Raw genomic sequence first — 224,552 nt, forward strand, 5'->3', positions numbered from 1 at the left:
CCCAGGACGGGACGGGCCAGGCCGAGACCCAGGACGGGACGGGCCAGGCCGAGACCCAGGACGGGACGGGCCAGGCCGAGACCCAGGACGGGACGGGCCAGGCCGAGACCCAGGACGGGACGGGACCCAGGACGGGCCGGGGCCCAGGACGGGACGGGACCCAGGACGGGCCGGGGCCCAGGACGGGCCGGGGAGAAAGGGCCGGGAAGGCCCGGGACCGAGGACGGGCCGGGGAAGGGCCCGGGACCGAAAGACGGCTGGAAAAACAGCGATCCCGCGGCCACACAGGTGGGCGCGGGATCGTGGCGGCGCTGGGCCGCTAAGTCGTGCTGTGGTGCCTGGCCGTGGTGGGCGATTCCCCGATCAGGGGTTGTCGGTCGCCTCGGCGGTCAGGAGGCCGGCGTTGATCTCGCGCATGGCGATCGAGAGCGGCTTCTCCTGCGGCGTGGTCTCGACGAGCGGGCCCACGTATTCGAGGAGGCCCTCACCGAGCTGGCTGTAGTAGGCGTTGACCTGGCGGGCACGCTTGGCCGCGAAGATCACCAGCGAGTACTTCGACGAGGTCTTGTCCAGCAGCTCGTCGATCGGCGGGTTGGTGATGCCTTCGGGGTTCGCGATGGTTCCCACAGTTGTTCAATCCTTAATGCTCTGGGGCTTGCGCTGGCGTCAGATATGACGAACCGAGCAATCCTACCAGCTCGTCGGCTGCACGCTCGACGAAGTCGTTCACGACCGTGCGGTCGAACTCCTTCTCGTGCGCCAGTTCCTCGTCCGCGTGCTCGAGGCGGCGGCGGATCGTCTCCTCGTCGTCGGTTCCCCGGCCGACCAGGCGGCGGCGCAGCTCCTCGACGCTCGGCGGGGCCAGGAAGACCAGCTGTGCGTCCGGCATCGAGGCGCGGACCTGGCGCGCGCCCTGCAGGTCGATCTTCAGCAGGACCGGCTGGCCCTGGCTCAGCCAGCCCTCGACCTGTGCCCTCGGCGTCCCGTAGAGGTTGCCGGCGAACTCGGCCCACTCCAACAGCTGACCGCCATCGATCAGCCGCTGGAACTCCTGGCGGGTCACGAAATGGTAGTGCTCGCCATCGGTCTCGTAGTCGCGCTTCTTCCGGGTCGTCACGGACACGGACAGCTTGATCCAAGGCGAGCGCGCCCGGATCAACTCGATCACGCTGTCCTTGCCGACCCCACTGGGGCCGGAGAGGACGGTGAGTCGGGCCGCCGGGCGCGCGTCGTCATCCATGCTCACAAGGCTCATTCAACACGAGCCCATGAGTCAGTTCGCAGCGAACTCCCCCAGGAGGGCCTTGCGCTGCTGGTCGCCGAGACCGCGCAGCCGGCGGCTGTCAGCGATCTTGAGCTTCTCCATGATCTGCGTCGCGCGGATCTTGCCGATGCCCGGCAGCGCCTGAAGCACGGCCGAAACCTTCAGCTTGCCGACGACCTCGTCCTCCTCCGCGCGGTCGAGCACCGCGGCGAGGGTGGTCTTGCCGGACTTGAGCTGTTCCTTCAGCTCAGCCCGAGCCTTGCGGACTTCCGCGGCCTTCTCCAGCGCTGCAGCGCGCTGCTCGGGGCTCAGTGACGGGAGCGGCACCAGTTCTCCTCAGGTCCCTATCGCGACGGTAGGTCAATACCGGCGCTTCTGTGAAACGTGGTGTGCCAGGTAACCAAAGGGGCATGTGGTTCCCCGGCGCCGGGAAAACTAGCGGTCAACGGCGCTTTCGGCAACGTGGGGGTACCCCCGGACCCGCTGTCCGCGTCCCTGGTAAGCAGGGACCTTTTCACCCGAGCGCAGCTGCGCACTCGTCTGCGGCGCGTTCGGCTGCTAGACGCAGCTCGGCCACTGATGGTCCCGCTGTCAGAACTTCCCGTGAGTACGACGGCAGCACGTTACGCAGGCTTTCCCCGAAGACACGGCGCAGGTCGGAGGGGGTCGCACCCTGTGCTCCGAGGCCCGGGGCGAGCAGTGGACCGTTCACTGCGGACAGGTCGTGGCCGGTCTCCCCGATCGTCGCCCCGATGACCAGACCGAAGCTTCCGAGGGGCTCGGCACCCCTGTTGAGCTGGGAAATCTCGTCGATCATGGTTTGCGCCACGGTCTTGCCGCCGGCTCCGACGGCGTGCTGAACGGACGGTCCCTCCGGATTGGACGTCAGGCCGAGGACGAAGACGCCGCCGCCGTTGGCGGCCGCGACGTCGAGTGCCGGCTGCAACGATCCGAATCCGAGATAGGGACTCACAGTAATCGCGTCAGCACGCAGAGAACTCGCCGGATCAAGGTAGGCGGAGGCGTACGCGGCCATGGTCGAACCGATGTCGCCGCGCTTCACGTCGAGCAGGACAAGAGCTCCGGCCTCCCGAGACTGTCGGATAGTTGACTCAAGAATGCCGATGCCGCGTGACCCAAATCTCTCAAAAAACGCCGACTGCGGCTTGAGCACGGCCACCCGATCGGCCAGGGCCTCGACCACCGTTAGGGCGAAACGTTCCAGGCCGGCCACGTCGTCGGACAGGCCCCACCTGGCCAGCAGAGCGGCGTGCGGATCAATGCCGACGCACAGCCGGCCACGCTTCTCGGTCGCCTCCACGAGGCGCTTGCCGAAGGTCTCCATCGTCAGTGATTCCTCTTCCGTGTCGGGTGGCCGCCAGCGCGCGGGCGGCCGATGCGGTAGTGCGGATCTTGCGTGAGGCGGAGTGCGGATCTTGCGTGAGGCGGAGTGCGGATCTTGCGTGAGGCGGGGAGCGGATCTTGCGTGAGGCGGGGAGCGAAGGGCCCGGGCGAATCGGCCATGGAAACGGCCGGGGCCGAGCGGTGGAAAATCTCCGTGTGTTCTGCGCCGCAGTGCGCCGGATTCAGCCGACCGTGGCCGCCGCGGCGACCCCCGCGGTGATCCGGGCGATGTCCTCGGCCCCCGTGACGTACGGCGGCATCGTGTAGATGAGATCGCGGAAGGGCCGCAACCAGACTCCCCGGTCCACCGCCGCGGCCGTCGCGGCCCGGATGTCCACGTCGTGATCCAGCTGCACCACCCCGATGGCGCCCAGGACCCGGACGTCCGCGACGCCGGGCCGCCCCCGCAACGGCTCCAGGCCGTCCCTGAGACCGTTTTCGATCAGTCGGACCCGATCTACCCAGGACCCGTCCCGCAGGAGCCTCAGCGACGCTCTGGCGACCGCGCACGCGAGCGGATTGCCCATGAAGGTCGGCCCGTGCATGAGCCCGCCACCCGCGCCGCCCGAGATCGCCTCGGCGACCGCCGTCGTGCACAGCGCCGCCGCGAGCGTCAGGTAGCCACCGGTGAGCGCCTTCCCGACACACATGATGTCGGGCACGACGCCGGCGTGCTCGGCCGCGAAGAGCTTCCCGGTCCGCCCGAACCCCGTGGCGATCTCATCGAAGATCAGGAGGATGCCGTACGCCTCGGTCGCCTCCCGCAGCACGCGCAGGTACCGCGGATCGTGGAACCGCATGCCACCCGCGCCCTGCACGACCGGCTCGACGACCACCGCCGCGATCTCCGCCGAGTGCCGCTCGATCATTTCGACGAGCTTTTCCGCGTACGCCTCGTCGAAGGCCACCGGAGGCGCGTCCGCGAAAATCTGCGCCGGCAGCACCCCGCTCCACAGCGAGTGCATCCCACCGTCCGGGTCACACACGCTCATCGGATGGAAGGTGTCCCCGTGATAGCCGCCGCGCCAGGTGGCCAGCTTGCGCCGCCCGGGCCGTGCCTGCAGCGCCATCTTGATCGCGACCTCGACACTGACCGACCCCGAGTCGCACAGGAAGACGTGCTCCAACCCGCGCGGGACCAGCTCGACCAGCTCGGCCGCCAGCTCGATGGCCGGCTCGTGGGTGAGTCCGCCGAACATCACGTGGCTCATCCGCCGCGACTGCTCGATCAGAGCCTCGTCCAGCACCGGATGCCGATAGCCGTGGATCGCCGCCCACCACGACGACATCCCGTCGACCAGTTCACGGCCGTCGGCGAGCTTGAGCCGTACGCCCGAAGCGCTCTCGACCAGATAGGGCTCACTCCGCCCGGGCATCGGCCCGTACGGATGCCAGACATGCGCCCGATCAAGCGCAAGCAGCCGCCCCGCCTCCGCCGGCGCGGAAGTAGGGGGCGCGGCGCCGCCCGGCCCCCCGGCCGGGGACGACGAGCCGTCCGCGGCCGGGAGGTGCGGGGCGCTGGTCATCGCGCGGCGCGAGCCAGGGCCGTGTAGCGGTGAGCGGCGGCTTTCGCCGCGGCCCGCACCAATGCGGGCCCCTTGTAGATGAAGCCGCTGTAGAGCTGCACCAGCGACGCCCCCGCGTCGAGCAGGCGGGTCGCGTCGCCGGCTTCCATGACGCCGCCCACCCCGATGATCGGCAGGCGGCCGGCGGTCTCGGTGTGGACGAAGTGGACGACCTTGCGGGCCTTCTCCGTCAGCGGCCGGCCGGAGAGGCCACCCGCCTCCGACGCCCTCGGCTGGTCGGGCCGGGCCAGGCCGTCGCGGGACAGCGTCGTGTTCGTGGCGATCACGCCGGCCGCGCCGTGGCTCAGGCAGACCTCGAGGAGCTCCGCGATCGCCGGCTCGGTCAGGTCGGGGGCGATCTTCACAAGCACCGGCTTCGGGCCGACCAGGGCCTTCAGCAGGTCGGCGATGGCCGACTTGTCCTGGAGACTGCGCAGGCCGGGCGTGTTCGGCGAGGAGACGTTGACCGCGATGTAGTCGGCGTACGGGTGGAGCAGGCGGTGCGAGGTCAGATAGTCCTCGACCGCCTCCTCCAGCGGGGTCACCTTCGACTTGCCCAGCGAGACGCCGAGCGGCACGCCGATCGGGCCCAGCGCGGCCAGGCGGGTGGCCAGGGCGGCCGCGCCGGCGTTGTTGAAGCCCATCCGGTTGATGATCGCCTCGCTGCCGCGGAGCCGGAACAGCCGCGGCTTGTCGTTGCCGGGCTGCGCCTTCGCGGTGACCGTGCCGACCTCGACGAAGCCGAACCCGAGGGCCGGCCAGGCCGGCAGCGCGACGCCGTTCTTGTCCATGCCGGCGGCCAGGCCGACCGCGTTCGGGAAGCGGACCCCGAACGCCTCGACCGGCGCGCTCGTCGCGTAGCGGGCCCGCATGAGCGACCGCGCCGGCGCCGGCAGCCCGGCCAGCCGGTGCAGCGTGAACTCGTGCGCCGTCTCCGCATCGCCACCGCCCAGCCGGAACAGGACCGGCCGGACGGTGGACTCGAACAGCGTCACTGGGAACCGCCGCGCAGGGCCGCGTGCAGCTCCTGCAGCGGCCGCACCGACATGTCGCCGCGCATCAGGGCTTCGATGCCCATGACCGCGGCCGCCGCGCCCGGAACCGTGGTGATGCTCGGGATGTCGGCCGTCACCGCGGCGCTGCGGATCTCGTACCCGTCCGAGCGGGCGGAAGCGCCGGAGCCCTGCGGGGTATTGATGATCATCGCGATCTCGCCGGACTGGATCAGCGAGATGGCGTTCTGGCCGGGGCTCTCGTAGTGCTTCGGCACGATCTCGCAGGCGACGCCGTAGCGGCGCAGCACCTCACCGGTGCCGGCCGTGGTGACGATGGTGAAACCGAGGTCGGCCAGCCGCTTGATCGGGAAGACCATGGCCCGCTTGTCCCGGTTCGCCACCGACACGAAGATCTTGCCGGCGGTGGGCAGCGACCCGTACGCCGCCGCCTGCGACTTGGCGAACGCCTGGCCGAAGCCGGCGTCGATGCCCATGACCTCGCCGGTCGACTTCATCTCGGGGCCGAGCAGGCTGTCGACGCCCTTGCCGGCCGGGGTGCGGAACCGCTTGAACGGCAGCACCGCCTCCTTGATGGCGATCGGCGCGTTGGCCGGCACCGAGCCGCCGTCGCTGTCCGGCAGCAGGATGCCCTCGGCCCGCAGGTCGCCGATGGTGGCGCCCAGCATGATCCGGGCCGCCGCCTTGGCCAGCGGCACCGCGGTCGCCTTGGAGACGAACGGCACGGTCCGCGACGCGCGCGGGTTGGCCTCGAGCACGTAGAGCACGTCGTCCTTGAGGGCATACTGCACGTTCAGCAGGCCGCGCACCCCGACGCCGCGGGCGATCGCCTCGGTGTAGCGGCGCACCTCGGCCAGGTGCGAGCCGGCCAGGGTGATCGGCGGCAGCGAGCAGGACGAGTCGCCGGAGTGGATGCCGGCCTCCTCGATGTGCTCCATGACCCCGCCGATGTAGACGTCGCCGTTGGCGTCGCAGAGCGCGTCCACGTCGATCTCGACCGCGTCGTCGAGGAACCGGTCGACCAGCACCGGGTGGTTCGGGGAGATCTCGGTGGCCCGCTCGATGTAGCCGCGCAGCGTCGGCTCGTCGTAGACGATCTCCATGCCGCGGCCGCCGAGGACGTACGACGGGCGGACCAGCACCGGGTAGCCGATCGCGTCGGCGATCTCCTTGGCCTCCTCGAAGCTGGTCGCCGTGCCGTGGTCGGGCGAGCGCAGGCCGGCCTTGGCCAGCACCGCGCCGAACAGGCCGCGGTCCTCGGCCAGGTCGATCGACTCGGGCGAGGTGCCGACGATCGGCACGCCGGCCGCCTTGAGCCGGTTGGCCAGGCCGAGCGGGGTCTGCCCGCCCAGCTGCACGATCACGCCGACCACGCCGGGGCCGCCGGCGGCCTTGCCCGAGCTGTCCTCGGCGTGGAAGACCTCGAGGACGTCCTCGAAGGTGAGCGGCTCGAAGTAGAGCCGGTCGGCCGTGTCGTAGTCGGTCGAGACCGTCTCCGGGTTGCAGTTGACCATGACGGTCTCGTAGTCGACCCCGCGCAGAGCCATGACGGCGTGCACGCAGGAGTAGTCGAACTCGATGCCCTGCCCGATGCGGTTCGGCCCCGAGCCCAGGATCAGAACCTTGGGCCGGTCGGACGGAGCGACCTCGGTCTCTTCGTCGTACGTCGAGTAGTGGTACGGGGTGTTCGCCTCGAACTCGGCCGCGCACGTGTCGACGGTCTTGTAGACCGGGCGCACGCCGAGCCGGTGCCGCAGGGTGCGGACGCCGTCCTCGCCGGCCAGCTCGGGCCGCAGCGCGGCCAGCTGCTTGTCGGAGATTCCCGAGCGCTTGGCCGTACGAAGAAGCTCCTCGTCGAGCACCGGCGCGTCGAGGATCTCCTGGCGGAGGTCGACCAGCGCCTTGATCTCGTCGAGGAACCAGGGGTCGATGCGGCCGCTGGCCTCGTGCACCTGCTCGACCGTGGCGCCGAGCCGCAGTGCCCGCTCCACCGTGTAGAGACGGCCGTCGTGTGGAATGCGCAAAGCAGACAAAACGTCGTCGAGGGAGGAGGGAGCGTCAGGCCGGGTCCAGAAGCCGGCGGCCGAAGTCTCCATCGACCGCATCGCCTTGTTCAGGGCCTCGGCGAAGTTACGGCCGATCGACATGGCCTCGCCGACCGACTTCATCGTGGTGGTCAGCTCGGGGTCGGCCCCCGGGAACTTCTCGAAAGCGAAGCGCGGGATCTTCACGACCACGTAGTCGAGGGCCGGCTCGAAGGCGGCCGGCGTCTTGAGCGTGATGTCGTTCGGGATCTCGTCGAGCGTGTAGCCGATGGCCAGCTTGGCCGCGATCTTCGCGATCGGGAAGCCGGTCGCCTTGGAGGCCAGCGCCGACGAGCGGGACACGCGCGGGTTCATCTCGATCACGACGAGCCGGCCGTTGTCCGGGTTGATCGCGAACTGGATGTTGCAGCCGCCGGTGTCGACGCCGACCTCGCGCAGCACGGCGATGCCGAGGTCGCGCAGGTTCTGGTACTCCCGGTCGGTCAGCGTCATGGCCGGCGCCACGGTCACCGAGTCGCCGGTGTGCACGCCCATCGGGTCGATGTTCTCGATCGAGCAGACGACCACGACGTTGTCGTGCTTGTCGCGCATCAGCTCGAGCTCGTACTCCTTCCAGCCGAGCACGCTCTCCTCGATGAGCACCTCGTGCACCGGGGAGGCGGCCAGGCCGGAGCCGGCGATGCGCTCGAGGTCCTCGTCGGTGTGCGCCATGCCCGAGCCGAGGCCGCCCATGGTGAACGAGGGCCGGATGACGACCGGCAGGCCGAGGTCGGCGACGGTCGCGCGGACCTCGTCCATCGAGTGGCAGACCCGCGAGCGCGGGGTGTCGCCGCCGGCCTTGGCCACGATCTCCTTGAACAGCTGACGGTCCTCGCCGCGGCGGATGGCGTCGACGTCGGCGCCGATCAGCTCGACGCCGTACTTCTCCAGGACGCCGCTCTCGTGCAGGGCGATCGCGGTGTTCAGCGCGGTCTGGCCACCGAGGGTGGGCAGGATCGCGTCGGGGCGCTCCTTGGCGATGACCAGCTCGACGAACTCGGGGGTGATCGGCTCGACGTACGTGGCGTCGGCGAACTCCGGGTCGGTCATGATCGTGGCCGGGTTCGAGTTGACCAGTGAGACGCGGATGCCCTCGGCCCGCAGCACCCGGCACGCCTGGGTGCCGGAGTAGTCGAACTCGCAGGCCTGGCCGATGACGATCGGGCCGGAGCCGATCACCATGACGTGCTTGAGATCTTCACGCTTCGGCATGTGGGTCAGCCCTTCTTCTCGACCAGCTCGACGAACCGGTCGAACAGGTAATCCGCGTCGTGCGGGCCGGCCGCCGCCTCGGGGTGGTACTGGACGGTGAAGGCGGGGACCTCGATGCCCCGCAGGCCCTCGACCACCTCGTCGTTGAGGCACACGTGCGACACCTCGACCCCGCCGAAGTCGGTGTCGATCACCTTGTTGAGCGGGGCGTCGACCGCGAAACCGTGGTTGTGGCTGGTCACCTCGACCTTGCCGGTGGTCTTGTCGAGCACCGGCTGGTTGATGCCGCGGTGGCCGTAGCCGAGCTTGTAGGTGCCGAAGCCGAGCGCCCGGCCGAGAATCTGACTGCCGAAGCAGATGCCGAACAGCGGCTTCTCGCGGCGCATGACCTCGCGGGCCAGCGCGACCGGCCCGTCCGCCGTGGCCGGGTCACCCGGGCCGGGCGAGAAGAACACCGCGTCCGGGCTGACCGCGAGCAGGTCCTCGATGGAGGACGAGGCCGGGAAGACGTGGGTGGTCACACCGCGCGCGGCCAGGCGCCGGGTGACGTTGCGCTTGATGCCGAGGTCGAGCGCGGCGACGGTGTAGCGGTGCTCGCCGACGGCGTCGATCGTGTAGCGGGAGGACGTGGAGACCTCGGCCGAGAGGTCAGCACCTACCATTTCCGGGCTTTTCCGGACTCGCTCCAGGACCGATGCCGGGTCGAGGTCCACGCTGGAGATGGCCACGCGCATGGCGCCCCGGGAGCGCAGGTGGCGGGTGAGGGCGCGGGTGTCGACGCCGCTGATGCTGACGACGCCCTCGGCGGCGAGCCGCTCGCCCAGGTCACCGGTCGCACGCCAGTTGGAGGGGCGGCGCGCGGGGTCGCGGACGACATAACCCGCCACCCAGATGCGAGAGGACTCGTCGTCCTCCTCGTTCACGCCCGTGTTGCCGATCTGCGGCGCGGTCTGGACGACGACCTGCTTGTGGTACGACGGGTCGGTCAACGTCTCCTGGTAACCCGTCATGCCGGTCGTGAAGACCGCCTCACCGAACGTCTCCCCGACAGCGCCATAGGCCGTACCGGAGAAGGTCCTTCCGTCTTCCAGGACCAAAATCGCTTTTGTCACTTAACAGCCTTCCCATCGAGGACCGTAGGAACTCCCCGGAGGAACGTCGCCACGATGCGACCCGGCAGGGTGGTGCCCGCGTACGGTGTGTTGCGGCTGCGGCTCGCCAGCTCGGCCGGGTCGACGACCCGGCGGGCGGACGGGTCCACCAGCGTCAGGTTGGCCGGGCTGCCGACGCTCAGGTCGGTGCCGTGGCCGGTGAGGCCCGCGATCTTGGCGGGGGTGCGCGACATGCGGTCGGCGATCAGCTCCCACCGCTCGCCGAGCACGGAGAGCACGACCGGCAGCGCCGTCTCCAGCCCGACCATGCCGGGCCGGGCGTACGCCCACTCGCACTCCTTGTCCTCCACCGCGTGCGGCGCGTGGTCGGTCGCGACCACGTCGATGACGCCCTCGATCAGCGCTTCCCGGAGGGCGTGCACATCTGAGGCCGTACGCAATGGGGGGTTGACCTTGTAGACCGGGTCGTACGACGCGGCCAGTTCGTCGGTGAGCAGCAGGTGGTGCGGCGTGACCTCGGCCGTGACGCGGACGCCGCGGGCCTTGGCCTGCCGGAGCACCTCGACCGAGCCGGCGGTGGAGACGTGGCAGACGTGCAGGCGGCTGCCCACGTGCTCGGCCAGCAGCACGTCGCGGGCGATGATCGCCTCCTCCGCCACGGCCGGCCAGCCGGTGAGGCCGAGGCGGGTGCTGACCTCGCCCTCGTGCATCTGGGCGCCCTCGGTGAGCCGGGGCTCCTCGGCGTGCTGGGCGATGATGCCGTCGAACGCCTTCACGTACTCCAGGGCGCGGCGCATGAGGCGCGGGTCGGCGACGCAGAAGCCGTCGTCGGAGAAGATGCGCACCCCGGCGGCCGAGGTGGCCATCGCGCCCAGCTCGGCCAGCTGCTTGCCGGCCAGGCCGACGGTGACGGCGCCGATCGGCTGCACGTCGACCAGCCCGGCCTCGCGGCCCAGGCGCCAGACCTGCTCGACCACGCCCGCGGTGTCGGCGACGGGCGAGGTGTTGGCCATCGCGAAGACCGCCGTGTAGCCGCCGAGCGCGGCCGCCCGGGAGCCGGTCTCGACCGTCTCGGCGTCCTCGCGGCCGGGCTCGCGCAGGTGGGTGTGCAGGTCGACCAGGCCGGGAAGCGCGACCAGGCCGTCGGCGTCGATGACTTCAGGTTTGCCCGAAATGTCGCCGACGATGGCGCCGTCACTCACCAGCAGGTCGGACGGCGCGGCGCCGAGAACCGAGACACCCTTGATCAAGAACGAGCTCACGCCTTGCCCCCAAGCAGCAGATAAAGGACGGCCATGCGGGCGCTGACCCCGTTGGCGACCTGTTCGACGATGGTGGAACGGGAGGAGTCGGCCACCTCGGGCGTGATCTCCATGCCCCGGTTCATCGGGCCGGGGTGCATGACGATCGCGTGCTCGGGCAGCTTGCGCATGCGCGCGAGGTCGAGACCGTAGCGGCGGCTGTACTCCCGGGCGGACGGGAAGTACGAGTCCTGCATGCGCTCGGTCTGCACCCGAAGCATCATCACGACGTCCATCTCGGGCAGGACGCTATCGAGGTCGTACGACACTTTCGCGGAGGGCGACAGCGCGGCCGCGACGTCCAGCGGGATGAGCGTCGGCGGCCCGACGAGGGTCACGGATGCGCCGAGCGTCGTGAGCAGCAGAAGGTTTGATCGCGCGACGCGACTGTGAAGCACGTCACCCACGATCGCGACCTTCAGCCCGTCGAGTTTCCCGAGACGGGAGCGCATCGTGTACGCGTCCAGCAGCGCCTGGGTGGGGTGCTCGTGGGTGCCGTCGCCGGCGTTGACCACCGACCCGTCGACCCACTGGGCCAGCCGGTGCGGCGCCCCCGACGCGGGGTGCCGGATCACGACGGCGTCGGCGCCCATGGCCTGCAGGGTCAGCGCCGTGTCCTTGAGGCTCTCACCCTTCGAGACGCTGGAGCCCTTGGCCGAGAAGTTGATGACGTCGGCCGAGAGGCGCTTGGCCGCCGCCTCGAACGAGATGCGGGTGCGGGTCGAGTCCTCGTAGAAGAGGTTGACCACCGTGCGGCCGCGCAGCGTCGGCAGCTTCTTGACCTCACGACCGGCCAGAGCGGCCATCTCGCCCGCGGTGTCCAGGATGAGAGTGGCGGTGGCCGCGTCGAGATCGGCCGCCGAACGGAGATGCTTTATCACTTGTCGCTCCCCGTCAGTCGTACCTCGTCGAGGCCGTCCGTCTCGGTCAGTGAGACGCGGACGCTCTCCGAGAGAGAAGTCGGAATGTTCTTGCCGACGTAGTCGGCGCGGATCGGCAGCTGCCGGTGGCCACGGTCGACCAGGACCGCGAGCTGGACCGAGCTGGGGCGGCCCTCGTCGTTCAGGGCGTCCAGGGCGGCCCGGACCGTGCGGCCGCTGAACAGCACGTCGTCGACGAGGATGACCCGCAGGCCGTCGATGCCGCCGCCGGGCAGCTCGGTCTTGCCGAGCGCGCGGGTGGCGTGCAGCCGCAGGTCGTCGCGGTAGAGGGTGATGTCGAGCGATCCGACGGGCACGTCGATGCCCTCGAACGCGTGAATGCGGGCGGCCAGGCGGTGGGCCAGCGGCACGCCGCGGGTGGGAATCCCGAGAAGAACGGTGCCGGTGGCGCCGGACGTCTTCTCGAGGATCTGATGAGCGACACGGTCGACGACCCGGTGCAGGTCGGACGCGCTCAAAATGATCTTGCTGGGCGTGTCGGCACGTGGCTGCGCCACGGCGGACCTCCTTCCCCGCCTCACGGGACGGGTCGTTAAAGGAAGTTCAGGGCAACCCCGGGAGGGGCCACCACATGGGCTGACGCTACGTTACCAGTGCGCGCGGCGATGACCATGGTGACGTGCCTGACCGCCACCACACTCGGACTTATGTGACAGATCTACCGTGAGCCACAGGACTCATCGGTAACCGACACTTGACCGGAAGTCGCAAACTCCGTACCGTCACGCTGCGTAGCGATCGCGGAGGAAGAACCCTCCGCGGCATGCACAGTGGGAGTGTTCCGAATGCCGTCTGAGTACGCCAAGTCGTTGGGCGCCCGCCTGCGTTCCATCCGCCAGCAGCAGGGCCTGTCCCTGCAGGGCGTGGAGGAGAAGTCGAACGGCCGCTGGAAGGCCGTCGTGGTGGGATCGTACGAGCGTGGCGACCGCGCGGTCACCGTCTCGCGTCTCGCCGAGCTGGCCGACTTCTACCGCGTTCCCGTGTCGGAGCTGCTGCCCGACGGCAGCGGTGTCCGCCTCGAGGCCACCAACAAGATCGTGTTGGACCTCGAGAAGCTGTACGACACCACCGGCGAGGACCTCGCCTACGTCGCGCGGTACGCCCGTGCGATCCAGCAGCAGCGCGGCGACTACAACGGCCGCGTCCTCTCCATCCGCGCCGACGACCTGCGGGCGCTCGCCATCGTCTACGACATCTCCCCCTCGGGCCTCATCGAGCGCCTCACCGAGCAGGGTGTCCTCGTGGCCGACCCGCGCGCCTTCTTCGCCAGCTGATTTTCGCCAACTGAAACGTTGCGCCTCCGCCGAGGCGGCGTTTCCTCACCTGGTGAAACAGGCGAAAAACAACGCCGATCTCCCCATCGGCCACATCCCCCTTCCCCCGTCGACTCGCCGAGCCGGCCAGGCCCCCCGCCTTCCCGCCGGCCCAGAGTCCCACACGCTGAAAAGCCCGCGTTCTCCTACGCGGGCTTTTTCGCGTCTACAGCGCCTTGTAGTAGCGGACAAGCGGCAGGCCGGTGAAGCCGGCCCTCTCGTAGGCGGCCCGGGCCGGCCCGTGTCCCGGATCGCCGCCGGTGGAGACGCTGGCCAGGTCGACACCGGCCTCGCGCATGTGCCGCAGAGCGTGATCGATCAACGCCGCCGCGATGCCCCGCCGCTGCCGGGCCGGGTCGACCGCGATCATCTCGATCTCGGCGGAGCCGGGCTCCGAGTGCGCCGCGTCGTGATGGACGACCGCCACGAACCCGGCCGGCCCTTCGCCGTCGTCCGCCACCCAGCTGGTGGCGGCCAGCTCACGGCAGGTCTGCTCGACCGCCCCGGCCTGCGCCTTGGCCCAGTCGGGATAGAGCCGGTGGAAGACGCGCGGGCCCAGCACCTGCTCGAACGACGCGAAGACCGGCGCCCAGGCGCGCACCGAGAACTCCACCACCGCCGGAAGGTCGGATTCGGTCAGCGGGCGGATCGAAAGGGCCATGCGTCAACCGTCGCAGGCCCGTCCAGCGAATTAGCCGCCCGGCGACCACTCGCCGTGATGTCGACCATTTTGATCAAGCGTGAAAAAGACCCCGAGCTCACCGGAGCCCGGGGTCTTTCGCTGAGAATCAGCGGGTCGCGAACTCCGCGATGCGGCCGAGGATGCCGTTGAGGAAGCGCGGGCTGTCGTCGGTCGACATCGTCTTGGCCAGCTCGACGGCCTCGGAGATGGCGACCGGGTCGTCGATCTCCGAGACGTAGAGCAGCTCGTAGACGGCGATCCGGGCCAGGTTGCGATCGACGACCGGCATGCGCTCGAGGGTCCACCCCTCGGCGTAGCTGGCGATCAGCTCGTCGATGCGGTCGAGATGGTCGGCCACGCCCTCGACCAGGCCGATCGAATATTCGAGGTGGTCCGGATGGGGCTTGGCGATGCGCTCGAGGTAGGTCGCGAGGACCTCCCGCGGCGGGAGATCGCGCAGATCGGCCTCGTAGAGCACGTCCAAGGCCCGTTTGCGGGCCTTGCGACGGGCCGGCGTCTGCGTCGAGCGAGGGGCATCAGCCATGATCAGGAACGACCGAGGTAACGGCCGTCGCGGGTGTCGACCTTGATCTTCTCGCCGGTGGTGATGAACAGCGGGACGTTCACGGTCGCGCCGGTCTCGACCGTGGCCGGCTTGGTGCCGCCGGTCGAGCGGTCGCCCTGCAGGCCCGGCTCGGTGTAGGTGACCTCGAGGAACACGCTGGTCGGCAGCTCGATGTAGAGCGGGACGCCCTCGTGGGTCGCGACCGTCGCCTCGGCCTCGGGGAGCAGGTAGTTGGCGTTCTCGCCGACCGTGCCGCCGGCGACGGTGATCTGCTCGTAGGTGTCCAGGTCCATGAAGACGAAGTCTTCGCCGTCCTGGTAGAGGTACTGCATCGTGCGCTTGTCGACCGTGGCCGTCTCGACCTTGGTGCCGGCGTTGAACGTCTTGTCGACGACCTTGCCGGACAGCACGTTCTTGAGCGTGGTGCGCACGAACGCCCCACCCTTACCGGGCTTGACGTGCTGGAACTCCACCACGGACCAGAGGCCGCCGTCGAGGTTGAGCACCAGGCCGTTCTTCAGGTCGTTCGTGGAAGCCATGCCCTGCCTTGATTTCTATGGAAGCTGTCGGTGACCGACCGAGTTTACCGGCGGAGACGTCTAACCGGCGAATCGGGCCAGGTGCTCGAGCGCGAGCCGGTAACCATCGACACCCAGACCCGCCACGACGCCGGTGGCGACGGCCGAGATGACCGAATGATGCCTGAATTCCTCGCGTGTATGAATGTTCGAGATGTGTACCTCGATGAGCCGTCCGCCCAGCTGGGCCGCCGCGTCCCGGACCGCGATGTTGTAATGCGACCACCCGGCCGGGTTGAGCACCACGTCGGCGCCCTCGTCGGCCGCCTGGTGAAGCCAGCGGATCATCTCGAATTCGGCGTCGGTCTGGCGCACCTCGATCCGCACGCCGAGCCGCTCCGCGGTCTCCAGGCAGAGCTTTTCGAGATCGGCGTACGTCGTGTGGCCGTACACCGAAGGCTCTCTCGTGCCCAGCCGGCCCAGATTCGGCCCGTTCAAGACGTAGATCATCGCGCCACCTCCGCGTACGCCCGCTCGAGCAGGCTCTCGTCCGGGCCGGTCAGGATGCCCGGTTTGGCCAGGCCGTCGAGCACCACGAACCGCAGCGTGGCGGCCCGGGTCTTCTTGTCGACGCGCATCGCGCTCAGCAGCTCGGGCCACGCGCCCGCCTCGTACGACGTCGGCAGCCCCACCTTTTCCAGCACCGACCGGTGCCGCCGTGCCGTCTCCTCGTCCAGCCGGCCGGCCAGCCGGGCCAGCTCGGCGGCGAAGATCAGGCCGACCGCCACCGCGTGCCCGTGCTTCCAGGTGTACCGCTCGCGCTTCTCGATCGCGTGCCCGAGCGTGTGCCCGTAGTTCAGGATCTCGCGCAGCCCCGACTCCTTGAGGTCGACGCCGACCACCTCGGCCTTGACCCGGATCGCGCGCTCGACCAGTTCCCGGAGCACGGCGTCGCCGAGGTCGTCCTTCTCGATCAGGTCGAGGATGACGGGGTCGGCGATGAACCCGCACTTGATCACCTCGGCCAGGCCGGCCGTCAGGTCATCGGCGGGCAGCGTGGCCAGCGAGTCGAGATCGCACAGCACCCCGGCCGGCGGATGGAACGCGCCGACCAGGTTCTTGCCGGCGGCGATGTTCACCCCGGTCTTGCCGCCCACGGCCGCGTCGACCATGCCGAGCAACGACGTCGAGCACGGCACCCACCGCACCCCGCGCAGCCAGCTCGCGGCCACGAACCCGGCCAGGTCGGTGACCGCTCCCCCGCCGACACCGATCACCACGTCCGTACGGGTGAAGTTGCTGGCGCCCAGCTCGTCCCAGCACCTCGACGCGACCTCGACGGTCTTGCCCGCCTCGGCGTCCGGCACCTCGATGAGCAGGGTCTGCACGCCCGTCGCGGCGGCGATCAGCTCGGCCCGGTCACGCAGCGGGGCCGAGAAGAGCACGGCCGCCTGTGCGGCCCCGCCGATCAGCGACGGCAGTTCGCCTGCCAGATCACGGCCGACGAGCACCTCGTACGGACGGTCACCGGCCACCTGAATTCGTGTCACCACGGCGCAAACCCTAGACCCGTGTCCCGGAGGGAGCGCACCCCATGGCGCCCGTTCCACCACCCGGAATGGGGTTATATCTTTGTACCCCCATACGGGTTACACATGAGCCATGCCAAAAATCAACGTCTACCTGCCCGACGACCTCGCCGACGCCGTCCGGGAGAGCGGCGTCCCCGTCTCCGCGATCTGCCAGCGCGCCCTGGAACAGGCCGTCCAGCGGGTCGCCGCCATCCGTGACGCCACCGCCAACGACCTCGACCCGGCCGCCCTGGCCGAGCGCCTGCCCAGCTTCACCGCCCGCCTGGTCACCGTCCTCGGGCTGGCCGCGGGGCGCGGGATGCCGGTGACCACCGGCGGCCTGTTGCACGGCGTCCTCGCCGAGGGCGACAACCTGGCCCTCCAGATCCTCACCGCGATGGACATCCCGCCCACCACACTGACCGCCCCCGGGACCGCCGAGCCTCTCAGCGACGCCACCGGCCCCCGCTTCAGCCGCTCGGCCGCGATCGCCTTGGAACTGTCGGTCGGCGAGGCGATCGGTCTCGGCCACAACTACGTCGGCTGTGAGCACCTGCTCATCGCCCTGGCCGCCGAGCCCGACGGCGCCGCCGGCGAGGTCCTGCGCGCCCGGGGCGCCGACGCCCGGGCCACCCGCCGCGCGGTCAGCGCGGCCCTCGCCGGATACGCCCACCTGCGCGCCAACCGGGCTCCGCAGGCCGACGCGCTGACGACCGCGCTCGCGCCCCTGATCGAGCGGATCGAGCGCCTGGAGAGTCGCCTCGACTGAGTACAGTCCGCCACGTGACGGGAATCGAGACCGCACTGCTCAATGTGGGCCGTGCCGTCGTCACGCCCCTGTTCACGCGATGGCTGACCGGCCGGCGGCAGACCCGCGAGCGCACCCTGCCGCTGGCCGACCTCCTTCAGCAGTCGGCCAAGGACGAGTTCACCCGGCGCCGCGGCGAACGCCAGATCGAGTCGGTCGTGGACGAGGTCGCCGAGCGGCTCGGACCGCTGATCACCAGCCGTTTCGCGTCGCTGCCGCCGAACGAGGCGGTGGCCGCCCTCGACGCCGTGGCCGACACCTTCCGCCGGGCCGACCTCACCGACGACGCCCTCTTCGCGGTCGACCTCGATCCGGTGCGCCTCGCCGCCCACCTGCGGCGGAGCGCGCCACCGGCCGCCCTTTCCGAGCTCGGTCAGCGGCTGTACGACGTCGCGCTCGACGACTGCAGCCGCTGCTTCACCCAGTTCGTCGTGCGGACCGCGCCGTTCGGCCACCGCGCCGCCGTCGAGATGCTCGCCCGCCTGAGCGAGCTCACCGGCATCATGTCGGAGGCCCTGCGTCATCTCGCGGTGAGCGGTCCGGTCCCGCTCGACTTCCTTCCCCGGTACGCCGAAACGCTGTCCCGCAAACTCGACATCCTCGAACTCGTCGGCGTCGAGACCCAGTTCCGCCCCCGCACCACGCTGAGCGTCGCCTACATCAGCCTCGCCGTCACCGGCGAGCGCCCCACCGGCAAGCCGCAGTGGGAGCCGGCCCTGCTGCGGCACTCCCGCCCCGACAACACCGGCGCCGAACGCGTCGAGCAGGCCCTGGCCCAGCGTCGCCGCACCCTGATCCGCGGCGAGGCCGGCGCCGGCAAGTCCACCCTGCTGCGCTGGCTGGCCGTCACCGCCGTCCGCGGCGGCTTCACCGGCCCGCTGGCCGAGTGGAACGGCCGCGTCCCGTTCCTGATCAAGCTGCGCAGCTGGCCGTCGGCCCTGCCCGCCCCCGAGCAGTTCCTCACCGGCGTGGCCGACCCGATCGCCGGCACGATGCCCCCGGGCTGGGTGCACCGGCAACTCGCCGGCGGCCGCGCCCTGCTGCTGATCGACGGCGTCGACGAGCTGCCCGCCGACCGCCGGCCCCGGGTGCGGACGTGGCTGCGTGACCTGCTCGACACGTACCCCGACTCGATCGTCGTCGTCACCTCGCGCCCGCCGGCCGCGTCGGCGCGCTGGCTCGACGACTTCGACTCCCTCTCGCTGGAGCGGCTCTCCCCGGCCGACGTCCGCGCCCTGATCAGCCAATGGCACCGGGCCGCGCGCGACTCACCGTCCCTGCCGTGCCCGCCGTCCGAGCTGCCCCGCTACGAGCAGGCGCTGCTGACCCGGCTCGCCGCCAACCGTCACCTCTACCGCATGGCCGGCAACCCGCTGATGGCCGCCATGCTGTGCGCCCTCAACCTCGACCGCGAGGCCCATCTGCCGCCCGACCGGATGGGCGTCTATCAGGCCGCGGTCGACATGCTCCTGCATCGCCGGGACACCGAGCGCGGCGTGCCCATGCTGCCCGCCATGACCGTCCGCGACCGCCTTCAGCTTCTGCAGGATCTGGCCTGGCGCCTGTCCCTCAACAACAGATCGGAGCTTTCCCGTACGGAGGCGGAGTCGTACCTGGCCCGGCGGCTGGCCGCCATGCCACGCGTGCAGGCGGAGCCCGCCGCCGTCCTGGTCCACCTGATCGAGCGCAGCGGTGTGCTCCGCGAACCGGTCGGCGGCCGGGTCGACTTCGTGCACCGCACCTTCGGCGAATATCTGGCCGCCCGCGAGGCGGCCGAGCAGAACATGGGCGGCATGCTGGCCGGACAGGCCCACCTCGACGCGTGGCGCGAGATCATCGTGATGGCCGCCGGACACGGCAACGCCCCGATGCGTACCGAACTGATCGAAGGTCTCCTCCGCCGCGCCGACGCCGAGCCGCGCCACCGTCGCGCGCTGGTCCTGCTGGCCGCGGCCTGCCTGGAGACGATGCCCGCCCTGGAACCGCCCCGCCTGATCGGCGAGATCCTGGGCCGCCTCGACACGCTGCTGCCGCCGCGCCGCGAGTCGGAGGCCCGCTCGCTGTGCATGGTCGGCGAGCCGATCCTGGAGCGCCTGCCGCGTTCCCTCACCGGTCTCACCGAGTCGCAGGCGGCCGCCGTCATCGACACCGTGGCCCTGGTCAACAGCCCCGCCGCCCTCCAGATGCTGGCCGGCTACGCCGCCGACCCGCGCCCCAAGGTGCAGACGCTGCTGATCGACGCCTGGCGCGCCTTCGACCCTTCGGAGTACGCGACGCAGGTGCTGGCCGAGGCGCCGCTCGACGACGGCAGCGCCACCATCACCGAGCCCGCGCTGCTCGGCGCCACCCGCCATCTGCGCCACCTGCGCACCCTCCGGGCCCGGTTCGACCGCCCGGTCGACGTGGCCGGCCTGCCACCCGCCGCCGCCCTCACCGACCTGTTCCTGGTCGGCCGCGGTCACCGCAACCTTCATCTCCTCGACCGCTACCCCGGCCTGCGCGAGCTGCACCTCTGGAACGGCGACGCGATCACTCGCCGGGACGTGGAGGGCCTCGGCCAGCTGCGCACGTTCGCGGTCTCGGACGGCGCCGCCCTGCACCCGGACGCCGTCGCCGCGGTGGCCGGCCTGACCGGGCTGCGCAGCCTGCACGTCCGGCTCGGCCCGGAACCGGCCGACGTCTCGGCCCTCACCGCGATGCCGGCGCTCGAGGAGCTGGGCCTCGAAGGCGCGCCGATCGCCGGCTTCGGGCCGCCGAACGACCTGGGCCACCTCGAACTGGGCCACGGCACCCTGACCGCCGACGACCCGGGCCGGCTCGTCGAGGCCTTCCCGCGCCTGCGGGTGCTGACGCTCTCCGGCGCCGAATGGACCGACATCGCCTTCGCCGGCGACCTGCCGCGGGTCGAATATCTGGTGCTCCGCGACCCCACTTCGCCGGCGCTGCGGACGCTGCGCCCGCCGCCGCGCCTGCGCATGCTCTGGCTGAGCATGGACGAGGCTCTGGATCTGACCCCGGTCGTACGCCTGACGCAGCTGACCGAGGTCGGCATCTGGCTCCCGGCGGGCCGCGCCATCGACCTGTCGCCGTTCCGTGACTGGCACGGCGGCCCGCTGGACATCGCCTTCTCCAAACGCAACCGGATCACCGGCCGGAAGGGCCTGCCCCCGGCCGTGCGGATCAGGCTGCCCTGAGCATTCCTCAACGGCGGCCGCAGCGCTCGAACTGACCCAGCGACCGCAGCCGTGCAAGGCCGTCCCGGCAGATGACGATGTCTTCGCCGCCTTCAACCGAAGCGACAAGACTCCCGAAGCCGGGCGGAGCGATCTCGATCGTCCTGCTCTCCGCCGGCTTCTCGCCGTCCACCCGGACCAGGGTCGCTCGGAGCCGCAGCGGCACCCGCACCTCGATCGTCGACACGCCGTGCGCGGGAACGACAGCGTCCACATCAAACCGCAGATCAAAGCGGGTGTCGTCACACCTCTCGTATTCGTACGTGCCCTGCGCGGGCACGCTCATCGTGGGACCGGACGAGGGGAGGTCACCGCCGGCTGGCCCCACATCCATGCGGGACTCCCGCACCGAACCGGAAAAGGGCATCGCCCTGCTCTCCAGCGTCGCCACCTGGATCTCAGGTTCGAGCTCATAGGTGTAACGCTCGTGCGCGCGCTGACAGGCCAACCCGTCGTCGCTGACGAAGAAGACGCTGATGGAAGTGACGGTCCGAGCCTCGTCACTGTTGTTGGCCAGGGAAGCCCGAAGACTCAGCGACTGCCCGGACCGGCCCGCCAACAACTGCTCTCCCCGAAGGTCGGCCTCCGGCCCTGGCCGGACCAGCAGGAGCAGGGCACCGAGCCCGAAAAAGACGATCAGACCCGTCGCGGTGGCGACCATCCGATGTCGTCGGGGGTGCTTCGGCGACTCCACGCGGGCGGCTGCCCAACGCCGCCGCCACTCGCCGGCGTCCACGAGGCTGGAGTCCAGGACGACGCCCGTCCTCGACGCCTCCGCCACGATCGCCTCGACCAGGGCGATCACGAAATCCTCGTCCGGCTGGTCCGAGCCGTCCAACACCGCGTGCAGCCGCCGGGTGGTGAGCCGCCGCAGTCGGGTGCCGCGCAGACGCCGCACACCGGGCGCGCCCGCCATCTCATACAGCGCGCGCAGACGGTTGTGCAGGTCGACGCGCCGATCGTCCTGTCGAGTCGCGGCGCGGTCCACCAATTGCAGCCTCAGCGACACGAGTGCCACAGCGAGACCGATGAGCGCGACGACCATGCTCGCCACGCTGGCGAGCATGTCGTTGGTGCTGAGATCACCCTGGACGAGCCGGGCGACCAACCAGGTGGTCAGGCAGCAGAACACGGCCGCGCCGACGCCCACCGCGATCGGGCGCAGGACGGACGGGCCGGCGCCGGTCATGAGGTCAGTGTGCCGTACGAAGGCGCGCTCCTAGCGGGAGGAACCCTCCGCCTGAAGAAAACCGGCGACCTCGGCCGCGATCTCGTGCGGCTCACGCCCGTCGGTGGGCACCGTGTGGGTGGCGACCTCGGCGTACAACGGACGCCTTTGATCGAGAAGGAACTTGAGGGTCGCCCGCGGGTTCAGGTTCAGCAGCGGCCGGCCCGCGCCCAGGCCGACCCGTCTGACGGCGTCGCTCAGCTCGACCGACAGATAGACGACGGTGTGCTCGGTGAGCAGCTTGCGCGTGCCCTCGTGCAGGATCGCCCCGCCGCCGAGGGCGAGGACGCCGTCGAAACCGGCCAGCGTCTCGGCGATCACCTGGCGCTCCAGCGCGCGGAACGCCTCCTCGCCGTCGTCGATGAAGATCTCCGGGATGGGCTTGCCGGCCCGCTCCTCGATGATCGTGTCGGCGTCGGCGAACTCCACGGTCAGCAGCTCGGCGACGGCCGCGCCGATGGTCGACTTGCCGGCGCCCGGCGCGCCGACGAACACGGCCCGGGGCGCCATCAGCGGATGACCAGGCTTTCGAGGTAGCTCGCCAGGTTGCGGCGGATCTCGGCCACCGAGTCGCCGCCGAACTTCTCAACGGCGGCCTCGGCCAGCGTCAGCGCCACCATGGCCTCGGCCACGACACCGCCGGCCGGCACGGCACAGACGTCGGAGCGCTGGTTGATGGCGGTGGCCGGCTCGCCGGTGACCACGTCGACGGTCTGCAGCGCCCGGTTGAGCGACGAGATCGGCTTGAGCGCGGCCCGCACCCGCAGCGGCTCGCCGTTGGTGATGCCGCCCTCGAGCCCACCGGCCCGGTCGGTCACCCGGCGCACACCGTCCGCCGTCGGAATGATCTCGTCGTGCGCCACCGACCCGCGCGACCGGGCCTGCGTGAACCCGTCGCCGATCTCCACACCCTTGACCGACTGGATCGACATGAGCGCCGCCGCGAGCCGGGCGTCGAGCTTGCGGTCCCACTGCACGTGGGTGCCCAGGCCCGGCGGCACCCCGTAGGCCAGCACCTCGACGATGCCGCCCAGCGTGTCGGCGTCCTTCTTGGCCGCGTCGACCTCGGCCACCATGCGCGCGCTGGCCTCGGGGTCGAGACAACGCAGCGGATCGGCGTCGATGCGGTCGGCGTCCTCCGGCGTGGGAATCAGCCCGGTCTTGGCCGCCACCGACCCCAGCTCGATCACATGCGACACGATGTCGATGCCCAGAGCCTGCTTGATCAGCGCCTTGGCCACGACACCGACGGCCACACGGGCGGCGGTCTCACGGGCGCTGGCCCGCTCGAGAATGGGCCGGGCGTCGGTGTGCCCGTACTTCTGCATGCCGGCCAGATCGGCGTGCCCCGGCCGGGGCCGGGTCAAAGGAGCGTTACGGGCCTGAGCGGCCAGCTCCTCGGGATCGACCGGGTCGGCCGCCATGACGGTCCGCCACTTGGGCCACTCGGAGTTCCCGACCCGGATGGCCACCGGGCTACCCAGCGTCAGCCCATGCCGGATGCCACCGATGATCTCGATCTCATCCTGCTCGAACTGCATACGGGCGCCACGCCCGTAACCCAGTCGCCGGCGCGCGAGATCGCGCCCGATCTCCGCACTCGTCACTTCCACCCCGGCGGGAACGCCTTCGAGAAGAGCGACGAGCGCCGGTCCATGCGATTCACCTGCGGTAAGCCAGCGCAACACCCCCAAATTCTGTCACGCCCCTCTCACCACCCGCCGCACCCCCACCCGTGTCCCGCCAGCCGGACCCCCCACGGCACCCCACCCCGCCGGCCGAGTTCTCCGCGCGGGCTCCCCCGACCCGCCGAAGCCCACCACCGGGCGTCCCGAACATCCGCCCACCGGATGCCGCGCTGGGCGGCACCGTCCCGCTCGCCCTCAGCGAGTTGGTTTCCCCTGCGGCGTCGCCTTGGCCTTCCCGTCGGATGAGGTGGGGGTCGGCTCCGCGGTGGACAAGGATCTCGAGGGACCGGGTGACGTCTTGGCCGGCGCGGCGCCCGGGAGCGAGGTGGGCGCGGCCGGCGACACCGGGCGGCTCGGTGATGTCGCGGAGGCCGGGGACGCCGGCGAGGTCGAGGCCGTCGGCGACGGTTGCGGCGCCGGGGACGTCGAGGACGCCGGCGACACCGGGGAGGTCGAGGGCGCCGGGGAAGGCGGGGAGGCGGGCGGGGCGGGCGACGGATCTGCCGGCCGGAGCAGGGTGAAGGCGACGATCGACACCGCGGCGGCGGCCAGGCCGGCGGTCAGCGGGAGCCACCACCGGGTCACCGCGGGGCGTGCGGTGGGGCGTGGTGGGGCCTGGGCGGGGCGCAGGCTCTGGGTCGTCACGGCGGCGGCCCGGGCGGACAAGGCCTCGCGCAGGCGCTGTTCCAGGTCGGGATCGGTCATCTCTCCCCCAAGTGAGCACGGAGCAGCGTCAGTGCGCGGTGTGCGGTCGACTTGACGGTGCCGGTGGTGATCCGGAGCGTGCCGGCGATCTCGCGCTCGGAGAGGCCGGACCAGTAGCGCAGGACGATGACCTGCCGCTGGCGGGTGGTGAGCCGGGCCAGCGCCCGGATCACCTCCCGGTCGCCCGTGCCCAGCAGGGCTTCGTCCTCGGCGGCGGGTGCCGGATCCGGGCGCGGGGGCAGATAGGCGCGGGCGATCCGGCGCCGGCGCAGTGTCGACCGGGCCGCGTTCATGACAGCCGACACCAGGTACGCCTCCGGGTCGGAGACGGCGCCCAGCCCGGCGCCGTGACGGCGGTACAGCCGGGTGAAGACGTCCTGGACGATGTCCTCCGCGGTGGGCAGGTCGTCGACCATGAGCACGGCCAGGCGGACCAGCGGCAGGCGGCGCTCCCGGTACAGCTCGCCGATCGCGTCCGCCGCGGCCGCCACGACGGCCGGGCCGGAGGTGGCCCCTCGCCTCCAGCGCAGCAGCGAACCGGGCATCGGCAGCACGAAGATCACAAAGGGCCTCGCGGTGTGGGTAGGTGCGACGGGCGGGCCGGCGCGCGCCGGCCGGCCGGGCCGGCCGGCGCGCGCGGCCTCAGGACGCGGCCCGGGTCGAGGAGCGCGGCGCCGGGGCGGCGGTGGGCTTCTGCCCCGGGGCCGAACGAGACGGTTCGGCGGTCGGCTTCACCTTGGTAGGTAAGGGAGCCGGTCCGGCGGTCGGCTTCACCCTGGTGGGCGAGGGAGCCGGTCCGGCGGTCGGCTTCACCTTGGTGGGCGAGGGAGCCGGTCCGGCGGAGGCCGAGACGGTCGGCTCGGCCGTCGCCTTTCCTATGGACGCCGAGGGAGCCGGGCCGGCGGGCCGGGCCGGTGAGGTGACCGGCGCCGGTGACGACGTCGAGGCCGGTGAGCTGGCCGGAGCCGTTGACGTGGCCGGGGTGGGGGTCGCGTCGTCGGCGAAAGCCGCCGCGGCGGCCACCCCGCCGAGGGCGACCACGGCCACGGCTCCGGCGGCGACCGCGAAAACCTGGGTGGATCTGCGCATCTCAAGCTCCAGCACTGTCAGTCGGTGCACTGTCGCCTGGGAGGACGCGCGAGCCGGGAAAAGGTTGGCGGTGCCGCTGTGACCTACGGCACACCGGCCCTCAGCGGGCGGAGGCCGCCGTGAACAGGGCGGTCCGCATGGCCCCCTCGGGCGCCGGGTTGACCCCCGTGAACTGCTCGAACTGGCTCAGCGCCTGGGCCAGCAGCAGGTCGAGCCCGGAGATGACCGCGAGGCCGCGAGCCTGGGCCGAGGCCGCCAGCGGCGTCGGCCACGGGTCGTAGATCGCGTCGAACAGCACCGTGCCCGGCCGCCATTCCGCCTCGATCGCCAAGTGGTCGGCCGCGCCCTTGGGGACCGTCGAGATCACCGCGTCCGCCGTCAGCGTCGCCGCCGCGTCCTCCCAGGGATGACCGACCAGCCGGACCCCCAGGGCGTCCGCCGCCGGGGCCAGTTCGAGCTGAGCGGACGGACGGCGGGTCACCACCGCCACCTCGGGCACCCCGAGCGAGGCCGCCGCGGCCAGCGCCGCCCGGGCCGTGCCCCCGCCTCCGAGGACCGTCAGCGACCCGGGCGCGGTGGCGCCCGCCTCGCGGAGCACCCGGATCATCCCCGTGGCGTCGGTGTTGTCGGCGAACCAGGAGCCGTCCTCACGCCGTACGAGCGTGTTGGCCGCACCCGTCGCCACCGCAAGCGATGAGGCCTCCGCCGCCAGGCGGAGAGCCGTCTCCTTCAGGGGCATCGTCAGCGAGAGCCCCGCCCATTCCGGGCCCAGGGACGCGACGAGCTCGGGCAGCCCGAGCTCGTCGACCTCGAACGACGTGTACCGCCAGGATGTCAGCCCCGCCGCCTCGAAGCCGGCCGTGTGGATGACCGGCGAGAGCGAGTGGGCGATCGGCTTGCCGCAGACGGCGGCCCGGCGTGTTTGTTGCACGGCTAACGACCCTAGAGCACGCCGGCCCTCTTGGCCTTCTCGATGTTCTTGTTGTGCTCGGCGTACGTCTTCGCGAAGGCCGAATGCCCCTGCTTGTCGATCGCCACGAAGAAGAACCAGTCGCCCTTGGGCGGGTTCAGCGCCGCTTCCATGGCCGCCTTGCCCGGGTTGTTGATCGGCGTCGGGGTCAGGCCCTTCTTGCCGTGCAGCCGGTACGGGTTCTTCGGGTCGTTCAGCTCGGCCGTCGTCATCTTGCCGGACGGTTTCGTCGGCTTGCCGGTGAGCTGGTAGTAGTAGTTGATGCCGACGTCGAACTCGAGGCATCCGCAGGCGATCTCGGGCGTGCCGACGTAGAGGCGGTTGTACGCCACCCGGGCCACCTTGCCGAGGTCGTCCTTGTTGCCCGCTTCGGCCTGCGCCAGCGACGCCACCGTCAGCACCTCGTTCGGCGTCAGGTTCCGCGCGCTCTGCGATTTGTCGACGAAGCCGGTCTCCTCGGCCACCGTGTTGAAGTGGCTGACCATGGTCGTCAGCATGTCGGCGGCGCTCGCCTTGGGGTCGAACTCGTACGTGTCGGGGAACAGGAAGCCCTCGATCGACTTCGTCGCCTTGCTGTTGTTGCTGCGGTTGAACCAGAAGTCGGCCACGCCGAGCGCCTCGGGATCCTTGGCCGCTTCCTTGAAGTCCTCGACCTTTTTGCCGGACGCCTTGGCCAGGATGTCGTACACCTGGTTGGCGGTCTTGCCCTCGGGGATGGTGACGCCGTTGGACACACGCGACTTGGGGTCGAGCAGCAGCGTGACCGCGTTCTTGGCCGACATCTGCTTCTTCAGGTTGTACGTGCCCGACTGGATGTTCTTGCCCTTGGGGTTCGCATCCGCCTCGTTCACGAAGGCCTTGGTGCTCTTGACCACGTCCGAGTCGACGAGCGTGTTGCCGATCTCGGTCAGCGTCGCGCTCTTGGCGATGGTGACCTGCACCGCGGCCCCGCCGGCGCCGTCGTAGTCGGCGGCGACGAAGAAGTCCTTGACCTTGGTGTAGCCGAACCAGACGCCGCCACCGAGGACGGCGAGCAGGACGAAGGCCATCAGGAACGCGACTCCGGACTTACCGCCGCTTTTCTTCCCGCCGCGGGAGCCACGGCGATGCCGGGGTCTCCCTTTCTCGGCGTTCTCGTCGAACGCGAGGTCCAGCTCGTCGATCATCTCTGCCTCCGCTGAGCGTCCAGCCAGCCCTGCAGGATCTCCACCGCGGCCGCCTGGTCGACAACCGCCCGCTGCCGTTTGCCACGCACGCCTCGCTCGGCGAGCCTGCGGGTCGCGACCACGGTCGACATCCTCTCGTCCGCCAGGACGACCGGCACACTACCGACCGCCTCCACCAGTCGCCCAGCGTACGCACGAATGTCGATGGCGGCAGGTCCCTCGGCCCCGTTCAGGCGAACCGGGAGCCCCACCACGATCTGCACCACCTCGTGTTCCCCCACGAGGCGGACAAGCTCAGCAATGTCAGCGGGCACGGCATCGTCTGCCGCGCCCATGTCACGGGGCACCGTGACCAGGGGGGTGGCCAGGATCCCGTCAGGGTCGCTGATCGCGACCCCGACGCGCACCTTACCGACATCGACGCCCAGCCGCCTACCCCGCGACAGCGCGCTCACCTGACCACTCCCCGTAATTGTCGACTACGAAGCGGTGTCTCCCACCGCCTTCTCCACGGCCGCGAGCAGCGCCGGAACCTGGTCGGCCGGGAGGCCGCCACCCTGCGCGAGGTCGGCGTTTCCGCCGCCCCGGCCGGAGAGCGCACCCTTGACCAGATCGGCCGCCGACAGGCCACGGCCCTTGGCCGCGCTGTTCACCGCCACGATCAGCGACGCCTTGCCGTTCGCGCGGGCCGCCACCGCGACGACCGCGGGACGAGCCGCGTCGATCTTGCCGCGGATCTCCTGAGCCAGCGTACGCACGTCGTTGCCGGCCGCACCCTCGGGAGCCTCCGTGCCGACGTACGCCACACCGCGCAGGTCCTTGGCCTGCGACGCGAGCGTCCCCGCCCCGCCCAGCACCATCTGCGCCCGCAGCTTCTCGAGCTCCTTCTCGGCGTCGCGCAGCGCCGTCACGGTCTGCTCGACCCGGTCGGCGACCTGGTCGCCCGGCACCCGGAACAGCTCCGCGAGCCGCGAGACCAGCAGGTGTTCCTTGGCCAGGAAGCCGAACGCGTCGATGCCCACGAGCGCTTCCACCCGGCGTACACCCGAACCGATCGACTGCTCGTTGAGGATCTTCACCAGGCCCAGCTGGCCCGAGCGGTCGACGTGTGTGCCGCCGCAGAGCTCACGCGCGTAGTCGCCGACTTCAACCACACGGACCTCATCGCCGTACTTCTCACCGAACAGCGCCATCGCGCCCAGCCGGCGCGCTTCCTCCTGGGAGGTGAGGAACCAGTGAACTTCGAGGTCACGCAGCAGGACTTCGTTCACCTGCTGTTCCACGTCGTGCAGCACCGCGGGCGAGACGGCCCCGGGGGTGTTGAAGTCGAAGCGCAGCCGGCCCGGCGCGTTCAGCGATCCGGCCTGGGTCGCCGACTCGCCGAGGAACGCCCGCATGGTCTGGTGGACCAGGTGGGTCGCGGTGTGCGAGCGCGAGATCGCCTTGCGGCGGGTCACGTCGATCTCGGCGAAGCCGGTCTCGCCCGTACGGACCTCGCCCTGGATGATCCTGGCCTTGTGCACGATGAGGCCGGGGATCGGCTGCTGCACGTCGACGACCTCGACCCGCCCGCCGCCGACGTTGATGATGCCGGTGTCGGCCTGCTGGCCACCGCCCTCGGCGTAGAACGGGGTGGTGTCGAGGACCAGCTCGACGAAGTCACCCTCGCCGGCCACCTCGACCGAGCCGCCCCCGCCGATGATCGAGCGCACCCGGGACTCGCGGGAGACCTCCTGGTAACCCGTGAACTCGACCGGGCCGCCGGCGTCGAGCGCGTTCCGGTACGCCGACAGGTCGGCGTGACCGGTCTTGCGCGCCGCCGCGTCCGCCTTCGCGCGGGCCCGCTGGTCGGCCATGAGCCGGCGGAAGCCGTCCTGGTCGACGTCCAGACCCTGTTCGGAAGCGATCTCCAGGGTCAGATCGATCGGGAAGCCGTACGTGTCGTGGAGCTGGAAGGCCTTCGCTCCCGACAAAGCCGACTTTCCGGACTTCTTACTCTCCGAGATCGCCGTGTCGAGGATCGTGGTGCCCGCACGCAGGGTGGAGAGGAACGCGTCCTCCTCCGCGTAGGCGTACGTGGAGATCCGCTCGAAGTCCTTCTCGAGCTCGGGGTACGACGGCGCCATGCAGTCGCGCGCGATCGGCAGCAGCTCGGTCAGCGCCCGCTCCTGCCAGCCCAGCAGGCGGATGGCCCGGATCGCGCGGCGCATGATGCGGCGCAGCACGTAGCCACGGCCCTCGTTCGACGGGGTCACCCCATCGCCGATCAACATCAGGGCCGTACGGACGTGGTCCGCGATCACCCGCAGGCGTACGTCGTCGGGGTGTGACTCACCCGCGACGTGACCCGAATGCGCGCCGTACCGCTTGCCGGTCATCTCCGCCGCCCGGGCCAGGATCGGCCGGACCTCGTCGATCTCGTACAGGTTGTCGACGCCCTGGAGGATGGAGGCGATGCGCTCCAGGCCCATGCCGGTGTCGATGTTCTTGTTCGGCAGCTCGGAGACGATCGTGAAGTCGGTCTTCGACTTCACGTCGGTGATCTCGTACTGCATGAAGACCAGGTTCCAGTACTCCATGAACCTGTCCTCGTCGACCTCGGGGCCGCCGTCCTTGCCGTACTCCGGACCCCGGTCGTAGAACAGCTCGGAGCAGGGGCCGGCCGGGCCCGGGATGCCCATCGACCAGTAGTTGTCCTTCTTGCCCCGGCGGACGATGCGGCTTTCCGGTACGCCGATCGCCTTCCACAGCGAGAACGCCTCGTCGTCGTCGTGGTAGACCGTCGGCCAGATCCGCTCGGGATCCAACCCGTAGCCGCCCTCGGCCTGCGACTTCGTCGACAGCTCCCAGGCGAGCTTGATCGCGCCCTCTTTGAAGTAGTCGCCGAACGAGAAGTTGCCGTTCATCTGGAAGAACGTGCCGTGCCGGGACGTCTTGCCGACCTCGTCGATGTCCGGCGTCCGGATGCACTTCTGGACGCTGACCGCGCGCTTGAACGCGGGGGTCTGCTGGCCCAGGAAGTACGGCACGAACTGGACCATGCCGGCGTTGATGAACAGCAGGTTCGGGTCGTCGATGGCCGGCAGCGGGGCACTCGGCACGACCGTGTGCCCGTTGGCCTCGAAATGCGCCAGATAGCGCCGCTTGATCTCCGCCGTCTTCATCGGTTCCCCTCCTGAGCCTCATCCGGCTCGTCCTCGTACAGCTCACCCTCGGCGAAAGCCTGGTGGATCTGCTGCTCCCGCTCGGCCATGCCGTCGCGGACGTCATCCACGAAGCTACGCATCGACTCGACCAGGCCGCCAGCGGATTGCGACAGCGAGGTGGCGATGCCGGACGGGGTGTACTCGTTCGCCTTCTGCGTGAGCTTGCGAACGACGATGGCGCCGACGGCCAAGCCGACGCCCAGCCAGAGCAGGCGCTTCATGGCTTCTTCCTCCGAGTGGGTTTCAGCGGTTGGCTTTGCGGCGGGTCTTGAGTTCCGTACGCACGGCGCGGTCCTCGTCGGCACGGCGGCGCGCGGCGGCGGCCTTGCGCAGGCCGTACCCGAAAGAAGCCACCTTGACGAGCGGGTTCGCGGCGGCCGCGGCGACGACCGTGGACAGGTTGGCCACATTGGCGGTCACGTGCGCGGCGTGCTCGGTGATCGTGTCGACCTTGGCCAGCTGGACGTTGACACCGTCCAAAGAGACCTGCACCTGGCCGAGCGCCGAGTTCACGTTACGCACCGTGTCATTGACGTCACCCAGCAGCGGCCCCGTCCGGTCGGTCAGGTCATTGATCGCCCTGGTGGCGGCGTCGACCGTGCGGCCCAGCTTGAGGATCGGCACGGCCAGCACGATGACGAGCATCAAGAAGGCGCCCGCCGCGATCAGGCCTGCGATTTCTCCGGCGTCCATGAGGCGCTTCTCCCTTACGTGGTCACGGGTGGCGAGTCAACGAGCAGACCCTACCGTCCGTGACCGCGAGCCGCGTCACGACGCCGTGGGTGTCGGCTCCAAGAGCGGATCGTCCGACAGCACGGGGTCCGGCGTTTCACCCACGAGCGGGCTCTCCTGCACCTCGGGGTCGCCCCGGGTGTCGGCGATGGCGTTCTGCACCTTGATGCTCACCGTGGACCCGACGCAGTCCTTCGGATCGACCGGCTCGGTCCCGGCCGACGGCACGGTGGCCGGATCCTGGGCGGCGACCTGGTCGACCTGGCACTCCGGAAGCCGGACCCACAGGTCCAAAGTGAACTCGTCTCGCTTCCAGCAGCTGTACGTGCCCTCGTCCTTGCCGACGGGCTGCTCAGGGCACTCGGCAACCTTCCAGGGCTGCCATCCGGCGGCGCTCAGCGCGGCGGTGTAGGCCTGGGTGGTCTCCGCGAAGGGCTTGGCCGACTGGGCGATGCGCTCCCGGAAGGTGCAGTCGATGAAGCACCAGCGGCTGCCGCTGCTCTGGTCGTCCACCTTCTCGGCCGCCCAGGCCGGCACGTCGAGCGAGTTGAGCGACCCGAAGACCGGATCGTTGCCGGCGGCCCGAAGACCGAAGAAGGCGGGAAGCACAAGAAGCACGACGGCGGCCAGGGAGACCAGGGTCACGACCCGAAGGCGCCGCTGAGTCCGCAGCTTCTCCCGGAACCCACCGGCGGCACCACCGGCTCCGTCCTCATCGGCCGGCACGGTCGCCGACGCCTCGGCCTTGGCCGCGCCGGCCCGGGCCCCCACAACCGGACTGACTCTCGCGCCTTGCGGCGCTCCATCTTCACCCGTCTGATGTACGCCCGGAGCCCCGGCCCGCACGTCGGCAGGCCCGCCGCCCACGCGCGCGGCCCCAACCGACGCAGCCCCAACCGACGCAGCCCCAACCGACGCAGCCCCAACCGAAGCAGCCCCAACCGACGCAGCGCCCACCGACGCCGAGGCCCGCGCCCCAACGGAAGCCGAGCCCGCCGCCGGGCCGCCTACCGAGGCAGCGCCGGTCGCCGGCCCGCCGACGGACGCGGAACCGGCACCCGGCCCGAGTTTCCGCCCCGGCGACATGCCACGACCACGCGGAAGCTCACCGGAAGCCTCCGGATCGAAGTCCTCCTGCCCATGACGGCCATGCCGTCCGGTCCCGAAGTCGTCGTCCCCCTCCGGCCCGTGACGACCCGCGGCTCCAGGAATGGGCCCCGAGCCGAAATCGCCGTCGCCACCCTGTCCATGCCGCCCCGGAAGCGCCCCCGAGCCGAAATCACCGTCGCCGGCCTGTCCACGGCGGCCGCCCGCCCCGGGAATCGGCCCGGAACCGAAGTCGCCGTCCTGCCCATGCCGCCCCGGAATCGGCCCGGAGTCGTGCTCGTCATCGCCGAACGGCCCCGGCGCCCGCCGCGGCTGCCCAGGGGAGACCGGCCCGGCCGGAACCGCGCCGGTGCCGAAGCCGCCCGGTCGCTGGCCACCACGAGGGCCGACCCCACCGGAACCCTCACCCGGACGCTGAACCACTCCGGAGTTGCCCGCCATGGCCCCGGCCCGCCCCGGAACAGCCGGCGTCCGCACGCCGCCACGTCCCGGAACCACCGGCGGGGCGACGCTGGCCGACGCCCGCACGGGCCCGGTGCCCGGCCCGCCCGCGTCGGGACCACCGGGTCGCTGAGCCTGCGGCGGAAGCGCACGGCCGCCGGTTCGCCCACCCTGCCCACGGCGAATGCCATCTTCGTCATCCGGCCCGGCATGTCCAGGACCGCCGAAGCCGGCGCCACCGGGCGCCGGGGAACGCGGCGCGGCGGACGCGCCGAAGCCACCCGTCTCATCGGGATTCCCGCGACCGCGGGAACGACGGCCGTCGTCACCGGGACCGGGCGCACCGTGGCGACCGCCCGGGCCCGCACCGCCCGGGCCCGCACCGCCCGGGCCCGCACCGCCCGGGCCCGCACCGCCCGGGCCCGCACCGCCCGGCGCACCGTGCCGCCCGCTCGGTTGCTCTCCTCCGGCCGCGCCGTGGCCGGAGCCGCCGTACGCCGCACCGGACACCGGACGCCCCGCACCGGCCGAGCCCAGATCACCGGGCCGGCCCTCAGGACCGCGCCCACCGAACCCGGGCGCCGGAACCCCGGACACAGGACGGCCCGCACCACCGAACCCGGACGCGGGCACCCCGGAAACCGGATGACCCGCACCACCGAAGCCGGACGAGGGCACACCGGACACCGGGCTGCCGGGCCCGCCGGCCGCGGACCCGTCGGCCCGGAAGCGATCACGCCCGCGAACGGGCGGCGAAGAAGTAGGCCGAGAAGCCGGCGACACAGGACGCACGGAGGGAATCTCCGGAGCATTACCGGACAGCGGAGTGGCCGGCGACCCCGTAGCGATCGGCCCCGACGTCATCCCGTCGACGCCGTAGGTCCCCGGATCGGCCTCACCACGCCGCCCCGGACCCCCGAACGGCTGCTGCGGCCCACCACGCCCGGTCCCGCCGACAGAAGCGGCACCCCGCCCGGCCGGCACACCCGCACCCGAACCCGGCTGTCCCGGAATGGTCTGCCCCGGAACACCTTGACCGTGCTGCCCTTGACCCGCGGCGCCCTGGCCTTGACCGTGCTGCCCTTGACCCGCGGCGCCCTGGCCTTGACCGTGCTGCCCGGGGCCGCCCTGACCTTGACCAGGTTGGCCCGGCATCGCACGCCCAGGCCCCGCCTGCCCGGGAATGGCCCGGCCCGGCACCGCACGGCCCGGCGTCGCTTGACCGGGCGCGCCGCGCCCCGGAACACCTTGGCCGGGAGCCCCTTGGCCGGCAGAGCCGCGTCCGGGCGCACCTTGAGCGGGCGCCACCTGCCCGGGAACGCTCTGTCCCGGACGGAACCGCCCCGATGCGCCCTCGCCCGGAGCCGCCTGGCCCGGAGCATGGCCGGGCGCCGCCTGCCCGGGAACGCCTTGCCCGGGGCGGAACCGCCCGGTTGCGCCCTCGCCCAGAGCCGGCTGGCCCGGAGCTTGGCCGGGTGAAACCGGACCGGGCGGCACCTGACCTGGAGGAATCTGCCCAGGAGTTATCCGCCCGGGTGGGAACTGACCGGGAATCTGCCCGCTCTGCGCCCGGCCCGTCGAACCGGGCTGACCCGGCTGGCGGGGCCCGGGCGGCAGCTGGCGCCCGGCCGGTCCGGCCGCGTTGGGCCCACCGGGAACCGCGTCACCTGGGATCGGCCCGCTCTGTGCCCGGCCGGCGCCACCCTGGCGGGCCGCCGGCCCTGCGACATTGGGCCCACCGGGAATCGGGCCGCTCTGCCCGGCAACGTTCGGACCGGCGCCCGGACGACCGGGACCACCCTGACGGCCCGCCGTTCCTCCGGCGTTGGGCCCACCGGGAATCGGGCCGCTCTGCCCGGCAACGTTCGGGCCGGCGCCCGGACGGCCGGGGCCGCCGGCCACCGGACCAGCCGGAGGGGGCGTAGCGCGGCCAGGACCGTTCGGAAGCGCGGCGCCACGACCCGCGCCCTGAGGGCCGCCAGGATTCGCGACGGCGCGGCCGGGAGCGGCGACAGGTCCGGAAGCCGCGCCACGACCGGGAGGGGTCACGGGGCCTGAGGCTGCGCCACGACCGGGAGCAGTGGCAGGGCCGGAAGCCGCGCCACGACCGGGAGGGGTCACGGGGCCGGAAGCTGCGCCACGGCCGGGAGGGGTCGCGGGGCCTGAGGGTGCGGCGCGCCCGGGAGCGGGGGCGGGGCCGCCGCGGGCGGCGGCCGGGTGGCTCGGGCCGGGGGTGGAGTCGTCGTCGGCGTGGTCGAGGCCGGGCAGGGCCCGGCTGTCGGGCTCGTCGTCGGGGCCGGGGGCGACACGTCCGGATTTGCTGTATCTGGTTTCTCCGGCCAAGGTGCCGGGGCCGATCGCGGAGCGCTGCTGCTTGGCCGTGCGCAGGTCGTCCAGCCAGCCGGTCTCTTCCTGCTCCACGACCTCGGGCTCGGCCGGCTCCGGGCGGCCTCGTCCGAACCGGCGGCCCTTGCGCCCGCCGGCCTGCTCGTTGCCCAGGTCAGCGTCGTCGGGCCGTTCGGCACCGCGCGGTGTCACGGTCGTTCCTCTCCGGCGGCTGCGCCGCTGTCGTCTCCCCGGCCGTCCATGGCCTTCGATCCCGGATCGGCCTTTGCTCCCGGATCGGAGAAGGTACCAGGGCCGCCTGTGTGCAAGCTGCCCTCGGCGTCGCTTCCGCCGGCCGGCGTCTGATCCGCGATGGTCGCCGACGAGCGTGCCCCAGATTCGGCCTTCGCACCACCCGCCGCGCGGCGGACCCGGCCCCCCGAAGGTCCAGCCGCCGGCGTATCCGCAGCTCCGACCCCGTCACCGCCACCGGAACCGCTCACCCCGGAGGAATCCGTCACAACCGCACCAGCGGCAGCCGCCGACCGTGCCCGCCGAGAGCGGCTCCCCTGAGCTTTGGCTCCGCCCTTCCGAGTACCACCGGTAGCCGGCTCAGCACCCTCCGCCTCAGATGGGGCCGGCTCGCCGCCAAGCTCCGCGACATCCGAGAGGGTCCCGCCCTCCACGGGCGCGCCGGAAGGTGTGGAGATAGCCGGCGCCGCCTCAACGGGCCCGGCTGGCGCGGGCGACGCGGCCGCAGGCGCCGGCGACGCGGGCGCCGACGCGGCAGGCGCGGCCGCAGGCGCGGGAGCGGGAGACGCGGGAGCGGGAGACGCGGGAGCGGGAGACGCGGGCGCAGGCGCGGCGGACGCGGGCGCGGCAGGTCCGGGCGCAGGGGCGACAGGCGCGACAGGCGCAGTCGTGGGCGCAGGGGCGACGGGCGCGGGCGCGGGTGGCGCGGTCGGGCGGGGAGCGGCCAAGCCCCGGACGATGCGGCGGAGCTTGGGGACCCGGTCGTTGACTGCTCGTTCGGCGCCGTGGTCGGTCGGGCGGTAGTACTCGGCTTCCAGCAGGTCGTCGGGCACGTACTGCTGCGTGACCACGCCCCGGCTGTCGTCGTGGGGATAGCGGTAGCCCCGCCCGTGCCCCAACCCCCGCGCCCCCGGGTAGTGGGCGTCCCGCAGGTGCGTGGGTACCGCCCCTCCCCGGCCCGACCGGACGTCCGCCATCGCCTCGCCGATCGCTGTCGTCACCGCGTTCGACTTCGGGGCCGTGGCCATGTGCACCACCGCCTGGGCCAGGTTCAGCTGGCACTCCGGCAGCCCGATCGTCTGCACCGCCTGCGCCGCCGCCGTCGCCACCAGCAGGGCCTGCGGGTCGGCCATTCCTACGTCCTCGCTGGCGAAGATGACGATGCGCCTCGCGATGAAACGCGGGTCCTCCCCCGCCACCAGCATCCGGGCCAGCCAGTGCAGGGCCGCGTCGGGGTCGCTGCCCCTCATGCTCTTGATGAACGCGCTCGTGATGTCGTAGTGCGCGTCGCCGTCGCGGTCGTAGCGGACCGCCGCCACGTCGACCGCCTTCTCGGCCATGGCCAGGTCGATCTCGGTGACCTGCTGGGCCGTGGCCGAGCCGGCCGCCGCCTCCAGTGCCGTGAGCGCCTTGCGGACGTCGCCGGACGCGAGACGTACGAAATGGTCCTCGGCCTCGGCACTCAGCGTGACCGAACCGCCCAGCCCTCTCGTGTCCGTCACGGCTCGGCGGAGCAGGCCGCGGACGTCGTCGTCGTCCAGCGCCTGGAGGGTCAGCAGCACACAGCGGGAAAGCAGGGGCGAGATGACCGAGAAGTACGGATTTTCGGTCGTGGCCGCCAAGAGCGTGACCGTCCGGTCCTCGACCGCGGCCAGCAGCGAATCCTGCTGGGTCTTGCTGAAGCGGTGGACCTCGTCGATGAACAGCACCGTCGGCGGGCCGCCCGAGCGGCGTTCGCGGCGGGCCGTGTCGATCACCGCGCGGACGTCCTTGACGCCGGCGGTCAGCGCCGACATGGCGACGAACTTGCGGTTCGTGGCCCCGGCGACCAGGTGGGCGATGGTGGTCTTGCCGGTGCCGGGCGGGCCCCACAGGATCACCGACATGGGGCTGGCCCCGGTGACCAGCTGACGCAGCGGGGCGCCGGGCGCGAGCAGATGTCCCTGGCCGACCAGCTCGTCGAGGTTCGCCGGGCGCATCCGCACCGGCAGCGGCGAGTCGTCAGCCGGAGGGGTCAGCGCGTCGTTCGACGGCGACGGCGGCGGCGACCCCAGGGAGAAAAGCCCGTCCATTTCCATCGGGAAAGACAGTACCGGCCCCTGGCCGCGCGTCCGAAACGCGCTGCCACGGGCCGGTGCCGGGGGATCAGCCGCGGCCGGGGCGACGGCCGTAGAAGCGGCGGCCGCTGCCGGAGCCGGAGCCGGCGCGCGGGCCCGAGCCCACGCCGGCCAGGTAGAGCGCGAGCAGCATCAGGCCGAGCGACGCCATGGTGGGGAAGTTGAACAGATTGGGGGCGCCGAGGTCGGTCTTGAGCAGGTCGAGAAGGAACCAGATGCCGAAAACGACGGCGGCGGCGATGGCAAGCATGTCTATTTCCTCCGGGGGGTGAGAGCGCTGACATGCAGATACCCCGGTGACGCCGCTCACCAAACTCATAGGACATTCACCGCGCGGGCGATGACCAGCGCCGCCGTCACGAGCGCGATCGCCGACTCGAGGGCCATGGCCGCTTTCGCCCAGCGGGTCAGCGGCAGGGTGTCGGTCGGGCTGAACGCGGTCGCGTTGGTGAAGGCGACGTAGAAGTAGTCGAGGAACCGCGGCTCCCAGTCCTTGGCCACCATGTCGGGTGCGGTCATCGGGGGAAAGAGCAGGTCCGGGTACGGATCGGTGCCGTGCGCCCGCCTCGCCGGGCCACCGCGGTCGAGCTCCCAGAACCAGACGGCGAAGGTCAGCACGTTGATCAGGTAGATGGCGCTGCCGCCGGCCAGCAGCTGCGCCGCCGAGCCGGTGTCGCGGCCGGTGACGATGGCGTGCACCAGCATTGCCACCGAGGAGGCGGTGCCGAGGCTGGCCACCGCGATCAGGCTGAGGCTCAGCGTCCGCAGGGCGGGGGTGTCGCGGTGGATGCGGCCCGGATCGGCCGCGAACAGGACGACGCCGATGGTCAGCTCGACCGCCGGGAGCAGCCAGTGCGGGCCGAGGGTCAGCCGAGCCGGCAGCGTCCACTGGAGCACGATCATCACGGCGATCGCGGCCGCCGCCGGCCAGCGGTGCTCGCCGCGGGTCCGCCGCCGCCAGGCCGGGCCGAGCGCCTCGGTCAGTTTCTCGATCTCGTCGGGCACACGCCCATCATGCGGCCAGTTTGAACAGCAGGACCGTCTCCCACTTGTGCATGTCCGGTTCCTTGGACGGGTCGGTCATCATCATCTCGAGCCGGCAGCCCCACACCTCGCCGGTCGGGGTGGGCTGCATGTCCCAGGCCAGTCCGCGGTCCTGGGCCCAGCCGAGGAGCCGGGCGGTGATGCCCATCAGCTCGTCGGGGTGTCCGACGTGGGTGAGGGTGGCGTAGCGGCCGGCCGGCAGCGTCTCGACGAACATCGGCGCGGCGATCTCGACCGGCGCCGAGATCGGGATACCGGCCTCGACCACCAGGTCGGCCGACATGTCGATCACCCGGTAGCGGAAGAACGGCGCGCCCGCGACCGGCACTCCCCGCTCGGCGAGTCGGGCCAGCATGCCGGGCAGGTGGTCGGCGACCCGCGCGAACTCGGTCATCGTGATCGACTCACGGCGACCGACGTACGGCTGTTCGCCCAGCTCCACGATCCTCGGCTCCATGAACCCAGTGTCACAGCACCCGGGGGTCAGCGAAACTCGGAGACGGGCCTCAGGCGCGTACGGAGGATGGAGCGGGCCAGGGACGTGTCGAGCTTGACGTCGAGGGGGCGGGGGCCCATGCCCGCCTCGGTGCTGAGGCCGGCCGGGACCGCGGACTCGTCGAGGTTGTGGGTGCGGGCGACCAGCCGGCCGAAGTCGGCGCGGGAGATGGCCTCGGGGCCGGCCACATTGATGACGCCGCTGAAGCGGGAGTCGGCCAGTTCCAGGATGGCCGCCGCCAGGTCGGACACGTGGACCGGGCAGCGGATCTCGTCGGAGAACATCGTGCCCCGCGCGCGGCCCTCGGTCACGTCGAGCGCGAACCGCACGTGCTTGCTCTCGTCGGTGCCGGCGATCAGGGAGGTCCGCACGATCACGGCGGCCGGCGAGATCGCGGCCACCGCCGTCTCGGCCGCCGCCTTGGCCGAGCCGTACTGCGAGACCGGCGTGGGCGCGTCCGCCTCGGTGTACCAGGCCGGGCGGCCCGCGTGCAGCGCGTCGGTGGACACGTGCACGATGCGGGCCCCGATCGCGGCCGCCTCGGCGGCCACGGCGGCGCCGCCGTCGGCAAGCACCCGCCAGTCGCTCGCGTGCCCGACGCAGTTGACGACCAGGCGGGGCAGCACCGCGGTGACGACCGCGTGCACCGCCTTGCGGTCGGTGACGTCGACCGGCACGTGACCGCCGGCCGCGGTGGTGGCCGTGCCCACCACCGCGTGCCCGGCGGCCCGGGCCTGCCGCACGACCTCACTGCCGAGATATCCCGAGGCTCCGACGATCAATGTGCTCATAGGACGGAACTACCTCAGATCTCCTCGGCTGACAAGGCTGGCAAGGTCAGTTCGAGCGCTCCACCGGAGCCGCCTGCCCGTCGGTCCCCGGCGTGCCGGCCGCCGGCTTCGGCTTGGCGTCGATGCCGGCCTCGAGGCGCTGCTGCGCGGTGATCGGCGTGGGCGCGGTGGTCAGCGGGTCGTAGCCGCCCCGGGTCTTGGGGAACGCGATGACCTCGCGGATCGAGTCGTTGCCGGACAGCAGCATGCAGGTGCGGTCCCAGCCGAGCGCGATGCCGGCGTGCGGCGGGGGGCCGTACTTGAACGCCTCGAGCAGGAAGCCGAACTTGTCCTGCGCCTCCTCGGGCGTGATGCCGAGCAGGTCGAAGACCCGGCTCTGCACGTCGGCCCGGTGGATACGGACGCTGCCGCCGCCGATCTCGTTGCCGTTGACGACGATGTCGTACGCGTACGCGAGGGCCTGGTCGGGCGCCTCCTCGAAGCGGTCGATCCACTCGTCGTTGGGCGAGGTGAAGGGGTGGTGGACCGCGGTCCAGCCGCCCTCGTCGGTCTTCTCGAACATCGGCGCGTCGACGACCCAGCAGAACGCCCAGGCCGACTCGTCGATCAGGCCGGAACGCTTGGCGATCTCGATGCGGGCCGCGCCGAGCAGCTCCTGCGCCTCGCGGCGCTCATTGGCGGCCGCGAAGAAGATCGCGTCACCGGGCTTCGCGCCCACCGCGTCGGCCAAGCCGGACAAATGCGAAGATGACAGATTTTTCGCGACAGGTCCCCGAGCCTCGCCCGTCTCGGCGTCCAGCACCACGTAGGCGAGACCGCGAGCACCGCGGGCCTTCGCCCAGTCCTGCCAGCCGTCGAGCTCCTTGCGGGTCTGGGAGGCGCCACCCGGCATCACGACCGCGCCGACGTAACCACCGGCAGCGATCGCGCCCGCGAAGACGCGGAACTCAGTTCCCTGCAGGTAAGAGGTCAGCTCGACCAGCTCGACCCCGTACCGCAGGTCGGGCTTGTCGGAACCGTAGCGGTTCATCGCGTCGGTCCAGGTGATCCGCGGGATCGGCAGCTGCACCTGGTAGTCGGCCAGTTCGCCCCACAGCCGGGAGACGATCTCCTCGCCCAGCTCGATGATGTCCTCCTGGGTCACGAAGGACATCTCGATGTCGAGCTGGGTGAACTCGGGCTGCCGGTCGGCCCGGAAGTCCTCGTCGCGGTAGCAGCGCGCGATCTGGTAGTACCGCTCCATGCCGGCCACCATCAGCAACTGCTTGAACAGCTGCGGGGACTGGGGCAGGGCATACCAGGTGCCGGGCTGCAGGCGTACCGGAACCAGGAAGTCACGCGCGCCCTCGGGCGTCGACCGGGTCAGGGTCGGCGTCTCGATCTCGTTGAAGTCGCGGGCGTGCAGCACCTCGCGGGCGATCTGGTTGGCCCGGCTGCGCAGCCGCAGCGCCTGGGCCGGGCCGGAACGGCGCAGGTCGAGGTAGCGGTATTTGAGGCGCAGGTCGTCGGAGGCGGTGATCGTGTCGTCGACCGGCAGCGGCAGCGGGGCCGCCTCGGACAGGACGGTCAGCTGGGAGGCGACGACCTCGATCTCGCCGGTGGCCAGCTCGGGGTTGGCGTTGCCCTCGGGACGGGCCGACACCTCGCCGACGACCAGCACGCAGAACTCGTTGCGCAGCGCGTGCGCGTCCTCCTCGCGGAAGACCACCTGGACCACGCCGGAGGCGTCCCGGAGATCGACGAAGATGACACCGCCGTGGTCGCGCCGGCGGGCCACCCACCCGGCGAGGGTCACCGTCGAGCCGGCGTCGCTCGCGCGAAGGGTGCCGGCGTTGTGCGTACGGATCACGGGATGCTCTCCTCATCAAGCTGTCAGGACCACCCGCCATTCTGTCAGGTCGTCAGCCCCCGACTCGCCACGAGGTGGCCCGCATGCCCGCCGTGCCGGTGGTGCCGACCTCCGTGATCTCCACCAGCGCCATCTTGGCCGGCGTGCCGGCGGTCAGCACGCAGAGCACGGCGCCCTTGCGGACGGCCACGGTGGCGCCCGGGCCGAGCGGGGCCGTGCGGATGGCGCGGTCGCAGCCGGCGGCGTCGGTGTCGGAGCCCTGCACCTGGGCGCCGGCGGTCGCGCCCGGCCCGAGCGTCAGGTTGGGCACGCTGGTGCCGCAGCGACTGTCGTACCGCAGATCGCTCGCCTTCTCCTCGGCGTTCGACCGGGGCTCGTCAAGATCGAGGAAGAGTACGGCCGAGCAGCCCACCTGCACTTTCAAGGGCTCTTGGGCGTACGTCACGTCGTAGCTCTCGCCGGCCGGGGCCGGCGCCGCCGGCGGATGCTCGACGACCGCGCGCGCCGCCTGCGAGGAGCGCCAGGCGACGAAGACCGCGACCGCGGCCACGTTCAGCGCGAACAGCGCGAGGCCGGCCACCACCAGGAGAGCCCAGTTGCGGCGCGGCTTCGGCTTCTTCTCCGCGGACAGCTTCTCGGTCGGCCCGTCCGGGATGCCCGTGCTCTGGTTGATCTGGTACGGGTCGCGCGGCTTCGACGGGTTGTTGTTGGACGCGCGGAAGACAGACATGGGGCGGGCTCCCATCGGCAGGGGCAAACCGGGTGATCCCGACCCTAGGCGCGGAGATCATCCGGCCCCATCCCTCGACGTGGGGACTGACAGCCCCCATAGGGCGCCGCCATAGAATGGCCGGGTGGCGACCGAGTCCCGCGTGCTGGACCACATCGACCGGCAGATCCTCCACGCGCTGCACCTCTCGCCGCGCGCCCCGTTCGCCCGCGTCGCCGCGGTGATCGGCGTCTCCGAGCAGACGGTGGCCCGGCGCTATCAGCGGATGCGCGGCGCCGGCATCGTCCGGGTGCTGGCCCGTCCCGACCCGTCGAAGATGCCCGGCACGACGTACTGGACGTTGCGCATCGGCTGCCGCCCCGGCACGGCCCCGGGGCTGGCCGACGCCCTGGCCCGGCGGGGCGACACGGCCTGGATCAGCATCGGCGCCGGCGGCGCCGAGATCACCTGTTCGGCCGTCGTCTCGGCCGGGCAGGGCGGACTGCTGCACCACCTGCCCCGCGCGTCCAACGTGCTCACCTTCAGCGCGCACCAGATCCTGCACCGCTTCGCCGGCCGGGGCGAGGTCGACTGGGTCGCCACCGGCCACGAGCTCGGGCCCGATCAGCAGGCCGCCCTGATCGAGGGCGCGACCGTGCTGGGTCACGCCGCGCCGCTGGACTCGGACGCGCGGGTCGAGCCGGCCGATCAGCCGCTGCTCGACGCGCTGGCCCGCGACGGGCGGGCCAGCTGGGCCTCGCTGGCCGCGGCCACCGGCTGGACCCAGCGCCAGGTCGCGCAGCGGGTGGCCGTCCTGACCGGCAACGGCGCCATCTTCTTCGACCTCGACGTGGCCGACACGGCGATCGGCATCCTGGCCTCGGCCAACCTGTGGTTCACGATCGCGCCGGCCCACCTGGCTGCGGTCGGGGCCCGGCTGGCCGACCACCACCAGCTGTCGTTCGCGGCCGCCGTCTCCGGCTCGGCCAACCTGATGGCGGCCGCCCGCTGCCGCGACGCCGCCGCCCTCTACCGCTATCTGACCACCGAGGTGGCCGCCATCGACGGCATACACAGCGTCGAGACGGTCCCCCAGCTGACCAGGGTCAAGCAGGCCCATTTCCTGATCGAGAACGGCATGGTGCGCGACCCTCACACCTGAGGCGCGGGGAAGGTGACCACCATGGCCACGCCGGGGTCGCGGGCCTCGGCCACCACCAGGCCGCCGTGGGCCTCGGTCAGGCTGCGCACGATCCACAGGCCGAGCCCGACGCCGTCGGGGCCGCCGACGGCGAAGCGGCCGAACAGATGCGGCCGCAGGCTCTCGGGGATGCCGGGGCCGTGGTCGCGGATCTCCAGCCGATCGGTGGCGCCCCGGCGACTGAGCCCGACGACCACGGGTGGCCGTCCGTAGCGCAGTGCGTTGCCGACCAGGTTGACGACGATCTGCTCGAAACGCTCCGGGTCGACGTAGATCAGAAGGCCCTCGTCGGCCTCGATCACGACGTCCTTGCCGCTGGTGTACGACACCGCGTCGCGCAGGAGCGCGGCGGCGCCGGTCGGCCGCCGGTCGAGGCGCAGGTGCCCGGAGCTGTCGATGCGCTGCATGTCGAGCAGCCCGTCGGCCAGGCGGCGGATCCGGGCGGTCTGCCGCAGGGCGGCGTCGACCATCCGCCGCTCGCCGCCGGAGGCGTTCTCGCCGAGCTCCTCCAGCGCGAACTGCACGGTGGCCAGCGGCGAGCGGACGTCGTGGGCCAGGGTGCTCATCATGGCCGACTGCCAGGCCTCGACCCGGGCCAGCCGTTCCCGGTCCTCGCGCAGGTGGCGGGCCTGCGCCTCGACGAGCAGGGCGACGGCCACGGCGATCGGCAGCAGCACGAACGCGCTGTTGAGCACCTCGGGCGGCCGTTGGGTCAGGATCAGGGGCAGGATGTACGCCACGCCGGCCGGCGACACGTAGGCGAGCAGGATCCACCGCGGGAAGTGCAGGCCGGCCCAGGTGTAGAGCAGCACCAGGAACGGGCCGGTGCCGGCCGCGACCCCGCCGAACGACCAGGTCGACAGGCCGAGGACGGCGAAGGAGGCCAGGCCCAGCCAGGCCGGCGCCTCGGGGCGCAGCCGGTCCCAGGGCACGGTGAAGCCCACGACGCCGAGCACGACATCGCACACAGCGACCAGCACGAGCCGGGACGGTTCGCCGCCGTTGCCCGCGATGCCGACCAGGGCCAGCAGGCCGGCCAGGAACAGCAGCACGGCAGCCTGCCGGGCCGCGGTACGCGGCCCGGTTCCCAATAGGCTTAATGCGGCTTTTCGGGCGATGTGCTCAGGATATGTCACGACAGTTCTTGGCGGGCGAGCGTCGCCACCGCCCCCGCCACACTGGCGTCGCTGATGTTGCCGTAGCCGAGGACCAGGCCGGGCGGTCCCGGCGCGACCCGGTAGTCGGCCAGCGTCATCACGTCGACCCCGGCCGCCCGGGCCGAGGCCGCCACCGCCGCCTCGTCGAGGCCGGGCCAGGAGCAGACCACGTGCAGGCCGGCGGCCACGCCCTGGGCCGTCGCGGCCGGCAGGTGGCGGGCCAGGGCGGCGATCAGCAGGTCGCGCCGGGCCCGGTAGCGCTGGCGGGCCCGGTGCAGGTGACGGTCGTAGCGCCCGGCGGCCACGAACGAGGCGAAGGCCGCCTGGTCGATCGCGGGCGGTCCGGCGCCGGCCGCCATCGCCGTACGCCAGCGGGCCGGCGCCACGGCCCAGCCGAGACCGACCGCCGGGGCCAGGGTCTTGTGGGCCGAGCCGGCCAGCACCACCCGCTCGGGGTCGAGGCCCTGGAGGCAGCCGACCGGCTTGCGGTCGTAGCGGAACTCGCTGTCGTACTCGTCCTCGACGATCACGCCGTCGACGGCCCGGGCCCAGTCGATCAGGGCGGCCCGGCGCTCCGGCGCGAGCACCACTCCCGTCGGGAACTGGTGCGCCGGGGACAGGAGCACCGCCCGTACACCCGAGGAAAGCTCGGCCACCCGCAAGCCGCAGGCGTCGACCGGAACCGGCACGGGCCGAAGGCCCGAGGCCGCGGCCGCCTCGCGCAACGCGCCCCAGCCCGGATCCTCGACCGCTATCTCGCGATGCCCCTCGGCGGCCAGGGCCCGGCACAGGCGGCCGGCCGCGTCCCGGATGCCGCCGCAGACGATCACCGACTCGGCCGTGGCGACGGCGCCCCGCGCGCGGGTCAGATAGCCGGCCAGGACGACCCGCAAGATCATCGAGCCGGCCGGCGGCGGAAACCCCAGATCGGTCTCGGCGGCGGCGCGGGCCAGCGCGTCCGCCCACTGCTTGCGCGGAAAGAACCGCAGATCCGGCAAACCGGGCGCGAGATCAAAACGTGCTCGTGCCGGGCGCGCGGTCGGAAGATCGACTTCCGGGGAACCTCCGGGCGACCAGCGCACCCGCGTGGCCGAACCGGTGCGGCCGTGCAGGTAGCCCTCGGTCGTGAGCTGCGCGTAGGCCTGCGTGACGACCCAGCGCGAACAGCCGAGCGAGGTGGCCAGCACGCGGCTCGGCGGCAGCGCGGCGCCCGTGCCGACGCGCCCGGACCGGATCGCCTCGCGCAGCGCGCCGGCCAGCGCGACGTGGCGCGGACCCGGGCGGGAGAGATCCAGGAGGGTCTCCCACGCGAGATTGGTACGGGGTTCGGTCATCGAATCGGATCGTACCGGCGGACCGATCCGGCCGTAGGGTCGTCATCATGCGTTATCGATTCCTGGGCCGCACGTCGCTGGCGGTCAGTGAGCTCTGCCTCGGCGCCATGACCTTCGGGCGCGAGAGCAGCGAAGAACTCAGCGTCCGCATGCTCGACCGGTTCGCCGAGGCCGGTGGGACGTTCCTCGACACGTCCGACGCCTATTCGGCCGGGCGGTCGGAGGAGATCGTCGGCCGCTGGCTCAAGGGGCAGGACCGCGCCGACTGGGTGATCTCCACGAAGGTGCGGTGGGGTCCCGGCGGCAACCGCGAGGGGCTCGGCCGCAAGCACATCCTGGACGCGGTCGACGGCAGCCTGCGACGGCTCGGCACCGACCACATCGATCTCTACCACGTGCACGGCTGGGACCCGGCGGCGCCGGTCGAGGAGACCGTGCGCACGCTCGACCTGCTGGTCACCAGCGGCAAGGTGCGCTATCTGGCGGTCAGCAACTGGGCCGCCTGGCAGATCCAGAAGGCGCTCGGGGTGGCCGACAAGCGCGGCTGGGAGCCGTTCGTGGCCGTACAGCCCCGGTACAACCTGCTCGACCGCGAGTTCGAGTGGGAGCTCGGGCCGCAGGCCGCGGCCGAGGGGCTCGGCGTGCTGCCGTGGAGCCCGCTGCGCGGCGGCTGGCTGACCGGGCGCTACGTCCGCGGCGGGACCTTCGAGAAGGGCAGCCGGCTCGGGCAGGCCGAGGCCGAGAACTGGGGCGAGCGCTGGGCGGTCTACGACAACGACCGCACCTGGCGGGTCCTGGACGAACTGGCCGGCGTGGCCCGTGAGGCCGGCCGGACGCAGGCTCAGGTCGCGCTGAACTGGCTGCTCCAGCGGCCCACGGTCACGGCGCCCATCATCGGGGCCCGCGACCTGGACCAGCTGGAGGCCAATCTCGGCGCCGCCGGGTGGGATCTCGAGCCCTCGCTGGTCCAGAGGCTCACGGCGGTCACCGAGACAGGTCCACTGCCTTATCCGTACGACGTCCTGGCCGGCAGCAACCGCACTTTGCCCTAACCCACGGCGACGGTCTCGGGCTGCGCCTGGGTGCGCTTCACCGGCCGTACGAGCAGGAAGACCGCAAGCGCACCGACCAGACCGACCCCGGCCGAAAGCCAGAAGCCGGCGTCCAGTCCGGCCGCGGCGGCAACGGGGGAGCCGCCGCGGCCGGACGCCAGCGCGTGCGCGGCCGCCGAGTCACCGCCCAGCGACGACGTGGCGCGGGACAGGAAGATCGAGCCCACCGCGGCCACACCGATCGCGTAACCGAGCTGGCGGGCCGTGTTGAGCGCGCCCGCCGCCATGCCGCCCCGATGCGCGGGCACGGCCGCCATGCCCGACTCGGCCAGGTTGGGCATGACCAGGCCGACGCCGAGGCCGACCAGCGCGTAACCGGGCAGCAGCGACGGCCAGCTCGAACCCTGGTCGAGCAGGACCGCGCCCAGGGCGGCCCCGGCCGCGATCAGCAGCATGCCGGTGCCGATCAGCACGCGCGGCGACCGGCCGTGCAGCCTGGCCCCGGCCACCCCGGAGACCACCAGCGAGAGCAAACCCATCGGCAGTGCGGTCAGACCGGCCTGCAACGGCGTCAGACCGACCAGCGACTGAAGCCAGATCGAGGTGTACGTCAGGATCGCGAACCCGGCGAAGTTGACCAACAGGGCGGCGATCAGGATGCCGGCGAACGACCGGTTGCGCAGCAGCCGCAGATCGAACATGGCGTGCGGGCTGCGCAGCTCGATCGCCACGAAACCGGCCAGGGCCACCACGGCCACCGCGAACAGCCACCACGACCAGCCGTGCTCGTTGGCCCGGATCACGGTCAGCGTGAGAGCGGTCGCCGCCACCGTGAAGGCGGCGGTGCCGGCGAAGTCGAAGCGGCCCTTGCGGGCGGCACCGTCCGGCTTGAGCACGAACTTGCACAGCAGCAGCGCCGCCACGCTGATCGGCAGGTTCACCAGGAAGATCCAGCGCCAGTTCAGCGCGTCGGTGAGCAGGCCGCCGAGCACCGGGCCGATCGCCGCGGCGGCGCCCGAGACACCGCCCCAGACGCCGTAGGCGACGCCGCGCTCCCGGCCCTGATAGGCGCTGTTGAGCAGGGCGAACGTGGTCGTGAACATGGCCGCCGCGCCGGCGCCCTGCACCACCCGGGCCGCGATCAGCAGCCCGTCGCTGGTGGCCAGGCCGCAGGCCAGGGAGGAGAGCGCGAACAGGGCCAGGCCGGCCGCGTAGAGCCGGCGGTGGCCGATCCGGTCGGCCAGGGCGCCCGCGCCGAGCAGCAGGACGGCCAGCGCGAGCGCGTAGCCGTCGATCACCCACTGCAGGTTGCCGAACGTGGAGTGCAGGTCGGCGGCCATCCGCGGCAGGGCCACGTTCACGATGGTCACGTCGATGAGCAGCATGAAGGTGCCGAGGCAGACGGTCACCAGGGGCCACCACTTACGCATTACGGGGTTCCTTTCGTCCCCCCAACGGTGGCCTGGTTCCTCGCATTTCCTGCAGCCAGAACCGTTCCCGCCGCCTTTTCCGCCGTTTTTCTAATCTGCTGGGTCAGATCCTCCGTCGAGGAACCATCCGTCGCGTAAAACCGGCACGACCTTGCTGGCCCCCAGGGCGGCCGCCACCGTCACATCGCCCTCGAAGCCGTTGTTGCGCAACTCCCGCCCGCTCACCGACTCGTGCAGTTCCTCGGTGAGCCGGTCGGCCACCCCGCGATAGGCGGCCACGGCGGTGGCCGCCTCGGGCGACAGACCCTCCTGCTTGAGCCCGTCGAGAAAGGCGCCGGCGCCCCACAGATCCTCCACCGCCGGGCGCAGCGACCCGTCCGGCCAGCGCTCCCCCGCCGCCACCACCGCCACCGGCCGGTCACCACAGCGCAGCCGCACCCACTCGGCGGCCGCGGCCGCGTTCCGCAGGCAGACGCCGACCACGGTGGCGCCGGCGTCGGCCATCCGCGCCGAGATGGCCGACCCGTTCGGCGACGGCAGCACCAGACGGTCGATCTTGGCGGCCTTGAGGTCGGTCCGCAGGATGCTCTCCGGCGACAACGTGATCTGGCCCGGGCCCGCCTGCGACCGGAACACGGCCAGCGCCGCCCCGTTGCGCCGGGCCACGGCCACCGCCGAGTCGTCGCGCCAGCGGTAGGGCAGCACGCTGATCCCCTGCTCCACGGCCACGGTCAGCGTCGTGGTGAACGACAGCACGTCGACCACCGCCACGAACGCCACGTCGGGCGCCACGGCGTCGGCGCCCACCGGCCCCCAGTCGAACCTGACCCGGTAACCGCCTTGCCCGTCCGAAGTCTTCATTCCGCTAAAAATAGGTCTCCAGGACGTCCACCACGCGACGATCCTCGTCGATGACCGGGATGTGCCGCCATTTGTCGAAAGCCGTGCAGGGATGGGAAATCCCGAACCGCACGAGATCACCGGGCCTGAGGTTCTCCGCGGCCAGATAGGTGTGATGGTCGTTGAGCTTGGTGACCTCGACACCGGTGGTGGCCGCGGACGACCCGTCCACCCGGCGGATCTCCATCGGCACCGGCAGCCCCTCGTCGAACGGTGCGTCCCGCTTGCCCATGCCGACCAGGGCCAGCCCCGGCTCCGGAGTGGACGTGACCTGCGCCCAGATCTCCAGCGCGGCCGCCAGCGGCCCCTCGGCGGGCACGCGCAGGAAAGGGGTCCGCTCGCGGTAGAAGCCGTCGTCGTGGGTGACCGAGGCGCCGCTGCGCAGCACCAGCCGGGCACCCTTGACCGGGGCGAGCCGGTCGATCACCCGGTCGAACCAGGCGCTGCCGCCGGCCGACACGATCGGCTCGGATTTCAATATTCCGGCCGCTCGGAGCCGTTCGACGCCGGCCACGAACAGGTCGAGGAAGTCGTCCACTTCCTGCTCGGTCTTGAGCTGACCCTCGTACGCGGTCACGCCCACCAACTCGACCCCATCGGCGGCGACGGCGGCCCGAGCGACGGCCTCAAGCTCGTCGAGGGTACGCACCCCCGTACGGCCGCGGGCGTGACCGAGCTCGACCAGGACCTTTCCGGTTGCGACGTCGACGCCCGCCTGGGAGTCGACCTGGAAGTAGATGTCCGGCTCACCGGCCAGCCAGCGCAGGGCCACCGGGTCGAGCACCTGGTTGGCGATGAGAATGCGCCGGACACCGAGCCGGCGCAGGACGAGCGCCTGGTTGGCCGTGGCGACGGTCATGCCCCAGGCCCCGGCGTCGAGCTGCGCGGCGAGCAGCCCCGGAGCCATGGTCGTCTTGGCGTGCGGGGCGAAATCCCAGCCGTGCCGCCGGCAGTAGGCGGCCATGGTGGCGATGTTGGCCTCGGCCGCCGCCCGCCGGAGCACAAGGACGGGCCAGGTGAGCACGCCGTCGAAGAGACCGGGCTTGTCCCGCGCGAAGTCGGCGGCGGCGCGCGCGCCGTCAGGCAGCCAGAAGCCCTTGCTGCGCCAGTCGACCGTGACCTCAGGAACGTCCACCGAAACCCCCGTCCAGTTGTGGGGCCGGCGCCAGCGCGTTCAAAAGGGCGACCAGGCGCTTCTCCTCCCCGATGAAATGCGTTTCCAGTACGGCGGTGAGGCCGTCCAGTTCCTCGGGCGTCATGTCGTCCCGCACCATCCCCGCGATGATCTCGTGATCACGGGCCAGGCCGTCCAGGAAGTCACGCAGCTCCGGATGCCGCCCGGCGAGAAAGGGAAAGACGGTCGAGTCCTCGGCGGTGTGATGCCGGGTGAGAGCGGCGCAGAAGGCGGGTCCGTCGCCCGCGCCGTCCCTGATCTCGTCGATCATCTCGAGCAGATGGTGATGGCAGGCGATGAGCCGATTGCCGTACGAACGAACGCTTGCAAGTTCCGAGTTGTCCACGGAGTTCCCATGGTCCGGCGCCTCCATGCCCACGGCGGTCTCTTTGCCGGGCGCACCGCGACGCTCCTCGAAGCCTACCAACGATTGTTGTCGTACCCCTGTGGTCTGCTTCCGGCATGGGTGTTCTGACCGACTACTTCCGCGCCCCTTCGGTGGAGGCCGTCCAGCGCGAACTGACGCTGAGCGACGGCGGCCCGCTGCTCAGCGCCTACGACAGTGTCGAGGCCAAGTGGATCGACACCAGCGTCGTGCTGGGCAAGCTCATCGCTTTCATCCGCGACGAGCCCTGGCATCCGCACATCGTCAGCGACCGCCTGATCTGGCCCGAGGGCGGCGAGCAGGACACGTCCCATGAGGGCCCGTGGGCGACGATCCTCGACGACGGGACCCGCGACACCCTGGCCACGATCGCCCCCGCCCGCGTGCCGTCCCTTGGCGCCCGGTGGGCCGCCATCGAAGAGCTCCAGCCGAACACCGACCCGCTCTACTTCGCCGAGCTGATCAGGGAGCTGTCCGCCCTGGCCGACCGAGCCCGCCAGGCCGGCGAGCCCCTCTTCTGCTGGATGAGCTTGTAACCCACCCGTCCGCGCGGGCTCAGCTGCGGGCGAACGCCGGCTCCGCTGCGACGCGAAGGCGGGTGTATGCGGCGAGGCCGCAGACGGCGAAGCCGAGGGCGTTGGCCACGCCGTGAGTGGCGGCCATCCAGGCCAGGGACGGATGCGGTATGCCCGTGGCCTCACCCAGGGCCCAGCTGACGGCCAGCACCATCGAGGCGGCCAGAACCAGGGCGGAGACGGCCAGGAGCGTGGCGGTCAGGCGGTCGGCCACCCGGGTGCGAGCGTGGCGCCAGGTCGACCAGCCCATGGCCCACATGCCGGCGGTGAGGACGAGGGCACCCGCGAGCTCGACGAACTCGCTGGTGAAGTAGCCGGCCAGCACCAGCAGCGTGCCGCCCGGAACGGTGAGCACGGCCGCGTCGGCGAGACGCCCGGGCGCCAGCCGCCGGTGCAGCCCGGCAATCAGCGCGGCGGCGAACCCAGCGAAGTGAAAATGGGCCACCGTCAGCGTCAACACCCCCAGCTCAAAGCCGAACAACCGATATCCGGCCCGCTCAGCCACAAGAGAACCGGCCGCGATGGCCGGGCTCACGAACGCGGTAGCCAGAGCCACCTGCTCCCGCCACACCAGCCGCCCGGACGGCCGCCGTCCCGCCGCCTGGCCGGCCGGCTTTCGCCATGCCCGCGCCGGTCGAAGCGCCTGTGTGGCGAGTAACGCCGCGGCGAACGCGTAGACCGACGCCAGCCCGGTCGACGCCGGCCCGCGGGGCAGCCACAGGCTCACGGCCCCCGCCGTAGCGGCGAACGGCCACGCCCTCAAGACAACGCCACCACCCCGGAGCCACCCGCGCCCGCCGGCACCACCACCCCAGACGGCGCAGCTGGACCGCGCGCGCTCGAATGCACCGCGCCCCGACCACGCCGCCCCCGCAGACCCGTGACGGGACCGCGCGATTTCGGAAGCGCCTCCAGGCTCAGGTGAGGGCCGCTGTCCTTCGAGGGGCGCGCCGAAAGCGAGCAGGCGCAGGCCGGTCGGCACGACGACCAGCATGCCGACGGTGATGAGGACGTTGACCAGAGCCCACATGCCAATCTCCGCACTAGTTGAACATGTTCAACTATAGGGCAGGGCTCAGGGACGGGGGAGGTCGGCCGTCATCTCGGCCAGCTGGGCCAGGCGGTCGGGCAGCGTTCGGGGGCGGCCGGGGTCGTCGGGGCGGGCGTCCCATGGGCGGGGGCCGGTGAGCGGACGGTAGTTGACTCCCAGGGCGTCCAAGCGGGACAAATGCTCGGGCAAGCGGGCCATGAAGGACTCGTAGGAGCGCCCGGGTGGGTCCCAGACCGCCTCGGCCAGGGCGCACAAACGCGGGTACGTCATGTAGTCGACGCGGCGGGCGTTCTCCATGTGTTCGGTCCAGACGTTCGCCTGGCCGCCCAGGACGTGGGCGGCCTCCTCGGCGGTCAGGCCGGGCGGTACCGGCTGGAAGCCGTAGACGTCCTCCAGCGTCAGCAGCGTGCCGACCGGGGTGGGCTCTCCCGGGTCGTCCGACTGGCGATAGTCCAGGTAGACCGAGATGTCGGGGCACGACACCACGTCGTGGCCAAGTCGCGCGGCGACCGTCGTGGGCAGGGGGCCTCGCCACGCCGCCACCACCGCCCCCGCTGGGGCTCCGCCGGCCAGGATCTCGTCCCAGCCGAACAGGCGCCGGCCGCGCGTGGTTAGGTGGGCCGCCATCTGCGCGGTGAACCACGGCTGGATGCCGGACAGGCCCAGACGGGCGGCCAGCGGGCTGCCCTCCCACTCGTCCGGCGGGCATTCGTCGCCGCCGATGCCGATCAGCTCGGACGGGAAGACGTCGCACAGGTGGTCCAGCACGTCGCGGCAGAACGCCATCGCCTCGTCGCCCAGGTTGAGCACGTGGGACGAGATGCCCCACGTTGTTCGGACGCCACCTTCAAAACCATTTCCGAGCCGGGGGTACGCCGCCACGGCAGCCTGCATGTGGCCAGGCATGTCGACCTCGGGCACGACGGTCATGTGCCGATCGGCGGCGTAGGCGACGATCTCCCGAAGGTCGCCGGTGGTGTAGAAGCCGCCGTGCGGCCGTCCGTCGTCCCGGGTGCCCAGCATCGAGGACGGCCGCCAGGCGCCCACCGTCGTCAGGCGTGGCCGGCCGGGGATCTCTACGCGCCAGCCCTGGTCGTCGGTCAGGTGCAGGTGCAGGACGTTCAGCTTGTGGAACGCGGCCAGGTCGAGGAAGCGCAGCACGTCCGCCACCGGCATGAAGTGACGGGCCACGTCGAGCATCACGCCCCGCCACGCGAACCGCGGCTCGTCGGTGATGGTCACCGCCGGAACGTCCCAGCCGACGTCGCCGGCCCGGCGCAGCGCCGCCGGCGGGAGCAGTTGCCTCAGCGTCTGCGCGCCGCGGAACACGCCCGCCGGGGAACCGCCGGTGATCTCCACTGAGGCCGGGGCGCACGTCAGGACGTACCCCTCAAGGGGTGAAGAGCGGTCGACGCGTAGCGTGACGCCGCCCCGCCCAGGAGGGAGTGGGCAGCGCAGAGCGCCGCGAAGCCAGGTGGCCACGCTCTCCAGACCGGGCCCGGCGTCGAGCGGGACGGCCGGATTTAGGTGGAAGAAGCCGTCGTTACGGGTGATAGACACCGGCTGCGGAATCATCGCTTATTACAGTATGCGAGTGACGTACGACCTGCTCCTGAGCGGGGGCGAGCCGTTCGATGTGGCGGTGACCAACGGGATGATCGCGGCGGTGGGCACCAATCTGCCGCGGGACGCCCGCACGATTGTGGACGTCAGCGGCAAGCTGGTCACGCCGGGACTGATCGATCTGCACACCCATGTGGGTCCCGGATATTGGGGGATCTCCCCGGACGCGGTGGCCTGGCGCACGGGCGTGACGACGTGGGTCGACGCGGGATCGGCGGGCGCTTACACGTTGGCAGATCTCATTTCCAGGACGCCTGATGTACGCGTTCCCGTGCTCCTCAACATCTCGGCGATCGGGCTTTCCGGGCGTACGGGCGAAGGTCGTGACCTGGACAACTGCGACGTCGAACTGGCCGTCGACACGGTTCAGGCGCACCGTGATGTCATCCGCGGCGTCAAGGTGCGCGTCGATCGCGACACCGTGGGCGACAACGGCGTCGAACCGCTGCGGCGCGCGCTGGCCGTCGGGGAGCGGTGCAAGCTGCCGGTGATGGTCCACATCGGGACCACGCCGCCGCGGCTCGACGACGTGCTCGACCTGCTGCGGCCGGGCGACATCGTCACGCACTGCTCCAGCGGCATCGCCGAGCCGCTCGGGCCGGCGGTCAAGGCGGCCTTCGGGCGGGAGGTCCGGTTCGACATCGGGCACGGGTCCGGCGGGTTCGCCTTCGACGTGCTGGAACGGCAGCTCGACGCCGGCATCATCCCGGACACGGTCTCGACCGACCTGCACTGCCGCTCCCAGCACGGCCCGGTCTTCGACCTGCCGACCACGATGGCCAAGATGTTCGCGGTCGGCATGGCCCTGCCCGAGGTGCTGGCCATGGCGACCACCCGGCCGGCCGAGATCCTGGGCCTGCCGGGCGGCACCCTGACCCCGGGGTCGCCGGCCGATCTCGCGGTCTTCGAGGTCCGCGACGAGGAGCACGAGGTGGTCGACTCCCACCGCCAGGTGCGGCGGGCGCCGAGGCGCCTGGTGAACACGGCGACGTACGTGGCCGGAAGGCTGCTGCGGCCCCGCCTGCCGGAACCACCGGCCCCCTGGGTCCCGCTGACCGATGCCCAGCGCGCGGCGCTCGACCGGCGAGAGCAAGATCTTCGTGAGATGCTCGCCGCGCCGCTGGTCGGCGTGGACGGGCTGGCCGAGCAGTTTCCACGCATCACCGAGGGGGACATCTGATGCCCAAGCGCGCAGTCAACACCGACAAGGCGGGCCCGGTCGGCGGGCCGTACTCGCAGGCGGTCGTCGCCGGCGACTTCATCTACCTGGCCGGAGCGATCCCGTCGCTGGCCGACGGCACCCGGGTCACCGGCAGCTTCGCCGAGCAGGCCCACGCCGCGTTCCGCAACCTGGCCACGGTGGCCGAGGCGGCCGGGGGAAGCCTCGATCAGGCCGTACGACTCGGCGTCTACCTGCGCGACTTCAACGACTTCGCGGAGATGAACGAGATCTACAAGGAGTACGTGACGAGCTCGGTCCCGCCGGTACGGACCACCCTGCCGGTGCCGCTGGTCGGCTTCGACATCGAGATCGACGCGGTGCTCTACATCGGGGCCTGAGCGCGTTTACCCGCCTCGTGTGCGCGAGCCTGGTTTGATCACCTTGGAGGCTCGCGCCACGAACGGGTAACACGAGCGAAACGTCGGGCTGCGAGGCTCGCGGAGCGCTATCCGGGGAGGTCCCTTGTTCCTCAGCCAGCACGAGCAGGAACGTCTGCTCATCCACGTCGCGGCCGACGTGGCACACAAGCGCCGGGAACGGGGTCTCAAGCTCAACCACCCCGAGGCCACGGCGATCATCACGGCGTTCCTGCTCGAGGGAGCCCGCGACGGCCGTACGGTGGCCGACCTGATGGACGCCGGGCGGCGGGTGCTCACCCGCGACGACGTGATGCCGGGCGTGCCCGAGATGCTGGCCGAGGTCCAGGTCGAGGCAACGTTCCCGGACGGCACAAAGCTGGTCACCGTCCACGGGCCCATCGCATGATCCCCGGCGAGATCATCCACGGCGACGGCGACATCGAGATCAATTCCGGCCGTACGCCCATAGCCCTGACCGTCCGCAACACAGGCGACCGCCCGGTGCAGGTGGGTTCCCACTTCCACTTCGCCGAGTCGAACGAGGCCCTGCACTTCGACCGCACGGCAGCTTGGGGCCACCGCCTGGCCGTCCCCGCGGGCACATCGGTCCGCTTCGAACCGGGCATGCCCCGGGACGTCACCCTGGTCCCCCTGGCCGGCGCCCGCATAGTCCCCGGCTTGCGCGGCTTGGCCGCCGGCCCACTGGACAGCCCACACGAAAACGGGCCGCCGGAAGACGGGCCACCCACCGGATCCCCCGCCACCGCGCCCGACACCGGATCGCCTGCCTCCGGATCGCCAGCCTCCGGATCGCCCGACACCGGATCGCCCGACACCGGATCGCCAGCCTCTGGATCGCCCGCCTCTGGATCGGCTGCCGCCGGGTCGCAGAGCGGCACGGGCGCGCAGAGCGGCACGGGCGCGCAGAGCGGCACGGGCGCGCAGAGCGGCACGGGCGCGCAGAGCGGCACGGGCGCGCAGAGCGGCACGGGCGCTTCTCCCGCCCCACCGCGCCCACCCGCCTTCTCGGACATTTCCGATTTATCGCCTTCATCGGACGCGTGGGAGAACGGGAGCTCGCGGTGACCAGGACTCGTCGGGCGAGCCGGAGAGCCAGAGCTCGCGATGACCAGCAACTCGCCGGGCGAGCCGGAGAGCCAGAGCTCGCGATGACCAGCAACTCGCCGGGCGAGCCGGAGAACGGGAGCTCGCGATGACCAGCAACTCGCCGGGCGGGCCGGAGAACGGGAGCTCGCGATGACCAGCACCTCGCCGGCCGGACCGAGTGGACCCGAGCCGGGACGCCTTGATCGTGGGCGTTACGCGGCGCTCTACGGGCCTACCGCCGGTGACCGGATCCGGCTCGCCGACACCAATCTGCTCATCGAGGTCGAGGAGGACCGCAGCGCCGGCCCTTACCCCGGTGACGAGGTCGTCTTCGGTGGCGGCAAGGTGATCCGCGAGTCGATGGGGCAGTCCCGGGCCACCCGCGCCGAAGGCTCCCCCGACACGGTCATCACCGGCGCCGTCGTGCTCGACCACTGGGGCGTCGTCAAGGCCGACATCGGCATCCGCGACGGGCGGATCGTCGCGCTCGGCAAGGCCGGCAACCCGGACACCATGGACGGCGTCCACCCCGGCCTGGTCATCGGTCCCGGCACCGAGATCATCGCCGGCAACGGCAAGATTCTCACGGCGGGCGCGATCGACAGCCACGTCCACCTGATCAGCCCGACCGTCCTGGACACCGCCATCGCCTCCGGCATCACCTCGATCATCGGCGGCGGCACCGGGCCGGCCGAAGGCACCAAGGCCACCACGGTCACGCCGAATGCCTGGTACCTCGCGCGGATGCTCGAGGCCGTGGATACGTACCCCATCAATGTCCTGCTCCTGGGGAAGGGCAACACCATGTCGGCCGAGTCGATGTGGGAGCAACTGAGGGGTGGCGCCGGGGGTTTCAAGCTCCACGAGGACTGGGGCACCACGCCCGCCGTGATCGACGCCTGCCTGAAGGTCTGCGACGCCTCCGGCGTGCAGGCGGCGATCCACACCGACACCCTGAACGAGGCCGGCTTCGTCGAGGAGACACTGCGCGCCATCGGCGGCCGGTCGATCCACGCCTATCACACCGAGGGCGCCGGCGGCGGCCACGCGCCCGACATCATCACGGTCGCCGGGCAGCCCAACATCCTGCCGTCGTCGACCAACCCGACCCGGCCGTACACCCGCAACACCCTCAGCGAGCACCTGGACATGCTGATGGTCTGCCACCACCTGAACGCGTCCGTGCCGGAGGACCTGGCGTTCGCCGAGAGCCGCATCCGCCCGTCCACCATGGCCGCCGAGGACCTGCTGCACGACCTGGGCGCCATCTCGATGATCGGCTCCGACTCGCAGGCCATGGGCCGCGTCGGCGAGGTCGTCACGCGCACCTGGCAGACCGCCCACGTGATGAAGGCCCGCCGGGGCGCCCTGCCCGGCGACGGCCCGGCCGACAACCATCGGGCCCGCCGCTACGTGGCGAAATATACGATCTGCCCGGCGGTGGCGCACGGCATGGCCGGCGAGGTCGGCTCGGTCGAGCCGGGCAAACTGGCCGACCTGGTGCTCTGGGACCCCGCTTTCTTCGGCGTACGACCGGCGCTGGTCATCAAGGGCGGCATGATCGCCTACGCGCAGATGGGTGACGCGAACGCTTCGATCCCCACTCCACAGCCGATGTTGCCAAGACCGATGTTCGGCTCGTACGGGGTGGTCCCGGCCCAGACGTCGATGGCCTTCGTGGCTCCGGCCGCCATCGACGCCATGCTGACCGACCGGATAGGCGTGAAGCGGGCCTTCGCCCCGGTGGCCGACACCCGCCACGTCACGAAGGCCGACATGCCGCTGAACGACGCCCTCCCCCACATCGAGGTCGACGCCGACACGTTCGAGGTGAGGGTCGACGGCGAGGTCATCGACCCCGACCCGGTGACCGAGCTCCCGATGGCCCAGCGCTACTTCCTCTTCTGACATGCGACAGGTCCGGCATTCCCGGCTTGCGGCGGCGGGCGGAGGAGCGCGGTGAGTCTCGCGACGCTCCTCCTGCTGGCCGACGGCCGTCTCCCCTCAGGCGGCCACGCCCATTCCGGCGGCCTGGAGGCGCAGGTGGCAGCCGGCCGGGTCCGCGACCTGGACGGCCTGAGCGGCTTTCTCCGCGGAAAACTGGCCACCACGGGCCTGGTCGCCGCAACCTTCGCCGCCGCCGCGTGCCACCGCGCGCCCAGCACTCAACCGCAAGCCCACCACCCCGCCGTCGCGCCGCCCGCCCAGCCCCCGGTGCCGGATGTTTCGGACTTGGACCGCGGGCTCGATGCTCGTACGCCGTCGCCTGCCCTGAGGAAAGCGTCGCGCGCTCAAGGGCGGGCGCTACTGCGGGCGGGCCGGGCGATGTGGTACCTCCCCGTGATCGGGCGGGAACCGCACCAGCCGATCGCGCTCGGTGTGCTGGCCCGGGCGGCCGGGCTCGGGCCGCTCGAAGCGGCCGTCGCGGCGGCGCACGGCACCGTGACCGGGGCCGCCAGCGCCGGGGTGCGGTTGCTGGGGCTTGATCCGTACGCCGTGCACGGGCTTCTGGCCCGGCTCGCCCCCGACTGTGACCGGGTGGCGGCGGACGCCGCCGCCCGGGCCGGCGACCCGGTCGACGAACTGCCGGCCGCGGGCGCTCCCCTGCTCGACATCGGCGCCGAGCTTCACGCCACCTGGGAGGTGCGTCTCTTTGCATCCTGAAACTCACACGCATGCCGTCGACGAGGTGCCCCACACGCACCCCGATCCGGGCGTCGACCCGCACGCGCCCCTTCCCGACGCGCCCCGGGCTCTGCGGATCGGCATCGGCGGGCCGGTCGGCTCGGGCAAGACCGCCCTGGTCGCCGCCCTCTGCCGGGCGCTCGGCGACGAGTTGCGGCTCGCCGTCGTCACCAACGACATCTACACGACCGAGGACGCCGATTTCCTCAAGCGCAACGGCGTCCTCCCGGTCGAGCGGATCCGGGCCGTCGAGACCGGCTGCTGCCCGCACACCGCCATCCGCGACGACATCTCCGCCAACCTGGACGCCGTCGAGGACCTGGAGGCGGCGCTCGGCCCGCTCGACCTCGTGCTGGTCGAGAGCGGCGGCGACAACCTGACCGCGACGTTCAGCAAGGGCCTGATCGACCGGCAGATCTTCGTGGTCGACGTGGCCGGCGGCGACAAGGTCCCCCGCAAGGGCGGGCCCGGCGTCACCACGGCCGACCTGCTGGTCATCAACAAGACCGATCTGGCCCCGCTGGTCGGCGCCGACCTCTCGGTGATGGACCGCGACTCCCGGGCCCGCCGGGGCGACCTCCCCACGGTCTTCCTGTCCCTGGTCGAGGACCGCGCCGCCACCCCGGTCGCCGACTGGATCCGCGCTCTGGCCGCCCGCTAGGTGAAGGCTTTCGCGAGGGTCGCCGCCGAGTCCGGCGGGCGCGGCGGCACCCGGCTCACTGAGATGCGCGGCGAGTCACCGTTGCTGTTGCGGCGTACCGGCCCGTCGCGGGTCCACCTCGTCGGCGGCGCCGCGGGCCCGTTGCGCGGCGACGACCTCCGCCTGGAGATCGTCGTGGGCCCCGGAGCGGCACTCGAGATCCGCAGCGTGGCCGCCCAGCTGGCGTTGCCCGGCCGAGCGCATCTGCCCGCCTCCCGTTACGAGATCCACGCCTCCGTGGCCGAGGGCGGCGAGTTGCGCTGGCTTCCCGAGCCGCTGATCGCCGCCGCCGGGTGCGACCACGTCACCGTCACGAGGGTCGACGTCGCCGACGGCGGGCACCTGCTCTGGCGCGACGATCTGGTCTGTGGCCGTCACAACGAGGAGCCGGGAGACGTACGGACGGAAAGCACCGTTCGTTACGCCGGAGAGACCCTTTATCGTCACGACCTGGCCGTGGGCCCTTCCGCGCCCGGCTGGTCCGGCCCGGCGGTCCTGGGCGGTGGCCGCGCCGTCGGAACGGTCGTCATGACCGGCGCCGACCGGCCCGCGCTGCTGGGCGGCGACGCCGTGCTCATGCCGCTCGCCGGGCCGGGGATGCTCGCCACCGCGGTCGGCGCGGACATCCGGCAGGTGCGGGCCGCGCTGGATCCGCTGTGCGCGGCGAGGGCGGCCGGAGCCACCCTCGCCGTCCCGCTCTAGGCCGCTACCGCGATCGGCACGCCGTGTTCGTCCGTCAGGGCCAGCCTCGTGTGCAGGTTGCCCTGCTGGGCGACCCGGGCGAAATACTCGCTCCGGCGCCGCTGCATGCAGCCCTTGCGGGTCCTCGGTCCGCCCGCCGCCACCGTGAGCAGCTCCGGGGCCAGGGAACTGTTCAAGCCCTCGCGCAGCAGCTGCAACGCCTCCGTGCGCAGCTGGGAGATGCGCGACTCGGTCACGCCCAGGCGGGCCGCCACGTCGCTGAGGGGCTGCTCCTGGAGGAACGACTCGGTCACGACCAGGCGGAGCCGTTCCGGCAGCGCCTGGATCGCCTGGTGCAGATAGCCGAGGCGTTCCCTCTTGAGCAGCAGGTCCTCGGGGCCCTCGGACAGCTCAGGCACCATCTCCTCGGCCGCCCCGGTGGGGAAGCCCTGGAGGCTGAGCAGCGCCGCCTTCTGCACGTCGTCCTCGACCGTCGCCAACTCCTGCACCCCGATGCCGAGCATCTCGGCCACCTCGGCGTCGGTGGGTGTGCGGCCCAGCGCGGCGGTGAGCTCCTGGCGGGCGGCGGCGGTGCGCCGGGCCCGGGCGCGCACCGAGCGGCTGGCCCAGTCCTGGCCGCGGAGCTCGTCCAGGAGCGCGCCGCGGATGCGTACCGCGGCGAAGCGGTGGAACGGGATGCCGCGGGTGACGTCGAAGGACCGGGCCGCGCCGAGCAGGGCGGCGAATCCGGCGGAGGAAAGATCGTCCGCGTGGACGTGGCCGGGTACCCGGTTCAGAAGTTCCCGGACCAAGTGGCCAACCATCGGCATGTGTTCGCGGACCAGGTCCTCGATATCACGCGCGGACGGCGCGTCGTGGGTCGTGCCGATGGTGGCGGGGAGTTCGGTCGTGTCGCTCACGTAGTCCTCCTCGCTCATACGACCGGTTGGGTGAAAACCGGCTGACGAGAAGAACTTTTGCGAACGAAAGGTGCGAAGGCGGCCGAACTCGGTTGCTATTAGGGTGCTTTTCGCGAGAAAAGCTCAGGTTTAGTGGAAGGCGGCGACGCGCCGGTTCTCCAGAACCCCGGTGAGCTCCTCGTGCACCCAGTGCATGCGGGGCACCGCGATCTCCGGATGGTCACCGAACTCCATGGCCACCTCGGCCGCGCACCCGTCGCTGCCGTAAAGCAGCAGCATGGCGGTCACCGCCCGCTCGACAGCCGCCTGGCTGGGGCACTGGGACGGCTGGAGATCCGAGACGAAGAGGGCCTCCGCCGCCAGATCCTTGACAATGCTGATCATGTCGAACTCCCCGATGTACGACAACTAGCTGTGCGCTGTCCTTAATGCCCGGCCGGCGGCGAATACAACCGATCGGACCCGAAACAGCCCCGCTCTTCAACCTCATCTTCCTCGCGCACCCCTTCGCCCCCGGCCAACACGCCGGGCGAATCAGGAGAAAATGCATGCGCCATCCCCTTCACACTAACTCCGTGCCCGGGGGTCGTCGTCTGCTTTTTTGAGCAGACGGCACAGGACCGGCCCGAAGAGCGGGCCGGTCCTGTGCCGTGGTGCTTTATTCGGTCTCCTCCGGGCAGTCCCCGGGCTCGCCCGGGTCGCAGCCGAGGTCGGGTTGGGTCGGCGTCTCGATGACGGGATCCGGGACGGTGGCGGTCGTCGCCGGGGTCGTCGGCACGTCGGTGTCGTCCGGCGGCTCGGGCTCGACCGGCCCGCCGCCGGTCGTGGTGGTCGTGGTGGCCGTCGGCGTGGTGGCCGGCGGCGTGGTCGTCGTCCCCGTCGGCGTGGTGGTCGTGGTGGTGCCCGGCCTGGGCGACGTCGTCGTCGTTGCACCCGGCTTGGGCGACGTGGTCGTGGGCTTGGCCCCGCCGGTCGGCTTCACGGTCGGCGTGATCGTGACGGTGCCGTCGGGCGCGATGCTGTACCCCGGGTCGGTCGTCGTCGGCACCAGCCGCGAGCTGCCGTCGCTGAGCTGCTCCACCTTCTGCGCCGGCCCACCCGGCTTCGTCGACACGAACGTCTCGCACGTCGCGCCGTTGAGCGTGAACGTCAGCGGCGCGATGTTCGTCGCCGTGTAGCGGCCGGTGATCGGCACGCTCACCGTCGACTTCGCCTTGATCGCGGCCGCCGTCGGCGAGCTCACCTCGACGCTCTGCCCGTTCTGGGTCAGCGTCGTCTTGCCGTTGCCGGAGATGGTCTGGTCGCCCGGCATGAGGAACCAGAGCTTCCAGTCGTTGACCGGGGTGTCGTCCTTGTTGGCCACCGTGACCTGGGCGCTGAACCGGCCCTGGCTGTCGGAGACGACCGCGTAGTTGACCACGCACTCGCCGGTGGGCGCGACCACCGCCGGCGCGGCCACCGCCGCCTTGTCCTTGGGGCCCTTGCCGCTCGCGCTCCAGCCGTACGTGCCGATGGCCAGCAGGAGCACGCCGGCCGTCACGACGAGGATGCGCCGCGTCTTGTTGCCGCCGCGGGGAGAAGCGCCGGCGGGCGAGGCCTGGTTGCCGTAGGCCGGGCGCAACTGCTGACCGGCCTCGATCGGCACCGACTCGAGCCCCGCGAACCGGCTGTTGCGGGCCGGCGCGGACGGGTCGCCCGCCACCGGCGCCGGCGACTGCGGAGCCGCTGCCGCCGCCGCGGCCGCCGCGGCCTCGGTCATGTATTCGTTCGCGGCCGGCAGGATCGTCGTGTTCTCGGCGTCGTCCGACCACTCCGGCACGTAGCCCCGGGCCACCGCCGGCGCGCCCGCCGACAGCGCGGCCAGGATCTGCGCCAGCTCGGCGCTGGACGGCCGGTCGGCCGGCCGCTTCTCGAGGCAGCGCCCGACCAGGGCGTCGACCTCGGCCGGCAGGCCCTCGACGGGCGGCAGCGGGTCGGGTTCGACGTACTGATGAGCTCGGAGCAGGGCCGTGGTGGTGCCCACGTCCCACGGCAGCTGGCCGATGAGCGTGCGGTAGATGAGCAGGCCCACCGCATATACGTCGGTGGCCGGGCTGACCTGCCCGCCCTCGAGCCGCTCGGGCGCGAGGTAGGCCGGCGTGCCCAGCAGGCTGCCGTCGGGGTCGATGTCGTTCTCGCCGATCAGGGCCGAGATGCCGAAGTCGACGACCTTGGCCCCGGTCGGCGTGAGCATGACGTTGGCCGGGGTGACGTCGCGGTGGACGATGCCGCGCGCGTGCGCGGCGGCCAGCGCGGCGGCGACCTCGGCGGTGATCCGCACGGCGTGCTGCCAGGGCAGCTTGCGCGCGCGGGCAAGCACGGCGGCGAGCGACTCGCCGTCGATCAGCTCCATGACCACGTACGGCACCGGCTCACCGTCGACGGTGGTCGCCTCGCCGTAGTCGTAGACGTTCGTGATGTTCGGGTGACTGAGACGGGCGGCCGCCTGGGCCTCCGCGCGCAGACGGCGCCGGAACGCCGGGTCCGCGCTGGTCGACGGCGGCAGCACCTTGACCGCGACCTGGCGCCCGAGGACCTCGTCGAACCCTCGCCACACCACTGACATCCCGCCGGCGCCGAGCCGCTCGACCAGTCGATATCGACCGGCCAGCAGACTCGAACCGGGCAGGTCCGGCTGGCTCATGTGCCCCCACATGCGCGCTTCGTGAGAAACGCCGAGTCGCACCGCCATGCTCCTCGACGCCGGGGGAAAGGTTCCCCATCGACGGCTCGGATGCTAGCCGATGATCGCCTCTATCAGAATCCCGCGTCTGGCGGTCTACCTGCGGTTCGTTACCGTCCGTTTCGCGCCGGATCCCGGCCGTGGCGCGCCTGGGGGAACCCTCCGAAAGTCGGATCTCCGACTCCGTGCAGGCTGACATATCCACATAAGCCGGAGAATGCCCGCTTCATCGGAAGTAGCGGCAGGAACGAGAATCCCGCAGCCCTTTAAGAGCCGCTTAACTGAAGGTCGCCGACAGGTAACGGAGCGCCGAAGGCAACGATCACCAACAATTACTTACCGTAGGGCAATTGTTGAAGCCTTGACCTGAGCAACCCCCGCTGATCGGGTGACGACCTCCGCTGATCAGTCTATTTCTCGTGCCAACCTGAATACGCGGCGTGTCGGCCCGCCGTGGGAACGTTCCCGAACAGCACCGACGCCGGCGACGGGCGCTTCGGCGGCGCCAGCCGCACCGGCACGGGCGCCTCCCCCACCGGCAGGGCGCCGAGCCGGGCCAGCAGGTCGAGCACAGGTTCGAGCTTCTCGTAGATGATCAGCACCACGTCGCCCGAGCGGGCCAGCCGCAGCGCCGCCGGCACCGCCTCCTCGTATCCCCGCGCCCGCACCGCCGTGAGTTTCGGGCGCCGGGCCCGCATCTCCCTCTCCACCAGCGCCGACATCTCGCCCCGGGCCCGGCCGCCCGGATCCTCGTCCTCGTAGAGCACGGCCCGGGTGACGCCGTCGGCGACCACCTGGGCGCTTGCCGCCAGCAGGTCGTCGCGCCGGTCGCCGGGCAGGGTCAGCGCCACCACGCAGCGGTCCGGCCCCCACAGCTTGTGCAGGGTCCGCAGGGTCGCGGCCAGCGCGGCCGGGTTGTGCGCGTAGTCCACGAAGACCGACACGTCGCCGAGCCGCAGCAGCGTGGCCCGCCCCGGGTTGTCGACCACCCAGTCGAACTCGGCCAGGCGGCGGACCACGTCGTCCTGCCCCGCGCCGAGCGCGCGGGCGGCGGCGATCGCCGCGAGCGCGTTCGCCACCACGTGCGGCGCCGCGCCCCCGTACGCGCCGGGCAGTTCCGCCATCCGCAGCAGCGGCGTGCGCCGGGCGCCCGTGGCCTGGGTGAGCCAGCCGTCCTGGAGCAGATAGGCGGTCGCGCCCTTGGCCAGATGCTCGACCACCACCGGCTGGCGCGCGTCCAGCCCGAACCAGACGACCCGCTTGCGGTCGGCCCGCACCCGCGGGCGCTCGACCAGGTTGCGTACCCACGGATCGTCGGCGTTGAGCACCAGCGTGCCGCCCTCACGGACCCGCTCGGCGACCAGCGCCTTGACGTGCGCGAGGTCCTCGATCGTCTCCAGGCCGTCCTGGCCGAGGTGGTCGGCGGTGATGTTGGTGATCACGCCGACGTCCGACCAGTCGTAGCCGAGGCCACGGCGGATCAGCCCGCCGCGCGCGGTCTCCAGCACGGCCACCTGCACGCTCGGGTCGCCCAGGACCATCTGGGCCGAGAGCGGCCCGGTGGCGTCGGCCCGGTAGATCACCCGGCCCCCCACGCGCACATCGTCCGTGGTGGTCAGTCCCACACGCGTACCACCGGAAGCCAGAAGGTGCGCGGTCAGCCGGGCCACCGTGGTCTTGCCGTTGGTGCCGGTGACCGCCGCGGCCGGAACGCGCCCGTCGGAGCCGCCGGGGAACATCGCGCGCACGATCGCGTCGCCGACGTCGCGGGCCCGGCCGCGCACGGGAGCCAGGTGCATGCGCAGCCCCGGCACCGCGTTGACCTCGAGGACGCCGCCGGTGACCTCGCCGCCGTCGACCATCGGCGGCACCGGCTCGGCGATGTCGGGCAGCCGCAGGTCGATGCCGGCGATGTCGAGCCCGAGCAGCGCGGCCACCCGCAGGCAGAGCCGGGCCACGTCGGGATGCACCCGGTCGGTCACGTCGTGGCTGGTGGCGCCGGTCGAGAGATTCGCCGTCGCGGCCAGCCACACTTCGGCCCCGCTCGGAGGTACGCCCGTGAGCGCCCATCCCTGCCGCTCGAGCAACTCCTCGTCGGCCTCCACCCGGGTCAGCACCCGGGAGTGGCCGGCGCCGCGGCGCGGGTCGGCGTTGGTCCGCTCGATCAGCTCGGCGATCGTGGCCCGCCCGTCGCCGACCACGTGCGCGGCGATCCGCTCGGCCGCCGCCACCACCTCGCCCGCCACCACGAGCACCCGGTAGTCGCGCCCGCCGAGCTGCCGCTCCACGATCACGTCCTCCCCGGCCGCGCGGAAGGCCCGCTCGACCTGGGCGGCGGTGCTCACGTCGAGCGTCACGTGGTCGCCGTGCCGGCCCTGTCGTGGCTTGACCACGACCGGCCCGCCGAGGCGGACCAGAAGATCAACCGCTTGGGACGCCGTACGGGCCGGGCCGCCCTCGGCGATCGGCACTCCCGCCTCGGCCAGCAGCCGGCGGGTCACCTGCTTGTCACCGGCGATGTCGACGCCGACCCCGCTGGTCCGGTCGGTCATCGCGGCCCAGGCCAGCCGCCGCCGCACACCCCACCCGAGCCGCAGCAGGCTGAGGTCGTCGAAGCGCTCGACCGGGATCCCGCGCCGCCGGGCCGCCGTGATGATCGCCCGCGTGCTCGGCCCGGCGGCCTCCCGCTCGGCGAGCTCCGTCAGCCGGGAGAGTTCGATGCGCCCGCTGAAAGAGCCGGCGTGGGCGTCGACCACGAGATCGACAGCGGCCTGCAGCAGCTCCCCCGGCAGCGTCGAATCGGGCGACTCGTCCACGGGGCACTCGATGATCACGTCGTAGAGGCCGGGTGCGCCCGCCGAGACCGTACGGCCGAAGCTCACGTCGCGGCCGATCATCTGGGACAGCTCGATGCACGCGTGCTCGGTGACGTGCCCGAAGTACGTGCCCCCGCGCAACCGGCTCACGAACCCGCCCGGCGCGCCCGCCGCGCAGTGATGCTCGGCCAGCCCCGGCAGCGCCCGCAGGAGCCGCTCGGCGAAGCCGGTCACGTCCGAGGTCTCCACGCCGGTGAGCTCGTGGAGCCGCAACCGGGCGACCACGGCGGGCCGGGAGAGGTACACGTTCGGGCCGCGCAGCCGGCGCAGGGATTCGATCTTCATGCGACGCGCCCCCCCTTCACTAGGAGGCTAATCGGAACAAAACCGAAACATCCGGCTAATCGTCGTTATGGGCGGGCAGGAGGTGGGTGACCTCGGGCGGCCCGTCGGCCAGCTCGAGAGCCCGCCGCTCGGTCTCCTCGTCGCTGCCGGTCATCCGGCCCTCGTGCTGGCGCAGATGCTCCTCCCAGGTCGGCACCTGATAGACCTCGACGAACCTGCCCGGCTCCTCGCCGTCGCGGAACAGGCCCCACCGCGAGGCCCCGGTGCGCTGGCGCGAACCCCGCACCGCCTCCATCGCGGCCAGGAACTCGGCCGCCTTCGGGGACGAGACCCGGTAGACGACGGTGACCAGGATGGGCCCCTCGTCCAGATGCGGCTCGAGCATGATGTGCGGCTCGGCCCAGAAGATGGCCGGGCTCCGGTCGGCCCCGTCCTGCTCGTGCACCGGCCACCACACGATCGTCACCGTGCCCGCCAGCAGCGCCACGGCCGCGGCCAGAAAGGCCGTGTCCAGGCCGAACAGCGAGGCGACCTGACCCCAGAGCAGCGCGCCGAGCGCCTGCGACCCGGCGAACACCACCTGATAGATCCCGAAGCCGCGGGCCCGCACCCAGTTCGGCAGGAAGAGCTGGAGGGTCGCGTTCATCCGCGAGACCAGCGTCATCCAGGCCAGCCCGGCCAGCACCAGCACGGCCGTCACCGCGATCGCGTTCGGCACCAGCGCCGTGACCACGAGCGCCCCGCCGTAGACCACCCCGGCCAGCGCGATCAGCCGGTTCGGCGACAGCCCCCGCCGGATGCGGGGCATCAGCAGCGCGCCCGCGATCGCGCCGGCCCCGAGCGCGGCGAGCAGGATGCCGTAGCCGCTCGCCCCCATGTGCAGCTCTTGATGAGCGACCAGCGGCAGGAGCCCCCAGACGACCGCGCCCGGCACGACGAAGAGAACGATCCGGGCCAGCAGGCGGAGCACCACGGGCGAGTAGCGGACATACCGCCCGCCGGCCCGCACCGCCTGCCCGAAATGTTCGGGATGAGCCGGGCGACGCACGGGACGCCGCCACGTCACCAGGGCCAGAGCGAAAACCCCGTACGACAAAGCATTGATCGCGAACACCGTGGCCGACCCGGTCTGCGCCACCAGCAGGCCGGCCACCGCGGGCCCGGCCGAGCGGGCCAGGTTGGTGTTCACCGCGCCGAGCGCCGACGCCGCCGGCAGCTCATCGCGCGGCACCAGCGAGGGGATCACCGCCTGCCACGTAGGCAGGGTCAGCGCCTGCCCCACCCCCAGCAGGAACGTGAAGACCAGCAGCAACGCCGGCGGCATCAGATCGAGGATCGTCAGGACGGTCAGCACCCCGGCCACCGCGAACAGCCCGATCTGCACGGCCAGCAGCAGCCGCCGCCGGTCGACCGCGTCGGCCAGCGCCCCCGACGGCAGGGCCAGCAGCAACACCGGCAGCATGGTCACGGTCTGCACGAGCGACACCCAGGTGGCCGCGTCCGGCTCGCCCACCACCAGCCACTGCGCCCCGACCGTCTGCATCCATGTGCCGACGTTGCCGGCCAGCACCGCGATCCAGAGGTTACGGAAGACCCGCTCCCGCAGCGGCGACCATGGACTCACCCGCGAAATCTACCGGCGCCGCGCTCCCGGCCCCGGACGGGGCAGCACCTCGCGGTAGTCGCCGACCGGGTGGCCGCCCTCGCAGACCACCCGCACACCCACCTCGTCACCGCAGTCCCGGTGCTCGAACCGCAGCGGCGGCCCGTCGGGGTCGGCCAGGTGCCGGTCGCCCCACGCGGCCACCGCGATCATCACCGGGTAGAGGTCGAACCCCTTGGCCGTCAGCCGGTATTCGTGCCGGACCCGCGCCCCCGGCTCCTGGTACGGCTCCCGGCGCAGCACCCCGTTCTCCACCAGCGTGGCCAGCCGGTTGGTCAGCACCTGCCGCGGAATGTGCGTCCGCACCCGCATGTCGTCGAAGCGCCGGATGCCGCTGAAGATCTCCCGCAGCACCACCACGGTCCACTTCTCCCCGAGGATCGCCATGGACCGCTCGATCGTGCAGGCATCGACCGACCAGTTGAGCGCCTCTGTGGAATTCATGACACCTAGGCTAAGTCCACTGGACAGACTCAGCAAACGGCTGCGAGGCTGCGTCCATGACCCAGACCCAGCAGGACGCGCGCACCCGGACCTTCAGCTGGACCGACCCCGCCCTCCACGCTGACCTCATCGGCCGCCGCACCGGCCTGGAGCTCCTGCGGGCGATGGCCTCGGGTGAGCTACCCGCCCCGCCGATCATGCAGCTCATCGACTCGGCCGGCATGCACGTCGAGGAGGGCGCGGTCACCGTCTATCTGGACCCGCAGGAGTTCCACTACAACCCCCTGGGCACCATGCACGGCGGCGTCATCTCCACCCTGCTGGACACCGCCGCCGCCTGCTCCGTCCACAGCACCCTGCCGGCCGGCGTCGGATATACCAGCCTCGACCTCAACGTGAAGTTCCTCCGCCCGGTCACCCTGGCTTCCGGCCGCCTGACCTGCACCGGAAGCGTCCTGCAGAGCGGCCGCCGCACAGCTTTGGCCGAGGCCCGCCTGACCGACTCCCAAAACCGCCTCGTGGCTCAAGCTATGTCGAGCTGCATGCTCTTCAACCTTTAGAGGTACGGGGTTGGCAAAGGGCCCCCGCCGTAAGGATCAGCGCCGTCGTGGTCCGGGCCGTTGCCGGCTGCCGGGCTGTCCTGCAACGAAAGCTCAAACCATGAATCCCCTGCTGGCCGCCCTCGACGGCGCCCACCTCAACGAGATCCTGCTCCCCGGCCACCTCGACCGGGACGACGACGGCCCGCCCCGCTTCGTCCCGTTGATGGGCCGCGCCTACCTGGATCTGGGCGACCGCCTGCTCCACCTGGACGGCGCCACCTACGAGGGCTTCCTGACCCTGAGCCTGGCCACCGCCCCGGCGAACTCGGCCTCCATGGCCGACGACGAGGACTACGAGTTCGCCACCGCCACGGTCGGCACACCGGCCTGAAAGCCCAGCGCCGGGGACGGCGCCCACACGCCGGCGGGTTCGGGGGTGAGTCAGCGCCGCCAGGCGCGGGCGTTGCAGGACAGCCCGGAAGCCGGGGACGGCCCGGACCACGACGGCGCTGGTCCCTACGGCGGGGGCTCTTCGCTGATCCCGTACCTCTGAAGTTGGCTCAGTTGGCTTTCTTCAACAGACGCTGGCGCCTGGCCTCGCGCTTCTCCTCGAACCGCGCCGCCTGCGTCTCCAGGTCGGCCATATGAGCGGCCAATTCCTCGCGGGCCTTTTCGCCTTCGCCGGTCAGGTCGGTGCGGTTGAAGATGTTCCACTGGCGGATCACCGGCTGGAGGACCTCGTCGCGGTGCTGGCGCAGGTCGTAGATGCCGGCCAGGGCGATCGACAACGCCTTGCGGCCGAAGCCCTCGATGTTGGCGCCGGGCATCTCGAACGCGTTGACCACGTCGGTGACGGCGCGCATGGCGTGGTTCGGGTCGAGGTCGAAAGCGGCGGCCAGCAGGTTGCGGTAGAAGACCATGTGGAGGTTCTCGTCGGCGGCCACGCGGGCCAGCAACTGCTCGGCGATCGGGTCGCCGGTGGCCTTGCCGGTGTTGCGGTGCGAGATGCGGGTGGCCAGCTCCTGGAAGGCGACGTACGCGATCGAGTGGAGGATCTCGTCGGGGTGGCCGTTGCTGTAACCGGCCTGCATGTGTGACATGCGGGCCCGCTCGAGCTCGGTCGGGTCGACGGCGCGGGAAACCGTCAGATAGTCGCGCAGGGCGATGCCGTGCCGGCCCTCCTCGGCGGTCCAGCGGTGCACCCACGTGCCCCAGGCGCCGTCGCGGCCGAACAGCGTGGCGATCTCGTGGTGGTACGAGGGCAGGTTGTCCTCGGTGAGCAGGTTGACGATGAGCGCGGTGCGGGCCACGTCGGGGATCTTCGAGTCGTCCTCGAGCCACGGATCGCCGCCGAGCAGGCCGTCGAAGGTGCGGCCGTCGCTCCACGGCACGTACTCGTGCGGGAACCACTCCTTGGCCAGCGACAGGTGCCGGTCGAGGTTCGTCGCGACGACGGGTTCGAGCTCGATGAGCAAGGCGGTCTGATCCATACGATCACTCCCTACGGTTACGCAACCGTAGGTTACTCCCCACTCCTGTGAGCCGGGCCGCCACTGGCACGCGTCGACGACTATGGATGGATCCGACCGACCATCGAGGAGGCAGTCTTGTTACGACGTGCGCTCATCGCTCTGATCGTCACCGCGGGGATGATCGCCCCGGCCGCTCCGGCCGTCGCTTCCGACAATTCCGTTCTTCAGGACAAACTGGATGCCGTGCACGCGGCGGGGATGCCGGGCGCGTTCGCCGAGGTCCGCGACGGGAAGAAACGCTGGACACCGACCACCGGCGTGATCGACGTGGCCACCGGCGAACCGGTCCGCGACGGCCTGCGCCACCGCGTCGGCAGCATCTCGAAGACGTTCCTGGCCACCACCGTGCTGCAACTCTCCGGGGAGCGCCGGCTCGACCTGGACGCGCCGATCGGGCGCTATCTCCCCCGGCTCGTGCCGGCCGACGTCGGCCGCCGGGTGACCGTGCGGACACTGCTCAACCACACCAGCGGGATCGGCGACTACGACAGCGAGCTGATCAAGACGGCGGAGGACGTCGTCACGCTGTGCGAGACGGTCTACCGGCCGGAGCAGCTGGCCCGGATCGGGCTGGCCGCCGCGCCCACCGAGCCCGGTGTGTACTCGTACTCCAACACCAACTACGTGCTGGCCGGCCTGATCGTCGAAAAGGTCACCGGGCACAGCTACCGCAGTGAGATCACGAAGCGGGTGCTGAAGCCGCTCGGGCTGCGGGACACCTACTTCGAGGGCGCCGACCCGCTGATCCGCGGGCCGCACATGCACGCCTACGTGCCGTGGTACGAGGGCGAGCTCCGCGACTTCACCCGCTGCAAGATGACGTGGGGTTGGGCCGCGGGCGAGATCGTGTCGACCGCGCGCGACCTGAACGTGTTCTACCGCGCGCTGCTGACCGGCAAGGTGCTGAAGCCGTCGCTGCTGGCCCAGATGCAGACGACGGTGCCGGACGGCACGGGCGGCGGATACGGGCTCGGGCTCTACTACGTTGATCTGCCGTGCGGGCGGATCTGGGGCCACGACGGCGGCACCATCGGCCACGTCACGGTCTCCTGGCACAGCGCCGACGGGGTGCGCCAGGTGACGTACGCGCAGAGCATGTCCTTCTATCAGACCTCGCCGGACGAGGCCCACCCGATCGACGTTGCGGTGATCGACTTCCTGGCCACCGCGCTCTGCGGTGACCAGGCGGCCACGCTCAAGTCGACCTACATCAATCCGTTCAGGACCCGCTGACCACCGGGTGCAGGTCGGCGGCCGGCGCTTCCCAGGTGGTGGCGTCGGCCTCGACCTGCTCCCCCGAGCGGATGTCCTTGACGGTGTCGGGCTCGCCCTCGCGGCCCGGGAACCAGACGTACGGGATGCCGCGCTTGTCGGCGTACTGGATCTGCTTGCCGAACTTGGCGGCGGTCGGCGCCACCTCGGCCGGGATGCCGCGCTTGCGGAGCGCGGCCGCCGTCCGGTCGCAGGCGCGGCGCAGCTCCTCGTTGGGCAGCGCGACGACCACGCAGGTCGGCACCGAGCGGGAGACGGCGAGGGCGTTCTGGCCGAACAGGACGCCCAGCATGCGGGAGACGCCGATCGAGATGCCGACCCCGGGGAACTTCTCGTTGCCGACGGTGGCCAGATTTTCGTAGCGGCCGCCGGAGCAGACCGAGCCGAACCGCTCGTAGCCCTCGAGCTGGGTCTCGTAGACCGTGCCGGTGTAGTAGTCGAGGCCGCGCGCGATCTTCAGCTCGGCCACGACCAGGCCGGGGTTGATCTCACGGGCCGTCTCCACCACCTGGAGCAGCTCTTCGAGTCCTTCGTCGAGCAGATCATCCGATACGCCCAATTTGCGCACAGCGTCGACGAACGACCCGTCCTCGGCGGAGATTTCCGCGAGCTGGAGGCACGCTTCGGCCTGCTTTTCCGTCGCGCCCGCAGTTCCGACAAGCTGCTCTATAACGGCTTTCGGCCCGATTTTGTCCAATTTGTCGACGACGCGCAACACCTGGGCGGTGTCCTCCAGGCCCAGGCCCCGGTAGAAGCCCTCGCAGACCTTGCGGTTGTTGACCTGGATGCGCGCCTTCGGCAGTGGCAGCCCGCTCAGCACGTCCCCGATCACCAAGGGCATCTCGGTGTCGTAGTGGAACGGCAGCATCCCCCGGTTGACCACGTCGATGTCGGCCTGGAGGAACTCCCGGTAGCGGCCCTCCTGCGGCCGCTCGCCGCGCCACACCTTCTGGATCTGGTAGCGCTTGAACGGGAACTGGAGCTTGCCCGCATTTTCCGTGACAAAGCGAGCAAAAGGGACCGTCAGGTCGAAGTGCAGCCCGAGCTGATCGTCGCTCTTCTGCCCCTCTTCCGCCTGCAGCCGGCTCAGCAGGTAGACCTCCTTGGAGGTCTCACCCTTGCTCAGCAACGTCTCCAGCGGCTCGACCGAGCGGGTCTCCAGAGGGGCATAGCCGTAAAGCTCGAAAGTTGCCCGCGCGCGGTCGATCACCCGCTGCTCGATCATGCGCTGCGGCGGCATCCATTCGGGAAAACCGGAAATGGGCATTCTCAAAATCTCCTAGGAAAAAAGTCTTCAGAGACCGCGGCTCGGCGCGTCTGGGGTCTGGGTCGTGGCTGGGGTGGGAGCGAGGCGAGGTCCAGATTTCGTCTGGTGGTGGCCCGGGAAAGTTCGGTTACCGGGGTTGTAACCGGGCTTTCCCGGGACGCCGCCAGGCGGAATCTGGGCCACGCCGCAGCCCCGCCTCAGTCACGACCCAGACCCCACCTCCCGCAAGTACGGGTTCTGGGCGCGCTCGCGGCCGATGGTCGTGGCCGGTCCGTGGCCGGGCAGGACGACGGTGTCGTCGGCCAGCGGCAGGATCTTGTCCCGCAGGCTGGTCAGCATCGTCTCGGTGCTGCCGCCCGGCAGGTCGGTGCGCCCGATCGAGCCGGCGAAAAGGACGTCCCCGGAGAGGCAGACCTGCTCTGCGTCCCACGTGGAGCCCGCGCCGGGCAGCCGGAAGAGCACCGACCCGCCGGTATGGCCCGGTGCGTGATCGACGGTCACCTCGAGGCCGGCGAGCGACAGCGTGGCGCCGTCGGTCAGCTCGGCCACGTCCTCGGGCTCCGAATATTCGATGCGGCCGCCGAACAGCTGGTTGAGGTCCATGCTGAGGCCCTTGGCCGGGTCGGCCAGCATCTCGAGGTCGGCCGGGTGGACGTACGCCGTGATGCCGCGCGCGCCGCACACCGGCGCGACGGAGAAGGTGTGGTCGAGGTGGCCGTGGGTGAGCAGCACCGCGGCCGGGTGCAGCCGGTGCTCGGCCAGCACCTCATCGAGGCGGTCGAGCACGCCGATGCCGGGATCGACGATCAGGCATTGCTCGCCGGGCGCGGTGGCCACGACGTAGCAATTGGTGCCGAAGGCATCGGCCGGAAAGCCGGTGACGAGCACAACGGCCCCTCTCTCACGGATTAGAGCGAAATCGTAACGAGAGTAGCCCGGCGGTCGCACACCACTTTCTCAGGAGGTACCCGTACACTCTTGCGGGCGTGTGACAAGGGTCGTAGGAAGGACAGGTTTCGGTGGCATCCAGCAGGGACCGGCAGCGCAAGCTGGCGCGGGCGAAGCTCGATCGGCAGATGGCCCGGCGAGCCGTGAAGGAGCGCCGCCGCCGCCGCATGCTGGCGGGCGTCGGGGCCGGTGCGGCGGTTCTGCTCATCGTCGCCGGCATCGCCTGGGCCGGCGGGGCGTTCGACTCCGACGACACCGACACCACGGCCGCCGAGGACATCTGCGCGTGGACGCCGCAGAGCGCGACGGCCAACACCAACCTCAAGGACGTCGGCACACCGCCCACCACGGGCATCCCGACCTCCGGCACGCGGACCATGACGATCAGCACCAACCAGGGTGACCCGATCACGGTCAGTCTCGACAACACGCTCTCGCCCTGCGGCGCCGAAGATCTGGCCTTCCTGGCGAGCAAGAAGTTCTACGACAACACCGACTGCCACGAGATCACCTCGTACGGGGCGATCCGCTGCGGCGACCCGAGCGGCACCGGCCAGGGCGGCCCGACGTACAGCGTCTACAACGAGAACGTGCCGGCCGCGCCCGAGCCCAGCCCCTCCGCCTCCACCGGCACGGCGGCCGCGGCACCGCTCTACCCGAAGGGCACCGTCGCCCTGATCGGCGATCCGCCGGGCACCAACGGCAGCCAGTTCCTCATCTTCGCCAAGGACTACAGCCCGGCCACGGCCGAGTTCTCGATCGTCGGCACCGTGGCGGGCGGCCTCGACACCGTGACGAAGATGAGCAAGATCCCGACCGTGGCCAACGCGGCCGGCGACAAGGTGAAGCCGAAATCGAAGATCACCATCAAGAGCCTGACTGTCGGCGACGCGGCTGCGGCCGTGCCCGCGTCGCCGTCGGCGAGCACTCAGTCTTAATCCCCTAGGCCGATCACAGCAGGAGGAACACCGTGTCGTCGATCAAGGACCGGCAGCGCGCGGCGGCGCGGGCCCGGCTCGAGAAGGAGATGTCCGAGCGTGCCGCGGCAGCCCGCAAGCGCCGGCAGCGTCAGGCCATCATCGGCTCGGCGATCGCGGTCGTGCTGATCGCCGGCGCCGGGGTGCTCATCGTCACCCAGCTCAACAAGGACGACAAGAAGAGCACCAGCAACGCGGTCGGCGTCCCCGCCGGCCAGGTCGCCTGCACATGGACGCCGGACGCCGGCGGCGGCAAGACCAAGGACGTCGGCACCCCGGCCGCGACCGCGCCCAACACGGGCAAGGACGTGCTGACCATCGAGACCAACCTCGGCACGATCAAGGCCGACGTCGACAAGTCCAAGGTGCCCTGCACGGCGGCCAGCTTCGAGTTCCTCGCGTCCAAGAAGTTCTGGGACAACACCAAGTGCCACCGCCTCGTCAACGAGGACAAGTTCCGCGTGCTCCAGTGCGGCGACCCGTTCGCCACCGGCAAGGGCTACCGCGAGACCGACGGCCAGGGCGGCCCGAGCTACACCATGGCCGAGGAGAACCTCCCGACCGACACCACGAACCCGTACCCCGCGGGCTCGATCGCGATGGCGAACACCGGCCAGCCGGGCAGCACGGGCAGCCAGTTCTTCATCGTCTCCGAGGACACCCAGCTGTCGGCGAACTACACGCTGCTGGGCACGATCACCTCGGGCCTCGACGTGGTCAAGGGCGTGGTCAAGGCCGGTGACGACGGCGCCTTCAAGGAGTCGGCCGGTGGCGGCCACCCCAAGAAGGAGATCGACATCAAGTCGCTGACGATGGCCGCGGCCTGATCGGTTGCTGAAAGGGGCGGCGCTTCGGCGCCGCCCCTTTTTTCATGCTCCGGAAGTGACGCGGTAAGCGTCGAAGACCCCGTCGACCTTGCGGACGGCGGCCACGAGATGCCCGAGATGTTTCGGGTCGGCCATCTCGAACGTGAAGCGGCTGACCGCCACCCGGTCGCGGGTCGTGGTGACCGTGGCCGACAGGATGTTCACCCGTTCCTCGGACAGCACCCGGGTCACGTCGGCCAGCAGCTTGTGCCGGTCGAGCGCCTCGACCTGGATGGCGACCAGGAACGTCGACGCGCTGGTCGGCTTCCAGGTCACTTCGACCACACGCTCCTCCTGCTCGCGCAGGTCGGCCGCGTTGGCGCAGTCCTCACGGTGGACGCTGACGCCGCCTGAGCGGGTGACGAAGCCGAAGACGGCGTCGCCCGGCACCGGGGTGCAGCAGCGGGCCAGCTTGACCCACACGTCGCTGACGCCCTTGACCACGACGCCCGGATCCTGGGCCGTGCTGCGGTTGCGCGGCGGGCGGGTCGCGACGGCGGTCTCGGCGATGTCCTCGACCGCGCCCTCCTCGCCGCCGAAGCCGGCGACGAGTTTCTGCACGACCGACTGGGCGCTCACCGTGTTTTCACCGATGGCCGCGTAGAGCGACGCCACGTCGGGCAGGTGCAGGTCGCGGGCGATGGTCGTCAGGTTCTCGTTCGTCAGCATGCGCTGCAGGGGCAGGCCCTGCTTGCGCATCGCCTTGACGATCGCCTCCTTGCCGACCTCGATCGCTTCCTCGCGGCGCTCCTTGTTGAAGTACTGCCGGATCTTCGTGCGCGCCCGGGGGCTCTTGACGAAGCCGAGCCAGTCCTGCGTCGGGCCGGCGTTCGACGATTTCGACGTGAAGATCTCGATGACGTCGCCGTTGGACAGCGTCGACTCGAGCGGCACCAGCTTGCCGTTGACCCGGGCCCCGATGCACTTGTGGCCGACCTCGGTGTGCACCGCGTACGCGAAGTCGACCGGGGTCGAGCCGGTCGGCAGCGGGATGACGTCGCCCTTGGGCGTGAAGACGTACACCTCCTGGCTCGACAGGTCGAACCGCAGGGCGTCGAGGAACTCCGACGGGTCGCTGGCCTCGCGCTGCCAGTCGAGCAGCTGCCGGAGCCAGGTCATCTCGTCGATGTGAGCCGGCGGGCCGACGATCGTCGCGCCCTTCTGCTCCTTGTATTTCCAGTGGGCGGCGATGCCGAACTCGGCCGTGCGGTGCATCGCGAAGGTGCGGATCTGCATCTCGACCGGCTTGCCGGTCGGGCCGATGACCGTCGTGTGCAACGACTGGTACATGTTGAATTTCGGCATCGCGATGTAGTCCTTGAACCGGCCCGGCACCGGCTGCCAGTTCGCGTGGATGACGCCCAGCGCGGCGTAGCAGTCGCGGACCGTGTCGACCAGGATGCGCACGCCGACCAGGTCGTAGATGTCGTTGAAGTCGCGGCCCCGCACGATCATCTTCTGATAGATCGAGTAGAGGTGCTTGGGGCGGCCGGTCACCTCGGCCTTGATCTTCGCCGACTTGAGATCGAGCCCGACCCGGTTCGTCACCTGGCGCAGCAGCGCCTCACGCTGCGGCTGGTGCTCGCCGATGAGACGGTTGATCTCCTCGAACCGCTTGGGGAACAGCGTGCCGAACGCGAGGTCCTCGAGCTCCCACTTGATCGTGTTCATACCGAGGCGGTGGGCCAGCGGGGCCAGGATCTCGAGCGTCTCCTTGGCCTTCTGCTCCTGCTTGGGGCGGGGCAGGAAGGTCAGGGTGCGCATGTTGTGCAGCCGGTCGGCCAGCTTGATGACCAGCACCCGCGGGTCCTTGGCCATGGCCACGACCATCTTGCGGATCGTCTCGGCCTTGGCCGCGTCGCCCAGTTTCACCCGGTCGAGCTTGGTCACGCCGTCGACCAGCAGCGCCACCTCGGCGCCGAAGTCGGAGCGCATCTGCTCGAGCGAGTAGTCGGTGTCCTCGATCGTGTCGTGCAGCAGGGCCGCGACCAGCGTGGTCGTGTCCATGCCGAGGTTGGCCAGGATCGTGGCCACCGCGAGCGGGTGGGTGATGTAGGGGTCACCGGACTTGCGGTATTGACCCGAATGCCACCGCGCGGCCACGTCGAAGGCGCGCTGGAGCATGCGCCCGTCGGCCTTGGGGTGGCTGGCCCGGTGGGTCGCGATCAGCGGCTCGAGGACCTCGCTGACCTGCGTGCTCTGCCACGGCGCGTTGAAGCGCGCGAGACGGGCCCGGACGCGGCGCCCCGTGGGCGCGCTGGCCAGGCCGAACCTTTCCTCACCGGCGGGCAGCGGCTGGGTGTCGTCGGCGTCGGCCGCGGGAACGGCCGGCCGGGGACCCTCAGGCCGCGCTTCAACCGCGGGCGCCGAAGCGTCCGCACCGGTCCGTGTGTTCTCGGTCGGCTGCACCGTGCCCTCCGCCGGAGGGGCGACGTCGCTGGACACCGGCCTCCTCACACCCTCGTCAATAGTGGGTTGGTTCACCTGGTTAGGAACGCCATCCTACCCGCACGCTCTTCCCTGATGACCCGGCCGAACCCGAAGAAAGAATCAGACGGTCAGGAGCGCGTGCACTGTACGGGGGCTGAGCCGCTCCCGGCCCTTCAGGAAGCCCAGCTCCATCAGCACGGTGAAGCCGGCGACCGTGCCACCGGCCCGCTCGACCAGCTCCAGCGCCGCGGTGGCCGTGCCACCGGTGGCGAGCACGTCGTCGACCACCAGGACGCGCTGTCCGGCGATGAAAGCGTCCTCGTGCACCTCGAGGGTGGCTTCGCCGTATTCGAGCTCGTACGAGGCCGACAGGGTCTTGCGCGGCAGCTTCCCCGCCTTGCGTACCGGCACCACGCCGGTGCCGGTCGCGTACGCGATGGCGGCGGCCACGACAAACCCGCGGGCCTCGACCCCGGCCACGACGTCGAAGCTGTCGTCGCCGTAGTGGGCGATGATCCCGTCGATCACCTGACGGAACGCCGGCCCGTCCGCGAACAGCGGCATGAGGTCCTTGAAGACGACGCCCGGCTTGGGAAAGTCGGGTACGTCGACGGTGCCGCTCTCGACGATGGCGGCCAGGTCGGTGTGCTGGTCTGTCACGGGCGCAAGCCTTTCACAACGAAAAGGGCGGCCCGATCGGGCCGCCCTTTTCGCTACGGAACGCTTCAGCGGCGCTTGCCGCCGGGCCGGTTGCCCGGTCCGCGGTTCGTGTTCGAACCGGTGCTGCGCTTGGCCGTGGGCCGGGCGCCCGGCCGCGGGGCCGAGGACGCCAGGGCCGGGGCCTCGTCCGACTCGGCCATGTTCGACTGGCGGCCGACGCGCTCGCCGCGGGCCACGTCGCCGGACTTGCCCTGCGCCCGACGGGCCAGGACCCGGGCGGTGTGCGCCTTGATCTTCGGCTCGCGGTCCTTGAACGCGGTCAGCAGCGGCGCCGCGAACATGATCGAGGCGAGGACGCCGAAGCCCATGCCCACGAACAGCACCAGGCCGAGGTCCTTGAGCGTGCCCGCGCCGAGCAGGCCGGCGCCGATGAACAGCAGGCCGCCGACGGGCAGCAGGGCCACCAGACCGGTGTTGATCGAGCGCATCAGGGTCTGGTTGACCGCCAGGTTGGCCGCCTCGTTGTAGGTGCGGATGCTGCTCGCGGTGATACCGCGGGTGTTCTCCTGCACCTTGTCGAAGACGACCACCACGTCGTACAGCGAATAACCCAGAATCGTCAGGAAGCCGACCACCGTCGAGGGCGTCACCTCGAAGCCGACCAGCGAGTACACGCCGGCCGTGAAGATCAGGTCGAGCAACAGCGAGGAGACGGCCGCCGCCGCCATGCGCCACTCGAACCGGATGATCAGATAGATCATGACGACGATCAGGAAGATGATCAGACCGAGCAGCGCCTGCCGGGTCACCTGCCCGCCCCAGGCCGCGGAGACCTGGTCGTCACTGACCTTGGTGGGGTCGAGCTTGAGGTCGGTCACCAGCGCGGTCTTGGCCTGTTCGGCCTGGGCCGCGGTGAGCGTGGAGGCCCGGACCGTGTAGGTGTCGCCACCGCCGCCGGTGCTGCCGAGCGTCTGCGAGGAGACGACCTCGGCCGCCGGGTCGACCGACTTGATGGCGCGCTCGACCGCGTCGGACACCTCGTCCTGGCTGTACGTCGTGCTGCCGTTGGTGGCCGGAACGCTGAACGACGTGCCGCCGGCGAACTCGATGCCCAGGTGGAAGCCGCGGATCGCGATGCTGCCGATGGAGATCAGCACGAGCGCGGCCGCGATGATGAACCACAGCTTCCGGCGGCCGATGATGTTGACATTCGCCTCGCCCGCGTAGAGCCGGGCGGCAAGACCTTGGCTGGCCATGTCAGGCCTCCTTGACGTCGGTCGGAGCGCGGCGCAGCACGCGGCCGAGACCACTCACGCGCGGCGAGAGGAACGCCTTGGTGCTGGCGAACATCGTCATGATCGGGTGACGGAAGAGGAACACCACGAGCAGGTCGAGCACCGTCGAGATGCCGAGCGCGAAGGCGAAGCCCTGCACCGCGCCGACCGAGACGATGTACAGCACCACGGCGGCCAGGATCGTGATCGTGTTGGCCGAGATGATCGTACGCCGGGCGCGGGCCCAGGCCCGTGGCACCGCGCTGCGCGGGCTGCGGCCCTCGTGGATCTCGTCCTTCAACCGTTCGAAGTAGATGACGAACGAGTCGGCCGCGACACCCAGCGAGACGATGAATCCGGCGATGCCGGCCAGGGTCAGGGTGAAGCCGACCGTGCGGCCCAGGAAGACCAGGGCGCCGAAGGTGAGCAGACCCGAGAGCATCAGGCTCAGGAAGATGACCGAGCCGAGCAGGCGGTAGTAGAAGAACGCGTAGATCGCCACCAGGCCCATGCCGATCGCGGCCGCGATCAGACCGGCCTGCAGCTGCTGGGTGCCCAGGGTGGCCGAGACGGTCTGTGCCGGGCCCGAGGTGAAGGTGACCGGCAGCGCGCCGAAGTTCAGCTGGTCGGCGAGCTCCTTGGAGCTGCTCGCGTTGAACTGGCCGGTGATCTGCGAGGTGCCGGTGAGCACGCCCTGGATCTGCGGGGCCGAGATGACCGACTTGTCGAGGACGACGGCGACCGCGCAGTGCTCGATCGAGCCGTACATCGCCGTGGCGGCGGTGTAGCAGGGAGCGTCCGAGGTGGCCTCGAAGGCCTGCCGGGTCAGCGCGGCCCACTTGGTCGAGCCCTCGCTCTTGAAGTCGAGGGAGACGACCCACTGGCCGGTCTGCTGGTCGAGCTGCGGGCTGGCCTTGGAGATGTCGTCACCGACGACCTTGGCCTGGTCCATCAGGATCTTGCCGCCGTTGTAGCAGGCCACGACCTGCTGGCCCACCGTGTCGATGGCGCCGTTGGGGCGCGCGTCGAGCTGGGTGCAGCCGACGGTCGGCACGTACATCTGCATCTGCGGGGTGAGGACGTTGACCTCGTCGCCGCTGAGCTTCGCGAACGGCGCGTACTGCTTGCCGGCGTTCGGGTCGGTGCTGAGGTCGACCGGGGCGGTCAGCTTGCTCGCGGCGGCCCAGACGGTGGCGCCGACCTTCTTCTGGACCTCGGCCAGCAGGGCCTTCTCGTCGGCGGTGGCCGGCGGCGCCGCGGGGGCGCTCGCGCTCGCGCTCGGCGTCGGGGTCGGCGTCGGGGCCTTCACGACCTCGCCACCACCCTGGCCACCGGTCGGCGCGCTGCTCGACACCGCGGGGGCGCTGGCGGCGGTCGACGGCTTGGTCGTCGCCGACGGCTTGGCGCTGCCCGACGGGCTGGCCGCCGCGCTCGGCGCCGCCGTCGGCGGGTTCAGCGCCACCGTGGAGACGTCACCGGTCGCGCCGATCACCAGGCGGAACCGCATCTGCGCGGCCTGCGACAGGTCCTTGAGCTGGTCGTCGGCCTTGCCGGCGAGGGAGACCACGATGTTGCGGTCACCCTGGATGACCACCTCGGCCTCGGAGACGCCGAGCGCGTTCACCCGCTGGTCGATGATCTCGCGGGCCTGCTCCATGCTCTCCTTGGACGGCACCTGGCCGCCCTGGACGGAGGCGATGTAGGTGGCCTGCGTGCCACCGACCAGGTCGAGACCCAGTTTCGGGTGCAACCGGTCGGTGAAACTGCCACTCGCCCCGCCCGCGAAGAAGACCAGCAGATACAGAACGACGAAGATGAAGCCGAGCACGGCTAGCTGCCGTCCGGGATGCATCTGCCCCTGTGGTGGTCGTGCCACGGCTTTCGGTCTCCCTGTGTATTACGTTCCTGATGTCCGATTCTGGTGGCCGCGCGCGGCCTGACGGACCGGCCCATCTGGACCGGCCCGCCGGGGTGGAACTGTCAGTCCTTTTTACGCGTGTCGACGATCGGGTCGGCGACCGGCTCCTCGACGGCGGGCTCGACGGGCTCGGTCTCCTCGACCACGCCGGTCTCGGCGGGCGCGCCGGCCTGCGAGACGACGCGCGCGATGGCCGGCCGCGCGAACTGCACCTCGACACCGTCGGCGATCTCCAGGTGGACGACGTCGTCGTCGACCTGGACCACGGTGCCGTGCAGGCCACCGATCGTGACGATCCGGTCGCCCGGCCCCAGCGTGTTCTGCATCTGCTGAGCCTCACGGCGGCGCTTCTGCTGCGGCCGGATCATCAGGAAGTACATGACGGCGAAGAGGAGGACGATGAGAAGCAGCGGCGTGAAGCTGCCACCACCCGATGCCTCGGCTGCCTGAATCACCAAAAAAGCCTTCCGTAGGCCGCCGGCGACGCGCCCGTGCGCGTGACCGGGGCGATAAACACATCCCGGGTTGGAACGGCGGCGAGTCTAATCGGTCAACCTGGGAAGTCCGAATGCGGCACACATCACGTTCGCATTACGAGGAATTTTTCACGCATCCCGCGCGAACAAATCCCCTTGGACGACGCCCGACGGGGGCGTCTTTCCCAGATGCACCCAACCCGCCTCGGTGGCAACCCGGCCTCTCGGCGTACGCGCCAGAAGCCCGGCCCGCACGAGGAAAGGCTCGCACACCTCCTCAACGGTGTCAGACTGCTCGCCGACGGCCACCGCCAAGGTGGACAAACCGACCGGCCCGCCCCGGAAGGACTCGATGAGCGCACGCAGCACGGCCCGGTCCAGACGGTCCAGCCCCAGCTCATCCACGTCGTACACCTTGAGCGCGGCGCGGGCTGTGGACTCGGTCACGACGCCGTCGGCGCGCACCTCGGCGAAGTCCCGTACGCGCCGAAGGAGACGGTTTGCGATACGCGGCGTGCCCCGCGACCGGCCGGCGATCTCGGCCGCGCCCTCGTCGGTGATCGGCACACCGAGGATGCGGGCCGAGCGGTGCAGCAGGGCGTCCAGATCGGCCGGTGAGTAGAAGTCGAGGTGGGCGACGAAACCGAACCGGTCGCGCATCGGCCCGGACAGCAGACCGGCCCGGGTGGTCGCGCCGACCAGGGTGAACGGCTCGACGTCGAGCGGGATCGCGGTGGCACCCGGCCCCTTGCCGACCACGACGTCGACCCGGAAGTCCTCCATCGCGCTGTAGAGCAGCTCCTCGGCCGGCTTCGCGATGCGGTGGATCTCGTCGATGAACAGCACGTCACCGGGCGCGAGGCCGGTGAGGATCGCGGCCAGGTCACCGCTGCGCTCGATCACCGGCCCACTGGTCGTGCGGATGCTCGTGCCCAGCTCGGCCGCGACGATGTTGGCCAAGGTCGTCTTACCGAGGCCGGGCGGGCCCGACAGGAGAATGTGGTCGGGCGGGGCGCCGCGGCCCATGGCCCCCTTGAGCAGCAGGTCGAGCTGGTCGCGGACCCGGTGCTGGGCGATGAACTCGGCGAGCCGGCGCGGGCGGACGCTGGCCTCGGCGTCGAGGTCCTCGTCGCCCGCGTCGGCCGAGACGAGATCGCTCATCGGGTCTTGCCCAGCAGCCTGATCGCCTGGCGCAGCAGCTGCGGAACGGGCGGCACCTCACCGTCGATCGTCTCGGCCAGCGCGGCCACAGCCTGATCGGCCTGCGCGGCCGACCAGCCGAGCGCGAGCACGCCCTGGCGCACCTGCTCCTGCCAGGCTCCGTTCAGCATGCCCGCGGTGTCGCCGGCCATCGCCATCGGGCCGATCTTGTCGCGCAGCTCGAGCACCATGCGCTCGGCGCCCTTCTTGCCGATGCCCGGCACCCGGGTCAGGGTGGCCAGGTCGCCGCCGGCGAGGGCGCGGCGCACGGTCTCGGGCGAGTGCACGGCCAGCACGGCCTGGGCCAGCCGGGGCCCGACGCCGCTGGCCGTCTGAAGCAGCTCGAACAGGTGCTTCTCGTCGTCGTCGGCGAACCCGTACAGGGTCAGCGAGTCCTCCCGCACCACCATGCTGGCGGCGAGGCGCGCCTCGGCCCCGGTCCGGAGCCCGGCCAGGGTCCCCGGCGCGCACTGCAGCTGCAGGCCGACCCCGCCGACCTCGATGACGGCGCTGTCGGCCGCGATCGCGGCCACGACCCCCCGCACGCTGGCGATCATCCGCGGGTTCCCCCCTTGAGTGCCTGCCCGGCTTGGCGTTGCTGCCCGGCTTTGAGTTTCTGTGCCGCGGCCCGCTGGGCGGCCACCTTGGTGGCCGCGGCGGCGGCTGCCGCCTGGATGCGGGCGCGGGTGCCGCCGCGCCAGATGTGGCAGATGGCGATGGCGAGCGCGTCGGCGGCGTCGGCCGGCTTGGGCGGCGCGTCGAGGCTGAGCAGCCGGGTCACCATGGCGGTCATCTGCGCCTTTCCGGCCGTGCCGGACCCGGTGATGGCGGCCTTGACCTCACTGGGCGTGTAGGTCTCGACCGGCAGCCCGGCCCGCGCTCCCGAAAGGATGGCGACGCCGCTGGCCTGCGCCGTGCCCATCACGGTCCGCGCGTTGTGCTGCGAGAACACCCGCTCGACGGCCACGCTGTCGGGCTTGTGCTCGGCGACGAGCTCACCGAGCGACTGGTCGAGATGAAGCAGCCGCAGCGAGATGTCGTCGTCGGGCTCGGAGTAGACCACGTAGTAGGCGACGAGCTTGCACTGACGCCCCGGCACGCCCTCGACGACTCCGACTCCGCAGCGTGTGAGCCCCGGGTCGATGCCGAGCACGCGCACCATGGACCTCCCCTGCCTCACGTACGTGTGTTCGACACCCTAGTACGGCCCCCTCTTGCGCCCGGCAGCGACACGCCCCGACGATGGGCGGGAGGGGGTGAGCCCATGTATCTCGTGCCACCCATGGACGACGAGCCGCCACCCGACTACGTCACGTTCGTCGCCCTGCACGTCACCGACCTGCGCCGCGAGACCCATCGTCTGGTCGGCGGCGACCCCGAGGCCGCCCACCTCTACATGGACGTGCTGGCCGACGTGGCCTGCCACTGGCGCCGCCTGATCTGGCGCCGCCGCCTGCTGGGCCACCCGCACGCGGCCGCCGACTACATGACCCACCGCCTGGCGGCGAGAACAAAGCAGTGGCGTGACGAGCAGATCTACGAGGTAGACGTACGGGTGATGCCCCCACCCGCGTCCTACTACAGCCGCTCCGGCCCCACAGCGTCGCTGGCCTTGCGCAAGGCCGGCCTGCTCCCCGACACCCACCGCTCAGGCGTGGAGGCCACCGCCGACGCCGGCATAGCGTGGGTACAGGCGTACCGCCGCCAGCTATGGCACCGAGCCGGCCGCCTGATAGTCGGCGGCATCCTCCTGATAGCCGCAATGATCCAATTCATGACCTCGATCTCCACCGACTACTGACACGGGGCCGGCCCGCCAGGACCGACCCCATTGCCATCGATCACGGCCATTACCCTTTAGTTAGGCGCCGTCTTGATCGACCGCTGCCGCAGCTCGGGAACCACCTTCCCGATCGTCTCGAAGTCACGATCCTGGTGCAGCACGGTGATTCCGTCGGGCTCGATCACCGGAAGACACCTTCCCGCCACAGTCGCCTCCGCTTCGGCATACCGCTTGGCCTCCGCCGCCTTGAGCGTCTCCGCCAAAGCAGGCTCACTCGCCGGTAGACCTCAACCGTCACTTCCTCGGGGCCGCCTCCCGACATCCGGACGAGCCAGCACTCCGGGACGCCTCGCCGGGCATACCAACCCATCCGGCCTGCGCACTCCTCACCCTCGGCGACGACCTCGGCCACCAGACTGAAGGCCTCCCCCGGCAGCGACGTATAACCGTCCGGATCGCGCGGCAGGTGAGTGACGACGCCGGCGGCGGGTAGCCGCCAGTCCTCCGGCCGATCACTGTGAAGGCCGGGACGATGGAACGCCTCGAGGCCCGCGGCATACAGGGCGCTCACGAGCCGCCTCGTCAGCTCCTTCTCCCTGAAGGTCGTGAGCCGGAGGGCGACGACCTTCCCGTCGTGCATCTCATAGGGGGAATCCGGGCCCAGCCGATCGCCGTCGTCGATCATCGGAGCCTCCTGGAGACACAGAAGCGGGGCCGGTCGCTGATGCGACCCGGCCCCGCCAGACTACTAGGCGCGAGACTAGGCGTCGATGGCCGCCATGACCTCGTCGCTCACGTCGAAGTTGGCGAAGATGTTCTGGACGTCGTCGCAGTCCTCGAGCGCGTCGATCAGCTTGAAGACCTTGCGGGCGGCCTCCTCGTCGACCGGCACCGTCATCGTGGGGATCAGCGAGGACTCGGCCGAGTCGTACTCGATGCCGGCGTCGACCACCGCCGTGCGGACCGCGACCATGTCGGTGGGCTCGCTGACGACCTCGAAGGACTCGCCGAGGTCGTTGATCTCCTCGGCGCCCGCGTCGAGGACGGCCATCATGAGGTCGTCCTCGCTCAGGCCCGCCTTCGGGACGATCACGATGCCCTTGCGGTTGAACAGGTACGACACGCTGCCGGCGTCGGCGAACGTGCCGCCGTTGCGGGTCAGGGCCGTGCGCACCTCGGTCGCCGCGCGGTTGCGGTTGTCGGTCAGGCACTCGATGAGCAGCGCCACGCCGTTGGGGCCGTAGCCCTCGTACATGATCGTCTGCCAGTCGGCGCCGCCGGCCTCGAGGCCGGAGCCACGCTTGACCGCGTTGTCGATGTTGTTGTTGGGCACCGAGCTCTTCTTCGCCTTCTGGATGGCGTCGTAGAGCGTCGGGTTGCCCGCCGGGTCACCGCCGCCGGTGCGGGCCGCGACCTCGATGTTCTTGATGAGCTTGGCGAACATCTTGCCGCGCTTGGCGTCGATGACGGCCTTCTTGTGCTTGGTCGTCGCCCACTTGGAGTGGCCGGACATGCAAAACCTCCGTGGTGTCAGGCGGCCTGGCGGACCATCTCGACGAAGTACCGGTGGACGCGAAGATCGCCGGTGAGCTCCGGGTGGAAAGCCGTGGCGAGCAGGTTGCCCTGCCGAACGGCGACAATCCTACCGGCGGCGGGTCCGTCACTCACGCGGCCCAACACCCGCACGTCGTCGCCCACCTCCTCGACCCATGGCGCGCGGATGAAAACGGCGTGAAAATCGTCGCCGGCGATGTCGTCGATGGTCACCGGGGCCTCGAACGAGTCGACCTGCCGGCCGAACGCGTTGCGCCGCACGGTCATCTCGATGCCCTGGAAGGACTCCTGGTCGGGCCGTCCGTCGAGCACCGTGGCGGCCAGCATGATCATGCCGGCGCAGGAGCCGTAGACGGGCATGCCGTCGGCGATCCGCTTGCGGATCGGGTCGAGCAGGCCGAACGACACGGCCAGGTTGCTGATCGCGGTCGACTCGCCACCGGGGATGACCAGCGCCTCGACGTCGGCCAGCTCCTCGGGCCGCCGGACCGGCCGGGCCAGGACGTCGCTCTCGGCCAGCGCGGCCAGATGTTCGCGCACGTCGCCCTGCAGGGCCAGCACTCCGATGTTCACCGGGCAAGCTTAGGCTCGGTGCGTGTTCGCCCTGCGCCGGGTGCGCGACCACCTCGACCGGCATTCCGCCGATCAGATCAGGCTGAGCGATTTGTCGAGCTTGGCGGGCATGTCGCGCTTTCATTTGGTACGGGCATTTCGGGCCACGTACGGCATGACGCCCATCCACTATCTGTCCCGCCGCCGCATTGCTCACGCCCAGGGATCTGCTCCGCTACGCCAACCTGACCGTCACCGAGGTCTGCATGGCGGTGGGGTTCTCGTCGCTGGGCTCCTTCTCGTCCCGCTTCACCGAGCTGGTCGGCGAGAGCCCGGCCGCCTATCAGCGCCGCTGGGCCGGGGCAGCGCCCAAGATCCCCGGCTGTCACCTCTTCATGCGAGGCGTCATACCGCAATCGGGGAGAAGCGCGCCCGGCGGCGACGGGCATAACGTCGCCCCATGATTGAGAACATCTCGTTGACCACCGTCTACTGCCTCGACCAGGACAAGGCCCGCGACTTCTACGTCGAGCACCTCGGCTTCGAGCCGCGCGTCGACGCGCGGATGGGCGACCTGCGCTGGGTGACGATCGCCCACCCGGCCCAGCCCGAGCTCGAGGTCACGCTCATGGTCCCCGGCCCGCCGCTGTCGCCCGAGGCCGCCGATTTCGTGCGCAAGCAGCTCGAGTCGGGCCAGATGGGCGGCCTGGGCCTGCGGGTGAACGACTGCAAGAAGACGTACGAGGAACTCAGCGCCGCAGGCGTGGTCTTTCTTCAAGAGCCTTCGGAGCGCCCGTACGGGGTGGAGGCCGTCATGCGGGACAACACCGGCAACTGGCTGGTGCTCGTCGAGCCGCGCACCTGAGGGTTCTAACCGTTTCGCAACCGTCTCGCACTCGACGCGCACCCGGAACGCCCGAACAGCAGGGTATGACCGACACGATGATCGTGGAGCTGGGACTGCAGGCGATGACCATCGCGGCCAAGATGTGCGCGCCGACGCTGATCACCGCGCTGGTCGTCGGCTTCGCCATCTCGCTGTTCCAGTCGGTGACCCAGATCCAGGAGGCGACGCTCTCCTTCGTGCCGAAGGCGGCCGCCGTGGGCGCCGCCCTGCTGTTCTCGGGCAACTGGATGCTGCACGAGATGATCACGTACACCGAGCAGCTCTTCGCCCGGATCCCGCAGCTTCTCGCGTAGCAGCAGGCCACCTGGGGGTGGATTGGCCATCGTCTCCACCCCCGCCGATGCCTACTCTTCTCGGCACCGACATCCCTGCGTGAGGAGCCGATTCCCATGTCCGACAACAAGCCCGCCATCGGGACCGCCCGCGTCAAGCGCGGCATGGCCGAGATGCTCAAGGGCGGCGTGATCATGGACGTCGTCACGCCGGAGCAGGCGAAGATCGCCGAGGACGCCGGCGCGGTCGCGGTCATGGCCCTCGAGCGGGTGCCGGCCGACATCCGCGCCCAGGGCGGCGTCTCGCGCATGTCCAACCCCGACATGGTCGACGGCATCATCAACGCGGTCTCCATCCCGGTGATGGCCAAGGCCCGCATCGGCCACTTCGTCGAGGCGCAGATCCTGCAGTCGCTCGGCGTCGACTACATCGACGAGTCCGAGGTGCTGACCCCGGCCGACTACGCCAACCACATCGACAAGTGGAACTTCACGGCCCCGTTCGTCTGCGGCGCCACCAACCTGGGCGAGGCCCTGCGCCGCATCACCGAGGGCGCGGCCATGATCCGCTCGAAGGGCGAGGCCGGCACCGGCGACGTCTCGAACGCCACCACCCACATGCGCAAGATCCGCCAGGAGATCCGCCGCCTGCAGACCCTGCCCGAGGACGAGCTGTTCGTCGCGGCCAAGGAGCTCCAGGCGCCGTACGACCTGGTCAAAGAGGTCGCCGAACTGGGCAAGCTCCCGGTCGTGCTGTTCACCGCGGGCGGCATCGCGACCCCGGCCGACGCCGCCATGATGATGCAGCTGGGCGCCGAGGGCGTCTTCGTGGGCTCCGGCATCTTCAAGTCGGGCAACCCGGCCCAGCGGGCCGCCGCCATCGTCAAGGCCACCACGTTCCACGACGACCCGGACGTGCTGGCCAAGGTCTCCCGGGGCTTGGGCGAGGCCATGGTCGGCATCAACGTCGACGACGTCCCCGTCTCACACCGCCTGGCCGAGCGCGGCTGGTAAGCCCCTTCTTAGAGAGCCCCGGCTCCCTCTTTTCACAGAGGAGACCGGGGCTTCTCACGCTTCTTCAGAGGTACGAGGACACACCGCCCCACCAAACCGTGGCCGCTCCCGCCGCAGCGACGGCCTGGTTGCAACGCATTCTCCTCACCGGCCTACGGCCGGTTCGGCGGCAACCCCCACCCCGCCGCCCGGCCCTGATCCGCCCACCACCAGATCCACCCCCATCCCTCCCGCCAGATCCAGCCCCAACCCGCCCGCACCAGGTACGGCACTGAGCCGGCCCCGACCTGCCGCCCGTCGCCCTGTCGGCCCTGCCCTGCCGCCCCGCTCTGCCGGCCCCGTTCTGCCGGCCCTGCCCTGCCGGCCCTGCCCTGCCGGCCCTGCCCTGCCGGCCCTGCCCTGCCGCCCCTCGCCCTGCCGCCCCTCGCCCTGCCGCCCCGCCCCGCCGGCCCCGAACTCGGCTCCCGCCATCCCCGCCCGGTCCCCGCCAACTCAGACTCCACGCTTGGCACACGGAAACTCCGCTCCCAAATGCTGATAAATACGGATTAGTCGTCTGAGGTCGCGCTGACGGCCAACCTCGTAGGCAGCGTCACGGAGGGTGCCGTACTGGGCGAAGAGCCACTTGGCGGCCGCGAGGGAGGAGTGAACCGCCGGAATGCGCAGGCTGGGCGCTCCCGCGAGAAAGCGGGCCGAGCACTCCCAGGCGAAACGCGCCAAGCGCTCCCAGGCGAAACGTGCCAAGCGCTCCCAGCCGAAACGTGCCAAGCGCTCCCAGCCGAAACGTGCCAAGCGCTCCCAGCCGAAACGCGCCAAGAGCACCGGGCACACCCGCCGGTAAGGCCGGGCGCGGTGGTTCGGAGGGTCAGACCGCTTCGAGGGGAACCGGCGGGGCGGCCGGGGCCGGGACCACCGCGGCCGGGAGGGCCGGGTCCTCGATGTCGAAGTACTGGGGGCGGGGGTAACGGCGGGCCAGGCGCAGAGCCCGGACCAGCGGGCGGCGGCGGGCCGTCAAGGCGTCGCGGACCGTGTCCGTGTGGACCTGGCGGGCCAGGACCACTCGCCGGCTTGTGGCGGTCAGCGTGCGGCCGGCCGGGTCGGTGTCGTCGAGGCCGACCGCGTTCAGCTGGCGGGTCAGGTCGTTCTCGGCCGACTCGCGGTCGCCGGGGGCGGCGTCGAGGGCCAGCCGGGCGGCGGCGTAGAGCTCCACGTGGTCGCCGTGCTCGGCCACCACCGCGGCCGCGGCCGCTCGGCGCATCAGGTGGGCGTCCAGGGCCCTCTCGGCCGACTGGGCTCGGACGTGCACGCGCTCGACCCGGTGGGCGGTCCAGCCCAGATATGCCGTCAGCAGCGCCACCACCGCCACGACTGCCAGGACCCACCACATGGCGGGAATGGTAGTGCCCCGGCGCTCGCGCATGTTAGGGCATGTCCGGCCCGTCACAGCGGGAACTCAGGAGGCGAACGGCTCGTCGTCCATCACACGGCCATCGGTGGCCTCGATGGCCGTCGCGTACACCTCCAGCACCCGCTGGGCCACGCTCGGCCAGTCGAACGCGCCCACGGCCACGCTCGCCGCCTCCGACAGCCCGGCCCGGCGCTCCGGGTCGTCCAGCAGCGAGTCGAGCAGGACGCACAGGGCCGAGGAGTCGCCGGTCGGGAACAGCGCGCCCGCCCGGCCGCCGTCCAGCACCCGGCGGAAGGCGTCCAGATCGCTGGCCGCGATGGCCGTGCCGGCCGCCATCGCCTCGGTCAGGATCATGCCGAAGCTCTCGCCGCCGGTGTTCGGGGCCACGTAGACGTCGACGCTGCGCAGCATGCGCGCCTTGTCGGCCTCCGAGACCAGCCCCAGGAACGTCACGCGGTCGTGCAGGTCGGCCGGCAGGCCGGCGTACAGGTCGTCGCGGTCGCCCGGTCCGGCGACCAGCAGGCGCAGGCCGGGACGGCGGCGGGCCAGCGGCACGAACGCCTCGCGGAGCAGGTCGAAGCCCTTGCGCGGCTCGGTGAACCGGCCGAGGAAGCCGAGCGTGCCGCCGTCGCCGGGCCAGCCGTCCATCGGCTCGGCGCCGGCGAACTTGGCCACCGCGACCCCGTTCGGGATCTCCACCGCTCCCCCGCCCAGATGCTCCACCTGCACCTTGCGGGCGAGCTCGCTGACCGCGATCCGGGCCGTGATCTTCTCGACGACCAGCTGGAGCAGGCCCTGGGCGGCCGACAGGGCACGGGAGCGGGTCATCGCCGTGTGGAAGGTGGCCACCACCGGGCCGCGGGCCGAGAGCACGGCCAGCAGCGACAGGCTCAGCGTCATCGGCTCGTGCACGTGCAGCACGTCGAACCGGCCCTTGTTGAGCCAGCGCCGCACCCGGGCCGTGGAGACCGGGCCGAAGGCGATCCGGGCGACCGAGCCGTTGTACGGCAACGGCAGCGCCCGGCCGGCCGGGACCACGTACGGCGGGAGGTCCGCGTCCTCGTCGGCCGGCGCCAGCACCGACACCTCGTGCCCGAGACCGATCAGGGCCTCGGAGAGGTCCATGATGTGGTTCTGCACGCCGCCGGGCACGTCGAACGAGTAGGGCGAGACGATCCCGATCCGCATGGCACTCCCCCTACAGCCACAGTTTCTGCAGCATGTGCCAGTCCTGCGGATGCTCGGCGATGCCCTCGGCGTAGGCGTCGGCCAGTGCTTGTGTGGTCTGCTTCACGCGTACGTCCAATGGCCCCTCAGCCGGCGGGATGACCCGCCGCAACACGGCGACCGTCTGGGTGCCGGTGAATGACAGGTCGACGCCGTAGAGGGGCGCGCCGGTGCGGATGGCCAGGATCGCCGGGCCGGCCGGCATCTTCGTACGGCCGCCGAAGAAATTGACCTCGACGCCGCTGCGAGACAGATCGCGGTCGCTGAGCAGGCAGACCGCGAAGCCCTGCTGGAGCCGTTCCGCCAGCACGTCGAGCGGCGCCCGCCGCCCGCCGGTGAGCGGGACCACCTCCATGCCGAGCTTCTCGCGGTACGCCATGAACTGCCGGTAGACGCCCTCGGGCTTGAGCCGCTCGGCCACGGTGACCATGGGCCAGCCGTTGGAGACGACCCAGGCCGCGGCCGCGTCCCAGTTGCCGGTGTGCGGCAGGGCCAGGACCACGCCCTTGCCGTCGGCCATGGCCGTCTTGAGCCAGTCGTAGTGCTCGGGCGAGATGTGGAAGCCGTCGATGACCTGCTGCCGGCTCAGCGTCGGAAGACGGAAGGCCTCCATCCAGTACCGCGCGTAGGAGCGCAGGCCGTCGCGGACCAGCGTGTCCGGCAGATCGGGCACGACCTGCTGAAGGTTGCGCCGCAGCCGCTGGGTCCCGGGACCGTTCTTCTTGTACGCCTGGTCGGCCGCGGCCCGGAACAGGCGGCGCGCGACCGGCAGCGGCAGGGCGCGGACCAGCCGCCACCCGGCCATGTAGCCGAACTCGATCAGACCGTCCTTCACGTAGACGGGTCCTTCGGCGGGACCGCGACCGGCGAGTCGGCCACGGTCGGCTCCGTGTGCGCGCCGGCGGGCAGGTCGGAGCGGCTCGCCGCGATCATCCGCTGGAAGACCGTGACGATCGACAGGGCGGCCAGCACCCAGAGCGCGGCCGGCAGGCCCCACTCGAGCCCGGCGCTGCCGAGCAGGCCGCCGATGCCGACGATGACCAGCCGCTCGAGGCGCTCGGCGATGCCGACGTCGGCGTTCAGGCCGAGGCTCTGCGCGCGCGCCTTCACGTACGAGACGACCTGGCCGGCGGCCAGGCTGACCAGGGCCGCGACCATGCCGCCGTACGGGTTGCCCTCGCCGGCCAGATAGAAGGCGACGGCGCCGAAGACCGCGGCGTCGGCGATGCGGTCCATCGACGAGTCGAGCAGGGCGCCGAACTTGCCGCCGCCGCCGCGCATGCGGGCCATCGTGCCGTCGAGCACGTCGGTCAGCGCGCAGGCGGTGACGATCCAGGTCGCCCAGAACAGGTGACCCATCGCACCGAAGTAGGAGCCGATCAGCACACCGATGGTGCCGGTGATGGTGACGGCGTTGGGCGTGACCCCGATGCGCAGCAAGAAGCGTGCGGTGGGGTTGACGACGTAGGCGACTACGGCGCGCGCGGGAACTTGGACGATCTTTGCCATGGCCTGACCACCTTATCGGCGTCCCCCAGGTCCTGGCGCCTCGGCAAGGGGTCGTGGCCGTATCGTTCTCCCTGCGCCGTTTGCCAACTACAAAGGGTTGCCAGCCGCACACCGGTGGGTGTGGGATTTACGAACAGGCTCGTAACAGTCATGAAACGGACAGGAGCGGCCGCAATGGCGCAGAAGACCTCCTCGGAGAAGGGGCTCAACGGCGCCACGGCGCCGGTGGTGACCGAGCCCGGCAGAGTACGCAACGTGGTGCTGGTGGGACATTCTGGCTCGGGGAAGACGACCCTGGTCGAGGCCCTGCTGGCGGCCACCGGCACGATCTCGCGGGCCGGCTCGGTGACCGAGGGCACCACGGTGTCCGACCACGATCCGGCCGCGATCCGCCAGCAGCGCTCGGTGTCGCTGTCCTGCGCGCCGCTCAGCTACCACGACACCAAGATCAACCTCCTGGACACGCCCGGCTACGCCGACTTCGTCGGGGAGCTGCGCGCCGGCCTGCGGGCCGCGGACGCCGCGCTCTTCGTCGTCTCGGCCGTCGACGGCGTCGACGAGGCCACCGCCGCCCTGTGGGAGGAGTGCGCCGCGGTCGGCATGCCCCGCGCCGTCGCGATCACCCGGCTCGACCACCCGCGGGCCGACTACGACCAGACGCTCGAGGACTGCCAGGAGAAGTTCGGCGAGAACGTGATGCCGATCTACCAGCCCATGCTGGGCGACGACGGCCAGTCCGTCGAGGGCCTGATCGGGCTGGTCACGCTGCGGGTGCTCGACTACTCCGAGGGCTATCCGCCCCGCGAGCGCGAGGCCGACCGCGAGCACCTCAACCCGATCTCCGACGACCGGAACGCGCTGATCGAGGGCATCATCGCCGAGAGCGAGGACGAGACCCTCATGGACCGCTACCTCGGCGGCGAGCTGATCAGCACCGCCACCCTGGTGCCCGACCTGGAGAAGGCGGTCGCCCGGGGCAACTTCTACCCGGTCATCCCGGTCTGCGCGGGCACCGGCGTCGGCCTCGACGCGCTGCTCGACGGCCTGGTCACCGGCGCGCCGTCGCCGCTGGAGCACGAGCTGCCGGTGGTCACCGGCGTCGACGGCTCGCCCCGGCCACCGCTCACCTGCGACCCCGGCGGCCCGCTGGTGGCCGAGGTCGTCAAGACCACCATCGACCGGCACGTGGGCCGCGTCTCGCTGGTCCGGGTCTTCTCCGGCACGCTGCGCCCCGAGCAGGTCCTGCACGTCTCCGGGCACGGCCTGGCCGAGCGCGGCCACCCCGACCACGACGCCGACGAGCGGGTCGCGCACGTCTACTCGCCGCTCGGCGCCCAGCTGCGCGAGGTCCCGTACGCGATCGCCGGCGACATCTGCGCGATCACGAAATCGGGCAGCGCCGAGACCGGCGACACGCTCAGCGGCAAGGACCAGCCGCTGCTCATGGAGCCGTGGTCGATGCCCGAGCCGCTGCTGCCGATCGCCGTGGTCGCCAAGTCCCGCTCGGATGAGGACGCCCTGGCCAAAAACCTGGCCCGGCTGGTCGCGGGCGACCCGACCATGCGCCTCGAGCGCAACGCCGACACCCACCAGCTGGTGCTGTGGACGATGGGCGAGTCACACGCCGACGTCGTGCTCGACCGGCTGCGCTCGGGCGGCGTCGAGCTCGACACCGAGCCGGTGAAGGTGCCGCTGCGCGAGACCTTCGGCTGCCAGGCCAAGGGACACGGCCGCCACGTCAAGCAGTCCGGCGGCCACGGCCAGTACGCGGTCTGCGACATCACGGTCGAGCCGCTGCCGCGCGGTTCCGGCTTCGAGTTCGTCGACAAGGTGGTGGGCGGCGCGGTGCCGCACAACTACATCCCCTCGGTCGAGAAGGGTGTGCGGGCCCAGCTGGAACGCGGGCTGGTGGCCGGCTATCCGGTGGTCGACCTGCGGGTCACGCTCCACGACGGCAAGGCGCACAGCGTCGACTCGTCGGACGCCGCGTTCCAGACGGCGGGCGCGCTGGCCCTGCGCGAGGCGGCCGGCGTGGGCCAGGTGACCCTGCTCGAGCCGATCGACGAGATCGTCGTCCGGGTGCCGGACACGTACGTCGGCCCGGTCATGAGCGACCTCTCCGGCCGCCGCGGCCGCCCGCTCGGCACCGACAACGACGGCGACCACAGCCTGGTCCGGGCCGAGGTGCCGGCCACCGAGCTGGTGCGCTACGCGGTCGAGCTGCGGGCGCTGTCGTCGGGCTCGGGCACGTTCACCCGCACGTACGTCCGGCACGAGCCCATGCCGACGCACCTGGCCGAAGGCGTACGGAAGGACCACAGCTCTAAATAGCGATCGCCTCGGCCGCCTCGCGCAGGGGCGCCAGCACCCGCTCGATCACCTGCTCCTTGCGCGGGTGGTACTTCAGGGTGCGCATGCCGTAGTTGCGGAAAGCGATGTTCAGACGGCCGCCGGGGACCATGTCCTTGATCATCCGGCGGCCGAACGCCATGTTCTTGGCCACGTACGGCCGCATCCGGCTCTCGTACGCGGCGAAGGCGGCCGCGTGATCGCCGGTCTCGGCCAGGGCTTCGGCCAGGACGTACGCCCCGACGAGGGCCAGGCTGGTGCCCTGACCCGAGGAGGGCGCCGGGCAGTGCGCGGCGTCGCCGAGCAGCACGACCCGCCCCGACGACCAGCGCGGCGCGTCGACCTGGCTCAGTGAGTCGAAGTAGAAGTCGTCCGCCTTCTCCATCGCGGCCAGGAACTCCCCGGTCCGCCAGCCGCCGCCCCGGAACGCTTCGGCCACCATCGCTTTTCCCCGCGTTTTGTCGCTTTTATCGCCTGCGAAGATCATCCCGACTCGCGCCGGACCGCCCATGGCGTACGCGAAGATCAGGCGGCCCGGCTCGGAGTACATGACCTCCTCGCGATCGATCCCGAGCGTGTTCTCCGTCGTGAAGATGGCGATGTAGCCGCCGAGATGGGTCAGCGGCACCTCCCCGAACACCTGCCGGCGGGTCGCCGAGTGCAGGCCGTCGGCGCCGGCGACCATCTCGTAGCGCCCCTTGCGGCCGCTGGTGAAGGTGACGTCGACACCGTCCGGCCCGTCGTCGAGTGACGCGATCGCGTCGCCGAAGACATAGGCCGCCTCCCCCGCGGTCGCGTCGTGCAGGATCCGCCCGAGATCGCCGCGCATGATCTCGACGTCGTCCCCTCGCCGCCCCATGATCAGGTCGGCCGGCAGGGCGGCGATCGTCTTACCCCTTTTGTTGACGTACGTGATCTGGCGCATCCCGGTGTCGGCCTCCTTGGCCGCTTCGAGCAGTCCCATCCGCCCCAGCACCGCGCTGGCCGCCCCGCGCACGTCGACCTTGTAACCGCCGGTGCGCGGCGAAGGCGCCCTCTCCACGATCTCGACCCGCCGCCCTTGCCGGGTCAACCAGTACGCCAATGCCGGGCCGGCCACACCGGCGCCCGAGATGAGGATCGTCATGCGTCGTACTATACAAACGTCTTATACGTTTGTATAGAAGTTAGGATCCACGACCATGGGGCACCGGGAAGACCTGCTGGTCGGAGCGAAACGAGCGCTGTACGAGAAGGGGTACGCCCGCACGACGGCGCGCGACATCGTGGCCCTCTCCGGCACCAACCTGGGGTCGATCGGCTACCACTACGGCTCGACCGAGGCGCTGATGACCGCGGCCATGCTGGCGGCCATGCGGGAGTGGGGCGAGGCGCTGGGCAAGGCCTTGTCCGAGGGCGACGGCACACCGGCCGGCTTCTGGCGGCGGATCATCGAGTCGATCACCACCGACCGCCCGCTCTGGCTGGCCAGCGTCGAGGTGATGATCCAGGCCGAACACAACCCGGCGTTACGGGAACAGCTGGCGGCCGGCCTCGACGCCGGCCGGCGGGGCATGGCCGCGATAGCCCTGGGCGTCCCCGAGGATCAGATCGACGAGGCGACGGCCCGCAGCGTCGGCTCGGCCCAGATGGCCCTGATGTCCGGCATCGTCACCCAGTGGCTGACCGACCCGGCCAGCGCACCGGCCCCCGACCAGATCGTCGCCGGCGTGCGGGCTCTTACGACGGCCAGGCCTTCATGAGGAGCTGACGGGTCTCGCCGAGCAGCTGGGGCAGGACCTTCGTCCGGCCGATCACCGGCATGAAGTTCGCGTCGCCGCCCCAGCGGGGCACGATGTGCTGGTGCAGGTGGGCGGCGATGCCGGCGCCGGCGATCGAGCCCTGGTTCATGCCGATGTTGAAGCCGTGCGGGCTGCTGACCGAGCGCAGCACCCGCATGCCGGTCCGGGTCAGGGCCGCCAGCTCGGCCGTCTCCTCATCGGTCAGGTCGGTGTAGTCGGCCACGTGCCGGAACGGCACGATCATGAGGTGGCCCGGGTTGTACGGGTACAGGTTCAGGATCGCGTAGACCGTCTCCCCCCGCGCCACCACCAGGCTGTCGGCCTCGGGCAGGCCGGGGGCCACGCAGAACGGGCAGCCGTCGGGGCGGTCCTCGCCGGTGACGTAGGCCAGCCGGTGCGGCATCCACAACCGCTCCAGGCCGTCCGGCTCACCCGTCTCGGCGTACGCAGCGTCGTCCGTCACACGGGCAGCTTAGGCCGCCGCCGGTCCAAGGTCCCTACGGCCGGGAGCACGACCGGCGAGGGCTCGTACGACGTGGCGCCGTGCAGCTCGTACGATCCTCCGCCGCGCCGCTTGGCCGCGTACATCGCCGTGTCGGCCATGCGCAGCAGCTCGTCGGGGTCGTTGATGTCGCTGTGCGACAGCGCGATGCCGACGCTGGCCGGGGTGCTCAGCTGCCGCCGGCCGACCGGGACCGTCTCGTTGAGCGCGGCCACGACCCGCTCCGCGATCACCATGGCGTCGCGGGCCGAGCGCAGGTCCTCGGCGATGATCACGAACTCGTCGCCGCCGAGGCGGCCGACCACGTCCTCGGCGCGCACGCAGCCGCGCAGCCGGTCGGCCACCGCCTTGAGCAGGTCGTCGCCGGTGGAGTGGCCGTGCACATCGTTCACCTGCTTGAAGCCGTTGAGGTCGAGCAGCAGCGTGCCGACCGGGCGGCCGCTGCGCCGCGAGCGGGCCAGTGCCATGGTGAGCCGCTCGCGCAGCAGGGCGCGGTTGGCCAGCCCGGTGAGCGGGTCGTGCAGGGCCCGCTCGGTCAGCTCGGCCGTCAGGGCCACGCTGGCCAGGGCCAGCGACACCTGGGTGCGCAGCGCCTGGAGGGCCTGGAAGACCTCGGACGGTAGTTCGCCAAAGGCGCTGACACTGAGCACGCCGAGGAAACGGTCTCCGTTGCGCAACGGCATCAGGGTGTACGGGCGTGAGGTGGCCTCGTCGACGTCGGCGTAACCGGCCGCCGCGATGTCGGCCACCACGACCACCTCGCCGGCCATCAGCCGGGCCAGCAGCTCGGGCGGAGCGCTGGCGATCGGCACCTGGCGGCCGAGCACGGCGGCGGTGCCCGAGCCGGCCGAGTCGGCGATCGAGAAGCCGTCGGCCGAGACCTCGACGATCGAGGCGCGGGCGCCGGGGCATTCGGCCAGCAGCTCGCCGGCCGCGGTGACCGCGAGCCGGTGCACCTCGGCCGGCTCGGTGCTGGTGATCAGGGCGGTGCCGAGCTGGCTCAGCACGTGCTCGCGGGCGATCGCCCGGCGCAGCGCGCGCAGGCTCTGGTTCCGGTTCGCGACCAGCCGCGACAGGAGAAGCAGCATCACCATGACGGTGGCCGCCTCCACCCCGCCGCGGGCGGTCGGCTCCAGCAGCCACCACACCGCCGCGACGATGAGGCCCGAACCGGCCAGCGCGTTCTCGCTCTTGATCACGGCGGTGCAGATCGGCGGCCGGCGAAATCACATGATCGGACCCGCGGTAGCGAATGGGTGGCAGTTCACTCGGTGGCGGCGGCTAGCCAGGCCGGCAGGGGCTCGCGGGCCGAGAGCCAGCTCGGCGGGATGCCGTCCAGGCCGGAGTACGCGGCCACGATGCCCCCGGCGATGGCGCAGGTCGTGTCGACGTCGCCGCCCGCGGCCACGCAGGCGCCGATCGCCGCCGGATAGTCGTCGAGGAACCGGTCGGCCACCCACACCGCGAAGGGCACGGTGTCGCGGGCCATGGCCCGGGTGCCGTTGCCCAGTTCGTACGCCGCCTCGCCCGGATCCTTGATCCGGGCCGCGGCCACCAGGCCGTCCCGCACGAGCCCCTCCGGTGTGTGCGCGGCGACCGCCCGCAGCAGCGCCGGCCGCTGCCCGTCGAGCCGCCCCGCCGCCGCCACGGCCGCCGCGACCGTGACCGCGACCCCACCCGCGATGCCCTCGGCGTGCGCGTGTGTCACCTCGGCCGCCCGGGCGCCCTGCGCGGCCGCGTGCGACAGCGAGTCGGCGTGCCAGGCACCGAGCGGCGCGGCCCGCATCGCCGCGCCGTTGCCGGCCGACCCTTGCCCGTCGAAGGCGGCGGCCGCCGCGATCGGCCACGGGAGCCCCTCACGGATCTCGCGCAACATCACCACGGCGCCGGGCCCATATCCGCGGTACGGGTCGTGGTGACGCCCGAGCAACGCGGCGAAGCCGTCCCGGTCGAAGTCGCCCTCGGTGAGCACCGCGACCAGGCAGCAGGCTTCCTCGGTGTCGTCGGTCCACTCCCAGGGCGCGGGCGGCGGATCGGCCAGGTCGACCTTGGCCACGAAATGCTGGGCGCCGAGCGCGTCGCCCACGCTCAGGCCGGCGAGGCTCTCCAGGGCCAGCGCCAGCCGCGTACCGGGAAAAAGAGTGAATGACATCAGCAGTACGGATAGTAATCCGTCACGGTGGGTGATCGACCAGTGTCCCTGGATGACCGGTTAGGACCAGCTTGCCAACCGCAGTACCTTCTTCGCATGGCCACGGTGTTGCTCGTCGAGGACGATCACGTCGTGCGCGGCGCCATGCTCCGTTCGCTCGCCGATCGGGGGCACGCCGTGCACGCCGTCGGCACGGCGCTCGACGCGCTGCGCCGGGTCGCGGCCGAGACGCCCGACCTCGTCGTGCTCGACCTCGGGCTGCCCGATCTGGACGGCTCCGACGCGCTGCGCATGCTGCGCGGCATCACGGACATCCCGATCATCATCGCCACCGCGCGCGACGACGAGCAGACCGTCGTGCGGCTGCTGCGCGCCGGCGCCGACGACTACATGGTCAAGCCGTTCACCGGCGCCCATCTCGACGCCCGCATCGCGACCGTGCTGCGGCGCGTCGGCCGGGCCAGCCGCACCGCCCAGCCGGCCGTGCACGAGGTGGGCGAGCTGCGGGTGGATGTCGGCGAGCGCAGCGCCAGCCTGGCCGATCAGCCGCTGGCGCTGACCCGCAAGGAGTTCGACCTGCTGGCGTACCTCGCCGCCCGTCCGGGCCGGGTGGTCTCACGCCGTGAGCTGTTGGAGGAGGTATGGCGACAGCCATCGGTCGGCGAGGACCAGACGATCGACGTGCACCTTTACTGGCTACGCCGGAAACTGGGCGAGTCCGCGGCGAAACCTCGCTACCTGCGCACCGTGCGGGGGGTCGGATTCCGGTTGGTGGCGCCGGACTGAGGGCCCGGCTGGCCTACACGACGGCCGCCACCACCGCCGTCGCCGCGCTGGCCTTCCTGATCCCGCTCGGCTGGGAACTGCGCAACGACCACCGCGACCAGGCCATGGCCGCCGCCGAGCGGCGCAGCGCCACCGTGGCCGGCGCCATCGCCTCCGGCGCGCCCGCCAAGGGCGTGACGGCCACCGTCGTCGCGGCCGGCGGGCAGACCACGGTCCACGCTCCCGGACAGACCGCGGGCGGCCGGGCGCCGGGCGAGGACGTGCAGCGGGCCGCCGGCAGCGGCGGCACGATCACCGTGGACGTCGACGGCGGAGTGGCCCGGCTGCAACCGGTGACGGTCGGTAGCCGTACCACCGTGGTCGAGGTCTTCGTCCCCGACGCCGAGCTCAGCGAGGGCACCGCGCGCGACTGGTGGCTGCTCCTGGGCATCGCGCTGGTCCTGGTCGTGGGCGCGGTGATCGTGGTCGACCGGCTGGCCCGGGGCGCCGTCAGCTCGGCCCGCAACCTGGTGCACGCGGCCCTGGCCGTCGGCGGCGGCGACCTGGGCGTGCGGATCACGCCGTCCGGCCCGCGCGAGCTGGCCGAGGCCGGCTACGCCTTCAACCGGATGGCCGACCGCCTGGTGAGCTCGCGCACGAACGAGCGGGAGATGGTGGCCGACCTGTCACACCGGCTGCGCACCCCGCTGACCGCGCTGCGCCTGGACGCCGAGGCGCTCGACCCGGACGACACCCAGATCATCGACCTGACCGCCGACGAGGTCGACCGCCGGCGGGGCATCCGCCGCATCCGGCAGGCCATCGTCACCCTCGAGGGCGAGGTCAACCAGCTGATCAACACGACACGGCAGGCGGTGGCGGCCCAGGTCGCCTCCGCGCCCGAGTCCGGCGTCTGCGACGTCAGCGAGGTGGTACGCGAACGGATGACGTTCTGGTCGGCCCTGGCCGACGATCAGAACCGCACCTACCGGGTCGTGGGCGCGCAGATGCGCATCCCGGTGCCGGTGGCCCGGGCCGAGCTGGCCGCCGCCCTCGACGCGATTCTGGGTAATGTGTTCCGCTACACCCCACAGGGCACGGCGTTCGAAGTGGGCATCTCCCGGCGGGACGGCTGGGTGGCGGTGCGGGTCGACGACGCCGGCCCCGGAATCGGAGATCCGGAGAGTGCGATGCGACGCGGGCAGAGCAACCAGGGTTCGACCGGCCTCGGGCTCGACATCGCCCGCCGCGCGGCCCAGGCCGCCGGCGGCTCGGTCGACCTCGACCGGGCCGCGATGGGCGGCGCCAGCGTCGTCATGCTGCTCGCCGACGCCGAGGCGACACCCAAGCAGGTGAACCGTTTCGGCCTGGTCGGGCGCCTCGCCCGCGAGCGCGGCGGCAAGCCCGCCCGCTGAGGTGAACGGGACCGAATCGTTGCTTAGATCTGTATTAAAGGGGTTCCCTCCGCGCGCGCGGGCTGGCAACCTTCCCTCCGATCCCATCCGGTCTCCCGGCGCGCTCCGTCCCCACGAGACGAGCCGCGGAGGCCCCCGCGCGGTGAGAGGTGGTCGCCCCATCGCCACCTCCCACCGCGCACCCGTCAGGCAAGGAGCTGAGTTGTCCACCCACCGCCGGCCGGTCCCCAAGGGTCACCGCCGAGCGGCCCGCTCGCGGAGCCACCGGCTGCTTCCCATCGCCCTCGGCCTGGCGCTGATGGGTGTCGGCGGCGTGGTCGGCCCCAGCGTGGTGGACAACGTGGCCGGCACCGCGCCGACCCGCGACCTGGCGCTCACCTCGGTGCCGCGCGACGTGCCCGACCAGGGCCTGGTCTACGACGGCCTGCGACCGGCCCGGGCCGGCACGGTCTGCGCCGGCTCCTACCAGGTCGACGAGCAGACCTGCACGCACGGCCCCGACTCGGCGCCGGTCGGCCTCAAGGTGCGCAAGGACGTCAGCCCGATCACCGCCAAGGCCCCCGAGCCGGTGCAGCCCCGGCGCGAGCCGGCCTCCTTCGTGCCGGCCGACGCCGAGATCGCCCGCGACGAGGGCGGCAGCGCGCTGACCGCCGACGCGCCGGCCCTGGTCCCCGACGCCGCGCCCGGCGACGCCGACTTCATCATGGGCGCGCACGACGTGGCCTGCGAGGGCGACGGCCGCAGCGGTAAGCGAGTCCAGGTCATCTACCTGCACGAGTTCGGCACGCCCAGCCGCTACACCGACTTCCTGGGCTCGATCCGCACGTGGTCGGCCGGGGTCGACCAGATCTTCGACGAGAGCGCGGACGAGACCGGCGGCTCGCGGCACGTCCGCTTCGTGACCACCCCGCAGTGCCGGGTCGACGTCACCGAGGTGCAGCTGCCGGCGGGCGGGCTCGAGTCGTTCGCGGGCAGCATCGCCGCGCTGCGCACCCTCGGCTACAACCGCACCGACCGCAAATATCTGCTGTTCGCCGACGCCAACGTCTACTGCGGCATCGCCACGTACGTCGCCGACCGGCGCCCGGGCCTGAGCAACCGCAACAACGGCGGCCCGTCGTACGGCCGGGTCGACGCCGGCTGCTGGAGCTCGGCCATGGCGGCGCAGGAGCTGACCCGCTCGCTCGGCGCCATGCAGGCCGGCTCGCCCAACTCCAGCGGTCTGGGCAGCTGCCTCGACGACTACGACCTGCTCTGCGGCCCCGACCGCTCCGGCAAGCAGATGCGCGAGGTCTGCCCCAAGAAACACGAGACGCGCCTCGACTGCGGCCACGACGACTACTTCAGCACCGATCCCCGGCCGGGCAGCTATCTGGCCAAGAACTGGAACGTCGCGCAGAGCGAGTTCCTGCTGCGCAGCGACGGCGGCGACGACATCCCGGACGCGCCCGGCGCTCCGGAGCCGGCCGAGACGCCCGCTCCGGAGGCCACCGCGACCACGGCGCCCTCCTCGCCCACGCCCAGCGTGACCTCGGCCCCGGTCCCCAGCGAGACGCCCAGCGCCGACCCGGGCACGGCCGACGGCGGCGGCGACGCCCCGCCGTCCCCCTCGGTCACCCCCAGCGAGAGCCCGGCCGTGCCGGCCGACGAGACCACCGGCGAACCGGACATCGAGACCGCGGCCCTGCCGGTCGCCGCGACGACCGCGCCGCCGGCCACCCCGCTGCCGACGACGAAGGTGCCGGCCCGCAACGGCGTCCAGGAGGGCGGCGCGGTCCAGGCCGTGGTCGAGGTCCGCGACGCGACGAGCGGCTCGGTGCGGCTGACGTGGAGCGCCGCCTCCGAGACGGCGACGTACGAGGTCTGGGTGGACAACCAGCCGATCGCCACCACCAAGGCCACCCGGGCCCGCCTGATCGGCCTCAAGCCGGCCGCCAAATATCAGGTCACGGTCAAGTCCACGGGCGGATACGCGGCCCGGGCGACCGCCGAGACGGCGCCCGCCGCCCGCCCGGCCCAGAGCTCGTGGTTCACCCTGACCAACGCGCTCACCGGCGGCGCCGCCGACCTCTACGCGGCGCGGGCCGCCCTCGACACCCCGATCACCCTGAGCGGCACCGACGACGACGCCCAGCAGCAGTGGCAGCTGGTGCCGGCCGACGGCGGCAGCTACTCGCTGGTGTCGCGGGCCACCGGCAAGTGCGTCGGCCCGCTCGGCGGCGACGTGGTCGCCGGCGCCCCGCTCGTGCAGGTCGACTGCGCCGCGGGCGGCGCCACGTGGACCCTTCAGGCCTCGCCGTACGGATTCACCCTGCGCACCACCGTCGGCGACCTGGTCGCCGGGGTGGGCGGCCAGCGTTTCGGCGCCCACCGCGTGCTCGTGCTCCAGAAAGGCAACGGCCAGCGTCACCAGAGTTGGACGGCGGTACCCGACTGAACCGGGAGGTAGCCATGCCCAGCACGTTGAGCAAGCCCCTGGCAGAGCCCGAGGAGGGCCCGGCCAGGTTCAACAAGCGCCGCCTGATCCGCGTGATCGCGATCCTCACCATCGGGATCGTGGTCGTGCTGGCCGTGTGGCAGGAGCCCCTCTACGCGTTGCGCTCCGTGTAGTCGCCGATCTCGGCGAGCAGGGCCTTCTTGCGCTCCGGCGCGAGGAAGCTCTGCTCGACCCCGGCCCGGGCCAGCCCGGCCACGCCGCGGGCGTCCAGGCCGAGCAGCCGCGCGGCGACCGCGTACTCCTGATCGAGCGTGGTGCCGAACATCGGCGGGTCGTCGGAGTTGATGCTCACCGGCACGCCCGCGCCGACCAGCGTGGCCAGGGGGTGCTCGTCGAGCGACGGCACGGCCCGCGTCCGCAGGTTCGAGGTCGGCGAGATCTCCAGCGGGATGCCGTTCTCGGCCAGGTGCGCCATCAGCGCCGGGTCCTGCGCGGCCGCGATGCCGTGCCCGATGCGCTCGGCGCCGAGCTCGCGCAGCGCGTCCCAGATCGTCTCGGGCCCGGTGGTCTCGCCGGCGTGCGGCACGCTGTGCAGCCCGGCCGCGCGGGCCTTGTCGAAGAACGGCTTGAACTGCGGCCGGGGGACGCCGATCTCCGGGCCGCCCAGCCCGAAACTGATCAGGCCGTCGGGCTGCTCCTCGAGCGCCACCCGCAGCGTCTCCTCGGCCGAGGCCAGGCCGGCCTCGCCGGGGATGTCGAAGCACCAGCGCAGCTCGATGCCGAACTCCTTCGCGGCCGCCCGCCGGGCGTCCTCGATCGCCGCGCAAAAGGCCGGGGCGGCGATGCCGCGCCGCACGCTGGAGTACGGCGTGATGGTCAGCTCGGCGTACCGGACCTGCTGGCGGGCGAGCTCGCGGGCCACCTCGTAGGTCAGCGTCCGCACGTCCTCGTCGTCGCGGATGAGATCGACGACGCTGAGGTAGACCTCGATGAAGTGGGCGAAGTCGCGGAAGGCGAAGTAGTCGGCCAGGGCCGACGGGTCGGCCGGCACCGGGGTGCTCCCCTCGTGGCGCGCGGCCAGCTCGGCGACGATCCGCGGCGACGCCGAGCCGACGTGGTGGACGTGCAGCTCGGCCTTGGGCAGGCCGGCGATGAACGAGGTCAGCTCGGTCATACGGTCCCTTTCTCAACGGCGGTCCGGGCCACCAGGAAGATCCGGCGGAACGGGAACGCCACGTAGCCGCCGGCCGCCGGGTAGGCGCCGGCCAGCTCCCGCGCCAGTTCGGCGCGGAACGACTGCCATGCATTGTCGTCCAGCGCGGCCTTGACGGGGCGCAATGCCGTTCCCTCCATCCAGCGCAGGACCGGATGCTCTTTTTCCAGAGCGGGGAGCAGATGTACGTACGTCGTCTCCCACGCGTCGACGGAGGCGCCGGCTCCGATCAGCAGGGCCGCGTAGTCGACCGGGTCGTCGACGGGCGCCTCGCGCAGCACGTCGCCGAGGCCGTAGCGGCGGCCGACCTCGCGCAGGAGCCGGTGCGAGGGGGCGCCGAAGTTGCCCGGCACCTGCATGGCCAGCCAGGCGCCGGCCGGAAGCTCGCCGGCCCACCGGGCCAGCAGGTCCTGATGTCCGGGCACCCATTGCAGCGTCGCGTTGGTGACCAGCACGTCCACGTCGGCCGCGGGTCGGTAGTCGCGGACGTCGCCGATCTCAAAGGACGCCGGACCGCCGTGGGCCCGCGCCTTACCGATCATCTCGGGTGAGGAGTCGATGCCATTCAGGCGGGCCGCCGGCCACCTCCCGGCCAGCGCGAGGGTCAGCTCGCCGGGACCGCAGCCGAGGTCGACGACCGCGCGCGGATCCTCCGCGGCGACTCGATTGACCAGGTCGAAGAACGGGCGCGAGCGCTCATTACCGTACCGCGAGTAGACGGCCGGATCCCACATGATCGTTCCTCCCAAACCGTACGTACGTTTTGCAAGCAAACTATCAGGAGAACGGTAGGGTGCGAACCTGTGGAGAATCGAAGTTTTCGCAGGATGGGACGGACGGTCGGGGTCATCGGCCTGGGCGCCTGGCAGCTGGGGGCCGACTGGGGCGAGGTGAGCGAGTCCGACGCGCACGCGACCCTGCAGGCCGCGGTGGACTCCGGCGTCACCTTCATCGATACGGCCGACGTATACGGCGACGGCCGCAGCGAGCAGATCATCGGCTCGTTCGTCAAAGACAAGCCGCAGCTCACGGTCGCGACGAAGATGGGACGCCGCGTCGCCCAGGAGCCCGGCAACTACACGCTCGACAACTTCCGGGCCTGGACCGACCGGTCCCGGGCCAACCTCGGCGTCGACACCCTCGACCTGGTGCAGCTGCACTGCCCGCCGACGCCGGTCTTCTCGACCGACGCCGTCTACGACGCGCTCGACACGCTCGTCGAGGAGAAGCGGATCAAGGCGTACGGGGTGAGCGTCGAGAAGGTCGACGAGGCGCTCGCGGCCATCGCGCGCCCGGGCACGGCCAGCGTGCAGATCATCCTCAACGCGTTCCGGCTCAAGCCGCTCGAGCGGGTGCTGCCGGCCGCCGCCGAGGCCGGCGTGGGCATCATCGCCCGCGTCCCGCTGGCCAGCGGGCTGCTCTCCGGCAAGTACGACGAGCACACCACCTTCGCCGCGAACGACCACCGCAACTACAACCGGCACGGCGAGTCGTTCGACGTCGGCGAGACCTTCTCCGGCGTGGACTTCGCGACCGGGCTCGAGGCGGTGTCGCGGCTGCGCCCGCTGGTGCCCGCGGGCGCCACCATGGCGCAGTTCGCGTTGCGCTGGATCATCGACCAGCCGGCCGTCACGGTCGTCATCCCGGGCGCCCGCAACCAGACGCAGGCGCATGCGAATGCCGCCGCGGGCGACCTCGCGCCCCTGCCGGCGGAGACGCATGAGGCGGTCACCGCCGTCTATGACGAGCTGATCCGCCCGCAGGTGCACGACAGATGGTGAACGAAGCGGCAACGCCTCCGAAAAAGCTCAAAGGCTGGCTTCTTATGTCTTTAGGGGTGTTGGCGCTGGTCGTCGGTGCTCTGTGGACACTGCAAGGACTGGACATCATCACCGACAGCCGGATGAGCGGCGTCGCCATCTGGTCGTTCGTGGGCCCCGTCATCGCTGTCGCGGGACTGATTTCGATCATTTTGGGCGAACGCGCGCGAGCCCGTTCCAAAAAGCTCTGAGAAAGAGCGAATCCCCCGCATCCCAAGGATGCGGGGGATTCATTGGTATAGAACGCCGACCTCCGCCAGGCGATCGGCAGCCGGCCCAGGTTTTCGGCCCCGGGACCGGCGGGGTCTCAGAGCGGGCGAACCTGCTCCGCCTGCGGGCCCTTCTGGCCCTGGGCGATCTCGAACTCGACCCGCTGGTTCTCCTCCAGAGTGCGGTAACCGCTCGTCTGGATGGCCGAGAAGTGGACGAACACGTCAGCACCCCCGCCGTCAACGGTGATGAAGCCGAAGCCCTTGTCTGCGTTGAACCACTTCACGGTTCCTTGCGCCATGCTGAACTCTCCTTCTGAAAATGCCGACCCCGTGATGCCGGGCCGATGACCGTTTTCGAGCAGCGGCGCCGTGAGGCGGCCTTTCAGAGGACGTCCCATCCGTCAAGATCGGTGATCTCGGCGGAAGCAGCGAACCACGTACGCAAAAACTGGGCACACTGTACCTGAAAAGAGCCTCGTAAAGCTCCCCCTCGGCAATCCCAAAAAAGGTCAGCGGATTCGGAAAAGGTCCCCCACTTCGCTCTCGCGATGTGGGAGACCTGCACCCGTTAAGCCGTCTTCAGTTAGGCCATTGACCAGTCAGTTTCCGAACACCGGCGGCGCCGCCCCGATCGACGGCCGCCTTCACGAGTGCGAAGATCGCACCCTGCAACGCGGCCGCCGCGAGAATCTCGCCCCATCCACGGTCCTCATCGGTGGCGTTCGGCGCATCGTCGTCTCCGGAGGCGACCTTCCAGACCTCCTTGAAGACGAAGCCGGCGACAGCGCCCGCCCCGATGCCCAGCAGAATCCCGACCGGCTTGTAGGCGAGCTTGGAAACCTTGCCGCTCACCGGCGCCTCCCTCGAACGATCAGAATGACACCCACGATCGCGACCACGCCGGCCACGACCAACTGCAGCGGTACGGGACTGGCCGCACGCACCTCGTCGACATCAGTCTCCTGGACCCGGTCGGCCGCCGAGCGCACTTTGGCCCGCACCCGGCCGGTCGCCTCCAGCGCCTGGGCGCGCACCCGCTGCTTCGTCTGCTCGACCTGGTCCTTGGCCCTCGCCTTGACGTCGGCCTTGGCCGCCAGCGCCTGGACCGTCTCGCCGAGCTCGGCCCGGGTCTGCTTGATCTCGGCCCGCAGCTCCTCGACCGTCGGCTTCGGGACCTGCGCCTCACTCTTGTCGTCCACGCTCATGCCCGGTTCCGCTCCTTGGCGACAGCCTGCTTGACCTGGTCGACGTCGGCCTTGACACTCTCGATCGCGGCGATCGGCTCGGGTGGCACCGCCTTGGACACCTGCTTCTTGCCGATCAGCGCCATCACGCCGGCCGCCACGAAGAGCGCGACCGTGACGATCAGGGCGGCCAGCCACAGATCCAGGAACAGGCTGAACACGATGATCAGCGTCGCGATGAGGGCACCCACGCCGTACAGCGCGAAGACGCCGCCCCCGGCGAACAGGCCGATCCCGATGCCTGCGTGCTTGCCCTTCTCCGCGAGCTCCGCCTTGGCCAGTGCGATCTCGTCCCGGACCAACCTGCTGATCTGGTCGCTCGCGCGCTGCACCAACTCGGCGGTGGACTGATCGGCGAGCGGTTTGGCCTCACTGCCGTTCAGAACATCGGCCATGGTGACCTCCTTCCGTGTCTCGGTGTATGCCCTGATCACCGGAGAGTCAATCCTGTTGCGCGAAACCCGGCAGAAGGGATCACCGCTGGACCGTCGCCGCGACCGGTTCCTCCGGGCCGCCGAAGGCGATGCCCCGGCTGTCGCCGTCGTCCCCTCCGGAGAAGACCCGGGAGTCCGGCGAGTCGGGGTCGGGCTTGGGGACCGGCCGTACGGGCCCGGCCGGGCCGGGCTGGCTCACGTCGGCCCGCACCCGCGGCATCGATTCCCGCTGGTGCCGCCAGATGAAGGTGACCAGCCGCTCGCGCACCAGGCAGCGCAGGTCCCACAGGGCGCCGGCGTCGTTCGCGCTCACCAGCGCGCGCAGCCGCACGTTGCCGCCGACGGCGTCGGTCACCTGGAGCACGCAGACCCGGCCGTCCCACAGCTCGGATCCCTCGCAGGTGGCGCGCAACTCGGCCCGGAGCGGCTCGATGTCGGTGGCCCAGTCCACGTCCACCTCCGCCGTGCCGAGCACCGCCGAACCCGTACGCGTCCAGTTCTGGAAGGGTTTGGTGGTGAAGTACGAGGTGGGCAGGATGAGCCGCCGGTCGTCCCAGATCTGCACCGCCACATAGGTGAGGGTGAGCTCCTCGATGCGGCCCCACTCCCCCTCGACGACCACCACGTCGTCGACCCGGACGGCGTCGCTGAAGGCCAGCTGCAGTCCGGCGAAGACGTTGCCGAGCGTGCTCTGCGCGGCCAGGGCCGCGACCACGCTGACGATGCCGGCCGAGGCCAGCACGCTGGCGCCCAGGGCCCGGATGTTCGGGAAGGTCATCAGCGCGACGCCGAGCGCGATGATCACGATGGCGGCCACGGTGACCCGGCGCAGGATCACCACCTGCGTCTTGAAGCGGCGGCGCCTCAGGTTGTCCGGCACGTCGAGGCGCCAGCGGTTGAGCGCGGCGTCCTCCAGCACCAGCAGCAGCGCGGCCACCAGCCACGCGAACGAGGCGATGAACAGGATGACCAGCGTGTGCAGCACGCCGGCCCGCGCCGGGAACTCGCCGGCGCCGGCCCGGATCGACTGCTGAACGGCGAAAACCGTGGCGGAGGCCAGGAACGGGTGGTGGGCCGTGCGGGCCAGGTCGGCCGCGATGGCCGAGCGGTGACCGGCCCTGGTGACCAGCCGGTGCAGGATCTCCACCACCACTATGGCGAGGCCCGCGGATCCGAGAACGATCAGCGTGGCCCTCAGTACGTCAGGCACATTCCTCTCCTGTCGCAGAAAAGCGGGTACCGGCGACCCACCTTTCCCGGGTCACCGGTTCCCGCAACTGTCTCGCAGTGGAAGAGGAAATAGCTCACACTTTGCGGTACTTGGCCTGCGCGATGCAGTAGACGCCGAAGGCGGCGATGCCGACAGCGATCACGGCCAGCAGCCACACGCCCCACGGGTGACCGGCCAGCGTCTTGAGCGCGGCGTCGAGACCACGGGCCTTGTCCGGGTCGAAGGTGACGGCGGCGGCGACGAACAGGATGCCGGCGATCGCGTAGGCGACGCCCTTGGCGGCGTAGCCCGCCATGCCCAGCCGGATGATCGGCTGGCGCGTGCCGTGGGTCATCTCCTGGGTGTTGAGGTGGCTGACGAACTTGCGGCGCAGGCCGTAGATCGCCATGCCGATGCCGACACCGAGGATCACCAGGCCGATGAAGCCGACCAGCCAGCGGCCGCCCGTGCTGCCCATCAGGCCGGACGACTTGCTCTCGTAGTTGTCGCCCATCGAGGCGTTCGAGCCCTGGAGGATCTTGACGGCCATCCAGGCCAGGTAGCCGTACAGGACGGCGCGGACGCCGGAGAGGACCCGCTCGGCCATCGCGGTGCGGTTCTGCTCGCCGCTCTCGCCGATGACGGCCTCGAACGCCTGCCAGATCGCCATCGCGGCCATGCCGATCGCGATGACGACCAGGAGCGTCTTGCCGAGGCCGTTGCCGGCCAGCGTCTGGAGGGCGCCCGACTGGTCGCTCTCCTGGGACGAGCCTTGGAAGGCCACCTGGAGAGCGATCCAGGCGAAGATGAGGTGGATGATGCCGTAGCCGATGAAGCCGCCCCGGGCCAGATACTCCAGCGGCTTACTGTCGGCGGCCCGAGAGGCTGCGTACTTGGCGTTCGAGGCGGTGCTTGTCATGCCCCCGAATGTCACCGAGAGCCAAGATCGCCAAACATCACGCCTTGGACACTTGCAATCCGATCGCGTCGTTCGTCACGCTGTCGAGTTGCACCTGCAAACCTGCGACCTCGACCGCTTGCTGACCCTTGGTCAGACTGATCTGCTCGCCGGCCACCTCAAGCGTGACCGTGTTGGCGTCGGCGCTCAGGAATTTCGCTTCGACGCCGAGGAAGCTCGCGCTGGCGTTCGTCTCCCGCTGGATCGTCACGGTGCACTGGTCGAGTCCGCAGTCGACGTTGTCGCTGCTGCAACCGGTGAGCAGCGCGAGGCCGAGGGTGGCTGAGATGAGTGCGGCGGCGATTCGCCGGGTGGGTTTCAACACCCTTGCAAGGGTACGGGCCCCGCGCGACCCTACATTTGGTCAATGAGCGACATTGACGTGCGCGACAACCCGTCCCACCGGCGCTTCGAGCTCACCGTCGACGGGCAATGGGGCGGCAAGGCCGACTACCGGATGCGCGACGGCGTGGCGATCATCGTGCACAGCGAGATCGACCCGGCCTTCCGCGGCCGCGGCCTCGGCAACGAGCTGGCCGCCCGTACGCTCGACGAGTTCCGCGCCCGCGGCGTACAGGTCGTACCCTCGTGCCCGTTCTTCGCCCAGTTCGTCGCCGAGCACCCCGAGTACGGGGACCTGGTCGCCGACTACCGCTAGTCTGACCGGCGATGAACCGGGATCTTGCCGCGGCGCGCGACCTCGCCGCCACCGTCGCCGCCCAGGCCGGCCGCTTGCAGCTCGAGCGGCACGACACCCTGCGGGTGGGCGCGCCCAAGGCGCACGCCAACGACGTCGTCTCCGACGTCGACATCGCCAGCGAGCGCCTCATCGTCGACGCGATCACCGCCGCCTGGCCGGACGACGCCGTGCAGGCCGAGGAGGGCCACGGCCGCGACGGCGCCACCGGCTGGAAATGGGTGGTCGACCCGCTCGACGGCACCCGCAACTACATCAGCCGCACCGGGCCGTGGTCGGTCTGCGTGGCGCTCTACGAGGGCGAGCAGGCCCGGGTCGCGGTCGTGCACGAGCCGGTCGCGGGCGAGACGTTCACCGCGATCGACGGCGGCGGCGCGTTCCTCAACGGCCACGTCCTGAAGGTGACCGGCGGCCCGGCGCTCGACAAGGCGCTGGTCGGCGTCAGCTTCCAGCCCAACCCGGCCACCAAGGAGCGCGCCGGCAAGCTGATCCGGGAGCTGCTGCCGGTCTCCGGCGACATCCGCCGCCTGCCGGCCGCGCTGAACCTGGCCTATCAGGCCGCCGGGCGCCTCGACGGCGGCCTCGCCCTCGACACGAACCTGTGGGACATCGCGGCCGGCGCCCTGATCGCCCGCGAGGCCGGCGTGATCCTCGGCGGCCACGGCGACGACTTCACCACCGAGCTGACCATCGGGGCCGCTCCCGCCCTGTGGCCCGCCCTGTCCGCACTGGCCCGGGCGGTACTAGTGTCTTAAGTCCCGCGCCTTAGGAGACACCGGTGGTACAACGTCAGTTCCCGAAACCCGCCGAGATCTTCGAGCTCATGCAGTTCAAGAAGCCTCAGCTCGGGCGGGCCGGCCGCCTCGAGGCCGCGCTGACCATCGAGGACCTGCGCCTGATCGCCAAGCGCCGCACCCCGCGCGCCGCCTTCGACTACACCGACGGCGCGGCCGAGGGCGAGCTGTCCCTGGCCCGGGCCCGGCAGGCCTTCAAAGACATCGAGTTCCACCCGAACGTCCTGCGCGACGTGGCGAACGTCGACACCTCGACCACGGTCTTCGGCGGCCCGTCGGCCCTGCCGTTCGGCATCGCCCCGACCGGTTTCACCCGCCTCATGCAGACCGAGGGCGAGACGGCCGGAGCGTCCGCGGCCGGAGCGGCGGGCATCCCCTTCACCCTCTCCACGCTCGGCACCACGAGCATCGAGACGGTCAAGGAGGCCAACCCGACCGGCCGCAACTGGTTCCAGCTCTACGTCATGAACAAGCGCGAGATCTCGTACGCCCTGACGGAGCGCGCGGCCAAGGCCGGCTTCGACACCCTGTTCTTCACGGTCGACACCCCGGTGGCCGGCGCCCGCCTGCGCGACAAGCGCAACGGCTTCTCCATCCCGCCCCAGCTGGGCCTGCGCACGATCGCCAACGCGATTCCCCGCCCCTGGTGGTGGTACGACTTCCTGACCACCCCGAAACTCGAGTTCGCCTCCCTGTCGGCGACGGGCGGCACGGTCGGCGAGCTGCTGGACGCGGCGATGGACCCGACGATCAGCTACGAGGACCTGCGCGTCATCCGCGAGATGTGGCCGCACAAGCTGGCGGTGAAGGGCGTGCAGACAGTGGAGGACGCCCGCAAGCTGGCCGACTTCGGCGTGGACGGCATAGTCCTGTCCAACCACGGAGGCCGCCAGCTCGACCGCGCCCCGATCCCGTTCCACCTGCTCCCGTCGGTGGTCCGTGAGGTGGGAAACGACGTCGAGGTCAGCGTGGACACCGGCATCATGAACGGCGCCGACATCGTGGCCGCGATCGCCTTGGGCGCGAAGTTCACGTTCATCGGCCGCGCCTACCTGTACGGCCTGATGGCAGGCGGCCGAGCGGGCGTCGACCGCACCATCCAGATCCTCACCGACCAGATCATCCGAACGATGAAACTGCTCGGCGCCCACTCCCTGGAGGAGCTCAACCCCGGCCACGTCACCCAGCTGACCCGCCTGGCCCCGCGAGCCCTCCCCCACTGACGCCCCTCGCCCCGGGCAGTTCACCGGGCCGAACTCACGTCTTCCCACCTGGCCGACCCCACGCTTCCTCACCGCCGCCCGCGCAGCCGCCTCACGCTTCCGCGCCTCAGGTCACGCCGCCGCCTCGCTCTTCCCCGCCTCAGGATCACCCGGCGCCGGCCACGCGCCGGGTCGGACTGGTGGATGGCTGTGGCCCTGGCCGGCGGGCAACGTGGCATCAAGGCTGCTGTTTCATCGGAGCGGATCAATTAACATCGTTGAAATGGGCCGCCCGACGATTTACGACGTGGCTCGCGAGGCCGGGGTGGCGCCGTCCACCGTGTCCCGCGCGTACGCACGGCCCGGGCGCGTCAACGCCGACACCGCCGAGCGTGTGTTCGAGGCGGCCGACCGGCTCGGCTATCGGGTGCGGCCGGTCAAGCGGAGCTCCGCCCCCGAGGAAGCGCCTCGCAAGGCCATCGCGCTGGTCATCGCCGACGTCACCAACCCGTTCTACGGCGACATCATCAAGGGCGCCTACGAGGCCGCCCGCGACGCCGGCTATCAGCTGATCCTGTCGCACACCAACGAGTCGCCGCGGGTGGAACGCCAGACCATCGAACAGGAACTGGAACAGGTCGACGGCGTCGTCATCGCCAGCTCCCGGATGACCGACTCGGCCCTGCGCATGGTGGCCCGCCGCAAACCGGTGGTGCTCCTGAACCGCATCATCCCGGAGGCCAACTGCGTCCTCAACGACGCCGAGCGGGGCATCAAACGCGCGGTGGAGCACCTGGCCGAGCTGGGCCACGAGCGCATCACGTACGTCGCCGGTCCCGAGACCAGCTGGTCGGACGGCGTCCGCTGGCGCGCCCTACGACAGGCCGCGGCCGAGCTTCATGTGGACGCCCGGCGCGTGGGTCCGTACGGCCCGACGGTCCTCGCGGGTCTGACCGCGGCCCTGCGCGTGGCCGAGTTGGAGGCGACCGCCGTCCAGGCCTACAACGACCAGCTCGCCATCGGCGTCCTCAAAGGCCTGCGCCAGCTCGGCATCGGTGTCCCCGAGCAGGTGAGCGTCGTCGGCTTCGACAACATCATCTTCGACGAGCTGGTCGAGCCCCAGCTGACCACCATCGCCTCACCGCTGTACCGCATGGGCTTCACCGGCATGAGCAACTGCATAGCCATCGCCCAGGGCGCCCGCCCCAGCGGCCAGCCGCTCGTCCTTCCCGTACGCCTGATCGTGCGCCGCTCCACCGCCCGCGCCCGCACCGCCCGCCGGAGACGCTGACTCACCGCCAGGCCGGGGGCCAGGAGCGTGGCGCCGTGGAGCGGTGAACGGACATCAGGAGGCCTGCCATTCTTCGAAGCTCGTCCGGCCGATGCGGGCCGCGCCGAGCGGGACCAGGGAGTCCGCCACGATCGGGACGCCGAAGTAGCTTGCGCCGGCGCTCGACTTGACCGGGCGCTCGTCACCCCGCGCGGCCATGACCGGCCCGATGAAGCGGGCGAACGGCGCGCGTTCCGGGCCGGCGATCTCGATCGCGCCGCCGGCCGGACCGGCCGCGACGACGTCGGCGAGGGCGGCGGCGACGTCGGCCGCGGCGACCGGCTGAAGATCGGCGGCCGGGAGCACGATCACGTCGTCCTGGGCCATGCCGGCGCCGATGGTGGCGAGGTTCTCGAAGAACTGGGTGGCCCGCACGATCGTGAAGGGAAGCCCCGACTCAGCGACGAGCCGCTCCTGCGCGGCCTTGGCGTCCAGGTAGCCCGGGTACGAGAGCCGGTCGGCCCCGACGATCGACAGCACCACGTGATGCCGCACCCCGGCCGCCCGCCCGGCGTCGAGCAGCGTCCGGGTCGAGGTGGTGAAGAACTCCATGACCGCGGCGGGCTCGAAGACCGCCCGATTGGTCACGTCGACGACCACGTCCGCCCCGGCCAGCGCCTCGGCGACACCGAGGCCGCTGACCGTGTCCACCCCGGTTCCCGGTGCGGCCACCACCACGTCGTGGCCCCGCGGGCGCAACAGCGCCACGACTTGCGACCCGATGAGCCCGGTTCCCCCGGCGACCGCGACACGCATGACCCCACCCCTCAACTCGGACAACTCTTATCCGCGAATCTACTCGGACAAGAAGTATCCGAGTCAAGGGTGCCGACGACATCGTGGCGACCGGCACATCACGACCTAGGATCGACGGCGATGTCGACGTTGTTGCTGCCCCTCGCCGCCCCGGTCCTGCTCGTCGTGGGCTGGTTCGTGGTGCTGCGGCGGCGTGGCGTGCCGGGGTGGGCGTTCTTCGGGTGCGGCGCGGCGCTGCCCGTGTTGTGCGTGGTGGCGGGCGTCGTCGCCGGGCGGGCCGAGGACCGCGCCCTCCCCTCCGGGTGCCGCGACGGCACCATCGTGGGGCTGGAGTGCGGGCTCGGCCTCGGCCGCCTCGGCGGCTATCTCGGCGCCGCCACAGCGACCCTCACCCTCGTGGCGCTGGCCGCCGTCTCGTTGATCGTCTGGTGGATCCGCAGGCGTTCGTACCGCGGCCTTCCGGCCCTGACCCGCTAGTCGTCCGCTCGGCCGGCCAGGGCCTTACGGGCCCAGGCGAAGGACATGCGGTGGGATTCCCGCTTGGAGTCGACGCTGGGCTCGTCGACCTCGATCATGAAGTCGCCGTCGTACGAGGCGGGGATGGCGGCCAGGACCTCGTCGAAGTCGACCACGCCCAGGCCGGGCTCGGCCCACAGGCGTTTCGAGGCGGTGGCCTCCCGGTAGGACAGTGTGCGGTTGGCCAGGTGGCCGGGGAAGCAGTCCTTGATGTGAATGCCGCCCAGGCGGTCGGCGTAGCGGCGGATGAAAGCGGCGGGGTCGATGCCGGCCCAGCGCAGGTGGCCCGTGTCGGGGCCGAAGCCGATCACGCCGGGGCCCAGGTCGTCGAGCAGGCGGGTGATGTCGTGTTCGGTCTCGAAGACGCCGCCCACGTGGGAGTGGTGCAGCGGGCGCAGGCCCTCGGCGGCCAGGGCCCGGCACACCTCGCCGCACATGTCGATGGCGGCGGTCAGGCGGGTCTCGGAGAAGCCGGCGCCGACCGCGGGATGCGCCAGGCGCTCCGGTACGGACATGGACGAGACCATCGTGCGGTCCAGGCCCAGCTCGACCTGGGTCGCGGCGAAGCGTTTCGCCTTCTCGATCTCCCCGGCCGTCGTGACGGTGCCGTCGAACGGAGAGTTGAACAGGCTCAGCGATGGTTGCAGGCCGTAGCCGGCGATCCAGTCACGGTAAGCGTCCGCGGTCATGTCGTCGGGGACATCGGCTTTGACCGCGGTGAATCCGATCTCCTGAAAGTCGGCGAACGCGGTGGCGAAGACCTCGCGGGTCTTTCCGGCGGCCGCCCAATAGGGAATGGGGTTGGCGGCTATGCGGCTCATGCCAGCTTCACCGGCTTTCCGGTCCGGGCCGACTCGTAGGCGCCGGTGATGACGGCTATCGATTGGCGGTTCGTTTCCAGGTCGACCACCAAAGGCTCGGTGCCGTCCAGGGCGCCCAGGAAGTTCAGGTATTGCCGGCGGTGCGCGTCGGACAACGAGCCCGGATCGGCGGCGGCCACCGAGCCGGAGTCCGCGCCGGACAGGGTCTGTGTGCCGCCCATCAACCTGTCCTCGATGGCGGCGCCGACCGGTGTGGCGTGGAAGAAGGCCAGTTCGTCGTTGTCGATGACGGCGGAGCCACGGTCGCCGTGCACGTGCAGGCGGGCGCTCAGGCCGGGATAGGCCGACGTGGTCGCGTGCAGCACACCCAGGGCTCCGGACTCGAAGCGGACCACACCGGCGGCCACGTCCTCGACCTCGATGCGCTCGTGGGCGAGCGTGCCGGCGTACGCGAAGACCTCGACCGGCCTTCCCAGGGCGGCCACGAGCAGGTCGACCGTGTGCACGCCCTGGTTCATCAGGGCGCCGCCGCCGTCGAGGTCCCACGTGCCGCGCCAGTCGCCGGAGTCGTAGTAGCTCTGGCCGCGCCACCAGTCGATCGCCGCGATGCCGGAGGTGACGCGCCCGAACTCTCCGGCGGAAATGGCCTCGAGGACGCGAACCGTCGACGGATCGAACCGGTGCTGCGAGATCACCGTGACCATTTTGCCGGCTTTGTCGCGGGCGCGGATGATCTCGTCGGTACGAGCGACCGTGATCTCGGCCGGCTTCTCGACGATGACGTGCTTACCGGCGGCCAGAGCCTCGATCGCCACCGGTCCGTGCAGCCCGGTCGGCGTGCAGACGACCACGATGTCGATCTCCTCGGCGGCCAGGGCGTCACCGAGCGAGGAGTACGGCCGTCCGCCGTGGACCGAGGTGAGCGTCGCGGCCCGCTCCACGACGACGTCCGCGACGGCGACGAGCTCCAGCCGCGACACCAGCTGACTGACGACCAGCCCGTGATGGCGCCCGATGACGCCGGCGCCGGCCAGGGCGATTTTGTAGCGGCTCATGCGTACTCGATCTCCTCTTTCTTCAGCAGGCCGGTGAAGGCCTGCCACGCGGTGCGGAACAGCTCGGGACCCGAGTAGCCGCCGTAGGTGTGCCCGGCCGCGAGGTGCGGCTCCAGCGAGAAGAAGCCGTCGAATCCGTCGTGGCGCAGGGCCCGGATGGTGGCGGCGAGCTCGCCGTCGCCCTCACCGGCCGGCACGACCGTGCCGTCGGCGAACAGAGCGTCCTTGATCTGTACGTACTCCACGTGCGGCCGCAGCATCGCGTAACCGTCCGTGTAGGGCCGGACGCCCACCTGCACGAAGTTGGCCGGATCCCAGGCCAGCCGCAGATAGGGCGAGCCGACCGAGCGGATCAGGTCGAGGCAGCGGGCGGGCACATCGCCGTAGATCTCCTTCTCGTTCTCGTGCAGCAGGATCAGGTCGGCCTCCTCGGCCACCCGCACCAGCGCCCGCATCCGGTCGATGACTTCGGCCCGGTGGGCGGCCGGGTCCGTCGTGAAGAACGAGAAGATCCGGATGTACGGGGCGTCGAGCAGCTTCGCCACCTCGGCCGCGTGGCGCATCCGCTCGAGATGAGGACCGAAGTCCTCGTCGACGGGGATCTTCCCGATGGGCGATCCGATGCTGGAGACCTTCAGCCCGTACTGCGAAAGCGTCTTCTGGATCGTCGCGAGCTGAGAGCCGGACAGGTCGAGGATGTTGACGTCCCACGCGCTGCGCACCTCGAGATATCGCAGGCCGAGCCCGGTCGCGACCGCACACTGCTCGGTGAAGTCCGGGGAGATCTCGTCGGAGAAGCCGGAGAGAGTCCACATGGCGTAGCCCTTTCAGATGTTCTGTCGGTAGATCTCGTCGACCAGGCGCAGGGACCTCATCCCCTCTTCAAGATCAACGGCAAAGGGTTCCCCCGTACGCAGTGAGCGGTAGAAATCGGCGATCAGAAGCTCATGCGAGGCGCCCCAGTAGTCACGGCCACCGGCATCGGCCCGGCGCTCGGAGATGACCTCGACCCGCCCGTCCGCGTGCCGGATCGTCAGATCCCCCCGAATGGTCAGCGTCGCCGCCGCGGTAGCGATCTCGATGGTCACGGGCGAGTCCACGGCATTGGCCACAGTGGAGAAGAAGATACTGCGAGGACCACCCGTGTGATCCAGAACCGCCGTCACGGTGTCCTCGACCTCTCGCCCAGAAAAATGTCCCACTTGAGAGGAAATATCGGTCACGTCGCCAAGGAGCCACTGCAGTAGATCCAGCGTGTGGATCGCCTGGTTGATCAGGACGCCGCCGCCGCTGCGGGCGAGTTGGCCTCGCCAAGGGCGTGCTTCGTAGTACGCGTCGTCGCGGTGCCACATGACTGTCGCCGACGCGCCGATGACCGGGCCCAGCTCGCCCGATCGAAGCAGGTCCCGGGCCGCCACCGAGGCGAGGTTGTAGCGGTTCTGCAAGCACACCCCGACCGTCACCGACGGGTTGTCCTTCGCCGCCGCCAGCAGTTCGTCGGCCGCCGCCACGGTGTGCGCCACCGGCTTCTCCAGCAGCACGTGGATGCCCCGCGCCAGGGCGTCCAGCGCCACCGGCACGTGCTGATCATGCGGAGTGCAGATGTGCACCGCGTCCGGCCGTACCTCGTCAAGCAGCACCCGATGGTCGCGGAAGCGGCCCTCCGACGTCGCGACCAGGTCCACATCGAGCTGGGACAGGGCGGCCAGATGCACCACCGACACCGTGCCCAGGCCGATCACCGCGACCCTCACTTCACGCTCCCCGCGGTCAGGCCGCCCACCAGATAGCGCTGGAACGCCAGGTAGAGCAGCACCACCGGCAGCGCGCAGATCAGCGCCGCCGCCATCATCTGCGAATAGACCGGAAGCGCGCCGCCCTCCTGGGCCGAGCCGAAGATCGACAGGGCGACCGCCGCCGTATGGGTCTCGGGGCGGGTCAGCACCGAGGCGAACAGCACGTCGTTCCAGCCGAGCAGGAAGGCGAAGATGCCCGCCACCACGATCGCCGGAAGGCTGAGCGGGAAGATGATCCGCCACAGGATGACCAGCGTGGACGCCCCGTCGGTGCGGGCCGCCTCCTCCAGCTCGCGCGGCAGCCCGCGCAGATAGGTGACCATCACCCAGGTCGAGAACGGCAGCGCGAACGTCAGGTAGGCCACGAACAGGCCCCACCTGGTTCCGATCACCGTCAGCCCCAGATAGTTGCCGGCCGAGGAGAAGAGCACGAAGACCGGCAGCAGCATCAGCGTGCCCGGGATGCTCTGCAGGCCGACCAGGCCCCGCAGGATCGTGAGCCGGCCGAAGAAGCTATAGCGGACCAGCACGTACGCCGTGGTCGTGCCGAGCAGGGCCGACGCCACGGCCGTACAGGAACAGACGATCAAGCTGTTGACGATGCCGGTGGACAGGTCGGCCGTGGTCCAGATCTTCGTGTAGCTCTCGAAGCTGAACGAGCTCGGCCAGAATTCGCCCGAGGCGACGCCGACGTCGGAGTTGAGCGAGGCCAGCACGATGTACGACACCGGGATGAGCACCATCGCGCAGAGCAGCACGGTCAGCGTGGCCAGCAGCGGCCGCGGCAGCAGCCGGGTGGCTTCCGCGGAAGCGGAGGCACTCATTTCCTACCCCCTTCTTCATGTACGTCGAGTCGGACGGCCCGCAGGTAGACGTACAAGGGAATCGCGATGATGATCAGCGACACCACCGCCATGGCCGCGCTGAGCCCGAACCGCAGGCCCTGGAAGCTGGTGACGTAGACCAGCATCGGCATCACGTTCACGTCGTCCGGCGCGGGCGCCCCGAACAGCACGAACGGCAACGTGAAGTTGTTGATGTGGTTGAGGGTGGCCAGCAGGCAGGCCAGCAGCACCGGCCCGCGCAGATAGGGCAGGATCACCCGGCTCAGCTTCGGCCACCAGGTCGCGCCGTCGACCGCCGACGCCTCGTGCACCTCGTGATCGACCGACTGCAGCGCGGCCAGCGCCATCAGATAGATGAACGGCCAGGCCGCCCAGATCTCCACCAGCACCAGCGTCCAGTACGACTTCGGGCCGCTCAGCCACAATCCGCCGTCGACACCCACTTTGGACAGCCACGCGTTCACCACACCGTCCGGCTGCAGCATCGTCCGCCAGACCGAGGCCACGACGAAGGACGGGAGGACGTACGGGATGAGGAACGCGGCCCGCACGAGACCGCGCCCCCGGTAGGCGTTCTGGGTGACCAGCGCCGCCGCGATGCCGATGGGCACGGTCACCGCGGTCGACAGCACCGAGAACGACACGCTGATCCAGATCGAGTGCAGCAGGCCGGAGTCGAGCGACTCGACGTAGTTGTCCAGCCCGATGAACGGCGCCTCGATCCAGCGGCGCAGCGTGTACTGGTCGAGGTCGAGCAGCGACAGGTAGACCGCCAGGGCCAGCGGGAGCAGCACCACCAGGACCAGGAGCAGCCCGCCCGGGGTGAGCAGCCACAGCGGGCGCTGCTGCTGCGTCACGCCCTTGCGGTTCTTCTCGTGCGCCGGCGCCTTCCGCTCCGGAGGCGTCACCAGCGTGGTCATCACTTGGCCCGGTCGAGCGCGGATTGGGCCGACTTCTGGGCGTCGGCCACGCGGGCGTCGATCTGCGCGGTGCTGATGGAGCCCTTGGCCAGGTCGGGCAGGGACTGCACGGCCACATTGGTCAGCGCCAGCTGGATGTCACCCCAGGCGCCGGTGAACGGCGTGGCCACCGACTTCTTCGCGGCCTCGGTGACCGGGCCGAGCGTCTCGTCGCTGGCCAGCGTCTGCAGGGCGGCGGCGTTGGCCGGCAGGTTGCCGAACTTCTTGTAGTAGTCGAGCTGGACCTCCTGGTCGGTCACCAACTTGACGTACTCGAAAGCAAGATCCTTGTTCTTGGAATAGTCGGCCACGAGCAGGTTGTCGCCGGAGAGGATGCTGGCCGCCTCGACCCCGTTCGCCGGGCGGCTGGTGGCGCCGGGCGGCACGGTCGGCAGCAGGGCGAACTTCCACTTGCCCTTGACCGCGCCCTGGTTGAGCGAGTTGGCGGCGGTCGTCGTGGTCAGCGCGAAATAGCCGGTCTTGCCCTTGGCGAACGCGGCCACGGCCTGCGGGTTGGTCCAGCCGACGGCGGCCGGGTCGACCACCTTGTCCTTGGCCAGCCAGCCGAAGTACGTCTCGTACGCCTTCTGCACGGTCGGGTCCTGCAGCCGGGCTGTCTTGCCGTCGACCAGCGGGTTGCCGGCCTGGGCCGACATGCCCCAGACGAACTTCCACGGGTCGAAGTTGTCCTTGTAGGCGATGGCCAGGCCGTACTGATCGCCCTTGGTCATCTGTTTGGCCTGTTGCCCCAGCTCGTCCCAGGTCGTGGCGGGCTTGTCGATGCCCGCGGCCTTCAAGATCTCGGTGTTGTACGCCATGACGAACGGCCGGCTGACCCAGGGGATCCCGACCTGGTTCTGCTCGTCCGGCCCGGAGATGCCCAGCGTGGCCGGGTTGAACTTCTCCCTGCCGCCGATCTTCTTCCACTCCTCGTCGCCCAGCTTGACGAAGGCGCCGGTCGAGTAGGCGGTCGGCGTGAAGGTGGTGCCCACGGCGTACACGTCGGGACCGGAACCGCTGACCACCGAAGTCTGGATCTTCGTGAGCTCGTCGTTGGCACTGGCGAAGGTCTCGAACTTCACCTCGGCGCCGGTCTGCGCCCGGAACTTGGCGCTGATGTCCTTCTGCCACGCCTGGAACTCGTCCGGATATTGGGTGTTGGCGGCGATCAGGACGTTGAGCGTCTTGCCGTCACCACCGCCGCTGTCGTCACCGCCGCCGCAGGCAGTCAGCGCGACGGCCAGCACCGTCGCACCGGCCAGCGCCGTCGCCGCACGCATCTTTCTCATCTCGATCTCCCTCGCGCCGCCGGTGCGGGTGACCCGCATCACTGTTACGCGATGGTTTCGTCGAGCATGTCGTGGCGGCAAAGAGTTGCCAGTTGTTGCTCAGTCCAGCGTCACGACCGTTCCCGTGTGGCGGGCCCGTTCGGCCGCCCACACGACGCGGTGGCCGGCCAGGCTCGTGCGGGCGTCCGAGCTGAGCTTCCGCTGATCGCCGGACGCCACCGCGGCCAGGAAGGCGTCGGTCAGCGCGTGGTCGGCGCCGGTGTGGCCTGTTTCCTCGCCGCCGCTTTCCAGCAGCTCCTCCTCACCCGTACGGAAGTCGACCAGCCTCAATGTGGCGCCGTCACCCTCGATATAGCCGTGCGTGCCGAAGAAGCGTGTCTTCCGCTGCTCGTACGGCGTGAACGCGGTCATCGTGAACGAGCACGTGACACCGCCGGCGAATTCCATCGACACGACCTGATGGTCGACCACGTCGTTGTCGCAGTCGTAGACGCAACGGCCGTACGGCCCCTCGCGCAGCGCCTTTCGAACGCCCTCCTCGGTGTGGTCGGAGGTGACCGCCGACAATGGCCAGAACTCGCGGTCCGGATCGCCCAGGCAACCGAAATAGAGCCGGGTCGCCGAATAGGGGCAGGTCTGGTTCAACGGGCAGTCCAGACACCGGCCGGCGGCCTCGGCCGGTCGTTCTTCCGGCCGGAAATGCGACAGGCTCCCGAACGAGCTGACCCGCGTCACCGGGCGCCCGACCAGGTACATGAGCCAGTCGATGTCGTGACACGACTTGGCGAGGAGCATGGGCGACGACGTGCGGCTGTCGCGCCACTCACCCCGTACGAAGGAATGGGCTTGATGCCACCAGCCGACGGGTTCCAGGTGCTCCACGCTGACCAGCGAGCCGATTCTTTTCAAAGCCGCTTCGACGGTACGGGTGTAATCCGTGTACCGGAGCACATGGCACAGCGCGAAGATGACGCCGTTGCGCTCGACCGCCTCGGCGATCCGTTCCGCGTCGGCCTCGGACGGCGCCATCGGCTTCTCCAGCATCAGGTGATAGCCAAGATTCGCCAGGGCGACGGCGGGATCCGCGTGCAGCCGATCGGGAGTGGCCACAATGGCCGCGTCGGCGATGCGCCCGGTGATTTCAGTCCAGTCCGCGAAGGCCGTACAGCCGAATGCGGAAGCGAACCGCTCCCGCCGCCCCGGGTCCTTCTCCGCCACCGCGACAATGCGGGCGGCGCCGGTCTCCACCGCCCGCCGCGCGTAGACCTGACCGCGCAGACCCGCTCCGACGACCATCAGGCTGACTGGGCTCATTTCGCTTTTCTACATCAGAAAGGCGGCCCTGGGGAGGGCCGCCTCGGTGTAAATGGCGTTCAGATGAGCCAGCGGTTCTTCTGCACGAGGGGCAGTTTGGCCCAGTAGCGGCCGAGGCCCCAGGTGTGCCCGGCGTAGGTGAGGGCCAGGACGACGGTGCCGATCGCGTAGATGACGTGGTAGTCGATCAGCGGGTTGCTCGATCCGGCGTTGCGGGCCAGTGGCCATTCGGCCGCCCACATCATCGCCATCATGACGATCGTGGCGCCCGCGGCGATCCGCATGCCGATGCCGAGGACCAGGGCGAGCCCGATGCCGAGCAGCCCGAGCATGAACGCCCAGTCGGCCCAGGGGGCGCCCGCGATGTCGCGGAAGAAGCCCTGCAACGGCCCGACTTCGACGTTCGACAGGAAGCCCTTGGTCGGCGACCCGCCGTTGATCCAGGCCCGCTCGGCCGGGGTGGCGTAGCCGAACCCGAAGGTCTTGTCCAGAAACGCCCACAGGAAGACCAGGCCGGTCGAGATGCGCAGAACGGCCAGGGCACGGGCGGCGGTCCTGGTGAGCATGGCGCCCGGGGCCTCGACGGACTCGAGGTGGTTGACGCGGCTCTCAGCGGTGGCGTTCATCGTTCCTCCTCAATCGCTTACACCACTGAGACTCCTCCGCTCGGCCGTCCCGCACCCGGGCCCAACCTCCCGAGAGTCCCGGGACTTTGGTCCCGGGCCGCACGCCGCCCGATGCGCCAAGATGGACTCATGAGAGCCAAGGACGTGATGACCAGCCCCGTTGTCACCGTCGCGCCGTCCGCGCCCGTGGAGGAAGCGGTAGCCCTGCTCACGGCGAACAACGTGACCGCCCTCCCCGTCGTCACCGAGGCCGGCGACCTGGTCGGCGTGGTCAGCGAGGGCGACCTGCTGCGCCACCGGGTGCCAGCCGACCGGACCGCGCACATGCTGGCCCCGCCGCCGGTCGAGCACACCCGCCCCGTCACGGTGGCCGAGGCCATGTCGCCGTCCCCGATCACCACGTGGCCCGGCGCCGACCTGGCCGAGATCGCCGAGGCCATGCTGGCCGACGACGTCCGCAGCATCCCCGTCCTCGACGAGGGAACGGTGACGGGCATCGTGAGCCGCCGCGACATCCTGCGCGCGATGGTCCGTACGGACGAGGTCCTGGCCGCCGAGATCCAGCACCGCCTGGACGAGTACGCCCCACGCTGGACCGCCACGGTGAAGGCCGGCGCCGCCACCATCACGGGCCCTTTCACCGACGACACCGACCGCGCCGTGGTGACGGCACTGACCCGCACGGTCGCCGGCGTCACCGAGGTGCGCCTCGTCTCCCCTCCCCCGGACTAGGGGCTTACGATCTTGGCGCCGTACCGGTACAGAGAAGGGCGCCACCCATGCGTTCGGCCGTCGCAATCCTCCTGATCACCGTCGGCTCCCTGGCCGCCTGTCATGCGCCGGCCCACGGCAGCACGGCCGCGCCGGCCTCCGTTTCACCCGCGCCACCCACCGCTACCAAGCCCTCGCCGTCGCCCTCGCCGTCGCCGTCGCCGTCGCCGGTCAAGCCGAAGGTCAGTAAGGCGGCCCTCGACTACTTCTTCACCGTCGCGCTGGAGGCGAAGTCGACCGCCGTCGTGAACCGCTGGACCGACGAGCTGGTCACCGTGCGCGCCCACGGCTTCAGCAAGGCCGCCACGACCTGCCTGACCAGGACGATCACCGACTTCAACGCGCTGAGCAAGACCACCGACCTGCAACTGGCCGACGGCCCGGGCGACATCGAGATCTCCATCGCGCCGCTGGCCAAGTTCCGCTCCCTCGACCCCGGGTACGACTACGCCGCCGACGACGTGGCGTACTTCAGCACCGACTGGGCCCAGGAACACCAGATCAACAAGGCCACCATCCTGATCCGCTCCGACGGCACCACCGCGAGCGAGCGCTGCCGCCTGATCCGGGGCGAGCTGACCGAGTCGATGGGCCTGACCGAAGAATCCAGCAAGCACCCGAGCAGCATCTTCTACAGCGAGTACTCGGACGCCCCGGCCCAGTACTCAGCCCTGGACAAGGCAGTGATCCGCCTGATGTACGACGGCGCCATCCAGCCCGGCGACGACCGAAAGACCATCACCAGCCGAGTGACGGTCAGCTGACCGAGGTCAGCAGGGTGTTCTCCAGGACGACCGGGACCGAGAGGGTCTTGTAACCGACCTCGTCGAACAGGACCGTTACGCGCTCCTCCTCGTAACCCATCACCATGCCCTCGCCCCACTCGGCGTGGCGGACCTTGCTGTGCACGGCGAACGGCTCGTCGCCCGAGGCCTGTTCGATCTCCTCGGCCGAGCCCTCCTCGCAGTTGTCGCAGTGGCCGCACGGCTTTTTGAGCTCCTCGCCGAAGTAGGCCAGCAGTGTCTGCGTACGGCAAGCTCGGGTTTGGGCGAAGCCTCGCATCATGTCGGTGCGGGAGCTGTCGAGGGTCTGCTGACGTTCGTGGACCTTCAGGGCCGCCGTTGCCGCGGCCGCCGGCAGTGGGGCGAAGACCGGCACCGTTATGCGGTTGCCGCGGCCCGTCACCGCCGCTCCCACCTCTTCCAGCAGGGCCAGGTAGGCCGACAGCTTGCGCGGGCCCAGGCCTGTCTTCTCCTTCAGCTCCGCCTTGGTCGCCGGGCCGGAGCGGACGGCCGCCGCCAGTTCGCGCAGCTCCTTCTCGTCGGGGGCGCCGCCGTTGAAGAAGCGCTGGATGGCCTCGTCCTCGGCCCGCCACAGCAGCAGCGCCTGGGCCGGGTCGTCGTCGCGGCCGGCCCGGCCGATCTCCTGGAAGTAGCTGTCGGGCGAGTCGGGCAGGGCCATGTGGGCCACCCACCGGATGTTCGGTTTGTCGATGCCCATGCCGAACGCCGACGTGGCCACCATGATCTCGACCTTGTCGTTCGTGAAGTCCTCGTGCTTCTGCTCGCGGGCGCCGCCGGCCATGCCGCCGTGGTAGAACTCGGCCGGATATCCGGCCTCGGTCAGCTTCTCGGCCAGCTCCTCCGAGGCCCGGCGCGTCGGCACGTAGATGATGCCGGGGCGGGCGGCCGCGTCGAGCAGGGCCGTGAGCTTGCGCCAGCGGTAGTTCTCGTCGGGGCAGTACGCCGCCTCGAGGAACAGGTTGCGCCGGTCCAGGCCCGACACGTGGATCTCGGGCTTGTTCAGGTGCAGCCGCTCGATGATGTCCTCGCGGACCGGCGGGGAGGCCGTCGCGGTCAGGGCAAGCACCGGCGGGCGGCCGATGCCTTTGATCAGATCGCCCAGGGCGAGGAACTCGGGGCGGAAGTCGTGGCCCCACGACGAGATGCAGTGCGCCTCGTCGACCGCGACCAGGCCCGGCCTCAGCGCGCGGACCTCGGCCATCCGCTCCGGGTCGCTGAGCTGTTCCGGGGTGATGAAGAGGAACTCGGCCCGGCCCTCGGCGATCTCGGCGATGGCCGCGCGCTGCTGCGCCGGCGTCTCGGCCGAGCTCACCCGCACGGCGCGGATGGCCGGGTCGTCGCGCTCGTTGAGGGCGGCGATCTGGTCCTGCTGCAGGGCCAGCAGTGGCGAGATCACCACTGTCGGCCCGGGCAGCAGGACCGCCGGGATCTGGTAGATCGCCGACTTGCCGGCGCCGGTGGGCAGGACGACCAGGGCGTCGCGACGGCGCAGCACGGCGCGCATCGGCTTGAACTGGCCGGGGCGCAGTGAGGGCCACCCGAAGTGCTTGCGGGCGACCTTGCGCAGGCGGGGTCCGTAGACGGGGATCTTCATCGAGCGGCCATTGTGCCCCAGCGTCCGGCTGCGCAAACGCCTAGAGGATCTCCTTGGCGTACAGGTCGAGAAGTCCCTGGTAGTGCGGCCCGGTGTTGGCCACGTAGACCTCGTCGAAGCCGGCCTTCTCGTACTGCTCGATCATCTCGCGGTGTGCTCCCGGGTCGTTGCCGCAGACGAAGCTCTCCTTGACCATGTCCTGGGTGACGAGCTCGGACGCCTGCTCGAAGTGCTTCGGCGACGGCAACACCTGGGAGAGCTCGCCGGGCACGCCCGAGTTCGGCCATTTCTCGTACGCCAGACGCGCGCCCTCCTCCTCCGACGAGGCGTACGCGGCCTTGAATCCGCCCTGGACGACCTTCTTGCCGCCGCCGGACGAGCGGAAGCGCGACACGAGGCCGGCGTCGGGCATGACGCTGACGTAGCCGTCGCCGAGCCGCCCGGCGACGTCGGTCGCCTTGGGCCCGAACCCCGAGATGTGGATCTCGACGGGCTTCTCGGGCAGCGTGTAGATCCGGGCGTTCTCCACTGTGTAGTGCTTGCCGTGGTGGGAGTAGTTCCCGCCCTCCCACAGGCCGCGCATGATCTCGATCGATTCTTCGAGCATTTCCAGCCGTACGTCCAACTCGGGCCACGCGTCGCCGAAGATGTGCTCGTTGAGCGCCTCGCCGGTGCCGACCCCGAGCCGGAACTTGCCACCGGTCAGCACGGCGCTGGTGGCCGCGGCCTGGGCGATGACGGCCGGGTGGATGCGTACGGTCGGGCAGGTCACCGCCGTGGTGATCTCCAGGCTGGGCGCGGCCTGGCTGATCGCGCCGATCATCGACCAGACGAAGGCGCTCTGGCCCTGTGCGTCCACCCACGGGTGGTAATGGTCGGAGATCCACAGGGCTTGGAAGCCGGCCCGCTCGGCGCCGCGCGCCTGCTCGATCAGTTCGGCGGGGGTGTATTCCTCGGACGACAAGAAGTAACCGATGCGCATACTGCCCCGAATACCCCTACTTCTTGCCTCCGAACATGCGGCGGATCGCCCAGAGCAGGATCAGCGCGGCCAGGGCGACACCCAGGAGGCGGACGGCGTGCACCTCGGACCAGTCGACGCCCGAGGCGGCGAGGGGGATGGCAGTCACCGTGCCAGCGTACCGAGTCCCAGCTAATAGAAAGGTTTGTTGACTAAATCGCGGAGCGATGTGACCATTGGGACCGCACGCGACCAGGCAGCCGGAACGTACGGGGGACAAATGCCGAAATTTGGCGAATTGCCGGAGCTTGCCGCGACGGTGCTCCAGCCCGGATTCGTCGGCACGAGCGCACCCGACTGGGTCCGGCGCTGGCTCGGCGAAGGGCTCGGCGGCGTCGCGTTGTTCGCCCGCAACGTCGAATCACCGGCCCAGGTGGCGGCGCTGACCGCGCAGCTGCGGGCCGAGCGCCCGGACGTGCTGGTCGCCATCGACGAGGAAGCGGGCGACGTCACCCGCTTCGAGTCCCGGCTCGGCAGCTCCCGGCCGGGCAACCTGGCCCTGGGCGCGATCGACGACGCCGCGCTGACCGAAGCCGTGGCCCGCGACCTCGGCGACGACCTGGCCAAGGCCGGCATCACGCTGGACTACGCGCCCGACGCCGACGTCAACAGCAACCCCGGAAACCCCGTGATCGGCGTACGGGCGTTCGGCGCCGAGGCGCGGTTGGTGGCCCGCCATTCGGCCGCGTTCGTGCGCGGCCTCCAGGCGGCCGGCGTCGCCGCGTGCGCCAAGCACTTCCCCGGCCACGGCGACACCAGCGTCGACTCGCACCACGACGTCCCGCTCATCGACCGCGACCGGCAGCAGCTGGCCGACTGTGAGCTGGTGCCGTTCCGGTCCGCGATCGAGGCCGGCGTGCGGGTGGTCATGACGGGTCATCTGCTCGTCCCGGCGTACGACCGGGAACTCCCGGCGACGCTCAGCCGCCGCATCCTCACCGGTCTGCTCCGTGAGGAGCTGGGGTTCCGGGGTCTGATCGTCACCGACGGCATCGAGATGCAGGGCGTGCGCCGCAAGTACGGCCTGACCGGCGCCACCGTGCGAGCGCTGGCCGCCGGCGTCGACGCCATCTGCGTCGGAGGTGACCACGCCGAGGAGCACACGGCGACCGAGCTGCGCGACGCCATCGTGGCCGCGGTGCTCGACGGCACCCTGCCCGAGGAACGGCTTCGGGACGCCGCCGCCCGCGTCCGCGAGCTCGGCGAATGGACCACCCGCACCCAGACGGCGACCGGCGCCCGGGCCGTGGCCGATGCTGGTCCCGAGGTGGTGTCGATGGCCTTCAGTCCGGTCAAGGGCGGTGGTGGGGCGGTATTGGATGGGCTCTCGACGGGCTCGGGCATCGGTTTCGACGCGGCCCGCCGAGCGGTCCGGGTCACCCGCACCGAGGGCGCCACTTCCCTGCCGATCACCGAGCCGGCGTACGTGGTGGAGTTCGCCCCGCCCCGCAACATCGCCATCGGCGCCGAGACCCCGTGGGGCCTGAGCGCACCACTGGACGAGCTGCTCCCCGGCACCGAGACGGTCCGCCTGGCCGAGAACGACAACCCGGCCGCCGCGCTGGAGGCGGCCGGCGACCGCCCCCTGGTGGTGGTGGTCCGCGACGTGCACCGCCACCCGTGGCAGGCCGAGGCCCTGACCACCCTGCTGGCGGCCCGCCCCGACGCGATCGTGGTCGAGATGGGCCTGCCGGTGACAGTGCTGGGCGGCGTGCACATCGCCACGTACGGCGCCACCCGCGCGTGCGGCCAGGCCGCCGCCGAACTGATCGCCGGCACCGTGGTACCCACCCCCGCGCCCCAGCCGCTGGCCGCCTGAGACCGGCCCGGACGCCGGCGCCCCGGGCCGGGGGGCCGGCCGCCGGCGTCCGGGCCCGCGGTCGACTAAGCTGTTAGCTAACCGCGGAGGTGCACCATGTCAGCAGAAGCGGTGCACTACAACATGCACGACGCCAAGACGCACCTTTCGCGCATCATCGAGCGGGTCGAACACGGCGAAGAAATCATCATCGACCGCGCGGGAACCCCCGTGGCGAAGGTCGTTCCGCTGGTGCGCCGAGTCAACCGCACGGCCATCGGTTCACTCGCCGGCATGGTCGACATGTCAGGCGACTGGGACTCGCCTGCGACCAACGCTGAGATCGCCGCAGAGTTCGGCCTTGGCGAATGAAGCAGGCCACTGGCAAGCTCACCAGACCCGACGATCTAGCCGAACGGGTGCGGGACATGGGCTTCCGGGAGCTGCCAGTAACCAGTAGCCATGCCATTGCCGCGGGTCGCCTGCCTCTTCATCACCGTGACCCGTTCGACCGGATGCTCGTGGCTCAGGCGGCCGCTGAAGGCCTGACGCTGGTTTCTCGCGACGCGTCGGCCGCGCTGTACGACATCGACGTCCTGAAGGTCTGACGACGGCATCGCGTCGGCCGCGTCGAGGGCGGGGGCGTGGGGTATAAGAGCAGGGGCCAACTGACCGCCGGACGTAAGGAACACCCTGTGAGTGACGAGCCGCTGTACTCCAAGCTGGGCTTTACCGACCCCGAGTGGGGGCTGCTGGTCGGCCTTCCCCAGTCGGTGCTCACCGCGGCGAGCGCCGCCTCGCCGGACAGCACCCGCAAGACGCGGCAGGAGAGCGCCGCCGGTCTCGATGTCATCTCCGACGCCCGCGCCTCGGCCAGCCCGCTCGTCGTGGCCGTGGCCGGCGCCATCGTCTCCCGGGTGGGCGACCCCGATCTGGGCGAGGAGCCCCCGGTCATCGAGCCCGGCGACCCCATCGCCTACGCCGAGGACGTGCTGGGCCGCGCCGCCGAGGCGAACGCCCTGCTGACGGCCAAGGCCGACCAGGCCGACGCCGAGACCTACAAGCACTGGCTCGTCGAGATCGCCGAGAGCGTCGTCGGCGCCGCCTCCACCGGCGGCGTCCTCGGCCTGGGCGGCGAGACCGTCACCGACAACGAGCGCGCCTTCCGCGACGACCTGGCCAAGGCCCTGGCCGACTGATCAGCGCGCGGGCGGTCGCCAGCTGAAGACCGGGTCCATCTGGCGCAGGACCAGGTTGGGGCCGAGCTTGCCGGCGACCGCCATGCCCGCGTTGCGCAAGGTCGCCGCCGGGCCGCGCAGGCCGGCCAGCCGCCCGATGCGGCGGGAGGCGGTGGCGACGGCCGCGGTTCGAGGTGCGCGTTCCTTCGAGTACGCCGTCAGGTCGTCCGTGTGGGCGGCCAGGACCACGGCGTCCTCCAAGGCCTGGCAGGCGCCCTGGCCCAGGTTCGGGGTCATCGCGTGGGCGGCGTCGCCCAGCAGCGCCACCCTTCCCCTGTGGAAGGCCTTCGGCGGGGTGTCCAGGCAGCGGATGTCGGTGCGGATGATCTCGGTGGCGGCCGACATCAGGGACGGGATGGGCTCGTGCCAGCCTCCGAACCAGCGCAGCAGCTCGGCTCGTTCGTCGTCGGCCCGTTCGCCGGGTGGGGCCGGGGCCGTCGCGTAGCAGTAGACGCGGTCGTCGCCCAGGTTGACCACGCCGACCACGGCGCCGTCGCCCCACGTCTCCGACAGTTCCAGGTCGCCCGGTGGCCGCGGCACCACGAAACGCCAGCTCGTCACGCCCGTGTAGACGGGGCCTGGTGATTGCGGGAAGAGCTTGCGGCGTACGGCCGAATGAAGCCCGTCGGCCGCAACCACAAGATCAGCCTCGACGGGCCCGCCGGGAGTGACCACCCGGCCCGTCGCCGGATCGACGTCCTCGACCGGCACACCCAGGCGAAGGACGGCGCCGGTCATCGCCCGTCCGGCGGAGTCGGCAGCGGCCTGGGGCGAGGAATCGGTGACGGCGCCGGCGAGGAGCCGGATCAGGGCGGCCCGGTGGACGACGATCGTGGGCAGGCCGAAGCGGGTCTCGGCGGCCGCGGCGTCGGTGCGGGAGATCCAGCCGCCGTCGGGGCGCTGGATGCCCGCAGTGCCCTGGAGCGCGGCCATCGCGCGCACCCGCTCGCCCAGGCCGAGGACGTCGAGGGCGCGCAGGCCGTTCGGGGCGATGGCGAGGCCCGCACCCACGTTCTCCAGGGCGGGCGCCTTCTCCAGCACCGTGACCGTCCAGCCCCGGCGGGTCAGGGCGACGGCGGCGGCCAGGCCACCCACCCCGGCTCCGATCACTGTCGCATTCGGCATCGTCGCATCGTGTCATGCTCGACACGTGTCCGTCGTCGACGAATATGCGATCGGCCCGCCTTCGGCCCGGCTGCGGCCGCATGTCGCCTTCTATTCGGGCTACCGGCAGCGCGGCATCGCTCCTGGGCTGCACCGGGGGCTGCCGTCGCCGTACCTGACGCTGATCTTCACGATGGACGAGCCGTTGATCGTCGACGCTCATCCGGACCCGCGGCAGCGGGCCGGCCGCTATGACGCGCTGATCGGCGGGCTTCATCTGGGGCCGGCGATCATCCGGCACGAGGGGCGGCAGTCAGGGGTGCAGGTGGCCTTGCGGCCGCTCGGGTGCCGCGCCCTGCTCGGCCTGCCGGCGGGCGAATTGTCCGGCCTGGATCTGCCGGCGTCGTCAGTGCTCGGCCCGGCCCGGGTCGAGGAGATCAGGGAACAGGTCTCCGCGGCGACGTCATGGCCGGCGCGGTTCGCCGCAGTCGACCGTGGGCTGTGCCGCGCGCTCGACCGCCCCGTCCGGATCGGCCTGTCATCAGGCGGCCCCACGCCGCCCGCGTCAGGAGCAGGCGCGGCCGGAACAGGAGCGCGAGCGACAGCGGCGGCCGAGGTCGCATACGCGTGGAGCCGCTTGATGACGGGACGCGTGAGTGTCGCGGCGGTCGCGGGTGAGGTGGGCTGGAGCGGGCGCCACCTCACCGATCGTTTCCGGGCCGAGGTCGGGCTGCGGCCCAAAGAGGCGGCCCGGGTGGCGCGTTTCGACCGGGCGCGCCGGGCTCTGCGGCCGGGCGCGCGCTTTTCTGACCTCGCCTCCGGCTTCGGTTTCTTCGATCAGTCCCATTTTGTACGGGAGTTCCAGGCGCTCGCCGGATGTGCGCCATCACAGTGGCTGGCCGACGAGTTCGGTTTTGTCCAAGCCATGGCCGGTGTGGCCGCGCACCATGAACGGTATGACTGAACCTCGACCGCAGGTGTGGCCCACGCTGGTGGCCACCGACGCCCGTGCCCTGATCCGATTCCTCGTCGACGCGTTCGGCTTCACCGAGACGGTCGTCCACGGCGACGAGAACGGGGTGGCGCACGCCGAGCTGGCCTGGCCGCTGGGCGGCGGCATCATGCTCGGCGACGTCAAGGACGGCGGCATCTGGAAGCTTCAGCCGGGGACGTTCGGGTGCTACGTGGTGGCCGACGACATCGACGCGCTGCACGAGCGTGCGGTCAAGGCCGGCGCCGACGTCGTCACGGCCCCGTACGACACCGACTACGGGTCGCGCGACTTCGCGGCGCGCGACCCGGAGGGCAATCTCTGGCAGTTCGGCACCTATCGCGGCGCCTCGCTGGGCTGACTCAGGCGGCCGGGGCGGGGGTCTTCTCGTCGGGGCGGTCGTCGGTGGCGACGAGCGCCTCGGCCTCGGCGATGATGGCCTCGTCCTCGGTCTTGTGCTTGCGGTACTGGGACACCGAGTACGCGATGGCGGCGGCCCAGACCACGTAGATGACGGCGTAGAACGTGTAGCGGACGCCGTCGCCCGCGTCGATCCAGTCGCTGCGCAGCAGGGTGCGCGTGTTGGTCAGGATGATCAGGCCGCCGACCAGGGAGCCGAGCACGCGCGGCGGGATGTGCCGGACGAGCCAGGCCGCGATCGGGGCGGCGATGACGCCGCCGATCAGCAGGGCCAGCACCCAGGTGTAGTTGATGTTCTCGTTGCCGATGCCGATGATGAAGCCGAGGCTGGCCGCGACCGCCACCAGGAACTCGCTGGTGTCGATGGAACCGATCGTCTTGCGCGGCTCGAGCCGGCCGCTGGCCAGGATCGCCGGGGTGCCGACCGGGCCCCAGCCGCCGCCACCGGTGGAGTCGACGAAGCCGGCCACGATGCCGAGCGGGGCCAGGAACCGCTTGCGCAGCGGCTTGCCGAGGCGGCCCTTGGGCAGGCCCTGCGTGGTGAAGCGGATGAAGACGTACAGGCCCAGCGCCAGCAGGATGATCGACATCAGCGGGGCCGCGGTCTCGGTCGACAGGTTCGACAGGAAGGTCGCGCCCGCGAACGCGCCGACCGCGCCGGGCACGCCGATCTTGAGGACGACCTTCCAGTCGACGTTGCCGAACTTCCAGTGCGAGACGCCCGACACCAGGGTCGTGCCGATCTCGGCCAGGTGAACGGTGGCCGAGGCGGCGGCCGGGCTGGTGCCGATCGCCAGGAGCAGCGTGGTCGACGTGACGCCGTAGGCCATGCCCAGGCTGCCATCGACTAACTGGGCGCCCAGGCCGACCAGGGCGAGGAGCAAGAGCTTGCGCATGTCCCTAACCACCGTTTCCCTAGATATCCCACATACCAAGTTGGTTTGGTGAGAATAGGGAACGCAGCGTGTTCGTGGCAAGTTCTCCCAGTAGCCGGGACGTCGTCAGAGAAGGCCGCGCTCGAAGGCGGCGGCCACGGCGGCCGCGCGGTCACGAACGCCCAGTTTCGCGTACGCGTGAAGCAAATGCGTCTTCACGGTGGCCTCGCTGATGTGCAGGAGCTTGGCCGCCTCGCGGTTCGCGTGGCCCTGGGAGATCAGCTTGAGCACCTCGACCTCGCGCTGGCTCAGCGGCTCCTTGGCCGGCGAGCGCAGCGTCCCCATCAGGCGGCCGGCCACCGCGGGCGACAGCACGGACTCGCCGCGGTGCGCCGCCACGACCGCCCGGAAGAGCTCCTCGCGCGGCGTGTCCTTCAGCAGATAGCCGGTGGCTCCCGCCTTGATCGCCGGAAGAACGTCGCTATCGGTGTCGTACGTCGTCAGGACCAGCACACGCGCACGCGAGCCCTGCCCGGCGAGCGCGCGGATCGTGCTCACCCCGTCCATGACCGGCATGCGCAGGTCGAGCAGGACCACGTCCGGGTCGACCGAGCCGGCCACCGCGAGCGCCTCCTGGCCGTTGCCGGCCTCGCCCAGCACGGCGAAGCGGTCGTCGCCGGCGAACATGCCGCGCAGGCCGTCGCGTACCACCGGATGGTCATCGACGATCAGCAGCCGGATCACGCCGCGGCCCCCGCGAACAGGGCCGGCACGCAGGCCGACAGCGCCGTGCCGCCGCCCGGCTCCGACTCCACCTCGAGCGTGCCGGCGATGCGGCGCAGGCGCTCCTTCATCGCGACCAGGCCGTAGCCGCCCTTGTCGCCGCTGGTGCGCGGGGCGGCCGGGTCGAAGCCGGCGCCGTCGTCGTGCACGTCCAGGGTGACCACATCCTCCATGTAGGACAGTGTGAGCGTCACCCGTTCGGCTGACGCGTGCCGGGCGACGTTGGCCAGGGCCTCCTGGGCCGTCCGCAACAGGGTCGTCTCGATCTCGGGCAGCAGCGGCCGGGCCGTGCCCGTGGTGACCAGCTCGGCGCCGACCCCGCTCAGCCGCGACCAGCTGGTCATGACCTCACCGATCGCCTCGGGCAGGGCGGCCGCGTCGAGCGTGCGCGGCCGCAGCGCGTGCACCGAGCGGCGGGCCTCGGTGAGGCTGTCGCGGGCCAGCTTCTTGGCCGCCGCGAGATGCCGCTCGCGGTCGCCGCCGGGCGAGGTGGCCGCCTCGAGCTGGGTGACGATGCCGGTCAGGCCCTGTGCCAGCACGTCGTGGATCTCGCCGGCCATCCGCTGCCGCTCGTCGAGCTTGCCGGCCTCGCGGGCCTGCACCATGAGCTGGGCGTGCAGGCCCTCGTTCTCCTTGAGCGCCGCGGCCAGCTTGGCGTTCGCCTCGGCCAGCTCGTCGATCACCTTGACCTGCCGGGCCGAGCGCTCGTCGGCCTTGGCCGTCACCTTGATCATGAGACCGGAGACGCCGATGTTGATGGCCAGCAGGACGGCGATGACCGGCCAGGCCGACCTCTCGTCGAGCACGTAGAAGCCGCCCGCCTGGGAGAGGCCGGTGGGGATCGCGACCAGCACGCCGCCCGCGATCATCCACCCGCCCCGCAGGGCGTACGCCGTGAAGAGATAGCCGGTCCAGGCGAAGAACCCGAACAGCGGGCTGGCCCAGACCAGCACGAAGATCAGCACGATCAGGCCGGCGAAGAAGACCGCCATCTTGCCCCGGTGGTGCTCCCACTCGGGATGCAGCGTGACCCAGAAGAAGAGCCACCCGGCGGCCACCGCGAGCGCGCCGCCGATCACCGGCCACGGCTGGTGCGGAACGTTGGCGGCGTCGCCCAGGGCGATCATGCCGATCGTGCAGACCAGGGCGACGTACGGCACCACCGTGATCAGCCGGTCCGATTTCCTGCCCGCTGCCATGACCGTCACCATCGACCCCTTCAGGACCAGCGGAACCAGCGGACCGCGAGGAACCCGAACACCACGACGTACCCAAGAAGAACCGTAACCGAGATCGCGGCCGGCCAATGTCCCGTCATGGTGTCGTTGACCGCGCGCTCGGCCGCGCCCACCGGCGTGAAGTCGGCGACCCGGCGAAGCGCCTCCGGCATCACCTCGCGCGGCGTCCACAGCCCGGCGAAGAACATCAGCGGGAAGAACAGCAGCGTGCCGACCGAGTTGCCGGCCTTGCCGGTCGGCACCAGCGCGGCCACGACCAGGCCGAGCGCCAGCACCGCGGCCGCGCTGAGCAGAAGGGCGAGCACGAAACCGCCGAACTGGGCGGCCAGCGGCACGTCGAAGGCGATCCGCCCGACGGCGAGCACCAGCGCGGTCGCGGCGACGGCGCAGATCAGATTCATCGCCAACTGCGCGCCGAGCAGTTTCAGGGGCGAGACCGGCGTGGTGGCGAAACGGCGCAGCACGCCACGCTCCCGGTACGACGCCAGCACGGACGGGGTGACCTGGACGGCCAGCATGGTGATGGACAGCAGCACGGCGATGCCGACGTAGAGGTCGATGACCCGCCCGCCGTTCAGGCTGTCCTGCTGTTCCCGGAACGCCGGGATGCAGCCGAGGATCACCACCAGCAGCGTCGGAAAGATGATCACGAAGAAGGCGGACATCGGGTCCCGCAGGTACAGCCGCAGCTCGGTCAGGGTCAGCTTGGCGAAGACGTTCACTGTGGTCACTCCCCCGAGTCGGACCGGCCGGTCAGCCGGACGAACGCGTCGTCCAGGCTGGCCTGCTCGATGCGCAGGTCGTTGGCGATGATGTCGTTGACGGCGAGCACCGAGGTGACCGCGTGCAGCAGGTTGCCGGTGCCGACGACCTCGAGCTGCGACCCGTGCCGGAGCACCTCGCGCACCTCGGGACGGGCCTCGAGCAGGGCCGTGTCGACCGGCGCCGACGGGCGGAAACGGATCCGCTGCTCGGTGGTGGTCCCGGCGATCAGGCCGGCCGGGGTGTCGAGCGCGACGACGGTGCCGCGGTCGATCACCGCGAGCCGGTCGCAGAGCCGCTCGGCCTCCTCCATGAAGTGCGTGACCAGCAGGATCGTCACCCCCCGATCACGGACGGCCTCGATGAGACCCCACGTGTGGCGGCGAGCCTGCGGATCAAGCCCGGTGGTGAGCTCGTCCAGGATGGCGATCTCGGGATTGCCGACGAGCGCGAGCGCGATCGACAGGCGCTGCTTCTGCCCGCCCGACATCCGGCCGTAGCGGGTGGTCAGCGGCACGTCGAGATCACGGGCGAGCGCATGCCAGTCGGCCGGATCGGGATAGAAGGAGCTGAACAGGTCGAGCGCCTCACGCCCGGTGAGCTTGTCGGGCAGCTGGCTCTCCTGCAGCTGCACACCGACCAGCCAGCGCAGCGCGGTGTCGGAGGGTGGGCGGCCGAGCACGCCGATCGTGCCGCCGTCGGGCTTGCGGAGGCCGGCGACGCACTCGACCGTGGTGGTCTTGCCGGCGCCGTTGGGGCCGAGGATGCCGAAGATCTCGCCCCGCTCGACCGAGAACGAGACGTCCCGCACCGCGACGGTGTCCCCGTACGCCTTTCGCAGGTTCTGGACCTCGATGACTGTCATGCATCGAGAATCGCCGTCGCACCCGGGGTCCCGAATCGACCGGCGAGCGAAAGCCCGCATCCACCAACCGGTGGATGCCGGACTACACCATCGCTTCCTCGGTGTTGCTGCCGCGGCGCAGGCCGGTGACGGCCGAGTAGACCGAGCCGATCTGGGCGGCGACGCGCTTCCAGGAGTACGCCTGACGGGCGCGGTCGAGGGCCGCCGTGCCGTACGCGAAGCGCCGGACCTTGTCGTTGACCAGGCGCCGCAGGGCGCCGCCGAGGGCTCGCGGGTCACGCGGCGGCACCAGGTCGCCGGTGAGCCCGTCGACCACCGTCTCGGTCAGGCCGCCCACGGTCGTGCCGATCACCGGGACGCCGCAGGCCATGGCCTCCAGCGCGGACGGCTCGAACTGCTCCTGCCAGGGCGCCGCCACCAGCAGGTCGGCCGAGCGGTACCAGGCCGGCATCTCCCGGGCCGGCACCCGGCCGACGATCCGGAACCGGTCGCCGACCTGCAACCTGTCGGCCAGCGCGCGCAACTTCGCGGCGCTCGGGTCGGCCTTGAGCTGATCGGCCGACGGACCGCCCACGACGACCACCTCGGCGCCGGGCACGTAGCGCATGGCCTGGATGACGTCGCCGAAGCCCTTGCGCTCGACGAGCTTGCCGACCGAGAGGATGCGGGGCCGTTCGGGGTCGCGCTCGACGGCGGGGCCGTCCGGGCTGAACCGGATGCTGTCGACGCCGGCCGGCACGACGGTCAGCCGGGCCCGGGGCACACCGATGCGCACCAGGCCGCTGACCTCGTCCTGGGACTGCGCGACCACGCGGTCGACGGCCCGCCCCAGGGCGCGCTCGTATCCGCTCCGCGAGGGCCGGTCGGCGCCGCCGCTGAGCGAGGGCAGTCCCAGCTCGTGGAACGACTGCACCACCGGGATGCCGAACTGGCGGGCGGCGGTGACCGCGGCCAGGCCGCTGGTCCAGAAGTGGGCGTGGGCGACGTCAGGGTGCCAGTCGCCGTGGCGCCACTCGTGCTCGAGCAGGCGGGCGAACTCGCCCATGTGCGGGAGCAGCAGGTCGGGGGGCATCGCCTGGGCGGGCCCGGCGGCGATGTGGACGACGTGGATGCCGCCCGGCGTGAAGACCACGTCGGCGACGTCCGGCGAGTCGCGACGGGTGTAGACGCGAACCTCGTGACCGATCTCGGCGAGAGCCGTGGAGAGGTCGGCGACATGGGTGTGCTGGCCGCCGTCGCCCAGGGGGCTGGCGTGCTCGGAGATCATGGCGATGCGCACGTGGTCCCTCCGGTCGGGCAGGTGTTCGCCGGAGACCTTGCCCTACGGCAACATCCGTAAACCTGACCTATCCGTTACAGACTGTTCTCGCAGGGTATGTCCTGGCCGTGGCTATCGTGCAGCGTACCGTTCAGGCCCCGCCCGATCGTGTCTTCGCCGTCCTCTCGGACGGGTGGACCTACAGCGACTGGGTGGTCGGCACCGTGCACATCCGTGACGTCGACGAGAGCTGGCCGGCCGTGGGCAGCCATCTCCACCATAAGGCCGGACCGTGGCCGCTCTCCCTGCACGACTCCTCCGAGGTGCTGATCGTCGAGCCGGACCGGCGGCTCAAGCTCAACGCGGGCCTGTGGCCGCTGGGCGAGGCGGTCGTCGACATCAAGCTCGAGCCGGCCCCCGGCGGCGCCACGAAGGTGACGATCGAGGAGGACTTCGAGCGCGGCCCGCTGCGGGCGGCGCGCAACAAGCTCAACGACCTGCTGCTGCACCGCCGCAACATCGAGACCCTGCGCCGCCTGGCCGACATCGCCGAGCGGTCTACCCGTACACGGCGCGATGCGCCGCGTTGATCACTGAGCGGTAGCCGGGGACGCGGTGGCGGGCCAGGGCGGCCCGCGCCGCGTTGGCGCCGGGAGCGCCGTGCACGCCGCCGCCCGGGTGGGCCGACGAGCTGGCCATGTAGAGCCGGTCGACCGGGGTGTCGGCCCGCCCGATGCCCGGGATCGGGCGCAGGAACAGCTGCTGGAACGCGGCCGCCGTGCCGCCGCCGAGGGCGCCGCCGACCAGCGACGGGTTCTCCCGCTGCATGTCGGCCGGCGAATAGACGTTGCGGCCCTCGACCTGTGCGAGGAAGCCCGGCGCGTACTCCTCGACGGTCGCCTCCATCCGCTCGACGTGGGCGGCGATCTCGTCCGGCTCCCAGTGCTCGCGGTGCGGCAGATGGGTGTACGACCAGACCGACTCGGTGCCCTCCGGAGACCGCCCCGGATCGGCCGTGGTCATCTGGCCCAGCAGCATGAACGGGTGGTCCGGGACCTGGTTCGTGGCCAGGCGGGCCGCGTAGCGGGTGAGGCCGTTGAGATCGGAGCCCAGATGCACGGTGCCGGCGCCCGCGGCGGCCGGGTTCTTCCAGGGCATCTTCGTACGGACGGCCCAGTCGACCTTGACCGTGGCGCCGTCCCAGCGGAAGTGCGCGAGATCCTCGGCCATCCGCGACGGCAGCCAGCGCTCCCCCACGAGATCGAGATAGAGCGAGGGCGCCGGTACGTCGGCGATCACGGCCCGCCGGGCCCGGTACAGCCGCCCGTCACCCGTCCGCACGCCGACCGCTTTGCCGCGGGCGATCAGAACCCGGGACGCCGGCGCCTCGTACACGATCTCGCCGCCCTGGGACCGCAATCGCGAGACCAGGGCATCGGTGATCCGCTGGGCGCCGCCGACCGGCACCGGCCAGCCGTGCTCCTGGCCGAGCATGGCCAGCAGCCAGCCGTACACGCCGCCTCCGGCCTCCTCCGGCGACAGGTCGGTGTGCAGGGCACAGCCGGCCATCAGCAGCGTCGCGCCCTCCCCGCTGAACAGCTCCGAGCCCAGCTCCCGCACCGAGAGCACCAGCCGCCGGGCCAGCCGCAGCGCGTCCACGCTGCCCAGGGCCCGCAGCAGGGAGACGCCGCCGCGCACCGGCGGGAACGGCGTGAGGATGGTGTCGAGCATCGGGGCCGAGACGCCACGCCAGTCGTCGTACGCGTTCTTCCAGCGCTCGCCGTCGCCGGGGGCGAACCGCTCGACCGACTCCATGGTCCGTGCGACATCGGTGTTGATCGTCGCCGCCCGGCCGTCCGGCAGCAGGTGGGTGAGCACGTCCGGGGACCGCGTCCACTCCAGGTCGAGGTGCAGATCGCGCAGGACCGGCGAGGCGTACCCGAGGGGATAGAAGGAACTGAACAGGTCGCTCAGATATCCGGGCGCGGTCACGAAGCCGGACCGCACCGCCCCGCCGGGCTGCGGGGTGGCCTCGAGCACCACCACCGACCACCCGGCGTCGGCCAACAGGTTGGCGGCGACCAGGCCGTTGTGGCCGGCGCCGATGATGATCGCGTCTGAAGTCTCCATCGAAGACGTCGTACCCTTCCCACGGCGTTTGTCACCCTTCGCCTCCGGGTAGCAGCCGGAGCGTGGCTGAGCCGACGCTCGACCGGGAGTCCGAGGCGCATGCGGCGGACCTTACGCCCGGCCCGGTACCCCTGAAGCTTCGTCAGCTCAGCTGGAGGAGCTGGCGCTCGGTCGGATGGCGCAGCCTGGTCGGCTACGTCGAGGACGACTGCTCCGACTTCGCGGCCGCGATGACCTATCAGACCTTCATGGCGCTGATCCCGTCCCTGGTCGTCATCGTCGCGCTGGTCAATCTGGTCACCGACGGCTCGACCGTGCTCGACGCCGCCCTCAACATCCTGCGTGATCTGGGCATCGGCTCGGTCGTCGACAACGACGGGCTGATCTCGGTGATCCAGGCCCTGCTGGTGCAGCAGTCCTCGGCCAAGGTGCTCTTCGGCTTCGGCCTGCTGCTGGCGGTCTGGTCGGCCTCGGGCTACGTCGGTACGTTCACCCGCGCCTCCAACCGCATCTACGGCGTCCGGGAGGGCCGGGTCTGGTGGCGGCTGGAGATCCTCCAGATCGCGCTGGCCGCGGTGGCCCTGGTGCTGCTGGCCGCCATCGGGGCCGGCCTGGTCATCAGCGGCCCGGTCGTGGACGCGCTCGGCAACGCCCTGCACGCCGGCGCGACCACCCGTCAGGTGTGGTCGGTGGGCCGCTGGCCGGTGCTGGTGGTGATCGCGATGGTGGTGCTGTCGCTGATGTTCTGGATCGCCCCGAACGTGAAGACGCCCCGCTTCCGCTGGCTCACCGTGGGCGGCGCGGTGGCGCTGATGGCGTGGTCGGTGGCGTCGTTCGGCTTCGGCCTGTACGTGGCCAACTTCGGCTCCTACAACCGCACGTACGGCAGCCTCGGCGCGATCGTGGCCTTCCTGGTCTGGATCTATCTGTCCAACACCGCGCTGCTGCTGGGTGTGCAGGTCAACGCCGAGGTGCTGCGGCAGCGGCTGCGCCAGGCCGGCGACGAAGATCCACAAACTCCGCTCGCCCCGCGTTTAGCTCCTCCCGAGCCGGGCACGTCTGATGTCAGCAAGGCGGGGAAACATCATGAGGAGGAGACACCGTGAGTACGGTTACCGAGTCCGTTGACGTCGACGTGCCGGTGCGAGCCGCTTACAACCAGTGGACCCAGTTCGAGGAGTTCCCCCGGTTCATGGAGGGCGTGAACGAGATCCGTCAGCTCGACGCGACCCACACGCACTGGAAGACCGAGATCGCCGGCGTCAAGCGCGAGTTCGACGCCGAGATCACCGAGCAGCTCCCGGACGAGCGGGTGGCCTGGAAGTCCACCGAGGGTGAGAAGCAGGCCGGCGTGGTCACCTTCCACCGGCTCGACGACACGCACACCCGGGTCACGGTCCAGATGGACTACGACCCGCAGGGCCTGGTCGAGAACGCCGGCGACAAGCTCGGCATCGTCGACCGCCGCGTGAAGGGCGACCTCAAGCGGTTCAAGGAGTACATCGAGGGCCGTGGCGGCATGGAGACCGGCGGCTGGCGCGGCCAGGTCGACCGCCCCGGCGCCTGATCGTCCGCAACGCATCGGGAACGGCCGCCTCGTGCGGCCGTTCCCGCTGTCATGTGCGCGGCTTGCCGGAATGGGTGGCCGACCTCCGTACAGTCAAGAAGCCGATGCCCTCCTTGGCCCGCAGCGCGTAGCGATGCCGGGCCGCCGGCCAGATCGCGGGACCGAGATAGGTCCCGGCGGCCACCGTCTCGGCCCCCGTCCAGGGCGTGGTGGCCGACCCGGCGCCCCGGTCGAGGCCGATCCGCAGCGGCACCCCGGACGGCGTGGTGACCGAGAGCGTCCCCACGCCGCCGCGCAACGTCACCGGAACGGTGCCGACCGGCTCGGGCAGGCGCAGCTCGATCAGCCCCGACGGGCCCAGATCGACCCGGGTGACCCGGCCCCGGACCAGGTCGAGCTGCTGCTCACCGGCCCCGGCGGGCAGCCGGATGCCCCACCGGACGTCCCGGTTGAGCACGATGCGCACCTCGTGCGGCCCGTCCGTCCCGGTGGGCCGCAGACTCGCCCGCACCGACAGGCCCTCGACACGGACGTGCGGCTCCAGTCCGCTCCCGGCCGGGGTGGTGACCCGATAGAGCATCCCCGGCAGGCTGGCCATGATCACCTGCACCCGCGAGGCGGCGTCGTCAACGGTCAAAATCGCCTGGGTACGCCCTTGAAGCGCTCCCACAGCCACCCGGCCAGGGGCTTGCTGCGCGATCGTGGGCTCCTGGCACCCTGCCAGGAGCAACGCTCCGACCAGCAGAAACAGCATTGTTGAGCGACCTTGACGCAACACTCGGGGCACGATCGGACCAACGCAAAATCGGCCGAACGGGTGACGGCGATCCGCCCTTTCCGAGCCAGACTGTCCGAATGCGTTCTGCCGGATTCCTCACCGACCGCCAGCGTCAGCTGGCCTGGCTGGGCTTCCTCCTGGCCGCCTTCCAGGCCCCGCTGGCCGCCAAGCTGATCGACGACGCCTCGTGGCTCTTCGCCGTGGTGGTCGCCCTGGTCGTGGCCACGGTCATCCTCGCCGACGACGCCCAGCGCCGTCGCCCGGCCGTCGAACCGGTCGAGTAAAGCCCCTGCGCCGTCCACCCTCAGCGGGCCTCGTGGCCCGCTCTTCCGTGTGTGCGGCGCTTCTCCTTGAGCGCGGCCTCGTAAAGATGGCGCCGCCCACCCGCCAGCTCGTCCCGCGCCGCCTTCTCGAGGGCACGGAACTCGGCGTAGTAGCCGTCGTCGTACTCCTCGACGATCTGGAACGTCCAGTGGCCGGGGATGACGTTGCGCCCGATCAGCTCCGTCTGGACCCGGTCGGCCAACTCGTCGTGCCCGGCCTCGCGCAGCAGTGAGACGGCCTCGTCGAGCTGGAAGTCGGCCGCACCCGTGAGCTGGTGCATCGCGTACAGATGCCCCCGGGCGTGCTCGGTCGTCTCCAGCGCCTCACTCAGCTTGCCCAGCGCCTCGACCGTCTTGTCGTCCATGACTCGGATCTTTCCCCGGGAGAACAGCTTCAACCGAGCTGCACCCGTCCGGAGAACCGTCAGCTACCTCAGCGTCTCTAACTTTCTTCTCATGAATGGTTTGTTCTCCGGCGCCGCCGCCCGTGCTGCTCTCCGCTCCGCCCACGCCGCTCTCACCGAGCTGCACGACACCGTGGGCGTCTCCGGCCTCCCGGCCGCCGACGCCAACCCGGGCCTGATGGCCATCGTCGACCAGCACGCCGCGGGCATCCGCGACAGCCTGTCGGCCGACGTCCGCCCGCTCACCGCGGTCCTGCTGGCCGCCTACGCCGAGGGCGTCCGCGACGCCGCCTTCACCCACGGCTGGCGCCCGCCGGTCGCCGTCATCGACTGGTCCGAGAGCGACTGGGTCCTGTGCCGCCTCCTGGCGGTCTGCGCCCTCGCCCGCACGCTGCCCATCGCCAACTGAGCTGCCGCCCGTAGCAACGCCGTAGACCGACCTTTCATTTTCGAGGGCCGGTGCCGGGGATTCCCCGGCACCGGCCCTCCTCATATCCCGGCGCGCCCCCGCGGCACATGGGAGGGGTGGCTGTCTCCGCCCCCGCCCCCGCACGAAGCGGCATAGCATCTTGGGCCGCGCACCAATCGGAACTACCGCTCGGGGAACCCTGACGCCACTTGGTCCAGGAAGGCATGCCAGTCGCTTCGCGTAAACGTCAGCGCTGGGGCACCAGGGTTCTTGCTGTCCCTCACCGCGACGCCCTCTTCAAGAACGACACCACCAGCCTCGGCGATTGCGCTCGCCAACTCCTTTGGCAATACCCCGGCGTCTAGCATCTCTCGGAATTTACGAGTGTCTTGCTCCGAGAACTTGCGCACGGTAAGCCCGTTTTGCTCGATTAGCTTTCGCCCAGTCTGACCTTCTTGCGCCAACCGGGCCCGCGTGGTCATCTCGCGCTGCTGAGTATTGGACCGAATCGTCAACCCGACTTCCTTGACGACGGTACGCAGCGTAAGCCACGCACCCGTCATGATCGCCGGAGCGATGACAACCCAGTGACTTATGTCGGCGACCTCGATGCAGGCATCGCCAGAGCAGCGACTCGAGCGCCGCCACTTGATCCCCTCGCCATCGCGACGCTCAACCATCATTCCTCCTAGCGACCATCCGCTCACTAATAGTGCCGGATCAATCTTGCGCTCGCCACTAGGAGGTTCAGGCAGGAGGACCTCACAGCCCGCGGCACCATGCACGCGCCGGCCCTCGGCAGGCTCGATGGCGGATCGAAGAGCCCGAGGATGCTCCCGCGGCCGGCAACCGAAGGCCGGGCGGGCAACCCTCCGGCCGCCTCGCCGTGGGCGACAGCGGCGCAGTCTCTTGAAACGCGGGAGGCACAGCCGATCGGCATGAGCCGGCTGTGCCTCGCGGGTGGTGCCGTCAGTCAGTGTGCGGCATCCGGACCGCGGGGACGACGCCCAAGCGGCCCTTCTGGTAATCCTCGAACGCCTGCTTCAGCTCGGCCTTGGTGTTCATGACGAACGGGCCGTACATGGCCACCGGCTCACCGATCGGGCGCCCGCCCATGATGAACAGATCCATCTCGTCGTGGGCGTTCACCCGGATGGCATCGCCGGTGCCGTGCGTGGCCAGCTGGCCCATCTGGATCGGGCGCTTGTCGGCGCCGACCGTTCCACGCCCGGACAGCACGTAGACCAGCGCGTTGTACGTGCGCTGCCACGGCAGGTCGAGCTGCGCCCCCGGCTGCAGGGTCACGTGGGCCAGGTTGATCGGGGTGAAGGTGGAGCCCGGGCCCTGGTGACCCGCGATCTCACCCGCGATGACCCGGATCAGGCTGCCGCCGTCGGGGGTGGTGAGCAGGGCCGACTCTCTGCCCCGGATGTCCTGGTATTTCGGGTCGATCATCTTGGCCGAGCCGGGAAGGTTGACCCACAGCTGGAGGCCGTGGAAGAGGCCACCGCTGGTGACCAGGTGCTCCGGCGGGGCCTCGATGTGCAGGATGCCGCGGCCGGCCGTCATCCACTGGGTGTCGCTGTTGGTGATCGTGCCGCCGCCGCCCAGGGAGTCCTGGTGGTCCATGATGCCGTCGATCATGTAGGTGACGGTCTCGAAGCCGCGGTGCGGGTGCCACGGCGTGCCCTTGGGCTCGCCCGGCGCGTAGTCGACCTCACCCATCTGGTCGAGGTGGATGAAAGGGTCAAGTTCTTCCAGGGGTACGCCGGCGAACGCGCGCCGGACCGGGAAACCCTCACCCTCGAAGCCCTGCGGTGCGGTCGTCAGGCGGCGGACCGGGCGGACGGCCGCGGTGTGGTCGAGCTGGGGAAGCCGTGGCAGGACGAGGACGTCGTCGACGGTGATGGCGGGCATCTCAGGACTTCCTTACTTTGCTGAACACGCGGGTGATGACGTCGAGCTCGTCGGGGTCGAGGCGGTCGATGAAGCTGTCGCGGACGGTGACCAGATGCATCGGGGCGGCGGCCTCGAGGGCGGCCAGGCCCTCGTCGGTCAGCACGGCCTCCTGGCCGCGGCCGTCCTCGGGACAGGGCTGCTTGCGGACCAGGCCGCGCTTGACCATCGAGCTGATCTGGTACGTGATGCGGCTCGGCGAGAAGACCAGGCGGCCGGCCAGCTCGCCCATGCGGAGCCGGTGCTCGGGGGCCTCGGAGAGCACCACGAGAACGTGGTAATCGTTCATGCTGAGACCGGTGTCGGCGCGCAACTCGTCCTCGAGGTGGGTGTGCAGCGCCCACGAGCTCTCGATGAAGGTGCGCCAGGCGATCGCCTCGGCGGCGGACAGCGGTTCGGCCATGACAAGAACTGTATCTCTTTCAAATCTGAAATAACAAGCACCGCCTAGCATGATCTGCATGACTGCGCGCCAGGCTGTGCCCGAAGACGCCGCCGAGCTGGTCCGGCTCCGCGCGGTGATGTTGCGGAGTTTCGACCGGGGCACGGCCTGGGACGACGACTGGCGCGAGCCGGCCCGCCAGACCCTGGTCAAGCAGCTGTCCGAGGCCGACCCGGCCCTCACCGCCTTCGTGGTCGACCGCGCCGAGGGCGGCCTCGCGGCCTGCGCCGTCGGCACCATCGAGCAGCGCCTGGGCGGCCCCGGCGACCCGGCGGGCCGGATGGGCTACGTCTTCAGCGTCGTCACCGACCCTTCGGAGCGCCGCCGCGGCCACTCCCGCGCGTGCCTGACCGCCCTGCTCGACTGGTTCCGCGGCCGGGGCATCCACCGGGTCGACCTGCGCGCCTCCCCCGACGGCGAGCCGCTCTACGAATCGCTCGGCTTCCGTCGCACCGCCGACCCCGCGATGCGCCTGAGGCTTCGTTAACCGCCCTCCGGCCCCTATCATCACCGTGCATGGCGTACCGGGTCGAGTACAACGGCGAGGACATCGACTTCGCCACGCTCGACGCGGCGCTCGACCGGGCCCGCCGGGTCATCGCCGACGACATAGGCCGCCTCGACGGCTGGACCGTGGAACACGACGAGACGGTCAACGACTGGTTCGTCCAGGGCGTACGCAACGGCCGCCGCATCGGCCCCACAGCGATAGTCACCGGTCCGCGCGGAACGCAGGCCGCGACCGGCGCGCCCACCGTCTACGAGGAGTGGGAGCGCCGGGTCGTCTTCATCGGCCGAACCCCGGCCGAGGCCTTCGCCATGGCAGCCGAGTGGCTCACCCGCCGCCCCGACGTCGAGGCCCTGGGCGACGTCGGCTGGCACCGCACAGCCGACGGCCACCAACTGCGCCTCTACTACCGCTAGCCGTCAGGAGGGCGGAGGGAGCAGCCGGTCGCTGGTGATCACCATCTTCGCGCCCGTCACCGGTTCGCGGTCAGCTGGTGGACAGCCGAAGGCGCGGTTGACGGGTCTGCCAGCAAGTTGTCCTCCCGGGAAGATGTCACGCGGTACTGCCACGCAAGGGTGATCAATTCGGCGAATTGGCAGCACGAAAGAGTGTTTACGCCGTATAGAAAGCTTTCAAACCCCACCCGAAGTTCGCATTGGGGTTGATGGACGAAGCTCCGCTGTTAGTGTGTGATCTGAGGTGTGTCCAAGAACTCTCTTGTAATCCTCAGTCTTGTTTTATTCGCCGCCATTGTTGCCATCGTCGCAGCTTGGCTCGCGTGGGCTGACGGCTCGTCCTTAATGGCCACCGTAGGCTTCGGAGCTGGCGGATTCTCGGCAACTCTTACGCTGGAGCTGCTGGTTTGGGGCGCACTGAGATACGGCAACGGACAACCGGCCAAACCCTAGTCATCTCGATCTGACGCCTTTCGTTGCGCCTCATGAGCGCGGCGGAAGGCGTTTACCGCCTGGCGGCAGTCACTCCATGACGCGGGAGCGCGCCGCCGATCGGAGTCTAGGCGGCCTGGCTCTTCACCGAGCGGGACAGGTCGTCGCGGAGGCGGTCGAAGTCGACCTGCTTCTCGCTCAGGATCAGCATGGCCAGGCCCTCGCCCTCGCGGATCAGGCCGAGCGCGATGTGCTCGGGGGCGATGAACTTCTGGTTGAGCCGGATCGCCTCGCGCAGCGACAGCTCCAGCACCTTCTTGTTGCGCTTGGTGAAGGGGATGTGACCGCCGGCCGAAGTGAGGCGGCTGAACAGGCCGCGCTTCTTCGGCTCGGGTGGGGGGAGCTTCAGGGCGCCGGCTCCGAAGTTCTGCTCGATCGCGGCCCGTACGGCGTCGAGGTCGATGCCGATCGCCTTGAGGGCCGCCCTGTCCTCGGCGTCGGCGTCGACCGGCGTGAGGGGCGGGGTGTGCTCGACTTTTCGGCGCGCTTCCTGGCGTACGAAATCGGCGGTGACGCCCTTGTCCTTCAGCGCCGTGGCCACGGGGCCGTCCGGGTCGGCGAGCAGCGCGATCAGCACGTGTTCGGTGCCGATGTGGCCGTGGCCGAGCTCGCGGGCCTCGACCTGGGCCCGGACGACGACCTCGCGGGCGGCGGTGGTGAATCGTTCGAACATGTCAGTCCTCCGGCATGGTGCGGGCGTGCTTCTTGTGTACGCCCTGGCGGGTCACCTCGAGCGCGTCGGCGATCTCCTGCCAGGACCAGCCCTTGCGGCGGGCGTTGGCCACCTGGAGATGCTCGAGCCCTTCGAGCAGGCGGCGCAGGGCCACGACGGCGCGCAGCCCGACCCGGGGGTCGGTGCTCCCGGCCGCCGCGGCGAGATCGGTTGCTTCGGTCATGCTGTCAACTTACGTTGACACGACGGCTGTGTCAACCGAGGTTGACGTGGAGAGCGTAAAAAAGGGCCGGCCCCACTCGGGGGCCGGCCCTGAAAAAACTCAGCGGCCGCGGCCGGTCTTCTCCTGCAACTCGTCGATCTTCTCCGACGCCTCGGCCTTGGTCAGGCCGTCCGGCACCTCTTCCTTCGCCTCGGTGGCCAGAGTGTGCAGGTATGACTCCTGGGCGCCGGTGGCCGGCTCGTCACCGGTGGTCCAGTCCGACGGGTCTTTCTCGGCGTTCGTCGTCGTCATGAGCTCTCCTCCTTCGAACGCCTGTTCCCTTACCCGCCGTACGTCAACTCCATGCCGATGATGTCGTTGTAGGCGACGTCGAGCCGCACCTCGCGGGCGACCGGCGAGGTCACCGCGAACGTCCCGCCGAACGGGTCGACGATCTCGGCGTAGTGGCCCAGGCCCAGCTCGACCGGCCCGTTCACCACGCGACCACCCAGCCCGGCCACCCGGTCGATGGCGTCCGAGCAGTCGGCGACCTGGAACGACGGCTGCCAGCGGGCGCCGTAGCGGCCGGTGATCAGGCCGGCCACCGAGTCGTGGGCCTCGGTCAGCCACTCGCCGCTGCCGAACTCGTGGGTCAGCGTCCAGCCGAACACCCGCGCGTAGAACGACGTCGCCGTGGCCACGTCGTCGGTGAGCAGGTCGGCCCAGGCCATCGTGCCCGGCACGCCGCGCTCCTGCATGCCGGCGAAGCCCGCCGACTGCCACAGCCCGAAGACCGCGCCGGCGCCGTCGGCGGCGATCGCGCTGCGCGCTCCGTCACGTTCCTCGGGCCAGGTCAAAGCTCTTCCGTACGCCTGCGAGACGCGCTCGGCCGTGCCCTCGAGATCGGGGGCGGCCAGATAGGTCAGCCAGCCCTCGGGCCGATCCGACCGGCTCCGGCTGAGTCCGGCCACCGCGCGGCCGTCGAGCGTGAATCGATCACCGTCGAGCCGCCAGCCGAAGAGACCACCGTAGAAACCGGCGGCTTCGTCCGGGTTCGGCGTGGTGAGCTCCACCCAGCAGGGGGTCGACGGCGCAAAGCCTCTGATCCGCATATACCGCTCCAACGTGGACGTCCCCGATTTGCGAATGACTCTACGGCAATGAATACGCGCCGTCACTACCCCGGGGTTCAATGTCCGCTTTAGAACGTCTTTCCGCTACACAAGGTGACCGTACGTACGTTACATGTAACGTGATCGTTAATCTGCTGGTGAGTCGGCGCCCGTGGGAGCGCTCCTGCCCGGCACGAGCATCTCGAACCACACCGTGGAGCCCCGCACCGACGGGTCGGTCCCCCACGAATCGCTCAACTCTTCAATCAAACCGAGGCCGCGGCCGCGGCTGCTCATCGTGTCCGCGTGCGCACGGATCACGGTGCCCCGGGTGCCCGTGTCGGCCACCGAGACCAGCAGCCGCTCCGCGTTCAGGTCGATGTGCACCTGGGCCGGCGTGCCCGCGTGCAGCAGCGCGTTCGTGGTCAGCTCGCTCGTGCACAGGATGGCGGCGCCGATCACCGTCTCGGGCAGGCTCCACTCACGAAGGCGGGTGGTCATCCACTGTCGTACGCGGGAAGGCCCGGTCGGCTCGGCCGGCACCAGCATGGTCGCCGACCGGCTCATCGCGACGGCGCGCTCCACCGCGAGCACGGCGACGTCGTCGTCGGTCGCGCCGGGCACCGCGGTCGTCGCCAGCGCACACAAATTCCGCGGATCGCCGCTGGCCGCGGACGCGGTCACGGCGACCAGCGCGTCGAGGCCGTCGTTCAGCGCCCGGCCGCGGCGCTCCACGACCCCGTCGCTGAACAGCAGGATCGTGTCGCCCGGCTCGAGCCGCACCTGACCGGTCTGCCAGCGGCCGCCCAGACCGAGCGGCGCGCCCGGCGGCACCTTGACCAGCTCGGCCGTCGGCGCCTCACCGGCCACACCGGCCCGGCGCAGCACCGGCGGCGGATGGCCGGCGCTGGACATGGTGATCGTGCCGTCGGCGGGATCGAGCACCCCGTAGACGACGGTCACGAAGATCTCCTCGTTGCGCGACTCGGCCCCGAGCGAGCCGACCAGCCGGTCGAGTCCGGCCAGGACACTCGGCGGGGCCGGATCGGTCAGCGCCATCGCCCGCAGGGCGGCCCGCACCTGCCCCATCACGGCCGCCGCCCGCACGTCATGGCCCGCGACGTCGCCCAGCACCATGGCCAGGCGGCCGTCGAGCAGGGTGAACGCGTCGTAGAAGTCGCCGCCGGCCGCGTTGCCGTCCACACCGACGTCGTAGCGGGCCGCTATGCGGAACGTGTCCAACTCGGGCAGATGCTCGGGAAGCATGCTGCGCTGGAGCAACTGGGCCGTGCCGTGCTGGGCCTCGAACCGGCGGGCCCGCTCGGCCGCCTGCCCGACCAGCTGGGCGGCCGCGTTGAGCAGCGCCCGCTCGGCCGGCAGCCAGGTGTGCGCGTGGCGGTAGCCGATGGTCAGGGCGCCGGTCAGCGACGCGGTGCGCAGCGGCAGCGAGGCCAGCGAACGGACCCGCTGCTCGTGGCGGTCGGTGGCGACCTCGCGCAACGGCTCGCCGTCGGTCACGAAGGACGGCGACCCGCTGGTCGCCGCGGCCACCAGCGGGGCCCGGGGATCGTTGGGCGCGCGCTTCCACACCGGGGGCAGGCGCTCGTCGGCCTCGTCGAGCATCTCGCCGCGGATGCGGCGCACATAGCGGTAGGCCCCGCCGTCGTCGACGGCGAAGACGCAGTGGTCGACGTCGAAGGAGGCCGAGGCGTAGCCGAGCACGACCCGGGCCACGTCGTCGACGGTGAGCGCGCCGGCCAGCCGGGCGGTCAGGTCGCCCAGGCTCTGCAGCCGGCGGGTGACCTGGGTGGTCTCGGCGGCGACGGTCAGCACGCCGGTGACCTCACCCCGCCGGTCGCGCACGACCGAGTGGCCGCGGGTGAAGAAGGCCTGCTCGGGCCGGCCGGCGGGGCCGCGCACGACGGTCAGCTGGGTCTCGGCCTCGAGGAAGGGCTGACCGGTGCGGTAGACGTCCTGAATCGCGCCGCCGAGCCCGGGGGCGCGCCACAGGTCACCGAAGGCCTCGGCGGCCGGGCGGCCCAGGGCGGAGGGATGCAGAGAGCCGATCAGGTCCGCGTACGCGTCGTTGTAGATCAGCAGAAAATCATCACCATGGCTGTACGCCATCGGCATCGGGGAGCCGAGCAGAAGCTCTATAGTCGCGGCGACGGCCGGGTCCCAGCCGTCGCGAGCACCCAGGGCGGTGGCGGACCAATCGGCCTCATGCACGAGACGGGACGCCGAGGGCAGCTCAGGCATGACTGAAGGGCTCACCCCACCCGTGCTGCCGGCCATGTCGGAAAGCGTATCCCGACTCCGCCATTCGGACGATGCCGCACCGGCCAACCGTCCGATTCTTGACGGTACGACCAGTCCGCACTATCCGGAGCGTCCGCAGCCCACCCCGCGCGAAGTCACTGAGGGTAGCCGGTTGTTGCTCCCGAAAGCGTCGCCGTCCTTAACTTGCTCACTTATAGTCGCGGCCGTGACCGAGGACCGCCGCCCCCGCCATGGCGCACCGGACTACCGCGCCGACGTGCGGCAGAACCCGGGCTCCGACGATGCCTTTTCCGCTTTCCCGGCCGCGCCGCCCGCGGACGCGGAGACGACGCGGTTCGAGGCGCCCCGGCCCTCGTTCGACCCTTCATGGCCACCGCGCCGCGACGCGTCCTGGCCGGAGCCGGCGAGCGACGACTTCCCGGACCATCACACCGGCGGCATCCCCCGCCAGCGGACGGGCGACATCCCGTACGACGGCGCCGGCGACATCTCGTACCAGAACGCCGGCGAGGAGTGGACCGGCGGCGCGGCGAACGAGACGTGGGCTGAGCCGCACGGTTATGCGTATTCAGCTGACGGCAACGGATATAACGGATATGCCCAGAACGAGGCCTATGCCGCTTCCGCTGAGCAGGGCGGCGCCCAGGCGGACGGCTTCGACGCCTTCGGGAACGGCGCCTACCCGGCGAGCCAGGACGGCTATTCCGAGGGTCACGACGGGGGCTATTCAGCAGGGCACGACGGGGGTTACTCCGCGGGGCACGACGCCTTCGACCGGAACGACACCTATGTGCCCGGCGGCGAGGGATACGACCGCGACGGCGACCAGTACGGGCAGGACGCGCACGCGTACGGGCCGGAAGCCGGTGCGTATGAGCGGGACTCCGGCGCTCTCGGGGCGGAGGACGCTTACGCGCGGAGCCGGGATGCTTTCGGGTCTCAGGGCGGCGCGTACGGCCACGATGAGGATGCCTACCGGGCGCAGGCCGACGAGGCCGGGGCCTATCCGCGCGACGGCGCCGGGCTGGAGATGAGCGACGGGCGGGAAGGGCCGGGCTCCGAGGCGTACGAGCAAGCCGGTGTCGACGCTGACCCGTACGGCGCTACCGGGACGGGCCTGGGTGCGCCGGAAAGTGACCCCTGGGTCGGGCGGGCCGGAGCGGCGGCGGGCGGGCGGCTCGCCGAGGCCGAGACTGCTCTGTTCGCGGGGCCCTGGGGTGAGGACGGGAACGGGACCGTGGCGGGTGAGACCGCCATGATCGATCTGTCCACGCCCCGGGCCGAGCCTCGTAGTCACCGTGAAGGGAACCGGCGCCGGGCCGGAGTCGTGGCGCTGGCGGCCATGGGGGTCTTCCTGGCGGGGGCGGCCGGCTACATCGTGTTGCGGCCGGACTCCTCGTCGTCGCCCACCACCGCGGCCGTGGCCACCTCGGCGCCGGTCGAGACCGCGGCGCCGACGGAGGACGCGCCGGTCGCCGAGCCTACGACCACGGCGCCCTCGGTGTCGGCGTCGCCGGCGAGCACCAGCGCGTCACCGACCACGGCGGCGCCCACCACCGAGGCGGCGACCACGGCGCCGCCCGTGGCGAATGCGCCGGCCACGGTGAAACCCTCTCCCACAGCGCCGGCGGCACGGCCGACCACCGCGTCTCCGGCGCCGACCAAGACGCTCGTGCCCGCGCCGACCACGACCGCCTCGGCGCCGCTGACGGCGGTCTACGGTTTCGACAACGGTGGTGACGGTGGGTACGTGGGCACCGTCACCGTGAATAACCCCAATGCGGCGGCCGTCACTGACTGGCAGGTCAGGTTCACCATCCCGAGCGGCGCCACGATCACCGTCCTCAGTGGTGGTGTCTCGGCGTCGGCCGGCGGAAGCCGGGTCACCTTCGGTGGCGCCACCGTCGGGGCGCGGAACTCGGTGACCTTCACGTTCGGTATGGAGTCCGACGGCGACGATCTTCCCAGCGGCTGCACGATCAACGGGAACGCCTGCTCCTGAACGTCCCTCGCGCTCCTCGCTCGTTGCGTCCTATGGTCGCGGGAAGAACGGGCGCGGAGAGCGAGGAGGCGCGATGGAAGACATGTGGCGTTCGGTGCTGCTGTTCATCCCGACGGCGCTGGGGTTCGCCGCCATCGTCCTGATCGGATGGCTGGTGGCCCGCCTGCTGCGGACGGCGGCCACCAAGGGCCTGGCCCGGGCCGGGCTGGACCGCTCTCCCCTGTCCCGGCTGAAGATCACTCCGAGCGTCCTGTGCGGGAAGATCGTCTTCTACGGGGTGCTGCTGTTCGCGCTGCAGGCGGCCTTCGGCCTGTGGGGGCCGAACCCGGTCAGTGACCTCCTCTCCGCGGTCATCGCGTGGCTGCCCCGCGCGTTCGTGGCGGTCGTCATCGTCGTCGTGGCCGTGGCGGTCGGCCGGGCCGCCGCCGACCTGATCGTGAGCGCGCTGGGCGCCCTGCCGTACGCCCGCCTGCTGGCCCGCGCCGTCTCCGCCGTCGTCGTCACGCTCGGGGTCATCGCCGCCCTGGACCAGGTGGGCATCGCCACGTCGGTAACCCAGCCCGTGCTGATCGCCGTCCTGGCCACCATCGCCGGCGTCATCATCGTGGGCGTGGGCGGCGGCCTGATCCGGCCCATGCAGTCCCGATGGGAAGACTGGCTGACCCGCGCCGCCACGGAGTCCAGCACGATCCGCGACCAGGCCCGCGCCTACGCCGCCCAGCGCGAGCGGAAAGCCACATCCGAGCCCGCCGCCACTGCCCCAGCCACCGCCCAGGCCGCCGCGCCCGCTTCCGCGCCTGGCTCCGCGCCCGCTTCCGCCCCAGCCGCCGCCTCCGCGTTCGCCTCCGCGGATGAGACCCAGGTGATTCCGCCGCCGCGCTCGTCTGCTTCCGGATCGCCCTCCGCGGATCCCACCTCCCGAACCGTTTCCCCTGGCCCCGCCGCCGACGAGACCACCTCTCCTGGCCTCGCCGGCGACGAGACCGTCACGGTGATCACGTCCGGGACCGGGGACACCACGATCATCAATCCCGGACCGGACGACACGATCGTCATCGGCGCCGACGAGACCCAGGTGATCCCGCCGGACGACGACGCCACGACCCGCCGGCTGCCGACCGACCCGAAAGACCGCTGACCGACCACCCCGGCGACCGGTGACGCGGAAAGCTGGGCCGAGCCCTGTTTGGGGAGCCGGCGGCACCTACAGCACCTGAGAGCGACGACCATTGCGCGCGCAGTGATCACCTGCACACAATGGGTGTTCGCTTGTCTGGAGGCGCCATGTCGCGACCGGCGAAGCTGGGGCCGCACGACCCGCCGCGGATAGGGCCCTACACGACACTCGCCCGGATCGGGCGGGGCGGGCAGGGCGAGGTCTATCTCGCCGCCGGCCCCGACGGGAAACGGGTCGCGGCCAAGGTTCTGCGGGTCGACTGGGATCCGAGCGGCGCGCTCAAACGGAACCTCGACCGGGAACTTGTGAACGCCCGCAAGGTCGCGCAGTTCGTGACGGCCAAGGTGCTCGACTTCGACGTGACGGGCGAACTGCCGTACATCATCAGCGAATACATCGAAGGGCTCACCCTCGCCGAGCACGTACGGGAGATCGGGCCGCTCAAGGACAGCGACCTGCTCCAGGTGGCGATGCAGGCGCTCACCGCGCTGGAAGCCATCCACCAGGCCGGCATCGTCCACTGCGACTTCAAGCCCGCGAACATCATCCTCGGGCAGGGCGGCGCCCGGGTGATCGACTTCGGGATCGCCCAGGCGCTGGACTCCACGCTGCGGGTGGGCGAGGTCGCCGGATCGTTCCCCTACATGGCGCCGGAGCAGATCGCCAACGATCCGCTGACGTCGGCCGCCGACCTGTTCGCGTGGGGGTCGACGATGGTGTTCGCGGCCACCGGCGCGCAGGCGTTCCCGGGTGACAACCGCGAGCGGGTGGCGCACGCGATCCTGTCCCGGCGGCCCCGGCTCGAGGGTGTCGACGAGCCCCTGCTGGCCACCGTCCGGGCGTGCCTGCGGAAGAACCCGGAGAGCCGGCCGGCCGCCGCGCAGGCCCGGATGCTGCTGTTCGGCCGGCGCCCCAACCAGCCGCCGGCCGGCGCCCGGCCCGCGCCGCCGCCACCACCGCCGACCCGGGTGGAACGCCCGGCCCCGCCACCACCGCGGCACGGGAACACCGGCAAGGCGGTGGCCGCCCTGATCGGGGCCGTGGCGGTCGCGGGAGTGCTGATCTGGACCGTTCCCGGTCTGTCCGCCGGGTCCCGGACGCCGGAGGACCCGATGCCGCCCACGTCGGCTTCGGTGGCGCTGTCGCTTCCGAAGACGTACGAAGCCTTCTGGCCCGGCGTCGCCTGCCAGCCGTACGCCAAGAAGGGCGACAAGAAGTCCATGGACGTCTGCGCGGTCACGACCTCCATCAAGCTGTTCTGTGCGGAGTGGCCCGACCCGGGCGCGATGGCCGGGGACCGCCCGGCGAGCGAGGCGAGCAGAGAGCTGGAGAACAGAGGCGGGTGGCGCGACTCCTGGCATCGGCCGGACTCCGGCTTGCACGGCCGCTTCTACAGCTACCCGCGGACCCGGACCGCGGAGGGCGTCCCGTGGGCGATCTGGTGGGAGGACAGCGCCGAGGCGGTCGCCTGTTTCCTGCAGGGCCCGCCGGGCAGTGAGGCGGCGTTGGTGGACGCCTTCCGGCAGCGGGGCTTCCTGTTAGGTGCCCGTTAGGGCAATCCTGATATCAAAGGCAGATGAATCTGCTGGTGCCGCGAGACGTCCTGAATCCGCGCCGCGTCGACGAGCACTTCGCCGAGGAGGCCGCCGCGGCCCGCGCCGCCGGTCACACGGTGACGCTGGTCGACCACGATGCCCTGGCCGCGGGCGAGGCGAGGACGATCGACGGCGACGAGCCGGCCGTCTACCGCGGGTGGATGCTCACCAGCGAGGCCTACGCCGGGCTGGCCGAGGCGTGCGGCGGCCGCCTGCGGACCAGCGCCGGGCAATACCGGCGGGCTCACGAGCTGCCCGGCTGGTACGCCGCGCTCGCCCCCTTCACGCCGGAGTCGGCCTGGGGTGACTTCGACGAGGCGCGGGCGGCGCTGGGCGCGCACGGGGCGGCGGTTCTGCGCGACTACACGAAATCGATGAAGCATTACTGGCACGAGGCGGCGTACATCCCGGATCTGGCCGACTCCGGGAAAGCCCGGGCCGTCGCCGCGCGGTTCCGTGAGTTGCGCGGTGACGACTTCACCGGCGGGTTCGTGCTGCGGCGCTTCGAGGATTTCACCGGCGCCGAGGCCCGCACGTGGTGGGTCGGCGGCGAGTGCCGCCTGATCACGGCGCATCCGGACACCCCCGGCGAGGCCCCGCCCGAGATCGACGTGTCGTTCCTGAAGGGCGCCGTCGCGGGCCTGCCCTTCGTCACCGTCGACCTCGCGCGGCACCGGGACGGGCGGTGGCGGGTCGTCGAGCTCGGCGACGGGCAGGTCAGTGACCGTCCGGTGTCGACACCGGCGGCCGAACTGATCGACGTGATCCTGTGACCGACAAGCAGCGGCGGGTCTGGGACCGGTCGGCGCCGCGCTACGACGATCAGATCAAGTTCCTCGAGCGGCACTGGTTCGCCGGTGGCCGCGAGTGGATCGGCGCGCGGGCCACCGGGCGGGTCCTGGAGGTCGCCGTCGGCACCGGGCGGCAGCTGCCCCACTACCCGCCCGGCGTCACCGTGACCGGTGTCGACCTGAGCGCCGGCATGCTGGCGATCGCGCCCCGGGCCGGGCTGACCAAAGCGATGGCCGACGCCGAGCATCTGCCGTTTCGCGACGCCACCTTCGACACCGTGGTCTGCGCGCTCGGCCTGTGCACGATTCCCGGCCCGGCCGCCGCGATCGCCGAGATGAAACGCGTCCTCGTGCCCGGCGGCCGCCTGCTGCTGCTCGACCACGTCGGCGGCCGCTCGGCCCCGGTGCGGGCCGCGCAGTGGGTGCTGGAACGCCTCACGATCCCGATGGCGGGGGAACATTTCACCCGGCGGCAGCTTCCCGGCGTACGGGAAGCGGGTTTTGAGATCGTCGAATCTCAGCGCCTCAAGGCGGGAACGGTCGAGCGGGTGCACGGGAGGAAACCATGAAGCAGGTGAGCAGTCGCGTCGTCTACCGCAACCCGTGGATGACCGTGCGGGAGGACCAGGTCCAGCGGCCGGACGGCAGCCCCGGCATCTACGGCGTGGTCGAGAAACCGGACTTCGCGCTCGTGCTGCCGCGCTGGTCGCGGGGGTTCTGGATGGTCGAGCAGTTCCGCTATCCGGTGGGGCGGCGCGCGTGGGAGTTCCCGCAGGGCAGCTGGGGCGCCGGGCACGAGGGCGATCAGACGGCGCTGGCCCGGCGCGAGCTGGCCGAGGAGACCGGCCTGCGGGCCGAGGAACTGACCCATCTCGGACATCTTTATGAGGCGTACGGCTACTCGACCCAAGGTTTTGACGTCTATCTCGCGACCGAGCTGGCCGAGGGTGAGCCGGACCGGGAGGCGACCGAGCAGGACATGGTCCATCGCGCGTTCAGCGACGACGAGATCACCGCGATGCTGCGGTCCGGCGGCATCGTGGACGCGCCGTCGCTGGCCGCCCTGACGTTGTACAAGCTGTTCTAGGCTCGGGCCCATGAGCTTGATCGAGCGGTTCGCGGATCTGGTGGTTCGGGTGGGCGTCAATGTGCAGCCCGGGCAGGGAGTGGTGATCAAGAGCGACACGGCGCACCTGGAGATCGCGCGGGCCGTGGTCGCGGCCGCCTACGGAGCGGGGGCGGGTTGGGTCGAGGTCGACTGGGAGGACGGGCCGATCCGGCGGCAGGCGGTCGACCACCAGCCGCTGGAGCGGCTGACGGCGAGCCGGCCGTGGGCTCTGGAACGCACGGAGTGGTGGCGCAAGGAGGGCGTGGCGTTCATCCGGCTGATGGGTGACGCCGATCCGCATCTGCTCGACGGGGCCGACCCGGCCCGGGCGGCCGCCTTCCCGCTGGAGGAGTCGCAGGCCATGCGGCGGGCGCTGTTCGACGGCGTCCGGTGGACCGCCGTGGGCGCGCCCAACCCGGGATGGGCCCGGCAGATCTTCGGCGAGCCCGACACCGGCCGGTTGTGGGAGGCCGTGGGCACGGCCATGCGGCTCGACGCCGACGACCCGGTCGCGGCCTGGCGGGAGCGCTCGGACACGCTGGGAGAGCGGGCGCGGCGGCTGGACGAGCTTGAGCTGACCGAGGTCCGGTACGTCGGTGAGGGCACCGATCTCACGGTGGGGCTCCTGCCGGGCACCCGCTGGACCGGTGGCGGGCTGGTCGACCCGGCCGGCGTGCCGTACATGCCGAACATCCCGACCGAGGAGGTCTTCACCAGCCCGGACAAGACGCGCGCGGACGGCGTCATCCGGCTGACGAAGCCGCTGGTGCTGGGTGGTGCGCTGGTCACCGGGCTGCGGGTCACCTTCGCGGGCGGGCGGATCACCGAGGTCACGGCGGATTCGGGGGCCGATGTCGTACGGGCCCAGATCGACTCCGACCCGGGCGCGCGTTCCCTGGGTGAGGTGTCGCTGGTCGACCGGGACAGCCGCATCGCCCGGGCCGGCATCGTCTTTCACAACACCCTCTTCGACGAGAACGCCGGCTGCCACGTCGCGTGGGGTCAGAGCTTCCCGTTCGCGGTCGAGGGCGGCCTGGCGCTGACCGAGAAGCAGCGCGCCGAGGCCGGCCTGAACATGTCGGGCGTGCACACCGACGTGGTCATCGGCGGCGACGGCATCACCGTCACCGGCCGCGGCCCCAAGGGTGTGGTGGAGATCATTAAGGAAGATAAATGGGTCTTTTAAGGCGATTTAAGGGCGGTGGTGGGGTGGTTGGATGGGGGATTCTTTGATCAGGCCATGAACAGCATGGCTCCGACGCCGAGCAGGACGATGAGCAGGACCGCGATGAGCAGGCCTTTCTCGGCGGCCTGAGCGGTCTCGGTCGTGGTGGCGGCGGCGGTGGTCAGCGGCTCACTGCTCATGGGTGGGTCCTCCGGTGGGGGTGCGCGTGCCGTCGAGCGGGCTTAGGTTGGTGGACGTGCCCTTGTCTGACTGGTTCCTCAGTGCGGGGGAGCGTGACAACCCGGACTCATCCATACCCACCTGGTGCACCGGAAACGCGGCCGAACCGCTAATTCACGGTAAAGCCTATTTTGACCGCCTGGTAACGGAGGTTGAAAGCCTCCAAGAGGGTGACCACCTGTTCTTCACCGACTGGCGTGGTGATCCCGACGAGCGGATGCGCGACGACGGGCCGACCATCGTCGAGCTGTTCAGCGCGGCGGCCAAGCGGGGTGTGGTGGTCAAGGGTCTGCTCTGGCGCTCCCACGTGGACAAACTCGCCTACAGCGAGGAGGAGAACCGCAACCTCGGCGACGAGATCGAGGCCGCGGGCGGGGAGGTGCTGCTCGACCAGCGGGTCCGGCGCGGCGGCTCCCACCACCAGAAACTGGTGATCCTCCGCCATCCCGGCGACCCGTCGCGGGACATCGCCTTCGCCGGTGGCATCGACCTGTGCCACAGCCGCCGCGACGACGCCTCGCACAGAGGTGATCCTCAGGCGGTGGCGATGGCCAAGGCGTACGGGAAGACCCCGCCCTGGCACGACGTGCAGCTCGCGCTGCGCGGGCCGGTGGTGGGCGCGCTCGACCTGACGTTCCGGGAACGGTGGAACGATCCGACGCCGCTCGACCAGAACGGCCCGATCTCCACCGTCACCGACAAGCTCAAAGGCGCCGACCTGCGCGCCGACCGCCTGCCCGAGCAGCCGCCGGACCCGCCCGAGTGCGGGCCGCTCGCCATCCAGGTGCTGCGGACCTATCCGGCCATGCGCCCGCCGTACAAGTTCGCGTCGAACGGTGAGCAGACCATCGCGCGCGGCTACACCAAGGCGATCAAGCGGGCCCGCAAGCTGATCTACCTCGAGGATCAGTACCTGTGGTCGGCCGAGGTGGCCCAGCTGTTCGCCGACGCGCTCACCGACAACCCCGAGCTGCACCTGATCGCCGTCGTCCCCCGCCACCCGGACGTGGACGGCCGGTTCGCGCTGCCGCCGAACGAGGTCGGCCGCGAGCAGGCGATCGCGCTGTGCCGGATGGCCGCGCCCGACCGCGTGCACGTGTTCGACCTGGAGAACGCGGAGAGCACGCCGATCTACGTGCACGCCAAGGTGTGCGTGATCGACGACGTGTGGTGCAGCGTGGGCAGCGACAACTTCAACCGGCGCTCGTGGACGCACGACAGTGAGCTCTCGAACGCCATCTTCGACGACACGGCCGACGAGCGGGAGCCGCGCGACCCGGCCGGTCTCGGTGACGGGGCCCGCCGCTTCCCGCGCGAGCTGCGGCTCGCGCTGACGCGCGAGCATCTCGGCCGCGACTCCGACGACGATCTGGTCGATCCGGTCGCGGTCGTACGGGAGATGGACGCGACCGCCGAACGCCTGAAGAAGTGGCACGACGAGGGCGGGAAGGGCCCCCGGCCGCCCGGGCAGATCATGCCGCACCAGACGTCGAAGCTGCCCTGGTACCAGCGGCTGTGGGCGGTGCCGGCCTATCGGCTCATGTACGACCCGGACGGGCGCTCGCTCAGCGATCGGCGGGCGGGCCGATGGTGAGCGTGCGCCGGCAGTCGGCCATCACGGCCGGTGAGGCGAGCGGCGCCCAGGTCGGGAAGAGCGACCGGAAGTAGTCGCCGGCCTTGGCCGCGATCTCCGGTGACCGCTCGTAGACGTCCAGCTCGTTGACGATGCTCAGGTCGGCGAAGGCGCGCAGCTGATCCGGCGTCGGCGACTCGGCGTGCCCGGTGAAACGGCTCCAGACCGTGCACGTCGAGGCCAGCGCCCGCCACGTGCGGCCGCGGTCGCAGCCGCCGTACCGGTAGACCATCGCCTCGGCCTCCCGTCCGATCAGCGCCCGCAACTGTTGCCGGTCGGCCACGTCGAGAAGGACGACCGGGAAGCCGTCGGTGCCGTACGCGGCGTGGGTGAGCGCCGCCAGCTGCTCGTCCTCGCCGAGGCCGTGCCCCTCGACCCGCTCCCGGACCCGGCCGAGATGCTCGTAGAGGGAGCCGCCGGCGTGCGGGACCGCCTCGGCGCCCCGGTCACGCAGCCAGGCCCGGACGACGTCGGTACGGCTCATCGCGTCAACTCCCACGTGGACGGGACCAGGATCGGGGCGTCGGAATCACCGGCCGGGGACAGGCCGACACGCCAGGCCCGCATCGGGGGCCGGCCGGCGCCGAGCCAGCGGTCGCGCAGGGCGGCGGCCTCGGCGGCCCAGGCGGCGGCCTCGGCGCCTCCGGCCAGAACGCTGCCGTCGGGCAGGACGACGGCGCCGCCGGTGCGGGTCAGATCAAGGATGATCAGGGCGTTCTGCTCGCGGCCGGGCACCCCGGCGAGGGTGGCGCGACGGTTCCAGACGCCGGCCGCGTACCAGAGGTCGCGGTAGGCGAGCGGCTCCAGCGGCGGGTCGAACCGCGGTCCCTCGTGCTCGGCGAACTCGGCCAGCGACCCCGGGGCGGCCGGGGCCGGGAAGGGGTGGGCGGCGGTGAGCGGGCCGGCCGCGGTCATGAAACCGGACGGGGTGACGACCGTGCCCACCTGGTCGCGAACGGCCAGGACGGGATGGGTGCCGGCATGCTCGACCGGAGCGACGACGACCTCGGCCCGCCACAGCGGGGAAAGGCCGGCGACGCCGACGGTCACGATGACGCGGTCGAAGCGGTCGCCCGCCGATCCGGCGTAGCCGTCGCCATGCTCCACCCGTACACCGTCGATCTGGGCCGTCTTCAAAGCCTGGCGGGCCCTGAGGGCGACATCGGGCTGGACGTCGACGCTCACGACCTCGGCGCCGAGCGAGGCGAGAAGCGCGGCGTTGTAGCCGGTGCCGGCGCCGATCTCGAGCACACGATGACCCGGCCGCACGTCGAGGGCCTCGATCATCATGGCCATCAGCGACGGCTGACTGGACGAGCTGACCGGCACCCGCCCGTCCACCTTGGTGACGAGCACGTCGTCGCGGTAGATCAGCTCGAGGAAGTCGGCGTCGGACGGCCGGGCCCACGTGCCGTCACGGCGCTGGAAACCGTCCGGCACGAAGGCCTCGCGGGGAACGGCGGCGAACGCGGCGGCCAGATCCGGGCTCAGGGACACACCGCCCTGCCGGATCTGCTCGAGGAACCCCCGCCGGCTCACTCCCCCACGATAGAGGCGGCGGCGGCCAGAGCGGCCGGAACGTCTTCCGCGTGATAGGGAAATTCAGACGGCTCGATATTGTCGAGAAATCCGGCATAGACGACGGCGCTGCGCAGAGGAGCCAGCGGACGGAGCAGCTCGATGGCCCGCCGAGGATCGGCGCCACTCGTCTCCCAGCGGCGGCACCAGGCATCGATGACGGCGGGGTCGTCGGTCAGCCGCAGGATGTCGAAGCCCGGATTGCCGAAGAAGCAGTCTCCCCAGTCCATGATGGTCAGCCGCCCAGCATCGTCGGTGCGGACGTTCCCCGGGTGCAGATCCCCATGAACAAGCGTGTCGGGCAGCCCGCACTCGTTGATGGCCGCGATGCGCCGGGGAAGATCGTCGAGAAGCTTTCCAAGACCAGAGATGCTTGCGACGTACGGCTCAGCGACGCGCCCGAAGACCTCAGCATCAAGCCGCCCATCCGGAATGAAACTCAGCCCCACCGAATTTTTCGCGAAATGCTGCTGGATCGGATGAAACGCGGCGGCGATGTCGGCGCAGAGCTCGGGCCCGGCGCCGTAGCGGTCCTCCCCCGGCGCATGGGCGAGAAGCATGCGCCCGTGCTCCCCCGCAGCGATCAACTCTGGGGCAAGCCCGGGCGCGACGTCCCCGAGCAGCCGAATGACACGCGCCTCATGCCCGAAGAAATGCGGTACCTGCTTGAGCCAGGCCACGGTCTCCCCACCCGCTCCGTCGAGGCGCCAGATGGCCGAGAGATTCCAGGTCCGCCGCTGATGGGCGGTCACCCCGGGCAGAACTTCCCGAGCCCAGTCCAGAGACTTCGCAGGCCCGTTGACCTCAGCGTAGGCCGCCCGCTTGAGATGCGGCGCGAGATCAACGCCCACACCGCCGCCGGCCGCACCGCCGACACCGGCTACCGCACCGTCCGCGCCATCCGCTCCGCCAACGCCGCCCACGCCCACGCCGCCCGCGCCCGCGCCGCCAACGCCCGCACCGCCCACGCCGCCCACGCCCACGCCGCCCACGCCCGCGCCCGCACCGCCCGCGCCGCCAACGCCCGCACCGCCCACCCCCGCACCGCCCGCGCCCGCGCCGCCCGCGCCCGCGCCGCCCACGCCCGCGCCGCCAACGCCCGCGCCGCCAACGCCCGCACCGCCAACGCCCGCACCGCCCGCGCCGCCCGCGCCCGCGCCCGCACCGCCACCGCCCGCGCCGCCCGCGCCCGCGTCCGCGCTGCTTGCGGTCGGCATCTCCAGTTCTGATCGCCGCCCGATTTTTCGGATATTTGTCGGCTTCTCGGTAACTTGGGCGAGATAGGTGACGTGGCCGCCGGGTGGGGCTGCGCGGTCTCCGTGCAGGAGGCGCAGCACCTGAAGGCCGGTCAGACCGGAGCGTTCGGGGAAGTCGGCGACCTCCTGCCACCACGGCACCGGGGTCTCGAAAGGAGGTAGCTCGCCCAGCAGAGTGCCGTCGGCATCGATCAGGAGCAGTGTCACGGTTCGGGTCACAATCGGGAACCGTACGATGCTTCGATGTTCGGACGTCGCGCGCGCCCCCTTCCCGATCTCTGTGCCGAGCTTGCCGATGCCGTGATCCGGCTTGACGAGCGGGCCTCCACCAAGACCTTCCGCGCTGTCGTGCAGCAGGCCCAGAAGTCCTCCGTGGAAGACCTCAGCGCCGGGCTCCTCCGCCTGACCCCGGCCATCGAGCAGGTCGCTCTCGGCAACGGTGGACAGCTGGCCTCGCTGGCCGCCGCCCTCATCGAGATCGGGGCCGATCCCCTTCCCGTGCTCGGTGTTCTCGCCGATCGGGTGGCCGGCGGCCTCGAACTGGCCGCGCAGTTCGGGGTTGTCGCCGACGAGCTCGGTGACGATGTCGCCCCTCCGCGCAGCGCCGCCGAATATCGGGAGCTGCGCGAACGCGTCGTCCGGGTCGCCGGGCTCGCCCCCGAGGAGGCCGGCGAGGTCGCGCAGGCCTGGTTCTCCGTCAACGCCTGGATTCCCAGCCTCCTGCTTCCCCTGCAGCAGAAGTCCGCCCGGCTCTCGTTGCCGCACCGGGAGCGGCTGACCGCCGCCACGGCCGCCGTCGCCGAGCGGATCGAGGACGCGCCCTGGCTGCACGGGCTGCTGCTCGTCCTCGACGACGAACCGCTGCTGGTGCTGCACCGGGAGACCGGCCGGGCGTACGACCTGAAGATCAGCGGCATCGGTGACAACTTCCAGCTGCACACGCTGCTCGCCGCCACCTTGATCGGGCCGGACCGGCTTCCGGGCACCGCCCCGCAGCCGGCCTGGGTCGCCGCCGCCACGAACGGTGAGCTGATGCCCGAGGGTGGCATTCAAGGGCAGTTCAATCTGACCGACGCCACCGGTGCCTGGATCTGGAACGAGGGGCGGCCGGCCGGCATCCCGCTGCTGGGCGACCATCGTGTGGTCGTGCTCGACCCACCGGCGTACAAGAGGGGCTGGAACCTGGGTCGTTCCTATCCGCTCATGCTGCCGGAGATGGTGGTGACCCGCACCCTGCCCGACGACGAGGCGGCCGAGTGGGCCCGGCGCGTCGCCCCGCCCGCTCACTTCGGCGGGAGCGCCTCCGCGTAACCGGTCGCCTCGGCCAGCCAGCCGTCCAGGTCGGGATCGTCGAGGTGGTCGCCGGCGACCAGGATCCACCCCTTCATCGAGCGGCCGCCCACCTCGAACGGCCGCACGCCGGGGCGGGTCAGCGCGGCCGCGATGCCGTCGGGGCCGAGGCGCACGATCAGCTCGTCGGCGTGCACGCCCACGGTCATGTTGCCGTTCGTGAAGAAGGCCAGGCCGCCGAACATCTTGCGCTCGGTGACGGCCGGGCCGGTGAGCCGGTCGCGGAGGCGCTGGGCCAGGATTTCGTCGTACGGCATCAGGTGTGCCGCCGGAGGTTGTCGTCGAGGAAACCGGGTGTGGGACGGCCGTGCAGGCGCAGCCGGGCCATGCCGCCGTCCGGGAAGATGTCCAGGCGTACGTGGGTGACCGCCGGCCGCGACTCGACGCGGAACCGATGCGGGGTGTCCGGGGTCAGCGCGACGCTGGGCAGGATCTCGAACCAGTCCGGTCCGTCCGACCGGCCGGAGACGGCGGCCCAGCCGGGCGCGTTGCCCTTGAAGTGGGTGGTGTCGAGGTCGACCAGGGAGATTTGCGCGGGCGCGGCCAGCCGGATCTCCACCCAGTCGTTGCCGTCGTCGCGGCGCCGCGAGGTCTCCCAGCCGTCGCCCATGTGCAGGGCCAGGCCCGGCATGAGCATCTTCTCGGGATGGCCGTAGAAGGTGTTGCTGCAACCGGTGACCGCGGCTCCGTGGGCGATGGCGGCCACGTCGAACTCGGCCGGCAACAGCGCCGGGTCGGGAACCGGGGTGCCGTGCACCCGCAGCCGGGCCACGCCGCCGTCCGGATGGATCGTCAGACGCACATGGGTGAAGCGGCGCTCGCCGGTGACCGCGAACAGGTTGCGGCTGTCCCCTTTGAGCGGTGACTTGGCGACCAGCGGGATCCATTCCGCCTCCACCAGCTCGGCGGGCGCCGGATATCCGCCGGCAACCAGACCGTCGATCGAGGCGTACGGCGGGAAATTGCCCTTGAAGAAAGCGGTGTCCACGTCGACGCCGTGGATGACCCCGGGCGCGCCCAGCCGCACGATCGCCACGTCCGACCCGGGCCGGCGGCGCCGGCGGGTCTCCCACCCGTCGTACACCTGGCCCTTGTGGTCGAAGGTCCTCGGCGCGAAGACCGGCGCGGTGGGCAGGACGAGGTGGTCGGCGGCGGCGAAGAACTCGTCGTTCGCGTAGACGACACCACCGCCGAACGCCCGCGACGCCAGATCGGGAAGCGTGGCGAATTCGTCCATCAAGCGTCCTCTCGGCTCAGGAACAGGCCGGCCGGGGCCGATCCGGTGACCGCGTGCCCGCGCAACCAGGTCGTGCGGACCACACCCGTCAGGGTCTTTCCGGCGTACGGCGTCACGGGATTTTTGTGATGCAGCCGGCCGGGCTCGACGACGAAGGTCTCCTCGGCGTCGAAGGCCACCAGGTCGGCGTCCGCGCCCACCGCGATCCGGCCCTTGTCCCGCAGCCCGATCAGGTCGGCCGGCCGCCGGGCCATCCACTCCGCCACGTCACCCAGCGTGTGGCCGCGGGCCCGGGCCGCGGTCCAGATCACCGGCAGGCCGAGTTGCACCGACGCGATGCCGCCCCAGGCCGCCGCGAAGTCGCCCGTGTCGCGCCGTTTCAGCTCCGGTGTGCACGGCGAATGGTCGCTGACCACGCAGGTGATCAGCCCGTCGGCCAGCGCCCGCCACAGCCGGTCGGCGTTGGCCGCGTCCCGGATCGGCGGGCAGCACTTGAACTCGGTGGCACCGTCGGCGATCTCGTCCGCGTCGAGTGTGAGGTAGTGCGGGCACGTTTCGGCCGTCACCTGTACGCCCTCGGCCTTGGCCGCCTCGATGAACGGAAGCGCGCCGGCCGCCGACAGATGGAGGATGTGCACCCGGCCCCCGCTGCGCCGCGCCGCCTCGATCGCCGTGGCCACCGCCGCGTGCTCGGCCTCGGCCGGCCGCGACCGCAGGAAGTCCTGGTACGAGTCCGAGGAGTCGAGGGCGGTGAGATGATCCGGATCTTCGGCGTGCACCACGAACAGGGCGCCCGTCGCGCTCAGCGCGGCCGTCAGCTCCTCCCCCGACACCGGCGGGAACTCCGGCACGCCGGAGTCGGCCAGGAACGCCTTGAACCCGAACACCCCGGCCGCGTGCAGCCCCGGCAGGTCGGGAGTGTTGCCGGGGATCTGCCCGCCCCAGAACCCGACGTCGACGTGGGTCTGCCCCCGGGCCGCGTCCTGCTTGATCGCCAGCGCCTCGGCGCTGACCGTGGGCGGCAGGCTGTTCAGCGGCATGTCCACGATGACCGTGACCCCGCCGGCGGCCGCCGCCCGCGTGGCCGAGGCGAAGCCCTCCCACTCCGTACGCCCCGGCTCGTTCACATGCACATGGGTGTCGACCAGACCCGGCAGCAGGGCCGTCTCGCCCAGATCGGTGTCGATCGCCGCGTCGTACGCCTGGTCGTAGTCGTCGACCGCGACGATCCGGCCCGCCTCGACCGCCACCGCCGCCGGCCGCACCCCGTGGCCCGTCACGACCCGCCGGGACCGCAGCACCAGATCGACCATCCGCCGAGCCTAGCGGCTGTCCGGTGTTCTCAGGGGACGTAATCCTCCAGCCTGGCCGGGGTCAGGCCGGCCTTGTGGATGGCGTTGAGGACGGCCAGGTAGTCGTCGACGAAGCGCGGCCGGAAGTGCATCAGGATGATGTCGCCGGGCTGGACGGTCTTGCCCTCCTGGTAGAAGACGACGCCGTGGTCGGTGGTCTCCTTCCAGTAGAAGGCGGCCTTCATGCCGCAGTCCTTCACCACCCGCAGCGTGGTGGCGTCGTGGGTGCCGCCCGGCGGGCGGAACAGGACCGGGCGGCGGCCGTAGTACTTCGCCAGCTGGTCGGCGCCGCCGCAGATCTCGCGTCTCTGGAAGGCGTACGACCGGCCCTTGAGGTTGGGGTGGCTGATCGTGTGGTTCTCGATGGTGGCCCCGGCCGCCTGGAGCGGCGTGAAGAAGCCGGGGTTGTCCTTGATCGCGTTGATCTCGAGGAAGAGCGTGATCGGCACGTTCGACGCCTGGAACAGCTTCAGGGCCAGGGGATGTTTCACCCAGCCGTCGTCGATGGTGATGAAGGCGACCTTCTGGTCGGTCGGGATGCGGCTGTACCAGCCGGCGGCGTCGCCGGGCGGCAGCGTCACCTTCGTCGCCGGTGGCGCGGGCGGGAACTGCGGGATCCGCGCCCGCAGGTTCGCCGGCAGGGCAGCCAGGGCGACCTGATGGGCGTCGGGAGCCTGGCTCTCCACCGGCGCGCTCACGCTCACGCTCGGGCTCGCGCTCGCGCTCGGGGCATCGGCCGGCGGCGTCTTTCCCGAACTGCTGCACCCGGCGACGATCGCCAGCATCGTGCCCACGGCGACTGCCCTGACTGCCTTGCTCATCCGCATGCGTACGCCCTCACTGAATTTTCTCTCTCACTTAGTAGGACGCCTCGCGGAGGCCGATCCGCTTACGAGGTCCCGAACTGTGCCCTGAGTCATGATCGACCCTGCGTGCAACCTCGAGCGCCACTCCCTCGTTCTTGCAGGTCATTGGCTTTTGCCGGGTTGTCGCATGCCTAGTCTCGGCCCTATCGTCGAACCATGAACCGGTTACGGCACGCGATCACGCCGCACTCGCACGACACCGCCACCCGGGTCGATCCGGCACTGGAGGGTTCGGCCGAAGGGCTGCGGGCCCTCTGGGTGTCGCTGGCGGCGCTCGGGGCGACCGCCGCCCTCCAAGCCACCGTCGTCGCGTTCTCCGGATCGGTGGCGCTGCTCGGCGACACGCTGCACAACGTGGCCGACGCGCTCACCGCCGTACCGCTGGGGATCGCCTTCCTGCTGGGCCGGCGGGCCGCCACCCGGGCCTACACGTACGGCTTCGGCCGGGCCGAGGACCTCGCCGGAGTGGTGATCGTGCTGGTCATCGCGGCCTCGGCGGTGGCCGCCGGCTGGACCGCGATCGACCGGCTGCTCGATCCGCGGCCGATGGAACACGCCGGATGGGTGCTCGCGGCGGGCGTGATCGGCTTCGCCGGGAACGAGGTCGTCGCCCGCTACCGCATCACGGTCGGCCGGCGGATCGGCTCGGCCGCGCTGGTCGCCGACGGGCTGCACGCCCGCACGGACGGCTTCGCGTCGCTGGCCGTGGTGGCCGCCGCCGCCGGATCATGGCTGGGCCTGGCCTGGGCCGACCCGGTGGTGGGCCTGGCCATCGCCGTGGCCATCACGTTCGTGCTGGCCGACGCGGCCCGGCGGATCTACCACCGCCTCATGGACCGGGTCGACCCCGGCCTGGTCGACCGGGCCGAACACGCCCTGCGCCACGTTCCCGGCGTCCACGACGTCCCGGGCCTGCGGCTGCGCTGGATCGGCCACAAGCTGCACGCCGAGGCCACCGTCGTCGTGCCGGCCGGCCTGACGCTGGTGGCCGCCCACGAGATCGCCCACGACGCCGAGCACCAGCTGGCCCATCACCTCCCCCACCTGGCGGGGGCCACGATTCACGTCGACCCGTCGCCCCAGTCCAGCTGGTGTTCGGGCACACCGGCCGAGCGACCGTAGGCCTTGGCGGCCTCGTCGTCGTCACCCGGCGCGAAGCGGAAGACCTGGCCGGCGAAGACGATGATGTGGTCGTCGCCGTCGCTGAAGTCGGCGTACCAGCCGCCCTCGGGGTTGAGCGCGGCGGACAGGGCGCCGGCCACCGCGTCCGCGTCGTCGGCCTCGAAGTCGATGACGGTCCAGGCCGCGGGCTGGCTGGCGGTCTGGGTTCCTCCCAGGTCCTGACGGAAGACACGGACGATACGAGCGCCGGGCGGCGCGAACTCGGCCCCGGGGCGCAGACTGTCGCCGATGAGGCGTCCGGTGACGGGCATGCTGTCTCCTATGAGTGTTCTCGATGCCATCGGCGGCACGCCGCTGATCCGGCTCACGCGGGTCACCGAGGGAATCGCCGCGCCGGTCCACCTCAAGGCCGAGTTTCTCAACCCGGGCGGCAGTGTCAAGGACCGCGCGGCGCTCGCCATGGTGCTGGCGGCGGAGGAAGCGGGCGATCTCCGGCCCGGCGGGGTCATCGTCGAGGGCACGTCGGGCAACACCGGCGTCGGGCTCGCGATGATCGCCGCCCAGCGCGGCTACCGGACCGTGGTCGTCGTGCCCGACAAGAGCAGCTCCGAGAAGCTGGCCACCCTCCGGGCGTACGGCGCCGAAGTGATCGTGACGACCGGCGGCGTCACCCGCGACGATCCCCGGCACGTCTCGCAGATCGCGGCCCGGGTGGCGGCCGAAACGCCGGGTGCATGGCTCGCCGGGCAGTACGACAACCCGGCCAATCCCGGCGCCCACCACTCGACGACCGGCCCGGAGATCTGGCGCCAGACCGGCCACCGGGTCACCCATTTCGTCGCGGGCGTCGGCACCGGCGGCACGATCAGCGGCGCCGGCGCCTTCCTGAAGAGCACCGGCCAGGTCACGATCGTCGGCGCCGACCCGGAGAACTCGGTCTACGGCGGCGGCGACGGCAGTCCGTACTACGTCGAGAGCATCGGGCATTACGTTCACCCGGCCACGGTCGAGGACGTCTGGCCCGGCTCGTACGACCCGGAGGTCGTCGACCGCCTCGAGCGGGTCAGCGACCGCGAGTCGATCGAGATGACCCGCCGCCTGGCCCGCGAGGAGGGCCTGCTGGTCGGCGCCTCGACCGGCACGGCGGTGGTGGCGGCCCTGCGCGTCGCCCGCGAGCTGGACCCCGGCGCGCTGGTGGTGGTGCTGGCCCCCGACTCCGGCCGCGCCTATCTGTCGAAATACTTCGACGACGATTGGTTGCGGCGGACGGGCTTTCCGGCTCCGGCCGTACGGGGCCCGGTCGTCGGCGACCGCACGGTGACCGCACCCGGCGACGGCGTGAAGCTCGTCGCGCCGCGGTGCCCGGAACGCCCCGCACCCGGCGACGTCACGGGCGCGATCGTCGACGGCGTCCCCGGGCCGCCCCTGCCGACCGTGGGCATCGGCGAGCCGATCGCGGACGCTCTGTACCGCACTTCCGAGACGGCGACATGGCTCGCGGTTCTCACCGACGGCCGCATCACGGGCGTGGTGAAGCGTTCCGCCCTGCTAAGCCCATAACTCTTCGAGGAGGGTGTTGACCGCCGCGGGCTGCTCGCGCTGCGGCTCGTGGGCGGCGCCGGGGATGCGGGCCAGGCGAGCGCCGATCTGGCCGGCCGTCGCGGTGGCGACCGCGCGCATGACGTCGGCCATGCCGGGGCGGTAGCCGGGCGGGGTGCGCTCCCAGCCGCCGAGGATCACCAGTTTCGGGAAGGCGGCCTGCGCAAGCGGCGTGACGGCCAGCTCGGCCAGCCAGCAAGGGCGCTCGTCCAGCGCCGTACGCGCCGCGCGGAGCAGACGGTCGGCCGGCTCGGGCGGGGTCGCGTCACGATACGCGGTTGCAACGTACTCCTCCGGGGTTCCTCGACGGGCTCCGGCCATGAACCGGCGGCCGTCCTCGATGGCGGCGGCCACGACCGGCTCGCCGGCGGCCAGCTGGTGCGCGCACGGCTCGATCAGGGTCAGCGACCGGACCAGATCGGGCCGGGCGGCCGCGGCGAGCATGGCGACCGTGCCCCCGTACGAGTGACCGACCAGGTGGGCGCCCGCGCCCATGAGGGCGGCAACGTCGTCCGCGTCGATCGCGTAGTCGCTGGTGACGCCTTCGCCGTCGAGATCGGGGCTGTCGCCGAACCCGCGCCGGTCGGGCAGCAGGATCCGCCGCCTCCGGGCCAGCGGCCGCTGGTGTTCGAACGTGAGCGCGGCCCACGTGAAGGTGCCGTGGATCAGGATCGCGGGCACACGATCGGCCGGACCGTCCCATGTAGAGACATTGATCGGCGTCCGCACACGAGCAAACGTAGCGGATCACCCATGTCGTACGTCGGGAAGCCTGCCCTAACCGCCCGAAACGGCGATCAGTCGTTGTCCCGTATCAAGGACGCCTGGGCTCGGCGGATCAGCGAGGCGAGCAACACGGCCGCGCCGACGAGTGTGAGCAGGCGCAGCTCGGCCGACATCAACGGCTCCCACAGCAGGCCGAACTGTCCGGTACCGAACCGGGCGGCCACGTCGAAGCCGAGGCTTAACGGCACGACCAGCGTGTGCGGAATGAGGAAGCCGAGGCCGGCGACCCCGGCCCAGGTGCGGAGTCGCCAGCCGAGCAACCCGCCGGCGATGCCGAAGACGATGGCCAGCACCAGCGCGAGCCACGGCTCGGAACGTTGCACGTCGACGCTGCCGTCGGTGTAGACGGCCAGCCGCCACTGGTGGTTGGCCGCCGTGAGCTGATCGTCGGCCGGTTCCCCGACGCGCCAGCCGGCCGCGGCGAGACGCGGAGCGGCCCCGGCGAGGTCGATCCCGCCGGTCTTCGCCGCGGCGAAACCCGGGCCGTACCAGTCGTAGCCCCAGATCAGCCAGTTCGGCGACTCGTCCGGCGAGCCGCCGATGTAGTCGTGCCGCTCGGCCTCCGGCCACACGGCATTCGGAAGCACGGTGTCCACGATCGAGCTCATCTGCCGCTCGTCCGGCAGGTCACCGGCCGCCGTCCAGCCCAGCCGCGCGCCCGCCACGGCGAACAGCGCCGCCACGGTCAACGCGAGCCACACGCCGACCGCGGCCCGGCGCTTGCCACGGACCGCTTCCCGAGGAGCCGCACTCGTATCGATCATCAGGTGCGCACCATAGCGGCCGAAGATGAACAGGCCGCTTCCGAACGCGAAAGCCGCTCTGCGGCCTCGAGCCCCGGAAAGGTCGCGCCGAGAGGCGGGTGCCCGATCGTGCGGTTGGCCCGCCTGCCCCCGCGTACGTAGCCGGTCCTTTGGTTCCGGCCTTGAGAGAAACTGTCAGAGGAAGGCCATCAACTCGGGTCGGGAGAAGCCGGCGTCGGTGAGGGCGCCGCAGTCGAGCCCGCGCAGGAGGTACGCGGCCAGGGCGCGGGCGGTCGCGGGCTCGTCGGCGATGCCGCTCTCCTGACGGTCGGCGTAGCGGCGCAGGCGGGTCACCGCGGCGTCGCGCCCGTCGCGGAAGAACGCGTACGTGGCCGCGTACCGGGTCGGCAACTGGGCCGGATGGAGATCCCAGCCCTGGTAGAAGCCCCGTTCGAGGGATCGGCGGACGAGGCGGTGATGCAGCTCCCACGCGTGGTGGACCTCGTCGCGGGCGCCCACCGGCAGGACGTTCGTCGAGCCGTCGGAGAGCCGGACACCGGTCTGCGCGGCGGCGACCTGCATGACAGCCTTCGCGTAGTCGGCCGCGGGATGGTCCATCGCCTGATAGGCGGCGGCCACCCCGGCCGCGGCGCTGTAGTCGTACGTCCCGTAGTGCAGGCCCGTGCAGCGGCCCTCGGCGGCGGTGATCAGCTGGGCCACCGTGGCCACGCCGCCGGCCGACAGGATGGCGCTGGGCAGCTCGACCTGAATCTCGAAGCCGATCGGCGCCCCGAGCCTGTCGAGCAGCGCGACCATGGCCTCGACCTGGGCCGGGCCGCTGACCTTGGGCAGGGTGACGACGACGTCGGTGTCCTGATAGGAGTCGAGGAACAGGTCGAGCGTGCGCAGCGCCCGGTGGCGGGTCGGCGCCTCGAGCGACTTGATCCGCAGGCCCAGGAAGGGCGGCCGCGGCCCGTCCCGCAGGATCTTGACGGCCCGGCGGACCTCGGCGTCCTCCTGGTCGTCGTCGCGGACGCCGTAACCGTCCTCGAAGTCCACCCGGAGATCCTCGATCGGCTCGGTGCGCAGCTTCTCCTCGACGCCCTCCTCGCGCCAGGGGAAACCGAACTCGCCCATGGCTTCCAGCGCGCTCGCACCCCAGTCACGGAAGCCGTCGAGACGGTCCGCGGGCACGTAGACGGTATGCACCGGCTGGCGGCCCGCCCGCTCTCCCGGATAGCGGCTCCGCAGATGGGCATCGTGCGGGGCCAGCCGAGCGTCGAACTCGGCATAGTCGTCGCCGGTGAGACGCATCAGTCGATCGAGTCGTACGCCGCGGTGGTCAGGAAGTCGGCGAAGTCGTCGGCCAGCGCCACCCGCTCGAACAGCTTGCGGGCGTCGTCGAAGCGGCTCGCCGCCCACGCCTCGTCGCCGATCGTCTCGCGGATCGCGGCCAGCTCCTCGTCCTCGACGCGGCCCACCAGATCGGCCGTGATCTCGGTGCCGTCGGGCAGGCGCACGCCGTTGTGGATCCACTGCCACACCTGCGACCGGGAGATCTCGGCCGTGGCCGCGTCCTCCATCAGGTTGTTGATCGCCACCGCGCCGTTGCCGCGCAGCCACGCCTCCAGATAGCGCAGGGCGACCTCGACATTGGAGCGCAGGCCCCTTTCGGTGACCTCGCCCGGAGTGCTCGCCACGTCGAGCAGCTGCTCGGCCGTGACCTGGACGTCGGGACGCTGCCGGGCGAGCTGGTTGGGCCCGTCGCCGAGCACCCGGTCGAAGATCTCCTGGCAGACCGGGACCAGGTCGGGGTGGGCGACCCAGGAGCCGTCGAAACCGTCGCCGGCCTCCCGCTCCTTGTCCTCGCGGACCTTGGCCAGCGCCACCTCGTTCACCTGAGGGTCGCGGCGGCTCGGGATGAAGGCCGCCATGCCGCCCATCGCGAACGCCCCGCGCCGGTGGCACGTGCTGACCAGCAGCTCGGTGTAGGCCCGCATGAACGGCGCCGTCATCGTCACCGAGGCGCGGTCGGGCAGGATCATCGACGGGTCGTCGCGGAAGTATTTGATGATGCTGAACAGGTAGTCCCACCGGCCGGCGTTCAGGCCCGAGATGTGCGGGCGCAGCGCGTACAGGATCTCCTCCATCTCGAACGCGGCCGGGATGGTCTCGATCAGCACCGTCGCGCGGATCGTGCCGACCGGGACGCCGAGCGCCTCCTGCGCATAGGTGAAAACGTCGTTCCACAGGGCGGCTTCCTTGTGGGACTCCATCTTCGGCAGGTAGAAATACGGCCCGCTGCCGCGCTCGATCAGTTCCTTGGCGTTGTGGAAGAAGTAGAGGCCGAAATCGACCAGCGCGCCGACCGCGGGCTCGCCGTCGACCGGCAGATGACGCTCGTCGAGATGCCAGCCCCGCGGTCGCATCACGATCGTCGGATAGGGGCCGCCGCTCAGCTCGTACGTCTTGGCGTCGGTCTTCAAGGTTATGGTCCGGCGGATCGCGTCGTGCAGGTTCTGCTGGCCGTCGACGACGTTCTGCCAGTGGGGGGTGTTCGCGTCCTCGAGGTCGGCCAGCCAGACCTTGGCCCCGGAGTTGAGCGCGTTGATGGTCATCTTGCGCTCGGTGGGGCCGGTGATCTCGACGCGGCGGTCCTGCAGATCGGCCGGCGCGGGCGGCGCGCTCCACTCGGCGGCGCGGATGTCAGCCGTCTCAGCGAGAAAACCAAAGCGGCGCTGACGACGGGCCTCGAGCAGCTCGTTGCGACGGGGACGGAAGCGCCTGTTCAGATCGGCGACGAACGCCACTGCTTCGTCGGACAGGATCTCGGTCATCGTCGACGGCTCCTCTCGCGGTGCTGGCCTCCTCCGTACCGTAGTGGAGAAAAAGGGGCTGTGCCCGGTTGTCCACAGCCCCTTGTCCACAGCCCGCTATGTCAGAAATTGCCGTCCGTGTTGCACTTGGCCTTCTGCACGATGCAGTCCTTGACCCGGTGGCCGAGGGCGGCGTCGTCCCAGGCGAAGAACGCGTCGCCGTGCATCGAGCTGGCGTTGCCGGAGGACAGCTTGAAGCCGGCGCCGCTGCCCGAGCTCGGATAGCCGATCACGAACGAGAGCGACGGGATCGCCACCGGGAACTTGCCGCTGCACTTGCCCTGGCCGTCGGCCGGGCCGACGTGCGACTTGTGGTCGGGGCTGTCCAGGTGTACGCCGTCCCAGCAGTCCGGGAAGGTCAGCTGGAACGTGAGCTCGGCGGTCTTGGCGCAGACCGGCCAGTTGCCGTCGGCGCTGCGGCCGGTCTCGCCGCCGATGCCGGCGCACAGAACTGGCCCGGGGCGCCCTTCGGGGTGTCGATCTGGCGCTTGGCGTCGCCGACGATCATGCGGAAGCCCTGCGGGAACGGCACCGTCCTGGTCGGGTCGGGCAGACGCGAGCCGTAGTACACGGTGACGCCGTGCGGCTCGATCGCCTTGCCGTTCTCGTAGAGGGTCGGTATCCAGTACGCCGAGCGGTCCTGCAGCGGCTTGCAGCTGGAACCGGCGTTCTTGAGCAGGGTGTCCGTGGTGGTGAAGGCGTCGGTGGCGTCGTTGCCCAGGAACGAGTGCATGTGCGACCCGCCGGGCAGGCCGGGCAGCACGATCGGGTCGTCGGCCTTCGAGTGGCTCACCGTGCAGGAGGCGTTGAACTCCGAGACGCGCACCGGGTTGTTGGTGATGGTCTTGGGGGTCATCGCGTTGAAGGCGGCCAGCTGCGCCTTCCACTTGGCCTGGTCCATGGTCACCCAGCCGGCGCTCTCGACCGGCGGGGCGGTGGTGGGAGCGGTCGTGGGCGCCGTCGTCGTCGCGGCCGGGGTCGGCGCCGTGGTGGCCGGCGCGGCGCCGAGGGTGAACCAGTTGATGTTCACGAAGTCGGAGGCCTGCTTGCTCTTCATCACCGCGACGAGCTTCTGCTTGCCGGCCGGCGCCTTCACGGTGGCGGTGCGCGTGACCCACTTCTGCCAGCCGCCGGTCCGGGCGACCGGGATGGTGGTCAGCAGCGTGCCCGTGGCCGAGCCGAGCCGCAGCTCGATCGAGCCGCCGGCCGAGTTGTCGGAGGCGATCCGCGCGGTGACCGTCGAGCCGATGGTGACGTTGTCGTAGCGCAGCCAGTCGCCGTTCGCGAGCCAGCCGACGTTCTTGCCGCCGTCCTTGTCGTCGGTGTTCTGGGTCTGCGCGCCGGACTGGGCCGAGAAGGCCTCGGCCTGGAGGCGGCCGGGCACGACGGTCTCGGCCGCGTTGGCGCTGGCGATGTAGACGCCACTGCCGCCCAGGGTCACGACGACGGCCGCACCGAGGACGGTACGGGTCACGCGGCGCCGGGTTCGCGGATCGGGCGGTGCGACGTGTTGGGAGTCAGTCCGCATTGTTCTGCCGTTCCAAGTGAGCGTGGGGGGACCGTTCACCAGGGAGTATGCAGATATGAGATACCTATTTCAATCTGCGGAGAAAGACTTAGGAATAACACTTTTCATAGCCGCAGGTGGCCGTGATATCCGTACCCAATAACGCTTTTACTGGTTTTCTTTCTTAAGTCTTCCTTAAGCCTGGAGGAGCCGGCGGTGGGCGCGGCGGGCCTCCCGGGCCAGGGTCTCGGCGTCACCGTGGACGAGCTCGCCCCGCTCCACGAGCGGCCGGCCACCGACCAGGGACAGCTCGACCGGCGCGGCCGGGCCGAAGACCAGGGCGGCCAGCTTGTCGTCGATGCCCTCGTGGCCCAGGCCGTCGAGACGCCACACCACCAGGTCGGCCAGCTTGCCCACCTCGATCGATCCGAGATCGTCCTGCCGGCCCAGGCAGCGGGCGCCGCCCATGGTGCCCAGCCGCAGGGCCTCGCGGGCGTTCAGCGCGCCCGGGCCGCCCCGGATCCGCGCCGTGTAGAGCGCCTGCCGCAGCTCCTCCCCCAGATGGGCCGCCTCCTGCGAGGCCGAGCCGTCGACGCCCAGCCCGACCGGGACGCGATGGTCGAGCAGCTCACGGACACGGGCCGCGCCCGCGCCGAGGCGCGCGTTGGAGCTCGGGCAGTGGGCAACACCCGTCCCGGTGGCGGCCAATCGAGCGATCGCGGCGTCGTCCAGATGCACCCCGTGGGCCAGCCACACGTCGTCGCCGAGCCAGCCCAGGCGTTCCGCGTATTCGACCGGCGTGCAGCCGAAACGCTTCTGGCAGAACTCCTCCTCGTCGTCGGTCTCGGCCAGGTGGGTGTGCAGGCGGACGCCCTTGCGCCGGGCCAGCTGGGCCGCCTCGCTCATCAGCCGCTCGGTCACCGAGAACGGTGAGCAGGGCGCCACCGCGATCTTCAGCATCGCGTCGGGCGACGGGTCGTGCCAGCGATCGATCGCGGCCTCGGTGGCGGCCAGGGCCTCGTCGGTCTCCTCCACCACGTTGTCGGGCGGCAGCCCGCCGTCCTTCCGGCTCAGATCCATCGACCCGCGCGTCGGGTGGAAGCGCACGCCCAGTCGCCGCGCCGCCTCGATCTCGGCCTCGAGCACGTCGCCGCCGTCGCGCGGGAAGACGTAGTGGTGATCCATCGAGGTGGTGCAGCCGGACAGCGCCAGCCAGCCCAGCCCGGCCCCGGCGGCCGCGCCGACGATCTCGGCGTCGAGCCGGCCCCAGATCGGGTAGAGCGTGGTCAGCCAGCCGAACAGCGTCTCGTCGAGGGCCAGGCCCCGGGTCGCCCACTGGTAGAGGTGGTGGTGGGTGTTGACCAGGCCGGGCGTGACCAGGCAGCCGGTGCCGTCGACGATCCGGGCCGGCCCTTCGTAACGCCCGGCGCCGACCGCGGCTATCCGGCCGTCGTCGCCGACCACGACATGGCCGTCGGCGTGATAGGTGTCGTGGGCGTCGACCGTGGCCACCGCGACGTTGCCGATGACGATCATCTGTACCACTCCGTCAGCGCCTCGGGCACGTCGTCGCGGGTCACGGTGCCCTCGATCAACCCGTACGGCCGGTCACCGGCGATGAAGACCTCGTTGTCGTTGGTCAGGCCGAACGGCGACAGGTCGACCAGATAGTGGTGCTTGTTGGGCAGGGCGAGCCGGATCTCGGCGATCTCCTCCCGGGTGCGCAGCACGTGGCTGCCCATCGCGAACAGGGTCTGCTGCAACGAGCCGCTGTACGTGTTCACGAAGCCCTTGACCAGCGCGTCGAGGGCACCCTCGAACGACTTGGCCCAGTCGGCGCCGTCGCTCAGGTGGCGCCAGCGGGCGTCGACGGCGGTCGCGAGGACGCGGTCGGTGGCCTCGGGCAGGGTGGTGTATTTGTCGCGCACGAAACCCTGGAACTCCGACGCGGTCGTGTTCAGCAAGGTCAGACCCGTGACCCCGGAGATCACCTCGGTCTGTTCGACGGTCACGGTCACTTCGGCCGTACGGACGTGGTCGCCCTTTTTCCGGAACGAGTGGGGACCGAGCCGCTCCCAGCCGAGCGCCTCGACGCTGACCCGGGCCGCACGCACCTGCGGTTGCGAGGTCACGAAGTGGCGGGCCAGCAGCAGCGCGAACTCCTCGGGCTCGCCGACACCGTGCTCCTTCGCGAAGGCGTACACCGTGTTCTTCATGGTGTCGGTCGGCAGTACGCCCGAGTTGTCGCCGGTCAGATGGGTCGCGGCGAGATCGCCGGAGAGGGCCACGCCGACCGTGAAGTCGATCAGCGAATGCGTTTCGCCGTCACGGGACACGCGGACCAGCCGCGTCTCCGCCTTGCCGTAACGGTTCTCCCCGAGCACGATCGACACGCCCGTCAGCTCCCTCGATAGGTGGTGTAGCCGTAGCGGCTGAGCAGCAGCGGCACGTGGTAGTGCCGCTCCGGGTCACGGACGTGGAAGGCGACCGTGACCTCGGGAAAGAAACAGTCGTCGCCCAGGTAGGGCTCGACGTAGAAGAAGAGGCGGAAACCGCCGGCCTGCCGCTGGTGCATCGGCACGCGGAACCGGAACCGGCCGTCGTCGTCGGTGCGCCCGTCGGCCAGCTGCTGCCAGCCCTCGGAGTCACGGCGCTCCAGCCGCACGTACACGTCACGCGCCGGCTCGCCGCTCACCGTGTCGAGGATGTGCGTGGAGATCTTCGCGTGGAACTCGGGCTCCGTGCCGTCATGCGAGGGCATCGATCACCCGTTCCAGCCGCACCCGCGCGATCTTGCGAAGCTCGTCGGACACGATCGCCCGCTCGGTCTCCTCGTCGTTGCCGAGCCGCTCCCGCGCCGCGGCCAGGATCTCCGCCTGCGATCGCCCACTGGCAAAGATCAAAAAGACATGACCAAATTTCCGTTCGTACGCCTGATTGACCGCGATCAACTCGGCCTGGTCATCGCCCCGCGCGGCGGCGGACTGCTCGAGCCGCGACCAGGCGGCCTCCTGCGAATCGCCGGCGGCGCGCTCGCCGATCCGCGGATGAGCGGCCAGGCTCGTGAGCACACCCTCCCAGCTCAAGGCCCGCGAGGCGGCGTCGGCCTCGGCCAGGATGGCGGCCCGGTCCCGATAGGGCCGTCTCGCGACGACCGTCGCACCCCAGGTGGGTGCCGCGCAGCAGGCTTTGAGGTTCTCACCGAGGTGTACGGCGGGCATCGAGTTGAACACCTCGACCGCGTCCATCCGGGCAACCCCTTCCTCTAGTCGATCAGTCAAGCAGGCCAACTCGTACGGGTGCAGTCCTTTCCGGTTTCAGACACATTGCCAGACGGTCCGCCCTTCGGCGAGCTGTCGTACCCCTGGGCGAGGATGGTCGGGTGCTGATTGCCGACGACGCTCTGCCCGCCCTTCCGATCCGCCCGGTCCTGCCCCGGGTGCGGGAGGCGCTGGCCACCGCCGGCGCGGCGGTGCTGGTGGCCCCGCCCGGCACGGGCAAGACGACGCTGGTGCCGCTGGCCCTGGCCGGCGGAAGAGGCCGTGTGGTGGTCGCCGAGCCCCGCCGCCTGGCCGCCCGGGCCGCCGCCCGCCGCATGGCGTCGCTGCTGGGCGAGCGGGTCGGCGACCGGGTGGGTTACACGGTCAGGGGCGACAGGCAGACTTCCCGTCGTACGGAGATCGAGGTCGTGACCACGGGAGTCCTGGTGCGCCGCCTCCAGCGCGACCCGGAGCTGGCCGGCACGGCCGCGGTGATCCTCGACGAGTGCCACGAACGCCACCTCGACACCGACCTGGCCCTGGCCTTCCTGATCGAGGTGCGGGCGGCGCTGCGCCCCGACCTGGCGGTGCTGGCCACCTCGGCCACGGCCGACGCCGAACGCCTGTCCCAGATCCTCGGCGACGCGCCGGTGGTGGCCGCCGAGTCCCCGCTCTTCCCGGTCGAAGTCAGCTGGACCCCACCGGCCACCCCGATCACACCCCCTCGGGGCCTGCGCGTCGACCCGCGCCTGCTCGACCACGTGGCCGCGACGGTTCGCCGAGCCCTGACCGAGTCCCCCGGCGACGTCCTGGTCTTCCTCCCCGGCGCCCGGGAGATCGACCTGGTCGCCGGCAAGCTCTCCGGTGGCGAGGTCGACGTCATCGCGCTGCACGGCCGCCAGCCCGGCGCGGTGCAGGACGCCGCGCTGCGGGCCGGGCCGCGGCGGCGGGTCGTGCTGGCGACGGCCGTCGCCGAGAGCAGTCTGACCGTGCCGGGGGTTCGGGTGGTGGTCGACGCCGGGCTGAGCCGGGTGCCGCGCATGGACCACGCGCGCGGGCTGGGCGCCCTGGCCACCGTGCCGGTCTCGCGGGCCGCCGCCGTGCAGCGCGCCGGCCGGGCGGGCCGTGAGGCGCCCGGCCGCGTCTACCGCTGCTGGTCCGAGGCGCAGCACGGCCGGCTGCCGGCCCAGCCCGAGCCCGAGATCGCCGCCGCCGACCTGACCGGCTTCGCCCTCGACCTGGCGCTCTGGGGCCACCCCGACGGCACCGGCCTGTCCCTGCCCGACCGGCCGCCGGCCGGCGCCCTGCAATCCGCCACGGCGACCCTGCACGACCTGGGCGCCGTCGACGACACGGGCCGCATAACGCCGCGCGGCCGCGCCCTGGCCGACGCCGGCCTCCACCCGCGCCTGGCCCGGGCCCTGCTCGACGGAGCCGCCCTGGTCGGCGCCCGCCGGGCCGCCGAGATCGTCGCCCTCCTCGACGACGACCGCACCACCACCGACGACCTGGTCGCCGCCTGGCGCCGGGCCCGCGGCGCCACCGACCCCACCTGGCGCAACGAGGTTCGCCGCCTCACAGCCGCCCTGAACCGCAACCCCACCGACGAGACCGTGCCGGACGTGACCGACGCCGCCGCCCTCCCCGAGCCCGGCGAGGAGTCAGGTGGCGACCGCAGCACCCGAGCGGACGACCGACAGGGCGAAGCCGGCGAGCCGCAGGAGCGGGCCCGTCCCAGCGAGCCGCAGCGGCCGGCCCACGCCGCCGGGCCGGATAACCGACTCCAGACCGACATAACACACAAACCAGACCCGATCGCCGGGCCGGACGGGCAGGCACGGATCCAGGCCGGCGGGCGGGAGGGGCGACTGCCGGATGATCTGGCGGCCGGGCTCGTGGTGGGGCTGGCCTATCCGGAGCGGGTGGCGCGGGTTCGGGAAGCGGGTGGGCGGGCCTATCTGATGGCCGGTGGGACCGCGGCCGAGCTGACAGCGGGTACGGGGCTCGCGGGGGTCACGTGGCTGGCGGTCGCGGCGGCCGACCGGGCGGCGGGGGCCCGTACGGCGCGGATCCGGTCGGCGGCGCCCCTCGATGAGGCCACGGCGATCGAGGCGGCCGGGACGCTTGCCGCCGAGGCCGTCGAGATCGGGTGGGTGGACGGTGATGTCGTGGCGCGCCGGGTGCGGCGGCTCGGGGCGATCACCCTCGTGGAGCGGCGGCTGGGCGATCCCGATCCGGCACTGGTGCGGGCGGCGCTCGTGGAAGGTTTGCATCGCGAAGGGCTGGGGCTGCTGACCTGGAGCCGCGCCGCGACCGAGTTGCGGGAGAGGCTGGCCTTCGCGCACGCGGCGATGGGTGAGCCCTGGCCGGACGTGTCGGATGAGGCTCTCCTCGCCCGGGCCGACGAGTGGGTCGATCTCTCGGCGCGGCGCCGGGCCGATCTGGGCAAGGTCGACGTGGCGGCCGGCCTGCGGCGGTTGCTGCCGTGGTCGGTGGCCGGGCGGCTCGACGAGGTGGCGCCCGAGCGGCTTCCGGTGCCGAGCGGCTCGCGGGTGCGAGTCGACTACTCCGACGTCGAGTCGCCGGTGCTGGCCGTCAAGGTGCAGGAGGCCTTCGGCTGGCGGAACGCCCCGCGCCTGGCCGACGGGCGCGTTCCGGTGCTGCTGCATCTGCTCTCCCCGGCCGGCCGCCCGGTCGCCGTCACCCGCGACCTGGCGTCCTTCTGGCAGCAGGGCTATCCGCAGGTGCGGGCCGAACTCCGGGGCCGCTATCCCCGGCATCCCTGGCCCGAAGACCCGACCACCGCCGAACCGACCCGCCGCACCAAACCCCGCTCCCGCTGAACCACCCCGCCCAACCGGGAACCGACCCGCCGCCCCAGACTCCACTCCAGCCGGACCACCCCACCCAACCCGGAACCGACCCGCCGGCCCGAAGCGATCAAGGAGAGTTCGTGAGCTATCTCGTCGAGGTGGAACACCGATTCCGGGCGGTACAGGGGCTGCCGTCGCCGGTTCGGGCGCGGGAAGGACTGCCGCTCCTGACGTCCGGCGAAGGGGTGGAAGTCGTCGTGACGGCCGGGGTCGCCTTCGAGGACGAGCAGTTGACCGAGCGCGGCTGGTTCTTCGACACCGACGCGGCGGCGGTCACCCTTCGCGGCCGCTGCGCCGAGCTCGAGGCTCGCCCGTGGACGGAGGTGTTCGCGTTCCGCCCAACGTTCGAGCTGGTCGCCCGTCATCTCTTCGTCGCGCTGGCCGGGGAGCTGCCGCAGCTGACTTTCGTGGAGATCCGGGACAGGACCTTCGGCACGACGACGAGATACCACCGGCCGCGAGCCTGAAGCGGCGCCCGAGGGGGCAGCGCGGATCAGGAGAGCTGGGCCGCTGAGGACGGGGCCGTCGGCTGAGTGGGGATCGCCGGCGGCTGCAAGCGGTGCAGGGGGCCGGGCTGACCGAAAAGGTAACCCTGGCCCATAAGGCAGCCCAGCGAAGCCAGCGCGGCGGCCCGGGACGGCGTTTCGATACCCTCCGCCACCACCGCGATGTTCAAGCCGTCGCACAGGGTCACCACCGAGCGGCACAGGGCGCCCGCCTGGTCGGGGGCTATGTCCACGTCCGTCAGTGTCGAGTCGAGCTTCACGATGTCCACCGGCAGGGAGTGGAGCTGGGCCAAGGCGTTGAAACCGCTGCCGAAGTCGTCCAAGGCCACCCGGATGCCGTGCGCCCTCAGGCGCGTCACCACCGCCGCGGCCGCGGTCAGGTCGGAGATTCGGCGGGTCTCGGTTATCTCCACCACCAGGCGGGACGCGGGGACCCCGTGACGGGACAAGGCGGCCAGGACCACGTCTTCCAGGCCGGGGGCCAGGCGGGCCGCCGACACGTTCACGTGCATGTCGACCGGGCGGCCGAAGACCACCGCCAGCGAGGACGCGTCGGCGCAGGCCTGGTCCAGGACGAAGTCGTCGATCGCGGCCACCAGGCCGGTGCGTTCGGCCACCGAGACGAAGACGTCCGGGTGGACCGGGCCCACCACCGGTGACGTCCAGCGGGCCAGCGCCTCCACCGCCACCGTCGCGCCGTCGGTGAAGCGGACTATCGGCTGGTAGAAGACCTCGAAGCCGGCGTTGGCGGGGTTTTGTTCGAGGGCCTGGGCCAGCAGGTGGGGCAGGTCCGCATGTGGGCCGCCGTCCTGCGCTCCCGCGTAGCGGGCCATCGTGCCCTTGCCCCGGCGCTTGCTCGCGTACATCGCCGCGTCGGCGCGGCGCAGCAGGGCGTCGGCCGACAAGGGCTCGTCCGGTGTCGGCGTCACCAGGCCGATGCTCGCGCCGACGCTGATCGTGTGGCCGTCGATCAGGAACGGCTCGCGCAGCTCGGCCAGGATGCGGTGGCCCACCACCTCCGCGTCGGACGGGCGCTGGTCGAGCAGCACCGCAAACTCGTCGCCGCCCAGGCGGGCCACCAACTCGCCGGGGCCGGCGCAGCGCTGCATGCGGTCGGCGATCGCGTGCAGGACCCGGTCGCCGATGGCGTGGCCGAAGGTGTCGTTTATCAGCTTGAAGTCGTCGAGGTCGGCGAAGAGCACCGCCACCGGGCGGCCGGCGGACCGGGCCAGGCGGTCGTGGAACAGCGCCCGGTTCGCCACCCCGGTCAGCGGGTCGTGGTAGGCCTGGTGGTGCAGCCGCTGCCGGCCCTCGGAGATCCGGTCGAGCAGCACCGTGTTGTCGACGATCGTGAACATCTGCCGGGCCACCACCAGGCCCAGGCCCAGCCAGCCCAGGTACGCCTCGAACGGCGACAGCGGCTTGCCGGTGCCGGTGTTGACCGCGATCATGACGCCGGTGGCCGTCACCGGGATGTACGGCAGCAGCAGGTGCAGCCAGTCGTGCCGGTTCGGCAACGCCGTGCCGTCGCCGATCACCACCGGGCTCAGCGCCGCCATCGCCACCAGCAGCGGGCCGGCCAGATGGCCGGCCGACTCCAGCGGCGACAGCTGCCCGTCGGCCAGGTTGATCAGGCGGAAGGTGTCGGAGACGCCGAAGGCCAACAGCGCCAGCGCGCCCCAGGTCAGCGGCTGCCGGCCGGCCCGCGAACCCGGCTGGGTAAGCAGGAGCAGGACGGCCATGGTCAGCAGGAAGAGGTCGGCCACCGGGTACGCCGCGGCGGCCAGGATCATCGCGGTGGTGCGGCCACCCCAGTCGAACGGCACGGCCGACCACAGCAGGGCCAGGATCGACCCGGAGATGAGCACACTGTCGATCAGCAGGGCGATCTGGTCACGCCGGACCGAGGTCGGCACCGGCCGCGGGCGGGAGTACGGCGCGTACAGCAGGGCGACCAGCAGGCAGGCGGGCAGCACGAAGAAACCGACGTCGGAGACGCCGTCGGCCGGGCGCCCCGGAACCATCAGCTCCTGCACCAGCCACCAGAGCCGGATCAGCGCCCACCCGGACAGCCCGAAACCGGCGAAGAGCCGCCACCGCCGGTGCATGCCCGCGAGGCCACGCGCCGTCGCGAAACACACCCAGGCCGCGGCCGCACCCGCGACCAACTGCCCGCCGTCCTCGAAGAGCCGCCACCCCCGCGACCCGGTGAGCTCTCCGGCCGCGACGGCACCGAGGACGAGCGCCAGCGTGACGAAAAGTCGCGCCGTCATCATCACCACCCGATACGAGCCGCGGGCCCCCTGATCCGCGACCGGAGTAAGGTACCGCAGTCGTGACGGTCAGTCGCCGGCTGTCAGATCGGCGACAATCACCGTGACGTTGTCGGGGCCGCCGCCGCGCAGGGCCAGGTCGAGCAGCCGCTCGCAGCACGACTTCGGATCCTCGGCCGCGAGCATCTCCTGCTCGATCGTCTCGTTGCTGACCACCGCGGTCAGGCCGTCGCTGCACAGCAGCCAGCGGTCGCCCGCCTCGGGCTCGACGATCACGTAGGACGGGCTGACCGGCTCGCCCTGCAGGACCCGGGTCACCACCGAGCGGCGCGGGTGGCCGGCCGCTTCCTCGGGCCGGATGAGGCCCTGGTCGACGAGCATCTGGACGTACGTGTCGTCCTTGGTCAGCTGGTTGAGCCGGCTGTCGCGCAGCAGGTAGGCCCGGGAGTCGCCGACGTGGGCCATCGCGGCCCGGGAGCCGGAGAAGATGACCGCGGTGAGCGTCGTGCCCATGCCCTGCAGCGAGTTGTCGGCCTCGACCGTCTCGGCGATCCGGCCGTTGGCGACCTCGAGCGCATGGTGCAGGGCGTCCATCTGCTGATCGTCTTCGATCGGGACGTCGAGCGGGCTGATAGCTTCGATCGCGAGGCGGCTGGCGAGGTCGCCGGCGGCCATGCCGCCCATGCCGTCGGCCACGACGAGGAGCCGGTCACCGGCGTAGTAACAGTCCTCGTTGTTGCTCCGGACATGTCCTTGATCGGTGACGGCCGCCCACCGCAGGTGCAAGGTCATGGCGTGCAGCTTCCCAGATCATTGCAACCGTGTCTGCACGTGGTCGGCGGCATGTCGCCCGAAAACGCGCCTAGCTGGGATTCAGGGGACGGCCGAGGCATCGCGGGTCCACCTCCGTGACGCGGCGTGTCGGGGCGATCCACGAGAGCACCGACGCCGAGAGGGGCCAGCCGCGCACGGCGACGCTGCTCTCCGGCGGGCGTACCGGCTCGGGGCAGAGGGTCTTGGAACGCACCTGGTCGTTGGGGATGAAGGTCACCTCACCGGTCGTACGGAGCACGGTCGTCGAGGTGTCGTCGACGCTGATCAGCTGACCCCGTACGACATCAATCTCTTTGCCTTCGGAGCCGACCTCCACGGCGCTGTTGGGCAGGACCGGCGCCCGCAGGAAGACGATGCCGATGAGCAGCGGCGCGATGAGCGCGGCGCCGACCGCCGGCCAGTGGGTGAACAAACGGGCGGCCGACGCCGGTACCGGGCCGGTGAGGAACGGGCCGAGCAGCGGCGGCACACCGAGCAGGACGGCGGTCGAGATCTCGCCGGTGCGCAGGGCGGCGGTGATGCCGGGCCAGACGAAGGTGAGCACGAGCGCACCGACCAGGATCGGCACGCCCAGGGTGATCCACAACATCAGCGGGCGTACGCCCCGGAAACGCTGGGCCGCGGTGAGGCCGAGGATCGCCACGATCAGCATGCAGAGGGTGGGCAGCAGCCGCAGCTGCCAGGTGAAGGCGGCCAGCATCGCGGCCAGCAGCACCACCCAGTCGGGCATCCGCAGCGCGGTGACCGCCAGCAGCGACCGCCCGGTGTCGTCGGGCTTGCTGACCAGCAGGATGCCGCCGAGCAGGCGCAGCACCAGGATGACCGCGGGCACGGTCCAGATCAGCGTGATGATCAGGGCGCTGATCATGCCGAGCGGGCTGATGTACTGCACCAGCAGCAGCATGGTGGGCAGGTCCTGCTGGCTCAGGTACCACAACCGCAGGACGAGCAGCACCAGCGGAAAGGCCGGCAGGACGGTCAGCAGCCAGTTCAGCTGGGCGCGGCGCCGGCGCGGGACGAAGGTGGTGGTCATCCGAAGACGTCCTCCCACGGCAGCTCGCGGATGGCGGGCCGCGACACGCGCGGCTGCTGGGCCACGGCGATCGGCGTGGTCTTGTTGTTCGAGGTCTCGGACTGGAGGTTGAGACGGTAGGCGGTCTCCCAGCGGTCGTCGGCCGGGTCCAGGTACGAGCGGTACAGCGTCAGGTCGACGAGTTTCTTGAGGGCCAGGTTGTCGCCGACGTTCACGCCGTACGCCTCGGTCTTCTCCAGGCCGAGATCCCAGTGCTGGAACTCGCTGGGGAACCTGTCCTTGAAGCCGGCCAGGATCGCGGCGTCGGTGGAGACCGCGTCGACGTTGCCGTTGCGCAGGTCGGCGATGCACTCCCGCATGCGGTTGCGGCTGATCACGTCGATCTTCGAAGGATCGAAGGCGGAGACGCTCGTCGCGGTGGACAACGAGCAGACCTTGTCGCCGTAGAGATCGCGGAGCGTGGAGACCGGCCGGTGCTTGCTCTTGGTCAGGGTGAGCACGGACTGCTCGGTGAACAGATAAGGCTGCGAGAAGGTCACGCCGGGGGCGGCCTCACGCTCGGCGGTGATGCTGAAGCTGGCGATCACCATCTTGACCGGAACGCGCTTACCGGAAAGGTCCACCGCCTGCATGCGGAGCCGGTCCTCGCTCTCCATCCCGTAGAACCGCACATCGTCACGGCGAAAACCGAGATCTTCCGCGACCATGTACGCCACGTCGATGTCGAAGCCGCTCCAGACCCCGTTCTCGTCGCGGAAGGCCACGCCTGGCTGATCGTCCTTGACTCCGATGGGCAGGACGGTCCACGTGTCCACCCCGGACTCGGCGCGCAGCTCGGCCACCGACGGCGGCCCGCCCACGAAGATCCGCACGACGGCCAGGACCAGCGCCAGCACGAGCGCGAGCCCCAGCGCGGCCAGCCGGAACATCGCCAGGTTGAACCGCGGCGGCGGATCGACCAGCGGCTCCGGCTCGGGCGGCGGCAGCTGGCGGTCGGCCGCCTCCCGTTCCGCGACGTCCTGCACCGCGATGTCCTCGGCGCTCCCGTCGGGTCCCGGCATGCGCCGGCGCAGCGGCCACGCGAACCGGCTCGAGCTTTCGGGCATCCGCCGCTCCCCCCATCCTTGGCGGCCCCATCGTGCCGCACGAATGCTACGGCCAGGAATCTTGGTGGGGGATTCACCCGGGCCGCGCCGGGTAGTCCGTCTCCATGAGAGCCGTACGCGCCGTCGCGATCACTGCCGTGGCCACGGCCCTCGGTGTCCGCGTGATCAAGTCGCGGCGTCAGCGCTTCCTGCACCCCAGGGGACGCACCTACGACGGTGAGCTGGAGATCTGGGGTGGCGACAGCGGGGCGGAGCTGCTCGACCGCCCGGGCCGCCACCGGGTCACCGTACGGATCTCCAAAGGGGTGGGCACCAAGGGCGACCGTCTCGACATCCGCGGCGTCGCGATCCGGGTGCACGGGGACGACCCGATCGACCTGCTCCTGTCGACCTGCGGGAAAGGCCGGTTCACGCGCCATCTGCCGGTGCCCCGCCGCGGATTCGACACCGTGTACGGCTCGATCCTGGCCTACCGGGCCGGCGGCGACCGCAAGGTCTACCTCGGAGCCACGATGAGACAGGGCGCCGTCGCGCTCTCCGTGGACGGGAAGGCGGTCGGCCGGGTCACACTAGGGACCGAAGTGGACGACCCGCCCGCGTACAACCCGATGCGCCACACCGCGCCCGATCTTCACCCCACAGGGGCGATCCATGGCGTACGAGGTCTCGCCTATCCGCTCAGCCAAAAGTGGCGTGGGGTGAAGGTTTAGGGCCCTGTGGGGCCGGGAACCCGGCGCGCCAAGGAAGCCCTGGACGACAACCGGACGCGTCCGTGCCCCCATGGATGCTGCTGTCCCGTCGACCGGTTGATCGGAGCTTCCCGCACCCGGACGGTCGTAGCTCCGCCCAGTGGATGGTGAGGTTCCGGCGCCTCGGCATCCCGGACGGGCCGTCGAGCACGACCGTCCGGGATGTAACCCGCCTCAGCGGAAGGCCACCACCACGGCGCTCTCGGCCGGCAGCTCGACCCGGTCGCGCTGGAGCACCACGCCGTCGGAGGAGGCCAGCAGGACCTTGCGCGGGGTGTCGCGCAGGCTGACCGTCTGCGGGGTGGCGGCCAGGTTGACCGCGACCGCGCAATTGCCGCGCTTCATCACCAGGTGGTGGTCGCCGTGCCAGACCTCGACCCGGTCGAGCCTGGGGTCGGACAGGTCGGTGCGGCTGCGGCGCAGCGCGATCAGCCGGCGGTAGAAGTCGAGGATCTCGGCGTGGCCCGGCTTGCCGAGCTCGTCCCAGTCGAGTTTCGAGCGCTGAAAGGTCGCCGGGTCCTGCGGGTCGGGCACCTCGGCCTCGGCCCAGCCGTGCGTGGCGAACTCGCGGCGCCGGCCGTTCTGCACCGCGGCCGCCAGCTCCGGCTCGGGGTGGCTGGTGAAGAACTGCCACGGGCTGCTGGCCGCCCACTCCTCGCCCATGAACAGCATCGGGGTGAAGGGCGAGGTGAACAGCAGCGTCGCGCCGATCTTGAGCAGGCCGGGCGAGAGCGTGGCCGAGATCCGGTCACCGACCGCCCGGTTGCCGATCTGGTCATGGTTCTGGAGGTACGTCACGAAGCGGTGGCCCGGGATCACAGCGCGGTTCACCGGTCGCCCGTGGTGGCGCTGCCGGAAGCTCGACCACGTGTTGGCGTGGAAGAACGCCCCCTCCAGGACCGTCTGGAGACAGTCGAGCGACCCGAAGTCGGCGTAGTAGCCCTGCCGCTCGCCGGTGAGCAGCGTGTGCAGCGCGTGGTGCACGTCGTCGGCCCACTGACCCTGGAGGCCGTAGCCGCCGGCCTCGCGCGGGGTGATCAGCTTGGCGTCGTTGAGGTCGGACTCGGCGATCAGCGACAGCGGCCGGTTGACGTGGGTGGACAGCGACTCGACCTCGACCGCGAGCTGTTCGAGAAGGTTGACCGCGGAGTGGTCGACGAGCGCGTGCACGGCGTCGAGCCGCAGCGCGTCGACGTGGTAGTCGCGCAGCCACATCAGGGCGCTGTCGATGATGTAGCGGCGCACCTCGCCGGCGTGCGGGCCGTCCAGGTTGACCGAGTCGCCCCACGGGTTGGACCCGGCCGCGCTGAGGTAGGGGGCGAACATCGGCGCGTACGCCCCGGAGGGCCCGAAGTGGTTGTAGACCACGTCGAGGACGACACCGAGGCCGCGCCGGTGGGCGGCGTCGACGAAGCGCTTGAGCCCGTCGGGACCGCCGTAGACCTCGTGCGGGGCGTACCAGCAGACGCCGTCGTAGCCCCAGTTGTACTCGCCGTTGAACGAGTTCACCGGCAGCAGCTCGACCATGTCGACACCGAGCTCGACCAGGTGGTCGAGACGCTCGATGGCGGCGTCGAAGGTGCCCTCGGGCGTGTACGTGCCGATGTGCAGCTCGTACAGCACCGAACCCGGCAGCTGGCGTCCCGTCCAGGCCTTGTCCGTCCAGGCGAAGGCCGTCTGGTCGTACACCCGGCTCGGCCCGTGCACGCCCTCGGGCTGCCACGGCGAGCGGGGATCGGGCAGCGGCGTCTCATGATCGGACAGGACGTACGCGTAGTCGGCGCCGGGCCCGGCCGACGGCACGTCGAGCCGCCACCACCCGTCGTCGCCGCGCTCCATGTCGAGAACGTCCTCACCGATGCGCAACCGGACAGTCTTCTCCGGCGCCCAGACCTCGAACAGTGTCATGACTCTTTCACCAGCAAAGCGACGGGGTACGTACGCAGCAGCTCGGAAACGTGCAGCTTGTTCCCGCCGTAGCTCGTATTCGTGAATACTTCCAGCCAGCTGTGACCATCGAGTGACAAGGTGGTGTCACCCCAGCCGCCGTGACGTGACAAGCCCACCGGCAGCCGGGTGGCGACGGTCACCACGCCGCCGCGGTCGAAGGCCAGCGCGTGCTCGCCGACCCGCCCGTCGGCGAACGCCGGGCGGTACGAGGTGAACAGCTCCGGGCGCTGCCGGCGCAGCCGCATGGTCCGGCTGGTGACCAGCAGCTTGGCCGCGCCGGTGTCGTCGACCGGCGGCAGCCAGCCGTCGTCGATGCGGGCCAGCAGCTCGCGCCGCTGGGCGAAATCGACCGGCCGGCGGTTGTCCGGGTCGACCAGCGAGTAGTCCCACAGCTCGGTGCCCTGATAGACGTCGGGCACACCCGGCATGGTCAGCTGCACGAGCTTCTGGCCGAGCGCGTTCGACCAGCCGGGCGGCGTGATCGACGCGGCGAAATCGGTCAGCTCGCGGTGCAGCGCCGGGTCGTCGTACATCTTGTCGACCATCTCGCGCAGCGCGGTCTCGAAGGCCTCGTCCGGGTGCTGCCAGGTGGTTCCGGTCGCCGCTTCCCGGGCGGCTTTGAGGGCGTACGCCTGCAGGCGCTCCCGCTCGATCGGCCAGGCGCCGACCGCGGCCTGCCAGATGAGGTGGGCCAGGGCGGGATCGGCCAGCGGCGCGACCCGGACCCAGCGGCGGACCACCTCGGTCCAGTCCCCCGGCACCTCGGCCAGCACGGCGAGCCGGGCCCGCACGTCCTCGCTGCGCTTGGTGTCGTGGGTCGACAGGGTCGTCATGGCGTCCGGCCAATGACGGTGACGCTCGGCGCTGGCCTCGTGGAACTCGTCGGGGCTGACGCCGAACTTGGCCGGGTCGTTGCCGACCTCGTTGCGGGCGGTGAAACGGGTCCAGCGGTAGAACGCGGTGTCCTCCACGCCCTTGGCCATGACCGCTCCGGTGAACTGCTGGAAGCGGACGGCCAGCTCGTCGGCCGGGTTGCGCAGCCGCGCGGTGAGCTGGTCGAGGACCGGGATCAGCTGGGGACGGCGGCGGCCGGCCTCGGAGCGGGCCTTGGCCAGATGCCGCGAGCCGAACGGCAGGTAGGACCGGTAGACCGGGAAGCAGGCGGCCAGCTCGGCCAGGCCCCGCGGCGCGGCCTCGATCTCGGGCACGAGGCGGGCCATCCGGGCCAGCTCGGCCGCGAGCAGCGTGGTCGCCACCGTGTGCTTGGCCTCGTGGACCAGGTCCTGCCAGGAGCGCTCGCTGCCGGTCAGGTGCCGGTCGAGGGTGTCGAAGAAGGCCTCGGTGCTGGGGTCGACGAAGACGCCGCCGACCTCGGCCAGCGAGTCGTAGCCGGTGGTGCCGGCGACCGGCCAGTCGGGCATCTCCTCGCCCGGTTCGAGGATCTTCTCGATGACGAGCCAGGCGCCCGGGGCGGCCTCGTGCAGACGATCCAGATAGGCGCCCGGGTCGCGCAGGCCGTCGGGGTGGTCGACCCGGATGCCGTCGACGATGCCCTCACGGTGCCAGCGCAGGATCTCGGCGTGGGTGGCGTCGAAGACCCTGGGGTCCTCGACACGCAGGCCGGCCAGGTCGACGATGGCGAAGAAGCGACGGTAGTTGAGCTCGGCGTCGCCCCGGGTCCAGTTGGCCAGCTCGTAGTGCTGCCGGTCGTGGACCTCCCGCGGGGTGCCCTCCCCGGTTCCCTCGGCGATCGGGAAGCGCTTGTCGTAGTAGCGCAGCTCCCCGTCCTCGATCCGCAGCTCGTCGAGAGCGTTCGGGTCGTCCGCGAGCACCGGGATCAGCAGGCGACCGCGCGACCAGTCGATGTCGTAGAAGTCGGAAAATTCGGACTCTTGGCCGCGGCGGAGGACGTCCCACCACGTCGGGTTGGCGTGCGGGACGGCCACCCCGGCGTGGTTGGGCACGATGTCGACGACCAGGTTGAGGCCGGCGTTCTTGAGCGCCTGGGACAGGTTTTTCAGGCCGTCCCATCCCCCGATCGCCGGGTTCACCTGAGAGTGGTCGACGACGTCGTAGCCGTGCTTGGAACCTGGAGTCGAGGTCAGCAGTGGTGCGGTGTACAGGTGGGAGACACCGAGGTCGGCCAGGTAGTCGGCCAGCTCGGCGGTGGCACTCAACGGGAAATCGGGGCGAACCTGAACTCGATAGGTTCCGCTTGGGGGCATCAGACCGTCCTGTCCAGCACGATGAGGGACCTGTCGGGCACCCAGATCTTGTTGCCGGCCTCGACGACCGACGGGTGATCCGGGGACGGCTCGGCCGTCTCGATGACCTTTTCCCACTTTTCGCCGTACTCAGCCGGCGGAGTGGCGAATTCGATGGGCGCGTCGTGCGCGTTGAAGAAGAGCAGGAACGAGCTGTCCACGTGCCGCTGCCCGTACTGGCCGCGCTCGCGGATGCCCTCGCCGTTGACGAACAGCGCGACCGCCCGGCCGAAGTCGTTGCCCCAGTCGTCGCCGGCCATCTGCCGGCCGTCCGGGGTGAACCACTCGAGGTCGGGCAGCGGGTCGCCGCCGCCGCGCGCGGTCACCGGCAGGCCGGTGAAGAAGCGGCGGCGCTGGAACACCTGGTGGCGGTGGCGGAACGCGGTCAGCTTGCGGGTGAACTCGAGCAGCGTCTCGTCGGCGTTGCCCCAGTCGATCCAGGAGAGCTCGTTGTCCTGGCAGTACGCGTTGTTGTTGCCCTGCTGGGTGCGGCCGAGCTCGTCGCCGTGCGAGATCATCGGCACGCCCTGGCTGAGCATCAGCGTGGCCAGGAAGTTGCGCCGCTGCTTGGCCCGCAGCGCCAGCACCTGCTTGTCCTCGGTCGGGCCCTCGACACCACAGTTCCACGACCGGTTGTGGCTCTCGCCGTCCCGGTTCTCCTCGCCGTTGGCCTCGTTGTGCTTGTCGTTGTAGGCGACCAGGTCGTTGAGCGTGAACCCGTCGTGCGCGGTCACGAAGTTGATCGAGTGGAAGGGCTTGCGGCCGTCGTCCTGATAGAGGTCGGCCGAGCCGGTGATGCGCGACGCGAACTCGGCCAGGGTGGCCGGCTCGCCGCGCCAGAAGTCGCGGACCGTGTCGCGGTATTTGCCGTTCCACTCGGTCCAGTTCGGCGGGAAGTTGCCGACCTGATAGCCGCCGGGACCGACGTCCCACGGCTCGGCGATCAGCTTCACCTGCCCGACCACCGGGTCCTGCTGCACGACCTCGAAGAAGGTGGAGAGCCGGTCGACGTCGTAGAACTCCCGGGCCAGGGTCGACGCGAGGTCGAAGCGGAAGCCGTCGACGTGCATCTCGGTCACCCAGTAGCGCAGCGAGTCCATGATCAGCTGGAGGCTCTGCGGGCTGCGCACGTTCAGGCTGTTGCCGGTGCCGGTGTAGTCCATGTAGAACTGCGGCTGGTCGTCCACGAGCCGGTAGTAGGTCCGGTTGTCGATGCCCTTGAGCGACAGCGTCGGCCCCAGGTGGTTGCCCTCGGCCGTGTGGTTGTAGACGACGTCGAGGATGACCTCCATGCCCGCCTTGTGCAGGGCCTTGACCATGCCGCGGAACTCCTGGGTCTGCTGCCCGAGGGTCCCGGTCGACGAATAGCCGTGGTACGGCGCGAAGAACCCGAGCGTGTTGTAGCCCCAGTAGTTGCGCAGCCCGAGGTCGTGCAGCCGGTTGTCGTGCACGAAGGTGTGCACGGGCATGAGCTCGACCGCGGTCACGCCGAGGCTCTTGAGGTGCTCGATGATCGCCGGGTGCCCGATCGCGGAGTAGCTGCCGCGCATGTCCTTGGGGACCTCGGGGTGCCGCTCGGTCAGGCCCTTCACGTGGGTCTCGTAGATCACCGAGTGGTGGTACGGGATGTCCGGCCGGCGGTCGTTGCCCCAGTCGAAGTACGGGTTCACGACGACGCCCTTGGACATGTACGGGGCGCTGTCCAGATCCGACATCTGGTCGGGGTTCTCGAAGTCGTACGCGTAGAGCGACGGATGCCACTCGATGTCCGCGTCCACGGCCCGCGCGTACGGGTCGAGCAGCAGCTTGTGCGGGTTGTACCGCAGACCACGGGACGGGTCGTACGGACCGTACATCCGATAGCCGTACCGCTGCCCCGGCTCGACGCCGGGCAGATAGGCGTGCCAGACGAACGCGTCCTGCTCGTGCAGCTGGACCTTCCGCTCGTTGCCCGACGGGTCGAACAGGCACAGCTCGACCGCCTCGGCCCCCTCGGCGAAGATCGCGAAGTTCGTGCCCGTCCCGTCGTACGTGGCGCCCAGCGGGTACCGGTGACCAGGCCAAACTTGCATTTCTTGCTCCCACCCCTCGACCGTCGGTGCGCTGCGACCACAGCTGATCCGTACCGGCGGCGGGGCCTGTTTGCCCCGCGATCGGGCGGCGTAATCATCTGAGGTCACGTCAGCGTCATTGTCGCCGATGGCCGCCGCGCCGTCTGCGCGACCGCTCGGTTACCCGCCGAACAGGTAAGCACGACATGGTTTGCCGCCGCCGAAACTGAGCATAGATGCGGCGTGCCGATCATTTTCGGACCGCACGCCTGCGGCTCCACCACCCGGGAATGGCTTGTCACGGACGGCACAGGTGGGTTCGCCACCGGCACCGTTCCGGGCCTGCGCACCCGGCGCTACCACTCGTTGCTCACCGTGGCCGACCCCGCCACCGCGGTCCGGCACACCGCGCTGGCCGCCCTCGACCTGACGGTGACGCTGCCCTCGGGCACGAAGGTGCCGCTCTACACCCACGAGTGGGCCTCCGGCGCCGTCGCGCCCGAGGGGCACCGCTACTTGGAGACGTTCGCGCTGGTGAACGGGGTTCCGCGGTGGCGCTGGCGTATCGGCGACGTGGTGATCGAGCGGGAGCTGGCCATGCGGCACGGGCACCCGTCGGTGGGGGTGACCCACCGCGTGGTCTCGGCGCCCGGGCCGGTCGGCCTGGCCGTCGCCGCCATGTGCACGTGGCGCGACGCGCACGACGAGCGGCACGCCTCCGGGCCTGCGCTGCGGGCCGAGCAGGTGGCCGACGGGGTGATCGTCGAGCAGGCGTACCGGATCGCCGGTCCCGGCTGGCAGCCCGCCGGCGAATGGCATCTGGGCGCCTACGCCCGCGAGGAGGAGACGCGCGGCCTGCCGGCCGTGGAGGACCTCTGGCACGCGGGCACGTACTTCGACCGGGTGAACCCCGGCGCGAGCATGGAGATCTCGGCCTGGGCCGGCGACCTCGGGCAGCGGCCCCCACCGGCCACGGCGGTGATCCTGGAAGCGCGGACACGGGCCCGGGACCTGGTCGCCGCGGCCAAGGCCGACGAGACGCTCGTGCTGGCCGCCGACGCGTTCGTCGTGCGCACCCCCGACGGGCCGGACGTGGTGGCCGGCTATCCATGGTTCGGCAGCTACCTCGGCGACACGATGACCGCGTACGAGGGACTGTTCCTGGACACGGGCCGGGCCGGCGAGGGCCGGGAGCTGCTCGTCGCCCGTACGGGAAAAGCGCCCTCGACCTGGACCGAAACCGGCGGATCGTGGGCGCCGAAGGACTCGCCGGACGCGCCGCTGTGGCTGGTGCACGCGGTCGACCGGCATGTGCGCCGCACCGGCGACAGCGACCTGGCGGCCGAACTGATCGAACCGCTCGGGCGCCTGCTCGAACGGCGCTTCGACCTCGACCCGGCCGACGGCCTGGTGCGGATGGGACCGGGTCCCGCCGACAACAGCCGTGTCGGCAAGCCCGTCGAGATCAACGCGCTCTGGGTGAACGCCCTGGCCGCGATGGCCGACCTGCACGTCGAGGCCGGGCTCGACGACTCCCCGCTGCGCGCCCGGCACGCCCGGGCCCGGGACGCGTTCCTGGGCCGCTTCCGGGCGCCGGAGGGCTGGCTCTACGACGTGATCGAGGGACCGGCGGCGACCTATCCGCTCGGCGCGGGCAGCCACCACGACGATCCGACGCTGCGCCCCAACCAGATCCTGGCCTGGTCGCTGCCGCACGGCCCGATGCGCGGCCAGTCGTTCCCCGGTATCGGGGAGGCGCTGCTGACACCGCTCGGGCTGCGGACCCTCGCGCCGAGCGAGTACGGCTATCAGGGCGTGCACCGCGGCGGCCGCGAGGAACGCGACATCGCCTATCACCAAGGCACGGTCTGGCCGTGGCTGATCGGACCGTACGCCGACGCGTGCGCCGCCGACGGCCTGCTCACCGGCTTGAAGGCCCACCTGTCCGAATGGGGGGTCGGATCGGTCAGCGAGACCGCCGACGGCGACCCTCCGCACCGGGCCACGGGCAGCCCGTTCGCCGCCCGCTCCGTCGCCGAGCTGTTGAGAACAGAACAGAGGTACGAGCCGTGACCAGCATTCTGATGCTCTCCTGGGAGTACCCGCCGCTGCTGGTGGGTGGCCTGGGCCGGCACGTGCACGCGCTCGCCACCACCCTCGCCGCCGCCGGCCACGAGGTCACGGTGGTCACCCGGCACACGCCGGGCACGCTGCGCGAGGAGTACGCGGAAGGCGTCCGGATCATCCGGGCCCCCGACGACGCGCCCCGCTTCGAGGTCCGCGACGGCGACCTGCTGGCCTGGGCCATGGCGTTCAACCACACGCTGACCCGGGCCGCCCTGCGCGCGGCCCGCACCGGCTCCTACGACGTGGTGCACGCCCACGACTGGCTCGTGGCCCACGCCGCCGTGACCGTCCGCGACCACCTGGACATCCCGCTGGTGGCGACCATCCACGCCACCGAGTCGGGCCGCCACCAGGGCTGGCTGCCGCACGCGCACAACCGCACGATCGACGACATCGAGCGCTGGCTGGCCCACGAGGCGGTCCGCACGATCGTCTGCTCCGACTACATGCGCGACGAGGTCCAGCGGCTCTTCGACGTGCCGGCCGCCCGCGTCGACGTCGTCTACAACGGCGTCGACGAGCTGCGCTGGTTCGCCCGCCCCCGCGCGGTGGCCGCGGCCCGCCGCCGGTTCGCCGACTCCGGCGGCCCGCTGATCAGCTTCGCCGGCCGCCTGGTCTACGAGAAGGGCGTGCAGCACCTGCTGGCGGCGGTCCCGATCCTGCGGAGAAGGCACCCGGGCCTGCGCGTGGTGATCGCCGGTGACGGCCCGTACCGCGCCGACCTCGAGGCCATGGCCACCGAGGGCGTGACGTTCGCCGGCTTCCTGACCGGCCACCACCTGACGGCCCTGATGGGCGCCTCGGACTGCTACGTGGTGCCGAGCATCTACGAGCCGTTCGGCATGGTCGCCCTGGAGGCGGCCGCCGCCGGCACCCCGATCGCGGTCGCCGACACGGGCGGCCTGGCCGAGATCGTCGACGACGGCGTCACCGGCGTGAAGTTCACCCCCGGCTCCCCCGAGGCACTGGCCGGCGCGGTCGACGCGGTCCTGGCCGACCGCGACTTCGCCCGCCGCCTGGCCCGCCAGGGCCGCCTGAAGGTCCGCGAGGACTTCGCCTGGCCCACCATCGCCGCCGCCACCCTCGACACGTACGACCGAGCCCGCCACCACGACGCCGGCCGCGTCACCCGCGAGGCCGAGAGCGTGCTGGCCCAGTTGGTCCCTTCCAGCCTCACCGATCAATAGACCCGCCGCCCATAACCCAGCGGCACGGAAAGCGCGACGTCAGATAATTGACAATGGTTTCCGGTCATATGGCGGCACTACCGTTTACCGCGCCGAACCGGGTCTACTGTCACCCATTCGAGGTACGTCACTCGATCGATCAAGTTGCGCGGCAAGTGCGACAGATCGGGCGTTCCGCATTACCGATCATGGATTCTCTGCGCCACAATGACGCCACCAGCGCTCCATACCGCCTTTGTGACGCACAGGCGGACGCCGCAGCCGCAAAGGGAGACCCGGTGTCGTCAGCCGAGAAGGACGATCCGCTGAAGCGGATCGTCCAGACCATCCTCAAGACCGTGCGCTGGGCTCTATTGATTTTCCTGCCTGCCATCACCGCCGGGTTCGCCGGGTTCGCCGGCATGAAGAGCGGAGAGACAAGAAGGAACTTCATCATAGCCGCGATATCGTCAGCGGCGATGCTGTCGATCTTGAACGTGTATCGGGAGTATCGGACGAACCGAAAGGTCAAGGGTGCACGTTCCCAGAAGAGGCTCCTCGTAAAGAAGCTGGGCAAAGCCGGGCAGCCGCTGGTACTGCAATTGAACCGTGTCGTCGAGGCGTCGAACAACACCGAGCGCGAGACCCGCGTCGAAACCCTGGTGGAGAAGGTCACCGAGATCGCGGCCGAGCAATGCGGAAAGCTCTCGGAGGTGGAGTGCGAGGCCCGAGCCACGTTCTACAGGTTCACCGATCCGGACAAGCTGGAGAAGCAGCATTGGTCGGGCCGACCAGGACGAACCCCACGCGCTGATTTCGTGATCAACAGAAGTCGGGCCGACAAGGTTGTCGTGGAAGCCGCGCACGGCGAGGATTACATCCTGATCAGAGACATCGACAGGGCACCGCCCGAGCACTTCTCGGACTATCAGGGGCGTACGTACAAGTCGTTCATCATGGTTCCGGTTCGCAACCGATCCGGAAGTTTTGGATTCCTTGCCGTCGACTCGGACGCTGCGGACAGCCTGTCGGACGCAGATGTGAGCTACGTGCAGCTCATGGCCGGGCTGCTCGCGACGGCATTCACGTTGCTGCAGATCAGCAACAAGAGCCGTACCGCGAAGCCCAGCGTTCCACAGCAGCCCACCATGCCTTGAAGGTCTCTCGGGAAAACGTTGAGGAGTGTGAGATGAAACTCGCGTCACCGCCGCCCCAGCGGAACCGGTCCGGATTCCTGGGATCAGGCACCGGCATTCGGCGTCAACGAGACAACCGCAGCGATGTCTCGTTCGAGACGCAACCACTGGTCTCACGCGACGAGGAGCGCTTCCTGGACGGCGATTTGAACGCCGCCGAGTACCTTTCCAGGGTAAGCGCCGAGCCTCTCTCGGGCGAGCCGTTCAAAAAGACTTCGTATCAGCGGATCGAATTGTTCCTCAGCCTGACGCTCTGCATCGCCGGGCTAGCCTTCTTCTTCAACGCGACGAAGCTTTTCACCGACGGCGGCGATCTCGCTCTGCTCGGGCTTCTGGTAAGCGGGAGCGCCATCCTGCTCTTACAGCTGATCCTGGAACTCCGCAGGCTGCGCCGCCACGGAGGGTTCCACGAGCCTCGCCCTTGATCGTTCAGGCCTCACGCTGGGATGAGTAGATGGCGAGGTTGGTGTAGGCGGCCGACAGGGCCGGGACCGGGACGCCGTGTTTGTCGGCCTCGGCTACGAAGTCGCCCAGGATGGCGTCGGCCTCGACCGGGAGGCCGGCCATCATGTCGCGGTACATCGACGAGGTCATCGGCTGGTCGGTGCCCAGGCCGTTCTGGAGCACCGAGACGGCGGCCGGGCGCGGCGTGTGGCCGGCGGCGGTGGCGATGGCCATGGCCTCGGCGGCTATGCGGGCGCCGAAGGCGTTGCCGCCGGGGGCCCGGTTGATGTCGCCGACCGTGGCTCGCATCAACGTGGTGGCGGCGCCCAGGCTGGCCAGGAAGACCCACTTCTCCCACATGTCCTGGACGATCGTGGCTGAGGCGAAGGCGTCGAACTCGGCGCCGCTCAGCGCCTCCTCGACGTCGGGGCGCTCGCTGCCGTCGAGCGAGCCGAAGCTCAGCCTGTGCAGGCCGGTCATCTGGACCACGTCGCCGTCGGCGTTCAGGCCGGCGTGGATCATGCAGACGCCGCCCCAGGCGCGGGACGGGCCGAAGGCGCCCACCAGCTCGTCGACGTGCCGCATGCCGTTCAGCAGCGGGATGACGACCGTGCCGGGGCCGACCGCGGGCGCCAGGTCGACCATCGCCTGCTCGAGGCCGTAGCTCTTCACGGCGATGACCACGATGTCGTACGGGCCGTCGATCTGCCCGGCGGTCACGGTCCGCGGCCGTACGGTCGTCGTGTCGTCCGGTCCGATGATCTTCAGGCCGCGGGAGCTGAGGGCCGCCGCGCGCGGCGGCCGGACCAGGAACGTGACGTCCCGGCCGGCCGCCGCGAGACGGCCGCCGAAGTAGCCGCCGGTCGCGCCGGCGCCGACGAAGAGGATGCGCACGTTACGAGCCTAGAAGCTCGTCGTCGAAGCACCACTTCCAATTCTCACCCGGCTCGAACGAGCGCATCACCGGATGGCCGGCCTCCTGATGGTGGGCGGACATGTGCCGTCGCGGCGACGAGTCGCAGCAGGCCACCTTGCCGCAGTTGAGGCATTTACGCAGGTGGACCCAGTCGTGATGGCCGGCGGCCACGCACTCGGGGCAGCCATCCTCGTACGCCGACTGGGGCGCCGGGTCGCCGGACTCCTTGAGGTGCAGGCAGGTCAATCTTCACTCCGTGTCAGCTGGGACTCTTCCAGGTCGAGATCGCGCTGGGCGCGGGTCAGCACCTCCTCGGGGATGCGGCCCTCGTTGCGGGCCACCTTGAACACGCGCCGCTCCGCGCTGATCATCTCGCGCCGCAGCCGACCGTACGCCGCCGACGGCGTCTCCTGCTGCTGATTGCCCAGCCGCTCCCACGCGTTGTTGGACCGGCTGTCGACCAGGGCGCGCAGCCGGTCGACGACCGAGGCGGGCGCGCCGTCGGCGTGTTCCTCCAGCGCTTCGAGCGCGGCCCGGCTCGCCTGATGCTGCACTCCGGCCTCGGCCAGCGCGTCCTCGGTGCTGGTGTCCTCGCGGACCTTCAGCACCCGGGCCAGCCACGGCAGCGTCGTTCCCTGCAGCAGCAGCGTGACCACGATCACCACGAAGGCGACGAAGATGAACAGGTCACGGGGATAGTCGGGCACCCCGTTCTCGCCGGGCAGCGGCAGGGTCTGCGCCGCGGCCAGCGTCACCACGCCGCGCATGCCGGCCCACGAGATGACGGTCGGCACCGCGGCCGGCGGCCGTTCCTCGCGGTTGCGGACCTTCGGCAGGAGCCGGGCCAGATAGGTCGCCGGGTACATCCACACGAACCTCATCAGGATCACCACCAGCACGACGGCGGCGGTCACCTGGATGGTCGTGCCGACCGGCGTCTCGATGCTCTCGCCGATGCTGCGCAGCTGGAGGCCGACCATGAGGAAGACCACGCCCTCGAGCAGGAAGTTGATCATCCGCCAGATGGCGTCCATCTGCAGGCGCGAGGTGGCCGACAGCAGATACGGGCGGCGGTGGCCGAGATAGAGGCCGGCGATCACCACGGCCACGACGCTGGAGCTGTGCACCTCCTCAGCGATGATCACCACGACGAACGGCGTGAGCAAGGACACGGCGTCGTCGAGCAGCGAGTCCTCGATCTTGCGGTGCAGCTTGGCCGCCAGGAACGCCGCCACGAAGCCGATCAGCAGGCCGCCGCCGGCCTTGAGCGCCACCTCGCCCGCGATCGGCCAGAAGCCGACCGCCGCCCCGGCCAGCGCGCCGACCGAGATGCGGACCATCACCAGGGCGGTGGCGTCGTTGAGCAGGCTCTCGCCCTCGAGGATCGTCACCACCCGGCGCGGCAGGCCGACCCGGCGCGCGATGGCCGTGGCCGACACGGCGTCGGGCGGGGCCACAACCGCGCCGAGAGCGACGCAGGCGGCGTACGGAATCTCGGGAATCAGCAGGTGAACGACGGTGCCGACGGCGAACGCGGTGACCAGCACCAGTCCGACCGCGAGCAGCAGGATGGGGCGCAGGGCCCGGCGGAACGCGGGCACCGAGGTCTCCAGCGCGGCCACGTAGAGCAGCGGCGGCAGGATGCCGATCAGCACCAGTTCGGGCTCGAGATGGGCCTCGGGGAAACCGGGGACGTACGACAGCGCGAGGCCGGCCACCAACAGCACGAGGGGCGCGACGAACCCCAGGCGGCGGGCCAGAGCGGCGCCGACCACCGAGATCGCCACCAACACGACCACGTCGACGATGCTCTCCATGGGCCGAAGCTTATAAGTACTCGTGCTCACGACCCGATCACGCTCGTACGGCAGGCTGTCGCCCATGAATGTGGGAATAACCGGGATCGCGTACGCCCTGCCGGCCCGCGAGGTCACCACGGCCGAGCTGCAGCGGCGGGTCGCACCGAAGCTGCCGCCGCGGATGTTCGAACAGGCGACCGGGATCACCCGGCGCCGGGTGGCGGCCGACGACGAGTACGCGTCGGATCTGGCTCTCGACGCCGCGACCAAGGTGCTGGCCGAGACCGGCCGCGATCCGCTCGACATCGACCTGCTGCTGTTCGCCAGCGCCACCCGCGACATGGCCGAGCCGGCGACCGCGCATGTGGTGCAGGCCGCGCTGGGCAGCCGGGCCCACGCGCTCGACGTCACGAACGCCTGCAACAGCTTCCTCAACGGCATCGACCTGGCCCGCTCGATGATTTTGGCCGGGCGGGCCCGCACCGCGCTGGTCGTCACCGGCGAGACGCCGACCCGGGCCATGCGCCCGGCGCTGACGAGCCTGTCCCAGGCCCGGACGGCGCTGGCCGGCTACACCTTCGGCGACGCCGGGGCGGCCGTGCTGGTCGAGCCGGTGGCCACCGGCGGCATCGTGGACGTGGACGCCGAGACCCATTCCGAGCACTGGACCGTCGGCGGCATCTTCGGCGGCGGCTCCCGGCATCCCCGGGGCGACGAGCACACGTATTTCAGTGGCGACGGCCGCCGCCTCCGGGCCGTCTTCGAGGAGATCGGCCCCGGTCTCATCTCCCGCGTGATGAAGCGTTTCAACCACTCATGGGCGGATTATGCGCGCGTCCTGGTGCATCAGGTGACCCTGCCGTATCTGTCGCGCTTCGTGGAAGTCACCGGCGTCCCCGAGGACAAGCTCGTCGTCACCGTCGATGAGCTCGGCAATATGGCCTCGGCCTCGCTGGGCGTACAGCTGGCCCGGATATATCCGGACTTGAACCCGGGCGATCGCGTGTTGTTCGTCGGGCTCGGCGGCGGCGTGAGCCTCATGACCATGGTGTGGGAGGTCTCATGAGCGGGCCGCTCTGGGTGGTCGTGCCCGCGTACAACGAAGAAAGCCGGATCAGAGCGACTCTGGATGCTTTGGCGGCACAGACCGACACCCACTTCACTCTGCTGGTCGTCGACAACAACTCCACCGACGGCACGGCAGCGGTGGTCAAGGGCTTCAAAGCGCCTTTCCCGGTACGGCTGCTGGTCGAGACCGACAAGGGCGTCGGTTGCGCGGTCGACACCGGTTTCCGGCACGCCATCGCCGAAGGGGCCGCGTTCCTGGCTCGTACGGACGCCGACTGTATCCCCGCCCCCGGCTGGGTCGCCGCCGCCCGGAAAGCGCTGACCACGAGCAACGGCATGGCCTGCGGCAAGATCACGGCCCGTTCCGACGAGCACGGCCCCCTCGGCCGCGCCTTCTTCCGCCTGCTGGTCGTCCTGGCCGCCTTCTTCGGCCGCGTCCGGCCGGCCCACCGCAAACCGGAGTTCAAGGCCCCGTACCGCATGCACGCCGGCAACAACATGGCCATCACCGCCGAGCTCTACGAGGCCTGCGGCGGCATGCCCCGGCGCCCCTCCCCCACCGACCGCACCTTCCTCAACCGGGTCCGGCGCACCACCCACGCCATCACCCACAGCCGCGAGATGGTGGTCGCCAATTCGACCAGGCGGATCCGGGCGTACGGCGTCATGGGCACCGCCAAGTGGTATCTGGACCGGGGAAGCGGCCTCCGGACGGCGGACCCCCGCTGATGCTCACCGAACTCCTCGATTCCCTGCACGAGGGTGACGACCGCCCCGCCCTGCCCGGCGCCACCCGCGGCGAGCTGGCCGGGCTCGTGCGCGGCTATGCCGTCGCGCTGGCCGATCTCGACCCCGGCGACACCATCGCCCTGGCCGTACGTCCGGGGCCGCGCTCCTTGGCGACACTGCTGGCCGCGTACCACTTGGGTCTTCGCGTCGCCGTGCTGGACCCAACCGCCGGACCGGACGTCCTGCGGGCCCGCCTGGCCCTCGCCGCGCCCAAGCTCGTGCTGGCCGACGCCGCCGCCCAGGCCGTGGCCGGATGGGCCGCCCGCCTCGCCCGGCGCGCCCACCTCGCCCTTCCCGAGCTCGGCGCGATTGCGCCGGTGCGAACCATCGGCCGCCGGCTTCCCGGTTCGCCGCCGGCACTGCGCCCCCTTCCGGGCCGTCTCCCCCGGCGGTACGAGGGTGACGGTGACGCCGTCATCGTCTTCACCTCGGGCACGACGAGCCGGCCCAGAGCCGTGGTGCACACCCGCCGCTCCCTCTCGGCCGGGATGACGGCCGTCCGCGACCTGGTACGCCCCGTGCCCGGCGCCCCGGTGCTGGGCGGCACGTTCTTCGTGCTGGTGCCGTCGCTGGCGGCCGGAGCGCCGGTGGCCTTCCCGTCGCGGCGTTCCCTGCCCCGCCAGATCCGGGAGCTGAACCCACAGGCCACCTATCTGACCCCACCGCAGATCCGGGCCGCCCTGGCCGACGGCGCCCGGTTCACCGGCCGCGTCTACAGCGGGTCGGCGCCTGTGAGCGCCTCGCTGCTGTCGGCGGTGCGCCGCTCGGGGGCGGCCGAGGCGTGGGGCGTCTACGCGCTGACCGAGGTCTTCCCGGCGGCCGCCGTGGAGGAATCGGAGAAGGCCGCCTTCACCGGCGACGGCGATCTGGTCGGCACGCTGCTGCCGGGCGTGACCGCCCGGGTCGGCGACGACGGTCAGCTTCTCCTCGCGGGACCGACGGCGGCCGGGCGCTATCTGGGCGAGGAGCCCTTCGCGTGGGTGGCGACCGGCGACATCGGCCGGGTCCTGGAGGATCGCTCGGTGGTGCTGGGCGGCCGCGCGAAGGACATGATCCTGCGCGGGGCCGAGAACATCTATCCGGGCCTGTACGAGCCGTCGCTGCACGTTCCGGGCGTGGAGCTGGCCCTGCTGGTCGGGGTTCCGGCCGGTGACGGCGACGAACAGGTGGTGGCCGTGGTGCAGACCTCGGCCGGGGCCGACGAGCGGGTGGTGCGGGCGTCCCTCCGTGATCCGCTGGCCCGGATGGGCTCGGCCCGCCCCGACCGGCTGGTCTTCGCCCCGATCCCCCTGGCCGGGCGCTCCCGGAAACCCGACCGCCGGGCCGCGGCGGCGCTGGCGGCCCGACGATGACTAATGCTCGCCGCCGTGATCGGCGGGTCTATCTGAGCAGCCATCCGGTCCTCTTCGCGCTGCTGGCCGCCACCCGCCGCCGGCCGGCGCTGCGGATCGGGGGCACTGTGCTGGTGCACGACCGCGAGGCGTACCGGAAGGCTCTGACCAAAGTCCCCCTGGACCGCACCGCCGACGGCACGACCGGCGGGGCCGCGGGGTCGCTGGCGGGCCGCGGCGCCCTCTTCGACGAGCACGGCGAGGAGCACCGCGACGCGCGCCGCGACACCGCCGACCGGCTGGGCGCGGCCGGGGTGGCCCGGCTCCGCCCGATCTGGACCGCCTTGCTGGCCGACCGCCTCCCCGCCCTGGCCGCCGGAGAACACCTCGACCTGGTACCTCTCTCGGCGGAGATCGCCGGGGCGACCGCGGCCGCCCTCCTGAAGATCGACGTAGACCCGATGACGCTGGCGTCGGCCGCGCAGCGGGCCGCCGCCGCGGCGGCCCGAGCCCACCTGCCCGGCATGGCGCGCCGGGGAGCCGGACGATCGGCCGAAGCGGCCGCCGCCCAGCTGCTCGATCTGCTCGCGACACCCGATCGCGACGCGGCGCTCGCGGCGATGCTGGCCGTGGCCGCGATCAACACCACCGTGGCCGCCATTCCCCGGGCGGTGGCCTGGGCCTGCGACGCCGGCCTGTGGGAACACGCCTCGTCCCCGGCCCTGGCCGGCGAACTGTTGCGGGTCACCGCGCCCACTCCCCTGCTGCCGCGGGTGGCCGCGGCCGGGGCCGAGGTCGGCGGGTGCCCGGTCCGGCCGGGTGACCGCATGCTGCTGATCGCCCGGCACGCGGCCGGCGCGCATCGCACCGACCCCTGTCCCGCTCACCCCGCCCCGGCGCAGACGGCACAACTCGTCTTCGGCGCCGGTCCGCACGCCTGCCCGGGCGCTCGTCTCGCCCGCACCCAGATGGAGGACGTCCTGGCCGCCCTGGCCCCCTACCGGCCCGCCGTCGTGCGGGCCCGGGCCGACCGCCGTTCCGCCCTGCCGGGCTGGCGTTCCCTCACCATCCGGGCCACCAGCCCGCAACCGGTGCGCGGCTCTTCCGCCGCCGCACGCTCGATTCCGCGACAACGCCCGCGCGAGCACCCAGCCGTGCCCGACCCGCTCCTCCGGCAACGCCCGCACGAGCGGCCAACCATGCCCGCGGCGCATGCGAGCGATGAGACCGGCGCGGGTGACGCGCCATGAGGGTCGCGGTGACAGGCGCCAGTGGCTTCTGCGGGTCGGCGGTGGCCCGGCTCGCGGCGGCGGAAGGGCACGCGGTGAGCTGTCACGGGCGGCGGCCCGGCCCCGTCGGGCGCCACCACGACTGGGACGCCACGCGGGACGTGCCCGACTTCTCCGGCGCCGATGTGGTGGTTCATCTGGCGGCCGCCGTCGGGGACTCGCGGCGCGGCGACTTCCACGGCGTGAACGTCGAAGGAACCAGGCGGCTGCTGGCCGCCGCCGGCGACCGGCCCGTGGTGTGGGTCAGCAGCGCCAGCGTCTATCGGCCCGGCCCCTACGACGGCCCGGTCACCGAGGATCGGCCCACCGACCGGCAGCGGACCGCGTACGGGCGTACCAAGGCCGCCGGTGAACGCCTCGCCCTCGACGCCGGGAAGGTCGTGCTGCGGCCCCGCGCCGTCTACGGGGACGGCGACCCTCATCTGCTGCCGCGGCTGCGGCGGACCGTGCGCGGCGGCCGCGCCTGGCTGCCGGGGCCCGATGTTCCGCTGAGCCTGACCGCCGTCGGCAACCTCGCCGCCGCCTGCCTGACCGCCGTCCGCTGGGAGGCCGGGGCCTACAACATCGCCGACGACGTCGTCTACCGGCGGGACGCGGCCGTCGAGGCCGTGCTCGGGGTGCCCGTGCGGCATGTGCCCACCGGAGCCGCGCGGGCGGTCGCCGCGGTGAGCTCGTTGCGGCGGGAGCCGGTTCTCACCCCGTACTCCATCGATCAGGTCACCGACGGCCTGGTCCTGGACATCGGGCGGGCTCTCACGCGGGGCTACGCCCCGGTCACGAGGTTGTGCTGACCACCTGGGAGCGGGCGACGGTCTTGGCGATCGTGCCGTCGCTGCCGAGGCGCGTGGTGACGGCGTCGACCGAGAACTCGTAGCGGGTCGAGCGGTCGAGCCCGGTGACCGTGGCGCTCATCATCTCGCAGGCGGGGCCCGGCGTGACGACCGTCCAGCCGACGTCGCGCTGCTCGCCCAGCATGGCGTCGTGGCTGATCGCGGTGACCCGGTAGTCGACCAGGTTGTCGCCGCCCGGGTTGAACCAGGTGACGGTGGCCGAGGTGGCTCCCGTGACGGCGGTGGCGCCGTTGACCGGGTTCTGCTTGTTCGGCGGGCACGAGTACGAGCCGGTGGGGGTGGGCGCCGGCGTGGTGCTCGGCAGCGGCAGGAAGCCCGTGGGGAACGGGGTCGCGGTCGACTTCGCGCCGGTCACGACCGGGGACGGGGTCGCGCTGCCCTCGGCCACGACGACCCAGGACTGGCCGTCGGCCGCCTTCTCGGCGTCCTTGGCGCTGTCGCCGCCGCCGCACGCGGCCAGCAGCGGCAGCAGCGCGAACGTGCCCAGTCCCATCGTGCCCAGCCAACGACGACGCACTCGCAGCCCTCCGTCCGGTCGGTTCCCCGTTCAGGGGTTCCGTTCGGCCGGTGGCGGCCGCTGCTTAGCGGCGCCTGTAGAGCTCGCGGGTGCGTACGGCCAAATTCTTTGTCGCCGCCGAGTTGGCCCACGTGCCCAGCACCATGGCCGCGCCCGGGATCATCTTGGCGAAGATCTTCTTGGCGCTCTGTACGCCGGCCATGCCCGCGAGCTTGACGCCCAGCCGGACCATGGCGCCGCTGAGCGGACGGCCGGTCGCACCACCGAGCAGGCGCACCGCCCGCTCACGGCCGGCCGCGACGCCGAGGGCGACCCGGGCGGTCTGCGCGACCTTGTGCACACGCTGGAGAACCAGCAGGTCGGTGGCGCGCTCGGGGGCTGTCGGATCGTGGTCGTAGGCGGCGGCGACATGCAGCACCATGCGAGCCTGGTTCCAGGCGAGGACGCCGACGTCGAGGACCGCGCCGGGCAGGCCGGTGGCGCCTGAGACGGCCCCGGAGATGCGGGCGAGGGTGGTGAACCTCTTGATCGCCAGGTCGGCGAGCTGGTCGGGGGTCAGCTCGGGGTGGTCGGCGCGGGTCATGCGCACCCACTCGGCGGCCTCGGGTCCGAGGCGGCGTACGGCTTCGAGGGCGAGGTGCTCCGGCGAATACTGCGGGTCGGCCTTCATGCGCGACCAGAGCGAGCCGGGGGGTTCGGCGGTTTCGGCGAGTACGGGACGTTGCGGGGCTTCGGTCACAGATCGCTCCGAGGGGGGAAGGGAACGTTCCCGTGCCATTGTGCCGTGCGGATGCACGTGCACGCGAGACCTGATCTTCAGTTGTGCCTTGTCCGAGATCTTCTCTGCCCGAAGGTCAGGGGCGCATCACCGATTCGGTACGTTTTTCATGTGTTGACGGGCACATGCCGGTCGCACGGAATGAAACGCGCGGCAGGCTTGTTCGCACGGGTTACCGCTTTGACCCACAACAGGAGGCGTTCGACGTGCTCGACCCACACGAGCTGTACGAGCTGGCCGACGACCTGCCCGAGCTCGACGAGCCGGTCCTGGTCCAGGCGCTCACCGGGTTCGTCGACGCGGGCAGCGCGATCCAGCTGGCCCGGGAAACTCTGCTCGACAGCCTCGAGAGCCGGGTGATCGCGACCTTCGACGTCGACCAGCTCATCGACTACCGCTCCCGCCGCCCACCCATGATCTTCGTCGAGGACCACTGGGAGAGCTACGAGGAGCCGACCCTGGCCCTTCATCTCGTACGTGATCAGCTGGGCACCGAGTTCCTCCTGCTCACCGGCCCCGAGCCCGATCTTCAGTGGGAACGCTTCATCACCGCCGTGGTGGCCCTGACCGAGCGCTTCGGCGTCCGGGTGACGGTCGGGCTGAACGCGATCCCGATGGCCGTGCCGCACACCCGCCCCGGCAGTGTGACCGCCCACGCCACCGACAAGTCGCTGCTGGGCGACCGCGAGCCGTGGCTGCAACGGGTGCAGGTGCCCGGCAGCGTCGGCGGGCTGCTCGAGTTCCGGCTCGGCGAGGCCGGCCACAGCGCCATGGGCTACGCCGCCCACGTGCCGCACTACCTGTCCCAGACGACATATCCGGCCGCGGCCGAGCTGCTGCTCGACTCGCTCTCGTCGGGCACCGGCCTGGCCCTGCCGACCGGCGACCTGCGCGAGGCGTCCCGGGCCGTCCGCGACGACGTCGACAAGCAGATCGCCGACGACGAGCAGGCGACCCGCCTGGTGGCCTCGCTCGAGGCGCAGTACGACGCCTTCCTGCGGGGCCGCGAGACCAACCTGCTCGCCGACACCGACCGTCCGCTGCCTACGGCCGAGGAGCTGGGGGCGGAACTGGAGCGGTTCCTGGCCGAGCAGGGCCGCGATCAGGACTGAAGATCCAATTCAGGACGGTCTGGATCTCCCGGTCCCAGTAGGCCCAGTCGTGATCGCCGGGAGTGAACGCTGAGTCCAGCGTCACTCCCGCGCCGGCGCACGCCTCGATGAAGTGCTGGTTCGGCTTGACCAGATGGTCGTCGGCGCCACAGCGCAGCATCAGCCTCGGCAGTTCCTTCCCGCGCGCGTCACGGACCAGACGCAGCAGGTCGTCGTCGGTCCCTTCGGCCTTGCGGCCGGCGAAGACCCGGTCCATCAGGGCGCGGATGTGCGGCCGGTGGTCGTTCTCCTGGAGGTACGCCACGTCGAGCGCCCCGGAGAGACTGGCGGCGGCCGCGAACCGTTCGGGCTGTCGTAACGCCCACTTGAAGGCGCCGTAGCCGCCCATGGACAACCCGGCGACGTACGTCTCCCGGGGTTGATCGGTGACCTTGAAGAACCGGTGGACGAGCCGCGGGAGCTCGTCGCTGAGGAAGGTCCAGAACTTCATCCCGTACGCCTCGTCGGCGTAGAAACTGCGATGGACCTGCGGCATGACGACGGCGAGCCCGCGCGCGGTCGCGTACCGCTCGATCGACGTGAACCGGGTCCAGGCGGTGTCGTCGTCGGTGAGCCCGTGCAGCAGGTAGAGAAGTGGCGGCGGCTGGGCGCCCTCTTCCGGCAGCACGACCGTCATGGAGGTGCTCAGCTCCAGCGCCTCGGAGGCGAAGTCAACACGGATCAAGGCCATCAGGCGACCGTACTGCGGCGGTGGATGTCGCCATGAAGGCGAGTGCAGAGACAGCGCCTCAGGGTTGGGAATGTCGTACCCGTCGATTAGAATGTATGTACGAAAGAGGCCCTCTGACCTGCTGATCTTCAGCCTGTTTCCGGGTGCTCGAGTTAGGAGATCGACGTGACCTCGTCCGTCCTGAGCGTGCCCTCGACCCACCCCGTGCCCGTCATCCCGCCGTACGCGACCATGTTGGGTTTCACCCGATATGTGACCCGCACCGGCCCGGCCAAGGCCACCTTCGTCGGCGGCCTGCGCCGCGCGCGCGAACGCCGTTCCGGCTTCAACCCGCACGGCCAGCTCGTCAAGGCGCTCAAGGCCGACATCGCCTTCCGTACCGGCGGCAGCTACCTGTCCGGCGTGGTCGATCTGGTCAAGGAGCGCTGGAAGCCCTTGTACGAGTCGGTCAGCGCCGGCGCGAAGACCTACCTGACCTCACTGGGCGACCCGGAGAAGGTAGGCCTGGCACAGACCCGAGACGCCCTGGCCACCGTCGGCCCCTTGGCCGTGAAGATCAACCCCCACTTCGGCCTCCGCTACGAAGACGGCCACCGTGAGGCCGTACGCCTCCACTTCGACGAGGACCCGCCCACCCCCGAGGCCGTGACGGCAACGCTGCACTTGATGGCCCGCCACATGGACCAGATCCTCCCGAACGCCGAGCCGGTCCTGGTAGACCTGCGCCGCGGCACCACCCACCGCATGGACCCTTCCGCCAAGCCCGGCGACATCGAGGCTTGGCTGTCGGGAGAGGCCGCCGCCTTCACCGCCATGTGGGGCGCCCCCGCCTGACCCTTCCACCCACCACCGATCCCGCGGCCGCCCCGGTTCCCGACCGCCCAAGTCCACCGGGGCGGCCGCGCCCCTCTTCCACACACCGCCGCCGTCGTTGCGCGCGCCGCCGCCCTCAGTGCGCGCCGCCGCCTTCGTCACTCTCCTTCGACCGCGCCGCCGCCTTCGTCGCCCTCCTTCGACCGCGACGCCGCCTTCGTCGCCCTCCTTCGACCGCGCCGCCGCCTTCGTCGCCCTCCTTCGACCGCGACGCCGCCCCTCGGCCGGGCGGCGCCTTGCACGGACGGCGGAATTTCGGGGTTTCGGTTGCGGAATGTCTTAGGTGCAGAACGGTTGCGACGATGCTCTCGGTGTACAGCACGGCAGAGGCGCGTCGGGGGGCGTTCGTCATGGGGGCATTCGGTCGAGTAATGGGCCTGGCAGTGGCGGGCGTGGCCGCGGGCACGCTCGTGCAGCCGGTGGCGGCGCGCGCGGCGGTGGGCGCGATGAGTCTTCCCAGCCTGGTCGCCTATGTGCGCGGCGGGGACATCTACGTCAGCAAGGGCGGCTCGGAGAAGCGGCTCACCACCGGCGGGGATCAAGCCCGGCCCCGGTGGGCGCCGGACGGGAAGCAGATCGCCTATCTGAAGGGCGGCCTGCTCTGGGTCATGCGGGAGGACGGCACTGGGCAGCGGCGGCTGACCACCCGGCCGGCCGCGGGGCCCTCCTGGTCGCCGGACGGGAAGTGGATCGCGTTCTCCTCCCTGTCCTGTTCGGGCGGGCCCGGGGTTTACCGGATTGCGGTTAAAGGCAAGGCGCAACCCGAGGTTCTGTTCCCGCGGGACTGTCGCGGTGAGGATCTGCCGGCCGAGCCGGCGCCGGTGACGTCGCGGGCCGGGTCGCTCAGTGAGCGGCTGGCCGGGGACGACGCGGTGGCCTGGTCGCCGGACGGCAAGCAGTTGGCGTTCCGGGGCGGCAACTGCGAGTCGGTCTACGACGCCTGCCTGAGCGTCGGAACCGTGGCCACCGGCGGGGAGCAGACCGTGGCGGCGTACGGGGGCGGGTCGCTGCAGAACCGGGGCTTCGCGGTAGTGCCCAGCTGGCGCCAGGACGGCCGGAAGCTGGCCTGGACCGCCTACCAGGAGGGCGAGACGAAGGCGCAGAACGAGCCGGTGCACCTCGTCGAGTACGACACCACCACGCGGGCCAAGCGAACCATCGGCGGCGCCGGCGATCGCGAGATGGCGTACGTCGACAAGGCCCGCGCCGTGGCCACCGGCCAGAACGCGGGCGGCTCCTGGGTGATGGTCGTCGGCTTGACCGACGGGACACGCAAGCCGTTCCGCTCAGGCTCACAGCCGAGCGTGCAGCCGCTGCGCTGAACCGCCGCCACGGCCCGGCCGGGGGCGCACGGGTGCGAGGGGCGCGACCCGGTACGACGGCAATCCCGCCGCCGCCCGGCCCACGAAGACGCCGGGCTCTGCGGGAGTCGCCGGGCCGGCCGGGTGCTGGGGTGGTGGGCCAGCGGGGCGGCCGCCTGCCGTGGCCGGTGGGGCTAAGCAGGTCGGCGGATGGTGCCGATGAGGGTGTCGACCGGTGGCAACGAGGTTGCGACCGGCCGGCTCTCTGATGGAGGAGTTTCATGAGCGTCTCCGGCCTGGGTACCGCACGGACCCCTCACCCGCCGGTCACCCCCGCGCACCGGGCCTCCCGGGCCGAGAAGCCCGCGGCGCCGAGCAGCGACTTCGACGCGCTGACCGGGAACGACCGGGAGCTGATCTTCCAGGTGACGGGGCAGCGGGTGGGGCTGGGCTTCGATCCGGCCAAGGAGCACCCGACCGCCTTCGCGGCGATCATCGCGGCCGAGCGGGCGGCGGGGCGGCTCGCGCCCGGCCAGGAGGCGTCGGCCCTTTACGTCAAGGACCTCAACCGGCGGTACGAGCGGACCGGCGGCCCCAATCCGGTGGCGCCGTACATGGACAAGGCTCTGGCCTACCTCTCCCAGACGACGGCCGCCCGCCGGATCGACGTCAGCGCCTGAAAAACTGGGGTGGTGCAGGAAGATCACCCACCCATCCGGACCTTTCATCCGCGCCGTGGCCGCATGAGCGCGCGGCACGCCGACGCCCACGCCGAACTGTGGCCACGCATCGGACTGACCGTCGAGGACGGCGACCGTACGCCGCTGGACCTGCCCGAGCTTTTCGGCCGGGACGCGCCGGTGGTGCTGGAGATCGGCTTCGGCATGGGCGACACCACGGCGGCGATGGCGGCGGCCGACCCGGACCGGAGCTATCTGGGCATCGAGGTGCACACGCCGGGCATCGGGAGCCTGCTCGCCCTGGCCGGCGAGCGCGGCCTGACCAACCTGCGGGTGGCCCGCGGCGACGCCATGGAACTCGTCCACCGGCTCGAACCGGGTTCGCTCGCCGCCGTACACATCTTCTTCCCGGATCCGTGGCCCAAGGCAAGGCATCACAAACGCCGTCTCGTACGCCCCGGCAACGTGGCCCTCCTGCGGGAACGGCTGCGCCCGAGCGGCGTGCTGCATTGCGCGACCGACTGGCCGCACTACGCCGAGGCGATGGCGGAGACGCTCGACGCCGATCCGGGCCTGGAACGGCTCGACACCGGCCGGGGCGACCGGCCCGAGACGAAGTTCGAGCGGCGGGGAACCCTGGCGGGCCGGCCGATCGCCGACCTGCGCTACCGCCGCCGCGCCTGACCGGGTGGCGCGAAGCCCGTACAACCGAATTTGCGGCTTTTTGGTTATTGACACCTTATAGGGTGAAGGGAACGGAGGCGGGCCGGAAGGTAGGCGATGCGGCGAGACGACCCTGGCCTGAGCGGCGGAGAGACGGCGCCTGAGCCGACCGCCGGGGCCGGGGGTGGACTGCCGTGGCGACCCGAGGGCCTCTTGCAGCAGGTGGCCGAGTTGCATCGCGGCGTGCTGACCAGCGGGGCCGCCGATCAACTGGCGGCGCTGGTGGCACGGGCCGCGCACGCACCGGTCGGGCTCATCCATTTCGTTCAGGGCGGCAAGCTTCGGCTGTACGGGGGTTACGGGCTCCGGATCCCGTGGGAGGACGTGGCCGACACGCCTCTCGAGGACTCGCTGGCCGGCCTCGTGGTCAGCGGCGACGCCCCGCTGGTGATCGACGACGTGCGGGCCGACGATCGCGTGCCGGCGAACAGCCTGGAATCGAGCGGCGCCTATCTGGGGCATCCCATCCGCGATCAGTCCGGCGCCGTGCTCGGCATCTGCTGCGCGGTCGACGACGAGCCCCGGCAGTGGTCGTCCGCCGACATCGCCTCGGTGGCCGAGGCCGCGCAGGTCAGCACCCTGCTGATCACCGAGCAGCTCAACCGTTACGAGATCGACCGGCAGCGCCGTTTCCTCGACGCCGTCCTGGACAGCCTCCACGACGGGGTCACCGCCTGCGACGAGCAGGGGCGGATCGTTTTCGTCAACGAGCGGATGCGCAAACTGTGGGGCGACAGCGGGCTGTCCGACGAGACGCTCGACCAGCTCACCGACGCCGACGGCAAGCCGATCCGGCGGGCCGACCTGGGCCTCTTCCGAGCGCTGCGCGGCGACCACGTGGCCGACGCCGAGGTGGTGCTGCACGGGCAGCACGGGCGCTCGCGGCACTACCTGGTCGACGCCCACCCGATCGTCGGCCCGGACGGGAGCACCGTCGGCGCGGTCCAGGCCGTACAGGACGTGACCCGGCGGCGCCGGGTGGAGCGGTTCCGCACATGCGAGCTGGCGGTGATCACCGCGCTGGCCGAGGCGCCCAGCATCGAGGCGGCCGGTCCGCGCGTGCTCGAGTCGGTGGTGAGCACCCTCGACTGGGTGCACGCCGAGCTCTGGCTGGTCGACAAGGCGGCCGCGGTGGTGCGCTCGGCGGCCCGATGGAGCGCGCCGGGCTGGCAGGAGGACATCGAGACGCCGGTCGACCTCTCCTACGGCACCGGGCTGGCCGGGCGCTCGTGGCAGGTCGGCAAGCCGCTGTGGATCCGCGACGTGGGCCAGCCGCAGAGCCTGATCTCGGAGGAGACGGCGGCGACGTCGCGGCTGCACACGGCGCTGGCGATCCCGGTGCGGGAGGGATTTGAGACCCTCGGCGTACTCACCGTCTTCGCCGACACGGTCGAGGATCCGGAGGACGAGCTCCTGGCCCTGATGTCGGGCATCGCCGCGCACATCGGCCAGTTCGTCGAGAAGAGGCTGGTCGAGGACCTTCAAAGACAATTGATCCGTACGAAGAACGAGTACCTGGCGCTCGTCGGCCACGAGCTTCGCACGCCGCTGACGTCGATCAGCGCCTATACGGAGCTGCTGCGCGAGGCGGACGAGAAGTCGCTGGTGGCGGACGGCCCCCGCCTGCTGGAAGTGATCGAGCGGAACACGAACTCGCTGCGCGACATCATCAACGAGCTGATGGAGCTGAACGCGCTCGACACCGGTCACGCCGACGTGCAGCTGATGCCGATGGACCTGGCCGAGGTGGTCCGCGACTCGGTGGCCAAGGCGCGGGCCGCGATCGACGGCGCGCCGCTGGTGATCGAGGACGAGGTGCCGGACCAGCTTCTGCTGTCGGGCGACCGCAAACGCCTGCGACAGGTGGTGGACAACCTGCTCGGCAACGCGGTGAAGTACAGCCCGGACGGCGGGCACATCGGGGTGACCCTGCGCGCGACCGGGCACGCGGCCGAACTGGCCGTCTCGGACGCGGGGCTGGGGGTCTCGGACGACGAGCGGGACAAGATGTTCACCGGGCTTTATCGCACGGCCCGCACCCGGGACAAGGCCATCCCGGGCACCGGACTGGGCCTGACGCTGAGCCGGGCGGTGGTCAGCAAACATCACGGCAGCATCGAGCTGGTCGACCACGACGGGCCGGGCTCGACCGTGCTGGTCCGGCTGCCGCTCGTCGCCCGCTGAGAATCAGTCGGCCGGCTCGGCGTTCGCCCGTGTCTCGTTGATGCCGGCGTTGGTGCTGCCGTCGGCCGGGGTCGTGTCGGTGGGCGGCTTGTCCGTGGTGAACTCACCGGCCTCCTCCTTGTCGTCGACGTGCTGGTCGGTGCTGGCGCCGCCCACTGTTTCGTCATCGCTCATGCGACGGCTATACCCACTTTGAGGGGTTCCATGATGCCTTCGCAGCCGATATATTACGCCACGTGGAAACACCGCTGCGGGAACCGACCTTCCTGATCCTGACCGCGCTCGCCGGCGAGCCTCTGCATGGCTATGGCCTCATCACCGAGGTGAGCCGGCTGTCCGGCGGGCGGGTGACGCTGCGGCCGGGCACGCTCTACGGCGCGCTCGACCGGCTCGTCGACGCCGGCCTGGTCGAGGTCG

At 71.0% G+C, this 224,552-nt stretch carries 226 protein-coding genes and 3 pseudogenes (1 of these 229 running past the window's edge); 83 read left to right on the forward strand and 146 right to left on the reverse strand.

Annotated elements, in window-relative coordinates:
- Positions 1–363: 363 nt before the first annotated feature.
- The 11 genes from rpoZ to pyrR form a co-directional block, all read right to left on the reverse strand.
- A complete protein-coding gene (rpoZ, locus tag ACFY36_RS17150; RefSeq protein WP_015623990.1) occupies positions 364–627 on the reverse strand; it encodes a DNA-directed RNA polymerase subunit omega in 264 nt (87 codons plus the stop codon).
- A gap of 13 nt (positions 628–640) precedes the next feature.
- Complete coding sequence (gene gmk / locus ACFY36_RS17155) at positions 641–1,240, reverse strand: guanylate kinase (RefSeq protein ID WP_498653800.1); 600 nt, start codon at positions 1,238–1,240, stop codon at positions 641–643.
- A 33-nt stretch (positions 1,241–1,273) separates the two neighbouring features.
- Complete coding sequence (gene mihF / locus ACFY36_RS17160; protein WP_020517554.1) at positions 1,274–1,591, reverse strand: integration host factor, actinobacterial type; 318 nt, start codon at positions 1,589–1,591, stop codon at positions 1,274–1,276.
- 187 nt (positions 1,592–1,778) lie between these two features.
- Positions 1,779–2,609, reverse strand: coding sequence for an orotidine-5'-phosphate decarboxylase (pyrF, locus tag ACFY36_RS17165; protein ID WP_499746944.1), 831 nt, complete (start codon positions 2,607–2,609; stop codon positions 1,779–1,781).
- Between the two features lie 241 nt (positions 2,610–2,850).
- Positions 2,851–4,089 carry an adenosylmethionine--8-amino-7-oxononanoate transaminase gene (locus ACFY36_RS17170; RefSeq protein WP_499747548.1) on the reverse strand — a complete coding sequence of 413 codons (1,239 nt, stop codon included), beginning with the start codon at positions 4,087–4,089 and terminating at the stop codon, positions 2,851–2,853.
- Positions 4,090–4,190: 101 nt separating this feature from the next.
- On the reverse strand, positions 4,191–5,228 hold the full coding sequence (locus tag ACFY36_RS17175) for a quinone-dependent dihydroorotate dehydrogenase (RefSeq protein ID WP_499746945.1): 1,038 nt from the start codon (positions 5,226–5,228) through the stop codon (positions 4,191–4,193).
- Entirely contained in the window at positions 5,225–8,542 is a 3,318-nt protein-coding gene (gene carB / locus ACFY36_RS17180; RefSeq protein WP_499746946.1) for a carbamoyl-phosphate synthase large subunit, read from the reverse strand. Before carB ends, ACFY36_RS17175 begins: the two co-directional genes overlap by 4 nt.
- A gap of 5 nt (positions 8,543–8,547) precedes the next feature.
- Positions 8,548–9,654 (reverse strand): glutamine-hydrolyzing carbamoyl-phosphate synthase small subunit, encoded by a 1,107-nt coding sequence (carA, locus tag ACFY36_RS17185; protein WP_499746947.1) that lies wholly within the window; start codon positions 9,652–9,654, stop codon positions 8,548–8,550.
- Positions 9,651–10,916 carry a dihydroorotase gene (locus tag ACFY36_RS17190; protein ID WP_499746948.1) on the reverse strand — a complete coding sequence of 422 codons (1,266 nt, stop codon included), beginning with the start codon at positions 10,914–10,916 and terminating at the stop codon, positions 9,651–9,653. Before ACFY36_RS17190 ends, carA begins: the two co-directional genes overlap by 4 nt.
- A complete protein-coding gene (locus ACFY36_RS17195; RefSeq protein ID WP_499746949.1) occupies positions 10,913–11,836 on the reverse strand; it encodes an aspartate carbamoyltransferase catalytic subunit in 924 nt (307 codons plus the stop codon). The genes ACFY36_RS17190 and ACFY36_RS17195 overlap by 4 nt, the downstream gene beginning before the upstream one ends.
- Positions 11,833–12,393 (reverse strand): bifunctional pyr operon transcriptional regulator/uracil phosphoribosyltransferase PyrR, encoded by a 561-nt coding sequence (gene pyrR / locus ACFY36_RS17200; RefSeq protein ID WP_499746950.1) that lies wholly within the window; start codon positions 12,391–12,393, stop codon positions 11,833–11,835. The genes ACFY36_RS17195 and pyrR overlap by 4 nt, the downstream gene beginning before the upstream one ends.
- Positions 12,394–12,681: 288 nt before the next feature.
- On the opposite strand from pyrR, the gene bldD reads away from it, so the two are divergent.
- Positions 12,682–13,170, forward strand: coding sequence for a transcriptional regulator BldD (bldD, locus tag ACFY36_RS17205; protein WP_020517563.1), 489 nt, complete (start codon positions 12,682–12,684; stop codon positions 13,168–13,170).
- 205 nt (positions 13,171–13,375) lie between these two features.
- On the opposite strand, the gene ACFY36_RS17210 is transcribed toward bldD, so the two are convergent.
- From ACFY36_RS17210 to aroB, 5 genes are all read right to left on the reverse strand, one after another.
- Positions 13,376–13,870 (reverse strand): GNAT family N-acetyltransferase, encoded by a 495-nt coding sequence (locus ACFY36_RS17210; RefSeq protein ID WP_499746951.1) that lies wholly within the window; start codon positions 13,868–13,870, stop codon positions 13,376–13,378.
- A gap of 127 nt (positions 13,871–13,997) precedes the next feature.
- The gene (nusB, locus tag ACFY36_RS17215) at positions 13,998–14,435 is read right to left on the reverse strand and encodes a transcription antitermination factor NusB (RefSeq protein WP_499746952.1); all 438 of its coding nucleotides are present in this window, start codon (positions 14,433–14,435) and stop codon (positions 13,998–14,000) included.
- 2 nt (positions 14,436–14,437) lie between these two features.
- Positions 14,438–14,995, reverse strand: a complete 558-nt coding sequence (efp, locus tag ACFY36_RS17220) for an elongation factor P (RefSeq protein ID WP_499746953.1) — start codon at positions 14,993–14,995, stop codon at positions 14,438–14,440.
- 60 nt (positions 14,996–15,055) lie between these two features.
- Positions 15,056–15,484 (reverse strand): type II 3-dehydroquinate dehydratase, encoded by a 429-nt coding sequence (gene aroQ / locus ACFY36_RS17225; RefSeq protein WP_499746954.1) that lies wholly within the window; start codon positions 15,482–15,484, stop codon positions 15,056–15,058.
- Entirely contained in the window at positions 15,481–16,527 is a 1,047-nt protein-coding gene (gene aroB, locus ACFY36_RS17230; RefSeq protein ID WP_499746955.1) for a 3-dehydroquinate synthase, read from the reverse strand. The genes aroQ and aroB overlap by 4 nt, the downstream gene beginning before the upstream one ends.
- Before the next feature lie 109 nt (positions 16,528–16,636).
- On the opposite strand from aroB, the gene ACFY36_RS17235 reads away from it, so the two are divergent.
- Positions 16,637–17,314 (forward strand): Clp protease N-terminal domain-containing protein, encoded by a 678-nt coding sequence (locus ACFY36_RS17235; protein WP_499746956.1) that lies wholly within the window; start codon positions 16,637–16,639, stop codon positions 17,312–17,314.
- A 14-nt stretch (positions 17,315–17,328) separates the two neighbouring features.
- Positions 17,329–20,547 carry an NACHT domain-containing protein gene (locus tag ACFY36_RS17240; RefSeq protein ID WP_499746957.1) on the forward strand — a complete coding sequence of 1,073 codons (3,219 nt, stop codon included), beginning with the start codon at positions 17,329–17,331 and terminating at the stop codon, positions 20,545–20,547.
- A gap of 7 nt (positions 20,548–20,554) precedes the next feature.
- Here ACFY36_RS17240 and ACFY36_RS17245 read toward each other — a convergent pair whose 3' ends face one another.
- The 5 genes from ACFY36_RS17245 to ACFY36_RS17265 all read right to left on the reverse strand — a co-directional run bounded on the left by ACFY36_RS17245 (position 20,555) and on the right by ACFY36_RS17265 (position 24,770).
- Entirely contained in the window at positions 20,555–21,775 is a 1,221-nt protein-coding gene (locus tag ACFY36_RS17245) for a hypothetical protein (RefSeq protein WP_499746958.1), read from the reverse strand.
- A 30-nt stretch (positions 21,776–21,805) separates the two neighbouring features.
- Complete coding sequence (locus tag ACFY36_RS17250; RefSeq protein ID WP_499746959.1) at positions 21,806–22,324, reverse strand: shikimate kinase; 519 nt, start codon at positions 22,322–22,324, stop codon at positions 21,806–21,808.
- Positions 22,324–23,502, reverse strand: a complete 1,179-nt coding sequence (gene aroC / locus ACFY36_RS17255; protein ID WP_499746960.1) for a chorismate synthase — start codon at positions 23,500–23,502, stop codon at positions 22,324–22,326. The genes ACFY36_RS17250 and aroC overlap by 1 nt, the downstream gene beginning before the upstream one ends.
- A gap of 195 nt (positions 23,503–23,697) precedes the next feature.
- Complete coding sequence (locus ACFY36_RS17260; RefSeq protein WP_499746961.1) at positions 23,698–24,207, reverse strand: hypothetical protein; 510 nt, start codon at positions 24,205–24,207, stop codon at positions 23,698–23,700.
- Positions 24,204–24,770, reverse strand: a complete 567-nt coding sequence (locus tag ACFY36_RS17265; RefSeq protein WP_499746962.1) for an RNA polymerase sigma factor — start codon at positions 24,768–24,770, stop codon at positions 24,204–24,206. The genes ACFY36_RS17260 and ACFY36_RS17265 overlap by 4 nt, the downstream gene beginning before the upstream one ends.
- 23 nt (positions 24,771–24,793) lie before the next feature.
- On the opposite strand from ACFY36_RS17265, the gene ACFY36_RS17270 reads away from it, so the two are divergent.
- The gene (locus ACFY36_RS17270; protein WP_499746963.1) at positions 24,794–25,378 is read left to right on the forward strand and encodes a hypothetical protein; all 585 of its coding nucleotides are present in this window, start codon (positions 24,794–24,796) and stop codon (positions 25,376–25,378) included.
- Positions 25,379–25,396: 18 nt separating this feature from the next.
- Here the strand turns inward: ACFY36_RS17270 and ACFY36_RS17275 are convergent, their stop codons facing one another.
- The 15 genes and pseudogenes from ACFY36_RS17275 to ACFY36_RS17345 all read right to left on the reverse strand — a co-directional run bounded on the left by ACFY36_RS17275 (position 25,397) and on the right by ACFY36_RS17345 (position 42,522).
- A complete protein-coding gene (locus ACFY36_RS17275) occupies positions 25,397–26,227 on the reverse strand; it encodes a shikimate dehydrogenase (protein WP_499746964.1) in 831 nt (276 codons plus the stop codon).
- Between the two features lie 11 nt (positions 26,228–26,238).
- On the reverse strand, positions 26,239–27,432 hold the full coding sequence (mltG, locus tag ACFY36_RS17280) for an endolytic transglycosylase MltG (protein ID WP_499746965.1): 1,194 nt from the start codon (positions 27,430–27,432) through the stop codon (positions 26,239–26,241).
- Positions 27,429–27,887, reverse strand: a complete 459-nt coding sequence (gene ruvX, locus ACFY36_RS17285) for a Holliday junction resolvase RuvX (RefSeq protein ID WP_360239348.1) — start codon at positions 27,885–27,887, stop codon at positions 27,429–27,431. The genes mltG and ruvX overlap by 4 nt, the downstream gene beginning before the upstream one ends.
- A 24-nt stretch (positions 27,888–27,911) precedes the next feature.
- Positions 27,912–30,596 carry an alanine--tRNA ligase gene (gene alaS / locus ACFY36_RS17290; RefSeq protein WP_499746966.1) on the reverse strand — a complete coding sequence of 895 codons (2,685 nt, stop codon included), beginning with the start codon at positions 30,594–30,596 and terminating at the stop codon, positions 27,912–27,914.
- Complete coding sequence (locus tag ACFY36_RS17295; RefSeq protein WP_360239354.1) at positions 30,593–30,859, reverse strand: hypothetical protein; 267 nt, start codon at positions 30,857–30,859, stop codon at positions 30,593–30,595. Before ACFY36_RS17295 ends, alaS begins: the two co-directional genes overlap by 4 nt.
- Positions 30,860–30,881: 22 nt before the next feature.
- Positions 30,882–31,331 (reverse strand): DUF948 domain-containing protein, encoded by a 450-nt coding sequence (locus ACFY36_RS17300; RefSeq protein ID WP_097324541.1) that lies wholly within the window; start codon positions 31,329–31,331, stop codon positions 30,882–30,884.
- A gap of 75 nt (positions 31,332–31,406) precedes the next feature.
- Positions 31,407–32,141 (reverse strand): hypothetical protein, encoded by a 735-nt coding sequence (locus tag ACFY36_RS17305; protein ID WP_499746967.1) that lies wholly within the window; start codon positions 32,139–32,141, stop codon positions 31,407–31,409.
- Positions 32,142–33,778: 1,637 nt separating this feature from the next.
- Positions 33,779–34,210 (reverse strand): hypothetical protein, encoded by a 432-nt coding sequence (locus ACFY36_RS17310; protein WP_499746968.1) that lies wholly within the window; start codon positions 34,208–34,210, stop codon positions 33,779–33,781.
- Positions 34,211–36,198: 1,988 nt separating this feature from the next.
- Positions 36,199–37,573: pseudogene (locus ACFY36_RS17315) on the reverse strand (replication-associated recombination protein A); the annotation flags it as partial.
- Between the two features lie 67 nt (positions 37,574–37,640).
- The gene (locus tag ACFY36_RS17320; protein ID WP_097324529.1) at positions 37,641–37,862 is read right to left on the reverse strand and encodes a hypothetical protein; all 222 of its coding nucleotides are present in this window, start codon (positions 37,860–37,862) and stop codon (positions 37,641–37,643) included.
- Positions 37,863–37,927: 65 nt separating this feature from the next.
- Entirely contained in the window at positions 37,928–38,617 is a 690-nt protein-coding gene (locus ACFY36_RS17325; protein ID WP_499746969.1) for a hypothetical protein, read from the reverse strand.
- A gap of 7 nt (positions 38,618–38,624) precedes the next feature.
- The gene (locus ACFY36_RS17330; RefSeq protein ID WP_499746970.1) at positions 38,625–39,113 is read right to left on the reverse strand and encodes a GyrI-like domain-containing protein; all 489 of its coding nucleotides are present in this window, start codon (positions 39,111–39,113) and stop codon (positions 38,625–38,627) included.
- 26 nt (positions 39,114–39,139) lie between these two features.
- Positions 39,140–39,943 (reverse strand): SDR family oxidoreductase, encoded by an 804-nt coding sequence (locus ACFY36_RS17335; RefSeq protein ID WP_499746971.1) that lies wholly within the window; start codon positions 39,941–39,943, stop codon positions 39,140–39,142.
- 46 nt (positions 39,944–39,989) lie between these two features.
- Positions 39,990–41,792: an aspartate--tRNA ligase gene (gene aspS / locus ACFY36_RS17340; protein ID WP_499746972.1), complete on the reverse strand. Its 1,803-nt coding sequence runs from the start codon at positions 41,790–41,792 to the stop codon at positions 39,990–39,992.
- A gap of 52 nt (positions 41,793–41,844) precedes the next feature.
- A complete protein-coding gene (locus ACFY36_RS17345; protein ID WP_499746973.1) occupies positions 41,845–42,522 on the reverse strand; it encodes a hypothetical protein in 678 nt (225 codons plus the stop codon).
- A gap of 124 nt (positions 42,523–42,646) precedes the next feature.
- Here ACFY36_RS17345 and ACFY36_RS17350 point away from each other — a divergent pair, with 124 nt between their 5' ends.
- Positions 42,647–43,663 (forward strand): Lrp/AsnC family transcriptional regulator, encoded by a 1,017-nt coding sequence (locus tag ACFY36_RS17350; protein WP_499746974.1) that lies wholly within the window; start codon positions 42,647–42,649, stop codon positions 43,661–43,663.
- Here ACFY36_RS17350 and ACFY36_RS17355 read toward each other — a convergent pair.
- Both ACFY36_RS17355 and pdxR read right to left on the reverse strand, forming a co-directional pair.
- Positions 43,654–44,754, reverse strand: coding sequence for a sensor histidine kinase (locus ACFY36_RS17355; RefSeq protein WP_499746975.1), 1,101 nt, complete (start codon positions 44,752–44,754; stop codon positions 43,654–43,656). The two genes, ACFY36_RS17350 and ACFY36_RS17355, sit on opposite strands and share 10 nt — an antisense overlap.
- A gap of 80 nt (positions 44,755–44,834) precedes the next feature.
- Complete coding sequence (gene pdxR, locus ACFY36_RS17360; RefSeq protein ID WP_499746976.1) at positions 44,835–46,193, reverse strand: MocR-like pyridoxine biosynthesis transcription factor PdxR; 1,359 nt, start codon at positions 46,191–46,193, stop codon at positions 44,835–44,837.
- A 47-nt stretch (positions 46,194–46,240) separates the two neighbouring features.
- Between pdxR and ACFY36_RS17365 the strand changes: the two genes are divergently transcribed.
- Positions 46,241–47,245: an aldo/keto reductase gene (locus tag ACFY36_RS17365; protein ID WP_499746977.1), complete on the forward strand. Its 1,005-nt coding sequence runs from the start codon at positions 46,241–46,243 to the stop codon at positions 47,243–47,245.
- Here ACFY36_RS17365 and ACFY36_RS17370 read toward each other — a convergent pair.
- From ACFY36_RS17370 to ACFY36_RS17385, 4 genes are all read right to left on the reverse strand, one after another.
- Positions 47,242–48,675 (reverse strand): MFS transporter, encoded by a 1,434-nt coding sequence (locus ACFY36_RS17370; protein ID WP_499746978.1) that lies wholly within the window; start codon positions 48,673–48,675, stop codon positions 47,242–47,244. The two genes, ACFY36_RS17365 and ACFY36_RS17370, sit on opposite strands and share 4 nt — an antisense overlap.
- 90 nt (positions 48,676–48,765) lie before the next feature.
- Entirely contained in the window at positions 48,766–49,536 is a 771-nt protein-coding gene (locus tag ACFY36_RS17375) for a 2-phosphosulfolactate phosphatase (protein WP_499746979.1), read from the reverse strand.
- Between the two features lie 4 nt (positions 49,537–49,540).
- Entirely contained in the window at positions 49,541–50,710 is a 1,170-nt protein-coding gene (locus ACFY36_RS17380; protein WP_499746980.1) for an alanine racemase, read from the reverse strand.
- On the reverse strand, positions 50,697–51,095 hold the full coding sequence (locus tag ACFY36_RS17385) for a hemerythrin domain-containing protein (protein ID WP_499746981.1): 399 nt from the start codon (positions 51,093–51,095) through the stop codon (positions 50,697–50,699). The genes ACFY36_RS17380 and ACFY36_RS17385 overlap by 14 nt, the downstream gene beginning before the upstream one ends.
- Positions 51,096–51,211: 116 nt before the next feature.
- On the opposite strand from ACFY36_RS17385, the gene ACFY36_RS17390 reads away from it, so the two are divergent.
- Positions 51,212–51,670, forward strand: coding sequence for a hypothetical protein (locus ACFY36_RS17390; RefSeq protein WP_499746982.1), 459 nt, complete (start codon positions 51,212–51,214; stop codon positions 51,668–51,670).
- 19 nt (positions 51,671–51,689) lie between these two features.
- On the opposite strand, the gene ACFY36_RS17395 is transcribed toward ACFY36_RS17390, so the two are convergent.
- Both ACFY36_RS17395 and ACFY36_RS17400 read right to left on the reverse strand, forming a co-directional pair.
- Entirely contained in the window at positions 51,690–52,739 is a 1,050-nt protein-coding gene (locus tag ACFY36_RS17395; protein ID WP_499746983.1) for a YndJ family protein, read from the reverse strand.
- A gap of 45 nt (positions 52,740–52,784) precedes the next feature.
- Entirely contained in the window at positions 52,785–54,335 is a 1,551-nt protein-coding gene (locus ACFY36_RS17400; protein WP_499746984.1) for a beta-N-acetylhexosaminidase, read from the reverse strand.
- Positions 54,336–54,354: 19 nt separating this feature from the next.
- Here ACFY36_RS17400 and ACFY36_RS17405 point away from each other — a divergent pair, with 19 nt between their 5' ends.
- The 8 genes from ACFY36_RS17405 to ACFY36_RS17440 all read left to right on the forward strand — a co-directional run bounded on the left by ACFY36_RS17405 (position 54,355) and on the right by ACFY36_RS17440 (position 61,158).
- Positions 54,355–55,563 carry an amidohydrolase family protein gene (locus ACFY36_RS17405; protein ID WP_499746985.1) on the forward strand — a complete coding sequence of 403 codons (1,209 nt, stop codon included), beginning with the start codon at positions 54,355–54,357 and terminating at the stop codon, positions 55,561–55,563.
- Entirely contained in the window at positions 55,563–55,943 is a 381-nt protein-coding gene (locus tag ACFY36_RS17410; RefSeq protein ID WP_499746986.1) for a RidA family protein, read from the forward strand. Before ACFY36_RS17405 ends, ACFY36_RS17410 begins: the two co-directional genes overlap by 1 nt.
- Positions 55,944–56,067: 124 nt before the next feature.
- Complete coding sequence (locus ACFY36_RS17415) at positions 56,068–56,370, forward strand: urease subunit gamma (RefSeq protein ID WP_499746987.1); 303 nt, start codon at positions 56,068–56,070, stop codon at positions 56,368–56,370.
- Positions 56,367–57,050, forward strand: a complete 684-nt coding sequence (locus tag ACFY36_RS17420; protein WP_499746988.1) for an urease subunit beta — start codon at positions 56,367–56,369, stop codon at positions 57,048–57,050. The genes ACFY36_RS17415 and ACFY36_RS17420 overlap by 4 nt, the downstream gene beginning before the upstream one ends.
- 171 nt (positions 57,051–57,221) lie before the next feature.
- Complete coding sequence (locus ACFY36_RS17425) at positions 57,222–58,979, forward strand: urease subunit alpha (RefSeq protein WP_499746989.1); 1,758 nt, start codon at positions 57,222–57,224, stop codon at positions 58,977–58,979.
- A 51-nt stretch (positions 58,980–59,030) separates the two neighbouring features.
- The gene (locus ACFY36_RS17430) at positions 59,031–59,735 is read left to right on the forward strand and encodes an urease accessory protein UreF (RefSeq protein ID WP_499746990.1); all 705 of its coding nucleotides are present in this window, start codon (positions 59,031–59,033) and stop codon (positions 59,733–59,735) included.
- Positions 59,725–60,417 (forward strand): urease accessory protein UreG, encoded by a 693-nt coding sequence (ureG, locus tag ACFY36_RS17435; protein WP_499746991.1) that lies wholly within the window; start codon positions 59,725–59,727, stop codon positions 60,415–60,417. The genes ACFY36_RS17430 and ureG overlap by 11 nt, the downstream gene beginning before the upstream one ends.
- The gene (locus ACFY36_RS17440; RefSeq protein WP_499746992.1) at positions 60,418–61,158 is read left to right on the forward strand and encodes an urease accessory protein UreD; all 741 of its coding nucleotides are present in this window, start codon (positions 60,418–60,420) and stop codon (positions 61,156–61,158) included.
- Here ACFY36_RS17440 and ACFY36_RS17445 read toward each other — a convergent pair.
- The 6 genes from ACFY36_RS17445 to ACFY36_RS17470 all read right to left on the reverse strand — a co-directional run bounded on the left by ACFY36_RS17445 (position 61,155) and on the right by ACFY36_RS17470 (position 70,047).
- The gene (locus ACFY36_RS17445; RefSeq protein WP_498653854.1) at positions 61,155–62,057 is read right to left on the reverse strand and encodes a sigma-70 family RNA polymerase sigma factor; all 903 of its coding nucleotides are present in this window, start codon (positions 62,055–62,057) and stop codon (positions 61,155–61,157) included. The two genes, ACFY36_RS17440 and ACFY36_RS17445, sit on opposite strands and share 4 nt — an antisense overlap.
- Before the next feature lie 129 nt (positions 62,058–62,186).
- A complete protein-coding gene (locus ACFY36_RS17450) occupies positions 62,187–62,441 on the reverse strand; it encodes a hypothetical protein (protein ID WP_499746993.1) in 255 nt (84 codons plus the stop codon).
- A 274-nt stretch (positions 62,442–62,715) separates the two neighbouring features.
- The gene (locus ACFY36_RS17455; RefSeq protein ID WP_499746994.1) at positions 62,716–64,740 is read right to left on the reverse strand and encodes a protein kinase domain-containing protein; all 2,025 of its coding nucleotides are present in this window, start codon (positions 64,738–64,740) and stop codon (positions 62,716–62,718) included.
- A 449-nt stretch (positions 64,741–65,189) separates the two neighbouring features.
- Positions 65,190–67,940, reverse strand: coding sequence for a cyanophycin synthetase (gene cphA, locus ACFY36_RS17460; RefSeq protein WP_499746995.1), 2,751 nt, complete (start codon positions 67,938–67,940; stop codon positions 65,190–65,192).
- A 55-nt stretch (positions 67,941–67,995) separates the two neighbouring features.
- Positions 67,996–69,564 (reverse strand): MFS transporter, encoded by a 1,569-nt coding sequence (locus tag ACFY36_RS17465; RefSeq protein WP_499746996.1) that lies wholly within the window; start codon positions 69,562–69,564, stop codon positions 67,996–67,998.
- A 9-nt stretch (positions 69,565–69,573) separates the two neighbouring features.
- A complete protein-coding gene (locus ACFY36_RS17470; RefSeq protein ID WP_499746997.1) occupies positions 69,574–70,047 on the reverse strand; it encodes a winged helix-turn-helix transcriptional regulator in 474 nt (157 codons plus the stop codon).
- A gap of 56 nt (positions 70,048–70,103) precedes the next feature.
- Between ACFY36_RS17470 and ACFY36_RS17475 the strand changes: the two genes are divergently transcribed.
- Positions 70,104–70,607 (forward strand): PaaI family thioesterase, encoded by a 504-nt coding sequence (locus ACFY36_RS17475; RefSeq protein WP_499746998.1) that lies wholly within the window; start codon positions 70,104–70,106, stop codon positions 70,605–70,607.
- A 100-nt stretch (positions 70,608–70,707) separates the two neighbouring features.
- On the forward strand, positions 70,708–70,980 hold the full coding sequence (locus tag ACFY36_RS17480; protein WP_499746999.1) for a hypothetical protein: 273 nt from the start codon (positions 70,708–70,710) through the stop codon (positions 70,978–70,980).
- 169 nt (positions 70,981–71,149) lie between these two features.
- Here the strand turns inward: ACFY36_RS17480 and ACFY36_RS17485 are convergent, their stop codons facing one another.
- On the reverse strand, positions 71,150–72,079 hold the full coding sequence (locus ACFY36_RS17485) for an acyl-ACP desaturase (RefSeq protein WP_499747000.1): 930 nt from the start codon (positions 72,077–72,079) through the stop codon (positions 71,150–71,152).
- A gap of 117 nt (positions 72,080–72,196) precedes the next feature.
- On the opposite strand from ACFY36_RS17485, the gene ACFY36_RS17490 reads away from it, so the two are divergent.
- A complete protein-coding gene (locus tag ACFY36_RS17490) occupies positions 72,197–73,354 on the forward strand; it encodes a serine hydrolase domain-containing protein (RefSeq protein WP_499747001.1) in 1,158 nt (385 codons plus the stop codon).
- On the opposite strand, the gene hisS is transcribed toward ACFY36_RS17490, so the two are convergent.
- Positions 73,341–74,660 carry a histidine--tRNA ligase gene (hisS, locus tag ACFY36_RS17495; RefSeq protein WP_499747002.1) on the reverse strand — a complete coding sequence of 440 codons (1,320 nt, stop codon included), beginning with the start codon at positions 74,658–74,660 and terminating at the stop codon, positions 73,341–73,343. The two genes, ACFY36_RS17490 and hisS, sit on opposite strands and share 14 nt — an antisense overlap.
- Before the next feature lie 201 nt (positions 74,661–74,861).
- Positions 74,862–75,548, reverse strand: a complete 687-nt coding sequence (locus ACFY36_RS17500) for an MBL fold metallo-hydrolase (RefSeq protein ID WP_499747003.1) — start codon at positions 75,546–75,548, stop codon at positions 74,862–74,864.
- A 131-nt stretch (positions 75,549–75,679) separates the two neighbouring features.
- Between ACFY36_RS17500 and ACFY36_RS17505 the strand changes: the two genes are divergently transcribed.
- Both ACFY36_RS17505 and ACFY36_RS17510 read left to right on the forward strand, forming a co-directional pair.
- Positions 75,680–76,546: a peptidylprolyl isomerase gene (locus ACFY36_RS17505; RefSeq protein ID WP_499747004.1), complete on the forward strand. Its 867-nt coding sequence runs from the start codon at positions 75,680–75,682 to the stop codon at positions 76,544–76,546.
- Between the two features lie 32 nt (positions 76,547–76,578).
- Positions 76,579–77,412, forward strand: coding sequence for a peptidylprolyl isomerase (locus ACFY36_RS17510; RefSeq protein WP_499747005.1), 834 nt, complete (start codon positions 76,579–76,581; stop codon positions 77,410–77,412).
- A gap of 42 nt (positions 77,413–77,454) precedes the next feature.
- Here ACFY36_RS17510 and ACFY36_RS17515 read toward each other — a convergent pair whose 3' ends face one another.
- From ACFY36_RS17515 to ruvC, 8 genes and pseudogenes are all read right to left on the reverse strand, one after another.
- Positions 77,455–79,896: a RelA/SpoT family protein gene (locus ACFY36_RS17515; RefSeq protein WP_499747006.1), complete on the reverse strand. Its 2,442-nt coding sequence runs from the start codon at positions 79,894–79,896 to the stop codon at positions 77,455–77,457.
- Between the two features lie 105 nt (positions 79,897–80,001).
- Positions 80,002–80,541, reverse strand: coding sequence for an adenine phosphoribosyltransferase (locus ACFY36_RS17520; RefSeq protein ID WP_499747007.1), 540 nt, complete (start codon positions 80,539–80,541; stop codon positions 80,002–80,004).
- Positions 80,542–80,606: 65 nt separating this feature from the next.
- Positions 80,607–81,797 (reverse strand): protein translocase subunit SecF, encoded by a 1,191-nt coding sequence (gene secF, locus ACFY36_RS17525; protein WP_499747008.1) that lies wholly within the window; start codon positions 81,795–81,797, stop codon positions 80,607–80,609.
- A 1-nt stretch (position 81,798) separates the two neighbouring features.
- Positions 81,799–83,667, reverse strand: coding sequence for a protein translocase subunit SecD (secD, locus tag ACFY36_RS17530; protein ID WP_499747549.1), 1,869 nt, complete (start codon positions 83,665–83,667; stop codon positions 81,799–81,801).
- A gap of 128 nt (positions 83,668–83,795) precedes the next feature.
- Positions 83,796–84,188 carry a preprotein translocase subunit YajC gene (yajC, locus tag ACFY36_RS17535; protein ID WP_499747009.1) on the reverse strand — a complete coding sequence of 131 codons (393 nt, stop codon included), beginning with the start codon at positions 84,186–84,188 and terminating at the stop codon, positions 83,796–83,798.
- Between the two features lie 150 nt (positions 84,189–84,338).
- Positions 84,339–85,370, reverse strand: a complete 1,032-nt coding sequence (ruvB, locus tag ACFY36_RS17540; RefSeq protein WP_499747010.1) for a Holliday junction branch migration DNA helicase RuvB — start codon at positions 85,368–85,370, stop codon at positions 84,339–84,341.
- Positions 85,367–85,966 carry a Holliday junction branch migration protein RuvA gene (gene ruvA / locus ACFY36_RS17545; RefSeq protein ID WP_499747011.1) on the reverse strand — a complete coding sequence of 200 codons (600 nt, stop codon included), beginning with the start codon at positions 85,964–85,966 and terminating at the stop codon, positions 85,367–85,369. The genes ruvB and ruvA overlap by 4 nt, the downstream gene beginning before the upstream one ends.
- Positions 85,967–86,061: 95 nt before the next feature.
- Positions 86,062–86,568 (reverse strand): annotated as a pseudogene (gene ruvC / locus ACFY36_RS17550) (crossover junction endodeoxyribonuclease RuvC); the annotation flags it as partial.
- Between the two features lie 105 nt (positions 86,569–86,673).
- Here ruvC and ACFY36_RS17555 point away from each other — a divergent pair.
- Positions 86,674–87,210 (forward strand): hypothetical protein, encoded by a 537-nt coding sequence (locus ACFY36_RS17555; RefSeq protein WP_499747012.1) that lies wholly within the window; start codon positions 86,674–86,676, stop codon positions 87,208–87,210.
- A gap of 163 nt (positions 87,211–87,373) precedes the next feature.
- On the opposite strand, the gene ACFY36_RS17560 is transcribed toward ACFY36_RS17555, so the two are convergent.
- From ACFY36_RS17560 to pdxT, 3 genes are all read right to left on the reverse strand, one after another.
- A complete protein-coding gene (locus ACFY36_RS17560; RefSeq protein ID WP_499747013.1) occupies positions 87,374–87,877 on the reverse strand; it encodes a Uma2 family endonuclease in 504 nt (167 codons plus the stop codon).
- 75 nt (positions 87,878–87,952) lie between these two features.
- On the reverse strand, positions 87,953–88,705 hold the full coding sequence (locus ACFY36_RS17565; protein ID WP_499747014.1) for a YebC/PmpR family DNA-binding transcriptional regulator: 753 nt from the start codon (positions 88,703–88,705) through the stop codon (positions 87,953–87,955).
- Between the two features lie 17 nt (positions 88,706–88,722).
- Positions 88,723–89,319, reverse strand: a complete 597-nt coding sequence (pdxT, locus tag ACFY36_RS17570; protein WP_499747015.1) for a pyridoxal 5'-phosphate synthase glutaminase subunit PdxT — start codon at positions 89,317–89,319, stop codon at positions 88,723–88,725.
- Positions 89,320–89,507: 188 nt separating this feature from the next.
- On the opposite strand from pdxT, the gene ACFY36_RS17575 reads away from it, so the two are divergent.
- The 4 genes from ACFY36_RS17575 to pdxS all read left to right on the forward strand — a co-directional run bounded on the left by ACFY36_RS17575 (position 89,508) and on the right by pdxS (position 91,491).
- Positions 89,508–89,762 (forward strand): helix-turn-helix domain-containing protein, encoded by a 255-nt coding sequence (locus ACFY36_RS17575; RefSeq protein WP_499747016.1) that lies wholly within the window; start codon positions 89,508–89,510, stop codon positions 89,760–89,762.
- A complete protein-coding gene (locus ACFY36_RS17580; protein ID WP_499747017.1) occupies positions 89,759–90,163 on the forward strand; it encodes a VOC family protein in 405 nt (134 codons plus the stop codon). The genes ACFY36_RS17575 and ACFY36_RS17580 overlap by 4 nt, the downstream gene beginning before the upstream one ends.
- 65 nt (positions 90,164–90,228) lie before the next feature.
- A complete protein-coding gene (gene fliQ, locus ACFY36_RS17585; protein WP_097324397.1) occupies positions 90,229–90,498 on the forward strand; it encodes a flagellar biosynthesis protein FliQ in 270 nt (89 codons plus the stop codon).
- 96 nt (positions 90,499–90,594) lie between these two features.
- The gene (gene pdxS, locus ACFY36_RS17590; RefSeq protein WP_499747018.1) at positions 90,595–91,491 is read left to right on the forward strand and encodes a pyridoxal 5'-phosphate synthase lyase subunit PdxS; all 897 of its coding nucleotides are present in this window, start codon (positions 90,595–90,597) and stop codon (positions 91,489–91,491) included.
- Positions 91,492–91,983: 492 nt separating this feature from the next.
- Here the strand turns inward: pdxS and ACFY36_RS17595 are convergent, their stop codons facing one another.
- Genes ACFY36_RS17595 through pgsA form a run of 5 tightly spaced genes read right to left on the reverse strand, consistent with a single transcriptional unit; the run spans position 91,984 to position 95,635 of the window.
- A complete protein-coding gene (locus ACFY36_RS17595) occupies positions 91,984–92,313 on the reverse strand; it encodes a hypothetical protein (protein ID WP_499747019.1) in 330 nt (109 codons plus the stop codon).
- 43 nt (positions 92,314–92,356) lie between these two features.
- A complete protein-coding gene (locus tag ACFY36_RS17600; RefSeq protein ID WP_499747550.1) occupies positions 92,357–92,887 on the reverse strand; it encodes a hypothetical protein in 531 nt (176 codons plus the stop codon).
- 57 nt (positions 92,888–92,944) lie between these two features.
- On the reverse strand, positions 92,945–94,087 hold the full coding sequence (locus ACFY36_RS17605) for a glycosyltransferase family 4 protein (protein ID WP_499747020.1): 1,143 nt from the start codon (positions 94,085–94,087) through the stop codon (positions 92,945–92,947).
- A gap of 10 nt (positions 94,088–94,097) precedes the next feature.
- Positions 94,098–94,931, reverse strand: a complete 834-nt coding sequence (locus ACFY36_RS17610; protein WP_499747551.1) for a phosphatidylinositol mannoside acyltransferase — start codon at positions 94,929–94,931, stop codon at positions 94,098–94,100.
- Positions 94,932–94,957: 26 nt separating this feature from the next.
- The gene (gene pgsA, locus ACFY36_RS17615; protein WP_499747021.1) at positions 94,958–95,635 is read right to left on the reverse strand and encodes a phosphatidylinositol phosphate synthase; all 678 of its coding nucleotides are present in this window, start codon (positions 95,633–95,635) and stop codon (positions 94,958–94,960) included.
- A 174-nt stretch (positions 95,636–95,809) separates the two neighbouring features.
- Here pgsA and ACFY36_RS17620 point away from each other — a divergent pair, with 174 nt between their 5' ends.
- Positions 95,810–97,966 carry an elongation factor G-like protein EF-G2 gene (locus tag ACFY36_RS17620; protein WP_499747022.1) on the forward strand — a complete coding sequence of 719 codons (2,157 nt, stop codon included), beginning with the start codon at positions 95,810–95,812 and terminating at the stop codon, positions 97,964–97,966.
- On the opposite strand, the gene ACFY36_RS17625 is transcribed toward ACFY36_RS17620, so the two are convergent.
- Positions 97,959–99,110 carry an FAD-dependent monooxygenase gene (locus tag ACFY36_RS17625; protein ID WP_499747023.1) on the reverse strand — a complete coding sequence of 384 codons (1,152 nt, stop codon included), beginning with the start codon at positions 99,108–99,110 and terminating at the stop codon, positions 97,959–97,961. The two genes, ACFY36_RS17620 and ACFY36_RS17625, sit on opposite strands and share 8 nt — an antisense overlap.
- Positions 99,111–99,165: 55 nt before the next feature.
- On the opposite strand from ACFY36_RS17625, the gene ACFY36_RS17630 reads away from it, so the two are divergent.
- Entirely contained in the window at positions 99,166–99,726 is a 561-nt protein-coding gene (locus ACFY36_RS17630) for a TetR/AcrR family transcriptional regulator (protein ID WP_499747024.1), read from the forward strand.
- On the opposite strand, the gene ACFY36_RS17635 is transcribed toward ACFY36_RS17630, so the two are convergent.
- The 3 genes from ACFY36_RS17635 to ACFY36_RS17645 form a co-directional block, all read right to left on the reverse strand.
- Positions 99,704–100,168 carry an HIT family protein gene (locus ACFY36_RS17635; protein ID WP_499747552.1) on the reverse strand — a complete coding sequence of 155 codons (465 nt, stop codon included), beginning with the start codon at positions 100,166–100,168 and terminating at the stop codon, positions 99,704–99,706. The two genes, ACFY36_RS17630 and ACFY36_RS17635, sit on opposite strands and share 23 nt — an antisense overlap.
- A gap of 56 nt (positions 100,169–100,224) precedes the next feature.
- The gene (locus tag ACFY36_RS17640) at positions 100,225–101,466 is read right to left on the reverse strand and encodes a diguanylate cyclase domain-containing protein (RefSeq protein ID WP_499747025.1); all 1,242 of its coding nucleotides are present in this window, start codon (positions 101,464–101,466) and stop codon (positions 100,225–100,227) included.
- A 65-nt stretch (positions 101,467–101,531) separates the two neighbouring features.
- On the reverse strand, positions 101,532–102,419 hold the full coding sequence (locus ACFY36_RS17645) for an ADP-ribosylglycohydrolase family protein (RefSeq protein WP_499747026.1): 888 nt from the start codon (positions 102,417–102,419) through the stop codon (positions 101,532–101,534).
- Positions 102,420–102,515: 96 nt separating this feature from the next.
- Between ACFY36_RS17645 and ACFY36_RS17650 the strand changes: the two genes are divergently transcribed.
- The 4 genes from ACFY36_RS17650 to ACFY36_RS17665 all read left to right on the forward strand — a co-directional run bounded on the left by ACFY36_RS17650 (position 102,516) and on the right by ACFY36_RS17665 (position 107,209).
- Positions 102,516–103,205, forward strand: a complete 690-nt coding sequence (locus tag ACFY36_RS17650) for a response regulator transcription factor (protein ID WP_499747027.1) — start codon at positions 102,516–102,518, stop codon at positions 103,203–103,205.
- 104 nt (positions 103,206–103,309) lie between these two features.
- Positions 103,310–104,599: a HAMP domain-containing sensor histidine kinase gene (locus ACFY36_RS17655; RefSeq protein WP_499747028.1), complete on the forward strand. Its 1,290-nt coding sequence runs from the start codon at positions 103,310–103,312 to the stop codon at positions 104,597–104,599.
- 202 nt (positions 104,600–104,801) lie between these two features.
- Positions 104,802–107,036, forward strand: a complete 2,235-nt coding sequence (locus ACFY36_RS17660; RefSeq protein WP_499747029.1) for an RICIN domain-containing protein — start codon at positions 104,802–104,804, stop codon at positions 107,034–107,036.
- A 14-nt stretch (positions 107,037–107,050) separates the two neighbouring features.
- On the forward strand, positions 107,051–107,209 hold the full coding sequence (locus tag ACFY36_RS17665) for a hypothetical protein (protein ID WP_179855454.1): 159 nt from the start codon (positions 107,051–107,053) through the stop codon (positions 107,207–107,209).
- On the opposite strand, the gene ACFY36_RS17670 is transcribed toward ACFY36_RS17665, so the two are convergent.
- Entirely contained in the window at positions 107,188–108,210 is a 1,023-nt protein-coding gene (locus ACFY36_RS17670; RefSeq protein ID WP_499747030.1) for an adenosine deaminase, read from the reverse strand. The two genes, ACFY36_RS17665 and ACFY36_RS17670, sit on opposite strands and share 22 nt — an antisense overlap.
- The gene (locus tag ACFY36_RS17675; RefSeq protein WP_499747031.1) at positions 108,207–108,983 is read right to left on the reverse strand and encodes a trans-aconitate 2-methyltransferase; all 777 of its coding nucleotides are present in this window, start codon (positions 108,981–108,983) and stop codon (positions 108,207–108,209) included. Before ACFY36_RS17675 ends, ACFY36_RS17670 begins: the two co-directional genes overlap by 4 nt.
- Positions 108,984–109,052: 69 nt before the next feature.
- On the opposite strand from ACFY36_RS17675, the gene ACFY36_RS17680 reads away from it, so the two are divergent.
- Complete coding sequence (locus ACFY36_RS17680; RefSeq protein ID WP_499747032.1) at positions 109,053–110,030, forward strand: aldo/keto reductase; 978 nt, start codon at positions 109,053–109,055, stop codon at positions 110,028–110,030.
- Complete coding sequence (locus tag ACFY36_RS17685) at positions 110,024–110,260, forward strand: hypothetical protein (protein ID WP_499747033.1); 237 nt, start codon at positions 110,024–110,026, stop codon at positions 110,258–110,260. The genes ACFY36_RS17680 and ACFY36_RS17685 overlap by 7 nt, the downstream gene beginning before the upstream one ends.
- Before the next feature lie 116 nt (positions 110,261–110,376).
- On the opposite strand, the gene ACFY36_RS17690 is transcribed toward ACFY36_RS17685, so the two are convergent.
- The 7 genes from ACFY36_RS17690 to ACFY36_RS17720 all read right to left on the reverse strand — a co-directional run bounded on the left by ACFY36_RS17690 (position 110,377) and on the right by ACFY36_RS17720 (position 114,452).
- On the reverse strand, positions 110,377–110,580 hold the full coding sequence (locus ACFY36_RS17690) for a cold-shock protein (RefSeq protein ID WP_011905669.1): 204 nt from the start codon (positions 110,578–110,580) through the stop codon (positions 110,377–110,379).
- Between the two features lie 280 nt (positions 110,581–110,860).
- Entirely contained in the window at positions 110,861–111,133 is a 273-nt protein-coding gene (locus tag ACFY36_RS17695; protein ID WP_499747034.1) for a DUF4235 domain-containing protein, read from the reverse strand.
- Positions 111,130–111,486 (reverse strand): DUF3618 domain-containing protein, encoded by a 357-nt coding sequence (locus ACFY36_RS17700; protein WP_499747035.1) that lies wholly within the window; start codon positions 111,484–111,486, stop codon positions 111,130–111,132. The genes ACFY36_RS17695 and ACFY36_RS17700 overlap by 4 nt, the downstream gene beginning before the upstream one ends.
- Positions 111,483–111,920, reverse strand: a complete 438-nt coding sequence (locus tag ACFY36_RS17705; RefSeq protein WP_499747036.1) for a phage holin family protein — start codon at positions 111,918–111,920, stop codon at positions 111,483–111,485. Before ACFY36_RS17705 ends, ACFY36_RS17700 begins: the two co-directional genes overlap by 4 nt.
- A 79-nt stretch (positions 111,921–111,999) precedes the next feature.
- Positions 112,000–113,169, reverse strand: coding sequence for a mechanosensitive ion channel family protein (locus ACFY36_RS17710; RefSeq protein ID WP_499747037.1), 1,170 nt, complete (start codon positions 113,167–113,169; stop codon positions 112,000–112,002).
- Between the two features lie 94 nt (positions 113,170–113,263).
- Positions 113,264–114,088, reverse strand: a complete 825-nt coding sequence (locus ACFY36_RS17715; protein ID WP_499747038.1) for a DUF1206 domain-containing protein — start codon at positions 114,086–114,088, stop codon at positions 113,264–113,266.
- Between the two features lie 37 nt (positions 114,089–114,125).
- The gene (locus ACFY36_RS17720) at positions 114,126–114,452 is read right to left on the reverse strand and encodes a hypothetical protein (protein WP_499747039.1); all 327 of its coding nucleotides are present in this window, start codon (positions 114,450–114,452) and stop codon (positions 114,126–114,128) included.
- 42 nt (positions 114,453–114,494) lie between these two features.
- Here ACFY36_RS17720 and ACFY36_RS17725 point away from each other — a divergent pair, with 42 nt between their 5' ends.
- The 4 genes from ACFY36_RS17725 (at position 114,495) to ACFY36_RS17740 (ending at position 118,111) form a co-directional block, all read left to right on the forward strand.
- The gene (locus tag ACFY36_RS17725; protein ID WP_499747040.1) at positions 114,495–114,785 is read left to right on the forward strand and encodes a GNAT family N-acetyltransferase; all 291 of its coding nucleotides are present in this window, start codon (positions 114,495–114,497) and stop codon (positions 114,783–114,785) included.
- 11 nt (positions 114,786–114,796) lie between these two features.
- Positions 114,797–115,579, forward strand: coding sequence for an inositol monophosphatase family protein (locus ACFY36_RS17730; RefSeq protein ID WP_499747041.1), 783 nt, complete (start codon positions 114,797–114,799; stop codon positions 115,577–115,579).
- Positions 115,580–115,602: 23 nt separating this feature from the next.
- Complete coding sequence (locus ACFY36_RS17735) at positions 115,603–116,841, forward strand: alpha-hydroxy acid oxidase (RefSeq protein ID WP_499747042.1); 1,239 nt, start codon at positions 115,603–115,605, stop codon at positions 116,839–116,841.
- 262 nt (positions 116,842–117,103) lie between these two features.
- Complete coding sequence (locus ACFY36_RS17740) at positions 117,104–118,111, forward strand: LacI family DNA-binding transcriptional regulator (protein ID WP_499747043.1); 1,008 nt, start codon at positions 117,104–117,106, stop codon at positions 118,109–118,111.
- A 54-nt stretch (positions 118,112–118,165) separates the two neighbouring features.
- Here ACFY36_RS17740 and ACFY36_RS17745 read toward each other — a convergent pair whose 3' ends face one another.
- A complete protein-coding gene (locus ACFY36_RS17745; RefSeq protein WP_499747044.1) occupies positions 118,166–118,906 on the reverse strand; it encodes an SDR family oxidoreductase in 741 nt (246 codons plus the stop codon).
- Positions 118,907–119,026: 120 nt separating this feature from the next.
- Between ACFY36_RS17745 and ACFY36_RS17750 the strand changes: the two genes are divergently transcribed.
- The gene (locus ACFY36_RS17750; RefSeq protein ID WP_499747045.1) at positions 119,027–119,383 is read left to right on the forward strand and encodes a hypothetical protein; all 357 of its coding nucleotides are present in this window, start codon (positions 119,027–119,029) and stop codon (positions 119,381–119,383) included.
- Here the strand turns inward: ACFY36_RS17750 and ACFY36_RS17755 are convergent.
- The 9 genes from ACFY36_RS17755 to ACFY36_RS17795 form a co-directional block, all read right to left on the reverse strand.
- The gene (locus tag ACFY36_RS17755) at positions 119,380–120,243 is read right to left on the reverse strand and encodes a sugar phosphate isomerase/epimerase family protein (RefSeq protein WP_499747046.1); all 864 of its coding nucleotides are present in this window, start codon (positions 120,241–120,243) and stop codon (positions 119,380–119,382) included. The two genes, ACFY36_RS17750 and ACFY36_RS17755, sit on opposite strands and share 4 nt — an antisense overlap.
- On the reverse strand, positions 120,240–121,298 hold the full coding sequence (locus tag ACFY36_RS17760; protein ID WP_499747047.1) for a Gfo/Idh/MocA family protein: 1,059 nt from the start codon (positions 121,296–121,298) through the stop codon (positions 120,240–120,242). The genes ACFY36_RS17755 and ACFY36_RS17760 overlap by 4 nt, the downstream gene beginning before the upstream one ends.
- Positions 121,295–122,113 (reverse strand): sugar phosphate isomerase/epimerase family protein, encoded by an 819-nt coding sequence (locus ACFY36_RS17765; protein WP_499747048.1) that lies wholly within the window; start codon positions 122,111–122,113, stop codon positions 121,295–121,297. The genes ACFY36_RS17760 and ACFY36_RS17765 overlap by 4 nt, the downstream gene beginning before the upstream one ends.
- Positions 122,114–122,125: 12 nt before the next feature.
- On the reverse strand, positions 122,126–123,052 hold the full coding sequence (locus ACFY36_RS17770; protein ID WP_499747049.1) for a Gfo/Idh/MocA family protein: 927 nt from the start codon (positions 123,050–123,052) through the stop codon (positions 122,126–122,128).
- Positions 123,049–123,918 (reverse strand): carbohydrate ABC transporter permease, encoded by an 870-nt coding sequence (locus ACFY36_RS17775; RefSeq protein ID WP_499747050.1) that lies wholly within the window; start codon positions 123,916–123,918, stop codon positions 123,049–123,051. Before ACFY36_RS17775 ends, ACFY36_RS17770 begins: the two co-directional genes overlap by 4 nt.
- Positions 123,915–124,859: a carbohydrate ABC transporter permease gene (locus ACFY36_RS17780; protein WP_499747051.1), complete on the reverse strand. Its 945-nt coding sequence runs from the start codon at positions 124,857–124,859 to the stop codon at positions 123,915–123,917. The genes ACFY36_RS17775 and ACFY36_RS17780 overlap by 4 nt, the downstream gene beginning before the upstream one ends.
- On the reverse strand, positions 124,859–126,187 hold the full coding sequence (locus tag ACFY36_RS17785; RefSeq protein ID WP_499747052.1) for an ABC transporter substrate-binding protein: 1,329 nt from the start codon (positions 126,185–126,187) through the stop codon (positions 124,859–124,861). The genes ACFY36_RS17780 and ACFY36_RS17785 overlap by 1 nt, the downstream gene beginning before the upstream one ends.
- A 99-nt stretch (positions 126,188–126,286) precedes the next feature.
- Positions 126,287–127,501 carry a Gfo/Idh/MocA family protein gene (locus tag ACFY36_RS17790; protein ID WP_499747053.1) on the reverse strand — a complete coding sequence of 405 codons (1,215 nt, stop codon included), beginning with the start codon at positions 127,499–127,501 and terminating at the stop codon, positions 126,287–126,289.
- A 59-nt stretch (positions 127,502–127,560) separates the two neighbouring features.
- On the reverse strand, positions 127,561–128,127 hold the full coding sequence (locus ACFY36_RS17795; protein ID WP_499747054.1) for a DoxX family membrane protein: 567 nt from the start codon (positions 128,125–128,127) through the stop codon (positions 127,561–127,563).
- Between the two features lie 129 nt (positions 128,128–128,256).
- Between ACFY36_RS17795 and ACFY36_RS17800 the strand changes: the two genes are divergently transcribed.
- Together ACFY36_RS17800 and ACFY36_RS17805 are read left to right on the forward strand one after the other, a co-directional pair.
- Positions 128,257–128,859, forward strand: coding sequence for a CBS domain-containing protein (locus ACFY36_RS17800; RefSeq protein ID WP_499747055.1), 603 nt, complete (start codon positions 128,257–128,259; stop codon positions 128,857–128,859).
- Positions 128,860–128,906: 47 nt separating this feature from the next.
- Entirely contained in the window at positions 128,907–129,662 is a 756-nt protein-coding gene (locus ACFY36_RS17805) for a DUF2927 domain-containing protein (protein WP_499747056.1), read from the forward strand.
- Here ACFY36_RS17805 and ACFY36_RS17810 read toward each other — a convergent pair.
- Genes ACFY36_RS17810 through ACFY36_RS17820 form a run of 3 tightly spaced genes read right to left on the reverse strand, consistent with a single transcriptional unit; the run spans position 129,655 to position 132,425 of the window.
- Positions 129,655–131,295, reverse strand: a complete 1,641-nt coding sequence (locus ACFY36_RS17810; RefSeq protein WP_499747057.1) for a RecQ family ATP-dependent DNA helicase — start codon at positions 131,293–131,295, stop codon at positions 129,655–129,657. The genes ACFY36_RS17805 and ACFY36_RS17810 overlap by 8 nt on opposite strands.
- 40 nt (positions 131,296–131,335) lie before the next feature.
- Entirely contained in the window at positions 131,336–132,277 is a 942-nt protein-coding gene (locus tag ACFY36_RS17815) for a TIGR03557 family F420-dependent LLM class oxidoreductase (protein ID WP_499747058.1), read from the reverse strand.
- Positions 132,278–132,293: 16 nt separating this feature from the next.
- Positions 132,294–132,425 (reverse strand): hypothetical protein, encoded by a 132-nt coding sequence (locus ACFY36_RS17820; RefSeq protein WP_281260836.1) that lies wholly within the window; start codon positions 132,423–132,425, stop codon positions 132,294–132,296.
- A gap of 111 nt (positions 132,426–132,536) precedes the next feature.
- Between ACFY36_RS17820 and ACFY36_RS17825 the strand changes: the two genes are divergently transcribed.
- The 4 genes and pseudogenes from ACFY36_RS17825 to ACFY36_RS17840 all read left to right on the forward strand — a co-directional run bounded on the left by ACFY36_RS17825 (position 132,537) and on the right by ACFY36_RS17840 (position 135,313).
- Positions 132,537–134,135 (forward strand): glycoside hydrolase family 3 protein, encoded by a 1,599-nt coding sequence (locus tag ACFY36_RS17825; RefSeq protein WP_499747059.1) that lies wholly within the window; start codon positions 132,537–132,539, stop codon positions 134,133–134,135.
- 96 nt (positions 134,136–134,231) lie between these two features.
- Positions 134,232–134,486, forward strand: a complete 255-nt coding sequence (locus ACFY36_RS17830) for a type II toxin-antitoxin system Phd/YefM family antitoxin (RefSeq protein ID WP_499747060.1) — start codon at positions 134,232–134,234, stop codon at positions 134,484–134,486.
- A pseudogene (locus tag ACFY36_RS17835) lies at positions 134,483–134,722 on the forward strand (type II toxin-antitoxin system VapC family toxin); the annotation flags it as partial. The gene ACFY36_RS17830 and the pseudogene ACFY36_RS17835, both read left to right, overlap by 4 nt.
- 87 nt (positions 134,723–134,809) lie before the next feature.
- Positions 134,810–135,313, forward strand: a complete 504-nt coding sequence (locus tag ACFY36_RS17840) for a hypothetical protein (RefSeq protein WP_499747061.1) — start codon at positions 134,810–134,812, stop codon at positions 135,311–135,313.
- Here ACFY36_RS17840 and ACFY36_RS17845 read toward each other — a convergent pair whose 3' ends face one another.
- Positions 135,314–136,477 carry an FAD-dependent oxidoreductase gene (locus ACFY36_RS17845; protein WP_499747062.1) on the reverse strand — a complete coding sequence of 388 codons (1,164 nt, stop codon included), beginning with the start codon at positions 136,475–136,477 and terminating at the stop codon, positions 135,314–135,316.
- Positions 136,478–136,502: 25 nt separating this feature from the next.
- Between ACFY36_RS17845 and ACFY36_RS17850 the strand changes: the two genes are divergently transcribed.
- Positions 136,503–137,420, forward strand: a complete 918-nt coding sequence (locus ACFY36_RS17850; protein ID WP_499747063.1) for a helix-turn-helix domain-containing protein — start codon at positions 136,503–136,505, stop codon at positions 137,418–137,420.
- Positions 137,413–137,808 (forward strand): VOC family protein, encoded by a 396-nt coding sequence (locus tag ACFY36_RS17855; protein WP_499747064.1) that lies wholly within the window; start codon positions 137,413–137,415, stop codon positions 137,806–137,808. The genes ACFY36_RS17850 and ACFY36_RS17855 overlap by 8 nt, the downstream gene beginning before the upstream one ends.
- A 1-nt stretch (position 137,809) precedes the next feature.
- Here ACFY36_RS17855 and ACFY36_RS17860 read toward each other — a convergent pair whose 3' ends face one another.
- From ACFY36_RS17860 to ACFY36_RS17885, 6 genes are all read right to left on the reverse strand, one after another.
- Positions 137,810–138,763, reverse strand: coding sequence for a sulfite exporter TauE/SafE family protein (locus tag ACFY36_RS17860; RefSeq protein ID WP_499747065.1), 954 nt, complete (start codon positions 138,761–138,763; stop codon positions 137,810–137,812).
- A gap of 105 nt (positions 138,764–138,868) precedes the next feature.
- A complete protein-coding gene (locus ACFY36_RS17865) occupies positions 138,869–139,486 on the reverse strand; it encodes a response regulator (RefSeq protein WP_499747066.1) in 618 nt (205 codons plus the stop codon).
- Positions 139,483–140,724, reverse strand: coding sequence for a sensor histidine kinase (locus ACFY36_RS17870; RefSeq protein WP_499747067.1), 1,242 nt, complete (start codon positions 140,722–140,724; stop codon positions 139,483–139,485). The genes ACFY36_RS17865 and ACFY36_RS17870 overlap by 4 nt, the downstream gene beginning before the upstream one ends.
- 20 nt (positions 140,725–140,744) lie before the next feature.
- Positions 140,745–141,494, reverse strand: a complete 750-nt coding sequence (locus tag ACFY36_RS17875) for an ABC transporter permease (RefSeq protein WP_499747068.1) — start codon at positions 141,492–141,494, stop codon at positions 140,745–140,747.
- Positions 141,491–142,390, reverse strand: coding sequence for an ABC transporter ATP-binding protein (locus ACFY36_RS17880; protein WP_499747069.1), 900 nt, complete (start codon positions 142,388–142,390; stop codon positions 141,491–141,493). The genes ACFY36_RS17875 and ACFY36_RS17880 overlap by 4 nt, the downstream gene beginning before the upstream one ends.
- Before the next feature lie 82 nt (positions 142,391–142,472).
- A complete protein-coding gene (locus ACFY36_RS17885) occupies positions 142,473–143,669 on the reverse strand; it encodes a glycosyltransferase (protein WP_499747070.1) in 1,197 nt (398 codons plus the stop codon).
- A 116-nt stretch (positions 143,670–143,785) separates the two neighbouring features.
- Between ACFY36_RS17885 and ACFY36_RS17890 the strand changes: the two genes are divergently transcribed.
- Entirely contained in the window at positions 143,786–144,238 is a 453-nt protein-coding gene (locus ACFY36_RS17890; RefSeq protein ID WP_499747071.1) for an SRPBCC family protein, read from the forward strand.
- Here the strand turns inward: ACFY36_RS17890 and ACFY36_RS17895 are convergent.
- Positions 144,207–145,778 (reverse strand): phytoene desaturase family protein, encoded by a 1,572-nt coding sequence (locus ACFY36_RS17895; RefSeq protein WP_499747072.1) that lies wholly within the window; start codon positions 145,776–145,778, stop codon positions 144,207–144,209. The genes ACFY36_RS17890 and ACFY36_RS17895 overlap by 32 nt on opposite strands.
- A 62-nt stretch (positions 145,779–145,840) precedes the next feature.
- Here ACFY36_RS17895 and ACFY36_RS17900 point away from each other — a divergent pair, with 62 nt between their 5' ends.
- Positions 145,841–146,884, forward strand: a complete 1,044-nt coding sequence (locus ACFY36_RS17900) for a YihY/virulence factor BrkB family protein (RefSeq protein WP_499747073.1) — start codon at positions 145,841–145,843, stop codon at positions 146,882–146,884.
- The gene (locus ACFY36_RS17905) at positions 146,881–147,345 is read left to right on the forward strand and encodes an SRPBCC family protein (RefSeq protein ID WP_499747074.1); all 465 of its coding nucleotides are present in this window, start codon (positions 146,881–146,883) and stop codon (positions 147,343–147,345) included. The genes ACFY36_RS17900 and ACFY36_RS17905 overlap by 4 nt, the downstream gene beginning before the upstream one ends.
- A 49-nt stretch (positions 147,346–147,394) precedes the next feature.
- On the opposite strand, the gene ACFY36_RS17910 is transcribed toward ACFY36_RS17905, so the two are convergent.
- Positions 147,395–147,982 (reverse strand): hypothetical protein, encoded by a 588-nt coding sequence (locus ACFY36_RS17910; RefSeq protein WP_499747075.1) that lies wholly within the window; start codon positions 147,980–147,982, stop codon positions 147,395–147,397.
- Between the two features lie 218 nt (positions 147,983–148,200).
- Between ACFY36_RS17910 and ACFY36_RS17915 the strand changes: the two genes are divergently transcribed.
- The gene (locus ACFY36_RS17915; protein ID WP_498690132.1) at positions 148,201–148,407 is read left to right on the forward strand and encodes a hypothetical protein; all 207 of its coding nucleotides are present in this window, start codon (positions 148,201–148,203) and stop codon (positions 148,405–148,407) included.
- 20 nt (positions 148,408–148,427) lie between these two features.
- Here the strand turns inward: ACFY36_RS17915 and ACFY36_RS17920 are convergent, their stop codons facing one another.
- Positions 148,428–148,811 (reverse strand): hypothetical protein, encoded by a 384-nt coding sequence (locus tag ACFY36_RS17920; RefSeq protein ID WP_499747076.1) that lies wholly within the window; start codon positions 148,809–148,811, stop codon positions 148,428–148,430.
- Positions 148,812–148,902: 91 nt separating this feature from the next.
- Here ACFY36_RS17920 and ACFY36_RS17925 point away from each other — a divergent pair, with 91 nt between their 5' ends.
- Complete coding sequence (locus ACFY36_RS17925) at positions 148,903–149,259, forward strand: DUF6401 family natural product biosynthesis protein (protein ID WP_499747077.1); 357 nt, start codon at positions 148,903–148,905, stop codon at positions 149,257–149,259.
- A 182-nt stretch (positions 149,260–149,441) separates the two neighbouring features.
- On the opposite strand, the gene ACFY36_RS17930 is transcribed toward ACFY36_RS17925, so the two are convergent.
- From ACFY36_RS17930 to ACFY36_RS17940, 3 genes are all read right to left on the reverse strand, one after another.
- The gene (locus tag ACFY36_RS17930) at positions 149,442–149,939 is read right to left on the reverse strand and encodes a DUF397 domain-containing protein (protein ID WP_499747078.1); all 498 of its coding nucleotides are present in this window, start codon (positions 149,937–149,939) and stop codon (positions 149,442–149,444) included.
- Between the two features lie 289 nt (positions 149,940–150,228).
- On the reverse strand, positions 150,229–151,176 hold the full coding sequence (locus ACFY36_RS17935; RefSeq protein WP_499747079.1) for a pirin family protein: 948 nt from the start codon (positions 151,174–151,176) through the stop codon (positions 150,229–150,231).
- 1 nt (position 151,177) lies between these two features.
- Entirely contained in the window at positions 151,178–151,618 is a 441-nt protein-coding gene (locus tag ACFY36_RS17940; protein WP_498690138.1) for a MarR family winged helix-turn-helix transcriptional regulator, read from the reverse strand.
- Between the two features lie 58 nt (positions 151,619–151,676).
- On the opposite strand from ACFY36_RS17940, the gene ACFY36_RS17945 reads away from it, so the two are divergent.
- Both ACFY36_RS17945 and ACFY36_RS17950 read left to right on the forward strand, forming a co-directional pair.
- Positions 151,677–152,144: a GNAT family N-acetyltransferase gene (locus ACFY36_RS17945; protein WP_499747080.1), complete on the forward strand. Its 468-nt coding sequence runs from the start codon at positions 151,677–151,679 to the stop codon at positions 152,142–152,144.
- A 29-nt stretch (positions 152,145–152,173) separates the two neighbouring features.
- Positions 152,174–152,581: a hypothetical protein gene (locus tag ACFY36_RS17950; RefSeq protein ID WP_499747081.1), complete on the forward strand. Its 408-nt coding sequence runs from the start codon at positions 152,174–152,176 to the stop codon at positions 152,579–152,581.
- A gap of 598 nt (positions 152,582–153,179) precedes the next feature.
- Here ACFY36_RS17950 and ACFY36_RS17955 read toward each other — a convergent pair.
- The 5 genes from ACFY36_RS17955 to ACFY36_RS17975 form a co-directional block, all read right to left on the reverse strand.
- A complete protein-coding gene (locus tag ACFY36_RS17955; RefSeq protein WP_499747082.1) occupies positions 153,180–153,785 on the reverse strand; it encodes a Clp protease N-terminal domain-containing protein in 606 nt (201 codons plus the stop codon).
- Position 153,786: 1 nt separating this feature from the next.
- Positions 153,787–154,008, reverse strand: a complete 222-nt coding sequence (locus ACFY36_RS17960) for a helix-turn-helix domain-containing protein (protein WP_499747083.1) — start codon at positions 154,006–154,008, stop codon at positions 153,787–153,789.
- A gap of 99 nt (positions 154,009–154,107) precedes the next feature.
- Complete coding sequence (locus ACFY36_RS17965) at positions 154,108–154,299, reverse strand: DUF3072 domain-containing protein (protein WP_097325934.1); 192 nt, start codon at positions 154,297–154,299, stop codon at positions 154,108–154,110.
- 29 nt (positions 154,300–154,328) lie between these two features.
- On the reverse strand, positions 154,329–155,099 hold the full coding sequence (locus ACFY36_RS17970) for a VOC family protein (protein ID WP_499747084.1): 771 nt from the start codon (positions 155,097–155,099) through the stop codon (positions 154,329–154,331).
- Between the two features lie 147 nt (positions 155,100–155,246).
- A complete protein-coding gene (locus tag ACFY36_RS17975; protein WP_499747085.1) occupies positions 155,247–157,394 on the reverse strand; it encodes an ATP-binding SpoIIE family protein phosphatase in 2,148 nt (715 codons plus the stop codon).
- A 190-nt stretch (positions 157,395–157,584) separates the two neighbouring features.
- Between ACFY36_RS17975 and ACFY36_RS17980 the strand changes: the two genes are divergently transcribed.
- The 7 genes from ACFY36_RS17980 to ACFY36_RS18010 all read left to right on the forward strand — a co-directional run bounded on the left by ACFY36_RS17980 (position 157,585) and on the right by ACFY36_RS18010 (position 165,238).
- On the forward strand, positions 157,585–159,381 hold the full coding sequence (locus ACFY36_RS17980) for a cellulose binding domain-containing protein (RefSeq protein ID WP_499747086.1): 1,797 nt from the start codon (positions 157,585–157,587) through the stop codon (positions 159,379–159,381).
- 73 nt (positions 159,382–159,454) lie between these two features.
- On the forward strand, positions 159,455–160,519 hold the full coding sequence (locus ACFY36_RS17985; protein ID WP_499747087.1) for a mechanosensitive ion channel family protein: 1,065 nt from the start codon (positions 159,455–159,457) through the stop codon (positions 160,517–160,519).
- Positions 160,520–160,665: 146 nt separating this feature from the next.
- On the forward strand, positions 160,666–162,111 hold the full coding sequence (locus tag ACFY36_RS17990; protein ID WP_499747088.1) for a serine/threonine-protein kinase: 1,446 nt from the start codon (positions 160,666–160,668) through the stop codon (positions 162,109–162,111).
- A gap of 23 nt (positions 162,112–162,134) precedes the next feature.
- Positions 162,135–162,926, forward strand: coding sequence for an ATP-grasp domain-containing protein (locus tag ACFY36_RS17995; protein WP_499747089.1), 792 nt, complete (start codon positions 162,135–162,137; stop codon positions 162,924–162,926).
- The gene (locus tag ACFY36_RS18000) at positions 162,923–163,513 is read left to right on the forward strand and encodes a class I SAM-dependent methyltransferase (protein ID WP_499747090.1); all 591 of its coding nucleotides are present in this window, start codon (positions 162,923–162,925) and stop codon (positions 163,511–163,513) included. Before ACFY36_RS17995 ends, ACFY36_RS18000 begins: the two co-directional genes overlap by 4 nt.
- Positions 163,510–164,031, forward strand: coding sequence for an NUDIX domain-containing protein (locus tag ACFY36_RS18005; protein ID WP_499747091.1), 522 nt, complete (start codon positions 163,510–163,512; stop codon positions 164,029–164,031). The genes ACFY36_RS18000 and ACFY36_RS18005 overlap by 4 nt, the downstream gene beginning before the upstream one ends.
- 10 nt (positions 164,032–164,041) lie before the next feature.
- Entirely contained in the window at positions 164,042–165,238 is a 1,197-nt protein-coding gene (locus ACFY36_RS18010) for an aminopeptidase (protein ID WP_499747092.1), read from the forward strand.
- A 47-nt stretch (positions 165,239–165,285) separates the two neighbouring features.
- Here the strand turns inward: ACFY36_RS18010 and ACFY36_RS18015 are convergent, their stop codons facing one another.
- Positions 165,286–165,417, reverse strand: a complete 132-nt coding sequence (locus ACFY36_RS18015) for a hypothetical protein (RefSeq protein WP_499747093.1) — start codon at positions 165,415–165,417, stop codon at positions 165,286–165,288.
- A gap of 56 nt (positions 165,418–165,473) precedes the next feature.
- Between ACFY36_RS18015 and ACFY36_RS18020 the strand changes: the two genes are divergently transcribed.
- Positions 165,474–167,051, forward strand: coding sequence for a phospholipase D family protein (locus ACFY36_RS18020; RefSeq protein WP_499747094.1), 1,578 nt, complete (start codon positions 165,474–165,476; stop codon positions 167,049–167,051).
- On the opposite strand, the gene ACFY36_RS18025 is transcribed toward ACFY36_RS18020, so the two are convergent.
- The 3 genes from ACFY36_RS18025 to ACFY36_RS18035 are packed head-to-tail and all read right to left on the reverse strand — an operon-like array spanning position 167,023 to position 170,131.
- On the reverse strand, positions 167,023–167,574 hold the full coding sequence (locus ACFY36_RS18025) for a DUF6817 domain-containing protein (protein ID WP_499747095.1): 552 nt from the start codon (positions 167,572–167,574) through the stop codon (positions 167,023–167,025). The genes ACFY36_RS18020 and ACFY36_RS18025 overlap by 29 nt on opposite strands.
- A complete protein-coding gene (locus tag ACFY36_RS18030; RefSeq protein WP_499747096.1) occupies positions 167,571–168,629 on the reverse strand; it encodes a protein-L-isoaspartate O-methyltransferase family protein in 1,059 nt (352 codons plus the stop codon). Before ACFY36_RS18030 ends, ACFY36_RS18025 begins: the two co-directional genes overlap by 4 nt.
- Positions 168,626–170,131 carry a phosphotransferase family protein gene (locus ACFY36_RS18035; protein WP_499747097.1) on the reverse strand — a complete coding sequence of 502 codons (1,506 nt, stop codon included), beginning with the start codon at positions 170,129–170,131 and terminating at the stop codon, positions 168,626–168,628. The genes ACFY36_RS18030 and ACFY36_RS18035 overlap by 4 nt, the downstream gene beginning before the upstream one ends.
- A gap of 36 nt (positions 170,132–170,167) precedes the next feature.
- Here ACFY36_RS18035 and ACFY36_RS18040 point away from each other — a divergent pair, with 36 nt between their 5' ends.
- Entirely contained in the window at positions 170,168–171,235 is a 1,068-nt protein-coding gene (locus tag ACFY36_RS18040) for a hypothetical protein (RefSeq protein WP_499747098.1), read from the forward strand.
- On the opposite strand, the gene ACFY36_RS18045 is transcribed toward ACFY36_RS18040, so the two are convergent.
- From ACFY36_RS18045 to ACFY36_RS18060, 4 genes are read right to left on the reverse strand one after another with little or no spacing between them, the layout of a single operon-like run.
- Positions 171,208–171,531, reverse strand: a complete 324-nt coding sequence (locus tag ACFY36_RS18045) for a TfoX/Sxy family protein (RefSeq protein WP_499747099.1) — start codon at positions 171,529–171,531, stop codon at positions 171,208–171,210. The two genes, ACFY36_RS18040 and ACFY36_RS18045, sit on opposite strands and share 28 nt — an antisense overlap.
- Entirely contained in the window at positions 171,531–172,511 is a 981-nt protein-coding gene (alc, locus tag ACFY36_RS18050; protein ID WP_499747100.1) for an allantoicase, read from the reverse strand. The genes ACFY36_RS18045 and alc overlap by 1 nt, the downstream gene beginning before the upstream one ends.
- Positions 172,511–173,824 carry an allantoinase AllB gene (gene allB / locus ACFY36_RS18055; RefSeq protein WP_499747101.1) on the reverse strand — a complete coding sequence of 438 codons (1,314 nt, stop codon included), beginning with the start codon at positions 173,822–173,824 and terminating at the stop codon, positions 172,511–172,513. Before allB ends, alc begins: the two co-directional genes overlap by 1 nt.
- 29 nt (positions 173,825–173,853) lie before the next feature.
- Positions 173,854–174,684: a polysaccharide deacetylase family protein gene (locus ACFY36_RS18060; RefSeq protein ID WP_499747102.1), complete on the reverse strand. Its 831-nt coding sequence runs from the start codon at positions 174,682–174,684 to the stop codon at positions 173,854–173,856.
- A 201-nt stretch (positions 174,685–174,885) separates the two neighbouring features.
- Between ACFY36_RS18060 and ACFY36_RS18065 the strand changes: the two genes are divergently transcribed.
- Positions 174,886–175,851, forward strand: a complete 966-nt coding sequence (locus ACFY36_RS18065) for a cation diffusion facilitator family transporter (RefSeq protein WP_499747103.1) — start codon at positions 174,886–174,888, stop codon at positions 175,849–175,851.
- Here the strand turns inward: ACFY36_RS18065 and ACFY36_RS18070 are convergent.
- Entirely contained in the window at positions 175,791–176,162 is a 372-nt protein-coding gene (locus tag ACFY36_RS18070) for a hypothetical protein (protein ID WP_499747104.1), read from the reverse strand. The two genes, ACFY36_RS18065 and ACFY36_RS18070, sit on opposite strands and share 61 nt — an antisense overlap.
- Positions 176,163–176,172: 10 nt before the next feature.
- On the opposite strand from ACFY36_RS18070, the gene ACFY36_RS18075 reads away from it, so the two are divergent.
- Complete coding sequence (locus ACFY36_RS18075) at positions 176,173–177,411, forward strand: PLP-dependent cysteine synthase family protein (RefSeq protein WP_499747105.1); 1,239 nt, start codon at positions 176,173–176,175, stop codon at positions 177,409–177,411.
- Here ACFY36_RS18075 and ACFY36_RS18080 read toward each other — a convergent pair.
- From ACFY36_RS18080 to uraD, 10 genes are all read right to left on the reverse strand, one after another.
- Positions 177,400–178,179 carry an alpha/beta fold hydrolase gene (locus tag ACFY36_RS18080; protein ID WP_499747106.1) on the reverse strand — a complete coding sequence of 260 codons (780 nt, stop codon included), beginning with the start codon at positions 178,177–178,179 and terminating at the stop codon, positions 177,400–177,402. The genes ACFY36_RS18075 and ACFY36_RS18080 overlap by 12 nt on opposite strands.
- Before the next feature lie 68 nt (positions 178,180–178,247).
- The gene (locus ACFY36_RS18085) at positions 178,248–179,000 is read right to left on the reverse strand and encodes a hypothetical protein (protein ID WP_499747107.1); all 753 of its coding nucleotides are present in this window, start codon (positions 178,998–179,000) and stop codon (positions 178,248–178,250) included.
- 174 nt (positions 179,001–179,174) lie between these two features.
- Positions 179,175–180,293: a DUF6986 family protein gene (locus ACFY36_RS18090; protein WP_499747108.1), complete on the reverse strand. Its 1,119-nt coding sequence runs from the start codon at positions 180,291–180,293 to the stop codon at positions 179,175–179,177.
- Entirely contained in the window at positions 180,293–181,906 is a 1,614-nt protein-coding gene (aceB, locus tag ACFY36_RS18095; protein WP_499747109.1) for a malate synthase A, read from the reverse strand. The genes ACFY36_RS18090 and aceB overlap by 1 nt, the downstream gene beginning before the upstream one ends.
- An 11-nt stretch (positions 181,907–181,917) precedes the next feature.
- On the reverse strand, positions 181,918–182,304 hold the full coding sequence (locus ACFY36_RS18100; RefSeq protein WP_499747553.1) for a DUF1996 domain-containing protein: 387 nt from the start codon (positions 182,302–182,304) through the stop codon (positions 181,918–181,920).
- On the reverse strand, positions 182,214–183,329 hold the full coding sequence (locus ACFY36_RS18105) for a carbohydrate-binding protein (RefSeq protein ID WP_499747110.1): 1,116 nt from the start codon (positions 183,327–183,329) through the stop codon (positions 182,214–182,216). Before ACFY36_RS18105 ends, ACFY36_RS18100 begins: the two co-directional genes overlap by 91 nt.
- Positions 183,330–183,557: 228 nt before the next feature.
- Positions 183,558–184,898, reverse strand: a complete 1,341-nt coding sequence (locus ACFY36_RS18110) for an 8-oxoguanine deaminase (protein ID WP_499747111.1) — start codon at positions 184,896–184,898, stop codon at positions 183,558–183,560.
- Complete coding sequence (gene pucL / locus ACFY36_RS18115) at positions 184,895–185,755, reverse strand: factor-independent urate hydroxylase (RefSeq protein WP_499747112.1); 861 nt, start codon at positions 185,753–185,755, stop codon at positions 184,895–184,897. The genes ACFY36_RS18110 and pucL overlap by 4 nt, the downstream gene beginning before the upstream one ends.
- 5 nt (positions 185,756–185,760) lie before the next feature.
- Complete coding sequence (gene uraH / locus ACFY36_RS18120) at positions 185,761–186,123, reverse strand: hydroxyisourate hydrolase (RefSeq protein ID WP_499747113.1); 363 nt, start codon at positions 186,121–186,123, stop codon at positions 185,761–185,763.
- Entirely contained in the window at positions 186,110–186,610 is a 501-nt protein-coding gene (gene uraD, locus ACFY36_RS18125) for a 2-oxo-4-hydroxy-4-carboxy-5-ureidoimidazoline decarboxylase (RefSeq protein ID WP_499747114.1), read from the reverse strand. The genes uraH and uraD overlap by 14 nt, the downstream gene beginning before the upstream one ends.
- A gap of 134 nt (positions 186,611–186,744) precedes the next feature.
- Between uraD and ACFY36_RS18130 the strand changes: the two genes are divergently transcribed.
- Together ACFY36_RS18130 and ACFY36_RS18135 are read left to right on the forward strand one after the other, a co-directional pair.
- Positions 186,745–189,465 (forward strand): ATP-dependent RNA helicase, encoded by a 2,721-nt coding sequence (locus ACFY36_RS18130; RefSeq protein ID WP_499747115.1) that lies wholly within the window; start codon positions 186,745–186,747, stop codon positions 189,463–189,465.
- 110 nt (positions 189,466–189,575) lie between these two features.
- Positions 189,576–189,962, forward strand: a complete 387-nt coding sequence (locus ACFY36_RS18135; RefSeq protein ID WP_499747116.1) for a hypothetical protein — start codon at positions 189,576–189,578, stop codon at positions 189,960–189,962.
- A 26-nt stretch (positions 189,963–189,988) separates the two neighbouring features.
- On the opposite strand, the gene ACFY36_RS18140 is transcribed toward ACFY36_RS18135, so the two are convergent.
- From ACFY36_RS18140 to ACFY36_RS18155, 4 genes are all read right to left on the reverse strand, one after another.
- Positions 189,989–192,274, reverse strand: a complete 2,286-nt coding sequence (locus tag ACFY36_RS18140) for a putative bifunctional diguanylate cyclase/phosphodiesterase (RefSeq protein WP_499747117.1) — start codon at positions 192,272–192,274, stop codon at positions 189,989–189,991.
- 69 nt (positions 192,275–192,343) lie between these two features.
- Entirely contained in the window at positions 192,344–193,066 is a 723-nt protein-coding gene (locus tag ACFY36_RS18145) for a PP2C family protein-serine/threonine phosphatase (RefSeq protein ID WP_499747118.1), read from the reverse strand.
- Between the two features lie 70 nt (positions 193,067–193,136).
- Complete coding sequence (locus tag ACFY36_RS18150; protein WP_499747119.1) at positions 193,137–194,141, reverse strand: hypothetical protein; 1,005 nt, start codon at positions 194,139–194,141, stop codon at positions 193,137–193,139.
- Positions 194,138–195,247 carry a transporter substrate-binding domain-containing protein gene (locus ACFY36_RS18155; RefSeq protein WP_499747120.1) on the reverse strand — a complete coding sequence of 370 codons (1,110 nt, stop codon included), beginning with the start codon at positions 195,245–195,247 and terminating at the stop codon, positions 194,138–194,140. Before ACFY36_RS18155 ends, ACFY36_RS18150 begins: the two co-directional genes overlap by 4 nt.
- A gap of 104 nt (positions 195,248–195,351) precedes the next feature.
- Between ACFY36_RS18155 and ACFY36_RS18160 the strand changes: the two genes are divergently transcribed.
- Positions 195,352–195,957, forward strand: a complete 606-nt coding sequence (locus ACFY36_RS18160) for a hypothetical protein (protein WP_499747121.1) — start codon at positions 195,352–195,354, stop codon at positions 195,955–195,957.
- A gap of 213 nt (positions 195,958–196,170) precedes the next feature.
- Here ACFY36_RS18160 and treZ read toward each other — a convergent pair whose 3' ends face one another.
- The 3 genes from treZ to glgX are packed head-to-tail and all read right to left on the reverse strand — an operon-like array spanning position 196,171 to position 202,282.
- A complete protein-coding gene (treZ, locus tag ACFY36_RS18165) occupies positions 196,171–197,904 on the reverse strand; it encodes a malto-oligosyltrehalose trehalohydrolase (protein ID WP_499747122.1) in 1,734 nt (577 codons plus the stop codon).
- Positions 197,901–200,171, reverse strand: a complete 2,271-nt coding sequence (gene treY, locus ACFY36_RS18170; protein WP_499747123.1) for a malto-oligosyltrehalose synthase — start codon at positions 200,169–200,171, stop codon at positions 197,901–197,903. Before treY ends, treZ begins: the two co-directional genes overlap by 4 nt.
- The gene (gene glgX, locus ACFY36_RS18175) at positions 200,171–202,282 is read right to left on the reverse strand and encodes a glycogen debranching protein GlgX (protein WP_499747124.1); all 2,112 of its coding nucleotides are present in this window, start codon (positions 202,280–202,282) and stop codon (positions 200,171–200,173) included. Before glgX ends, treY begins: the two co-directional genes overlap by 1 nt.
- 222 nt (positions 202,283–202,504) lie before the next feature.
- On the opposite strand from glgX, the gene ACFY36_RS18180 reads away from it, so the two are divergent.
- The 4 genes from ACFY36_RS18180 to ACFY36_RS18195 all read left to right on the forward strand — a co-directional run bounded on the left by ACFY36_RS18180 (position 202,505) and on the right by ACFY36_RS18195 (position 207,175).
- Positions 202,505–204,334 (forward strand): glycogen debranching enzyme N-terminal domain-containing protein, encoded by a 1,830-nt coding sequence (locus ACFY36_RS18180; protein ID WP_499747125.1) that lies wholly within the window; start codon positions 202,505–202,507, stop codon positions 204,332–204,334.
- 11 nt (positions 204,335–204,345) lie between these two features.
- On the forward strand, positions 204,346–205,575 hold the full coding sequence (locus ACFY36_RS18185) for a glycosyltransferase family 4 protein (RefSeq protein WP_499747554.1): 1,230 nt from the start codon (positions 204,346–204,348) through the stop codon (positions 205,573–205,575).
- A 188-nt stretch (positions 205,576–205,763) separates the two neighbouring features.
- Positions 205,764–206,711: a GAF domain-containing protein gene (locus tag ACFY36_RS18190; protein ID WP_499747126.1), complete on the forward strand. Its 948-nt coding sequence runs from the start codon at positions 205,764–205,766 to the stop codon at positions 206,709–206,711.
- A 32-nt stretch (positions 206,712–206,743) separates the two neighbouring features.
- Positions 206,744–207,175: a hypothetical protein gene (locus ACFY36_RS18195; RefSeq protein WP_499747127.1), complete on the forward strand. Its 432-nt coding sequence runs from the start codon at positions 206,744–206,746 to the stop codon at positions 207,173–207,175.
- Between the two features lie 4 nt (positions 207,176–207,179).
- Here ACFY36_RS18195 and ACFY36_RS18200 read toward each other — a convergent pair whose 3' ends face one another.
- From ACFY36_RS18200 to ACFY36_RS18210, 3 genes are read right to left on the reverse strand one after another with little or no spacing between them, the layout of a single operon-like run.
- Positions 207,180–208,088 carry a ketopantoate reductase family protein gene (locus tag ACFY36_RS18200; protein ID WP_499747128.1) on the reverse strand — a complete coding sequence of 303 codons (909 nt, stop codon included), beginning with the start codon at positions 208,086–208,088 and terminating at the stop codon, positions 207,180–207,182.
- Between the two features lies 1 nt (position 208,089).
- Positions 208,090–208,356, reverse strand: coding sequence for a UBP-type zinc finger domain-containing protein (locus tag ACFY36_RS18205; protein WP_499747129.1), 267 nt, complete (start codon positions 208,354–208,356; stop codon positions 208,090–208,092).
- A complete protein-coding gene (locus ACFY36_RS18210; protein WP_499747130.1) occupies positions 208,353–209,927 on the reverse strand; it encodes a Na+/H+ antiporter in 1,575 nt (524 codons plus the stop codon). The genes ACFY36_RS18205 and ACFY36_RS18210 overlap by 4 nt, the downstream gene beginning before the upstream one ends.
- A gap of 64 nt (positions 209,928–209,991) precedes the next feature.
- Here ACFY36_RS18210 and ACFY36_RS18215 point away from each other — a divergent pair, with 64 nt between their 5' ends.
- From ACFY36_RS18215 to ACFY36_RS18235, 5 genes are read left to right on the forward strand one after another with little or no spacing between them, the layout of a single operon-like run.
- Positions 209,992–210,975 (forward strand): 3-oxoacyl-ACP synthase III family protein, encoded by a 984-nt coding sequence (locus ACFY36_RS18215; protein WP_499747131.1) that lies wholly within the window; start codon positions 209,992–209,994, stop codon positions 210,973–210,975.
- Positions 210,972–211,706 carry a glycosyltransferase family A protein gene (locus ACFY36_RS18220; protein WP_499747132.1) on the forward strand — a complete coding sequence of 245 codons (735 nt, stop codon included), beginning with the start codon at positions 210,972–210,974 and terminating at the stop codon, positions 211,704–211,706. The genes ACFY36_RS18215 and ACFY36_RS18220 overlap by 4 nt, the downstream gene beginning before the upstream one ends.
- The gene (locus ACFY36_RS18225; RefSeq protein WP_499747133.1) at positions 211,706–213,118 is read left to right on the forward strand and encodes a class I adenylate-forming enzyme family protein; all 1,413 of its coding nucleotides are present in this window, start codon (positions 211,706–211,708) and stop codon (positions 213,116–213,118) included. Before ACFY36_RS18220 ends, ACFY36_RS18225 begins: the two co-directional genes overlap by 1 nt.
- On the forward strand, positions 213,115–214,347 hold the full coding sequence (locus ACFY36_RS18230; protein WP_499747134.1) for a cytochrome P450: 1,233 nt from the start codon (positions 213,115–213,117) through the stop codon (positions 214,345–214,347). Before ACFY36_RS18225 ends, ACFY36_RS18230 begins: the two co-directional genes overlap by 4 nt.
- A complete protein-coding gene (locus ACFY36_RS18235; RefSeq protein ID WP_499747135.1) occupies positions 214,344–215,177 on the forward strand; it encodes an NAD-dependent epimerase/dehydratase family protein in 834 nt (277 codons plus the stop codon). The genes ACFY36_RS18230 and ACFY36_RS18235 overlap by 4 nt, the downstream gene beginning before the upstream one ends.
- Here the strand turns inward: ACFY36_RS18235 and ACFY36_RS18240 are convergent.
- Entirely contained in the window at positions 215,161–215,754 is a 594-nt protein-coding gene (locus tag ACFY36_RS18240) for a fibronectin type III domain-containing protein (protein WP_499747136.1), read from the reverse strand. The two genes, ACFY36_RS18235 and ACFY36_RS18240, sit on opposite strands and share 17 nt — an antisense overlap.
- Before the next feature lie 64 nt (positions 215,755–215,818).
- A complete protein-coding gene (locus ACFY36_RS18245; protein ID WP_499747137.1) occupies positions 215,819–216,493 on the reverse strand; it encodes an EcsC family protein in 675 nt (224 codons plus the stop codon).
- A gap of 245 nt (positions 216,494–216,738) precedes the next feature.
- Here ACFY36_RS18245 and ACFY36_RS18250 point away from each other — a divergent pair, with 245 nt between their 5' ends.
- Positions 216,739–217,644 (forward strand): proteasome assembly chaperone family protein, encoded by a 906-nt coding sequence (locus tag ACFY36_RS18250; RefSeq protein WP_499747138.1) that lies wholly within the window; start codon positions 216,739–216,741, stop codon positions 217,642–217,644.
- On the opposite strand, the gene ACFY36_RS18255 is transcribed toward ACFY36_RS18250, so the two are convergent.
- Complete coding sequence (locus tag ACFY36_RS18255) at positions 217,577–218,374, reverse strand: alpha/beta hydrolase (protein ID WP_499747139.1); 798 nt, start codon at positions 218,372–218,374, stop codon at positions 217,577–217,579. The genes ACFY36_RS18250 and ACFY36_RS18255 overlap by 68 nt on opposite strands.
- Positions 218,375–218,560: 186 nt before the next feature.
- Between ACFY36_RS18255 and ACFY36_RS18260 the strand changes: the two genes are divergently transcribed.
- The 5 genes from ACFY36_RS18260 to ACFY36_RS18280 all read left to right on the forward strand — a co-directional run bounded on the left by ACFY36_RS18260 (position 218,561) and on the right by ACFY36_RS18280 (position 224,135).
- A complete protein-coding gene (locus tag ACFY36_RS18260; RefSeq protein ID WP_499747555.1) occupies positions 218,561–219,208 on the forward strand; it encodes a hypothetical protein in 648 nt (215 codons plus the stop codon).
- 410 nt (positions 219,209–219,618) lie between these two features.
- Positions 219,619–220,569, forward strand: a complete 951-nt coding sequence (locus tag ACFY36_RS18265) for a TolB family protein (RefSeq protein WP_499747140.1) — start codon at positions 219,619–219,621, stop codon at positions 220,567–220,569.
- A 260-nt stretch (positions 220,570–220,829) separates the two neighbouring features.
- Positions 220,830–221,228 (forward strand): hypothetical protein, encoded by a 399-nt coding sequence (locus ACFY36_RS18270; RefSeq protein ID WP_499747141.1) that lies wholly within the window; start codon positions 220,830–220,832, stop codon positions 221,226–221,228.
- Positions 221,229–221,291: 63 nt separating this feature from the next.
- Entirely contained in the window at positions 221,292–221,912 is a 621-nt protein-coding gene (gene trmB, locus ACFY36_RS18275; RefSeq protein WP_499747142.1) for a tRNA (guanosine(46)-N7)-methyltransferase TrmB, read from the forward strand.
- Positions 221,913–222,008: 96 nt separating this feature from the next.
- A complete protein-coding gene (locus tag ACFY36_RS18280; RefSeq protein WP_499747143.1) occupies positions 222,009–224,135 on the forward strand; it encodes an ATP-binding protein in 2,127 nt (708 codons plus the stop codon).
- Positions 224,136–224,138: 3 nt separating this feature from the next.
- Here ACFY36_RS18280 and ACFY36_RS18285 read toward each other — a convergent pair whose 3' ends face one another.
- Positions 224,139–224,309 carry a hypothetical protein gene (locus ACFY36_RS18285; RefSeq protein ID WP_499747144.1) on the reverse strand — a complete coding sequence of 57 codons (171 nt, stop codon included), beginning with the start codon at positions 224,307–224,309 and terminating at the stop codon, positions 224,139–224,141.
- 62 nt (positions 224,310–224,371) lie between these two features.
- Between ACFY36_RS18285 and ACFY36_RS18290 the strand changes: the two genes are divergently transcribed.
- On the forward strand, positions 224,372–224,552 hold the 5' portion of the coding sequence (locus ACFY36_RS18290; protein WP_499747145.1) for a PadR family transcriptional regulator. Its footprint extends 161 nt past the window's final position; only the first 181 of its 342 coding nucleotides appear in the window; its start codon is at positions 224,372–224,374; the stop codon falls past the right edge of the window.

The organism is Actinoplanes sp. NPDC000266 (genome assembly GCF_042899005.1).
Taxonomy (GTDB): Bacteria; Actinomycetota; Actinomycetes; order Mycobacteriales; family Micromonosporaceae; genus Actinoplanes.

Bases quoted from the DNA above. Each gene is read 5' to 3' on its own strand.
- gmk (WP_498653800.1), bottom strand. From the start codon at position 1,240: ATGGATGACGACGCGCGCCCGGCGGCCCGACTCACCGTCCTCTCCGGC.
- pyrF (WP_499746944.1), bottom strand. From the start codon at position 2,609: ATGGAGACCTTCGGCAAGCGCCTCGTGGAGGCGACCGAGAAGCGTGGC.
- carB (WP_499746946.1), bottom strand. From the start codon at position 8,542: ATGCCGAAGCGTGAAGATCTCAAGCACGTCATGGTGATCGGCTCCGGC.
- bldD (WP_020517563.1), top strand. From the start codon at position 12,682: ATGCCGTCTGAGTACGCCAAGTCGTTGGGCGCCCGCCTGCGTTCCATC.
- ACFY36_RS17210 (WP_499746951.1), bottom strand. From the start codon at position 13,870: ATGGCCCTTTCGATCCGCCCGCTGACCGAATCCGACCTTCCGGCGGTG.
- nusB (WP_499746952.1), bottom strand. From the start codon at position 14,435: ATGGCTGATGCCCCTCGCTCGACGCAGACGCCGGCCCGTCGCAAGGCC.
- efp (WP_499746953.1), bottom strand. From the start codon at position 14,995: ATGGCTTCCACGAACGACCTGAAGAACGGCCTGGTGCTCAACCTCGAC.
- aroQ (WP_499746954.1), bottom strand. From the start codon at position 15,484: ATGATCTACGTCTTGAACGGGCCGAATCTGGGCCGGCTGGGCACGAGA.
- ACFY36_RS17235 (WP_499746956.1), top strand. From the start codon at position 16,637: ATGCCAAAAATCAACGTCTACCTGCCCGACGACCTCGCCGACGCCGTC.
- ACFY36_RS17245 (WP_499746958.1), bottom strand. From the start codon at position 21,775: ATGACCGGCGCCGGCCCGTCCGTCCTGCGCCCGATCGCGGTGGGCGTC.
- ACFY36_RS17250 (WP_499746959.1), bottom strand. From the start codon at position 22,324: ATGGCGCCCCGGGCCGTGTTCGTCGGCGCGCCGGGCGCCGGCAAGTCG.
- ACFY36_RS17260 (WP_499746961.1), bottom strand. From the start codon at position 24,207: ATGACCGATCCCGACCTGGAACAGCGCCTGCGCGAGGCCTTGTCCGCC.
- mltG (WP_499746965.1), bottom strand. From the start codon at position 27,432: ATGATCGACGAGCTGGACCTCGCGTTCGACGAGAACGCCGAGAAAGGG.
- alaS (WP_499746966.1), bottom strand. From the start codon at position 30,596: ATGAAGACGGCGGAGATCAAGCGGCGCTATCTGGCGCATTTCGAGGCC.
- ACFY36_RS17295 (WP_360239354.1), bottom strand. From the start codon at position 30,859: ATGAAGCGCCTGCTCTGGCTGGGCGTCGGCTTGGCCGTCGGCGCCATC.
- ACFY36_RS17300 (WP_097324541.1), bottom strand. From the start codon at position 31,331: ATGGACGCCGGAGAAATCGCAGGCCTGATCGCGGCGGGCGCCTTCTTG.
- ACFY36_RS17320 (WP_097324529.1), bottom strand. From the start codon at position 37,862: ATGCTTGCCATCGCCGCCGCCGTCGTTTTCGGCATCTGGTTCCTTCTC.
- ACFY36_RS17330 (WP_499746970.1), bottom strand. From the start codon at position 39,113: ATGGAGCCGAGGATCGTGGAGCTGGGCGAACAGCCGTACGTCGGTCGC.
- ACFY36_RS17335 (WP_499746971.1), bottom strand. From the start codon at position 39,943: ATGAGCACATTGATCGTCGGAGCCTCGGGATATCTCGGCAGTGAGGTC.
- ACFY36_RS17345 (WP_499746973.1), bottom strand. From the start codon at position 42,522: ATGTCTGTCTTCCGCGCGTCCAACAACAACCCGTCGAAGCCGCGCGAC.
- pdxR (WP_499746976.1), bottom strand. From the start codon at position 46,193: ATGACCGAACCCCGTACCAATCTCGCGTGGGAGACCCTCCTGGATCTC.
- ACFY36_RS17365 (WP_499746977.1), top strand. From the start codon at position 46,241: ATGCGTTATCGATTCCTGGGCCGCACGTCGCTGGCGGTCAGTGAGCTC.
- ACFY36_RS17370 (WP_499746978.1), bottom strand. From the start codon at position 48,675: ATGCGTAAGTGGTGGCCCCTGGTGACCGTCTGCCTCGGCACCTTCATG.
- ACFY36_RS17375 (WP_499746979.1), bottom strand. From the start codon at position 49,536: ATGAAGACTTCGGACGGGCAAGGCGGTTACCGGGTCAGGTTCGACTGG.
- ACFY36_RS17390 (WP_499746982.1), top strand. From the start codon at position 51,212: ATGGGTGTTCTGACCGACTACTTCCGCGCCCCTTCGGTGGAGGCCGTC.
- ACFY36_RS17395 (WP_499746983.1), bottom strand. From the start codon at position 52,739: ATGTGGGCTCTGGTCAACGTCCTCATCACCGTCGGCATGCTGGTCGTC.
- ACFY36_RS17400 (WP_499746984.1), bottom strand. From the start codon at position 54,335: ATGATTCCGCAGCCGGTGTCTATCACCCGTAACGACGGCTTCTTCCAC.
- ACFY36_RS17410 (WP_499746986.1), top strand. From the start codon at position 55,563: ATGCCCAAGCGCGCAGTCAACACCGACAAGGCGGGCCCGGTCGGCGGG.
- ACFY36_RS17420 (WP_499746988.1), top strand. From the start codon at position 56,367: ATGATCCCCGGCGAGATCATCCACGGCGACGGCGACATCGAGATCAAT.
- ACFY36_RS17425 (WP_499746989.1), top strand. From the start codon at position 57,222: ATGACCAGCACCTCGCCGGCCGGACCGAGTGGACCCGAGCCGGGACGC.
- ACFY36_RS17450 (WP_499746993.1), bottom strand. From the start codon at position 62,441: ATGATCAGCATTGTCAAGGATCTGGCGGCGGAGGCCCTCTTCGTCTCG.
- ACFY36_RS17455 (WP_499746994.1), bottom strand. From the start codon at position 64,740: ATGAGCCAGCCGGACCTGCCCGGTTCGAGTCTGCTGGCCGGTCGATAT.
- cphA (WP_499746995.1), bottom strand. From the start codon at position 67,940: ATGAAGATCGAATCCCTGCGCCGGCTGCGCGGCCCGAACGTGTACCTC.
- ACFY36_RS17470 (WP_499746997.1), bottom strand. From the start codon at position 70,047: ATGAATTCCACAGAGGCGCTCAACTGGTCGGTCGATGCCTGCACGATC.
- ACFY36_RS17475 (WP_499746998.1), top strand. From the start codon at position 70,104: ATGACCCAGACCCAGCAGGACGCGCGCACCCGGACCTTCAGCTGGACC.
- ACFY36_RS17480 (WP_499746999.1), top strand. From the start codon at position 70,708: ATGAATCCCCTGCTGGCCGCCCTCGACGGCGCCCACCTCAACGAGATC.
- ACFY36_RS17485 (WP_499747000.1), bottom strand. From the start codon at position 72,079: ATGGATCAGACCGCCTTGCTCATCGAGCTCGAACCCGTCGTCGCGACG.
- hisS (WP_499747002.1), bottom strand. From the start codon at position 74,660: ATGCCCATTTCCGGTTTTCCCGAATGGATGCCGCCGCAGCGCATGATC.
- secF (WP_499747008.1), bottom strand. From the start codon at position 81,797: ATGGCCAGCCAAGGTCTTGCCGCCCGGCTCTACGCGGGCGAGGCGAAT.
- secD (WP_499747549.1), bottom strand. From the start codon at position 83,667: ATGCATCCCGGACGGCAGCTAGCCGTGCTCGGCTTCATCTTCGTCGTT.
- ruvB (WP_499747010.1), bottom strand. From the start codon at position 85,370: ATGAGCGATCTCGTCTCGGCCGACGCGGGCGACGAGGACCTCGACGCC.
- ruvA (WP_499747011.1), bottom strand. From the start codon at position 85,966: ATGATCGCCAGCGTGCGGGGGGTCGTGGCCGCGATCGCGGCCGACAGC.
- ACFY36_RS17555 (WP_499747012.1), top strand. From the start codon at position 86,674: ATGTATCTCGTGCCACCCATGGACGACGAGCCGCCACCCGACTACGTC.
- ACFY36_RS17560 (WP_499747013.1), bottom strand. From the start codon at position 87,877: ATGATCGACGACGGCGATCGGCTGGGCCCGGATTCCCCCTATGAGATG.
- ACFY36_RS17565 (WP_499747014.1), bottom strand. From the start codon at position 88,705: ATGTCCGGCCACTCCAAGTGGGCGACGACCAAGCACAAGAAGGCCGTC.
- ACFY36_RS17580 (WP_499747017.1), top strand. From the start codon at position 89,759: ATGATTGAGAACATCTCGTTGACCACCGTCTACTGCCTCGACCAGGAC.
- fliQ (WP_097324397.1), top strand. From the start codon at position 90,229: ATGACCGACACGATGATCGTGGAGCTGGGACTGCAGGCGATGACCATC.
- pdxS (WP_499747018.1), top strand. From the start codon at position 90,595: ATGTCCGACAACAAGCCCGCCATCGGGACCGCCCGCGTCAAGCGCGGC.
- ACFY36_RS17605 (WP_499747020.1), bottom strand. From the start codon at position 94,087: ATGCGGATCGGGATCGTCTCGCCCTACTCGTTCGACGTGCCCGGCGGC.
- ACFY36_RS17610 (WP_499747551.1), bottom strand. From the start codon at position 94,931: ATGGCCGGGTGGCGGCTGGTCCGCGCCCTGCCGCTGCCGGTCGCGCGC.
- pgsA (WP_499747021.1), bottom strand. From the start codon at position 95,635: ATGGCAAAGATCGTCCAAGTTCCCGCGCGCGCCGTAGTCGCCTACGTC.
- ACFY36_RS17620 (WP_499747022.1), top strand. From the start codon at position 95,810: ATGGCGCAGAAGACCTCCTCGGAGAAGGGGCTCAACGGCGCCACGGCG.
- ACFY36_RS17625 (WP_499747023.1), bottom strand. From the start codon at position 99,110: ATGACGATCCTCATCTCGGGCGCCGGTGTGGCCGGCCCGGCATTGGCG.
- ACFY36_RS17630 (WP_499747024.1), top strand. From the start codon at position 99,166: ATGGGGCACCGGGAAGACCTGCTGGTCGGAGCGAAACGAGCGCTGTAC.
- ACFY36_RS17635 (WP_499747552.1), bottom strand. From the start codon at position 100,168: ATGCCGCACCGGCTGGCCTACGTCACCGGCGAGGACCGCCCCGACGGC.
- ACFY36_RS17645 (WP_499747026.1), bottom strand. From the start codon at position 102,419: ATGTCATTCACTCTTTTTCCCGGTACGCGGCTGGCGCTGGCCCTGGAG.
- ACFY36_RS17650 (WP_499747027.1), top strand. From the start codon at position 102,516: ATGGCCACGGTGTTGCTCGTCGAGGACGATCACGTCGTGCGCGGCGCC.
- ACFY36_RS17655 (WP_499747028.1), top strand. From the start codon at position 103,310: ATGGCCGCCGCCGAGCGGCGCAGCGCCACCGTGGCCGGCGCCATCGCC.
- ACFY36_RS17665 (WP_179855454.1), top strand. From the start codon at position 107,051: ATGCCCAGCACGTTGAGCAAGCCCCTGGCAGAGCCCGAGGAGGGCCCG.
- ACFY36_RS17670 (WP_499747030.1), bottom strand. From the start codon at position 108,210: ATGACCGAGCTGACCTCGTTCATCGCCGGCCTGCCCAAGGCCGAGCTG.
- ACFY36_RS17675 (WP_499747031.1), bottom strand. From the start codon at position 108,983: ATGTGGGATCCGGCCGTCTACTCGCGGTACGGTAATGAGCGCTCGCGC.
- ACFY36_RS17685 (WP_499747033.1), top strand. From the start codon at position 110,024: ATGGTGAACGAAGCGGCAACGCCTCCGAAAAAGCTCAAAGGCTGGCTT.
- ACFY36_RS17690 (WP_011905669.1), bottom strand. From the start codon at position 110,580: ATGGCGCAAGGAACCGTGAAGTGGTTCAACGCAGACAAGGGCTTCGGC.
- ACFY36_RS17700 (WP_499747035.1), bottom strand. From the start codon at position 111,486: ATGAGCGTGGACGACAAGAGTGAGGCGCAGGTCCCGAAGCCGACGGTC.
- ACFY36_RS17705 (WP_499747036.1), bottom strand. From the start codon at position 111,920: ATGGCCGATGTTCTGAACGGCAGTGAGGCCAAACCGCTCGCCGATCAG.
- ACFY36_RS17715 (WP_499747038.1), bottom strand. From the start codon at position 114,088: ATGACAAGCACCGCCTCGAACGCCAAGTACGCAGCCTCTCGGGCCGCC.
- ACFY36_RS17725 (WP_499747040.1), top strand. From the start codon at position 114,495: ATGAGCGACATTGACGTGCGCGACAACCCGTCCCACCGGCGCTTCGAG.
- ACFY36_RS17730 (WP_499747041.1), top strand. From the start codon at position 114,797: ATGAACCGGGATCTTGCCGCGGCGCGCGACCTCGCCGCCACCGTCGCC.
- ACFY36_RS17740 (WP_499747043.1), top strand. From the start codon at position 117,104: ATGGGCCGCCCGACGATTTACGACGTGGCTCGCGAGGCCGGGGTGGCG.
- ACFY36_RS17745 (WP_499747044.1), bottom strand. From the start codon at position 118,906: ATGCGTGTCGCGGTCGCCGGGGGAACCGGGCTCATCGGGTCGCAAGTC.
- ACFY36_RS17750 (WP_499747045.1), top strand. From the start codon at position 119,027: ATGTCGACGTTGTTGCTGCCCCTCGCCGCCCCGGTCCTGCTCGTCGTG.
- ACFY36_RS17755 (WP_499747046.1), bottom strand. From the start codon at position 120,243: ATGAGCCGCATAGCCGCCAACCCCATTCCCTATTGGGCGGCCGCCGGA.
- ACFY36_RS17760 (WP_499747047.1), bottom strand. From the start codon at position 121,298: ATGAGCCGCTACAAAATCGCCCTGGCCGGCGCCGGCGTCATCGGGCGC.
- ACFY36_RS17765 (WP_499747048.1), bottom strand. From the start codon at position 122,113: ATGTGGACTCTCTCCGGCTTCTCCGACGAGATCTCCCCGGACTTCACC.
- ACFY36_RS17775 (WP_499747050.1), bottom strand. From the start codon at position 123,918: ATGAGTGCCTCCGCTTCCGCGGAAGCCACCCGGCTGCTGCCGCGGCCG.
- ACFY36_RS17780 (WP_499747051.1), bottom strand. From the start codon at position 124,859: ATGACCACGCTGGTGACGCCTCCGGAGCGGAAGGCGCCGGCGCACGAG.
- ACFY36_RS17785 (WP_499747052.1), bottom strand. From the start codon at position 126,187: ATGAGAAAGATGCGTGCGGCGACGGCGCTGGCCGGTGCGACGGTGCTG.
- ACFY36_RS17790 (WP_499747053.1), bottom strand. From the start codon at position 127,501: ATGAGCCCAGTCAGCCTGATGGTCGTCGGAGCGGGTCTGCGCGGTCAG.
- ACFY36_RS17795 (WP_499747054.1), bottom strand. From the start codon at position 128,127: ATGAACGCCACCGCTGAGAGCCGCGTCAACCACCTCGAGTCCGTCGAG.
- ACFY36_RS17800 (WP_499747055.1), top strand. From the start codon at position 128,257: ATGAGAGCCAAGGACGTGATGACCAGCCCCGTTGTCACCGTCGCGCCG.
- ACFY36_RS17805 (WP_499747056.1), top strand. From the start codon at position 128,907: ATGCGTTCGGCCGTCGCAATCCTCCTGATCACCGTCGGCTCCCTGGCC.
- ACFY36_RS17810 (WP_499747057.1), bottom strand. From the start codon at position 131,295: ATGAAGATCCCCGTCTACGGACCCCGCCTGCGCAAGGTCGCCCGCAAG.
- ACFY36_RS17815 (WP_499747058.1), bottom strand. From the start codon at position 132,277: ATGCGCATCGGTTACTTCTTGTCGTCCGAGGAATACACCCCCGCCGAA.
- ACFY36_RS17825 (WP_499747059.1), top strand. From the start codon at position 132,537: ATGCCGAAATTTGGCGAATTGCCGGAGCTTGCCGCGACGGTGCTCCAG.
- ACFY36_RS17830 (WP_499747060.1), top strand. From the start codon at position 134,232: ATGTCAGCAGAAGCGGTGCACTACAACATGCACGACGCCAAGACGCAC.
- ACFY36_RS17845 (WP_499747062.1), bottom strand. From the start codon at position 136,477: ATGCCGAATGCGACAGTGATCGGAGCCGGGGTGGGTGGCCTGGCCGCC.
- ACFY36_RS17855 (WP_499747064.1), top strand. From the start codon at position 137,413: ATGACTGAACCTCGACCGCAGGTGTGGCCCACGCTGGTGGCCACCGAC.
- ACFY36_RS17860 (WP_499747065.1), bottom strand. From the start codon at position 138,763: ATGCGCAAGCTCTTGCTCCTCGCCCTGGTCGGCCTGGGCGCCCAGTTA.
- ACFY36_RS17870 (WP_499747067.1), bottom strand. From the start codon at position 140,724: ATGGCAGCGGGCAGGAAATCGGACCGGCTGATCACGGTGGTGCCGTAC.
- ACFY36_RS17880 (WP_499747069.1), bottom strand. From the start codon at position 142,390: ATGACAGTCATCGAGGTCCAGAACCTGCGAAAGGCGTACGGGGACACC.
- ACFY36_RS17895 (WP_499747072.1), bottom strand. From the start codon at position 145,778: ATGGAGACTTCAGACGCGATCATCATCGGCGCCGGCCACAACGGCCTG.
- ACFY36_RS17915 (WP_498690132.1), top strand. From the start codon at position 148,201: ATGCGTTCTGCCGGATTCCTCACCGACCGCCAGCGTCAGCTGGCCTGG.
- ACFY36_RS17920 (WP_499747076.1), bottom strand. From the start codon at position 148,811: ATGGACGACAAGACGGTCGAGGCGCTGGGCAAGCTGAGTGAGGCGCTG.
- ACFY36_RS17925 (WP_499747077.1), top strand. From the start codon at position 148,903: ATGAATGGTTTGTTCTCCGGCGCCGCCGCCCGTGCTGCTCTCCGCTCC.
- ACFY36_RS17930 (WP_499747078.1), bottom strand. From the start codon at position 149,939: ATGGTTGAGCGTCGCGATGGCGAGGGGATCAAGTGGCGGCGCTCGAGT.
- ACFY36_RS17935 (WP_499747079.1), bottom strand. From the start codon at position 151,176: ATGCCCGCCATCACCGTCGACGACGTCCTCGTCCTGCCACGGCTTCCC.
- ACFY36_RS17940 (WP_498690138.1), bottom strand. From the start codon at position 151,618: ATGGCCGAACCGCTGTCCGCCGCCGAGGCGATCGCCTGGCGCACCTTC.
- ACFY36_RS17945 (WP_499747080.1), top strand. From the start codon at position 151,677: ATGACTGCGCGCCAGGCTGTGCCCGAAGACGCCGCCGAGCTGGTCCGG.
- ACFY36_RS17950 (WP_499747081.1), top strand. From the start codon at position 152,174: ATGGCGTACCGGGTCGAGTACAACGGCGAGGACATCGACTTCGCCACG.
- ACFY36_RS17955 (WP_499747082.1), bottom strand. From the start codon at position 153,785: ATGTTCGAACGATTCACCACCGCCGCCCGCGAGGTCGTCGTCCGGGCC.
- ACFY36_RS17960 (WP_499747083.1), bottom strand. From the start codon at position 154,008: ATGACCGAAGCAACCGATCTCGCCGCGGCGGCCGGGAGCACCGACCCC.
- ACFY36_RS17965 (WP_097325934.1), bottom strand. From the start codon at position 154,299: ATGACGACGACGAACGCCGAGAAAGACCCGTCGGACTGGACCACCGGT.
- ACFY36_RS17970 (WP_499747084.1), bottom strand. From the start codon at position 155,099: ATGCGGATCAGAGGCTTTGCGCCGTCGACCCCCTGCTGGGTGGAGCTC.
- ACFY36_RS17975 (WP_499747085.1), bottom strand. From the start codon at position 157,394: ATGGCCGGCAGCACGGGTGGGGTGAGCCCTTCAGTCATGCCTGAGCTG.
- ACFY36_RS17985 (WP_499747087.1), top strand. From the start codon at position 159,455: ATGGAAGACATGTGGCGTTCGGTGCTGCTGTTCATCCCGACGGCGCTG.
- ACFY36_RS17990 (WP_499747088.1), top strand. From the start codon at position 160,666: ATGTCGCGACCGGCGAAGCTGGGGCCGCACGACCCGCCGCGGATAGGG.
- ACFY36_RS17995 (WP_499747089.1), top strand. From the start codon at position 162,135: ATGAATCTGCTGGTGCCGCGAGACGTCCTGAATCCGCGCCGCGTCGAC.
- ACFY36_RS18005 (WP_499747091.1), top strand. From the start codon at position 163,510: ATGAAGCAGGTGAGCAGTCGCGTCGTCTACCGCAACCCGTGGATGACC.
- ACFY36_RS18010 (WP_499747092.1), top strand. From the start codon at position 164,042: ATGAGCTTGATCGAGCGGTTCGCGGATCTGGTGGTTCGGGTGGGCGTC.
- ACFY36_RS18015 (WP_499747093.1), bottom strand. From the start codon at position 165,417: ATGAGCAGTGAGCCGCTGACCACCGCCGCCGCCACCACGACCGAGACC.
- ACFY36_RS18025 (WP_499747095.1), bottom strand. From the start codon at position 167,574: ATGAGCCGTACCGACGTCGTCCGGGCCTGGCTGCGTGACCGGGGCGCC.
- ACFY36_RS18040 (WP_499747098.1), top strand. From the start codon at position 170,168: ATGTTCGGACGTCGCGCGCGCCCCCTTCCCGATCTCTGTGCCGAGCTT.
- ACFY36_RS18045 (WP_499747099.1), bottom strand. From the start codon at position 171,531: ATGCCGTACGACGAAATCCTGGCCCAGCGCCTCCGCGACCGGCTCACC.
- alc (WP_499747100.1), bottom strand. From the start codon at position 172,511: ATGGACGAATTCGCCACGCTTCCCGATCTGGCGTCGCGGGCGTTCGGC.
- allB (WP_499747101.1), bottom strand. From the start codon at position 173,824: ATGGTCGATCTGGTGCTGCGGTCCCGGCGGGTCGTGACGGGCCACGGG.
- ACFY36_RS18060 (WP_499747102.1), bottom strand. From the start codon at position 174,684: ATGAGCAAGGCAGTCAGGGCAGTCGCCGTGGGCACGATGCTGGCGATC.
- ACFY36_RS18065 (WP_499747103.1), top strand. From the start codon at position 174,886: ATGAACCGGTTACGGCACGCGATCACGCCGCACTCGCACGACACCGCC.
- ACFY36_RS18070 (WP_499747104.1), bottom strand. From the start codon at position 176,162: ATGCCCGTCACCGGACGCCTCATCGGCGACAGTCTGCGCCCCGGGGCC.
- ACFY36_RS18075 (WP_499747105.1), top strand. From the start codon at position 176,173: ATGAGTGTTCTCGATGCCATCGGCGGCACGCCGCTGATCCGGCTCACG.
- ACFY36_RS18085 (WP_499747107.1), bottom strand. From the start codon at position 179,000: ATGATCGATACGAGTGCGGCTCCTCGGGAAGCGGTCCGTGGCAAGCGC.
- ACFY36_RS18090 (WP_499747108.1), bottom strand. From the start codon at position 180,293: ATGCGTCTCACCGGCGACGACTATGCCGAGTTCGACGCTCGGCTGGCC.
- ACFY36_RS18110 (WP_499747111.1), bottom strand. From the start codon at position 184,898: ATGATCGTCATCGGCAACGTCGCGGTGGCCACGGTCGACGCCCACGAC.
- uraH (WP_499747113.1), bottom strand. From the start codon at position 186,123: ATGCCCTCGCATGACGGCACGGAGCCCGAGTTCCACGCGAAGATCTCC.
- uraD (WP_499747114.1), bottom strand. From the start codon at position 186,610: ATGGACGCGGTCGAGGTGTTCAACTCGATGCCCGCCGTACACCTCGGT.
- ACFY36_RS18140 (WP_499747117.1), bottom strand. From the start codon at position 192,274: ATGACGGCGCGACTTTTCGTCACGCTGGCGCTCGTCCTCGGTGCCGTC.
- ACFY36_RS18145 (WP_499747118.1), bottom strand. From the start codon at position 193,066: ATGACCTTGCACCTGCGGTGGGCGGCCGTCACCGATCAAGGACATGTC.
- ACFY36_RS18150 (WP_499747119.1), bottom strand. From the start codon at position 194,141: ATGACCACCACCTTCGTCCCGCGCCGGCGCCGCGCCCAGCTGAACTGG.
- ACFY36_RS18155 (WP_499747120.1), bottom strand. From the start codon at position 195,247: ATGCCCGAAAGCTCGAGCCGGTTCGCGTGGCCGCTGCGCCGGCGCATG.
- ACFY36_RS18160 (WP_499747121.1), top strand. From the start codon at position 195,352: ATGAGAGCCGTACGCGCCGTCGCGATCACTGCCGTGGCCACGGCCCTC.
- treZ (WP_499747122.1), bottom strand. From the start codon at position 197,904: ATGACACTGTTCGAGGTCTGGGCGCCGGAGAAGACTGTCCGGTTGCGC.
- treY (WP_499747123.1), bottom strand. From the start codon at position 200,171: ATGCCCCCAAGCGGAACCTATCGAGTTCAGGTTCGCCCCGATTTCCCG.
- glgX (WP_499747124.1), bottom strand. From the start codon at position 202,282: ATGCAAGTTTGGCCTGGTCACCGGTACCCGCTGGGCGCCACGTACGAC.
- ACFY36_RS18185 (WP_499747554.1), top strand. From the start codon at position 204,346: ATGCTCTCCTGGGAGTACCCGCCGCTGCTGGTGGGTGGCCTGGGCCGG.
- ACFY36_RS18190 (WP_499747126.1), top strand. From the start codon at position 205,764: ATGGATTCTCTGCGCCACAATGACGCCACCAGCGCTCCATACCGCCTT.
- ACFY36_RS18195 (WP_499747127.1), top strand. From the start codon at position 206,744: ATGAAACTCGCGTCACCGCCGCCCCAGCGGAACCGGTCCGGATTCCTG.
- ACFY36_RS18210 (WP_499747130.1), bottom strand. From the start codon at position 209,927: ATGGAGAGCATCGTCGACGTGGTCGTGTTGGTGGCGATCTCGGTGGTC.
- ACFY36_RS18215 (WP_499747131.1), top strand. From the start codon at position 209,992: ATGAATGTGGGAATAACCGGGATCGCGTACGCCCTGCCGGCCCGCGAG.
- ACFY36_RS18220 (WP_499747132.1), top strand. From the start codon at position 210,972: ATGAGCGGGCCGCTCTGGGTGGTCGTGCCCGCGTACAACGAAGAAAGC.
- ACFY36_RS18225 (WP_499747133.1), top strand. From the start codon at position 211,706: ATGCTCACCGAACTCCTCGATTCCCTGCACGAGGGTGACGACCGCCCC.
- ACFY36_RS18230 (WP_499747134.1), top strand. From the start codon at position 213,115: ATGACTAATGCTCGCCGCCGTGATCGGCGGGTCTATCTGAGCAGCCAT.
- ACFY36_RS18235 (WP_499747135.1), top strand. From the start codon at position 214,344: ATGAGGGTCGCGGTGACAGGCGCCAGTGGCTTCTGCGGGTCGGCGGTG.
- ACFY36_RS18255 (WP_499747139.1), bottom strand. From the start codon at position 218,374: ATGGCCTTGATCCGTGTTGACTTCGCCTCCGAGGCGCTGGAGCTGAGC.
- ACFY36_RS18265 (WP_499747140.1), top strand. From the start codon at position 219,619: ATGGGCCTGGCAGTGGCGGGCGTGGCCGCGGGCACGCTCGTGCAGCCG.
- ACFY36_RS18270 (WP_499747141.1), top strand. From the start codon at position 220,830: ATGAGCGTCTCCGGCCTGGGTACCGCACGGACCCCTCACCCGCCGGTC.
- trmB (WP_499747142.1), top strand. From the start codon at position 221,292: ATGAGCGCGCGGCACGCCGACGCCCACGCCGAACTGTGGCCACGCATC.
- ACFY36_RS18280 (WP_499747143.1), top strand. From the start codon at position 222,009: ATGCGGCGAGACGACCCTGGCCTGAGCGGCGGAGAGACGGCGCCTGAG.
- ACFY36_RS18285 (WP_499747144.1), bottom strand. From the start codon at position 224,309: ATGAGCGATGACGAAACAGTGGGCGGCGCCAGCACCGACCAGCACGTC.